Origin of the sequence: Streptosporangium sp. NPDC001559 (assembly GCF_042893955.1) — a bacterium.
Taxonomy (GTDB): domain Bacteria; phylum Actinomycetota; class Actinomycetes; order Streptosporangiales; family Streptosporangiaceae; genus Streptosporangium.
The window spans coordinates 1-225,084 of sequence record NZ_JBIAVG010000013.1 but is presented as its reverse complement, the minus strand read 5'-3'; the positions used below and the strand labels follow the sequence as shown (position 1 = coordinate 225,084).

The window sequence follows — 225,084 nt, the reverse complement described above, 5'->3', positions numbered from 1 at the left end:
ACGTTCCCCTGCGGCGTTACGACCTCGATCTGGGCGTCGCGGCGCGGACGGTCTGCCGGCGGGCGGGGCACGGTCTCGACCTGGCCGAATGGGCGACTCACTTCCCCGGCTACCCCTACCAGACCACCTGTGCCTAGGGCCGTCGGCGCTGGAGGACGACCTCCGGGTAGCGGTTCGACGGCCCCTCAAGGAGGGGTTCCCGCGAACCGCGCAGATGCCTGTCGAAGAACGCCGTCGAGTAGGCGTTCACGATCTCGTGCACCCGCCCGGGGTCGGCGGGGCCGGTGACCCCCAGGTAAGGGAACAACGGTGACCAGGAGGGGACGTCCGTCAGGTTCACGTGGAACATGTCCGGCACCTGGACGAAGTAGCCGTCGCCCTTCAGGTTGTCGAACGCGGTCCGCATGGAGGTCTGGTGCTGGGCGATGTCCACCTTGTTCCACTTCTCCTGCCGCATCGTCCGCGCGTCCCGCGTGATCCACAGCACCGGTCGCCCGAGACCGGGGGACACGACGTCGTCGGGCATCGGGGCGTCCATGACGAGGCAGGCGCCGAGCCGTGTCTCGGTACGGCACGCCTCACCGGCCACGATGCCGCCGAGGGACACGCCGAACGCGCCCACCCGCCGCATGTCCAGTTTTCCGGTCAGCAGGTGCTCGGGGTCGGAGGCGTTCAGCGCCGTCAGCCGGTCGAGGACGAAGGAGACGTCCCGTACGAGATAGGGAACGATGCCCTCCGGATAGGACCTGCCCTGGAACGTCGGGGCGATCCTCGCCGGGCTGACGCTCTGCTGCACCAGGGCGTTCAGTTCGTTCTTCCCGAAGCCGGTGACGTGCCGGCCGTCGGGGAAGGTCACGGAGGCCGCGATGTAGGGGTGGTCCACGGCGACCACGACGTATCCGTGGGAGACGAGCTCCTCCACCTGGAAGGTGTTCATCTGGCGGAAGCCGTTGAAGCCCTCAAGGAACACGAGGACCGGGTGGACGCCGGCGGACACCGGCACCGACTTCCTCGCGTTCGTCGTCACGTACCGCAGGTGGTCGAACGTGAACGACGGCAGGTCGATCATCCTGGCCAGGGCCGGAGCGAGCGCCTCGACGCCCTCGGTGTAGGGCGCGCGCTCCCCGCCCGAGGAACGCGCGGCCGGGTACCAGACCTGGGTCATGAGCTCACGACGGGCGGCGGGGTCGGCGCTGAAGGTCTCCTGGCGGGAGGTGTCCGTCCAGTGGTACGTCACGGTGCCGACGCCGTACGGGCCCGTGGGCTCGGGGAAGGTGAAGACCGGCAGGGCGACGGGTGGCGGGAGGGCGACGAGGAGTCCCAGGACGCCGAGACCCACACGGGGGCCCACACCGAGGAGACCCCTGAGCCGCCGTCCCCACAACCACACCAGGAAGAACGAGAGGGCCAGCGCGTACACGGGGAACAGCTGCCAGCGAGCACCCTCGACGACGACCTGCGCCACGGCGGCCAGGAGCGCGACGGGCGGCATGTGGCTCACCGGCCTCATCCCGCGCAACCGTGGCAGCGCCAGGGTGAGGAACGACAGCGTCGTGGTCGCGAGCGCGACGAACTCGAATGGCCGCACGGCCTGGCCTCCCGTCCGTTCCAGGTGAACCCCGCTCAGCCGGCCCCGATCACCGCCGGTACGGGCTCATCCGTCCGCCGGTTGAGGCTCTCGCCCTCGATGTCGAGGTTGGGCAGCACCCGGGCCAGGGGGCGGGGCAGCCACCAGGCGGCGCGGCCGAGCAGGGACATCACGGCGGGCACCAGCGTCATGCGGACGACGAAGGCGTCGATGAGCACGCCGACGGCCAGGGCGAAGCCCATGGACTTGATGATCGGGTCGTGCATGAAGACGAAGCCGCCGAAGACGGAGGTCATGATGAGCGCGGCGGCGGTGACGACGCGGGCGTTGTGGCCCAGGCCGTTCACGGTCGCCCGCTGTGCGGTGTCGCCGTGGACGAAGTCCTCCCGCATGCGTGAGACCAGGAAGACCTCGTAGTCCATGGCCAGGCCGAACAGGATGCCGATGAGCAGGATCGGCAGGAAGCTGACCAGCGGCCCCGGCCTGCCGACGCCGAGCAGGTCGGCCAGGTGCCCCTGCTGGAAGATGGCCACGGTGATGCCGAACGTGGCGCCGATCGTGAGCAGGAAGCCGAGCGCGGCCTTCAGCGGGACCAGGATCGACCGGAAGACCAGCAGGAGCAGCAGGATCGACAGCCCGACCACGAGCAGCAGGTACACGGGCATCGCGTCGGCGAGCTTGGCCGAGATGTCGATGCCGATCGCGGTCACGCCGGAGAGCGCGACACGGGCGCCCTGGATGTCGTTCATCCGCTCACGGATGGCGTGCACGGTCTGCTCGGTCGCGGCGTCGGCGGGACCCGTCTTGGGGATGACGGTCAGCAGCGCGGTCGTGCCCTGGGCGTTGGCCTGCGGCGGGGTGACGGCGAGCACTCCCGGGGTGGTCTGGATGGCGCCCGCGGCCTGCTTGGCGGCGTTCGCGGTGGCCTGGGCGTCGTCGCCGGTGACGACGGCGATCAGACGGCCGTTGAAGCCGGGGCCGAACCCCTCGCTGATCAGGTCGTACGCCTCGCGGGCCGTCGAGCCCTCGGCGGCGGTGCCCGCGTCGGGCAGCGACAGGCGCATGTCCCTGGCGGGCAGGGCCAGCGCGCCGAGCACGACGACGGCGACGACCAGCACCGGGACGCGCAGGCGGGTGACGAGCCGTCCCCAGCGGAAGCCCATGGCCTCGCGGTCGTCGCCCGTACCCGTGTCCGCACCCGCGCGCTGCCTGCGGGGCAGCACCCGCGCGCCGGCGAAGCCGAGGATGGCGGGCAGCAGGGTCAGCGCGACGAGTACGGCCAGCGCCACCGTCGCCGCCGCGGCCAGGCCCATGACGCTCAGGAACGGGATGCCGACCACGGCCAGGCCCGCCAGGGCGATGATGACCGTGGCCCCGGCGAAGACGACGGCCGATCCCGCGGTGCCGGTCGCCCGTCCGGCGGCCTCCTCGGCCTCCACGCCCTCGGCCAGGTACTGGCGGTAGCGGGAGGTGATGAACAGGGAGTAGTCGATCCCGACGGCCAGGCCGAGCATCAGCGCCAGGACGGGGGCGACGTTGCTCAGCTCGACCACGCCGGACAGGGAGAACAGGCCCGCCATGCCGGCGCCGACGCCGATCAGGGCGTTGAGCAGCGTCATGCCCGCCGCGACCAGGGAGCCGAAGGTGACGACGAGGACGACGGCGGCGATCAGGACGCCGAACGCCTCGGTCGAGCCGATCTCGACCTCGGCCTTCATGATCTCGCCGCCGTGCTCGACCCGCAGGCCGGGGGCGGTGGCCCCGGCCTGTTCGTAGGCCGCGCGCTGGGCGTCGGTGATCTTGTCGAGGGGGCTGTCGAACTGGACCTGGACCAGCGCGTGGCGGCCGTCGGGGGAGACGGCGCCGACCTGGAAGGGGTCCATCGCGGCCAGCACCCCGGGTACGGCCGCCGCCTCACGCACGATCGGCGCGAGGGCGGCCGGGTCCAGTTTGCCGCCCTCGGGCGCGGCGACGACGATGGTGCCAGTCGTGCCGCCGGCCTGGGGGAACTGCCGCCGCAGGGAGTCCAGCGCCCGCTGGGACTCGGTGCCGGGCATGGTGAAGTTGTCGGTCGTCGGCCCGGAGAACGCGGCGGCGGCCCCGCCGAGCAGGGCGAGCAGGATGAGCCAGGCGGCGAGCACGCGCCCGCGCCTGCGGAAGGAGAACCGGCCGAGCCGGTACAGCACAGCAGCCATGGAGAGGGAGGGGTCCGTTCAGGCGAGGTTCGGCGTCCGGCGGAGGCCGGGGCCGGTCCGGGGTGGTTCAGGGGCGGTCGGGCTCACGGCCCAGGGTGCGCAGCGCGCCGCGGATCATCTCGGCGCGCAGGACCTCCTCGGGCACGCCGAGATCGTCGGCGGCGGTGACGGAGACGGCGCCCAGGACCATGTAGGCGGCGATCGTGTCCGAGGGCGCGGTCGAGCCCCCGGCCAGTGCCGTGAGTAACCGCCTGATGGTGGCGGGGACGGCGCCGAGCGCCGGGTGGACGGTCATCATGGGGATGTCCTGGAACAGGATCCGGACCTCCAGCCGGAACCGCAGGGCCAGGTCGACGAAGCCGGTGACGGCCGCCCGCGCGGCCTGCTCACCGTCCAGTTCGACGAGCCGGGCGCGCAGCGCGGCCAGGCCCTCGCCCGCCGGGGTCAGCAGTTCGGTGAGGATCGCATCCTTGCTCGCGAAGTGGTAGAGCAACGCCGCCTTCGAACAGCCCGCGACCTGGGCGATGTCGTGCAGTGAGGTGCCCTTGTAACCGCTGTCGGAGAACAACCGCAGCGCCGAGCGCAGGATGTGCTCGCGCAGCGCGGAAGGGGGACGTGCCATGCCCCAATGATAACTGTCCGATCGGTCAGATCTGACCGATCGGACAGGAATGGAGACGTCCTGGCCCTCGGCGTGGTCACGAGGAGGCCGGGAGGTCTCCGGCACGCCGATGGAAGTACGGCGTGCCGGGGGTGGAGATCGACCCGCGCGGGATCAGGGGGCCGGTGAGGGGGTCGGGGTCCCGGGAGGCGTGGTGGGGAACGGCGGGAAGGGGCCGCCGGGCCAGTCCTGGCCGTCGTGGACGGCGTCGGGGTCGACACCGAGGGTGATCGAGGCGCTGACGCCCCTGGCCACGTGCCTGGGGTCGTAGTGCACGGCGAGCATGCCGTCGGCGGTGGTGTCGCCGGTGTAGAGCATGTCCTGCTCGTTGGTGGTGCGGGTCTTGGTGTTGGTCGAGTACGGCCTCAGCACGGAGACGGCCTCGATCAGCTTCTCGGGGAAGTAGAGCTGGCCGGTGTGGCAGTCGTTGCCGCCCAGGTAGGCGCCGTGCCGGAAGACACCGTTGACGTGGACCTTGACGTGGATGTGGATCGCGCGGCCGATGTACCAGCCGGGGAAGGCGCTCCTGAAGGTGACCCAGCCGTTCCTGTCGGTCATCTGGAAGCCGCGGAAGTAGGTGGTGTCGCTGTCGGGCTCGGCGTGCATGCCGCCGCCGGGGGCGCCGGTGGGGAGGTCCGTCGGGAAGGCGGTGGGGAACGCGGTCGGGAAGCCGGGGCCGTCACCCGAGGAGGCCTTCTCGTAGCTGGAGTAGATGCCCAGCGCGTCACAGTGCCAGATGTCGACGGCCTTGTTGCGCAGCGGCCTGCAGTTCTCCGAGTCGACGATCCGGATGCGCAGCAGCAGCGGGACACCGGGCTTGTGCTCGGTGATGTCCGAACGGTACTTGTCGTAGTCCAGGTAGTAGGGCCCCTCGATGGTCTCCTTGGTGAGCGGCAGGCAGAGCTTGCTCGTGGGAGTGGGGATGGTGGGGGTGGGGGTGTGCGCGGCACCGGCCGTCGTGCTCGCGGACGCGGTCGAGGCCAGGTAGCCGGTGCCCAGACCGGCGGCGGCGATGCTGACCCCGCCCGCGATGAGGAGCTGTCGGCGGTTCGGTTTCTGCGCGCTGGTTTCTTCCATGCGCACGAACATTAGGGGCGCCGCGTGAAAAAAGTCTAAGAAAATGGGCTGGGTTCTGATGTTACGTAACGGAAATGTGATCCACGGGGAGCGGTTGCGTCACGGGTATTAACAAATCTTATATGTGAAAGATATGGTTCGGACGCCGGTGATTACTCTCTGTAAATAAACCGGTTTTCCGCTGACGGTGTGACGGGGCGCCCCGCCGGTGTGACGGGGCGCCGTGCTTCGATCAGGCGCGCTTCCAGCGCCACCGCCCGTTGGGGTAGCGCGTGCACGTGTACTTACGGCCGGTGGCCTTGGCGTAGCCGTACCTGCCGTGGGCGGCCGCGGGGCAGTAGGCGCCGGGGGTGACGCAGTTCCAGTGGTTGCCCGAGCGCTGGTAGGTGCACGAGACCGTCGCGCCCGCGGGCACGGCGGCGGCCACCAGGGCCGAGGCGGTGGTGGGCACGAGCACGGAGGCGGTCAGGGCCGCGGAGACCACGAGACGTCTGAGCAAGGAGCGCTCCCAGCGTGTGGGGATGAACGGTGAACACCGAGGAGACGCGCCTCATATATCCGCAGGTTGTCCTATAAGTGTGTCCTTATTAGGACAATTACCGGGGTTCGATCAGGTCTCCTCGGAAGGCGGGAAGAAGGCCGTCTGGGTCAGGCGGGAGCCGTACCGGCGGTCGACGTAGTAACCACGTCCCGGCGGCAGCGGATGGGCACGGACATTGCCGAACAGGAAGCCCTCGTCCTTGTTGCCGGACAGGATCACCGCGGGGCTGGCCATGTCCTTGACCCGCTGGATGATCGGGTCGAACATCGCCCTGCCCACGCCGCCCATCGCGCGGGACATCACCAGGTGCAGACCGATGTCACGGGCCTGCGGCAGCAGGTCGGCCAGCGGCAGCAGCGGATTGGAGGAGGTCGCGACCAGGTCGTAGTCGTCCACCACGATGTACAGGTCGCAGCCCTGCCACCAGCTCCTGTCCCGCAGCTGCTCGGGGGTGAGGTCGGCCGGGGGCAGCCGCTTGAGCAGCGCGCCGCGGACGTCGTTGATCAGGTCGGTCGCGGCGGCGCTCGACGCGGCGTAGCCGATGCGGTGCTCGGTCGCCGCCGAGTCCAGCAGCGACCGCCGGTAGTCGATCACGATCATCATGGCCTCCTGCGGCGTCTGCCTGGCGACCAGTCCCTCGGTGATGACCCGCAGCAGGTTCGACTTGCCGCTCTCGGTGTCGCCGACCACGATGAAGTGCGGGTCGGCCTCGAAGTCGAGCAACACCGGCGACAGGGCCGCTTCGTCGATGCCGAGCGGGATGCGGGCGCGCCCGGTCTGCTCGACGCCGGGCAGTGTCCCGACGGGCAGTACGGCGGGCAGCAGCCGGACCGGCGGGGCGGGCGGACCCTGCCAGGCGTCCCTGATCGCGTGGACCAGCGCGCGCACACCCGTCGACAGGTCGTCGGCCTTCCGCACGCCGTCGATCCTCGGCAGCGCCGACAGGAAGTGCAGGCCCTCCTTGGTGAGTCCCCGCCCGGGAACCCCCTCGGGCACGGCCAGCGCGGACTTGCGGTTGATCTCCGACTCGTAGGCGTCGCCGAGCTTCAGCTCGACCCGGGTGCCGAACAGGTCGCGGATGCCCGGCCGGAACTCCGACCACTTGTTGGTCGCGGCCACCACGTGGATGCCGTACCCGAGACCGCGGGCGGCGAGGTCGGTGATGACGGGTTCGAGCGACTCGAAGTCCTGCCGGACCGTGAGCCAGCCGTCGACGACGAGGAACACGTCGCCGTAGCCGTCGCCCTCCGCCCCCTCCGCGAGCCGCTGCCGGTAGGCGGTGATCGAGTCGATGCCCTGCTCGGCGAAGTCACGTTCCCGCCGCTGGAGCAGCGCGGAGATCTCGGCGACCGTACGGCGCACCCGGTCACCGTCCAGGCGGCTGGCCACCCCGCCCACGTGCGGCAGCGCCTCAAGCGCGGCCAGCGAGCCACCGCCGAAGTCCAGGCAGTAGAACTGCGCCTCACGCGGGGTGTGGGTGAGCGCCATGCCGGTGATCAGGGTGCGCAGGACCGTGCTCTTGCCGCTCTGCGTGCCGCCGACGACGCCGACATGACCCGCGGCTCCCGACAGGTCCAGCCAGAACGGGTCGCTGCGCTGTTCGAAGGGCTTGTCGATGACGCCGATGACGGCGTGCAGCCTGCCCCGGCCGGCCCAGCTCGGCGTGCTCAGCCCGAGCTGCGGGGTGACCGAGATCTGCGGAAGCAGGTGGGCCAGGGTCGGCGGGTCGCCGAGCGGCGGCAGCCAGATCGGGTGCGCGGGAGGTCCCTGCCCGGCCAGCCTGCCGACCACCAGGTCGAGAAGGCTGGCGGCGGCGCGCTCGACGGGGATCTCCCCCGTCGTCAGCTCCTTGGGCGGCTCCTCGATGACGGGGACCGGGGCGAAGCCGGGACCGTACTCGACGACCTGGTGCAGGCCCGCCGTCCCGCCCCGCGCCGCGGAGGACAGCGGGTCGGGCTGGTAGGAGCCGGAGACATAGGCGGCCTTGAACCGGGTCATCCCGGTCGTCTCGAACTTCAGATAGCCGTTGCCCGGCGCGGACGGCAGCTCGTAGGCGTCGGCGACCCCGAGCACGACCCGGCTCTCCATGGCCGAGAAGGTCCGCAGGCCGATCCGGTAGGACAGGTGGGTGTCCAGGCCGCGCAGCCGTCCCTCCTCAAGGCGCTGGGAGGCCAGCATCAGGTGCACGCCGAGCGAGCGGCCGAGCCGCCCGATCATCACGAACAGCTCGATGAACTCGGGCTTGGCGGTCAGCAGCTCGCTGAACTCGTCGATGACGACGAACAACGTCGGCATCGGCGCCAGGTCGGCGCCCTGCTCGCGGGCCCGCTCGTAGTCGCGCAGGGAGGCGTAGTTGCCCGCGGCGCGCAGTAGCTCCTGGCGGCGGACCATCTCGCCGTGCAACGCGTCGTACATGCGGTCGACCAGGGGAAGCTCGTCCTCAAGGTTGGTGATGACCGCCGAGACGTGGGAGAGGGTGTCCAGACCGAGGAAGGTCGCGCCACCCTTGAAGTCGACGAGGACGAAGTTCAGGATCTCCGACGAGTGGGTGATGGCCAGGCCGAGCACGAGCGTGCGCAGCAGCTCGCTCTTGCCGGAACCGGTCGCGCCGATGACCAGGCCGTGCGGTCCCATGCCGCCCTGCGCGGACTCCTTGATGTCCAGCTCGACCAGGCGCCCGTCGACCCCCAGGCCGATCGGCACCCGCAGCCGGTTGCGTCCCGCCCTGGGCCGCCAGGTCACCGCCGGGTCGAGCAGGGTCGGCTCACCGACCCCGAGCAGGTCGGTCAGCGAGGTGTTCACCGACAGCGCGTCCTGGGTCTCCCCGCCCTTGACGGTCGAGGCGCGCAACGGGGCGAGCTGCCTGGCCAGGCCCTCGACGCGCAGGAAGTCCAGCCGGTCCGGGTCACCCAGACGGGTCGAGCTGCGCTTGCCCGCGTGGTCGATCTTGACCATGAAGAAGCCCTCCGGCCGCACGTCGATGCGCAGCGTGTTCTTCTCCTCGATCGGCCCCGCGGAGCCGGACAGATCGATCACGGTGACGCCCTGGATGGCGTCCATGCCGAGCTGCGAGTCGTGCGGCACGTGCCCGCCGTCGAGGATCAGCACGTGGTACGGCAGCGCGTCCGGCGAGGCTCCGGGCCTGAACCGCGCCCGCTCCTTCAGCGTCCCGCCGAGCAGCCGGTCCAATTCGGCCAGGTTGTCGGTCATCAGCCGCACCTGGCCCGCCGCGTCGGTTTCCTCAGGGTGCAGCGCGTGGGGCAGCCACTTGATCCACTCCCACTGGGCCATCCACTCCTCACCCGCGCACACCATGATCCGCATGTCGTCGGGGGAGTGGAAGACGGCCGTCTGGGCGACCATCGCGCGGACCAGTTCGCGCACGGCCACCGGGTCGCCGGTCAGGTTGATCCGCGCGAAGGAGTGCAGGGCGACGGCGACCGGCAGTTCGGAGACCGTCGAGTGGGCCCTGACGAACCTGCGCAGCGCGCCCGCCGACAGGGCGTCCAGGTCCTCGACCGGTTTGGAGTCCGGCGGGATGAGCTGGATGGCGAGCTTCTGCACACCGGTGCCGAGCCGTACGGTGCCGAAGTCGTCGTCGCGGGGGCGCCGTTCCCACAGCCGGGGACCCAGGGCCACCCACCACAGGGAGTCGGGGGAGGGGCTGCTCCATTCGAGGGCCTCGCGCTGCTGCTTGGCGGCCCGCCGTACCTTCTTGCGGACCTGGGCGAGATAGCGGAAGTAGTCCCTGCGCAGGCCGTTCAGCCGGTTCTTGCGCTCGCCCGACTGGCGGCCGAGCTGACCGGCGGTCATGCCCATCATGGAGACGGCGAACAGGCCGCTGGCCACGTACATGATCGGGCTTCCGGTGCCGCCCGCGGTGAACATCAGGCCCATTCCGGCGGCGCCCGCGGCCATCGGCAGGTAGGTGAGCAGACCGGTCAGTCCCTGCGACTGCACCTCGGGGATCTCCGGGGGAGACTCCAGAAGGATCTCACCTCGCGGGGGCTTGGGCGGGGGACGGCGCTCTGGGCGCCGTACGACGACGATGCTCACCCTGGAGGTGCCTTCCTGGTCGGTTTATGCACATCTGTGGCGAAAGCGATTGCCGACGGATGTCGCGCGTGATCCCTACTCTCCCCGCTACCGTATCCGGCATATCGGTGGTTTCCGTGATGCTCCACGATGCTTGCAACCAAGAGGGAGGACGACCGTGAGGTCGCTGGCTCAGGTCCCCCAGGGAGCCGTCACACCGGGTCTCCCAGTTCAGAGCGCCGCTCCGTTGCCTCCCATGTGCCACATCACGATCGTCGCCCCCCGCAGGAAGGCCGATCTGGCGCTGCCCGCGGACATCCCGCTCCCGCACGTCCTGCCCGGCCTGTTACGCGCGATGGGCGAGGTCGGGGGCGAATCCGCGGCCGCCCCCGGATGGGTGCTGCAACGGCCGGGCGGCGCGCCCCTCGACATCGGCCAGAGCCTGGGCGCCCTCGGGGTGCTCGACGGGGAGGTGCTCTACCTGCGGCCCCGCGAGGCCGTGCTGCCGCCCGCGATGTTCGACGACGTGGCCGACGTCGTCGCCACCGGCTTCAGGGAGGCGCCGGGCGGCTGGGGCGTCAGGCACACCCGCTTCGTCGGGGTCGGCGCCGCGACCGCCCTCCTGGTGGTCGGGGCCCTCGTCCTGCTGTTCTCCGGACCGCCCTGGCGGGTCTCGGCGGTCTTCGCCGGAGCCTTCGCGCTGCTGCTGACCGTCGCGGGCGGCCTGCTGTCCAGGGCGGTCGGCGACGCCCCGGCGGGCGCGATGATCGGTTGCGCGGCGCTGCCGTACGCCTTCCTCGCCGGACTGCTGGCGCCCGCCGGTGACACGGGGCTGGCCGGGCTGGGCTCGGCGCACATGCTGGCCGCGTTCGCGACGACGGGCCTGGTCGCGACCATCGGCACGCTGGCCGTCGCGGACGGCGTGCAGGCCTTCCTCGGTGTGTCCATCGCCTCGGCGACGGGGGCCGTCTGCGCGGCCGTGGTGATGTTCGCCCAGGCGCCTCCGGCCGGGGTCGGGGCGATCGCCGCCTCGGTCCTGCTGGCGTGCGGCCCGCTGTTCCCGATGCTGTCCTTCAGGTTCGCCGGTCTGCCGATGCCCTCGATGCCGACCAACGCCGAGGAACTGCGCCTGGACAACCAGCGGATCGACGGCCCGTCCATCATGGAGCGCACCGCCCAGGCACAGCGTTACGCCACCGGCTTCGTCGCCGGAATCGGCCTGACCTCGGTGGTGGCGCAGGTCTACCTGGCCTTCGACCCCGGCTGGGTCGCCCTGGCCACCTCGGCCACGCTGTCGCTGACGCTCCTCATGCGGGCCCGTGTCTTCCAGGGAACCGGGCAGCGACTGTGGCTGCTGCTTTCCGGCGTCTTCGGGCTGGCCGTACTGGCGTTCTCCAGGGCCCTGGCCGGTGGCGGCGTCGCCCTGGCCGTGGCGATGGGCCTGCTGTGCGTCGCGCTCGTACCCGCGGGCATGGGCCTGTGGCTGCAGTCGGGCAAACCCTCCCCCTTCTGGGGCAGGGCGGCCGACATCCTGGAGATCGTCCTCATAGTCGCCCTCTTCCCCCTGGCCCTTGGCGTCCTCGACCTCTACACCTGGATCCGAGGCCTGGCCGGCTGACCTGCGATTTTCCCCGGCGCCAGGTGTGGGGGTTTGGCTTTTATGCCTTACCGGTGCCGTGCGTGAGGAGTTTCCGGTTCGGGCGCGCCGGCGCTTGGACTGAGGAGCGAAGGAGCGAAGCGGATGAGCGACGAGGGAAAGCGTCGGCTCGGAGCGCCCGAACCCGCGCTGCCGCAGGCAGCGCCATATCAAGGAGCGAGATGGAATTCGGTGAGTTCGCCAACATAGACGTGGAAAAGCTGCTCTCTGGAAACAGTTCGCAATTCGCGAAAATGGAGGAGCTGCAGAGGACGATCACCACGCTCGTCGGTCGTGCCCAGGACGAGGACGGCCTGGTCGCGGTCGAGTACGCCGCGGAGGGGCTGCGGGGACTCGAACTGCATCCCAAGGCCATGCGGCTCAGTTCGGGAGAGCTGGCGGAGCGGATCAAGGAGGTCTTCGCCGAGGCGTCCAGGGACCTGCAGAGACAGCTTGGGGAGGCCGCGGACCAGGCGTTCGGCGAGGGGGACAATCCGCTGAGGACGTTCGGCGGCCCGGACGGGCCGCTGGAGCAGGTCAAGGAGGCGGGGGATGCCTACGACCGGGCCTTCCAGGACGTGATGGGGGAACTCGACCGTATCCGGCGCCGTCTCGAACTGTGAGGTTCACGTAGGCGGCTTTCCGGATCACGGAACGTCGCCTTTTTCCGCCGACTTCTTTCCGTGATGGAGGAGTCACGCGATCGCCTGGCCTGCTCGTTTATAGATAAGACGCTAAATGTTTACTTTTCCGTAATATGAATACATGTTAGCTATGTGATCCCTGATGGCTAGCATGCCGTCTGATGATGTTCGTCGGGGTAGTCCTTTCTGTCCGCTCGTGTGGCTTCTCTGGCCATCCGGGTGGCATCGCGTGGGCCGTATGGTCCGCACGGGGGCGTGACACCACCACGGACAAGCAGGCCTTATGTCACGGAGGTGTGACCGGTGGCGGAGTTTTTCGGTGCGAGCCCCGCACAGATCAAGAAGGCGTCCGAGCTCGTCGTGGACACCGCGCAGTACGTCGAGGGCCTGCGCAAGGGCGTCGAGACGACCACGCAGGAGCTGACGGCCTCGGGCTGGCTGGGCACTGCTTCGGCCAAGTTCCTGGGCGCCATGCGCGAGTGGGACCGGCAGATGACGATCGTACGGAGTGACCTGGAGAAGATCGCCCAGAACCTGGGCGACAGCTCCGTCACCTACGACGCGGCCGACCAGGACGTGCAGTCCGGTATGAACCGGGTTGACGCGCTCATCAACACCGGCGCCAGGTAGTACGGCCCCATCCCGCAGTCGAGGACGGAGAACAGAGTGTCCGACTATACGAAGGTCAACTTCGTGGAGATGGAGAAGGCCGAGCTGGGCCTCCTCCAGGTCGTCACCGCCATGGACAAGGCGACCGACGACCTCATCACCAAGCTCCAGCAGGTGCTCGGGGAGCACTGGGCCGGTGACGCGGCCAACTTCTTCGAGGAGCACAGGAAGGTCTGGGACGCCGCGGAGCAGGAGATGGGGCGTCAGCTCAACGAGGCCGCCAAGGCCCTGGGCATCGCCAGCGAGAACTACAAGGCGGCCGAGGCGCGGAACAAGGCCATCTGGAGCAACCACTGACACGGTTCCCGTGTGAACGGGTGCCCTCCGGCCGCCGCCGTACGCGGCGGCCGGAGCGGCGTCGGGCGCGCCGAGGAGAGGCATGAGCGCATCAAAGTGGCCGAACCTGAACGACGTGGCGAACATCACCGAGTTCGACACCTTCCAGATGAGAAGGGTCGCGCAGGAGCTTGAGGAGTACGCCGCGGGGTTCACGGGCCCCGCGTTCTCCGAGGGCTACACGACGGGTTCGTCGGCCAGCGTCGAGACCAGCGGAAACCTGAGCGGCCAGGAGGTCGGCGAGTGGCCCGCCGCCCGGACGTTCGGGCAGACGGTCGCCGGGGGAGCCTCCACGGACGGCAGGATCGCGGTCCTCGCCCAGGTCTACGCGGAGTTCGTCGAGCAGTACGCCCGGGTCATCAAGACGATCAGGGACAGCGCGAAAGAGTACGACGGCGCCAACACCGCCAACGGCGCCGGGAACGGGTGACAGGGGGAGCAGTGGACACCCAGAAACGGACCGTGCGGGTCCGCTCGGCCGCCGCACCAGTCCAGGGGGAGGTCGGCGACTCCTTCACGGCGATCGACGACTGGCTCAAGAACACCTCGCCCGCCGAGATCGAGAACGCCGGGTTCGGGTTCGCCAACGGGGCAGCCGTCATCGAACTCGTCATCGGCGCCCTGGAGGGCAACGCGGCCAGGCTCGCCGGGGTCTGGGGCGGTCCGGCCGCCGTCGAGACGCACAAGGCCCTGCGCATGCTGCACACGACGGGCACCGAGCTGGCCGCGGTGATGAAGGAGGTCGGCACCGTCCTGCGGACGTACGGCGGCGATCACCTGCCCGCGGCGCGTCAGGAGATGGAAGGCCTGCGTACGAAGCGGGCGAAGGCGCTTCAGGTGGGCCCGCAGCCCCCCGAGGCGGACGGGACGGTCGACGCCCGCAACCTCCTGAAGAAGCTCAACGGGCAGATCGCCGAGCTCTACGCGAAGATCCCCGAGGAGTTCACCTACACGCTTCCGGTCGCCGCGGAACCCGCGGGACCCGGCGGTTACACGACCACGGACTACTCCCCGGTGGGACGGCCGACCGGGTCGCGAGGCAACGGGAGCGCCTCGCGGACGGACACCGGCCCCTGGCGGGGAAGCGGCTCACCGGCCGACGGTCCGTACGGCCCCGGCGGCGCGAACGGCGGACACGGTGACCCGGGCGGCTCGGGTGGCCCAGGCGGTCCGGACGGCACGGGTGGCACGGACGACGGCTCCCAGGGCACCGGCACCCCGGGTCACCCCGGCGGCACCGACGGTTCGGGTACGGCCGGTCCCGGTTCGGGCACCGGCGGCCAGGGTTCCCCGGGCGACCCGGGATCGACCGGCCCCGGCGGCCAGGCGACAGGCCCGGGTTCGGGCGGAGACGGCACGGCCCCGGCCGTGATCGGCGGGCACGAGACCACGTCCGACGGCACCGGCGCCACCCACGGCTCGGGAAGGACCGAGGTCGCGAGCTTCGCCCCGACCAACCTGGTCGCGCCGCCCACGATCCAGCAGCACACGGTCCTGCCCGTGTCCCCGGTCACGACGTCCGGTCCGCCCCTCGCCCCCACGGTGATCGGCGGCCCCGGGCTCGGCGGTCCCGGCCTCGGGACAGGCGGGGCGGGAGCCGTACCGGGGGCCTCGTCCCCGGCGAGCAGGGGCGGCTCCCCGATGATGCCGTTCATGTCGCCGGGCGGTGGCGCGGGAGGCGGAGCCGAGGAGCAAGGCCAGGAGCGCACGACCTGGCTGTCCGAGGACCAGGACGTCTGGAACTCCCGTGGAGACGTGATCCCCCCGGTCATCACCTGACTTTTCCGAACTTTCCGAAAGGTGCGGCATGGCGATCGAGCTCGATCCCGACTGGCCCGGTCTGACCGTCAAGAGCGACAGCAGCGGCAAGGGCGGTCCCGACCTGAACCGCGCCACGATCAAGGAGATCGCCGGGCTGCTGGAGAAGGAGCTGCAGAAGCTGACGACCCCCACGCCGCCCCCCGCGACCGCGGTGGCGACGGCCAAGGGAGAGCGCGCCGAGCTGCCGGGGCCTCCCCCGGGGGGCGGGTCGCTTCCCGACCTGCAACTGCAGTGCGCGCTCAGCGACGAGCACCTCGGCAAGTGGCTGACCGCCCAGCAGTTCACCATGGCGATCAACACGTCCTACTCGGTCCTCGTCGGAGAGCGGGGCCAGAAGGGCGGCGGCCTGTACTCCTCGACGATCGAGCAGTACAAGGCCGTCATCGACACGCTCTACGAGATCGCCAAGGCCTACGACGGCGCTGAGGTGGCGAACGAGGGCACGGCTCCCAAGACGGGCGCCTGATAGGGAGGCCATCATGGCGGAAACAGGCTCCAACCGGCTCAAGTACGGCATCGAGCCGCAGGAGACGCACCTGTCGGTCACGCTCTTCGACAGCATCAAGGACCAGGTCAGGGAGTGGGTGGACGCCACCCACCCGAACTCGGTGAAGCGCGCGGGCGACTACTACGTCGCCGCGCACGACCTGCTCCAGGAGGCCGCGGCCACCCTCAAGCAGCGGGCGACCGATCTGGCCGGGACCTACAAGGGGGCCGAGAGCGTCGAGGCCCAGAAGGAGCTCCAGCGGCTGCACGGGAGCATCCGCGAGCTGGCGGGCAAGATGCGGCAGGTCGGCACCACGTTGCGCGGCTACTCCGAGACGCTCACCTGGGCCCAGCGCAACATCGTCACCAAGCGGGGCGAGGACTCGCGTTCCGACCACGACACCGACTGGGCGGACCAGATCCCGTTCTACGGCGCGTACCGCGCGGAGGACAGGGCCAGGGACCGGTTCAACGAGATCAACGAGAAGATCATCCAGCACTACAGGGAACTGCCCGAGGACGTGCAGCACTCGCTGCCGACCCCGATGCAGCTCCCCATGCCCGACTACGACGGCGTCAACCTGCCCACGGGCCCCGGGGGAAGGGTCACGGGGCCGGGCGGGGGCGACTACAACGGCACGCCCACCCGGCTGTCCGTCGACGACCCCACCAACCGCCTGGGACTGAACGGCTCGGACCCCTACGGCCAGGGTGACCTGGGCGGCCTGAACGGTTCAGGGCAGGGCGGCAAGGACTTCCCCGGGCAGGGGCCTGGATCGGTGGACGGCTTCCCGCCCGGTCCGGGGACGGACGGCCAGGGCTCCGACATCGGTGGCTCCAACCCGAACCTCACGAACCCGGGAACCGTGAACGGCTCCCTTCCCGGCACCGATCCGAACGACCGGTCCGGTACCGGCTCGACCTCCCTCGCGGGCCTGAGCCCCAACGACCTGGGCAACGGCACGTACGGTCTGCCCAACGGCCAGGGAGCGGGCACCTTCGGCAACACCAACGGCCTGATCGGCACCGGTGCGAACACCGGCACGGGAACGGGAACCGGCGTCGGAGTGGGGGTCGGCCTGCCGGGTGGCACCGGGGGCCTCGGCGGAGCCGGAGGCCTCGGCTCGGGGGCCGGTGGGCCTCGGGGCGCGGGAACCTCGGGGATGCCGATGATGCCGATGGCTCCCGGCGGCGGCGCGGGCTCGGAGGAGAAGCAGGACCGGGAGAGCAGCACCTGGCTCCTGGAGGACGACGAGGTCTGGGGCAACGGTGGCGACACCACTCCCCCCGTGATCGTCTGATGTGCTGTGGTCGTCCGTCGCGAGGATGTCGCGAGGATGTCGTGAGGAGATGAAATGGGCGCTTCGCCACTGGACGGGATCTCGCTCGGGGTCGGTGGTCCCGTCAAGGTCGTCTCGTTCACCGATGACCAGCTGAAGAACCTCGGCACCGAGTTCAGCAGCCGAGCCAAGGACGTCGACGGTCTCATCCACGGCACCGGTTCGATCGGCATCGCCCCGCCCGCCTTCGGCGTGCTCGGGATGGGGTTGAACTCCGCCCACGACACCGCCCGTGACGGCGCCGTCGACGTTCTCAAGGCGGGCAGGGCGGCGATCGACTCGTGGAACGCGGCTCTCAAGGCCGCGTCCGAGAACTACGCGGCCGCGGAGAAGGCGAGCACGACCGAGGAGAAGCCCGGCCCCGGCGACCTGGGTCCCGGCAATCTGGGAGGCCCCGGCAAGCTGGGCGGTGGCGGCCTCCCCAAGATGGGCGGCGGCCTCGGCGGCGGGGCCGGTGACGATATGAAGTTCCCCACGTCGGGGACGGATCTGTCGGACAAGGACCTGCTGGACCGCAAGTTCCCCGACGACACCAGCTCCCTCAATGGCACCAAGCCTGACGACATCAAATTCCCTGACAACACCAATTTCCCCGGCCAGAACGGGGCGAACCCGAACCTGCCGGACCCGAACCTGCCCGACCCCAACTCGCCCGGGGCCAAGCTCCCCGATCCGAACGGCATCGGGGACAACCTCAACAAGCCCGCCCTCGGGCTGGACGACTCCACGAAGACCGCCCTGTCGTCCTACAACCCTCCCAACGTGGGCAACCCGGGCAACCCGGGCAACCTGGGCAACGTGCCGACCGGGAATTCGGGACTGCCGGGCGGTACCACCTGGACGGGAGACACGCTGGGGCCGGGCTCGCCCGGCCGGGGCGGCGCGTTCTCCGGGGTCGGCGGCAACGGGTCCCTCCCGGGCGGCCTGTCCGGCACGGGCACGGGCGGCGCGGGTGGCATGGGCGGTATGCCGATGATGCCGATGGCACCCGGCGCCGGCGGCGAGCAGGGCAAGGAACGTGAGAAGACCACCTGGACCTCGGAGGACGAGAGCGTCTGGGGCGGCGACGAGGACATCGCCCCACCGGTGATCGGCCAGGAATGACTGACCCCCTCGGGCCGCGGCCCGAGGGAGACGGAGCGCTGAGGCGTTTGAGCGGGAACCGGATGCCGGAGAAGGAGACGAGCCGTGGCGTACGAGAGTGATCGATGGGGATACATGTCGTTGATCCCGACGGGGCTCGCCGCCGCGGCCGTCCTCATGCATCCGGGGGCCTACCTCATCGTCGCGGCCGTCGGGACGATGGTCTCCAACCCCGGCGACATGGCGAAGGCGGCCGGCGAGTGGCGTGACCCGAAGGGGGCCGGCGGGGTCGACATCGACACGCTCAAACAACAGCTGATCGACCTGAAGGCGAGGGCCGAGAAGGAGGGCAAGTGGGAGGGGGACGCGCAGAAGCTCTTCGCCTCCACCATCGACGACTTCGTCACCCAGCTGGACGGCGTCAAGAGGTTCCGCGAGGGAACGGCCGACACCCTCGACCAGACCGCGTCCCTGTACCACGGGACCTTCCAGTTCGCCACGCTCGTGATCGGCGCCATGACCGTCGCGGCGGCCGCCTCCCTCGCCCTGTGGGCCTTCCCGCCGCTGCGGGCGGGTCTCATGCTGCAGATCAACACTTTTCTCAAGGGACTCGACGCCGTCGTCAGAGCCGTGCTCAAAAAGAAGCTGCTGGCGATCGGGGCGGTCGGGGTGATCCTGATGATAGTCAACGACATGTCGAAGGAGCAGGGGCGGCTGTTCTACGGCATGCGGTCGATGCCGGAGCTGGAGACGGACTTCACCCAGGTCAAACTGCAGTACGAGAAGAACACCGGGCTCACCGTGAAGCCGGACACCTCCGCGCTGAAGGTTCCCAAGCCGAAGGGCGGAATCATTCCCGGCATCATCTGACCGGTCACCGCCGCTGCTGCGTCCCGGTGGTCTGGGGCCGGTCGGCCTGTACCGGTTTCCTGGCCGCCGGGATGTCGAGCGCCGGTCCCTCGGGGATCAGGTGCACCAGGTGCGCGGGCAGCGGGGCGATGTCCTGCGTCGTGTAGCCGAGGGCGGTCAGCGCCTGCGGTGAGGTGACGGCGTGCCGCCGCCCCTGGTCGTCGACCAGGTAGAGCGACTGGATCGCGTCCAGCCTGCCGTCTCCGGGCAGCAGCCCGGCCAGGGCGCCTCCGCCGTACGGCAGGACCACCTGGTCGACCACGTCCTGGTTGAACCAGCCCTTCGGCGGCGTGGGGACCGCGACCGTGCTGCCGACCGTCAGCAGCGCCTTGGCCGAGCCGCGCTCGGTGTCGGCGTAGACGGCGCAGACCGGACTGGTCGACGGCGGGGTGATGACCGCGGGCATGGTCTGCGGGAGGTCACCGCCGCCCATCGAGGTCGCCGAACGCCTGGCGCCGGTCGCGGTCGCCGGGTCCAGCTCGATCGCCTTGACCGGTGCCCGGCCGTACGCCTTCTTGCTGCCGGGGTCCTGCAGCAGCAGGGCGGCCTGGGTCGGCGTGAGGGGCGCCAGGCCGTCGGCTAGCTGGACGTACCACTTGGCGCCTCCGCCGGCGACCGGCGGGACGGTGAACACCCTGCCGACGATCGATCCGCCGCCGTCGGGGCCGCGCGCCTGGCGGCCGAGGCCGGGGACGGAGGGGGAGCGGAAGTCGGGTCCGGCGGGCAGCGCGTTGAGCCAGGCCAGCGGGACCTGGCGGGGCCGCTCCTCGGTCAGCGCCCGTGCCCCCTCGGTGGAGACGCGCATCCGCTGGTTCGACCAGAGCAACCAGGCCTGCCCGTCCTGCTCGACGAGCATGGCCTTGTTCTGCCCGATCGGATCGCCGCCGACGGCGAACCCCCCGACCAGGGTGGTGTACGGCCTGCGCTCGCCGTTGGCGTCCGTCCCCTCGACCACGCAGGCCGACCAGGGGGAGCGGATCAGGCGGTCACGGGCGGGCAGCGACTCCGGGGCGCCGGGGATGCCGACCAGAGTGCCGCGCGGGTAGCGGGCCAGTGAGGCGGAGCTGACCAGGCGCACCTTCACGTTCTCCTGGCCGACCAGCAGCCGGGCGGAGGCCATGTTGACGACCGGGATCATCGTGCCCTGGGGGGCGCTGTAGACGAACGTGGCGCCCGTCTCCTCCTCGACGATCACGGTTCCCGGGTCGGTGAGCGCGGTCGCGTTGCCCGGCCGCAGCAGGCCGATCACGCCGAAGACGGCGGCGACCAGCACGGCGACCAGTACGCCGCCGAACATCGCCACGTTGTGTCTGCGCATGGGCGACTCGGGCAGGTCTGGTTCGCCCTGGAGCAGGGCGGTGCCCAGGCGCTGCGTCATCAGCCTGTACGCCTGGTAGAGGTCACGCCGGGTCTGCATCCCAACCCCCGTATCGCTGGATGCGTTACCGCAAGCATAGAAGGACGATCTTGAAAATGGCCCCTTTTGTGGTGGATGTAAACGGTTGCCGTCCAGAGCGTTTCCGATCATCGAAAGCCCGCTGAACAAGATCCGGGAAAGCCGGGGCGGCGGGCCGGGCGGTGATAGGAGATACAGGAACGACCGTTGATCAAGGAGGGGCACATGGCGCTGGACATTCACGTCACGTCCGACGCGATTCGAGCACTCCACAGCGAGGTGACCGACACCACCATCCCCAAGGTCAGGGAACTGCGGGACATGGTGGCGAGCACCCACGTGTCCTTTCCCGGCTGGGGGGCGGCCGGTGAGGTGGCGATCGGGATCAGGTACCGCCAGATCCAGCGCCAGATGGAGGAGAGGTTCACCGAGGCCCTCGACGTCCTGGCCTCCTGGCAGGAGGGGCTGCTGACGGCCGAGGGCAACTGGAAGACCGCGGAAGCGGCCAGCGGCGTCGTCGTCCGCCGATGACCGCCTCGAACAGGCCCCAGTGGAGGACCGCGACACGCAGCGCCAAGGGTGTCGTCGTCAACTCCTCGAAGATCATCAGCAGCCTGGAGAAGGGCGCGCGGCTCGCGCCGACCCTGTGGGCGGGTGTGGCGATCGCGGGGACGGCGGTCGCCAACGTGCCGGGGATGGCCGACGCCTACAACAACTGGGAGTCGATCCACTCGCGCCTGGACACCCTCAACAAGAGCTTCCTGGCCTCCCTGCGGGACAAGGAGAAGGACGGGTGGATCGCCAAGGACCGTGAGGCGTTCAACCACGCGGTCCAGCAGTACCAGGAGGCGGTGGAGAGCCTGCGCGCCTACGTCAAGGCCGTCGCGGGGATCGTGGACGAACTGGGCGACGCCTACCGTGCCTACTGGGCCGCGCTCGCCGCGCTGGCGGCCCGGCTGATCTCCCTCCTGCTGATCGCCGCGGCCATGCTGACGACGCCGTTCGCCGGGTCCGCCATGCTGAACCTGAGAATGCTCGGCACCCTGGCCAGCGGCATCATCGGCGCCTCGACCGCCGCGCTGGTGAAGATCATCGCCGCGGGTGCGAGCAGCGTCTCGCTGTTCTTCTCGGGTAAGGCGTTCTGGCAGATGTTCAACCTCTCGCCGACCGGCGCCGCGAAGATCGACTTCACCCAGGCGATGATCGTGACAGGGAACCTGCCCTCCTTCCAGAAACCGCCCCCCTCGCAACCCGGGCAGCCGACCCGGCTCCCGCCCTCGGCGGGCTTCCAGTGGCTGGCCCCCAAGAGAGAGCTCCCCGCGCCATGACACAGATGAATCGCGACTTCGACGACCTGCGCCTGGACACCCCGGAAGGTCTCGACGAGTTCGTACGGCGCAGCGACGAGATGCTGAACAGGCTCAGCGGCGTTCAGTACGAGCTCGGCGCGATCATGGGGGAGGGCGAGGCGGCCGACGGCATGGCGCGGGCCGTGGTCGACTCGACGGGGCGCCTGGAGCGCGTCACCCTCGACCCCAGGATCGCGCGCCTGGACACCGCCACGATCGCCGAGGCGGTCACCGAGGCGGTCCGCGCGGCGCAGGACGACGCGCGTCGCCGTAGCGAGGAGCTGATCAGCGAGGCGACGGGCGGCGAGCCGATCACGCTGGACATGGCCGCGGCCCGCCGCCAGCTCGAGGAGATCGGCGAGGACCTGGCCCGCACCCTGCGGGACCTGTCCTCGGGCTTCTGACCCCGTACGGGTCCGAGCGGCGGCTATCTGCCGTTGATCTTGTCGAGCGTCGCGTCGACCTTGGGGTCGGGTTTGTTCGAGGCGGGCTCCCCCACCTCACGCTTGGGGGCGACCCAGGCCGAGGGCGGTTCCGTGGAGATGACGGCCTTCTTGAAGTCGATCTTCATGGCGCCGGTCGGCATGACGTTGTTCAGGTCGAGCATCCGCTGTGTGAGGGGAAGCAGGGTGGTGCCTATCAGGGCGAGGTAGCCGCCCAGAAGCGCGGTCATCTTGGCGGCGAGGCTGTTGACGATGGGGCCGAGTCGCTGGAGCGCCACCTGCGCGGCGGCGGCCGTGGCCGGATTGCCCCTGCTCGCGAGCCGGATGGCCGTTATGTAGAGGGTCACCGCGGAGGAAAGGACGAGGATTCCCTTCCAGTAGTCGTAGTACGCCTGGTGGACCGCGTCCACCTTGCCCTCCAGGGTGTAGCAGACGCCGCTGAGCTTCTGCAGTTCGCCACTGAACAGGGCGGTCGCGTTCAGGAACTCCTCACGGTCGTCGGCCTGCCAGTCGGCGCGGGACAGGAAGACCGCGTTGCCGATGAGGGAGGGGTAGGCGACCTCAAGGGCCTTGGCGAGGGCGTTCCAGTTGGCCTTGGCGTCGTTCATCCCCGGGGTGTTCGCCACGGCCGTGCTCACGATGGCCACCGCGGTGGCCAGGGCAGGAATCGGCCTGGCGTTCGCCCTGAGCGCCTTGAGGGCCTCGTCCGCGAAAGCCGTGAGCTCCCTGCGCGCCGCCGTCGCCGCCCGACCATGGTGGGTGAGGTCGACCTTTGGTCCCGTCACCTTCTCCGCCGCCTTTGCTGTCGCTGCCGTCGTTCTTCTCGGACTTCTCGGATGGGTGAGTCGACGCCTTCCGGCGGAGCCGTCATGAGTAGGTGACCTTGCTCGCGTCCTCGGCGTCCCTCCAGTTCTGCTTGACGGTCTCCAGGGCGCCGACCCAGGCGTTGATCGCGGCCGTGGCGTCCTCGACGGACTTCTTGACGTCGCGCTGCGTGCTCTCGTACGCGCCGCCGAAGGCGAGACCGAGCAGGCCGAACCCGGGGCTGTCGACGTTGGTCTCGTCGATCTTCGTCTTGAGGTCCTCGAACGCCGGTACCACCCGTTCGTTGAGGTTGCGCTGGATGTTCGCGATGCAGGTTGAGGTGACGTGAATGTTCTGACTCATCCGCCGACTTACCCCCGTGTAGTTCAGCTTTTGGACATCTGGTGGTTTCGTGTGTGAACAGCGGTGTTTAAGTGATCTTTACGGTACCGTGTGGCTTTTCTGGTGTCAGGAGTGATTTCGGTTATCTGTTGTCACTCATCGTCAGGAGGAGGCGCGTGGTGTTCGATCCCACCAACTTCGGGCTGGAAGACCTGGAACGCATCAGCAGGGACGCCGAACGTCAGACGGCGCGCCTGGCCGAGATCGAAGGCGAACTGGACGAGGTGCGCGGCACGGGAACCGGGGCGGACGGGCTGATCGGCGTGACCGTCGGCTCCTCGGGCAGGGTCGAGAAGATCGACCTCAACCCTCGCGTCATGCGTCTGGACAGCCACGTCCTGGCGGAGGAGCTCATGCGGGCGATCGGGGGCGCGGAGGACGACAGGGAGCGCAGGACGAAGGAGATCCTCGAAGACGCGGGGCTCCCGACCACCCCCCTGGGCCTCGACGACGCACGCGAGCGGATGGAGGCCGCCTACGAGTTCTTCGCCCACTCCGTCGGCGCCGAGGACGGGCGGTTCGAACGGCGCTGAGGAAGCCTGGAAGGCGTCGGCCCCCGCCGGGGAGAACCCGGCGGAGGCCGACGTCGTTCCGAGGTGCTCAGAGGCGCGTCATCCGCAGTTGGACATCGGGGCGCTGGCGCTGTCCGTCGAGTTGCCACCGCTGATGCTCACGCACTTGCCCTTCGCGGGCAGGATCACCGGGCCCGCGTAGTACTTGAACTCCCCGCGCTCGGTCTTGCTCCCGCCGTCCTTCACCTGAAGGGTGGCCCAGACGGAGGTCGCCTTCCCGATGTCGGTGGTCTTCATGGTGACCACGCAGTTCGAGCCGGTCGAGGAGTTGTAGAGCTGGTAGACGGCTCCGCCGGTGAAGGGCACGGAACGCTGCACGTAGTAGCCCGCCCCGCAGGCCTGCTGCGGCGTGTAGGGGTTGGTCTGCGGCCGGGACTCCTCGGCCGGGGGCTTGGCCGTCGAGGGCTCGGCGGTCGGCTGGAGCGGCGGCCTGACGTTGCCGGGCTCGATGGGCTTCTCCGAAGGACGCTCCGTCTCAGGCTTCGCCTCGGGCTTCGCGGTCCTGGTCGGAGCCGGCCGTACGGCCTTGGCGTCCTCGGAGGTGCGCGCCGTTCGGGTCGGCGTCGGCGTCGGCCTCGCGGCGTGGGTCGGTTGTGCGCTCGCCGCGGGCGTCGGGGCGGCCGTCGGTGCCGGTGAGGGGGAGGCCGTCTGGCTCGGCCCGGGGCTGCTGTTCGGCGTCGGGGACGCCGTGGACGTCCCGCTGGGAGAGGCCGTGGGAGACCCGCTGGGGGACCCACTGGGGGACGCGGTCGCGGGTCCGCTGGGCGGGACGGTGGGAGTCACGGTCACGGTGACGGTCGGCGTCGGCGTGTGGGCCTGCGTCGGCTCGGCCGTCTGACTCGGCTTGCCCGTCGGCTTCCCGGTCGGCTTCGCCGAGGTGTCCGCGGTCGGCACCGCGCTCGGGGGCGCGGGGACGTTGGTCGGCGGAATCGGGGGCGTGGTCGGCACGGCGGGCGGCGGAGTGGTGAACGAGGTCAGCGTCGGCACCGGGGGCTCACCCGTCGGCTCCTCCGTGGTCAGCTGGAGCGGAGCGACGTCCGGGACGTTCGGGTCGGGCGTCGTGCCCCACGGCACGGTCACCCGGTCCGAGGGGTCGTCACCGGTGCCCTGCTGTCCCTGACCCCCCGTGCCGTCCGTCGGGTACGGCTGCCGCCCCTTGCCCTGGTCGACCAGTTCGAGAGGGTTCGCGACCTTCCCGTCGGCGGAGGCCCGCTCGACGTTGTTGAGCGAGGTGTAGTTCCCCGCGGCCCAGATGCCCGCTCCGGCCAGCACGGCGACCGTGCCGACGCAGGCGGCCAGCAGCAGCCCGCCGGGCTTCTTGCTCCCCGTGGTCGAGGCCGCGACCTGCAGCACGATGGGCGGCTGCGTCGAGGCCGCGGTGTCCTTGGGCAGCGGCGGCGCGCTCCATCCCGCGGACGCCGCAGGCTGCGAGGCGGCGGCGTCCTGCTGCTGGGGCACGGCCGGTGCGACGGCGTCCCCGACGACCGTGCCCCCTGTGACGGCGCCCCCCGTGACGGCCGTTCCGGTGAGGGCGGGCCGGTCGCCGAGCAGCTGCAGCATGGCGGCCTTGGTGTCGGGGCGCTGCTGTGGCTGCTTGTCGAGGCAGGCGATCAGGAGGGCGGTCAGCGCGGGCGCGAGCCCGGTGAGGTCGGGGGAGCCGTTGAGCACGGCCTGCGGGTCCCCGCCGAAGGGGGCGCGGCCGGTCGCGGCGTAGGCGATGGTCGCGGCCCAGGCGAACAGGTCCGCGGGCCTGCCGGGCGCCGGTGCCGGACCGCCGGTGAGGTTGGCGTGGACCAGCTCGGGGGCGTGGTAGTCGGGCTCGGGCCCGGTGACGCCGAGGGCGGTGTCGCGCACCCGCGGCCCCTCCGCGCTCAGCACCACGGTGTCGGGGTTCAGCCCGCCGTGGGCGAGGCCCGCCAGGTGGATGGCGGTGAGGGCGGTGAGGGTGCCGGAGGCCAGCCGCTCCAGGGCGTCGGGGTCGAGCGGTCCGTCCGCGGTGACCGTCTCGCGCAGGGAGCGGCCCTCGACGTGCTCGTGGACGACGTAGGGGGAGTCGTCGAACCAGCCGACCTCGACAAGTTTGGCGGTGTGCGCGCCGGAGATCCGCTTGGCGGCGTGCAGCCGGTTGGTGATCCGCTCCCGCGTCTGGGGGTCGGCACCGGGCGGCGCGGGCAGCAGGCGGATGACCCGGGTGGTCTCCTGATCGGGAAGATGCCCCAGGTAGACGGTCTGACCGGAGGCGTCGCCGAGACGTCCGGTGAGGAGGTAGACACCAATCCGCTCCGGATCTTCAGGTGTCAATGGGCTGAAATCCCCCATCGGCCATCCTTCCAACTCAACTATCGATAAAGACTGCTATAGGTAGATCTAGGGCTATCAAAGCAAATCTGATCAGTGAAGTTCACACGTTTCACAGCTCTTTCACGTCTGTTCTCCCGGATGCCCTGGTCGCCATCCTCTGCGCCGGCCCTTCGGCACGGTGAACCTGAACACCACGGCCAGCAGGACTCCGGCGAGACAGAGCAGGGCGACCCACAGCGTGATCGAGACGCTCAGGGCGTCCTCGGGAGGCGTGCGCCGGATCGCGTCGGCGGGCAGCGGGGCGGGCTCCTGCGGCGCCAGGGCCACCTCGTCCGAGGCCATGATCGTCGAGACCGCCAGCAGCGGGTTGACCATCCCGGCGCCGCTGCCCGTCCCCGAGGCGCCGTCGGCGGTCCGCGCGATGCGCCAGCGCACCTGGTCCTTGTTCAGCTCCGGGTAGCGGGAGCGCACCAGCGCCGCGACACCCGACACGTAGGCCGCCGCGAAACTGGTGCCGTTCTCCTTCTCGACGTAGGACCGCCCCGGCCAGGTACTGGTGATGTCACTGCCGGGGGCCAGCACGGTGACGGGGGTCATGGAGTTCGAGTAGTCGGCGACGCTCCCGTCGGAGTTGGCCGCGCCGACCGAGATGACCCCGGGATAGGCGGCCGGGTAGGCGGGGGCCGGAGTGCCGTCCTCCTTGCTCACGTTGCCCGCCGCGGCGACCACGACCGCGTCCTTGGCCAGCGCGTACGCGACCGCGTTGCGCAGGTCGGGCTGGTCGCTCGCCTGGATGGAGACGTTGATCACGTCGGCGCCGAGCTGGGCCGCCTTGACGATGCCCAGCGCCAGCCTGCCCAGGTCGCCCTCGTCGCCCAGGGGCTGCTTGATGGAGATCAGCCTGGCCTCGGGCGCGACCCCCGCGAAGGGCACCCCCTTGAGTCTGGCCCCGCCGATGATGCCCGCGACCGCGGTGCCGTGGCCGACGCAGTCCGCCTTGCCGGTTTCGGTGAGGTCGAACGCGGTCACCCGGGTCAGCTGGGGATGCGTGACGTCCACGCCGCTGTCGACGATCGCCACGGTCACCTTGGCGCCTCTGGACAGCCGCCACGCCTGCGGCAGGTTGAGCCGCCGCTGCCCCCACGGCTCCGCGATGCTCGTCGTGCCGCGTTTCGGCGCGCACCTGGTGGGCGCGGCCACGGCGGGAGCGGCGGGTACGGCGGCCCCCGCGGTCACGATCGCGATGGCCGCGGCCGTCAGCCTTCGCGTTAATCCGTTCACCTTCTGTCCCCCAAGACCGGTGATACCGGGCAGAACCCTACTGAACCCGATCAAGCGCCGTCACGGTGTCCGGCGGTCCTAAGCTGACTGCCGTGACCGGGCGAGGCGGGCGGGTGCCCGGGGTTCGGTGAGAGGGCGGGGAGCGGACATGGGAGAACACGCGGCCGGATATGCGTGGGGCGAGGCGACGGCGACGGGTGTCGGGTCGCACCCGGGGCAGGACCACGAGGAGGCGATCAGGGTCGTCTTCGGGGAGCTTTCCGCTCTGCCGTACCTCCCCGAGCTGCCCGGGCGGGGCGTCGGCGCCGACATGATCGGGCGGTCCGCCTCGCTGCTGGTCGAGCTGGCCGTCGAGGTCCAGCCCTCGGGGTGGCGCTTCGCGGACCGGCCGGGACGCGACGCCAGGCGGGCCCGTGACCACCTGCTGCGCGACCTCGACGCCCTTGAGGAGGCGGCCCAGGGGTACCGGGGGCCGTTCAAGATCCAGGTGGCCGGGCCGTGGACGCTGGCGGCGACCGTCGAGCTGCGTCACGGCGACAGGACACTCGCCGACCCGGGAGCGGTGCGCGACCTGGCCGCCTCCTTCGCCGAGGGGCTCGCCGCGCACGTCGCCGACGTGCGCAAGAGGGTGCCTGGCGCCACGGAGATCGTGCTGCAGCTCGACGAGCCCGGCCTGCCCGGGGTGCTGGCGGGCACGGTCCCGACCGCGTCCGGCTTCGGGCGGCTGTCCGCCGTCGAGGCCCACGACGCCACCGAGCTGCTCGGCTCCGTGCTGCCCGGGGGGGTCTTCCCGATCGCCCACTGCTGCGCGCCCAGGGTGCCCTTCGGCGTCCTGCGCGAGGCGGGTCTTCGCGGCATCTCGCTGGACGCCTCCCTGCTCAGGCGACGCGACGAGGACGCGATCGGCGAGACGATCGAGGCGGGGGTCGCGCTCTTCCTCGGCGTCGTGCCCGGCACGGACGCGCCGCTGCCCGACATCGGGGTGATCGCCAGGCCCGCCGCGGAACTGTGGAGCAGGCTCGGTTTCCCCGCCTCGACGCTGGCCTCGCAGGTCGTGCTCACCCCCGCGTGCGGGCTGGCCGGGGCCTCACCCGCCTACGCCAGGACCGCCCTGGCCACGTGTGCGCGGGCGGCCCGCGTGCTGCGGGAGGACCCGGGCGAGTGACCTCCCCGCCGCCGGGCCGTACGGCGGTCGCGTGACCGGGGCGGGCTCGTCCGCGGAGCTTGTCCATGGGCGGGTAACGGCGCCGCGCGCTGTCGGTGGTCGGCGATAGCGTTCTCCTCGTTTCTGGTTGACGAGGGGAGAGCCTGCGATGGGCGCTGAGGTCGAGGGTGTGCCGGTTGCGGCGCTTGAACGGCACGCGGAGCTGGCCGAGCTGGCCGACGAGGCCAACTGGCGTTACTACGTGCTCGACTCGCCGACCGCGAGCGACGCCCAGTACGACGCGTGGATGCGCGAGCTGCGCGCCCTCGAGGAGGAGCACCCGGCCCTGCGCACGCCGGACTCCCCGACGCAGAAGGTCGGCGCGCCGATCTCCAGCGACTTCACGGCGGTCGCCCACCTGCAGCGGATGGAGAGCCTGGACAACGCCTTCAACGCCGACGACCTGCTCTCCTGGCAGGTCAGGGCGGAACGGCTCGCCGAGCGCGAGATCGCGCCCTACCTGTGCGAGCTGAAGATCGACGGCCTGGCCATCGCGCTGGTCTACGAGAAGGGCCGCCTGGTGCGGGCCGCCACCAGGGGCGACGGCCGCGTCGGCGACGACGTCACGGCGAACGTGCGCACGATCGCCGACGTCCCCCAGCGGCTCACCGGCCCGGACGTGCCCGACCTCGTCGAGGTCAGGGGCGAGGTCTACATGCCCGTCGAGGGCTTCAGGAAGCTCAACGAGCAGCTGGTCGAGGCGGGCAAGCCCCCCTTCGCCAACCCTCGCAACTCCGCGGCGGGCTCGCTGCGGCAGAAGGACCCCAGGATCACCGCGCAGCGACCGCTGCACATGATCGTCCACGGTGTCGGCAAGTGGGAGGGTGAGGCCCTGCCCCCGACCCAGTCGGCGGTCTACGAGCGGCTCAGGGCGCTGGGCCTGCCGGTCAGCGACCTCTACAAGGTCGTGGACGACCTCGACGGCATCAACGCCTTCATCGAGTTCTACCGCGAGCACCGCCACGACCCGGTCTACGAGATCGACGGCGTCGTGGTGAAGATCGACCGCATCGAGATCCAGCGCAACCTGGGCTCGACCAGCAGGGCGCCCCGCTGGGCCATCGCCTACAAATACCCCCCGGAAGAGGTCAACACCAAGCTCCTGGACATCCAGGTCGGGGTCGGCCGCACGGGCCGGGTCACGCCGTACGGCGTCATGGAGCCGATCGTGGTCGCGGGCTCCACGGTCGAGCGGGCGACCCTGCACAACGGCTCCGAGGTCGCGCGCAAGGGCGTGCGCGTCGGCGACACCGTGGTGCTGCGCAAGGCGGGCGACGTCATCCCGGAGATCGTCGGCCCCGTCGCCGACCTGCGCGACGGCACCGAGCGTGAGTTCACGATGCCGACGCACTGCCCGGAGTGCGGCACGGAGCTGGCCTACGAGAAGGAGGGCGACGCCGACCTGCGCTGCCCCAACACCAGGGCGTGCCCGGCCCAGCTGCGTGAGCGCATCTTCTTCGCCGCCGGGCGCAGGGCCTTCGACATCGAGGGGCTCGGCTACGTCGCGGCGACCGCGCTGACCCAGCCGCTGCCGCCCCAGGAGCCGCCGGTGCGCACCGAGGCCGACCTGTTCGACCTGACCGTCGAGCGGCTGCTGCCGATCAGGTCCGTCGTCCGCGATCCCGACACCGGCCTGCCCAAGACCGACCCGGAGACCGGCGAGCCCAAGGTCGTCACCTTCTTCGCCAACCAGAGCGGCGAGCCGAGCAAGAACGCCGAGAAGATGCTGGAGGAGCTGGAGCGGGCGAAGGACCAGCCGGTCTGGCGGGTGCTGGTCGCGCTCTCGATCCGGCACGTCGGCCCGCCGACCGCGCAGGCCGTCGCCGCCGAGTTCCGCTCGATCGACGCGATCGAACGGGCGACCGAGGAGGAGCTGGCCGCGGTCGAGGGGGTCGGCCCCCGGGTGGCGGCGGCGATCCACGACTGGTTCCAGGTCGACTGGCACAAGGAGATCGTGACCCGCTGGAGGCAGGCCGGGGTCCGCATGGAGGACGAGCCTCCCGCCGACCTGCTTCCGCGGACGCTCGAAGGCCTGACGTTCGTGGTGACCGGGACGCTGGCGGCCTTCACCCGTGACGAGGCGGGCGCGGCCCTTTCAGCCAGGGGCGGAAAGGTGTCCGGTTCGGTGTCTAAAAAGACCTCTTTCGTGGTTGTTGGGGAGAACGCAGGCTCCAAATATGACAAGGCAGTCAAGCTCAAAGTGCCGATTCTCGACGAGGATGGCTTGCGGGTCCTGCTGGAGGAGGGGCCGGAGGCGGCTGCCGCGGTGGCGGTGACGCCGGAGGAGTGACCACGGGGGCGAGAGGCCGACCAGGGGAAACGACGAGCGGGGGGCCGTTCCGTGACGGGTGCTTCGAATGGCCGGTGACGGAACGTGCGCAATTGGTTCCGCGAAGTGGCCCAGAGGCCGTACTCTCCCATAGTGAACTAATGGGGGTTTTGTTACTCATGGCCGACCCAAATGACACACGCGACACAGGTCCGCGTGCGGGCTCACCGCTGTGGGCCTATCTCACCGCCGTCATCACGCTCGGGTTCACGGCTCTCCTGCTGGCCCAGTGGCTGACCGGCCCCGCGCAACTGGCGGGGCTCGCGCGCAGCCCGATGTTCTGGATGCTGGCGGTCCTGGTCGTCCTGGGCGAGCTGCGGCCGGTGATGCTGTCATCGTCGATGACGGTCGGGGGCACCTACCCGTCGACGATGTTCACCTTCGCGGCCCTGCTCCACTACGGGCTGCCGGTGGCGGTGCTGACGCAGGCGGTCGCCATCGTCGTCAACAGCGCCGTCACCCGTAAGGCGTGGCACCGGGTCATGTTCAACATCGCCCAGACGACACTGGCTCTCACGGCCGCGGGGGCCGTGCTCGCCGTGCTCTGCCGTCACTCGGCCCCGGCGATCTCCTGGGTGCCCGACGGGCGTGACCTGCTCGCGCTCGCCCTGGCCGGGCTCGCCTACTTCTCGGTCAGGGCGCTGCTGGTCTCCGGCGCGGTCGCACTGCACGAACGGCGCTCCCTGCACCGGGTGATCAAGACAACGATCGGCCACCAGAGCCTGGTCTACGCGGGCCTGCTCGGCCTGTCCCCGCTGGTCGTGGTCGTGATGAACGACTCCCCGGCGCTGGTGCCGCTCTTCCTCGCGCCGATGGCCGCCGTCTACTTCACCGCGACCCTTTCCGTACGGCGCGACCACCAGGCCACCCACGACGGGCTGACCGGCCTGCCCAACCGCAAGATGCTCGTCGGCCGCAGCGAGGAGGCCATCGCCGAGGCGAGGGCCGGGGAGAAGGTCGGGCTCTTCCTGCTGGACCTCGACCGGTTCAAGGAGGTCAACGACACCCTCGGTCACCCGGTCGGCGACCGGCTGCTGCAGATCGTGGCGCACCGGCTCACCCACAGCGTACGGCCGGGAGACGTGGTGACCAGGCTCGGCGGCGACGAGTTCGCGGTGCTGCTGCCCTCGATCAGGGACGCGGCGGCGGCCAGGGAGGTGGCCGCGCGGTTGCGGGTCGCCCTCACCGAGCCGGTCAGGCTGGAGGGCATGACCTTCGACCTGGACGCCTCGGTCGGCATCGCCCTCTACCCCGACCACGCCCCCGACTTCGAGATGCTGATGCAGCGTTCCGACGTGGCGATGTACCTCGCGAAGGAGGCACGCACGGGCGTCGAGGTCTACGTCGCGGAGAAGGACCGCAACAGTCCCGAGCGGCTCAACCTCATGGGCGACCTGCGCAGGGCCATCGACCGCCGTGAGCTGCGTCTTCACTACCAGCCCAAGCTGGACCTGGCCAGCGGTCAGGTGCGCGGGGTCGAGGCGCTGCTGCGGTGGCGCCACCCCGAGCGCGGGATGATCTCGCCGGGGGAGTTCGTGCCGATGGCGGAGCAGTCCTACCTCATCCGGCACCTCACCCAGTACGTCATCGACGAGGCGCTCGAACAGGCCGCGCACTGGTGGCGGATCGGGCTCAACGAGCAGATCTCCGTCAACGTCTCCGCCCGTGACCTGCTCGACTCGGCCCTTCCCGACCTGCTGGGGGCCGGGCTCGCGCAGTACCACCTGCCGCCGGAGGCGATCCAGCTGGAGGTGACCGAGCGCGTCCTGATGACCGACCAGGCCTACACCGCCGACGCCGTCCGCGCTCTGAACGCGCTCGGGGTGCAGCTCGCGCTGGACGACTTCGGCACCGGCTACTCCTCGCTGGTGCGCCTGCAGCGCCTGCCGGTCTCCGAGGTCAAGATCGACGCCTCGTTCGTCAGGAGGCTCGGCGAGTCCGTGGACGACGAGCGGATCGTCCGCTCCATCATCGACCTGGTCCGCTCGCTGGGGCTGCGCTCGGTCGCCGAGGGCGTCGAGTCGGACGAGGTGGCCGCCCGCCTGGTCGAAATGGGCTGCGAACTGGCCCAGGGACGGCTCTTCACCGAGCCCATGCCCGCCGCCGACGCGACCGTCTGGCTGAGCGAGCACCGGGGCAGGGCCGTGCCCGACCTCGGATTCCTGCGCGGAAGCGAGGTTCTCGACCCCCAGACGGCCTGACCCCGGCGAAGGCCGGCACGCGCGCTCCCCGGACGGTTCGACGACGGCCGTCCGGTGGCGCGGGGGCCCGCGGAGACGCCAGAAGGGAGGGCGCGGGTTATTGGGTCAGGTACGTCAGGTCACGAGCCCTAGGATGACAGTGTCCAATTGCCATTCACGAAACGGGTTCAACGACTCATGTCCGCCATAACCCGCGACGAGGTCGCTCACCTCGCCAGGCTGTCCCGGCTGGCGCTGGCCGACGAGGAACTCGACCACTTCGCCGCGCAGCTCGATGTGATCATCGGTGCGGTCGCCCGCGTCGCCGAGGTGGCGGCCGACGACATCCCGCCGTCCTCGCACGCGCTTCCGCTCACCAACGTCTACCGCCCAGACGAGGTACGGCCCGGCCTGACGCCGCAGGAGGCGCTGGCCGCCGCCCCGGCCGTCGAGGACGACCGCTTCCGTGTTCCGCGCATCCTCGGGGAGGAAGCATGAGCCTCGTCCACACCTCAGCCGCCGAACTCGGCGCGCTGGTCGCCGGCGGCGAGGTCTCGGCCGTCGAGGTCGCCCAGGCCCACCTCGACCGGATCGCCGAGGTCGAGCCGAAGGTCAACGCCTTCCTGCACGTCGACGCGGAGATGACGCTCGCGCAGGCCCGCGCCGTCGACGCCCGCCGGGCCGCCGGGGAGCGGCTCGGCCCGCTCGCGGGTGTGCCGATCGCGCACAAGGACGTCTTCACGACCACGGACATGCCGACCACGGCCGGTTCCAAGATCCTTGAGGGGTACCGCCCGCCGTACGACGCGACCGTGACCAGGCGGCTGCGCGAGGCGGGCCTGGTGATCCTCGGCAAGACCAACCTCGACGAGTTCGCGATGGGCTCCTCCACGGAGAACTCGGCCTACGGGCCGACCCGTAACCCGTGGGACCTGTCGCGCATCCCGGGTGGCTCCTCGGGCGGCTCCTCGGCCGCGGTCGCCGCCTACGAGGCCCCGCTGTCCACCGGCACCGACACCGGTGGCTCGATCCGCCAGCCCGCGGCCGTCACCGGCATCGTCGGCATGAAGCCGACCTACGGTGGCTCGTCCCGTTACGGGCTGATCGCCTTCGCCAGCTCCCTGGACACACCCGGCCCCTTCGCCCGCAACGTGCTGGACGCCGCGCTGCTGCACGAGGCCTTCTCCGGGCACGACCCGATGGACTCCACCTCCGTGGACGCCCCGGTGCCCTCCGTCGTCGAGGCGGCGCGCAACGGCGACGTCGCGGGGCTGCGCATCGGCGTGGTCAGGGAGTTCGGCGGTGACGGCTACCAGGCCGGGGTGCTCGCCCGCTTCCACGAGAGCGTCGAGCTGCTCGAATCACTCGGCGCCAAGGTCGTCGAGGTCTCCTGCCCGTCGTTCACCACGGCGCTGCCTGCCTACTACCTGATCGCGCCGTCCGAGGCCTCCTCCAACCTGGCCCGCTTCGACGCCATGCGGTACGGCCTGCGCGTCGGCGACGACGGCACGCGCAGCGCCGAGGAGGTCATGGCGCTGACCAGGGCCGCCGGGTTCGGTCCCGAGGTCAAGCGGCGCATCATCCTGGGCACCTACGCCCTGTCCAGCGGCTACTACGACGCCTACTACGGCCAGGCGCAGAAGGTCCGCACGCTGATCGCCCGCGACTTCGAGGCGGCCTTCAACCAGGTGGACGTGCTGGTCTCGCCGACCACGCCGACCACGGCGTTCCCGATCGGTGAGCGCGCGGACGACCCCATGGCGATGTACCTCGCCGACCTGTGCACCATCCCGACCAACCTGGCGGGCAACGCGGCCATCTCGGTGCCGTGCGGCCTGGCGGACGAGGACGGGCTGCCCGTCGGCCTGCAGATCATGGCCCCTGTGCTCGGCGACGACCGCTGTTACCGGGTCGGCGCCGCGGTGGAGAGGGCGCTGGAGGGCCGCTGGGGTGGCAGCCTGCTGTCCAAGGCCCCGGTGCTCTAGAGCCTGTCTGCCGATCTTCGCCGGGGCGAGGACCGGCCGGACGGGCGCCCCGCGAGGCGGAGGAGGAGCTCATAACGGGGTTATGGGTGACGACGACAACGCGGCGGGGCGCCGTCCAGGCGGCCGCGGTAGGCGAGAAGATCCACGGAACAGGTCCTAGGGCACAGGTAAGGCGAGAAAGGAAAACAGGGGGAAAGGCGGCATGATCACTCGGATCGAGATAGACGGGTTCAAGTCATTCTTGAACTTCGTCCTCGACGTGCCGCCCTTCCTGGTGCTGGTCGGCCCGAACTCCAGCGGCAAGTCGAACCTGTTCGACGCCCTGGACTTCGTGGCCGCCGAGGTCACCGGCCAGGGCGGTCTGCTGGGCGCCTCCAGGGGTCTGCCCGCCGAGCAGTTCCACCGGGTCGCGCGGGGGACGCCCGTGCCGGGGTTCGTCGTCTCCGTCGAGACCCTGGTCACCCCCGAGCCCGGAGCCCTGCTGCCGGTCAGGTTCGACGCGGGCGCGGAGATGGTCCTGAAGATCCCGAGGTCGAGCGGGGTCGTCGTCAGCCACGTGGCCAGCGACCTGCCGGAGGAACTCCTGGAGCTCATGGTCGAGGACCCCGAGCCCGAGGAGACGCCACGCCGTACGGTCACCACGTGGCGGCGCTACGTGCCGGAACCGCGGGTCATGCGCGGGCGCTGGCCCGCCGAGGACCGCGGGCCGCTGGCCGCGGACGGCCGCAACCTCGCGGCGGTGCTCGGGCGGATGGCCGGTACGGCGGCGCTCGCCGACCTGACGGCCGACCTCGCGGGAATCGTGCCCGACGTGGTCGCGCTGACGCCCAGGACCGAGCGGGAGGAGTGCTCCTTCGAACTGGTCGTCGACGGCCAGGGAAGCGTCCCGACGCCTCTGCTGTCCGACGGGACCCTGCGCGTCCTGGGCCTGCTGGCCGCCCTGCACGACCCCGACCACCCGGGCACCCTGCTGGTCGAGGAGTTCGAGAACGGCGTGCACCCGACACGGCTCGGTGAGCTGCTGCGACGGGTCAGGCAGCGGATCACCCGGCCGGGGGGCGTGGAGCCGCACCGGCAGGTGATTCTCACCACCCACTCGCCGGTGGTGGTCGCCGAGACCTACCGGGCCGACCCGGACGCGCTGACCTTCCTGGACACCGCGGTCCGTGTCGATCCCGACAGGGACCGGGTCTCCCGGGTGACCGTGGCCAAGTCCGTCCAGCCGGACGGCGAGCCGGGCACGTTCGTCTCGCCACGACAGGTCGGCAAATACCTCGGGACGGCGGCATGAGCCGTTCGCTGGTACCCGGCCTGATCGCCAGGGGAGAGGTCGAGGAGGGCTTCCTCGGCATCGTGATCTCCCGCCAGCTGCGCGAGCTGACCTGGATGTCCCCGCACACGGTGGACGTCGGGGCCACGGAGGTCGTCTCCTCCAGCAGGGAGGGCGTGGTCACGGCGCTTGAGGAGCTCGCCGCCGACTGCCACCTGCTGTTCACCCACGAGAGCGAGCGTGAGCGCGGCAAGGGCGACGGCGTCCGCTATCACTCGCACTACCTGGTGCCCGTCATCGGCCTGGGGGAGACGGAGCGGTGGCTGCTGGCCGACCGGGCGATGTGGGCCCGGCTTGAGGGCAGCGACCTCGGCCTGCTCCCCGCCCGTCCCCGCGACGCGGACAGGATCACCGACCCGGAGGCCGTGCTGGCCGCGACCGTTCCTCGGCGGGGCAAGCCGATCGGCGACTACCTCCAGTACGCGGGGCGCAACATGGACCTCGCCGTGCTGGCCCAGGTCCCCGGATACGCCGACTGGGTCGCCGAGACGAGGAACGCACTGAAAGGACTTGGTTACCTGTGAGCGGGAGAGGTCCCGGCACAGCGGGCGGAGCGGCGCGCAGGACGCGGGCGCTCCGCGGAGTGAACGAGGAGGGTGATCGACCGATGAGCGCGCGAGAGCCCGACGCAGCGGGCGGAGCGGCGCGCGAGGTGCGAGTCTCCCGCCCAGTCAACGAGGATTGGTGAACAACCGATGAGCACGGAAACGCTGATGCCGTACGACGAGGCGCTTGAGCGCTTCGAACCGGTGCTGGGCCTGGAGACGCACGTCGAGCTGGGCACGGCCTCGAAGATGTTCTGCGGCTGCCCGACCACGTTCGGCGCCCCGCCCAACACCCAGGTCTGCCCGGTCTGCCTGGCGCTGCCCGGGGCGCTGCCGACGGCCAACGCCGCCGCGATCGAGTCGACGATCCGCATCGGCCTTGCGCTCAACTGCTCCGTCGCCGAGTGGTGCCGCTTCGCCCGGAAGAACTACTTCTATCCGGACATGCCGAAGAACTACCAGATCAGCCAGTACGACGAGCCGCTCTGCTTCGACGGCTACCTCGACGTCGAGGTGGACGGCAAGACCGTGCGGATCGAGATCGAGCGGGTCCACCTGGAGGAGGACACCGGCAAGTCCACCCACGTGGGCGGCGCCACCGGGCGCATCCACGGCGCCGACTACTCGATCGTCGACTACAACCGCGCGGGCATCCCGCTGGTCGAGATCGTCACCAAGCCGATCCCGGGCACCGACCGGCTCGCCCCCGAGGTCGCCCGCGCCTACGCCACCGAACTGCGCGAGGTCATGCGCGCGCTCGGCGTCTCCGACGTGCGCATGGAGGAGGGCTCCATGCGGTGCGACGTGAACGTCTCCCTCATGCCGCGCGGAGCGACCGAGTGGGGCACCCGTACCGAGACCAAGAACGTCAACTCGCTGCGCAGCGTCGAGCGTTCGGTCCGCGGTGAGATCTCCCGTCAGGCCGCGATCCTGGCCGACGGCGGCGTGATCATCCAGGAGACCCGGCACTTCCACGAGGACACCGGCACCACGACCTCGGGGCGTTCGAAGGAGGAGGCGCAGGACTACCGCTACTTCCCCGAGCCCGACCTGGTGCCGATCGCGCCGGACCCCGCGTGGGTCGCCGAGCTGAAGGCCGCGCTGCCCGAGCTGCCGCGCGTACGGCGTCTGCGGCTCCAGCAGGAGTGGGGCGTGTCCGACCTGGACATGGAGTCCATGCACAACATCGACGCCATCGACCTGGTCGAGGCGACCGTCGCCGCCGGAGCCCCGCCCGCCGACGCCCGCAAGTGGTGGATGGGCGAGCTGGCCCGCAGGGCCAACGAGGCGGGTGTCTCGCTCGGCGAGCTGGCGATCACCCCTGACCAGATCGCCAGGGTGTGCGCGATGGTCGCCGGGGGAGCGCTGAACGACAAGCTGGCCCGCCAGGTGCTCGAAGGCGTGCTGAACGGCGAGGGCTCCCCCGACGAGGTGGTCGCCGCGCGCGGCCTGCAGATCGTCAACGACGAGGGTGAGCTTTCGGCGATCATCGACCAGGTGCTGGCGGACAACGCCGCCGCCGCGGAGAAGGTCCGCTCCGGCAAGATCGCCGCGGTCGGTGCCCTGGTCGGCGGCGTCATGAAGGCCAGCAGGGGCAAGGCTGACGCGGCCCGCGCCCGTGAACTCCTGCTGGAGAAGCTCGGCGTCTCCGAGTAGTCCCTCTGGAGGCAGCCAGATTTCGGCCGGCTTCGGCCGGTGAAAGGCCCCACCGATTCGGTGGGGCCTTTTTGTTATCTGGAAACCCACTTTCTCCCACTAAATGTGCATTGACTGGGGTTGTTAACTTCTTGCACAGTAATCACATTAATCTCCCCCTTCTCTCTGGTACCGCACAGCCCGAGATCGGAGAATTCCATGAAGAGACAACTGGCGCTCCTCGCCGTGCTCTCGGCCGCCGTCTGCGCGACGCCGGCCGTCGTCACCCCGGCACAGGCCGCCGTTTCCGCCGTCACGAGCGCTCGGGCGATCGACGCCATGGTCATCGCCAACGGCGTCCGGCTGAGATCGACCCCCGGTGGAAGCTGGGTGGTCGGTTACCTCTACTACGGGGATTACGGACAGATCCTCAGCGTCAGTTCGGGCACCTGGTGCCAGTTCAGACTCGGCGGAAGGTCGGCCTCGGGACTGCCCGCGGGAACCGTCGGATGGGCCTCCTGCTCATACTTCGCCACCGAGGACGGAGTGCGTTTCTCGCGCACGGCCGTCGACGCGCTCGGCGCCTGACGGGGACCGGGCCCGCCGTACGGACTCCTCTCCAGGTCCCGTACGGTGGGCCCGGTCCGGGGCGCGGAAAACCACTCCGACGGTGCCGGAAAAGGCGGGAAAGGGCTCTTGCGAAGCACGAACCATGCCGCAAACCCGCCATGCCGAGGTGATTTGTTACCGCTCACCAAGGGTGCCCGCGGACGGTTGTGGTTTAGGGTTGCCGGAAGCAGAGGCCACGAAGCAGGAGGAGCCTGAGGCAGTGCGGAACGGAGCGTCGACAGATCCGCCGACCGACCCGTTCGCGGCGGTGCCTCTGCCCTCGCATCCCGTTCCCCCGGGCGCCCGTGACCCCGCCCAGCCGCCGGGAAACAGGCCCAAGGGACGTTCGAAACTGCCCCCCGGCGTCTCCCCCGACATCTTCGGTCCCACCGGTTCGCCCGGCCTGCTCGGTCCGGCCGGCTCTCCCGGCGCGCGCGGCGCCGGTGGACGACAGGGCCCCGTGAACCCCGGCTCACCGGGATCCCCCGGTTCGCCCGGCCTGCCGCCGCCCACCCCCAAGCCGGAGCCCTGGCGGATGGCGGCCCCCCAGGACAAGGCCGCCCCGTCGCGTCAGGAGCCCGCACCCGGTGACGCGGGGCCTCCCCGGGGAGGATCACCCCGCACCGAGGGGGCACCCGCACGCCGTGGCGGACGCGGGCTGCTGCTGGCCCTGCTGCTCCTGCTGGTGCTCGGCTGCCTCGCCTACGGCATCCCCGCGATCGTCATGGCGGGCAAGATGCTGCCCGGCACCAACGTCAGGGGCGTCGACATCGGCGGGCTGACCGCGACCGAGGCCGCCGAACGGCTCAGGGACAAACTCGCCGCCCCCGCCACCAGCGCGATGACCCTGCGGGCCGCGGGCAAGGAGTACACCCTCGACCCCGAGGAGGCCGGGCTGGAGTTCGACGTCGTCGCGACGATCGACCAGGCACCGAGTGACTTCCCCTCGCCGGGAGAGGTCTGGCGGGCCCTCACCGGGACCAACGACCTGAACCCCAAGATCTCCGTCGACCCCGAACTCATGAAGAACGCCGTCAAGGGACTGGCGAGAAGGATCGATCTCAAGGTCAGGGACGGCGAGGTCACCTTCAAGGGCACCCGGCCCGTGGCCGTGGTCCCCAGGGACGGCCGCAGGCTGGAACAGGAGGCGGCGGCGGACGCCATCGCGAAGGCCTTCCTCGGCTCGCCCGGCGTCGTCGACCTACCCGTCTCGGTGATCAAACCGAAGGCCACCCCCGAGGCGGTCGAGCAGGCCAGGACCGAGGCGACCAAGGCGCTCTCCGGCCCGGTGACCCTGGTCCGCGGGGACAAACAGGTGCGGATGACGGCCGAGACCCTCGCCGCCCACCTGTCCTACGAACCCGGCCCGGAAGGCGAGATGCGCCCCGTCTTCGACGCCAGGGGCGCCGTCGCCGACCTGGAGAACGGACTCGTCGACCCCGACCTGGCCCCCAGGGAACCCACCTTCGAGATCGTCGGCGACAAGCCGAAGCTGGTCCCCGGCCACAAGGGACAGGGCGTCGACACCGGAAAGCTCGCCGACGACATGGCCGCCATGCTCGCCGAGGGCGGCGAGCGGACCGTCCAGGTCACGCTCACGACCGTCGAACCGAGACTCTCCGAGGCGCAGGCACGTGCCCTCGGCATCAAGGAGAAGATCAGCGAGTTCACCACCCCGTACGTCTGCTGCCCGCCCAGGGTGACCAACATCAGGACCCTGGCCAAGATCATGGACGGCTACATCGTCAAACCCGGTGAGACCTTCTCCCTCAACGGTGTCATCGGCGAACGCGACACGGCCCGGGGATTCGTCCCGGCGCCGATGATCCAGGGGGGCAGGCTGATCGACTCGGTCGGCGGCGGCATCTCCCAGTTCGTCACGACCATGTACAACGCGGTGTTCTTCGGCGGCCTCGAAGACGTCCAGCACGTGCCGCACGAGTTCTACATCTCGCGCTACCCGGCGGGCCGCGAGTCCACGGTCTCCTGGCCGGAGCCCGACTTCCGCTGGCGGAACGACTCCAAGTACGGCGTGCTGGTGAAGACCTCCTACACCGCGAGCGGCGTCACGGTCGCCTTCTGGAGCACCAAGCGCTACGACATCGAGTCGATCTCATCGGAACGTTACAATCTCACGCCGTTCAAGAGCGTGACCGAGAGCGGCCCGGGCTGCATCCCCATGGAAGGCCAGCAGGGCTTCACGATCGACGTCTGGCGGATCTTCAAGCAAGGCGGCGAAGAGATCAAACGCGTCAAGCAGACCACCGTCTACCGCCCCGAACTAAACCTGAAGTGCGTGGCGGGCGGAACCCCCCAGACGGAGTAATTTGCGCCGCCTTCGGCGTCGCGGGCTGTGTCTCTTTGCGCCGCCGAAGGCGCCGCAAAGAGGCACAGCGCGATAATCGGAGCCATGAGAATCTGGGTCCCCTCGCAGGCCGCGGCCGATGTCCTTCGTGATCTTCCCGATGTGGAGTGCGTCGTCTACGACGGGACCGGGCCGGCGCCCGAAGGGATCGGGGAGGTGGAGGTCTGGGTTCCGCCGTTGATCCCGCCCTCGCTGGTTCCCGAGCTGCTCGGTCGGATGCACGGGCTGCGGTTGCTGCAGACGGTCACCGCCGGGGTCGACGCCTACCGGCCCCACCTGCCCGAGGGCGTGGTGCTGTGCAACGCACGGGGTGTGCACGACGCGGGTACCGCGGAGTGGGTGGTCGGGGCCATGATCGCGGTGCTGCGGGAGTTCCCTGGGTTCGCCGCGGCTCAGGGGCGGGGAGAGTGGACCTACCATCACACCGGTGTGCTGGCCGACTCGACCGTGCTGGTCGTCGGGTACGGCTCGATCGGTCAGGCGCTCGAACGGCGGCTCGAAGGCTTCGAGGTGGACGTCGTGCGGGTCGCGCGGACGGCGCGGGAGGGCGTTCACGGGCAGGACGAGCTGCCCGAGCTGCTGCCGAAGGCGGATGTGGTCGTGCTGCTGGTGCCCGCGACCCCCGCGACCACGGGGCTGGTCGACGCGGCCTTCCTGGCGTCGATGCGGGACGGCGCCCTGCTGGTGAACGCGGCCAGGGGCGGGGTCGTCGAGACCGACGCGCTCGTGGCCGAGCTCGAACGGGGCAGGCTGATCGCCGCGCTCGACGTGACCGACCCGGAGCCGCTTCCCGCCGGTCACCCACTGTGGTCGGCGCCCGGGGTCTTCATCACCCCGCACGTCGCGGGAAGCACCCCCGCCTCGGGGCGGCGTCTGCTGAGGTTGCTGCGCTCGCAGCTGCTGAGACACCTCGCCGGAGAGCAGCTTAAAAACGTGATCACCGGTTCGTACTGACCGGGAAAGGATTCCCGACCGTGGCTGCCTCGTGACCTGGGGTGCGTACGGTGAATTACTGCGAGTCCGATCGCTCGCGCGGTTATCGGATCGGTGACGACTCCGGCGTTGTCACCATCCGCGTCGGCCGGAGAGCACACACTGATCGTGTGCCGTCGTGGGACGCGGAGGACGAAGGACGACGCGTTTTCGACGGCAACGCGGGCACGGCAAACAGAGACCGCCGCGCACGCGAGACGAACCGAAACCGATGGGCAGACGACATTGATCCGCTGGCGTGACCCCCGGGTAGCGCTGACCGCCGCGGCCTTGACCGGCGTGGTGGGGCTGGTTGCCGCCTTTCTCAGTGGTGCTGCCGTTGTGATCGTCGGCGCGGTCGCGGGCGTTACGGCCGCGGCGTTCGCCGCGTTCTCGCTGTTCGCCGCCGCGCGCCGTCCGTCCGACCGGGCCAGCGCGCTGGCCTGGCGCTGGCTCGCCGCGGGCAGCGCCACCTGGCTGGTCGGCATCGCCGTACGGCCGCTGGCCGACGGGACGCCCTTCGTGGTGACGTTCGCCGATCTGGTCCTGCTCGCGGGCACCGCGATGCTCGCCGTCGGCACCGGTCTGTGCGCGGTCAGACAGGCGCGTGGTCAGGCGCTGTTACGGGACCTGGCCGACGCCTATGTCTGCGCGGCCTCGCTCTTCGTCATCGGCTGGGTGTTGTTGTTCGGCCCCGCCTACCGCGACGCGGGTGACGCGGGCACCTTCGCGGTCACGCTCGCCTCACCGTTGCTCTGCCTGGTCCTGGCCTGCGCGGTCGGCCCGGCCGTCGTGCCCGCCAGGCGTTCGGCCTGGCCGGTCGGGCTCGCGGCGCTGGCCGTACTCGCGGCGGTCACCGCCTCGGAGACCGTCACCGCGCTGGCCAGGCTGACCGGCGACGAGCCGCCGCTGGGCCAGGTGTGGCTGGCGCCCGCGGCCTTCCTGCTGCTCGCCGCGGTCGCGTGGAGCGACCGTACGGCCCGCCCCGACATCTCCGGCGAGGACCGGGACGAGGCGGCGGGCGACACCACGGCGCAGGCCGTCGCGGAGTCCGCGACGGGGGAACAGCAGGAGACCGAGTCTTCTCCGGCGGAGGGCGAGACGGAGGAGCTGGTCGGTCAGACGGCCTCCTCGCTGCTGTCCGCCGCGCCGCTGGTCCTGGTCGTGGTCGCCGCCGTGGTCGTGCTCCTGCGGGTGCTCGGCGGCGGCGTCCAGGGGCCGGTGCCGGTCCTGGCGCTGGTCTCGGTGTCGGTCGTCGTCGTCCTGGTGCTGCGGCTGTTCGTCGTGCTGATGGAGACCGGCCGGATGCGGCGCCTGGTCGATCTCGGGGAACGGCAGCTGCACGACCTGGCGGAGAGCACCGGGGACGTGGTCCTGGTGTGCGACTACGAAGGCGTGGTGCGTGAGATCGGCGAGGGCGTCGAGACCACGTACGGCTACCGCCCCGAGGAGATCGTGGGCGGGAGGATCTTCGACTACATCCATCCGGAGGACGTGCCCGCCATCCAGGTGGCGATGCGCGCGATGAGCCTGGACGAGGAGTCCGCCGAGAGCGCGGGGACCTGCATGGTCGCCTGCCGGGTCAGGGCGTCGGACGGCACCTGGCGGCCGACGGAGTCGGTCGCGACCCGTCGGGTCCGCGGCGAGGAACTGCTGCTGGTGACCACCAGGGACGTCAGCGACCAGGAGGCCCTGCGCAACCAGGTCGCCCATCTGACCTTCCACGACGGTGTCACCGGACTGCCGAACCGGGCTTACTTCGAGGAGCGCACCCGGGAGGTGCTGGCCCGTCCCGGCGCGGGCGCCGCGGCCGTGGTCTTCCTCGATCTGGACGGTTTCACCGCGGTCAACGACTCGGTCGGCCACGCCAGCGGCGACTACCTGCTCGGCCAGGCGGCCCGCAGGCTGCGCGCGGCCGTACGCGCGGACGACACGCTGGCGCGGTGGGGCGGCGACGAGTTCGCGGTGCTGCTCGAAGGGGCGACGGACGCCCAGACTGCGGTCGACCTGGCCGAGCGCCTGGTCCGCACGGTCTCCTCCGAGCCGTTCCGGGTGGCGGACCGCGACGTCGCGCTGACCGCGAGCGTGGGGGTCGCCTTCGCCGACGAGGACGTCTCCTCGGCCGATCTGATCCGCAACGCGGACGTGGCGATGGCCCGTGCGAAGGAGCTCGGCGGGCGCCGGGTCGAGGTGTTCGCCGCGCACATGCACACCGATGTGGTCAGGCGCCTCGAACTGGCCGCCGACCTGCAGCGGGCGCTGCTGGAGAACCAGTTCGCCATCGAGTACCAGCCGGTCGTCGACCTGGCCACCTCGCGGGTCACCGCGGTCGAGGCGCTGGTGCGCTGGTGGCGGGGGAGCGCGTTCGTGCCGCCCGAGCTCTTCCTCGGCCCGGCGGAGGACACCGGCCTGATCGTGCCGTTGAGTGAGTGGATTCTGCGTGAGGCCTGCCGGGAGGTCGCCTCCTGGCACGCCTCCTCGTGGAAGATCGGCCTGTCGCTGAACCTGTCGGCCCGCCAGATCATGGCGCCGCGCTTCGTGGAGAGCGTCGAGTCGGCCCTGTCGGAGAGCGGCCTGCCGCCCAGCGCGCTGACCCTGGAGGTCATCGAGGAGATGCTGGTCGAGGACGCGGAGGAGACCGTCAACCGGCTCTCTGAGCTGCGTGAGCTGGGCGTACGGCTGGCCATCGACGACTTCGGCACCGGTTACGCCTCGCTCGCCCTGCTGCGGCAGCTCCCGGTCGACATGATCAAGATCGACCCGTCGTTCGTCTCGGGTCTCGGACGCGACGAGACGCTGACCCTGCTGACCCGCACGATCGTACGGCTCGGCCACGATCTCGGCCTGATCGTGGTCGCCGAGGGCATCGAGCGTCAGGAACAGCTCGAACTGCTGCGTGAGATGGGTTGCACCAGGGGTCAGGGCTTCCTGGTCGCGCGGCCGATGGCGGCGCGCGGGGTCGACTCGCTCATGCACACGGACATGCCGAGTATGCCGAGCGGCGTCTGACGGACCGGTCGGCCGTCGAAGGTCGTTTTACCTGGTCAGCGACCTGGAGTGGGAAAGGTGTCGTCCAGGTTCCCGTATTTTTCCGTCTCGGATCGTGAGATCCCCGTCCCATGAATTTGACGTGGGCCCGGTGCGTCGGCCATGGTGGACCCATGCATCACCGTGGGATTCTCGTAGTACTTCGCCGGCGCGCGGGCCGATAGCGAAGCATCTCGTCCTGCGCGCCGCCCCAGATCCGCCATCCCCGGCGGGATGGGGCATTTTTTATGCCGTTGTAGAGCTCAACCCCATCAAACATGCTCAGCCACACAAGGAACGAGCCGATGACCGAACAGATGACAGGAGCCCAGGCCCTCGTGAGGGCACTGGAGAACGTCGGAGTCGACACTGTGTTCGGGATTCCGGGCGGCGCGATTCTTCCCGCCTACGATCCCCTATACGACTCTGTCAAGGTCCGGCACGTGCTCGTACGGCACGAGCAGGGCGCCGGACACGCCGCCCAGGGCTACGCCCAGGCCACGGGCAAGGTCGGGGTCTGCATGGCGACCAGCGGCCCGGGAGCGACCAACCTGGTCACGCCGATCGCCGACGCCTACATGGACTCGGTCCCGATCGTCGCGATCACCGGCCAGGTGACCAGCGCGGCCATCGGCACCGACGCCTTCCAGGAAGCCGACATCTCCGGCATCACCATGCCGATCACCAAGCACAACTTCCTGGTGACCGACCCGGCCGACATCGCCAGGACGATCGTCGAGGCCTTCCACATCGCGGGGACGGGCCGTCCCGGGCCGGTGCTCGTGGACATCTCCAAGGACGCGCTGACCAACAAGACCGTCTTCCAGTGGCCTCCGGTGATGCAGCTTCCCGGCTACCGCCCGGTGACCAGGCCGCACTCCAAGCAGATCCGCGAGGCGGCCAAGCTGATCGCGGAGTCCAAGCGCCCGGTCCTGTACGTGGGCGGCGGCGTGCACAAGGCCGGGGCGGCCGGGGAACTGCTGGAGTTCGCGGAGCTGACCGGCATCCCCGTGGTCACCACGCTGATGGCGCGCGGCACCTTCCCCGACAGTCACCGCCAGCACCTGGGCATGCCCGGCATGCACGGCTCGGTGCCCGCCGTCGGCGCGCTGCAGCGGGCCGACCTGCTCATCGGGCTCGGCGTCCGCTTCGACGACCGCGTCACCGGCAACCTGGACAGCTTCGCGCCGTACGCCAAGATCGTCCACGCCGACATCGACCCGGCGGAGATCTCCAAGAACCGGCACGCCGACGTCCCGATCGTCGGTGACTGCAAGGAGGTCATCACCGAGCTGATCAACGCGGTGCGCAACGAGAACCGCAAGGGCGACTACAGCGAGTGGTGGAGCCAGCTCGACGCCTACCGGGAGACCTACCCGCTTGGCTACACCGAGTTCGAGGACGGCTCCATCGCCCCGCAGTACGTCATGCAGCGGCTGAGCGCGGTCGTCGGCCCCGACGCGATCTACACCGCGGGCGTCGGCCAGCACCAGATGTGGGCCTCCCAGTTCATCGGCTACGAGAACCCTGGTTCCTTCATCAACTCCGGCGGCGCGGGCACGATGGGCTTCGCGGTCCCCGCCGCGATGGGGGCGAAGATGGGCAGGCCGGACAGCACGGTGTGGGCCATCGACGGCGACGGCTGTTTCCAGATGACCAACCAGGAACTGGCCACCTGCGCCATCGAGGGCGTGCCGATCAAGGTCGCGATCATCAACAACGGCAACCTCGGCATGGTCAGGCAGTGGCAGACGCTCTTCTACAACCAGCGCTACTCCAACACCAACCTGCAGACGGTCCGCCGCATCCCCGACTTCGTGAAGCTCGCCGAGGCCTACGGTTGCGTCGGCCTGCGCTGTGAGCGCCCGGAGGACGTGGACGAGGTCATCAAGAAGGCCATGGAGATCAACGACGTGCCCGTCGTGATCGACTTCGTCGTCCACGAGGACGCCATGGTCTGGCCGATGGTCGCGGCCGGGACCAGCAACGACGACATCAAGTTCGCCCGTGACATGGCGCCCGTCTGGGACAGCGAGGACTAGCGGTGGGCGAGCGGACCGACAGGCACAGCGGTGTTCCGGCGGACGGCCGGGCGAAGGGAATGGCATGAGCAGGCACACGCTCTCCGTGCTGGTCGAGAACAAGCCGGGCGTGCTCGCGCGCGTCGCGGCGTTGTTCAGCCGCCGCGGATTCAACATAGACTCGCTGGCGGTCGGGCCGACCGAGCACGAGGACATCTCCCGGATGACCATCGTGGTCAACGTCGAAGACCTCCCGCTTGAGCAGGTCACCAAGCAGCTCAACAAGCTGATCAACGTGCTCAAGATCGTGGAGCTCGACCCGGCTCAGGCCGTGCACCGTGAACTCACCCTGATCAAGGTGCGGGCCGACGCCGAGAACCGTTCGAGCGTGCTTGAGTTGGTCAACCTCTTCCGGGCGCGCTGCGTGGACGTGGCTCCGGACGCCGTGACGATCGAGGTCACCGGCACTCCGGACAAGCTGCAGGCCTTCATCAAGCTGCTGGAGCCGTACGGCATCAAGGAGCTTGTCCAGTCGGGCATGGTGGCCATCGGCCGCGGTGCCCGTTCCATCACCGACCGTTCTCTCCGGGCCCTGGACCGGAGCGCGTAGACCGTACGAGCCGTACGGGAAAACCCGAAAGGTTAAGAGAGTGACTGAGATCTTCTACGACGACCAGGCCGACCTGTCGATCATCCAGGGCCGGCACGTGGCCGTCCTGGGCTACGGCAGCCAGGGCCACGCCCACGCGCTCTCCCTGCGTGACTCCGGCGTGGACGTCCGGGTCGGCCTGCCCGAGGGCTCCAAGAGCCGCGAGAAGGCGGAGGCCGACGGCCTGCGCGTCGTCTCGCCCTCGGAGGCCGTCGAAGAGGCCGACCTGACCATGATCCTCGCGCCGGACCACATCCAGCGCCACCTCTACGCCGAGCACGTGGCCCCGAACCTCGTCGAGGGCGACGCGCTGTTCTTCGGCCACGGCCTGAACATCCGCTACGGCCTCATCGAGGCGCCGGAGGGCGTCGACGTGGCCATGGTCGCCCCCAAGGGCCCGGGTCACCTCGTCCGCCGCCAGTACACCGCCGGGCGCGGTGTGCCCTGCCTCGTCGCCGTCGAGAAGGACGCCAGCGGCAACGCCTGGGACCTGGCCCTGTCCTACGCCAAGGGCATCGGCGGCACCCGCGCGGGCGCGCTGAAGACGACCTTCACCGAGGAGACCGAGACCGACCTGTTCGGCGAGCAGGCCGTCCTGTGCGGTGGTGTCTCCGAGCTGATCAAGGCCGGGTTCGAGACCCTGATCGAGGCCGGTTACCAGCCCGAGGTCGCCTACTTCGAGTGCCTGCACGAGATGAAGCTGATCGTCGACCTCATGTACGAGGGCGGCATCCACAAGATGTACTGGTCGGTCTCCGACACCGCCGAGTACGGCGGCTACTCCCGTGGCCCGCGCGTGGTCACCAAGGAGACCAAGGAGGAGATGCGCCGCATCCTCGCCGAGATCCAGTCGGGTGAGTTCGCCAAGGAGCTCGTCGAGGAGTTCGACAGCGGCCAGAAGAAGTTCACCGCCTACCGCGAGGAGCTGGCCGAGCACCCGATCGAGAAGACCGGCGCCAAGCTGCGTCCGATGATGAGCTGGCTCAAGTAGCCGGGCTCGCCAGGGCGGTCGCCGTACGGCCCGCGTCCCCGCGACGGTTCACGTCACGGGGGCGCGGGCCGTACGCGTCTCCCGCCCGGGTCAGTGCCTGGCGAAGTCCTGCGTCCAGTAGACACGGCCGCGCGGGCTGGTGGCCATGCCGATCCCGACGTGGGTGTAGGAGCAGGTCATGATGTTGCGCCGGTGGCCCGCGCTGTTCATCCAGGCCTTGACCACCTCGGCCGGGGTCCGCTGACCCCAGGCCATGTTCTCCGCCCACGCCGACAGCGGGCTGAACCCGGACGCCTTGATCCGGCTGTCCATGGTCCTGCCGTCCTTGGACGTGTGCTCGAAGTAGTCGTTGGCCGCCATGTCGGCGGAATGCCCCTGGGCGACCGCGCGCAGCCGGGAGTCGTCCTTGAGGGCGGGGCAGCCTCCGGCCCGTCGTTCGGCGTTGGTCAGCCGGAGCACCTCCTGAACGGCCTTGGGGACGCCGCACGACAGGGTGGCGTTCTGCGAACGGCCGGTGTTGCCCTGGTCGTCGGCGACGACGGCGTAGTAGACACCGGAGACGCACGGCGCCGTCGCGGTGACCCGTCCGTTGACGCCCCGCCGGGAGGCGCTTCCGACGGCCGGGTCGGTGCCGGTCTTCGCCTGCATGATCCGGATGCGGACCAGGGCGCTCCCGGTGCAGCCGACCCGGATGGCGGAGGCCTGGATCTTCTCCGCGGAGGACACGGCCGGGGCGGCGGCGTAGACGCGGCACTCGGCCTGCCGTACCTGCGGCACCGTCACGACTTGGGCACTCTGGGCGGTGGCGCTCGGTGCGCCGAGCGCCACCAGGCCCCCGGCACAGGCGAGTATCCCCAGAGGTCTGCGCATGGTGGTTCCTCCAGATCGTTGGGCGCTGGATGGGTTCCGCATTCTTCCGGGGGCGTGCCGCCCGTGTCACCACATCGCGGCCGACGATCACGGGCTCCGGGTTCGCGCGACGATCCGGAAACGTTTCCGCCCTCGGGGACCGTCACCCGGGAGACCGTGCGCTTGAATGTGGCCATGGTCACGCCGGCGCCCGTCCCCGCACCCCTGATCGTTCCCCGTGCGGTGCGTGTCGGCTACGGTGTCGGCTCGGTCTGCACTGGAACGTTCTCCACGGTCCCCGGTCTGCTGCTGCTGTTCTACATGACGAACGTGCTGGCGGTTCCCGCGTGGGCCGCCGGGCTCGTGGTCTTCCTGCCCAAGCTGTGGGACATGGTCCTCGACCCCTGGGTGGGGCGCCGCTCCGACCACACGGTCTCCAGGTTCGGCGCGCGCCGTCCCTGGATGCTGCTCGGCGCGCTCACCCTTCCGGTGATGTTCGCGCTGATGTTCGCCGGGCCGCCGCTCACGGGTCTGCCCGCCGCGCTGTACGTCGCGGTCTGCTATCTGGCCACCGCGACCGCCTACGCCTTCTACGAGGTGCCCTACAAGGCGATGGCCGCGGAGATGACCGACGACTACCACGAGCGTTCCGCGCTGCTGCAGTGGAAGATGGCCTTCGTCGGGGGAGCGATCCTGCTGTCCGGCTCCGTCGCTCCGGCGATCGCGGGCGACGAGGTCTCCGGTTATCGGCTGATGGGCCTGCTGGTCGCGGCGGTGCTGCTGGCCTCCATGCTCGCCTCCTTCTTCGGTACGGCCCGTGTCCCCGCCACCCCCGCCCCCGCCGTCACCGGGGCGCGCGGGGCGGGGCCGTCGATCAGGACCCAGTTCGCCGAGGCCAGGTCGAGTGGGGCGTTCATGCCGCTGCTCGCGCTGGGCTGCGCGCAGATGTTCGCCGCGGGGGTGCTGCTCGCGGGCGCGCCGTACTTCGCCACCTACATCCTGGGCGATCCGGGGGCCGTCACCACGCTCTTCATGTGCGTCGTCGGGCCGCTGCTGGTCACGATGCCGTTGTGGGTGCGGCTGTCCCGGCGCTACGACAAACGGGGCGCGATGGCTCTGGGGTCGGCGCTGTTCGCGGCGGGCGCGGCGGGAACGGCCCTCTCGGGAAGCCTGGGGCCCGTCTACGCGCATCTGTGCCTGCTCGTCGTCGGTGTCGGCTATGCCGGGCTGCAGCTGCTGCAGGTCTCGATGCTGGCCGACGTCGTGGCCCACGACACGCTGGTGACCGGCGGGCGCCGCGCCGGCTCGTTCACCGGGCTCTGGGCGGCGTGCGAGACCGTGGTCTTCGCGCTGGGCGCGCTGGTGCTCGGCTGGCTGCTCGGCGCGGCGGGCTTCGTCGAGTCGGGCCCGGCGAACCCGGTCGCGCAGCCGGAGGCCGCGGTCGCGGTCACCCTGTACGGCGGGACACTGCTGCCCGCCCTCTTCGCCGGAATCAGCCTGCTGCTGGCCAGGCGCTATCCCCTGACCGCGCGGACGCTCGCGGCCAGAGGGGTCACCCCATCTGGGGAGTGATCACCAGGAAGACGCAGTCTCCGAAGGACACGACGTCTCCGGCGCGGACCTTCGCCGGGCCGACCAGCCGCCAGTCGTTGAGCCGGGTGCCGTTGAGCGAGCCGAGGTCGACGACGATCCAGCCCTCCCCGTCGCGGCGCAGTTCGGCGTGGATCCGGGAGACGGTCAGGTCGGCCAGGACCAGGTCACAGGCGGAACCCCGGCCGACCACGTAGCGGGTGCGGTTGTCCCCGGGCAGCGCGAGCCTGGGCAGTCTCGGGCGTCGCCAGGCGGACTCCACCCGTTTGGTGAAGTCGGAGGCCGAGGAGACGATCTCGGTGACCATCCGGCGGAAGCGGCCGCGTTGCGGCAGATCGGCGACCAGGTTCTCCAGCTCGCCCTGGCTCTGGGCGCGCAGGGCCATGTCCACCCGGCCGAGGAACGTGTCGTGCGAGAGGTGACCCTCGACGGCGCGGTCACGAAGCTCGTTGATCGCACGATCGCGGTCCCCGTCGGAGGCGCGGGCCGGGGGATGCGTCGAGCTCATCCCCCGAGTATCCGCCCCCGCGGTGGAACCTGTCCAGAATATGCGGATCTCTTGCGACAACTATACTCGGTATGCATACTCGGTATTCATGGCGATCAAGCAAGGACTTCTCGCTCTGCTGAGCCGGGGACCCCGCTACGGCTATCAGTTGCGAGCCGAGTTCGAGGCGTCGACGGGGGCGACCTGGCCGCTCAACATCGGCCAGGTCTACACGACGCTCTCCCGCCTGGAGCGTGACGGCCTGGTGACACCCGGCGAGCAGGACGAGCAGGGCCGGGTCGTCTACACGATCACCGAGGCCGGTCTGACCGAGATGGAGCGATGGTTCGGCACCCCCGTCGCTCAGTCGGACCGGCCTCGGGACGAACTCGTCATCAAGCTCGCCATGGCGGTCGCCGCCGGCGCCGACGTACGGCCTGTCATCCAGGCCCAGCGCGTGGCGACCATGAGCACGCTGCAGGAACTGACCCGGGCGAAACGGGCGAACGCGGAGAGCCCGGCGCAACGGCTGGTCATCGACTCGATGATCTTCCAGGCGGAGGCCGAACAGCGCTGGCTCGACCACTGCGAGGCCGTGCTCACGGCCTCCTTCCAGACGCAGGAGAGACATCGATGAGCACAGAACCGGTCCTACGGCTCACGGACGTGACCCGCGTCCACGGCGAGGGGTCGCAGGCCGTACGGGCGTTGCGGGGGGTGAGCCTGGACGTGGCGGCGGGGGAGCTGATCGCGGTGATGGGGCCCTCCGGCTCCGGCAAACCCGGTATGGAGTTGTTACACTTCTTTCGCTGGGCTCGATAGGCCCTGTGAGCTGCGAGGACTCTCCGCGCGCCCTGCGCTACGGCCCTGACCGCTCCTTCGGCGCGGGCCTCCACCACCTACCAAGCCGCCCCACCTTCCCCGTCCCCCATAGCTGCCGACTACGGGACTGCCGAGGGAGCCCTGTCAAGGGTGGCCTTGCGTGTACCTCAGCCCCCGCCTTTCCACGTGAGCCGGTTGCCCTACGGTCACGGCCACCCTTGATAGGGCGACCGAGCCCCGTACAATCGGGCGGCGGGGGGCTCCCACCTGCACGCGCGTTAGCGAACAGGTAAAACAGAGAGAGCCCCCGCCATAAGCGAGGACTCCCGGGTCTGGCAGCTAGCTAGGTAGAACAGCTTCTCACCTGCGGGGCTCGGGGTCAGTTCCTCCAAGGAAATGCGCAACAAGGAGGCGGCGCCCCTCGTCCGAAACCGTCTCCTCGGACGGGTCGAACAGGCCGCCTAGGTCGGCTTCGGCGACGATCAAAAGATCCCGTTCGGATACGCCGATCTCGTCGGCAACTGAGCGCAAGCTGTGTCGCATGCTTGAACCTTACGCACTCAGAGCGGCTGTCAGGTCGGCTGCAAGATCGGGCTTGGACTGACGCGCCTCCTCGATCAACATGTGCACATCGGCGTTGATGCGGGCAGAGCGCACCCCTGCAGTTCCTTCGACCGCCCGAAGCGCCCTTGTCTCCCCTTGGGGATCTCCGGCTCGGAGGTCAAGGATGGCGAGCCGAACGAGACACCGTAGGCCCGTGCGCGTGCGGCCAGCATCTAGGCGGGTCAACGCTGCGGTTAGGCGGTCGCGTGCCCTGACAGGTTCGTTGAGCGCGTAAAGAGCGAGCCCTAGAGCACTGTCATGGTGACCTTTAGACAGGGTGATCTGACGCGCCCACTCCGGGCCGTAAGCGGGGGTGTTGAGTGTTGCGGCTTCTTCCGACTGCGCGACATGCCGTAGCCCTGCTAGGCGATCTCCAGCAGCGGCACAGTGCCTAGCAGCTACAGCATGCAAGTTCGCTCGCTCTGCGGAACTCATCCGATCGTCTCCTAGCGCCAACCGAAGAACCTCCACCCCCTCTTTCGCTCGCCCCGTATCCGCTAGGACTGTAGATAGGTCAAGCATGGTGTGGGCGCGCAAGTCTCTATCAGGTCCCTTAGCGGCGTGGTCTAGGGCAACCGTGAGGAGTGAGATAGCCCGCGCGGGGGCTCCTGCGTCATACGTGGCCCATCCAAGGCGATCGGCCAGAAGTCCTACGGCGGAATGGAGGCGATCTCTAGTGCTCCGCGTCATCCTGCGGTCAAGGAACCCCATCCCCGTTGTCAGTACTCCGCGCGCCATAGCTGCGGCGACTTCGCCGTGCCGGGCAAGGTCCATGCTCATATAGAGAGCTGTCGCGCTTTCAATCGCCTCTACTTCGCTGACCCCCACGTGATCCGGGAGAGTAACTGAGGGGTCAGCCAACAGACGGCCCAACGGCTCTAGGGTGGCGGCTCCTAGGGATGCTGCCGCGATGGTGCTGAGTAGGTCTCTACGCCTCACGTCATCGACGGTACCCGGGGCGACCTCATCGCCCGCTGTTGCCGCAACAGTGACGCCAAGGACCCTTTCGTAGGCAGCGACGAGAGCGGGCGTGACTTCTCTCTCCCCACGCTCGACGCGGCTTATATGCCCTCTTGAGACCTTTGCTTGTCTGGCTATGACATCCAGGCTCACCTTCCGGGCTCTCCTTAGCTCCCGAAGATCCTGCCCCGTCGTCACATCGACCCCTTCCCGCCTGACAAGCCGAAGTTGCAAAGGTTGCCGCAACTTTATTGCGGCAACACCGCAACATCGCTTCGACGACGACCGAACCCGATGCTAATGGCTGGATCACTCGGAGGGGCCTAGTTGCCCTACCCCGGTTCCATGAAGGACAAAGCCCACAAACAAGACATAAAGGAAATGGGACCCGCCCCAGTGGCAACCGCGACGGGTCCCGACCGCACACGTGTAGTGGAGGTGCGATCAGTGGGTCACTGTACGCAAAGACTGTCAGGACAGGGAACAGGACGGGGCACAGACGCTCAGCATCAATACATCCATCTGGTGCGGCTGGCTTGGGACCTGCGGATGCTGGGCCTGACGGTTGCTATCGAACTCACGCCCCAGCGAGAACCGTACTTAGTGATACGGAGAGCCCGGGGACCACTTCGGGTGACTGCGACCAAGCGGCAGAACGGGGCATGGGTGTTCGCCTGGGGTCGGGGCCGTACGTGCTCGGCGCTGGCTTTGGACAGTGAGACTGTCTACCGAATTCGGCAGGTCGCCCGGTGAACACAACAGAGTTCATAGGAACGCTTGTGTTGCCGGGAGTAAAGGAATCGGTGGGGCTTGCTCGGCAGTATGCGACATCACGTCTCATGCATGCGGGCTATACGCAAACAGATGATGCGATTCTGCTGCTGAGTGAGGTGGTAACGAATGCCGTGATGCATACGGCCTCTGGCCAGCCGGGGGGCGCTATCAATATCACAATCAGGGTGCTCGCCAGAACGACGCTTTACGTCGAAGTGATCGACGATGGATCTAGCAGCGTGCCAACGCCACAGATGCCGGATGAAATGGTTGCGGGTGGTCGCGGCCTACAGCTAGTCGAATTGCTCACCGATCGCTGGGGCGTACGGCAAACGAAGAAAAATCGTACCGCCGTATGGATGGAAATATCCATGCCCTCAAAGCCCGATGAGGAAAAATGATCGACCCGTTGATTGAGTGGCGTAAAGCCTCAGTCGCTACCAATATGGAATACGGATACTGGGGCGGCCTTAGATGCTTCACAATCACTGCCGAACTAGACTCTCACTGTAAGCGCATATGGCATTTAGATCCCCACCTTCCCTCCGCAAAAGGGGACCGGATTCGGCATACGTACACCTCCTACAAAAAAGCGAAGAGTGACGCCGATATCGCCTTGAGGTACCACATTGAGGCGGTCCTCTCCGCCGTACAGGAAGATGCAAATAGAGGGACACCAGAAGAGAATGAGAACCCTGCAAAACCCTGAGATGCGGGGCCGAGTGCTGGCCCTAATAGAGACGGGGGCGCCACTGACAGAAGTTGCACGCCAAGTAAACGTCTCCCCGGGAATGATACTTCATGAGCGCATCGGCGATTCATCTTTTGATGCGCTCGTAGTTGAAGCCTCAAAAGGTCGGCTACGCCCAGTGAAGGGCGTAGAGTGCCCTGGTCCGCGCTGCGGGACGCCGAAAGGATATTTTAAGTACATCTGCCGAAAAGCGCAGTGTGCTGCGACCATCCGGAAGCCTTCCCCTCTGGATGATCTCGAAATTCGACAGCGTATTATCGCTGCAATACTCAGAGAGAATGATTGCTCTCGTGACGGCCTGACCCTGATCACCGAGCGGGAAGGGCTTCCAAGTCTCCGACTTTTATGGAAGCGAGGAACGTGGGATCACGATTGGCGAAGTCTGCTTGATGAGACACTAGCTCAGGTCCGAGATCCAACCGTTTCTCACGGCACCAGGAATGGTTACCAGGGATCGCATTGCCGGTGTGGCGATTGTCGCGCCTTCAAGTCGGGACGTAAGGCCATATAAAAAGGAATGGAACGAAAGCTAGAATCCGCACATCTGCGTAAGCAGGTGCTATATCTACTGAAGCTCGGATACTCAATGAGGGGAGCATGTAAAGAATTAGGGTTTACTTCGATCTTGCTGTATACAGAGCGGCAGCGGAATCCGCATTTTGGACGAGAGGTTGCTAATGCATATTGCTGGGGAAAGGGGAAAGTTAAACCTGTTGTAAGCCCCGTTGAGTGCCCGGGGAACCTATGCAGAACACGCCAAGGGTATAGTTTGGGGTGTCGTGAAGGGCCATGTAAGGCGGCCGTCCGTCCTCCTTCTCGTCTAGACAGCCCCGCTCGTCGTGTCCGGATTCTCGCCGCCATTCTAGAAAAGCGCGCATCTACTAGAGAACAGCTTTTCCCAATCGTTTTTGGAGAGGGAATTACCCATGTGCAGCTATGGAAGCGAGAAAGGTGGGATGAGACATGGAGCTTAGCTCTTACAGACGTGCTAGAAATGACAAGGAATCCTCGCATTGAACATGGGAGTAACAATGCATATAAAACCTATGGGTGCTGTTGCAAAGAATGCCGCTCCGTAAACCTTAAATGGAGGACGCCCGAATGAGAAATGTTCCCCGTTTCCTGCCGACAGCCTGAGCCCTGGCGGTACGGGCCTTTGCCGGTGAGGAGTGGTGGGGCCGGTCGCATGACCGAAGGTCATCCCGAAGGGACGCCCGTTAAGGGCAGTGCGGGCCGGCGCCACCACGGGCCGAAAGTGTGTTCGAATAGGTCGTGGTCCTGACAGTGTTTGTTGAGCCCCGTCGTCTGGGTGATGGCGGGGCTGTCGCATGTCTGGGGTTGGGTGGGGCGGCGGGGCGTTCCCGGTGCGGCGGGTAGGTGAGTGGCGGCGCGTTCTCGGGTCGGTGGGCGGCGTGGTCCGCCTGTCCGTGACGGGGCGGCGCGGCCTGGGACCGGCCGCAAGGCCGCATGCCCGGGGCCGATGTCGGTCCGGCGCGGGCGGGCGTGCCGCGCCGGGTGGCGGCGCGGAGCGCTGCCGCCCCTTGATACCTATAAGGCTAATTCGGCAACTTACCCGGCGACTTGGGGCACGGTGACGCGGAGGGGGCGCACTGGTCTTGGAAACGGAAAAAGTGATGCGAGCCGGTTGGGGTCGTACTGCGGCCTTGGCGCTCGGCCTGAAGCGAATCGTCTGATGGCTCGGATTCTTTCGGCAATGTGGCGCATCGTGCCGGGGGCGGCTGAGAGCAGGTCGGAGGGCTCCTGCGGCGTGCTGGATGCCGTATTTACGGGTGTCTGTAATAGGCGTTAATGACGGCCCGCGTGGAACCCGATATATGGTCTGTTCGTTATCTATGTACGGTAAATCGGTAATGGGGTGAGGGGAGGAGTCATGGGCGCCTGACTTGCGGGTCGGGCTGTAGTGGGCAGGCGTGAGGCGCATCGGGAAGAACGCGCCGAAGGCACCGATTCGCCAGGGTGGGCGGGCGGGCCGAAGACCAGGGAGGGCACGGCGGGGTCGCTTGGTGATCTTGGGCAGGGGAACCGTAGCGAAACGATACAGAGCGGACACCGGGCGTTACGCGCCCGTGAGGTTGTTGGGGACTGTCAGGGGACGCGGGTAGTCAGCCGGTCATCGTCGGGCTATCGCCTGACGGATGATGATCACGAGTGGGTCAGACAGACAGCGGCGGAGTTGGGGCCGCTGACTGACGAAGACCGCGATTACCTCGCGCTGGTCTTCAAGAACCATCGTCGGTGAGGTTCAGAGCATGACTACGGCCCCGGGCATTCGCCCGGGGCCGTAGTCGTTTCCAGGTCAGGCGCCTTGCGTCTCCCGTTGACGCCTGGCGATGGTGACCCGTTCACGGATGGGGACTCGCTTTCCCCGCCCGATGGGCTGGATGGTCACCGCTAGCATGCGACGGCAGATCTCCCGCTGTTCACCGAGGGTGAGATCGTCCCATGCGGCGTCGATGTCTTCCGCTCCGATCAGCTTCGCGGCGGGGTGGACGTCCTCAAGCGCCTGATCAAGCTTGGCCTTCGTCGACGCCATCTTCTTGCGGCGTTTGGCGGTCATGTCGAGCATCTGTGCCCGGCTGATGAGGTCCGCTTCACGGTCGGCGCTGATCTCCTGTAGCCGTGCCTCATGGACCGCCATTTCCGCGCGTAGGGCGGGGATGTCGGCTCCTGCGGTGGGGCGGCCGATGATGTCGGCAGGGTCGGAGATGCGGATCAGCTCTTTGATCGTTGCGGTGATCAGCGCGTCAATCGCAGGGCGGGGACACGTGATGTGCCCGTTGCCGGGTCCTAGACACCGATAGGTCTCCTCCACGTCGATACGGATGATCTCGCCGGTCTCGGGGTCCTTACGCCTCCACTTCTTGTTCTGCGGGGTCACCGTTTCCCCACACGGACACCGGTAGATGCCTGATCCAAGCGAGTTCGGCGTGTTGCCTGCCTGGCTGGCGCGGCGGTCGGGGTCGGTCCACATGTTCACCAATCGCCAATGGTCCTCCGGAGTAACGATCGGCTCGCCGGGCAATGTGCCGACAACGTCCTCAGGCGTGTAGTGCGGGAGCCTGGGGGCGTCGTCGGCTTCCTGATCTCCCCTTTCCTGCCCGTCATAGTCTTCGTCGTGGGGAAGGTTCAGGGGGGCATCTGGCCGATGCACGCTGAGCCCTGCGTTACAGGGGCGTAGCAACATGTCCCGCACTCCTTGCGGGGTCCACTGCTTGCCGGTGGAAGTGAGCAGACCTTCCCGCTTCATGTCGCGGGTGATCTCCTTGACGGACACGCCGGTAAGCCCAATGGCGTGGTAACGGGCGATGGCGTCTGCTTCCTGCGGGCGGTGGGTGATCCCGTCTGGCTCGAACCCAAAGCGGCGTCGGCCCCCGCCGAACCTGCCCTCTTGAGCCTGCTCCTTGCGGGCGCGCGAGACTCGGCGCACGGTGTCACGGGATGCCTGGTTCGCGATGGCACAGTGAATCCGGGCAGAGGTGATGTCGCTGTCAGTGGCCAGTCTCAAACTGCCGGTGAATGAATCGGCGATGATGCGCGGGCGCGACCCCTCCACTACATCAATCAAGTCTTCCAAGTCCCGGGGGTCACGAACCGTGCGGTCAAGGTGGTAGGTCGTGAAACGGCGATACCTGGCCTCGTTAAGCAACTTGAGAGCAAACCGGAACTTCGGACGTACGGTTCTGAGCTGAGTTTCTCCGTTGGCAAGCTTGATCTTGCGGCGTTTGAACGCTGAGGTGTCGTTCTCTACAAGGATCATGCCGACTTTCGCACCGCGACGGGCGGTCAGGGTGCACGTGTCCTCGATCTGGCGGGCTACGCCGTTGACCTCCTCTTCTTCGGCGTCGGAGATCCGGACCAAGATCAAGGTGTTACCCGCTGTGGGATCGTCGGCGGTCCACATGTCGCCTGCGGCATTCCATTGTCCGGCTACGCCATCAATAGACATGGCGGCGCCGTTGAGCATCGCTTCTTTGATGACCGTGATGCGTGCGTGCTGCTCACTCTTGGCTTTGGTAAGGGTCTTAGCCTCGACTGCCATCGGTATTTCCCCTTTCCTTCCGCTTTGCTCTACCTCTCCATTCTATGAAAAAGAAGTGCGATAAATCATGGTTGGGCAAATCCACACTGCTCAACCTCGCGGGCGGTCTCGACATCCCGACCTCGGGCGAGGTGGCCGTCGAGGGCGCGTCGCTGACGGGCATGCGGGCCGCGGACCTCGCCGGGCTCCGCCGCCGCCACGTCGGCTACGTCTTCCAGGACCTGAACCTGATCCCCTCGCTGACCGCGGTGGAGAACGTCATGCTCCCGCGTGAGCTGGACGGAGTCAGGGCGGCCCAGGCCCGGCAGGAGGCGGGGGAGGTGCTGGCCGAGGTCGGCCTCGCCGACGTCGCCGACCGCTTCCCCGACGAGATCTCCGGCGGCCAGCGCCAGCGGGTCGCCATCGCCCGCGCGCTGGCCGGCCAACGGAGGCTGATCCTGGCCGACGAACCGACCGGCGCCCTCGACACCCCGACCGGCGACGAGGTCCTCCAGCTCCTGCGCACCCGCTGCGACGCGGGAGCGGCGGTCCTCCTCGTCACCCACGAGCCCCGCTACGCCGCCTGGGCCGACCGGGTGGTCTTCCTGCGCGACGGGGAGATCGCCGACATGACCTCCGCCCCCATGGAGAGCGCCCGATGAGCGCCCTGATCGCCGCGCTGCGGATCTCCCGCAGGGACATCCGGCGCGCCAAGGCGCGCAGCGCGCTCATCGTGGTCATGATCGGCCTCCCGGTCCTGGCCGTCACCGCCGTCCTCACCTTCTTCGCCACCCGTGACGTGACGCTTGAGGAACAGGTGCCCATGCTCCTGGGCACGGCCGACGCCAGGTTGGTCGACACGAGGGAGGGCAGGCCGGTCCGGCAGACCGTTCTCGGTGAGAGCTGGGAACCGCGCAGTGACCGGCGGGCCGAGCCGAGGTCCCGGGTACAGCTCCAGGCCCTGCTCGGCCAGGGGGCACGGGTCGTCCCGCTCCGTGCGACCTACGACGATTACTCGCTGGACGGCAGGTACACCTCAGCCAACATCGTCGAGCTGGACCTGGGGGATCCGATGACGAAGGGCATGTTCCCCCTGATCCAGGGACGCTACCCGCTGGGCGCCGACGAGGTCGTGGCCACCGCCTCCAGGAAGATCCCCCTTGGGGCGACGATCCGCTACACCCACCACGGCACGGAGAAACACGTGGTGGGCACGGTGGCCGAGCAGCGGACCGAGTACGAAGGAGCGCTCATCGGACCGCCCGGCTCACTGTTCTCCGCCGGAGATCCCAACACGAATGACGTCTGGCTGGCCGACCTTCCCGCCCCGCTCACCTGGACGGGGACGCTCCGCCTCAACCAGGCCGGGATCGTCGCGACGTCACCCGCGGTGCTCGCCGATCCGCCCTCGGCGGGGAACGGCCGGGAACAGGCCCTCGTCGACCATCCGGGGATGACGCCGACCGTCTCGGGGATGGTCACGGCCGCCGCGGGGATAGCGCTGGCCGTGATCGAGGTCGTCCTGCTCGCGGGCCCCGCCTTCGCCGTCGGCATCCGCCGCCGCCGCAGGGAACTCGCGCTCCTGTCCGCCCAGGGCGCCTCCGCGGGGCATCTCAAGCTGGTCGTGCTGGCCGACGGGCTGACCCTGGGGCTGGTCGCCACAGTGCTCGGTTCGATCCTCGGGGTCGGTGTCGCCAGGGTGGCGGCGGCCGTCATGGGGATCTGGCCCGCCGGCGAGCTGGGGCCGTTCGAGGTGCCCGTCGGACAGGTCGTGCCGGTCGCCGTGCTCGGCCTGGTCAGCGGGGTAGTGGCGGCCGTGGTGCCGGCCGTGCAGGCGGCCAGGACGGACGCGGCCACGGTGCTCGCGGGCAGGCGTCCCACGACGCGTGACCGGGCGGGCCGCCCGCTGGCGGGGCTGGTCCTGCTCGTGGCGGGGACCGCGGCGATGCTCTACGGGATGACGGCCGCCGGAGCGTCGATCTATCTCGGTGGGGTGCTGGGACTGCTCGGCCTGGTCATGGTGACGCCCTGGCTGGTCAGGTGGATCGGCGGGCTGGCCGGAGGGCTCCCGCTGCCCCTGCGGCTGGCCGTCAGGGACGCCTCAAGGAACCGGGGCCGTACGGCTCCGGCCATCGTGGCGGTGCTGGCCGCCGCCGCGGCGTTCAGCACGGTCGCCGTCGGTGTCACCAGCAGCGCCGCGACGGCGGCACAGCAGTACTGGACCGGTTACCTCCCGGGCGCGACGGCGATCTACGGGGACGGGGTCTCCGGGGAGGCCTGGAAACGGATCAGGACACTTGTCACCGAGGCCTTCCCGGGGGCGACGCCGCTTGAGACGTACCGGGCGCTCGACGGCGAGGGCGGGGCACTGGAGTTCGACGCGGAGCGGCACCCCTGCCGGAACTGCTCCCTCCGCTCGGGGCCGTTGCGTTCCCTGCCCGTCGGTGGCCCCGACCTGCTGCGGTTCCTGCTGGGCCGTACCGACCGGGCGGCGGAGGCCGCACTGGCCGAGGGCAAGGCGGTGGTCTTCGATCCGGACATGGTCAGGAATGGTGAGATCCGGCTGAACGTCACGAGCTTCGGGCCGGGAGACGAGGACTCCACGGTCGTCATGCCCGCGGTCGGGGTCGCCTTCCAGGGGCCCGCCCCCGTGCTCGGGGTGGCGCCCGCGGCGGCGGTGACCAGGGCGGGCTACGTCCCCGGCCTCGGCGGGCTGATCGTCCGCCCGGGCGACGGCCGTCCTGATCCGGAGCGGGGGCGACGGCTCTGGAAGTCGGTACGCGCGATCACCACCGATGTCGGGGTCATGCAGCCGGGGAGGTTCGGGCCGGAAGGGATCGATTCCCCTCTGTGGATCATGGGGGCGCTGGCCGCGCTCGTGGTGCTCGGCGGTACGTTCGCCGCCTCGGGCCTCGCCGCCGCGGACGCCCGGCCCGACCTGGACACGCTCTCGGCGGTCGGGGCAAGACCCCGCACCCGCAGGGCGGTCGCGGCGGGGCAGGCGGTGGTCGTCGCGGGCCTCGGGGTGCCCCTCGGCCTGCTGGTCGGCCTGCTGCCCGGGTTCGCCATGGCGAGCCAGACGGGTCTGCGGTTGGGCAACTACCGGCAGGTCGGGTTCAACGGGGTCGCCTACCCGAAGCTTGGGATGGTCCTCAGTGCCCCGTGGCTCACCCTCGTCGCCGTCGGCGTCGGGTTGCCGCTGCTGGCGGCCCTGATCGCCCTGGCCTTCGCGAGGACCAAGGTCACGGCGACCCGGCGGCTGGGCTAGGTTTTCGGCGGCCCGTTCGGGACGGGCCGCCGAACGTCGTCAGTCGGTGGTGCCCGCGCAGACCACGTGGGCGCCGATCTCGATCATTCGCTGCTCGCTGCGCGCGTCGGCGACCCTGGCCATCAGGATCGGCGCCTCGCTGGCCGCCAGCTGCGGCAGCCGGGCGCGCACCCCGCGGTGGATGTCCCTGACCACGTCCTCGGCCGCCGACATGTGCACCTTGACGTGCAGCATGATCCCGGGGGCCCCAGAGGAGGTCTTGGCCTCGGAGATCCACACGTGGTGCACGAGCGGATAGTCGGCGAGCACGTAGGAGATCGCGAAGCGCAGCGCGGGCAGGATCGGGTGTGTGCAGCGCCCGTAGCCGGGATCGACCATCTGCATCGGCCCCGACAGGTGGGGACGCGGCGCGGGGATCCACGGCTGGGCGACGGGCGCGGGCGGCACGGGGGCCGGGCCGGTGCGCTGGCCCATCACGGGGGCCGCCATGGGAGCCCCGTTAGGGGTCCCGGTGGAGGCCACCGGAGTCGCCGGAGCCACGGGGACGACCGGAGGCACGGAGGCACGCGAGACCGTGGCCATCGCTCCGGTCGCGTAGGCCGTCGGGGCCGCGCTCGACAGCGCGGGCGTCGGGCCGGTGCGGGTGGAGAGCAGGTGGCGCTGGAGATCCTCGATCGGTACGGCCGCCGCCGCCGGGCCGGCGGCGTCGATCACGATCTCACGCACGCCGGTGGCACGTTGGATGTCGAGGATGGTGTCGGCGTCACACGCCGACAGGGCGTGGTTGCCGCGGTGGCGCGCGTAGGTGCTCTGCGAGGTGTAGCCGAGCAGGACCCGTTCGCCGGTCTGGGTCGTGCCGAGCACGACGGAGCGATCAGGGCGCACGGCCACGAGGAGCCCGTATTCGGCCAGCGCCGTCAGCAGCCGGTGTGGGCTGCCGTGTTGCGAGAGTACGTCGCCGAGAGCGGGGTTCCCGATGCTCATACACGGAACCTTAGGTAGAGAACCACGGCTTATCAGGGTAATCGCGAAGTTTTATCTAGATCAAGACCAAGATGAATTTTGTAGGCATAGAAGGTGTACGAAGTGGGTAACCGTCTCGGATCGCGGGACACTCGTGAACGCGTTCACAAGCCTCGATAGACTACGTGAGGTCCGTCCGCAGCCTCCACGTCTCCAAAGGATCCAGCCCGTGAACAAGCCCGTCGTACTGGTCGCAGAGGAACTCTCCGAGGCAGGTCTCGCCGTCCTGGGAGCCGACTTCGAGGTCCGCCACACCGACGGCGCCGACCGCGCCAAGTTCCTGCCCGCCCTCGCCGACGTGGACGCGCTCATCGTGCGCAGCGCCACCCAGGTGGACGCGGAGGCGATCGCCGCCGCGCCCAAGCTCCGCGTCGTCGCCCGCGCGGGCGTCGGACTCGACAACGTCGACGTTGAGGCCGCGACCAAGGCAGGCGTCATGGTCGTCAACGCGCCCACCTCCAACATCACCAGCGCCGCCGAGCACACCGTCGCGCTGATCCTCGCCTCGGCCCGCAACGTCGCCCAGGCCCACGCCGCGCTCAAGGGCGGCGAGTGGAAGCGCTCGAAGTACACCGGCGTCGAGCTGGACGAGAAGGTCGTCGGCATCCTCGGCCTCGGCAAGATCGGCCAGCTGGTCGCCCAGCGCCTGCAGCCGTTCGGCGTCGAGCTGATCGCCTACGACCCCTACCTGCAGCCCGCCCGCGCCGCGCAGATGGGCGTCAGGCTGGCCTCCCTCGAAGAGGTCCTGCGCGAGTCCGACTTCATCACCGTGCACCTGCCCAAGTCCAAGGAGACCATCGGGCTCATCGGTGACCGCGAGCTGCACCAGGTCAAGCCGTCGGTTCGCCTGATCAACGTCGCGCGCGGCGGCATCATCGACGAGGGCGCCCTCTACTCCGCGATCAAGGAAGGCCGCGTCGCGGGCGCGGGCATCGACGTGTTCCCCAAGGAGCCCGTCACCGACAGCCCGCTGTTCGAGCTGGACCAGGTCGTCGTCACCCCGCACCTGGGCGCCTCGACCCACGAGGCCCAGGAGAAGGCCGGCACCCAGGTCGCGCGCAGCGTGAAGCTGGCCCTGGCCGGCGAGTTCGTGCCGGACGCCGTCAACGTCCAGGGCGGCGCCGTCGCCGAGGACGTCAAGCCGGGCCTGCCCCTGGCGGAGAAGCTCGGCCGCGTCTTCACGGCTCTCGCCGGTGAGGTCGCCACCAGGCTCGACGTCGAGGTGCGCGGCGAGATCGCCTCCCAGGACGTCCGCGTTCTGGAGCTGGCCGCCCTCAAGGGCGTCTTCACCGACGTGATCGAGGACTCCGTCACCTACGTGAACGCCCCGCTCCTGGCCAAGGACCGCGGCGTCACCGTCGAGCTGGTGACCAGCGCGGAGAGCCCCGACTGGCGCAACGTGGTGACCGTCCGCGGCGTCCTGGCCGACGGCCGCGCCGTCTCGGTCTCCGGCACGCTCTCCGGCCCGCGGCAGGTCACGAAGATCGTCGAGGTCAACGGCTACCAGATGGAGATCGAGCCGACCGACCACCTGTCGTTCTTCACCTACGACGACCGCCCCGGCGTCGTCGGCGTCGTCGGCCGAATCCTCGGCGACCACGGCATCAACATCGCCTCCATGCAGGTCGCCAGGGACGCCAAGGGCGGCAAGGCCCTCATCGCGCTGACCGTCGACTCCGCCATCCCGGCCGAGGTGCTCGACCAGATCGGCGGCGAGATCGGCGCCGACAGCGGCCGCTCGGTCGACCTGGCCGACTGATCCCGGAGCACGGCTCCCACGGCCGCCGCCCCCGTTCGCGGGGCGGCGGCCGTCTGTTTTTCCGACTGAGCGTCGTCTCAATATATGAGAAGGCTGCACGAAGGGTGAGACAGATTTCAGGAGGCCGGTTATTATGGCTGGTAATGCGCCAGGTTCTCGTACTTATTACCTGCCGCGGCGAGGCCTGACACAGGGGCGGGCCGGCAACTCGCCGCGGTGTGATGGCGTTCGTCGGCCCCGGCTTCCCGCCGATCCGTGATCCGGATCCGCGATCCGATGAGGACCCGTGACCAGGGTCCAGGCTCCCCTTCCTCCTTCAGTCAGCTCCGTGCGAACGAGACGAGAAGCGTCATGTACGACATGTATCCCTGGAACCGTCCCGAGGACAACGAGAACGAGGCCGCCCAGGCCCTGCAGACCGCGCTGGACCGCCGCGACAACGGCGGAGTGCCCCCGCACTCCTCCTGAGCCGAGTCCTCCCGAGGCCCTCCGAGTCCACGGACGGTGCGGCGCCCGGGACCGGGAGAGGCGCGGGTCAGCGGGCGACGGCCGTACCGGCCTGGGTCGACTGCCTGATCGCCGTGTCCAGCTCCGCCTGCTCGTCGGCGAGCTCGACCCCCTTGGGGTCCGGCCGTACGGCTCCTGCGAAGCTGGCGCGGCGCCAGGCCCGCAGCTTCTCCACCTTGACCACGTCGCCGCTGCGCGGGGCGTGGACCATGTAACCGGGCTTGGTGATCATGCCGACGTGACCGAGGTTGTGGAAGAAGACCAGGTCGCCGGGCTTGAGGTTCTTCCAGGAGATCTTCCTGGCGAACGCGGAGTACTGCTGGGTCGTCGTGCGGGGCAGCCGGATGCCCGCGGCGCCGTACGCGCGGAGCATCAGGCCCGAGCAGTCGAAGCCGCCCCTGCCCGTGCCGCCCCAGACGTACGGCGTGCCGCGCTTGGACATCGCCCAGTTCAGCGCCTTCTTCCAGGCCGGGACCTTCCGCCCGGTCCCGGAGAAGCCGGCCGGGGCGGGTTCGACGGTGGGGGCGGTGAGCGGGGTCCGGGAGTTCTCCGCGGTGGGGGCCGGGTGCGCGAGGGCGAACCCGGCGGCGGCGAGCGCGAGGAGAGGAGTGGGGGAGGAGGTGGTGAGGGAGGAGTCCGCCAGTGCGACGGCGGGCGTCGCGAGGATGGTCGAGCCGGTGACGATCAGGGTCAGGACACGGGGGTAGGTCTTGCCGTTCAGGACCGTTCCTTCCATAGGGCCGGCCGGGTGAGCTGTCGGGCTCGGGCGTGGAGGTCGCCCTACGGCGCGTGGTGGCGCCGACTCGCCCCGAGGGGCCTCGTGGAAAACGCCGGGAACGTGCTCCGCCAGACGGAGTGCGGCTCGGACGCCTCGTGGACCCCGGAAGTGGTTCCCCGGCTCCGCGCGGACCGAAAGAGGGGGATGGCCTGCGCGAATTAGGCGACGATGCGAATGGCCAGGACCTTAACGAAACGGTCAAAAGATCGCAAACAGGACAAACTTTTCGGGGCTTTCCCGAGAGGGAAGTGTCCGAGGGGTGAGATCGATGGTTCGATTGTCGAGACAGAGCAGATAGGGTGCCCGGTATGGATTCGCGCAATGTTCGTCTGGCCGTCATCCCTGGAGACGGGATCGGGGTCGAGGTCGTCACCGAGGGCCTGAAGGTCCTCGAAGCCGTCGGAACGAAGGTGGAGACCACCACCTACGACCTGGGTGCCGGCCGGTACCACAGAACCGGTGAGATCCTGCCCGAGGCGGTCCTCGACGAACTGCGCGGTTACGACGCGATCCTGCTCGGCGCGGTCGGCGACCCCAGTGTGCCGCCGGGCATCCTGGAGCGCGACCTGCTGCTCAAGCTCCGCTTCGAGCTCGACCACTACGTCAACCTGCGTCCGGTCAAGCTCTTCCCCGGCGTCGCGACCCCGCTGGGCGGCTCCCGCCCCGAGGACATCGACATGGTCGTCATCCGCGAGGGCACCGAGGGCCTCTACGCGGGCGCCGGTGGTGTGCTGCGCCGTGGCACGCCGTACGAGATCGCCACGCAGGAGTCGCTGAACACCGCCTACGGTGTCGAGCGCGTCGTCCGCTACGCCTTCGAGAAGGCGCTCAGCAGGCCGCGCAAGAAGCTGTCGCTGATCCACAAGACCAACGTCCTCACCTTCGCCGGCGACCTGTGGTCCCGCACCGTCGACCGGGTCAGCCTTGAGTACCCCGACGTCGCCACCGACTACTACCACGTCGACGCGGCCTCGATGTTCTTCGTCACCCAGCCGGAGCGGTTCGACGTGATCGTCACCGACAACCTCTTCGGCGACATCATCACCGACCTCGGCGCCGCCGTCGCCGGTGGCATCGGCCTCGCGGCCAGCGGGAACGTCAACCCCGACCGCACCGCGCCCAGCATGTTCGAGCCGGTCCACGGCAGCGCCCCCGACATCGCGGGCCAGGGCAAGGCCGACCCGACCGCCACGATCCTGTCGGTCGCCATGCTCCTGGACCACCTCGGCCTGACCGAGGAGGCGGCCAAGGTCGAGCAGGCCGTGGCCGAGGACCTGGTCGAGCGCCAGACCGGGTGGGCGAGCCGTACCACCCACGAGATCGGCGACGACATCACCGCCCGAGTAGCCGGCTGACAAGCCGCCCGCACGACCCCAGACGCGCCCGGTGGCTCAGCAGAGCCACCGGGCGCGTCTTTTTTTGTTCGTCTCACCGAGCAGGCTGCCGGATTTTGGCATATATGCAGTAGTTTTCCGGTGCCTGCTCCGTTCCAGAATGGACCGTAGGTGTACTCCGCCACGAAGAGAAGGACCGCCGCCATGACCACCGCTCAGAAGCTGACCTTCGACGTGCAGCTCTCCGACCACGCTCGTTCCACAGCCGAGCGCGAGCAGGTACTGGCGAATCCCGGATTCGGTCAGACCTTCACCGACCACATGATCTCCATCGACTACACCGAGGGAGAGGGCTGGCACGACGCGCGGCTCACGCCGTACGGCCCGCTCAGCCTCGACCCGGCGACCTCGGTCTTCCACTACGCCCAGGAACTTTTCGAGGGGCTGAAGGCCTACCGGCAGGAGAACGGCTCGATCGCCTGCTTCAGGCCGTACGCCAACGCCGCCCGCTTCAACCAGTCGGCGCTGCGCATGGCCATGCCGGAACTGCCGCGGGAGGCGTTCGTCGAGTCGATCGAACTGCTCGTGCAGACCGACCGCGAATGGGTGCCGACCACCCAGGGCCACAGCCTCTACCTGCGCCCCTTCATGATCGCCACCCAGCCCGCGCTCGGCGTCAACTACCCCTCGCGGACCTACCGCTACATGGTGATCGCCTCTCCCGCGGCGGCCTACTTCGGCGCGGCCAAGGCCGTCTCGGTCTGGCTGTCCACCGAGTACACCCGCGCGGCCCCCGGTGGCACCGGCTTCGCCAAGTGCGGCGGCAACTACGCCGCGGCCTTCGTCGCGCAGCGCCAGGCCGTCGAGCAGGGCTGCGACCAGGTCGTCTGGCTCGACGCCAACGAGCACCGCTACGTCGAGGAGATGGGCGGGATGAACCTGTTCTTCGTCTACGGCGACCGGCTCCTCACCCCCGCCCTGACCGGCACCCTCCTGCCCGGCATCACCCGCGACTCGATCCTCACCCTGGCCGCCGAGCTCGGCCTGACCGCCGAGGAGGGCCGCCTGTCGATCGAGGAGTGGCAGGCGGGCTGCGAGTCCGGCGACCTCACCGAGGTCTTCGCCTGCGGCACCGCCGCCGTGGTGAGCCCGGTCGGCTCGGTCAAGGGCGCCGACCGCGCCTGGACCATCGGTGACGGCGCCCAGGGCCCGGTCACCGCCAAGGTCCGCGAGGCCCTGGTCGGCATCCAGTACGGCTCCCGCCCCGACACCCACGACTGGGTGCACAAGATCTGCTGATCTCACGGACCCGAGGCCGTCGGCGACCGGGAGCGTCAGCGACGCCACCCGGTCACCGGCGGCCTGAACTCATGAGCTCCCCCGACCGCGCCGCGAGCGCGCCGTCGGGCCGCGCGGCGTGCGCGAGTGGGCGCCGCCCCACGGCCGCCTCCGGGGAAGCCGCCTCGGGGCAGTCGTTCTCGCTGGTCAGAGCGGTCTCCGCGAACGATTTCCGGGCCCGCAGGCGGGACGGGCGTTCCAGATCCTGAGATCAATGTGTCAAGTGGTGGTTGGGTGTGGCAGACTCCAAGACACCATGTTCTACGGTCTGCTCATTATCGGCAGGCGCGCTGGCTGAAAAAGGACACCGCCAGCGCGCAGACCTCTCACGTCCGTGAGGGGTTTTTTTGTTTCTCAGAGCCGAGAGAGCGCGCGGCGAATCACATCGAAACCCCGCGAAGGAGACTGATATGGCCGACGACCGCTTCCACGTGTACGACACGACACTCCGTGACGGTGCCCAGCAGGAGGGCCTCAACCTCACGGTCGTGGACAAGCTGGCCATCGCCCGCCACCTGGACAGCCTGGGCGTCGGCTTCATCGAAGGCGGTTGGCCGGGCGCCAACCCCAAGGACACAGAGTTCTTCAGACGGGCTCGAACAGAGCTCGATCTGAAGCACGCGCAGCTAGCCGCGTTCGGCGCGACCCGCCGAGCAGGCGTCAAGGCCGCCGACGACCCGTTGGTCGCCGCGCTGCGCGAATCCGGCGCGCCGGTCGTGACCCTTGTCGCCAAGAGTCACGACCGGCACGTGGAGCTGGCCCTTCGCACGACTCTCCAGGAGAACCTCGCGATGATCCGCGACACGGTTTCTCACCTTCGTGCGGAGGGCCAGCGGGTCTTCCTCGACGCCGAGCACTTCTTCGACGGCTACAAGTCCAACCCAGCCTACGCGCTCGAAGTCCTGCGCACCGCCGCCGAGGCGGGGGTCTCGGTCATCGCCCTGTGCGACACCAACGGCGGCATGCTCCCCGACGAACTCGCCGAGGTCGTCGCCGCCGCCGTCGAGACCACGGCCAGGATCGGCATCCACTGCCACGACGACACCGGCTGCGCGGTGGCCAACACCCTGGCCGCGGTGAAGGCGGGCGCCACCCACGTACAGGGCTGCGCCAACGGCTACGGGGAGCGCTCGGGCAACGCCAACCTGTTCACCGTGGTCGCCAACCTTCAGCTCAAGCGGGGCTTCGACCTCGTCCCGAAGGAGGCGCTGGCCGACATGACCCGTATCGCGCACGCCATCACCGAGGTCACCAACGTCACCCCGAACTCCCACGCCCCCTACGTGGGCGTCTCCGCCTTCGCTCACAAGGCCGGGCTGCACGCCAGCGCCATCAAGGTCGACCCCAACCTCTACCAGCACATCGACCCCTCCCAGGTCGGCAACGACATGCGCATGCTCGTCTCCGACATGGCGGGCCGCGCCTCCGTCGAGCTCAAGGGGCGCGAACTCGGCTACGACCTGTCGCAGGACACCTCGCGTGTCCTCGTCGAACGGGTCAAGGAGCTTGAGTCGAGGGGCTACACCTTCGAGGCGGCCGACGCCTCCTTCGAACTGCTGCTGCGCGACACCGTCGCCGGTGACCGCAGGCGGCGCCACTTCGAGGTCGAGTCGTGGCGGGTGATCGTCGAGCGGACCCGCGACGGCGAACTGGTCAGCGAGGCCACGGTCAAGCTGCACGCCAAGGGCGAGCGGATCGTCTCGACCGGTGAGGGAAACGGCCCGGTCAACGCCCTGGACAAGGCCGTACGGCTCGGCCTGGAGAAGCTCTACCCCGAGCTCGCGGCCGTCGAGCTGATCGACTTCAAGGTGCGCATCCTTGAGGGCACCCACGGCACGGACGCCGTGACCAGGGTCCTCATCACGTCGAGCGACGAGACCGGTGAGTGGGCGACCGTCGGCGTCGACGAGAACATCATCGAGGCCTCCTGGCAGGCCCTTGAGCAGGCGGTCACCTACGGCCTGCTCAGGGCGGGCCACATCGCCGACTGACCTCACCGCGAGGGGTACGGCCTGGGCCGTACCCATCGCGGGGCGGGCGGAGAACGAGGTCAGGACAGGTTGGCGCCCGAGACCTTGAAGCTGACCTGGCCCTCGGAGGTCTGCAACCGCACCCTGCCGCCCGAGCAGGAGACCTCGGGGGAGGCGGTTCCCGGCACCACGACGGTGAGTAACGCGCCCTCCGTGACGGGGGACAGGACCGCGGGAGCGGCCTGCTTGTTCAGATAGGTGGGAGAGACCCAGCCCTGGAAGGGGTTCTGCTGCCCGGAGACCACCCGCTGCCCGCCGACCGGCTTGCAGGAGGGCATGGACAGCTGGACCAGCGTCGCCTTCCAGCCGGACTTGTCCTTGACCACGATCCGGCCGCCGCCGTTGGAGACCAGGGACAGCTCGCGGGCGAAGTGCCAGACGTTGCTCACCCTGGAGCCCCGGGGAACGGTGTCCAGCACCGCCATCACGTCATCGCCGTGGTTGACCAGCACCGACCGGGTCCTCGGCACGCCGTAGGCCCTGTCGGTCAGCCGGTAACTCTGCCTGTCCTGCCCGACCGAGGACTTGCTCAGGGCGCTGGCCGTCTTGGGACGGAACCGGGCGCCGACCACGGCGGGGGTGTTGTGCGCCTCAGGCGACATCGTCCAGCGCCGGTAGGGGGTCTTCTCGTAGGAGTCGAAGCCCACGTCGACCAGGACGTCACGGCCCTGCGCGTAGTAGGTCACCCCCAGGTGGTCCTCATGGCCGTGGAACCTCAGGGCCGGGCCGAACCGGATGGAGTAGAACGCCGACTCGGGCTTGCCCCAGGCGGTGCGCCCGTAGACATAGCCGTTGCCGAAGACCCGGACCGTCTTCTTGGGGTGGTCGTAGCCCGAGGGCTGCACGTCGGCGCCACCGTCGCCGATCGGGACCATGAACCCGTTCGGCTGCGTCGAGTGGGAGATGAAGTCCTCAAGAGACTCCCACCGGGAGCGGATCTCGCCGGGAACCTTCCTGCCGCACTCCTCGATGCGCTCCATCGCGAGCTTGAGCCGGTCGTAGACGTAGATCGCGTACCGCGGGGCCTGCTCACGCAGCACCCCCTGGGAGTCGATGTCGAGCTTGACGGTCGTGGTCAGCCGCCTGAGCGCCAGGTTCGACCACGCCGTGTTCTTGAAGCGGCAGCCGATGCCGAACAGCGCGATGTCCTGGTCCATCCCATGGTTGTGCCCCTTCTCGTACAGGGCCGGGTTGGAGAGCATCTTGGCGTGCTCGGCCAGGCTCTTCGACAGCCAGGACTCGTTGACGTGCCTGCTGAGGCACGTCAGGGCCGGGGCACGCAGCGCGATCGGGTGCTCCTGCCAGGCGTACGGGCTGGCCTTCGGCCCCCCGCCTCTGGGGTTGTCCGCCACCCAGTCCTTGGCGATCTCGGTGGCCCGGGCCAGATAGGCCTTCTCACCGGTCGTCTCGTAGTCGGCGACCAGGCGGCCCATCCAGCGCAGCGAGTGGAAGACCATGCTCCAGGACCGGTTGCGGTACGGGTCGGCACGCCAGTTGACGTCCTTGCCCACCTTCACCGGCGGCAGCCCGACGAACTCGACCTTGCCCGCCATGATGTCCGCCGAGGTCGGCGTCGCCGGCAGCCAGTCTCCCTGGCACTCGGCCGTCCGCTTGACCGTTTCGGCGGCCTGCGCCGTACCGTTCGTCACGCCGCAGGTCAGGGCCAGGACGAACGAGACGGCCAGCGCTGTGTTCCTTCGCGTCGCCCGGCGGCGTCGCGGGGTCCGGGCGCCTTCGAGCCGGAGCTTTTCCTCAGCTCTCCGTCGTCGTGCTCCCGCGTTCCTCAGTCCAAGCACCGACGGCGCCCAAACCAAAACCCTCACCCCTAACCGACGGTGCTCGAACCAGAACTCTCAACCCCGGCGATGAGGGGGCCAAGGTCGGCTCCTCAGTCCAAGCACGGACGGCGCCCAGGCCACGCCGTTCAACCAGAGAAGGGGGCGCTGGACGGCTCTGTCCGTGGGGGTGTCCAGGTCGGGTCAGTTTAGCGGTGAGTCATCGGGGAAAAGCGGGCCCTCTGGTTTCTTTGTGGCTTCTGTGACCTTTTGGGGGTGAGGGGCGCCTGAGGCGTCCCCGGCTGAGGTGTTCTCGTGCCGGTCAGGGAGTGGCGCGGGCGATCTCGGTGCTCACCCAGATGTTCGAGTGGGGGAGGGGCTCACCGGCCCTGACCGCGTCGATCCACTCCGCGGTGGTCGCCACGGCGGCGAAGTTGGAGGCCATCACCACCAGCACGTGGTTGTGCAGCTCCTCGGCGGTCGCGGTGCCCGCGTTGTTGGACAGCGGGAGGGCGCCGGTCGCGTCGGACAGGAACTCCACCTTCAGGCCCAGGTGGGCGGCGTCACGGGCGGTCGACTCGTCGCAGTTCTGGGTCATGTACCCGGTGATGGTCACCGTGTCGATCTCCTGGGCGGCCAGCCACTCGGCCAGGTCCGTCCCGACGAAGGACGACGCCAGCGTCTTGTCCACCAGGTGGTCGTACGGCCTGCTCCCGACCTCCTCGCGCAGCTCCCAGGAAGGGCTGCCGTTCGCGAACAGCGGGGACTCGGCCGGAGCGGTGTGCCTGACGATCACCACGGGAACACCGTGCTCGCGCGCCACGTCCATGGTGGCCACGATGTTGGCGAGACTCTCCTGCCGAGGGGGGAAGGCGATCGGTAGATTGCCGGTGAAGTACTCGTTCTGGACGTCGATGACGACTAGTGCTCGCTTCATGGCCCAAGCTTGACGGAACAGGCCATGCTCGCGTGATAGTTCTCTCAGCCATTGGCCACAAAAATCCGGCCCTGCCTCTTTGCTCCGCCTGCGGCGTCGCGGGCTTGGGCGCTTCGGGTCGGTGCTGTGTCTCTTTGCTCCGCCTGCGGCGTCGCGGGCCTGGGCGCTTCGGGTCGGTGCTTTCCCTCGTCACTGCGTCGCTGCGCTCCCGCGTTCCTCAGTCCAAGCACCGACGCGCCCAAGCCCTGCCTCTTTGCTCCGCCTGCGGCGTCGCGGGCTTGGGCGCTTCGGGTCGGTGCTTTCCCTCGTCTCTGCGTCGCTGCGCTCCTGCGTTCCTCAGTCCAAGCACCGACGCGCCCAAGCCGGCACTCCTCACACTTGGGGCCGGTAAAGCCCAAGCCCCTCACGCACGGCGCGGGTAAGCCTCAAGGGAGGGGTCTTGAGGGAGGGTATGGGCGGGGTCAGGCTGGGGGCCGAAGGCTTGGCGGTAGGTGGTGGGGGAGACGCCTACCTGGCGGCGGAAGTGGGGGCGTAGGGCCACCGCGGAGGCGAAGCCGGATCTGCGGGCCACCCGTTCGACCGGTTCGCCGGTGGTCTCCAGCAGGCGTTGCGCGTGCAGGACCCGCTGGTGGAGCAGCCACTGGGTGGGGGTGGTCCCGGTGGCCTGGCGGAAGCGCCGGTCGAAGGTGCGGCGGCTCATCATGGCCCGGGAGGACAGGGCGTCCACGGTCAGTTCCTGGTCGAGATTGCGCAGAGCCCATTCCAGGGTCTCGCCCAGCGGGTCGCCGATCTCGGGAACCGGAACGGGATGGTCGATGTACTGCGCCTGCCCACCGGCCCTGTGCGGCGGCATCACCATGGACCTGGCGATGTCGTTGGCCACCTGGTGGCCGTAGGCCCTGCGGACGAGATGGAGACACAGGTCGATGCCGCCCGCGCTACCCGCCGAGGTCAGCAGGTCACCCTCGTCCACGTACAGCACGTCGGGCTTGACCTCGATGCTCGGATATCTGGAGGCGAGCAGCGGGGCGTAACGCCAGTGGGTCGCGGCGGGCCGTCCGTCCAGCAGCCCGGCCGCGGCCAGCACGAACGTGCCCAGGCACAGTCCGACGACGGTCGCGCCCCTGCGGTGGGCCGAACGCAGCGCCGTAAGGGCCTCGGCGGCGGGCGGCCGGTCGAGCGGGTGCCGCCAGGTCGGCACGATCACCAGATCGGCCTCGTCCACGGCGTCCAAGCCGTACGGCGCCGACAGCGCGATGCCCGCGTTCGTCCGCACCGGGCCGCCCTCGGCGGAGACCGCCCGCACGTCGAACGCCGGAACCCCGGCACACCGCTCGCCGAAGACCGCGATCGGCACGGAGGCCTCGAACAGCGGGATCTCGTCGAACATCACCACGGCGATCGTGCTGAACCCCATGGCGGAATCCTATCGATGGTTGTCTTTCCGGCCACTCGCAGGTCATCGGCGGTCACGGAAGGCTGAGTCATATGAAATACGCCGAAATCGTGGTCCCTGAGACCCCGGCCACCCGCGCGGCCCTCGAAGTGGCGACCGCCTACTGCTCGCCCGCGTTGCTGAACCACTCCGTGCGGGCCTACCTGTGGGCCGCGGCGTACGCCGCGATGAACGACATCGCCTTCGACGCCGAACTGCTCTACGTCTCCTCGATGCTCCACGACATCGGCCTGGTCAGGGAGTTCGACAGCCACACGGTGCCGTTCGAGGAGGCGGGGGGCCACCTCGCGTGGGTCTTCTGCGCGGCGGCCGGATGGCCGGTGGAACGGCGGGCGCGCGCCTCCGAGGTGATCGTGCGCCACATGTGGAACGAGGTGGACGTCGAGAAGGACCCGGAGGGGCACCTGCTCGAACTGTCCACCGGCCTGGACATCTCAGGAAGACGGTCGGAGGCCTTCCCCGAGGAGCTGAGGGCCGAGATCCTCGAACGTCACCCCCGCCTCGGGATCGCCGGAGAGTTCGCCGCGTGCTTCGAGGACCAGGCGAAGCGCAAACCCACCAGCCTGGCCGGCCACTTCGTCCGCAACGGCTTCGCCGCCCGGGTCGCGTCGAACATCCTGGACCGCTGACGCGCGGCGGCGCCCCCGGTGCCCGAAGGGCCGTGCTCCGCCGCGCTCACGAGGCGGTGGTCAGGAACCGTTCTTGGGGCCGGTGCTCTGGACGACCTCGAAGGACCACAGGGTGGAACCGGTCGCGGCGGGTCCGCCGTGGCCATGACCGTGCCCCTGGCCGGGCCCCTGATGAGGGGCCGCCGCATGGCTGTGGCCCTGCCGGCCCTGCGCCGCGGCCTCGGTCGAGGCCTGGGCGTGGCCTCGCTGGAAGGCCTGGCTCTGCGTCCACCGTTCGAAGTCCTCCTCGGACCTCCAACGGGTGTAGACGAGGTACTGGTCGGTGCCCTCCAGCGGGCGGAGCAGCTCGAACCACTCGAAGCCGTCGGAGGACTCGACCATCCCGGCCCGCCCGGAGAAACGCTGTTCCAGTTCCTCGCGCCGTTCGGCGGGAACGGTCAGCACATTGATCTTCACAACGCTCATGCACTCATCCTGCCCCACGAGGTCGACGCCGGTTCGTGTGACTAGCGCCTCTCCAGGTTCACCCTGGTGATGGCCGGTACGTGCGCCAGTTCCAGGGCCTGGCGCATGTGGGGGATGGCGCGGCGGCCGAGTTGCTCGCGCAGCGCGCTCATCGGCGCGTCCTCGTCGGCGACGACGCGCAGCCGTACGGCGGGATGGGCCTTCGTGCCGACCATCGCGGCGCTGGCGCTCAGGACCGCCGGGTGGGCGCCGACCTCGTCGGCGACCGCGTCGGCGACGGTCGAGCCGCGCACGTCGGTGGTCCCGCCGGAACCGCTCTGCAGGCGGAAGTCGCCCAGCCGGTCACGCCGTCCCTGCACGAGGAGCCAGCGCAGGCCGAACAGGGCCAGCACGATCGCCGCCAGGGCGATCACCCACCACAGCCACGGCGAGTGGGCGGCGAAGACGGCCCGTACCGGGTCGTTGACCAGCGGTTCGTCCCCGGGCGCCACCGCCCTGGGCAGGGTGTGCGCGCCCCGGGCCAGCGTGTAGCCGCCGAGGAGCAACAGCAGCACCCCCATGATCAACAGGCCGACCCTGTTGCCCCGCCCCGTCTTCCTGTTCACGGCGCTCATCACGTCCCTCCAGCATGGATGCCCCGTCCTTCAGGGCGGGGAGGATATGCGGAACGGTCTCTCATGGTGTTCTCCGGATGTGCTCAGCAGGGTTTGCTACGGTGATCGGGCTGGCGATAACCAAGCTGGCGATAACCAAGCTGGCGTTGCGTGACCGCCCCAGGGCATGGGGTGGCAGCGCGGGGAGCCCTCCAGTCGTTGGGCGGGGCTGTGAACCGCGAACCACCCGGTTTCGGCCGGGAATCCCGGTCCTTTCGGGACCGGGAGGATGTCAATCTCCCCGCAGGCGTACACGCACCGGATAGTCCTTCAGCGGGCCGAGGGCGGCGATCCGTGTGGTCACGGCCCGCTGTACGGCCTCGGTGAGCCCGGCCGGCTCGCGCAGCGGGCTGTGGGCCGTCACCTCGGCGGTCCTGCCCCGCAGCCTGACGCGGGCACGGTCGATCCCGGGCACCTGTTCCGCGGCGTGGGTCAGCGCGCGGGTGAAACCCTTTGGCTGCATGCCGATGATCAGTTCGGGGTCGCCCGTCCTGACCGGGATGAGCCTGGGCCGTCCCGGTATGAGGGCCAGCAGCACCAGCAGCAGGCCGAGCAGCGCGACCACCCCGGCGCCGAACAGCACCCTGGAGTCGTCCCACCTGGTCGTGGACGCCCAGGAGAGCATCCGGTCGTACGGTGTCCAGCGCAGCGGGCGGCCGAGCAACGCGGAGATCACCTCCGCGGCCACGACGACGCCCAGCGCCGTCATCAGCACGGCGGTGATGACGGCGGGGACCACCCGGCGCGGACGGAAGGCCCTGACGGCCGCCCTGTCCGCGGCGTGGTTCCTCGGAACCCGCGCGGGCGGAGCGGTCTCCTCCGTGACCTCCGCGCCGGGTGCGGTGGATGTCCCGGGGGCGGGACCCGTCCCGGGGACAGGAACCGGGACGGGCCTTTCCCCCGAGGTGGGGACCTGTGACCCGGGAATGGGGACGGTGTCGTCCTCCGCCTCCCGGGCGGGGCTCCAGGAGGAGCCCGACGAAGGATCCGAGGGAGGGACGGTCATCCTTCCTCCTCCCACACGGTCTGGCGGGGCGGGCCCTGCTCCTCGGGAGAGGGGACCACCCCGGTCACGTCGAGGTCGATCTGGCCGACGGACAGTCCGGTCAGCGTGTGGACGCGTTCGCCGACGTGCCGCCGGATCTCCTCGGCCGTCTCCAGCAACGGGGCCGGATAGTCGACGGAGACCTCAAGCTCCAGCAGGGCGAGCCCTCCGTCGACGGTGGAGTGGGTGTGTCTCCCGAAGGTCAGCGGCCCCCGCTCGCGAACCTCCCGCACCCGTTCCACCTCCTTGGCCGCGCGGACCGCGATGCGGGTGACGACCCGCTCGGGGATCTCCGTCCTGCCTCGCAGTTCCGCCGGTACGGCGGGCCGTGCGGCGGCCGGTGGCCCAGGAGCGGTCGGCACGCCGGCCGGAGCGGTCATCGCCGTCTCGCCGACAGCCGGGACACGTCGATCTCGCCGCCCTCGACGATGCGGCCGATGAGGAATCCGACGGCGCCGAGCACGAGCACGAGCAGGAAGGCGCCGAGGCCGCCGAACGCCGCCGCGAAGCCCAGGGCGATGCCGGCGGTCAGCCCGGCCACCGACCAGATTGGGAACTGGTTCATCGAATACCTCCGATATGCACGTTCACGGCGCGGTCGCCGACCAGGGGCGCGAGCGCGAGCCGTACCTCGTCGGCGATCTCCGGAAGCGGCCGTGTCCGCCGGGCGACTATGGAGACCTCGACCTCGTCCTCACGAAGGGCGACGCCGGAGACGCGCTCTCCCGGAAGGTAGGTCGCCACGGTCCCGAAGGGGCCGCCGGACAGGTCCGCGACGTCGGGGCAGTGCCGTACGGCGTCGGCTATCTCCCGCGCGAGTTCGGTCACTGGACGCGGGGTTCCTGATCGGGCTGGTCGGTCTTCTCCCCGTCCTTGTCGCCGGGCAGGTGGACGTCGTCGACCTTGATGTTGACCTCGGTCACCTCAAGCCCGGTCATGCGTTCGACGCCGGTGATCACGTTGCGGCGTACGGAGGCCGCCAGGTCGGGGATGGCCACGCCGTACTCGACGACCAGGTCGAGATCGACCGCCGCCTGCCGTTCGCCCACCTCGACGGACACACCCTGGGTGGCGGTGCTCTTGTCACCGCCGACGATGCCGCGTACGGCGCCCAGCGCCCGTGCCGTTCCGGCGCCCATGTTGTAGACGCCGTTCACCTCTCTGGCCGACAGTCCCGCGATCTTCGCGACGACCCCGCTGTCGATGCTGGTGGTCCCCTTGGGGGTCACCAGGCCTCCCTGGCTCGCGGCGACGTCGGTCCGAGCCTGCGGCGCGGGGTTGCCCTCGCCCCTCGGCCTGTTCACCGTGTTGGCTTCGGTCACGTCGATTCCCTCCCCCGAGGGGAAGACGCTCGGCTTCCCCGGAAGTTACCTATGCCTCTCATACCCCCCACATGGGCACTAACCAGCACATACTCCTTCTTAGGAAAATCCTTTATGTGGGCATTTAGGGTTTTTATTGATCTTTTTAGGGTTGGGTGCTTTATGCGTGCTTTGAGGGAGTGATGGGGGTGAAGAGAGGTACGGACGGTCCGGCGGGACGCGGGGTCCGACTAGCCTTGTCGTGTGCGCATAGCGAGGTTCTCCACAGGTGAGGGTGTCGGGTTCGGCGTGGTCGAGGGCGGGCCAGGCGAGGAGTTCATCTCCGCGATCTCCGGTCACCCGTTCGGCCCGATCCAGTTCACCGGTGAGCGTCACTCGCTCTCGCGGGTCAGGCTGGTCGCGCCGATGCTGCCCAGCAAGGTCGTCGCGATCGGCAAGAACTACGCCGACCACGCCAAGGAGATGGGTGGCGAGGTCCCCGACGAGCCACTGGTCTTCCTCAAGCCCTCGACCTCGGTGATCGGGCCGGGAGAGTCCATCTCCTACCCGACCGGGCTGAGCAGCAGGGTCGACTACGAGGGCGAGCTCGCGGTGGTCATCGGCAGGCTCTGCCGTGAGGTCCCCGCGGAGCGCGCCCACGAGGTGATCTTCGGCTACACGTGCGCCAACGACGTCACCGCCCGTGACCTGCAGAAGAAGGACGTGCAGTTCACCCGGGCCAAGGGGTTCGACACCTTCTGCCCGCTCGGCCCGTGGATCCAGACCGAGCTCGACGCGACCGACGTCGGCATCACGACGACGGTGAACGGCCAGGTCAGGCAGAGCTCCCGCACCTCCAAGCTCATCTACGACATCCCCACGCTGATCGCCCACGTCAGCGCGGTCATGACCCTCATCCCCGGCGACGTGATCCTGACCGGCACTCCGGAAGGGGTCGGTCCGCTCGACGTCGGCGACGAGGTCAGCGTCGCCATCGAAGGAATCGGCACTCTCACCAACCGGGTGGTCTCCCGTGATTAGGGTTCGTTTCGCCCCGTCCCCCACCGGCATGTTCCACGTCGGCGGCGCTCGCTCCGCGCTGTTCAACTGGGCGCTGGCCGAGCAGTCGGGCGGCAGGTTCGTGTTGCGCATCGAGGACACCGACGCGGCCCGTAACCGCCCGGAGTGGACCGAGGGCATCATCTCCGCGCTGGCCTGGATCGGCATCAACGAGGAGAGCCCCCTCTTCGAGGGGCCCTACTTCCAGTCGGCCTACGCCGAGCAGCACAAGGAGGCCGTGGCCAAGCTGGCCGCCGACGGCCGCGCCTACTACTGCACCTGCACCCGCGAGGACGTCAAGGCCCGCACCGGCTCCGAGCACCAGGGCTACGACGGCTTCTGCCGCGACCGCGGCCTGACCGAGGGCGCCGTACGGTTCCGCACCCCCGACGAGGGCGTCACCGTGGTCGAGGACCTGGTCCGCGGCACGGTCGAGTTCCCCAACAACGCGATGGAGGACTTCGTCATCGCGCGCGGTGACGGCTCTCCGCTGTTCGTCCTGGCCAACGTGGTCGACGACGTCGAGATGCGCATCAGCCACGTGGTCCGCGCCGAGGAGCACCTGTCCAACACCCCCAAGCAGCAGCTGCTCTGGCAGGCGCTCGGCCTCACCCCGCCCGTGTGGGCGCACGTGCCGGTCATCGTCAACGAGAAGCGCCAGAAGCTGTCCAAGCGCCGCGACAAGGTGGCCCTTGAGTCCTACCGCGACGAGGGTTACCTGCCGGAGGCGATGGTCAACTACCTGATGCTGCTCGGCTGGGGGACCGGCGAGGACCGGGAGATCATGCCCTGGTCGGAGATGGTGCCGAGGTTCAGGCTGGAGGACGTCAACCCGTCCTCGGCCTTCTTCGACGAGAAGAAACTTCGGGCCTTCAACGGCGAGTACATCAGGGCGCTGTCCCCCGAGGAGTTCGTCGCCCGCTGCGAGCCGTGGCTCGAACCCGGCTGGGACCGCGAGACCTTCGCCAAGATCGCCGAGCTGGCCCAGACCCGCATCTCGGTCCTGTCGGAGATCAGGGACAACGTCGACTTCCTCTTCCTGGACGAGCCCGTCTTCGACCAGGCCTCGTGGGACAAGGCCATGAAGACCTCCGCCAAGGAGATCCTCACCGGCTACCTCGCCCGCCTGGAGACGGTCGCGATGGACCCCGACTCGCTCAAGGCCGCGCTTGAGGAGGTCGGCGCGGAGTACGGCCTCAAGCTGGGCAAGGCCCAGGCCCCGGTCCGGGTGGCGATCACCGGCAGGACCGTCGGACTGCCGTTGTTCGAGTCGATCGAGGCCCTTGGCCGGGAGCGGTCCGCGGCCCGGATCCGCGCCGCGCTCGCCAGGCTCGAAGCCTGAGACCGAACGAGGAGACCGGGACGAGGACGAGCGTGAGGGCGACGGCGGCACCCGCCGCCATCGCCAGCCAGATCCCGGTCACCCCCAGCAGGGGCCCCAGGAGGTAGGCGCAGGAGAGCTGGACCGCGAAACCCGTGAGGGTGGCGGCCAGCAGCCTGCCGCCTCGCCCGCTCGCCTGGAACGCCCCGCCGACGGCGATCAGGCCGCCGAACGGGACGAGATACAGCGGCATCCAGCGCAGGAAGCCGACGGCCGCGTCGGCGATGTCGGGATCGTCGGTGAACAGACCGGTCACACCCCGCGCGGAGAGAGCCAGCACGACGCCGACGACCAGTCCCGTCAGCAGTCCGTACGGCAGGGCGGGGCCCGCCTCGCCCGAGCGGGCCGTCTGGATGGTGCTCGCCTGGCGGAGCGCGTAGAACACCATCACCCCGGCCAACATGATCTTCAGGCCGATGCCGTAGCCCGCCAGATCGGCCACCCCGAAGCCGCCGACCACCCCGACCATGGTCATGCCGACGAGTGACCTGACCAGGAAGTCCCCCGACAGGGGAAGCCCGGCCCTGAGGATCTCGGCGGCGTCCCGGCGGTTCGGACCCCGCCGCGCGTCGCGGGGCGTGCGCCGTACGAGGAGGGCCAGGGAGAGCGCGAGCGTCACCGCGCGGGCCAGCAACGTCGCCCAGGCGGCCCCCTGGACACCCAGGCCGAACGAGTAGATGAACAGCGGGTCGAGGACGATCACCAGCACGTTGCACAGCAACGCCACACGCATGGGGGTGGTCGTGTCGCCGCGCCCCTTGAAGATCCCGTCCGTGAGCGACTGGGCGTAGAAGACGGGAATCCCGGCCAGCGAGACCAGGAGGAATTCGGCGGTCAGCGCGGCCGTCGCCGGATCGTCGGTGAAGAGCGCCGCCAGCGGCTCCCGCGCCAGGACCCCGGGCACCGTGACCGCCAGGCTGACGACCGCCCACAGCAGCCACGCCGTACGGACCACGGGCGTGAGCGGTCCGGACCCGTCGCGCCTGCCGACCACGATGGTCGTCCCGGTCCCGACCGCCAGGACGACGCCCAGGGCGAGGTGTTCCACGGTGGTCGCGATCGTCACCGCGGCCACGGCCGGGCCGCCGAGGCCCGAGACCCAGAACAGGTCGATCAGGCCGACCGCGACCACGGCGGTCAGCAACTCCACGTAGACGGGCAGGGCCAGGCGGATCAACGACATCACTGTACCTCTTTTCGAGCTATATCGTTTAGAGGTATAGCGATACGATGCGCCCATGGCAAGCGGTGATCTCTCCCTGTCGATCCTCGGTCTCCTGGGGGAGGGGCCGATGCACGGCTACGAACTCAAGAGCCGCATCCTGGAGATGAGCGGCCACCTACGGCCCGTCAGCGACGGAGCCCTCTACCCGGCGATCGCCCGCCTGGAGAAGGCCGGGCTCGTGGCCCGGCACGAGGAGGAGGGCACGGCGGCGGCCCGCAGGCAGGTCCTCACCCTGACCGGGGCGGGCCGGACGGAGCTGTGGCGCAGGCTCGCCGAACCCGCCGACCTCGACATCAGCGACCAGACCCGCTTCTTCGGCCTGCTGGCCTTCCTGGCCCAACTCCCCGACCCCGCCGCCCAGGCGAAGGTGCTCCGCCGCCGACTGGACTTCCTGGAGGCCCCGGCCGGCTTCTTCTACCGGGACGGCAGGCCCCTACGCGCGGAAGAGGTGGCCGACCCCTTCAGGCGCGGCATGCTCCTGGTCGCAAGAGCCACCTCGACCGCGGAACGACAGTGGCTGCGAGAAACCCTGGCGGCCCTGGAGAAGTCCTGACTCAGCGGGCCACGCGGACCTCCTCGTGCTCTGGGGAGACGGCACCGGTGGGCCGGGACGGAATGAGGGCGACGAACAGCCCGGCGACCATCCCGGCCGCGGTGAGCGGCACCACGACGAACCCGCCGTCGGCGGTGGCCACACGCGACTCCTCCCCGGGCCCGCCGTCCGTCCAGAGCTCGGCAGAACCGCTCACCCGGCCCGGACTCGACTCCACCCCCCACCCCATGTGAGGGGTTTGTCTTGTGCCTTACCGGTGCCGTGGGTGAGGGGTGTCCGGCTTGGGCGCGTCGGTGTCTGGACTGAGGAACGCGGGAGCGAAGCGACAGAGTGACGAGGGAAGACGCCGACCCGAAGCGCCCAAGCCCCGCGACGCCGCAGGCGGAGCAAAGGGGCACAGCGCCGCCATCACCTCAATCCGCGGCGCTCCAGCAGCGGCTCGATCCGAGGGTCGTGTCCCCGGAAGGCCCGGAAGGCGTCCATGACGTCCATGGAGCCGCCGACGGACAGCAGGGCCGACCTGAAGTGGTCGCCGTTCTCGCGCCTGAGGCCGTCGTTCTCCTTGAACCACTCGACGCTCTCGGCGTCCAGCACCTCGCTCCAGATGTAGGAGTAGTAGCCGGCGCTGTAGCCGCCCACACCGCTGGAGAAGATGTGCGCGAAGTAGTTGGTCCGGTAGCGGGGGCGGACAAGCCCGAAGGCGATTCCAGCGCTTTCCAGGGCATGCGCCTCGAAGGCCTCGGGGTCCTCGACGGTCTGGCCGGGCGCCAGCTTGTGCCAGGCCCAGTCGAGCAGCGCGGCGGCGAGATACTCCACGGTCGCGAAGCCCTGGTTGAACTTCTCCGCGGCCCTCATCTTCTCCAGCAGTTCGGCGGGCACCGGCTCATCGGTCTCGTGGTGCCTGGCGAAGTTGGCGAGGACGGAGGGCCAGGTCGCCCACATCTCGTTGACCTGGGAGGGGTACTCGACGAAGTCCCTGGGCACCTCGGTGCCGGAGACCCGGGGGAAGCGGACGTCGGAGAACAGTCCGTGCAGGGCGTGGCCGAACTCGTGGAAGGCGGTGGTGACCTCGTCGAAGGTCAGCAGCGTCGGGCCCTGTGTCGGCTTGGTGATGTTGAGGTTGTTCATCACCACCGGCAGGTGGCCGAACAGGTGCGACTGGTCGACGAGGTTGTTCATCCACGCGCCGCCGCGCTTGGTCGGCCGCGCGTACGGGTCGAAAAGGAACAGGCCGAGCGGCGAGCCGTCGGTGTCGAACACCTCGAAGGTCCGCACGTCCGGGTGGTACCCGGCGAGGTCGTCCCGCTCGGTGAAGGTGATCCCGTACAGCTCGCCGGCGGCGTGGAAGACACCGTCGCGAAGCACCCGGTCCAGTTCGAAGTAGGGGCGCAGTTCGGCGCCGTCGAAGTCGTAGCGCGACTTGCGCACCTTCTCCGCGTAGAACGACCAGTCCCACGGTTCGATGGGGAATCCGGCCTCCTGCGCCAGGGCCTCGGCCTCCCGGCGGGCGTTGGCCACCGCGGGGCCGACGAGCTTGCCGAGCATCTCCTCGACGGCCTCGGTGGTCTTGGCCGTCTGGTCGGCCACGGAGTAGGCGGCGTGGTCGGAGTAGCCGAGCAGGGCGGCGCGTTCCGCGCGCAGGGTGGCCAGCCGTACGGCCAGGTCGAAGTTCTCCGGCGCCCGGTTCACCGAGAGCTCGTAGAGCCTTCTGCGGGTGTTCCGGTCGGTCAGTTCGGCCAGGGCGGGCTGGTTGGTGAAGTTGAGCAGCGGCAGGACGTATTCGCCGTCCTTCTCGATCGCCTTGATCGCGCTCTCGGAGAGCCCGTCGAGTTCGGCGGCGTCGCCGACGACGAGGGCGGAGGCGGTCGAGGCCTTGAGCAGGTTCTGGGAGAAGGAGGTGGCGAGCCGGGTCAGTTCCTCGTTGAGCTCACGCAGCCGCAGCTGCTCGGGCTCGGACAGGTCGGCGCCCGCCCTGACGAAGTCCACCCGGTACTTCTCCAGCAGCCACGCCTCCTGGGGGTCGTCGGTGGTGACCTGCTTGATCCGCGCGTAGAGCGCGCGGTTCAGCCGGATGGCGTCGTCGTGCTTGGTCAGCTTGGGGAAGATCTCGGTCTCGATCTCCCGGATGCGGTCGGTCGCGTCCGAGGCGGCGACGCTGGAGAAGACGATCGTCGTCCTGTACAGGATCTGCCCGGAGCGCTCTAGGGCCTCGACGGTGTTGGCGAACGTGGCGGGCTCGGGGTTGGCGATGATCGCCTCGACCTCCCGGAGCTGCTCCGCCATGCCGTGCTCGAAGGCGGGCAGGTAGTGCTCCTCCCGGATCCGCGCGAAGTCCGGCAGCCGGTACGGCAGCGCGCTGGGAGCGAAGAAGGGGTTCTCAGCCAAGGTAAGGGCTCCTCACGTGAGACCGGATCGGACCGGATCGGATCGTCTGCAGCAGCGTCGCACAGCCCCCCGCCCGGGGACAGCGGAGGCACCGGGGAGGCCTCCCGCGACCGGGGCGGCCAATCGTTTTGGCCTTGACCCCCAACCTGGGCTATTCTTTCGGAGTCGCCAGCGAGCCCCGCAAGGGGGTCAAGGGCGGTGGGGTATGGTGTAATTGGCAACACGACTGATTCTGGTTCAGTTATTCTAGGTTCGAGTCCTGGTACCCCAGCTGCGTCTCCCTTCGGGAGACGCCGCGGATTCCGTTCAATGGGATCCGACGACAGTGTCAAGGTCCCGTCGTCTAGTGGCCTAGGACGCCGCCCTCTCAAGGCGGTAACGCCGGTTCGAATCCGGTCGGGACTACCACTGTCAGCACATCGCAAGGCTCCGTCGTCTAGTGGCCTAGGACGCCGCCCTCTCAAGGCGGTAGCGCCGGTTCGAATCCGGTCGGGGCTACCCAGGTGAACCCTCGGAAGCGCAGGCTTCCGGGGGTTTTCTGCTTTTCAGGAAAAGCAGTCCGCAGAAATACACGTCCCCGGGTGATCGTTCTCACCGGGAGAATCGTCTTCGCGTGGAAAAAGACCGCGGTGCGCCCCGAGGCGGGGCGCACCGCGAGGGCGTCAGTTGTGGCTTGAACGGGCCTTGAACAGGGCCCGTTTGGCCGCCTTGCCGACCTGCCGGTCGGGGTGGGCCTTACCGATCGCCTCCAGCAGCTCCTCCAGATGGGGGTGCGGCACCTTCCAGATCACGTCGAGCAGGTTGACGAGGTTCGGCACGTTGCCGATGTCGTCGAGGCTGCTGACGAACTCGGGGCGGCCGAGGCCCGCCGAGATGGTCAGCATGTCGAGGATGAGCCAGTGGGTGTCGGCCTGGGTGGGCGGCGGGGCGTCCTCGACGCCGAGCTGCGCCAGGTGGGTGGCCGCGTAGGGGCGCAGGGAGGGCTCGTCGAGGGCGTCCTGCCAGGCGGGCACCGCGATCTCGCCCAGCGAGCCGACCATGCTGGCCGCCTGGACCCTGACGAGGGCGTCCGCGTCGTCCTCCGCGGCGGCCTCGAGCAGCTCCCTGGCGGCCTTGCCGGGCTCACGAAGCTCCATCCAGGCGGCGAACTCGGCGTCGGCCTCCTCCTCGGGCAGCTCCGCGCTGAAGGACAGCAGGTCGAGCGCCGTCATCGCGTCGATGGCGGGGCGGGCGTCCAGTTCGATGTCGGCGTCGTCGGCCAGGTGGACGACGCCCTCCATGCCGAGCGGCGTCAGCCGTACCTGGTCGTGCTCGACCTCGACCATGCCGTAGCCGGCGAGCCAGTCGAGCACGGGGGCGAGCGGGTCGCCGTACTGCGCGACCGCCGCGGCCCAGGCCTGCGTGCCCTGGTCGTCGTACTCGGCGACGGCCTCCTCAAGCTCGGTGCGCAGTTCGGCCAGGCCCTTCGAGCCCGTCGCCAGCAACACCCTGACCAGCAGCGCTCTGGTCAGGCCGGACAGGGCGATCGTGGCGTCCTCGTCGTCGAGCTCGGGGTCGCCGTAGTCGATCGAGTGCAGACCGGCCAGCCAGGCGTCCAGGACGTCGTCGTCCTCCTCGAACGGCCATTCGGCGGTGTCGGGGTCGGCGCTGACGGTGTCCTCACCCTCCGGCTGGAGGAAGTCGAGGTCGATCGCGAGGTTCCAGATGTTCCAGAGCGCGGGCACCGAGTCGGCCAGCGAGGAGCCGTCCGTCTCGGGGACGGGAAGGCCGAGGGCGCCGAGGGCCTCGGTGATCTCCGTGTCGGTGAGCAGACTCGTCTCGCCGACCTGGCGTTCGGAACCGACCCATACCGCCAGATCGCGGGCCTTGATGATCAGCCTGACCTCCCGGGCGGCCGAGGCCAGCTCGCTGTCGGGACGGAGCCGGATCGTGTCCAGCTCCGCGAGCTCGTCCGCGAACGGCTCGAAGTCTCCAAGTCCGTCGATCTCGTCCTCTTCGTCCTCTTCGTCGTACTCGTCGTCCTGTTCGGCGGCGAGGTCCTCCATCGCGTCGACGAAGTCGTCCTCGATGCGGTCGAGTTCGGCGAGCAGCTCCTTGAGCGAGGAGGATCCCGCGCTCAGCTTCCCGGTCTCGGACAGGAAGGTCAGGTAGGCGCGGACCGCGGGCACCATGCCGTCGGCGGCCGCGTCCGGGTCCTCGACGACCTGGGGCATCCGGTCCAGCAGAACGGCGCGCAGGTCGGCCCGCTTCCACCGGCCGACGTCTGTCGAGGCGACCAGCCGGTGCCAGAGGGCGACGGAGCCCACCAAATTGGAATCGCTGCCGGGCGCGTTCTCACGCGCCCAGAGGATGAAGTCTTGGAGCAGGGGACGCAGTTCAGCGGCGGCTGCCTCAATGCGATCTGTCACCTACCCAGCCTAGGGGGCCGGAAGGGTGCTCGCCTCCTCATATCGTACGGCTCAGTTGGCCCGTCGCATCGACTCGGTGATCCGCTCGGCGGCGGAGACCACGGGGGCGGCGTGCAGCCGTCCGGGGGTGCGGGTCAGCCGCTCTATCGGGCCGGAGACGGAGACCGCGGCGATGACCTTGCCTCCGGTGCCTCTGATCGGCGCCGAGACGCTGGCCACCCCCTGCTCGCGCTCGCCGACGCTGTGCGCCCAGCCCCTGCGGCGGACGCTGGCCAGGGTCGCCGCGGTGAACTTGGCCCCACGCAGGCCGCGGTGCAGGCGGTCCGGCTCCTCCCAGGCGAGCAGGATCTGCGCGGCGGACCCGGCGAGCATCGGCAGGGCGGAGCCGACGGGGACGGTGTCGCGCAGCCCGCTGGAGCGCTCGGCGGCGGCGACGCACACCCGCTCGTCGCCCTGACGCCGGTACAGCTGGGCGCTCTCGCCCGTCAGGTCACGCAGCTGGGTCAGCACCGGTACGGCGACCGCCAGCAGCCTGTCCTCACCGGCCGCGGTGGACAACTCGGACAGCCGGGGGCCGAGGACGAAACGCCCCTGTGTGTCACGGGAGACGATGCGGTGGTGTTCGAGGGCGACGGCGAGCCGGTGGGCCGTAGGCCGGGCCAGGCCGGTGGCCTGGACGAGCTGTGCGAGGGACGCCGGGCCGGCTTCAAGGGCGTTGAGCACGAGAACGGCCTTGTCGAGTACGCCGACTCCGCTAGAGTTGTCCATACACCGATACTGCCGTCTCGACATATGAGAAAGCAAGTGGGGTGCGGAAAGCGATCGCAAGGAGGCGACATGGGCCGCACGCTGGCGGAGAAGGTCTGGGAGCAGCACGTGGTGCGACGTGCGGAGGGAGAACCCGACCTGCTCTATATCGACCTGCACCTCATTCACGAGGTGACCAGCCCGCAGGCGTTCGACGGCCTGCGCATGGCGGGGCGTCCCGTGCGGAGGCCGGAGCTCACGATCGCCACCGAGGACCACAACGTCCCGACGGTGCTCGGCCCGATCGCCGACCCCGTCTCGCGCACCCAGGTCGAGACGCTGCGCAAGAACTGCGCCGAGTTCGGCGTCAGGCTGTACCCGATGGGCGACGCGGGACAGGGTGTCGTGCACATCATCGGCCCGCAGTTCGGCCTGACCCAGCCGGGCATGACCATCGTCTGTGGTGATTCTCACACCTCGACCCACGGCGCCTTCGGCGGCATCGCCTTCGGCATCGGCACCTCCGAGGTCGAGCACGTGCTGGCCACCCAGACGCTGCCCGCCTACCGGCCCAAGACGATGGCCATCGAGGTCTCGGGCGAGCTGCCCGTCGGGGTCACCGCCAAGGACCTGATCCTGGCGATCATCGCCAAGATCGGCACCGGTGGCGGCCAGGGCTACATCGTCGAGTACCGGGGCGAGGCCATCCGCAAGCTCTCCATGGAGGGCCGGATGACCGTCTGCAACATGTCGATCGAGGCGGGCGCCAGGGCGGGCATGATCGCCCCTGACGAGACGACCTTCGAGTACCTCAAGGGCAGGCCCCACGCCCCCACCGGTGAGAACTGGGACGCCGCCGTCGAGTACTGGCGGTCGCTGTCGACCGACGAGGACGCCGTCTTCGACACGGTCGTCGAGATCGACGCCTCGACGCTGACCCCGTTCGTCACCTGGGGCACGAACCCGGGCCAGGGCGCCCCGCTGGGCAGCGCGATCCCGGCCCCCGAGGACACCGGCGACCCGGGCGCGGCCGCCCGCGCGCTCGAGTACATGGGCCTGACCGCGGGGACCCCGCTGCGCGAGGTCGCGGTGGACACGGTCTTCGTCGGCTCCTGCACCAACGGCCGGATCGAGGACCTGCGCGCCGCGGCCGAGGTGCTGCGCGGGCGCCAGGTCGTCACCCGCACGCTGATCGTCCCCGGCTCGATGCTGGTCAAGCTCCAGGCCGAGCAGGAGGGGCTGCACGAGGTGTTCAAGGCCGCGGGCGCCGAGTGGCGCGAGGCGGGCTGCTCGATGTGCCTGGGCATGAACCCCGACACCCTCGCCCCCGGCGAGCGCAGCGCCTCGACCTCCAACCGCAACTTCGAGGGGCGCCAGGGCAAGGGTGGCCGTACCCACCTGGTCTCCCCGCAGGTCGCCGCCGCGACCGCCGTCACCGGAAAACTGACCGCGCCCGCCGACCTGGTCTAGGAGAAACTCGCAATGGAAGCCTTCACCGTCCACACCGGCCGGGCCGTACCGCTGCGCCGTAGCAACGTCGACACCGACCAGATCATCCCCGCGGTCTGGCTCAAGCAGGTCAGCAGGACCGGGTTCGAGAAGGGCCTGTTCTCCGCCTGGCGCGAGGACCCCGGGTTCGTCCTGAACGACCCGGCCTACCAGGGGGCCTCGGTCCTCGTCGCCGGTCCCGACTTCGGCACCGGCTCCTCGCGGGAGCACGCCGTCTGGGCCCTGCAGCAGTACGGCTTCCGCGCGGTGATCGCACCGCGTTTCGCGGACATCTTCCGTAATAACTCCACCAAGATGGGGCTGCTCCCGGTGGTGCTCTCAGCCGCGGAGGTCGAGGCGCTGCAGGCGGCGGCCGAGGCGGATCCGGCCCTTGAGGTCACCGTCGACCTGGCCGAGCGCCAGGTGCGCTGGGCGGGGGAGACGGCCGGTTTCGAGATCGACGACTACACCCGCTGGCGTCTCATGGAGGGGCTCGACGACATCGGGCTGACCCTGCGCAACGCCGACGACATCGGGACGTACGAGAATGGTCGGCAGCCATGGCTGCCGACGACCGTCTGACACGTTCAGAAGACGACCTGGCCCGGCGGCTGCGCGACGCGCACCGCCGGGTTCGTTTGTTGACCCTTTCTCCGGAGCGACGGGAGCGTCTCGCCAGACGCCTGCTGTCGATCTGCGACCTCGCGAAGCACGATCTCCACCGTGCAGCGGGGCGTCTTGATTTATTCCTTCTCGACCTTGATGCTCTGGTTTCAGATACGCCAAGTGCTGGAAACATTGCGGAAGGTGATTGAGTCGTAGGGCTCCGTCCCCTAATTTCAAGCGGGCAAGGGGTTTCTCGCTCTGTTGAGACCTCAGGCCGTGACAACCGGGTGAGACGGGCTACCTGCCCCACGACCCACTCCCAGACATCGGTAGCAGGGGGAGCAACCTTTATGAACAAGAAGGAACTCGTCGAGGCGATCGCGGATCGCGTCGGTGACAGAAAGACCGCGACCGAGGCCGTCAACGCGGTGCTCGACACCATTCAGCGGGCCGTCGCCAGCGGCGACAAGGTCTCCATCACCGGATTCGGCGCCTTCGAAATGGTGCACAAGCCCGCCCGTTCCGCGAGGAACCCTTCGACCGGCGCGGAGATCAAGGTCGCCGAGAGCTGGGGTCCCAAGTTCCGGCCGGGCTCCGACTTCAAGGAGCTCGTCAACGTGGAGGGAAAGAAGGCCGCGAAGAAAAGGTAGGACTCGCCCGGGCGCCGGGACTCCCGTCGCGGGGGCCCGGCGCCCCGCCTTTCACGCGACGGCCGTACGGTCCCGTCACATGGGGGCGGTGGGGGGAACCGGGAACGTGGACAGCGTGACGTAGGTGATCCGGTCGCCGTCGAGGACGACGTTCACCCGTTGTCCCACCCGTAGAAGCCGCAGCGGCCCGGCGTCGAAGGCCGCGGTGTCGAACGGGATCTCCGTCCCGTCGTCGGAGTAGACAGAGCCCGACCTGGTCGCCGTGTCGAAGATCCGTACCGTCGCCTGCACCCGGTCATGGTAACCCGGTCACTCGGCGGGGCGCGGGTGGTCGGCGGCGTAGGACGCCAGCCCCCGGATGATGATCTCTATGCCGAGGTCGAACCGTTCGTCGTTCGTCCGCTGGAGCATGACGTCGGCGAGCTCGACCATGTTCGGGAAGCGGTCGGGCGGCAGCTCCCTGAAGTAGCGTTCGAGCGTCTCCCTGATCTCCGCCCAGGACCTCTCGCTCGCCGGCCGTTCCTCGTCCTCCTCGGCCTCCTGGCGCCGGTCGTCCCAGACGCTCTCCTCGAAGGCGAAGCCGTTCATGAAGGTGGAGATCATGTCGCCCGCCGCGCCCGCGAGGTGGTCGGGGAGGCCGCCCGCGCGGAAGACGGCCAGGAGCTGCTCAAGGTGGGGGAGCGCCTCGGCGCTGAAGGGGAAGCCGGTCATGGCGATCCTGGCCATGTCGCGGTGTTCGTGCAGCTTGGTCCGCCCGGTGCGGGCGTACTGCCTGATCTGCTCCTGCCAGTTCTCCGGGTCGGGGGCGGGTAGCTCCCAGTTGCGGAACATCCGCAGGTACATCAGTTCGAGCAGCTCGTCCTTGCCGCTGACGTGGGCGTAGAGGGCGGAGACCGCGACGTTCAGCTCGGCCGCGACCTGGCGCATGCTGAGCTTCTCGTAGCCCACCCGGTCGATCACCGTGTAGGCGGCCTCGATGATCCGGTCGCGGGTGAGCGGTATGCGGGCCGGACCCGACCTTCTGCGTGCCCGATCCCACGGCAGTGCGGGCAGCTCGTCACTCATGACGCCAGTGTAACGCCATGGTGAACACTGCTCATCGCATCGAACGTCGCTCGTTTTCACGACATATCTTGTCTTCGGCATCGATGAGACATATCTTAAGAACACCGCACTGAGTGGCGAACGCCGTTCTAGTAGAGAACGATGCTCGTGTATGGTGAACGCTGTTCAGCCCAAACCCTCCAACCGCTGGGAGTCCCCCCATGACCGCAGACGTGTCAGAACCACTTCGGAAGGCGGCCGAGCCGCCCCTTTACCGGTGGCGCTGGGCCGCGCTCGCCGTCATCCTGCTCGGCGAGGTGATGGACCTCCTCGACGCCATGGTCACCAACATCGCCGGGCCTACCATCAGGAACGAGCTCGGTGGTTCGGCCTCCGTCATCCAGTGGCTCGGCGCCGCCTACACCCTCTCGATGGCGGTCGGTCTGATCACCGGCGGCAGGCTCGGTGACATCTTCGGCCGCAGGCGGATGTTCGTCATCGGCGCGGCCGGGTTCACCCTGGGGTCGCTGCTGTGCGGCCTCGCCCAGTCACCCGAACTGCTCATCGGCGCGCGGGTCCTGCAGGGCCTGTTCGGCGCGGTCATGCTGCCGCAGGGGCTCGGCATGATCAAGGAGATGTTCCCGCCGAAGGAGATGGGCGCGGCGTTCGGCCTGTTCGGGCCGGTCATGGGCCTGTCCACGGTCGGCGGCCCGATCCTGGCCGGATGGCTGGTGGACGCCGACTTCTTCGGCACCGGCTGGCGCATGATCTTCCTGATCAACCTGCCGCTCGGCCTGGCCGCCGTCCTGATGGGGATGCGCTTCCTGCCCGAGTCCCGCTCGCCGCACCCGCTCAAGCTCGACGTCCCCGGTGTGCTGCTGGCCTCCCTGGCCGGTCTCCTGCTGGTCTTCCCCCTGGTCCAGGGCAGGGAGAGCGACTGGCCCGCCTGGGCCTTCCTGATGATGGGCGCCTCCGCCGTGCTCTTCGCGCTCTTCGGCTGGTTCGAGGCCAGGAAGAGCCGGGCGGGCGGTGACCCGCTCGTCGTCCCCAGCCTCTTCCGCAAGCGCGCCTTCACCGGCGGCCTGGCGACGGGCCTGGTCTTCTTCTCCGCCATGTCCGGCTTCGCGCTGGTGTTCAACCTCTACACCCAGATCGGCCTGGGCTACTCCACGCTCCAGGCGGCCCTGGTGATGATCCCCTGGTCGCTGGGCATGGTCGCCGGGTTCGGGGTGGCGCAGGCGGTCGCGAAGTTCGGCCGCAAGGTCCTGCAGGGCGGCATCCTCGTCATGGCGCTCGGCGTCGTCGGAGTCCTGCTGACGATCGTCCAGGCCGGCACCGGTGTGACCGCCTGGCAGTTCGTTCCCTCCCTGGCGGTCACCGGGCTCGGCATGGGCCTGCTGATGGCGCCCTTCTTCGACATCATCCTGGCCGGCGTCGAGCAGCACGAGACCGGCTCGGCCTCGGGCACGCTGACCGCGATCCAGCAACTCGGCGGTGCCGTCGGTGTCGCTCTGCTCGGCACGGTCTTCTTCGACCAGGCCGCGGCCACCCTCAAGCCCGACTTCGTCGGCGCGGCGGGCACGGTCCTGTGGGTGGTCGCGGGGATGCTCCTGCTGACCTTCGTCACGGCCTTCCTGCTGCCGAAGCAGGCCAGGGAGGGGGAGAGCGCCGGGCACTGACCCCGCCACGGCGCCCCGCCCGCGGGGGCCCGCCGTTCGGAGCCGGAGCGCTTCCGGCTCCGAACGGCGGACACGGCGGGCACGGGCGGGTCAGGAGGAAGAGGGAGTCCCCCCTGCGGGGGACTCCCTTTCGATCTTCTCCACCACGGCGAGGGTGCGGGGACCGACCCCGAGGGACAGGGCGCTCCGCAGGTCGTCCGGGGTGTCCACGTCCCGGCGTACCGAGACGACCCCCTCAAGACAGAGCTCCTTGGCGCCGTACCGCAGATGACGCTCACGAGACTCGCCGCTGAAGCCCGGGGTGAACGGGACGCCGGGCCGTACGCCGTAGAAGGTCGTGCCGATCTCGGCCGCGTCGGGCAGGAACGCCTGGTCGAACTCGCCGGCCGCGGCCAGCACCAGGGCGAGTTCGGCGGGCCGCAGCGCGGGCAGGTCGGCCTGGAGCGCGCCCACGGAGCCGGCGGGCGCCAGCCGTACGGCCTCGGTGGCGCCGTGCCGCAGCGCCGCGTTCAGGCCGGCCTCGGGATCGCCCACCACGTGGGCGCCGATCCCGGCGAGCGCGGGCGCGGCCACGGGATCACTCGTCACGACCACGACACGCGCGACCGCCGCGCAGGACAGCGCGGCCTCGACGGTGTCGCAGGCGAACGCGACGGCCAGGGCGGCCCGGTGCGGGCCCGCCGCCCTCGACAGCCGCGTCTTGGCGGCGACCAACGTCTTGACCGGCACGACGAGGGTCCAGGCTGAACTCTGCGGAGCAGGCATAGCCTTAAGCATCGCGCCTCGACATCCTGTACGGCCAACCGGGACACTTGGGGCGCATCACTGCTTATGGAGGAGTTCATGAGACGTCCTGGATGGCCTTCCCGGTTCTGGGTCGCCCTGGCCGTCACGATCGTCAAGCCGATCTCGTGGCTCCTGGTCAGGAAGGACTGGCGCGGGGCCGAGCGGCTGCCTCCGACCGGCGGGGTCATCCTGGCCGTCAACCACCTGTCGTGGCTCGACCCGGTCCTGGTCGCCCACTACCTCTACAACAACGGCCGCTGGCCGACGATCCTGGCCAAGGCCGGACTGTTCTCGGTGCCGCTGCTCGGGCGCGCGGTGCGCGGGCTGATGGCCATTCCGGTCCACCGGGGCAGCGCGGAGGCCTCCCGCTCGCTCGCCGAGTCGGAGCGCAGGATCGCCGAGGGCGCGTGCGTGATGTTCTATCCCGAGGGCACCTGCACCCGTGACCCCGGCTTCTGGCCGATGGAGGGCAAGACCGGCGCGGCCAGGCTGGCCCTGGCGACCGGCGCGCCGGTGATCCCGGTGGCGCACTGGGGCGCCCAGGAGATCCTGCCCTACGGCCGTAAACGGCCAAGGCTCTGGCCGCGTAAGACCTTCCGCGTGCTGGCCGGGCCGCCGGTCGACCTGTCGAAGTACGAGGGGCGGCCCCTGCACGCCGACGTGCTGCGCGCGGCGACCGCGGACATCATGGCGGCGGTCACCGTTCAGCTCGCCGAACTGCGGGGGGAGAAGGCGCCGCCGACACCGTTCAAGCGGCCCTCGGACCATTGACTTCGACGTACGGTGATGAAATGACCAAGGCGGCTGTATTCGGCACGGGCTCGTGGGGCACGACATTCGCGATGATCCTCGCGGGCGCGGGAGGCAAGACCGTTCTGTGGGGCAGGCGCCCCGAGGTCGTCGAGGCGATCGACCGCCGCCACGAGAACCCCGACTACCTGCCGGGCGTACGGCTGCCCGAGACCCTGCGCGCGACGACCGACCCGGTCGAGGCCCTGGACGGGGCGGACTTCGTGGTGCTGGCCGTGCCGTCCCAGACGTTGCGGGTGAACCTGACCGGCTGGAAGCCGTACCTCCCGCAGGAGGCGGTGCTGGTCAGCCTGATGAAGGGCATCGAGCTCGGCACGACCAAGCGGATGAGCGAGGTGATCTGCGAGGTCGCCGAGGTGCCGAAGGAGCGGGTCGCGGTCGTCTCCGGCCCCAACCTGGTCGGTGAGATCGTCAGGGGTCAGCCCGCGGCGGCCGTGGTCGCCTGCGCCGACCGGAGCGCCATGGAACGCCTCCAGGAGGCCTGCCACCTGCCGCCGTGGTTCCGCCCCTACACCAACCCGGACGTCGTCGGGGTCGAGCTCGGCGGCGCCGTCAAGAACGTGATCGCCCTCGCCGTCGGTATCTCGGCGGGGATGGGGCTCGGCGACAACGTCAGCGCGATGCTGATGACCAGGGGGCTCGCGGAGATCTCCCGGCTGGGCGAGGTGCTCGGCGCCGATCCGCACACCTTCGCCGGGCTGGCCGGAATGGGCGATCTCATAGCGACCTGCACCTCCCCATTGTCCAGGAACCGTACCTTCGGTGAGAATCTTGGTCGGGGGATGACCCTGGCCGAGGTCGTCGCCGCGACGAAGCAGACCGCAGAAGGAGTCAAATCCTGCGAGTCGGTTCTGGAACTGGCCAGGAAGCACGATGTCGAGATGCCGATCACGGAGGTGGTTGTGGCCGTCGTGCACGACGGGTTGCCTCCCGCCGAGGCCGGGAACCTGCTGATGTCGCGAACCCTCAAACCAGAACGGTACGGCGTTTGACCTCCCTGTCGTCCTCGCCGCCGAGGACACGGGAGAGGGAGCCCGGAGGCGTCGGCCGTACGATCCCGCCGACATCGCGAGGGAGGGAAGCGCCGTCGCCCCGCCCCGGGATCGGAGTACCCCCGGCGCGAATCCGGTGAGCCGACGAATGCGCAGACCCAACGGTGAGAACACCCGTGCGGTCCACCTGCCCCCTTTGGCCGACCCCCGGCAGAGCCCGCTCGGCCTGCCGGTGTGGCGCAGCTCCGCCTGGGGCTTCGCCGACTCGGCCGAGTACGCCGAGATGTGCGACGAGAAGAGCTCGGGCTTCGCCCACGGCGGGGTGGACAACCCGACGACCGCCGCCTTCGCCGCCGCGGTCGCCTCGCTCGAAGGGGCCGCGGCGCCCAAGGACGTCGCCGGACAGGCCTTCTCCTCGGGGATGGCCGCGATCACCGCGGTCCTGATGACCTTCCTGCGGGCCGGCGCGCACATCGTCGCCCCGATCCCCGTGCACGGCGGGACCTACTCGCTGATCACCAACGTGCTCTCCAGGTTCGGCGTCTCGGCGGGCTTCGCGGACTACGGCGACCTCAGCCGGGTGAACGCCGAGGTCAGGTCGAACACAAAGATCATCTACGCGGAGACCCTGTCCAACCCGGCCATGGCCGTCTCCGACATCCGGGGCCTGTACCGCATCGCCCGCAGGGCCGGGGCGCTGCTGGTCGTCGATTCGACCTTCGCGACCCCGGTCGTCTGCCGCCCGCTCGAACACGGCGCCGACCTGGTCGTCCACTCGGCGACCCGGTATCTCGGCGGCCACGACGACTGCGAGGGCGGTGTCGCGGTCGGCCGTCCCGACCTGATCGCGCAGCTCGGTGAGGTCCGTCTCGACACCGGTGGCACGCTCTCCCCCGACGACGCCTTCCTGCTCCGCAGGGGGCTGGCGACCCTCCCGCTCCGGGTGCGCAGGATGTGCGCGACCGCGATGGTCTTCGCCGCCGCGGTGGCCAAGCATCCCGTGGTGCGCCGGGTCGACTACCCGGGCCTGCCGGGACACCCCGGCCACCAGCTCGCCAGGCACCTGTTCGACTCGGGCCCTGAGGGGACGAGATACGGCGCCTGCGTGACGGTCACCCCGCACGGCGGCTACGACGCGGGCGTCGCGCTGGCCGACGGCCTCAGGATCGCCTCGATCGCCACCTCGGTCGGCGGCACCAGGACCAAGGCGACGCACGTCGCCTCGACCAGCCATCCGCAGCTCGGCGGGGCCGCCGGGATCGACGCCGGGGCGGTCCGCTTCTCGATCGGCCTGGAGGACGCGGAGGACCTCATCATGGACGTGACGAGGGCTCTGGACGCCCTCCTTGACCAGGGGGCGGCCCCGGACGGCGGAAAGGGCCCCGGATCGGGACGATAGGCGCGTCTGACAGCCGGGATGACGGTCCAGAGGGGGTACATTCGGTCATCATGAGCGAGCAGCGCGAAACCCGCCCGCGGGTTGCAATCGTCTTCGGTGGCCGCAACTCCGAGCACGGCGTCTCCCTCCTCGGGGCCGGGAGCGTCCTTGAGGCCATCGACCGGTCCAAGTACGAGGTTCTCCCCGTGGGCATCGCCCAGGACGGGCGGTGGGTGCTCGCCTCCGGCGGGCAGCGCTACGCGATCGAGAACGGCGAGATGCCGGTCGTCGACGCCACGGGAACGGCGCTCGCGCTGCCGACCGGCGGCGACGCGCTGGTCGCCTACGACGCGGGCAGCATCCCGGTCGAGTTCGGCCAGGTGGACGTCGTCTTCCCGGTGATGCACGGCCCCTTCGCCGAGGACGGCACGATCCAGGGGCTGCTGGAGATGGCCGGGGTCCGCTACGTCGGCTCCGGGGTGCTGGCCAGCGCGGTCGGCATGGACAAGGGCTACATGAAGACGGTGCTGGCCGCCGCGGGCCTGCCGGTCGGGCCGTACGTCGTCGTGCGCGACCGTGACTGGCGCACCGCCCGTGAGCGGGTCCTCAAGGAGGTCGAGGAGCTCGGCTGGCCGGTCTTCGTCAAGCCCGCCCGTGCCGGGTCGAGCCAGGGCATCTCCAAGGCCAACGACCGCGAGGAGCTCGAAAGGGCCGTGGAGTTCGCCCGCGAGCACGACCCCAAGGTGCTGGTCGAGGCCGCCATCGTGGGCCGCGAGATCGAGTGCGCCGTGCTGGAGTCCCCCGGTGACGAGGCGCCCAGGGCCAGCCTGCCCGGTGAGGTGCTGGTCCACGGCGACCACGAGTTCTTCGACTTCGAGGCCAAGTACATCGGCGATGAGATGTCCCTGGCCGTGCCCGCCGACATTCCCGCCGAGGTCGCCGAGGAGCTGCGCGCGATGGCCGTGCGCGCCTTCGAGGCGCTCGGCTGTGAGGGCCTGTCCCGGGTGGACTTCTTCTACACCGAGGACGGCCGGCTGATCCTCAACGAGATCAACACGATGCCCGGCTTCACCTCGGTCTCGGTCGCGCCGCAGCTGTGGGCCGCGACCGGTGTGCCGTACGGGGAGCTCGTCGACCGGCTGATCCAGCTGGCGCTGAACCGCGCGCCGGGGCTCAGGTAGGTCAGCCCGTCTGGGGGAGCGCCGCCTTGATCGGCCCGGAGAGGTCGACCAGGACGTTCCCCGGGACGTGCTCGCGGGAGATCGTCACCTCGACGTAGGCCTGCCTGCCGATCGCGGTGAACAGGGCGGGCCTGCCGGGGTCGTTGAACCACGCGACCCCGTTGATCTCCGGCACCTCGTCGGTGGCCGCCATCGTCATGGGCCGGGTCACTCCGCAGCGCAGCGCGATCCGCGCCTGTCCCCACACCGCGACGTACGGCGAGGCGGGCGACGACTCGACCCGGTCCACACCGTCGAGGGTCTTGGGCAGCCGTCCACCGAGGACCTTGCACGCGGCGGCCGCCGCTCCCTCGGGAACGGGCGGGTCCACGCGGACCGCGCCGCCGCACCCCGCCAGGAGCAGAGGGAGGCAGGCGAGCGCGGCCCAGCGGGTGAACCGGAGTGACATGGAGTCTCCCGGTGAGGTCAGATGTGGACGATGGGACACGTAAGAGTACGTGTGATGCCCTCCACCGCCTGAATCTGGGCCACCACCATCTTGCCGAGTTCGTCCACGTTGCGGGCCTCGGCGCGGACGATCACGTCGTAGGGTCCGGTCACGTCCTCGGCCTGGGTGACACCGGTGATCGAGGAGATCTGCCCGGCCACGTTCGCGGCCTTGCCGACCTCGGTCTGGATCAGGATGTAGGCCTGCACCATAACGTCCTCCCGGGCGATTGGATCAGTGCCGAAGGGCCACCGTACCCTGTGATGAACGGGAGGTGTGTCATCACAGTCGGAGATCTCGGCGAATTCGGAGTTGTCGCACGTATAGCCGAACGCTTGCCACAGGGTGGGACCGTGCTTCTCGGTCCCGGGGACGACGCCGCGATGGTGAGGTCTCCTGACGGACGGGTCGTCGTGACGACAGACTTACTGATCGAGGGTAGGCATTTCCGTCGCGATTGGTCCAGTGGCTACGACATCGGGCGTAAAGCTGCGGCTCAGAATCTTTCAGACATTGTTGCCATGGGGGCCGACCCCACCGGCATCGTGGTCGGTCTCGGCCTGCCCGCCGACGCCGCCACGGGCTGGCTCGACGACCTCACCGACGGTTTCCGTGACGAGTGCGACCTGGTCGGCGCGAGCGTGGTCGGCGGCGACGTCACCCGCTGCGACCTGGTCGTGCTCGGGGTGACCGCGCTGGGAGACCTCGGCGGGCGCGCCCCGGTCACCCGCTCGGGCGCGCGTCCCGGCGACGTGGTCGCGGTCGCCGGACGGCTCGGTCACGCCGCGGCAGGGCTCGCGCTGCTCGCCGCCGGTGAGACGGGCCCCGCCGAACTGCTCGACGCCCATCGCCGCCCCGCGCCTCCGTACGCCTGTGGTCCCCGCGCGGCCGCGCTCGGCGCCACCTCGATGCTCGACGTCAGCGACGGGCTGCTCCAGGACCTCGGTCACGTCGCCGGGGCGAGCGAGGTGGGGATCGTGCTCCTGCCGGAGGCCTTCGTGATCCCCGAGCCCCTTGAGGAGGCCGCCGGGCGGCTCGGGACGGACCCGCTCGGGTGGATCCTGTCCGGCGGGGACGATCACGCCCTCGCGGCGACGTTCCCTCAGAGCGTACGGCTGCCGCCGGAGTGGGCCGTGGTCGGCCGGGTCGAGGCGGGCGTCGAGGGAGGCGGAGACGTGCAGGTCAGCGGTCGTTCGATGGCCTACGAGGGGTGGGATCACTTCAGGGAGTGAATTTTCCCACTTCCTGTGACATTCGTGAAAATTGCGACAAACGGTTATTGAAATGGTATGAAGTTTGGCGGCCGAGATTCCCTAGAGGAAGGGGCGACATGGGCCGCCATGGTGGACATGGGGAAGACGTCCCCCGCAACCGGGGGAAACGTGAGCCGGAGTCAGCTCCGGAGCCCCCCCAACAGTCCGGGACCAATGACGAATCGATCGGGCGCAGGCTCCGTCCAGAGGAGTCCGCGATCACCGAACCCGCCAAGGGGTTCCTCGGATCGGGCTGGTCGGCCACGACCGAGCTGTCCGAGCCCGTCTGGCCGGGGGAGGAGCGCAAACCGAGACGGCGTGTCAGGACGATGCTGCTCACCGCGGTCGCGGTGGTCGCCGTCCTCGGCGGAAGCGCCGCGGCCATCCAGCTGACCAGCGGCCCCGCCGACTCGACCACCGCCTGCCCGCCCGGCGGTTGCGCGGCCGCCCCCTCGGAACGGCTCGCCCCCGAGGACTCTCTCACCGACTCCGAGGACCCCACGCCACCGGGAGAGGAGACGGAGGAGCCCGCGGAGGAGCCGACCGGCCCCGCGCCGACGGACGAGCCCGGCGGGACGGAGACGCGGACCCCGCGGACCCCGGCGCCCGTCGCCACTCCGCACCGCGCGGACCGTACCCCCGAGGCGAAGGCGCGCCCGACCCCGAAGACCGGGCACACCCCGCGCCGCACCGAGCAGGCGCAGCCGAGCGAGGACCCCGAGCCCACACCGGAACCGACCGGGGAGGCACTCGTCACCGGCGAACGGCCGCACACGCCCAGCGAGACGCCGGGCGTCCCCGAAACCTCCGCGACCCCGGCTCCCGCCCCGACCGCCCCCGCCTCCGGGGTCACCGTCGGCTTCGGCCTGGTCAAGGAGAAGGCCCAGGCCTACACCGCCCAGCTCGTCATCGCCGCGGACGGCAAGCTCGACGGCCTGACGCTGAAGATGCCGGTCGGCGGTGAGATCACCTCGCTGCACGGCGCCGACTGGAAGCAGGAGGACGGAATCCTCGTCCTCGACTCGGCGCAGAACCTGGACCCGGGAGAGAACCTGGTCGTCACCTTCAGCGCGGACGGCCAGTCGAGCACCCCCAAGACCTGCCAGAGCCCCCAGGCTGACTGCGTCGTCGTCTGATCCGGTACGGCGGGCATGCCCGAGAGCTGGTTGGATGGGGCTCATGACCGATTCAGCCCCTCCCCGCGTGCTGACCGTCGCCGGATCCGACTCCGGCGGCGGCGCGGGCATCCAGGCCGACCTGAAGACGATGCTGGCCCTCGGCGTCCACGGCATGAGCGTCATCGCCGCGGTGACCGCCCAGAACTCGCTGGGCGTCCAGGGCTACTGGGAGCTGCCCGCGGAGGCGGTCCGTGCCCAGCTCGACTCGGTGCTCGGCGACATCGGCGCGCAGGCGATCAAGACCGGGATGCTGGCCTCGCCGGTACTGGTCGAGACGGTCGCCGAGGTGCTCGCCGGGGCGGGGGCGCCGGTCGTGGTCGACCCGGTCGGGGTCTCCAAGCACGGGGACACGCTGCTCGCGCCCGAGGCGGTCGAGACCGTCAAGACACGGCTGCTGCCGGTCGCGACCGTCGTGACCCCCAACCTCTGGGAGGTCGCGCAGCTCACCGGCGTCAAGGTCGAGGACGACCGGGACATGCGCGAGGCCGCCGACGCCGTCCTCGCGCTGGGCCCGGCCTGGGCGCTGATCAAGGGCGGTCACCTGCCGGGAGAGCCGGTCGACCTGCTCACCGACGGCACCCGTGAGTTCCGCTTCCACGCCGAACGTCACGACAACCGCCACACCCACGGCACCGGCTGCACCCTGGCCTCGGCCGTCGCCTCCTACCTGGCGCTCGGCGAGGACGTCCCCGCCGCCGTTGAGAAGGCCAAGGCGTACGTCACCGGGGCCATCGCCCACGGTTTCGCCCTCGGCGCGGGCATAGGTCCCGTGGACCACGCCTGGCGCTGGCGCTGACCGTCCGGGGTCACAGGAGCCCGGCGACGGGGTCGGTGCCCAGGCGGCGGAGGACCTCGGCGGTCCTGGACGCCTGTTCCGCCTCCTGGCCGTGCCGGTGGCCCGACTCGACGGCGTCGGCCAGGGCGATGAGCTCGTGCGGTGGAAGGTAACCGTTCGGGGCGCGCAGGTGGAGCCGTACCTTGGGGCCGCCCTGGTCCTGGGCGATCAGATGGGGGATGTTTCGCCCGGTCTGGTGCCTGTGTTCGCCGCTTCCCGCGTACTCGGGGGTGGAGCCGAGCCGGACGCGGGCCGTGGCGAGGTTCGCCTGGCGGGTCCTGAACGTGCGCCGGACCTCGAGCACGCTTCCGGCGAGGGTCGCCCTGAAACGGAAGGCGGCGACGAGGCCACCCAGGAAGACCGTCGCGACCAGCACGAAGACCAGCAGGACCGCGTACTCGATCCGGAACGGAGAGTAGTCCGGAGGATAGGAAACGTGCTGGTCACGCACCATGAGGATCGCGAACAGCGGAAGCGCCGTGAAGGGGAGGGCGAGGACCGACAGGGTGATCTTGGAGCCCGTGCTCGCGCCGGCGCTCAGCCTGAGTGGTGCGGGTGGGGTGCTCACTCGTCCGACAGTAACCAGTCAAGATGATGATTCAGGGGAGATGTCCAGAAAAGGCTCCTGGCAACACGACGCGGCCCGGCGCCCCACGAGGGGGGCGCCGGGCCGCGTGTGCGTCTGGCTAGCGGGTGACCTTGCCGGCCTTGATGCAGGAGGTGCAAACGTTCAGCCGCTTCGGCGTGCCGTTCACCACTGCGCGCACGGGCTGGATGTTCGGGTTCCAGCGGCGGCGGGTGCGGCGGTGCGAGTGGGAGACGTTGTTGCCGAAGGTCGGCTTCTTAGCGCAAACATCGCAGACGGAAGCCACGGTTCGCTCCTTAGATCAGTCGAGAGGCTCGATCCGCCGCGTCGGCGGCGGTCATCGGGCGTGCCGGGACGACCGGCTGGCCAGACGAGAATACCCGACGCCCGGCCTCACATGACAACACGGACCGCCATGACTGGCCGAACGGGGATAGTCCCAAGGGTCAACGGTAGCGCATTCCCGGGGGGCGCCGGACGGCCGTGCCGGGCCCGCCCGCGTGGTGTCGAGGCGATTCTGTCGCACGGACACGGTAGAAACTCTGGGGTGACGAGCTTCGACGAGCCGCTGACCAAGGCGCTTGACCCCAAGACCGCCAAGCTGCTGGAGAGCGTCCTCGACCTGCGCACCGTGGGCGACCTGCTGCGGCACTACCCCCGCCGCTACGCCGAGCGCGGTGAGCTGACCGACTTCGAGGACCTTCAGCCCGACGAGCACGTCACGGTCGTCGGCGAGGTCACCAGGGCCATGCGCAGGCCGATGCGCAACAAGGGCGGCACCTGGCTGGAGGTCGAGATCGTCGACGGCCGCCGGGGCAGGATCTACCTGTCCTTCTTCGGCAGGGCCTCCCACATCGCGGAGACACGGCTGCGGCCCGGTGTCAGGGGCATGTTCGCGGGCAAGGTCGGCGCGTTCGGCCAGGGCGACAAACGCAGGTGGCAGCTCTCCCACCCCGAGTTCGAGATGTTCGACGAGAGCCAGGAGGGCGCCGAGAGGTTCGCCGCCGCGCTGGTGCCGATCTATCCGGCGGGCAAGGACGTGACCCCCTGGGCGATCCGCAGGGCGCTCGGCGTCCTGCTCGACACCCTGGAGCCCCTCGAAGACCCGCTCCCCGCCGACCTCCGGAGCAGACGCGAGCTCCCCGGGCTGGCCGAGGCGCTCACGGCCGTCCACCGGCCCCGCGACCACGCCGACGTCTCCAGGGCGCGCAAGCGGCTGAAGTACGACGAGGCCTTCCTGCTCCAGGCGGTGCTGCTGCAGCGCCGCGCGGCCGCGGCCTCCTGGCCCGCCGCCCCCAGGCCCGCCCGCGCGGACGGGCTGCTGGCCGACTTCGACGCGCGCCTGCCGTTCCAGCTCACCGAGGGGCAGCGGAGCGTGGGCGAGGAGATCGCCGCCGACCTGGCCCTGGCCCACCCCATGCACAGGCTCCTGCAGGGCGAGGTCGGCGCGGGCAAGACCGTCGTCGCGCTGCGCGCCATGCTCCAGGTGGTCGACGCCGGAGGCCAGGCCGTACTGCTCGCCCCGACGGAGGTGCTCGCCCAGCAGCACCACAGGTCGATCACGGCCATGCTCGGCGACCTGGCAACGGGCGGCATGTTCGGCGGTACGGCGGTGGCCCTGCTGACCGGTTCACTCGGCGCGGCCGCCCGCCGCACGGCCATGCTCGACGCGGCCTCGGGCGCGGCCGGGATCGTCGTCGGCACCCACGCGGTCCTGCAGGAGCGCGTGCAGTTCGCCGACCTGGGGCTGGTCGTGGTCGACGAGCAGCACCGCTTCGGAGTCGAGCAGCGCGACGCGCTCAGGGAGAAGGCCGGGGGAGGCCGTCCCCACGTGCTGGTCATGACCGCGACCCCGATCCCGCGCACGGTCGCCATGACCGTATTCGGAGACCTGACGGTCTCCACGCTCTCCCAGCTCCCCTCGGGGCGCGCGCCGATCACCACGCACGTGGTCCCCGCCGCGGAGAAGCCGCACTTCCTCGACCGGGCCTGGGGCAGGCTGCGCGAGGAGGTCGAGCTGGGGCGGCAGGCCTACATCGTCTGCCCGCGCATCGGCGACCTCGAGGGCGACGAGGGCGACCTGTCCAAGGACGACGACGAGCGCCGCCCCCCGCTCGCGGTGCTCGACGTGGCCGAGACCCTCTCCCAGGGCCCGCTGCACGGCCTGCGTACGGCGGTGCTGCACGGCAAGCTGCCCCCGGAGGAGAAGGACGCCGTGATGCGGGCCTTCAGCCGCGGCGAGACGGACGTCCTGGTGGCCACCACGGTCATCGAGGTCGGCGTCGACGTGCCCAACTCCTCCGTCATGGTCATCATGGACGCCGACCGGTTCGGCGTCTCCCAGCTCCACCAGCTGCGCGGCCGGGTCGGCCGGGGCGGGCTGCCCGGGTTGTGCCTGCTGGTGACCGACGCCCCCGGCGGTACCCCGGCCAGGCAGCGGCTCGACGCGGTGGCCACGACCCTCGACGGCTTCGAGCTGTCCCGGGTCGACCTCGAACAGCGCCGTGAGGGCGACGTGCTGGGCGTCGCGCAGTCGGGCCGCAGGTCGTCGCTGAAGCTGCTGCAGCTCCTGCGGGACGAGGAGGTCATCCACTCGGCCCGCCTCGACGCCGAGGGTGTGCTGGAGAGCGATCCGGAGCTGTCGGGGCACCCGATGCTGCGCATGGAGATCGACAGACTGCTGACCGACGAGCGCGCCGAATATCTGGAGAAGACCTGAGACCGCCGGGAGACGGCCCTTGAGCGTCCAGGGCCCTTGGCGCCCGCCGAGGGACCGGGGAGGGCCCGGGGCGGGCGGAGGAGCCCGAAACGGGCAGGGAAGGCCCTTGGGGCAGGCAGGGAGAGGCTGGGACGAAGCAGGCGGAAAGGTCGGAAGACGCCCGAAGGCGGGGACGGCCTCCCCCCGAATGCCGTCCCCGCCTGGGCCCGCCCTCGGGTCAGGTGCCGAGAGCACCGGCGTGCGGAAGGGCTCACGATCACGCCGGTCGGCCTTCTCCTGGGTCGCCGAAGGCCGCAGGACTCATCATGCAAGCAGTCGCGACCCGGGGGAACGACCCTTGCGCTTTCGTCGCCACTCCTTGCCCACTCTTGACCTAGATCACCTACCCGAACCCTTTTGACCTGCGGTTATGTGATGCGTCGCGACACGCCGGGCCGCGGTCCGCGCCGCCGCTGGGACAATGGGCCGGTGAGTCGAGTCATCGCGGGAAGCGCAGGAGGACGACGGCTGGCCGTGCCGCCGGGGCGGGGGACCCGTCCCACGAGCGACCGGGCCAGGGAGGGGATCTTCGCAACCGTCGGGTCGTTGTTCGGCCCCCTGGACGGCGCCCGGGTGCTCGACCTCTACTCGGGGTCGGGGGCCCTCGGGCTTGAGGCGCTGTCCCGGGGCGCGGAGCACGCCCTGCTCGTCGAGTCGGACGCCAAGGCGATCAGGACGATCAGGGCCAACATCGCCTCCCTCGGGCTGCCCGGTGTGGAACTGGCCGCCGACCGCGTCGAGCGGGTGCTCGAACGGGGAACGGCGCAGCCGTACGACCTGGTGTTCGCCGACCCGCCGTACACACTGGGCGCCGAGGCGGTCGACGCCGTCCTCGGGCAGCTGAGAGACGGTGGCTGGCTGGAACGGGACGCCCTGGTGGTCGTGGAGCGCGAGAGCCGGGGCACAGACCTGGTGTGGCCCGAAGGGTACGAGGAGGACAGGGTCCGTCGTTACGGGGAAGCGGCCGTTTGGTACGGTCGCGCCGCCGGGAATCCATAGGGCAGGGGGTTTCGCCTTGCGTCGCGTTGTCTGTCCGGGATCGTTTGATCCCGTTACCAACGGCCATCTGGACATCATCGGCCGGGCCTGCCGGCAGTACGACGAGGTCGTGGTCGCCGTCCTGATCAACATCGAGAAGAAGAGCCTGTTCACGGTCGAGGAGCGCATCGAGATGCTCCAGAACGTGACCAAGGAGTACGGCAACGTGCGCGTGGACAAGTTCCACGGTCTGCTGGTGGACTACTGCAAGCAGCAGCAGATCCCGGCCATCGTCAAGGGTCTGCGGGCGATCAGCGACTTCGACTACGAGTTGCAGATGGCCCAGCTCAACTACCGGATGTCCGGGGTCGAGACGCTGTTCATGGCCACCGGTCCCGAGGTGTCGTTCCTGTCGTCGAGTCGCATCAAGGAGATCGTCCGCTACGGCGGGAGCGTGGCCGGTCTGGTACCCGATCTCGTCCAGGAACTCCTGGTCGAACGGCTCAGGGGCTGACCCCTGGTATCCTCTTGTTTCTGCCTTGCACGACGGCGTTGATTCGCCATGCCTGATGAGAGTGGAATGACTCCGCACAGCCTTGACCCCCGCGCCCCGTGGGTGATCTCCACCCATGACCTGGGGCGGAGACCGGGGGCGATGCTTCGGATGAGTCTCACGCTCCCGGCGCCGGCGAACATCGGTGTTGACATGATCGGTGTCCCCAGGGACACCGACGTCGAGCTGGACATCCGGCTTGAAGCGGTCATGGAAGGTGTGCTCGTCACGGGCACGGCGCAGGCCCCGCTGCGGGGGGAGTGCGCACGCTGTCTGGAGGAGATCGTCTCGGAGACCGAGGTGAGCTTCCAGGAGCTGTTCTTCTACTCGGCGGAGGATGCCGCCGAGGACGACTCGCTTCTCGACGGGGAGCTGCTCGACCTCGAACCTGCGTTCCGCGACGCGGTGGTGCTCACACTGCCGTTGAGTCCGGTCTGCAGCGAAGACTGCTCCGGGCTCTGCTCGGAGTGCGGGATCAGGCTGGCCGACACCGAGCCTGATCACGGACACGAGGTTGTCGACGCCCGCTGGGCCAAGCTGCAGGGTCTGGTTCCAGAACATAACAACGATCAGGAGAGCTGACGTGGCTGTCCCCAAGCGCAAGATGTCGCGGAGCAACACTCGCTCCCGCAGGTCGCAGTGGAAGGCCGCCGCGGTCTCGCTCGTGAGCTGCCCCCAGTGCCGCTCGCCGAAGCGTCCGCACGTGGCGTGCCCCTCCTGCGGCACCTACAACCGCCGTCAGGTGATCGAGCCCTCCGCCTGATCGCAGTCTGACCGACGGACACCGGCCGGGTCTCTCCGGCCGGTGCCACCGTTCGCGATCCACATGCGATGGCGGTCGGCCCGCGGCTGTGGTGGACGCCGGGTTACGCGGTGACGCGTACCCTCCCGGCGCCCACCACATCTTCGGGCATCTCTCATTCCCTTCCTCGCCATCGCGCATTTCACCGCAAGCGTGCGAGGAGAAACCATGGGGATGAGCAGTGTCAAGCCGGTAGCCGTCGAGGTCGTCAGTGACGAGCTCGACAAGGTCCTTTCCGTGCGACTGGACGCGGCGATCCTGGAGCGGGCGCTGACGCACCGTTCCTACGCCTACGAGAACGGCGGCCTGCCGACCAACGAGCGCCTTGAGTTCCTCGGGGACTCCGTGCTCGGCCTGGTCGTCACCGACACCCTGTACCGCAACCACCCCGACCTGCCCGAGGGGCAGCTGGCCAAGCTCAGGGCCGCGGTGGTCAACATGCGCGCCCTCGCGGGCGTCGCCCGTACCCTCGGCCTCGGGCGTTTCCTGCGCCTCGGCAGGGGCGAGGAGGGCACCGGGGGGCGTGACAAGTCCTCGATCCTCGCCGACACCCTTGAGGCGCTGATCGGCTCGGTCTACGTGGACAAGGGCCTCGACGAGGCCTTCCGTGTCGTCCACCTGCTGTTCGACCCGCTCATCACCCGCTCCGCCTCGCTGGGCGCCGGTCTCGACTGGAAGACCTCGCTGCAGGAGCTGACCGCCTCCGAGTCGCTCGGCGTGCCCGAGTACCACGTGGAGGAGAGCGGCCCCGACCACGCCAAGTCCTTCACCGCGATCGTCAGGGTCGGCGGCGAGGAGTACGGCTCCGGCTCGGGCCGTTCGAAGAAGGAGGCCGAGCAGCAGGCGGCCGAGACCGCCTGGACCCGCATCCGTGAGGACCGCGACAAGCGCGAGGCCGGCTGACCCGCGAGCCGTACGGCACGAACCGAAGGAGGGGGCATGCCCGAACTGCCCGAGGTCGAGGTCGTACGGCGCGGCCTGGAACGCTGGGTCCGCGGACGCGTCGTCGCGCGGGCCGAGGTGCTGCACCCGAGGGCGATCAGGAGGCACGTCCCCGGCGCCGAGGAGTTCGCCGCCCAGCTCAAGGGGCGCACGATCGGCACCGCCGAACGCAGGGGCAAGTACCTCTGGCTGCCCCTCGACGGGACGGACGCGATCCTGGCCCATCTCGGCATGAGCGGCCAGCTGCTGGTCGTCGAACCGGACACGGCCCAGGAGAAACACCTGCGGATCCGGATCACCTTCGCCGACGGCGGCCCCGACCTGCGCTTCGTCGACCAGCGGACCTTCGGGCACGTGCTGGTGACACCGCTGGCCGAGGCCGGTGGCAGGCAGGTGCCCGAGCCGATCACCCACATCGCGGCGGACCCGTTCGAGGAGCACTTCGACGAGGCGCTCTTCGCCCGCCGCCTGCGCGCCCGGCGGACCGAGATCAAGCGGGCGCTCCTGGACCAGTCACTGATCAGCGGGGTCGGCAACATCTACGCCGACGAGGCGCTCTGGCGGGCCCGCCTGCACGGCGCCAGGCCGACCGGGGCGCTGACCGGGCCGAAGGTCTCCGAGCTGGTCGGCGCGGCCCGCGAGGTGATGACCGAGGCCCTGGCACAGGGCGGCACGTCCTTCGACAGCCTCTACGTCGACGTCAACGGTGAGAGCGGCTACTTCGAGCGCTCACTGGCCGTGTACGGCAGGCGGGACGAGCCCTGCCCGCGCTGCGGCGCGCCGATCGTCAGGGAGTCGTTCATGAACCGTTCCTCCTACAGCTGCCCCCGCTGCCAGCCCCGCCCGAGGGGGACGGCGGCATGACGGCCGTACGGCTGACCGCCTGGGTCAGAGGGCGTGTCCAGGGGGTCGGGTTCCGCTGGTGGACGCGGGCCAGGGCGCTGGAGCTGGGACTTTCCGGATGGGCGAGGAACACCGAGGACGGCCGGGTCGAGGTCGTCGCCGAGGGCGGCCGTGAGGCGTGCGAGAACCTGCTTTCCCTGCTCAGGGCAGGTGCGACCCCGGGAAAGGTTGACGCGGTCGTGGAACGCTGGAGCGAGGCCAAAAGAAATCTTGGCGGTTTCGTTGAGCGCTGATGCTTCCTTAAACCGCCCAAAATAAGGTATATTTTACTGTCGAGAGTGCCCACTGGTGCATCCACACGGAGCGTTCAACTTGACCGCCCCTTCCGCCGGTGCGACTCTTGATAAGAACCACGCGCACCCCTCCCGCGGCAAGAAGTGCGCGAACCAGTCTGGTCACTCAGCGTGGAGGACCCTTTACCATGGCGAAGGCTCTACTCGGCCACGTCGGCGGTCCTGACCCTCGTATGGTCTCGGAAATGCGCCGTCTTCAGCAGCGTATCCGTGATCTGGAGGCAGAGCTCACCCGGCTCCAGGCCCAGAACGACGAACTCGCGGCCGGCACCCGCGACGAGGCGTTCACCCGCCTGCAGGATCGTGAGCCGGTTCTCACTTAGAGACCGGGACGAAACACCACTGTCCAGGGGCGCCTCGCCGGGGCGTCCCTTGCCATGCCGACCCCCTGTCACGTACGGGGCCACGCACGGCGAACGACCCATGTACGGCGGGCGGACCACACGGTACGCCCGGCGCACCGCCGTACGACGAGATCGCTCACAGATGACGTGAGAAGAAGGCGAACTGCTCGGGGAGCACACGGACCCGGTACGCCGTGTCCTGGCACCCCGAGGAGATCCCTCCCTCAGTCGCCGCGCCGAGCGCCCTCAACCCCTTCAGCATCGTCTCCGTCTGCGGAGCCCTGTCGTCGCGCTCGCCGCAGCCCAGCCAGACCGGGATGTCCACCAGGTCACGCAGCGGAGCCCGCGCCGCCGTGACGGCGGGTGAGGCCGCGGCCACCGCGGCGACCCGGCCGGAACCCAGCTGCGCGGCCAGCCTGAGGGCCTCGGCCCCGCCCGCCGCCCAGCCGAGCAGTCCGATCCTTCCGGTGTCGAACCCCTGGGCCTCCAGATGCGGGAGCACGGTCCCCACGACGTCGGCCGAGGGCCAGTCGTCGATCGCGGCGACCGCGAACCGCCCCCCGCTCGCCGCCAGGTAACGGTCCGCGGAACAGAGGTCGAGCGACGCGCGCGCGTTCTCCGTACCCTCGGGAAACATGATCACGACGGCGGTCCGGTCGCGTGGCTGCGGCGGCAGCGAGACGATCACCGTACGGCCCTCGACCTCGCTCAGCCGCCTGGCCCCAGGACGGGCGGAGGGAGGATCGGGGACGTCTCCGCAGACGACCCGGGCGTAGGCGTTCCGGAAGCCGTCCGGACCGATCGCGAGCGCGGCACCGCCCAGGCCGAGCGCGGCCAGCCCGCCGCCGACCAGGAAAGCCCGCCGTCTGAGACGGCCGTCCCCGCCGTGCGGGGAGCCCTCGCCGCGTTCCGCATCCATGCAGGGCACCCTAGGCGCTGGACAGGCGGGCGCGGGCGAAGAACGGTAGTCTTCCCAGGCGAGAGCGACAGGGCGGCTTGGGAAAGCGCGAGTGAACACGGGTGAACGCGGCGGACGAGGGGTGACATGTATCTGAAAACCCTGACTCTGCGCGGGTTCAAGTCCTTCGCCTCGGCCACCACCCTCAGGTTCGAACCCGGCATCACCGCCGTCGTCGGCCCGAACGGCTCGGGCAAGTCCAATGTGGTCGACGCCCTGGCCTGGGTGATGGGCGAGCACAGCGCCAAGTCGCTGCGCGGCGGCAAGATGGAGGACGTCATCTTCGCCGGGACGTCCTCACGGGCCCCGCTCGGCCGTGCCGAGGTCACGCTCACCATCGACAACACCGACGGCGCGCTGCCCATCGACTACACCGAGGTCACGATCAGCCGCCTGATGTTCAGGGCGGGACAGAGCGAGTACGCCATCAACGGCGACACCTGCCGCCTGCTCGACATCCAGGAACTCCTGTCCGACTCGGGCATCGGCCGTGAGATGCACGTCATCGTCGGGCAGGGCCAGCTCGACCAGGTGCTGCACGCGGGCCCGGAGGACCGCAGGGCCTTCATCGAGGAGGCCGCGGGCGTTCTGAAGCACCGCAAGCGCAAGGAGAAGGCGCTGCGGAAGCTCGACGCGATGCAGGCCAACATGACCCGGGTCCAGGACCTCACCACCGAGCTGCGCAGACAGCTCAAGCCCCTCGGCCGCCAGGCGGAGATCGCCCGCAAGGCCGCGGTCATCCAGGCCGACCTGCGCGACGCCAGGCTCAGGCTGCTCGCCGACGACGTGCTCACCCTGCGCGTCACCCTGGAGCGGGAGACCGCAGACGAGGCCGCCGTGCTGGCCCGCCGTACGGTGGTGGAGACCGAGCTGGAACAGGGCCAAGTCGCCGAGGCCGAGCTTGAGGCCGCCGAGGCCGAGGCGCAGCCGCGGCTGGCCGCCGCCCAGGAGACCTACTTCCGGCTGTCGTCCCTCCGTGAGCGCCTCAGAGGCCTGGCCGGGCTGGCCGCGGAACGGCACCGCAACGCGACCGACACCACGGTCGAGCGCAGAGGACGCGACCCGGAGGACTACGAGCGCGAGGCCGAGGAGATCCAGGAGCAGGAACGCGTCCTTGAGGAACTCCTCGACCAGGAGCGGGAGACCCTGGCACAGGCCGTCGCGGGACGCTCGGAGAGCGAGGCTGCGCTCGCCACCGAGGACCGCCGCCTGGCCGCGGAGGCCAAGGCCGTCGCGGACCGGCGGGAAGGGCTGGCCAAGCTCAGAGGGCAGGCCGGCGCGGCGCACAGCAGGGCGGGCGCGGCGGAGGAGGAGATCGGGCGGCTGAGGCTCTCCCTCGAAGAGGCCGAACAGCGCGCCGAACGCGCCCGTGCCGACCACGAAGGTCAGGAACGCTCTGAACCGGAGGTCGACCCCGCCCTCGCCGAAGAGCTGGAAATCGCCCTTGAGGCCGTGGAACAGGCAAGGCAGGCCGTCGAGGACGCCAAGTCCGTCGCCGAGGAGGCCAAGGCCTCCGTCGCGGGCCCCAACGCGGCCCTGTCCTCGGCCAAGGCCGCCGTCGGTGTCGCCCGCAAGGCCGACCAGGAGGCCCAGCGTCAGGTCGCCGCGCTCGAAGCCAGGTTCGAGGCGCTCCAGCTGAGCCTGGCGAGCGGCACGGACGGAGCCGCGGCGTTGCTGGCCGCCGACCTGGCCGGGGTGCTCGGCCCGGTGGCCACCATGCTGACCGTCAGCCCCGGCGCGGAGACGGCCGTGGCCGCCGTGCTCGGCGCCTACGCCGAGGCGGTGGCCGTGGAGTCGCTGCAGGCGGCCGCGGACGCCATCGACTTCCTCAGCCGCCAGGACGGGGGCCGGGCGGCCCTGCTCGTCGCCGCGGGCGGGCAGGTCCCGAGGAGGGCCGACATGCCCGTCGCGGGCGGCCGGTGGGCGGCGGACCTGGTCACCGTGCCCGACGCGCTGCGGGCCGCCGTCACGCACCTGCTGGCCGACGTGCTGGTCGTCGACGACCTGGAGACCGCCAGGAAGGCCGTCGAGCAGTGGCCCGAGCTGCGGGCCGTCACCCGCTCCGGCGACCTGGTCGGCTCCTACGCCGCAAGGGGAGGCTCGACGGGCGCGACCTCCGCCCTCCAGATGCGGGCCGCTCTCGACGAGGCCGTCGCGGACCTGGCCACGGCCAGGCAGGCCGCCGAACAGGCGGGCGTCGCCATGGAGGAGGCCGCCGAGGCCGAGACACAGGCGCAGTTCGCCGTCGAGACCGCCCAGGCGGGCGTGGGCGAGGCGCAGACGGGCGTGCAGACCGCCCAGGCCGGGGTGAACGCCGCCCAGGCCGCTCTCGACCAGATCAGGGCCAGGCAGCGCGACGCCGACCAGCGGGCCGCCGCGACCGCGCGGCGACTGGCCCAGCTCGGCGCCGCGGCCGAGGCCGCCGCCGCCGAGTGCGAACGGCTCGCCAGAGCCGTACGGGCCGCCGAGGAGGCCCGCGACCGGGACGCCGCAGGACTCGCCGAGATCGAGGAACGGCTCGCCGCCGCCACCGCCGAGGTGGAGGCCGAACCCGAACCGACCACCGAGATGCGCGACGAACTCGCGGAGATCTGCGCCTCGGCGAGACAGACGGAGATGGAGGCCCGGCTGGCCGTACGGACGGCCGAGGAGCGGGTCAAGGGCCTCGCGGGCCGAGCCGACGAACTGCTGCGCGCCGCGGAACGGGAGCGTGAGGAACGCGCCAGGGCCGCCGAGCTGCGGGAACGGCGGCGCAGGCAGGCACTGGTCGCCCAGGCCGTGGTCCGCGGCACCGAGCTGACCCTGGGCCGCCTGGAGACCTCCCTCACCGTGGCGGCCGAGGAACGCGACGAGGCCGAACAGGCACGCGGGCAGATCGACCAGTCGCTCAAGTCGATCAGGCTCCGCGTCAGGGAACTGTCCGGCGAACTGGACAAGCTGATCAACAGGGCGCACGGCAGCGAGGTCGCCAGAACCGAACGGCGCCTGCGCCTGGAACAGCTGGAGGCCAAGGCCGTCGACGAGTACGGCGTCGAACCCGACACGCTCATCGCCGAGTACGGCCCGGCCGAACCCGTCCCGACCGTCGACGGCGACCCCGTTCCCTATGTGCGTGAGGAACAGGAGAAGCGGGCCAGGGCCGCCGACCGGCAGATGGCGCAGCTCGGCAAGGTCAACCCGCTGGCCCTTGAGGAGTTCGCCGCCCTTGAGGAACGGCACGCCTTCCTCACCTCCCAGCTTGAGGACCTCAAGAAGACCAGGCGTGACCTGCTGCTCGTCGTCAAGGAGGTGGACGAGCGGGTCGAGCAGGTGTTCGGCGCCGCCTACGCCGACGTCGCCCGCGAGTTCGAGCAGATCTTCGGGCGGGTCTTCCCCGGCGGTGAGGGCAGGTTGCTGCTCACCGACCCGGAGGACATGCTGACCACCGGCGTCGAGGTCGAGGCCAGACCGCCGGGCAAGAAGGTCAAGCGCCTGTCGCTGCTGTCCGGAGGGGAACGGTCGCTGACCGCCGTCGCCTTCCTCGTCTCCATCTTCAAGGCGCGGCCCTCGCCGTTCTACGTGATGGACGAGGTCGAGGCGGCGCTCGACGACACCAACACCCAACGGCTGCTGACCCTGTTCGAAGAACTGCGGCAGGCGTCACAGCTCATCGTCATCACCCACCAGAAACGCACGATGGAGATCGCCGACGCGCTGTACGGGGTCTCGATGCGGGGGGACGGGGTCAGCCAGGTGATCAGTCAAAGGCTTCGAGAAACTGTGTAGCTTTGCGCCGCCTGCGGCGGCGCGGGGGGCTTCGCCCCAAAGCGGATGCTTTCTCTCGCTGTGTTTCTTTGCGCCGCCTGGCGGCGTCGCGGGTTCGGACGCCTTGAGCCAACGCTTTCCCTCGTCGTTCGTCCGCTGCGCTCCCTCACTCCTCAGTCCAAGCGTCGGCGCGCCCGAACCGACACTCCTCACGCACGGCACCGGTAACCCCAAGATCAAACCCTTCGCGCTTGGCGCCGGTAAAGCCAAGATCAAAACCCTTCACTCTCAGCGTCGGGACGCCCGGCTGAAACCCCTCACACGTGGGGGCGGGAGGGCGGGTAGTCAAGATCGACGAGGGGGTGACTTGACCCGGGGGGTCGGAGCATTCCGGGGGGTCTGGAAAACTGTGCTCTTGTGGAAGGCTATCTCGGCATAATCGCGATCATCGTCGTTGTCGCCCTGCTGGCGGCGGGCGGCATGTTCCTGTTGCTCAGGCCGCGGGGCAAGTCGGCTCCTCCGGTGGAGCCGCCCGAGGTGCGGCCCGTTCCCAGGGAGGAAGAGGCGCCTCCCGTGGGGGCCGCACAGGACGACGACGCGGCGACCACCACTCTTCCGCCGCCGGCCAAGCCCGCCGAGCCCATGGTCGTCCCCCCGGCCGTCGAGATCCCGCCGCCCTCGGCGGGCCGCATGGTACGGCTGCGCGCCAGGCTCGCCCGGTCCCAGAGCACCTTCGGCAAAGGCCTGCTCGACCTGCTCTCGCGTGACCGTCTCGACGACGACACCTGGGACGAGATCGAGGAGACCCTGATCACCGCGGACGTCGGCGTCGCCCCGACCCAGGCGATGGTCGAGGAGCTGCGGACCAAGGTGAAGGTGCTGGGCAGCAGGACGCCCGCCGAGGTGCGCGGGCTGCTCAAGGAGCAGCTGCTGACCCAGATCGGCGCCGACACCGACCGCACCCTGCACGTCAAGCCGCACGGGGAGCGTCCCGCGGTCGTGCTCGTCGTCGGCGTCAACGGCACCGGCAAGACCACGACGACCGGCAAGCTGGCGCGTTCCCTCATCGGTGACGGCAACAAGGTCGTGCTCGGCGCCGCAGACACCTTCCGCGCCGCCGCGGCCGACCAGCTCCAGACCTGGGGCGACCGGGTCGGCGCCGAGGTCGTGCGGGGCCCCGAGGCCGGCGACCCGGCCTCGGTGGCCTTCGACGCCGTGGCCAAGGGCATCGAGGACAAGGTGGACGTGGTCATCGTCGACACGGCGGGCCGTCTGCACACCAAGACCGGTCTGATGGACGAGCTGGGCAAGGTCAAGCGGGTCATCGAGAAGAAGGCGACGGTCGACGAGGTCCTGCTCGTCCTGGACGCGACCACGGGTCAGAACGGCATGCGCCAGGCCCAGGTGTTCGCCGAGGTCGTCGACGTCACCGGTATCGCCCTGACCAAGCTCGACGGCACCGCCAAGGGCGGCATCATCATCTCCGTCCAGCGTGAACTTGGAGTGCCGGTCAAGCTGGTCGGCCTCGGTGAGGGGCCGGACGACCTGGCTCCGTTCGACCCCGAGGTCTTCGTGGACGCCCTGCTCGGCGACTGAGAGAGCCACCGGGAACCGGGACGCGGTGGACGCCGCGTCCCGGTGGGGACGTCAGTCCCGAAGGAGAGCCCCGTTGCGCCGGGCACGGTCCCCGGCGGAGGGCAGCGGCCCGACGGGCACGACCATGGGGGTGCCCGTCACAGGGTCCTCGATGACCCGGGCGGCCAGGTCGAAGACCTCCGCGAGCAACTCCTCGGTGAGGACCTCGGCGGGGGGCCCGGCGGCGACGACCTTGCCCAAGCGCATGGCGACCAGGTGGTCGGTGTAGCGGGCGGCGAGGTTGAGGTCGTGCAGGACCATCACCACCGTGCGGCCGAGCTCCCCGTGCAGGCGGCGGACGAGTTCGAGGACCTCGATCTGGTGTGCCAGGTCGAGGAAGGTCGTCGGTTCGTCGAGCAGCAGCAGGTCGGTGCCCTGGGCCAGGGCCATTGAGATCCAGGCGCGCTGGCGCTGCCCGCCGGACAGCTCGTCGAGCGGGCGTTCGCCCAGGTCGAGCAGGCCCGTCATGGACAGAGCCTCGTTGACGGCCGTCTCGTCGCCGGAGGACCACTGCCGGTACCACGTCTGGTGCGGGTGCCGTCCCCTGGCCACCAGATCGGCCACGGTCAGCCCCTCGGGGGCCGTGGGAGCCTGCGGCAGCACTCCCAGGATCTTCGCGACCTCCCTGGTCGGCATCCTGTCGATGCGTTTGCCGTCCAGCAGCACCTCACCGCCGGAGGGTTTCAGCAGTCGTCCCAGCGCGCGCAGCAGCGTGGACTTGCCGCATCCGTTGGGGCCGATGATCGTCGTCACCGTCCCGGCCTCGATCCCGAGGTCGAGCCCGTCGACGATGACGCGGTCGCCGTACCCGAGCTTGACGTCGACGGCCCGTAGTCTCAAGGTCGTGCCTTTCTTCGCGCGCGGACGAGGAGATAGATCAGATAGGGGGCGCCGAGGATCGCGGTGACCACGCCGACGGGAAGTTCGACGGGGCTGAACGCGGTCCGCGCGACCAGGTCGGAGGCGCTGGTGAGGACGGCACCGGTGAGCGCGGACACCACGAGCGGAGGCTGGGCCGCTCCGGCCAGGCGCAACGCGATCTGTGGCGCGGCCAGCGCGACGAAGACGATGGGGCCCGCCGCGGCGGTCGCGAGCGCGGCCAGCAGTACGGCGGCCAGGATCATCAGGCTCCTGGTGAGGTTGGGGCGCACCCCGAGCCCGGTGACGGTCTCCTCGCCGAAACGCAGCGCGCCGAGCGAGCGAGCGCCGACCAGGGCCGCCGGGACCAGTACGGCCAGCGCCACCGCGACGGGGACGACGTGTTCCCAGCCCCTGCCGTTCAGCGAGCCGGTGATCCAGACGATGGCGCGCCCGCTGTCGTTGACGTCGCCGATGGTCAGCAGCCAGTACTTGACGTTGACGCACATCACCGAGACGCCGATGCCGACGAGCACCAGGCGGTAGCCGTCCAGGCCGCCGCGCCAGGCGAGCGTGTAGACGGCCAGCGCCCCGGCCGCGCCGCCGAGCAGGGCGAGCAGTGGAATCCCGACCGAGGCCAGCATGCCGCCGGCCCCGCCCGCGGCGCTCGACGTGGCCACGATGGCCGCGACCACGCTCACACTGGCGCCCGGCGTCACCCCGAGGATGTCGGGGCTGGCCAGCGGGTTACGCGCGATGGCCTGGGTGATCGCCCCGGCCAGGGCGAGCGCCGCGCCGACGAGGACGCCGGTGAGCGCCCGGGGCAGCCGCAGTTCCATCACCACGAGGTGGTCGGGGCCGTCCCCCACGACGGCGCGGCCCACCTCGGCCAGGCTCATCGGGATGTCGCCGATCCGCATGCCGAGCCCGGTCAGCAGTACCGTGGCGGCCAGCAGGACCAGCGCCGTCAGGGCGGGGCGTGGCCGCAGGGGCCAGGAGGCGGGACCGGCCCGCAGCGCCCTCGTCTGTGCCCTCGTCTCACGGGGGCGCGCGCCGTACACGGGGGTGGGGTTCACAGGCGGACCGGCTTCCTGCGGCGGACCAGGGCGACGAAGAACGGCGCGCCGAGCAGGGCGAGCACCACTCCGGCCTCCAGTTCGCCGGGCCGGGCGACCACCCGTCCCGCCACGTCGGCGAGCAGCAGCGCCACCGCGCCGATCAGCCCCGAGTACGGCAGCAGCCACCGGTGGTCCGGGCCGGAGAGCGGGCGGGCCAGGTGGGGGACCATCAGGCCGAGGAAGGCCAGCGAGCCGCAGGCCGCGACCGAGGCGCCGGTGAGCAGCGTGATCGCGCAGATGCCGACGGCGCGGGTCAGGGTGACGTTCTGGCCCAGGGCCCTGGCCACGTCCTCGCCGAGGGCGAGCGCGTTGAGGCCGGGGGCGTTGATCAGGGCGAGCAGGAGCCCGACGGCGACGAAAGGCAGCACCTGGGTGACGGTCTCGGCGCCCCGGCCCGCGATCGAGCCGGTCTGCCAGAACCGGAAGACGTCCATCGCCTGCTCGTCCATCAGGACCAGGGCCGAGGTGAGCGCGTAGAGGAAGGAGCTGACCGCCGTGCCGGCCAGGGCCAGGGTCAGCGGGGTCGGGCCGGACCGTCCGCCGACCATGCCGAGGGCGAAGACTCCGGCGCTGGCGGTGAGGGCTCCGGCCAGGCCGAACCAGATGTAGCCGTACAGGCCGGTGACGCCGAGCGTCATGATGGCGAGCACCATCGCGAACGCCGCGCCCTGGGTGACGCCGAGCAGACCGGGGTCGGCCAGCGGGTTGCGGGTGTGCCCCTGCATGAGGGCGCCCGCGACGCCCAGGGCGATCCCGGCCATGATCCCGATGGCGGTCCTGGGCACGCGCAGCGACCGCACGACGATGTCGTTCTCGGTGCCCGACGGGCCGGTCAGGGCGTGCCACACGTCGCCGGGCGGGACCGGTTTCGCACCGACCGCGAGACTCAGCAGGACGGCGGTCAGCAGCAGGGCGAACAGCCCGGCGACCACGATCGACCTGCGGGTACGCAGGGACGCGAGAGCACCCCTCGGGGAGGGGGGCCGCGCGATGACCGCCGTCGTGCTCACGCGCGCTCCTCTCGCCTGCCGGAGACCGGACACCGTCCCGTGGAACGGGACCCCGATTGTCGGGCTCCGAACGAGTATGACAGTTTAGGCATGCCTAATCTAATTTAGGCATGCCTTACCTTGGAGGAAGTCCTGATGAGAACATTGCGCGCCGTGGCGCTCGGGGTGGCGACGGCCGTACTGTCGGCGGGGCTGGCCGCCTGCGGCACAAGCACGACGACCACCGCGAAGCCCGCCGGGGAAGCCGGGACGGGGTCGGCCCCCTCGGCCGGGGCGGCGAACGCGGAAGGCTTCCCCCGCACCGTGAAGCACGCCATGGGCGAGACCGTGATCCCGGCCAAGCCGGTGCGGGTCGTGACCCTCGACCAGAGCTTCGTCGACGCGGTGCTCACCCTGGACACCGACGTCGTCGGGTTCACCACCTACCGGGCGATCGACGACAAGCTTCCCGACTATCTGACCCCGGTCCTCGGGCACGCCAAGGACGCCGTCTCCGTCGGCACGCTCGAACAGCCGAGCCTGGAGCGGATCATCGCCCTCAAGCCCGACCTGATCGTCTCGGCGAAGGTCCGGCACGAGGCGCTGTACGACAAGCTGTCGAAGATCGCGCCGACGGTGTTCAGTGAGACCACCGGCGCGATCTGGAAGGAGAACCTCAGGCTCATGGGGCGGGCCCTGGGCAGGGAGGACCTGGCGGAGACCAGGCTCAAGGACTACCAGGACCGCGCCGCCGCGCTCGGTGCCTCCATCGACAAGAAGAACGGCGGAATGCCGACCGTCTCGGTCGTCCGGTTCGCCGGGGAGCCGACCGTGCGCCTGTACGTGGAGAACTCCTACTCGGGGCTGGTGCTGAAGGACGTCGGCTTCGTCCGGCCGAAGGACCAGCCGACCACGACCGAGACGATCGCGGTGAACATCAGCCAGGAGAACATCTCCCAGCTCGACGCCGAGCACATCTTCGTGGCGGCCTACCCCGACCCGGCGGCGGAGCCGATCAGGAAGGAGTTCCAGGCCAACCCGCTCTGGGGCAGGCTCAAGGGCGCCAAGCACGACGTCGCCGACGTCGTCTGGATGAGCGCGGTCGGCATCCAGGGCGCCCACGCCATCCTCGACGACGTCGCGAAGGTCTTCGGGGTCGATCCCGCCCGGGCCTCCTGAGCGGCTCCTTCGGGTGGGACGTCAGGGTTCGGCCAGGAAGGACCTCAGCTCCTCCAGGTGGGGGGCGATGTCCAGGCCGCGCTCGGCGAGCCAGGCGTCGTCGCCGTAGGTGCAGCGGTAGCGTTCGCCGCCGTCGCAGATCAAGGTGACGACGCTGCCCCGCTCGCCCGCCTGGCGCATCTCCCGCAGGATCCGTACGGCGGCCGCGACGTTGGTGCCCGTCGAGCCGCCGACGTCGCGGCCGGTGACCTCGCGGACCCAGCGCATCGCCGCGATGGACAGGGCGTCCGGGACCTGGATCATGCGGTCGATCACGGTGGGCATGAACGACGGTTCGACCCGGGGGCGGCCGATGCCCTCGATGCGGGAGCCGGGGGCGGTGACGGTGTCGTCGCCGGCGCACCAGCCCGGGTAGAAGGCGGACCCCTCAGGGTCGACCACCGCGAGCCTGGTCTGGTGCCGCCGGTAGCGGATGTAGCGGCCGATGGTCGAGGACGTGCCGCCGGTACCGGCGCCGACCACGATCCAGGTCGGCTCGGGGTGGGGCTCCATCTCCATCTGCTGGAAGATGCTCTCGGCGATGTTGTTGTTGCCGCGCCAGTCGGTGGCCCGCTCGGCGTAGGTGAACTGGTCCATGAAGTGGCCGCCGGTCTCGGCCGCGACCCTGCGGGACTCCTCGTAGATCGTCCCGGGGTCCTGAACGAGGTGACACCTGCCGCCGTAGAACTCGATCAGGGCGATCTTCTCAGGGGACGTCGAGGCGGGCATCACCGCGACGAACGGCAGGCCGACCAGCCTGGCGAAATAGGCCTCGCTCACCGCGGTCGAGCCGCTGGAGGCCTCGACGACCGTGGTCGAGGGGCCGATCCAGCCGTTGGCCAGGCCGTACAGGAACAGGGATCGGGCCAGGCGGTGCTTGAGTGAACCGGTGGGGTGGACGGACTCGTCTTTGAGGTAGAGGTTTACCCCCCAGTGCGTGGGAAGCGGGAAGACGTGGAGATGGGTATCGCAGCTTCGATGGGCGTCGGCCTCGACGTGACGGATGGCCTCGGCCACCCAGGAGCGGGTATATGGGTCATGCCTGTCCACGTATTCCATGCACCCAAAAGTAGCGCGAGCTGGGGTTATGTGATGATGGACACAACCTCTACCATCTTCAGAGGGAGATGTTACGATAATGAGACTTGTCCGGCTGTAGGGCGTGTCGTACCCGCCTTCGAAGCAGCCGACGACCAACCTCCTGACCAGGCGGAAGAGCTCTTAACGGCCCGCTTACGAGCCGCCTGCGAGCATTCGACAAGCCGCCGGAAAGGGCGTGTCGTGCCTGTGCCGGACGGTGGTGGGGGGAATCAGTGCAAGGGGGAAGAACACGTGATCACGATGACCGAAGAGCAGCGCCAGGACTGGTTCGAGCGCGACGTCGTTCCGGTCACCACCCAGCTCTACGCGTCCGCGATGCGTTTGACCCGCAACTCCGCCGACGCCGAGGACCTCGTGCAGGAGACGGTGGCCAAGGCGTTCACCTCTTACCACCAGTTCCGTGAGGGCACCAACCTCAAGGCGTGGCTGCACCGGATCCTCACCAACAACTTCATCAACGAGTACCGCAAGAAGCAGCGTTCGCCCAAGCTCTCGGCGACCGAGGAGATCGAGGACTGGCAGCTCGCCGCCGCCGAGTCCCACATGTCCTCCGGGCTGAAGTCCGCCGAGACCGAGGCACTCGAACAGCTGCCCGACAGCGCCGTGATGAACGCGCTGCGCTCCCTGCCCGAGGACTTCCGCGTCGCGGTCTACCTGGCCGACGTCGAGGGCTTCGCCTACAAGGAGATCGCCGAGCGCATGGGCACGCCCATCGGCACCGTCATGTCCCGGCTGCACCGTGGCCGCCGTCAGCTCAGGGCGATGCTTGAGGACTACGCCCGCGAGGAGGGCGCCGTCCGCCTGCCCGAGCAGCGCCAGGCCGCCTGACCGGCGGCTCCCGCCCGGTCCGAGCCTCAGCCCGCGGCGATCAGCGCGACCGCCGCGAGGGTGAAGCCGATGCCCGTCATCTGCACGACGTTGAGCCGCTCCTTCAGGACGTATCTGGCCAGCACCAGCGTGCTCGCCGGGTAGAGGGAGACCAGCACGCCGACGAGGCTCAGCATGCCGCGCTGCTGGGCGAACATGAACAGCACGTTGGCCAGCATGTCGAGGACCCCGGCCACCAGGATGATCCGCAGCGCGCCCGTGCCCGGTCGCAGCGTACGGCCGGTGGCCAGGGCCAGCAGGGCGATGAGGGTGATCGAGGAGAGGCGCGCGCCGAACAGCGGCCACATCCCGGTCTCGGCGGGCGACTGCGCGAGCAGGACGAAGAAGCCGCCGAACCCCGCGCCCGCGACCAGTGCGGCCACCAGCGGCCCGCGGCCGTTCCCGGACGCGCTCCGCGAGGGGTCACGGCTGACCAGCAGCACCGCGACCAGTGCCAGTGCCACACCGCAGAGCGCCGGCGGCTCGGGCCGCTCCCCGGTGGCCAGGCCGTACAGGACGGGCAGGGCCGCGGAGGTGGTCGCGGTGGTCGGGGCGACGACGGACATCACGCCGGTGGCCAGCGCCCGGTAGAAGAGCACCAGTCCGGCGGCGCCGGAGACGCCCGCCGCCATGCCCCAGGCGAACGCGCCCGCCGTCGGGGCGCCGGGCAGCAGCGGCATCAGCACGACCACCAGGGCGAGTCCGGCGCTCTGGGAGAGCACGACCACCGCCATCACCCGCGACCTGCGGGTGGCCAGGCCGCCGAAGAAGTCGGCCGTGCCGTAGACCACGGCGCAGAGTGTGGCCAGCGCCACCGCGATCATCCTTCACCTCGGTTCAATGGATTGCACCGTTAGAACAATATACGAGGTGCAAAATACTGCAAACCAGGTTCACTACACTGGACCGATGGATCCGGAGACGATCAACGCGGCGGTCGCCAACAACGTGCGGGCCCAGCGGGCACACCGGCAGATGACGCTCGACGAACTGGCCGCCCGCTCCGGGGTGAGCCGCGGCATGCTCGTCCAGGTCGAGCAGGGGCGGACCAACCCCAGCATCAACACGCTCACCCGCATCGCCGACGCCCTCGGGGTGACGGTCGCGCGCCTGGTCGAGGTCTCGGACGTGCCCGTCGTGCGGGTCGTCCCCGCTGCCGCCGTCGTCACCTTCCCGCACGGGAAGGCCAGCTCGGCCCGGCTGCTGGTCGGCACCGACGCCCCGTCGATCCTGGAGCTGTGGGACTGGCGGCTCGCCCCGGGTGACCACCACGACGGTGACGCCCACCCTCCGGGCACCAGGGAGATGCTGACCGTCATCGAGGGGGAGCTCACCCTCTCGGTGTACGGCGGCAGCCACGTCGTCGGCGTGGACGACGCCGTGGTGTTCCGGGCTGACCGGCCGCACCGCTACTCCAACAACGGGCAGGTTCCGCTCAGGTTCACGATGGTGGTGACCGAACCGAAGGAGACACCTGACCAATAGTGGGGAACGGGTGTCATCAGGCGACACGTGACCGCATCATTACCCCATGTCGCTTTCGCTGTCACCCGCCGGTGGCGGGGCCTGTGTCCCGGCCGCGCGGTCCGTCCCTCCGTCGGGGAGCGGTCCCTCCTCCCGCCGGGGAGGTGACGGGTGAACGAGCGTGTCGAGGCGGGGGAGGCGATCGCCAGGCTCCGCGCGGAGCTGGCCGGGCTCGGGGTCACCGGCGCCTACGAGGTCGACGACGACGGCACTCTCTCGGTATGGATCGGGCTCGTCGTTCGCTTCCGAGATGGTTTCTACCGGTGGCAGGAGGGCCAGGTGAAACGTCGGCATCTGGGCACGGATTCGAAAGGATGCGCCATTCGGGTAGCGCGTCGCTATGCGGAACTCCAGGCGGATGTCCCATCCTGGTGGGACGAACTGGCCAGGAGTCTGCGGGGGGACGTGGCCGGAGACTATCCGTGACCATCCGTGACCCCGGCCGGCCTGGCGGGGGGCAGACGTGTGGCGATGGATGGTTTTCACCATGGCCGTCCTGCTGGGAGTCGCGGGCTGTGAGCCTCCCGTCGCGCTCCTGAGCATCGAGAGTGATCCGTCCCCGTCCGTCTCGCCGTCCCCCGAGGCCTCTCTGCTCTTCGACCCGGAGGAACTCGCCGAGAGACTGGTCGCGATCCAGCGGCAGTGGCCGAGGAACAGCCTTCCGAAGCCGCCCGGCGCGCGCGGGGTGAACTGCGCCAGGGTCAGGTGCGTCGCGCTGACCTTCGACGACGGGCCCGGGCCGTACACCGGCAGGCTGCTCGACATCCTCGCCAGGCACCAGGCGAGGGCCACCTTCTTCGTGCTGGGCAGGATGGTCGCCGAGGACCGGGGGGAGAACCTCCGCAGGATGGTCGTCGAGGGACATGAGATCGGCAACCACACCTGGGACCACCTTCCGCTCCCTCAGCTCTCGGAGAAGTCGATCAGGTTCGAGCTGACCAGCACCCAGAAGGTCGTCAAACGGCTGTCCGGGGTCAAGATGACGATGATGCGGCCGCCGTACGGCTCGACGGGCAGGCGGGTCGCCGCGGAGGCCTCCCGCCTCGGGCTCGCCCAGGTCCTGTGGAGCGTCGACACCCTCGACTGGCGCGACCGCGACTCCCGGCTGGTCGCCCAGCGCGCCACCCAGGCCACCCCGGGGGCCATCGTGCTCATGCACGACATCCACCCGACGACCGTCGAGGCCGTGCCCGCCGTCCTGAACCAGTTCGTCCAGCGGGGCTACACGTTCGTGACGCTGTCGGAGCTGTACGGCGTGCCCCGCCTGGTGCCCGGCAGGGCCTACACCAGCATGGGCGACGGCGCCAGGGGGACCGCGGCCACGGAGATTCCCTAACCGTCGGTGGCCGATGGCACGATGGGCCGCATGGGTTTCAGCGGCTTTCCCGACGAGGGGCTCCTGTTCTACGAGGGCCTCGAGGCGGACAACTCCAAGACCTACTGGACGCGCAACAAGCGGGTCTACGAGGAGGCGGTCCGGGCTCCGATGACGGCCCTCGGCGAGGAGCTCGCCGAGGAGTTCGGGCAGGCGCGCATGTTCCGCCCCAACCGCGACGTCCGCTTCTCCAAGGACAAGTCCCCCTACAAGACGCACCAGGGGTCCTACGTCCCGAAGGGTGAGGCGATCGGCTTCTACGTCCAGCTCGACGCGGCCGGGCTGCTCGTCGGCGGAGGACTCTACGCCGCGCAGGGCGAACAGCTGGCCCGCTACCGCCAGGCGGTCGACGAGGAGATCAGCGGGACGCCGCTGGAGAAGATCGTCGCCGAGGCGCGCATCGCGGGCTACGCCATCGAGGGCGACCGTCTCAAGACGCGGCCGAGGGGCGTCCCCGAGGACCATCCCCGTCTTGACCTGCTCCGTCACAGGTCGCTGCACGCGGGCCGCCGTTTCGAGCCGGAGGAGTGGATCCACACCCCGCAGGTCGTGGAACGGGTGCGGGAGGTCTGGCGCGACCTCACCCCGCTGGTCGAGTGGCTCGCCGACCATCTTCCCGCCGACTGACCCGGGTCAGGGCTTCGTATGCCCCCGGTCACGGTTCGTTGACGGCCCTGACCGCCTTCGACCGGCCGCCCGGCGTTTCGCGTCCCCGGAGCGGCCCGCCCTCCTGACAGGAGCCTTGACACTCCGCTCGGATTTCGGATAGTCCGGAAGCATGGGTCCGAGTCGCTGCTGATTCGCGATACCACCAGCCGGAGCGGGGGAGGCGCCAATGGCGACCTACGAGTATGTCTGCCGGGACTGTGGATACTTCGACGTTCGTCTTCCGATGGGAACCGCGCCGTCCGAGTACGGCTGCGCTACCTGCGGACACGATGCCCGTCGCGTCTACTCCCCGCCGAACGTCTCCTGGGTTCCTCCGGCGCTCGCGGCCGCGTTCGGCCGTGAGGAACAGAGCCGGGAGGCGCCCGAGGTCGTCACCGCGCCGCCGGGACGGCGACCGCCCCGGCCGCCGCATCCCGCGCTGGCGCGCCTGCCCCGGCCATGATCCTGTGAGGGAGGTCCGGCGATGGCGACCGTGGGACTGCTTTACGTCGGTGCGGTGCTCTTCATCAACGGAATGATGCTGCTGGGAAAGGTCGACGCGCGGGCGGCGGCCGTCTTCAACCTCTTCGTCGGGGCGCTGCAGGTGGTCACACCCACCGTGCTGATCATCGCCGCGGGCGACAGGGCGGGCGCGATCCTCGGGGCCTCGGGGCTCTTCCTGTTCGGCTTCACCTACCTCTACGTGGGCATCGGCCTGCTCGGCGGGTTCGACACCACGGGGGTCGGCTATTTCTCGCTGTTCGTGGCGATCACGGCGCTCGGCTTCTCCTACGCGAACTTCAGGATCCTCGGGGACAAGCCCTTCGGCGTCATCTGGCTCTACTGGGCGTTCCTGTGGCTGCTGTTCTTCCTGCTGCTCGGGCTCAAGCGTGAGCACCTGACCGTCTACACGGGCTGGGTGACGGCGATCGAGGGGTGGGTGACCGCGGCCATCCCGGCCTTCCTGCTGCTCACCGGCTACTGGCAGAGCTGGAACCAGGACCTGCTGGCCGTACTGCTGGCGGTGTTCGGCGTGGTCGTCTTCGGCGGGCTGTGGCTGCTGACGAGGGGACGGCGGTCGCTTCCCGGCGGTACCGGCCCGGCGGGTGGGGCGACGGCCGCGGCGCACTAGACCTGTGCGTGCCCGTACGGCGTGCGACCCGGAGGAGGTGATGTGGCCTGGACATCCGGCCAGCACGCACATCCCAAGGAAGGAGTTGTCATGCCGAAGGTCGTCTTCAGCGTGGATCAGTCGAAGCCGATGCGTGACCAGCAGGTACCGGGACACAACCGGTGGCACCCGGACATCCCCGTGGCGGCCATGGTCAAGCCGGGGGACGTGTTCCGCGTCGAATGCCGTGAGTGGACCGACTCCCAGATACACAACAGCGACTCGGCGAACGACGTGCGGGACGTCGACCTGTCCTTCGCGCACATGCTCAGCGGCCCCATCGGGGTCGAGGGGGCCGAACCGGGAGACCTGCTGGTGGTCGACATCCTGGACCTGGGCCCGGTCCCCCAGGAGACCGGTGAGGCACCGGGACAGGGCTGGGGGTACACCGGCATATTCGCCAAGGCGAACGGCGGTGGCTTCCTGACCGACTACTTCCCCGACGCGTACAAGGCGATCTGGGACTTCAACGGCATATATGCGTCATCTCGCCATCTGCCCGGTATCAGATACGCGGGGATCACCCACCCCGGCCTGTTCGGCACGGCGCCGTCGGCCGAACTGCTCGCCAGCTGGAACCGGCGGGAACAGGCGCTCATCGACACCGACCCCGACCGGGTCCCGGCGCTCGGCCTGCCGCCGCTGGCCGACAACACCCTGGCCGGCCAGGCGACCGGCGAGGCGGCGGCCAGGATCGCCCGTGAGGGGGCCCGTACCGTGCCCGCGAGGGAGAACGGCGGCAACCACGACATCAAGAACTTCACGCGCGGTGCCCGCGTCTTCTACCCCGTCCACGTGAAGGACGCCAAGCTCTCCGGAGGCGACCTGCACTTCAGCCAGGGCGACGGAGAGATCACCTTCTGCGGGGCGATCGAGATGGGGGGCTTCATCGACTTCCACGTGGACCTCATCAAGGGAGGCATGGAGAAGTACGGCGTCAGCACCAACCCCGTCTTCATGCCCGGCAACGTCGAGCCGCGCTACTCGGAGTTCATCTCGTTCATCGGAATCTCGGTCGACCACGACACCAACACCAACTACTACCTCGACGCGACGGTGGCCTACCGCAGGGCGTGCCTCAACGCCATCGAGTACCTCAAGAGGTGGGGCTACACCGGGGAACAGGCCTACCTGCTGCTCGGCTCGGCGCCCATCGAGGGCCGGATCAGCGGCGTCGTCGACATCCCCAACGCCTGCTGCTCGCTCTACCTGCCCACGGAGATCTTCGACTTCGACGTGCGCCCGAACAAGGAGGGGCCCGTCAAGCAGAAGCGGGGACAGTGCGCGGTCTCGTCCTGACCCGATGACCCGGAGGGGGCTGCCCTCCGCGGGAGAGTCCTCTGGCGATGGAGCCGGGGGACTCTCCCGCGTCCAGGTTTCCGTGGGCCGGCCTGTGACCGGGGCCCGCCAGGAGGAGCCGCGGGCGACGGTCAGCGGTCGAACGCGGCGGTCTTCACGCCGTTGACGAAGGCGTGCCACCCGGGAGAGGTGAAGTAGAGGACGGGGCCCAGCGGGTCCTTGCTGTCGCGAACGGCATGGGTGGCGTCCCGCTTGTGCTCGGGGCGGTGCGCGGCGGAGCCGAGTTCGGCGACCTCGACGCAGTCGCCTCCGTTGGGGCTGCTGAAACTCGACTTCCGCCACGGGAGATTGCTCAGGTCCATTTCTCCTCTACCATTCTCTTGATGCTGTCCTCTGGCATGCCGGTGATAAACCGGGAGGAAGGCAGCCTCAAATGACCGCACTGCCCCCGGGGTCCTTCGGACGGTTCAATGATGATGCGGTCGCAGACGTCGTTTCTCAACACGTTACCCCGGTTTCGCCGACGGGGACGGCGATATTCACCGTTCGGGCAGGTACGGCCTCGTGGGCGGATCCGGCGACATGGATTTCCCGTGAAAAACGCGATGCGGGTAACCGATCACTTCCCGTGTCGCCAGTACCGTTGTCGAACGGTTACCTGGGGCCCCTGTTAATGGGTCATTCGGGTAACGGAATTCCCGGGGCGTATTCGGCGCGGCGGCGGCGTTCGAAGGATCTGGAACCACTTTGGAAACCCCCGTGAAAGAAGTGACACGTGTTAATCTCTGAGGGTCGTGAAACGCAAAAAGAGCGCCCGCCGTACGACGGACGCCCTTTTTCCGGAGGCTCTCAGCTGCCGCGCTTGGCGCGGGCCGCGCTCCTGCCCCGGGTGGCCGCGTCGAGGACGACCTTGCGGATGCGCACGTTCTCCGGAGTGATCTCCACGCACTCGTCCTCGCGGATGAACTCCAGCGCCTGCTCAAGGGAGAGCTGACGCGGCGGGATGACCTTCTCGGTCTCGTCCGCCGTCGAGGAGCGCATGTTGGTGAGCTTCTTCTCCTTGGTGATGTTCACGTCCATGTCATCCGAGCGGGAGTTCTCGCCGATGATCATGCCCTCGTAGACCTCGGTGGTCGGCGAGACGAACAGCACGCCGCGCTCCTGGAGGTTCAGCATCGCGAACGCGGTCACCGGGCCGGAACGGTCGGCGACCAGCGAGCCGTTGTTGCGGGTGCGCAGCTCGCCGAACCAGGGCTCGTAGGAGTCGAAGACGTGGTGCACCAGGCCGGTGCCCCGGGTCTCGGTGAGGAACTCGGTCCTGAAGCCGATCAGGCCGCGGGCCGGGACCACGAACTCCATCCGGATCCAGCCGGTGCCGTGGTTGGTCATGTGCTCCATCCGGCCCTTGCGCACGGCCAGAAGCTGCGTCACCGCGCCGAGGTACTCCTCGGGGCAGTCGACGGTCAGCCGCTCGACCGGCTCGTGCACCTTGCCGTCGATGGTCTTGGTGACCACCTGCGGCTTGCCGACGGTCAGCTCGTAGCCCTCGCGGCGCATCTGCTCGACCAGGATGGCCAGCGCCAGCTCACCACGGCCCTGCACCTCCCAGGCGTCGGGCCGGTCGGTCGGCAGGACGCGCAGCGAGACGTTGCCGATCAGCTCCTTGTCGAGGCGGTCCTTGACCATGCGGGCGGTGACCTTGGAGCCCTTGACCTTGCCGACCAGCGGCGAGGTGTTGGTGCCGATGGTCATCGAGATCGCCGGCTCGTCGACCGTGATCAGCGGCAGCGGACGCGGGTCCTCCGGGTCGGCCAGCGTCTCGCCGATCATGATGTCCGGGATGCCGGCGATCGCGATGATGTCGCCGGGCCCGGCCTCCTCGGCGGGCTTGCGCTCAAGCGCATCGGTCATCAGCAGTTCGGTGATCTTCACCTTCTGGATGCTGCCGTCGGTGCGGCACCAGGCGACCTGCTGGCCCTTCCTGATGGTGCCCTGGTGGACGCGGCACAGCGCGATCCTGCCGAGGTAGGAGGAGGCGTCGAGGTTGGTGACGTGCGCCTGCAGCGGGGCGTCCGGGTCGTAGGTCGGCGCGGGGATGGTCTCCTTGATGACCTCGAAGAGAGGTTCGAGGTCGTCGGAGTCGGGCATCCCGCCGTCCTCGGGGCGGTTCAGCGAGGCGCGGCCCGCCTTGGCCGAGGCGTAGACGATCGGGAAGTCGATCTGCTCCTCGGTGGCGTCGAGGTCCATGAAGAGCTCGTAGACCTCGTCAACGACCTCCTTGATCCGGGCGTCGGGGCGGTCGACCTTGTTGATGCACAGGATGACCGGCATCTTGGCGGCGAACGCCTTGCGCAGCACGAACCGGGTCTGCGGCAGCGGACCCTCCGAGGCGTCGACCAGCAGCACGACGCCGTCGACCATCGACAGACCGCGCTCGACCTCGCCGCCGAAGTCGGCGTGGCCCGGGGTGTCGATGATGTTGAGGGTCATGCCGCCGTGCTTGACGGCGGTGTTCTTCGCGAGAATGGTGATGCCCTTCTCGCGTTCGAGGTCGTTGGAGTCCATCACGCGGTCGTCCACGTCCTGGTTCGCGCGGAACGCTCCGGACTGCCAGAGCATGGCATCCACGAGAGTGGTCTTGCCGTGGTCGACGTGCGCGATGATCGCGATGTTCCGCAGGTCATCGCGGCTGTTCAAAGGCATGTTTGAGTCTCACTCTGTGATCGTGGAGGCTGGCCGCGGACCGTGCGGCCTCCCTATTTTAGTTGATCCGCAACAATCGCTTTCACGCCGCCGCCGAACGCGGTCATATGTTCACCTCCGGGACACCCCGCAGGCCTGCGGAGCGGGCCTTTCTCCGCTATGGCGAGCTGTCCCCCGGCCCGTCGTGTTCGGTCATAAGCTCGTGAACATGCCGCTAGCGCCGTCGTTCGCCGTGATGCTCAGGACCGAGGACAACGTGCGGATCGACGCCGCGCACACCCCGTCACGCGGGCCTGCCGACCTGGGCATCGTGCTCGCCCACGGCTTCACCGGCTCGCTCAGGGAACGCCCGGCCCGCCGCATCACCCACGTGCTCAGCGGGTTCGGCGGCGTCGTCTCCTTCGACTTCCGCGGCCACGGCCACTCCGGCGGTGAGTCGACCGTCGGGGACCTGGAGGTGCTCGACATGGACGCGGCGGTGCGGCACGTCAGGGCGATCGGCTACGCCAGGGTCGCCGTCGTCGGCTTCTCCATGGGCGGGGCGGTGGCCGTACGGTACGCCGGATGGCGGGCGGCGGCGGGCCGGGCCGGGCGGGCCAGGCGGGAGGGCGAGATCGACGCCGTGGTCACGGTCAGCGCGCCCGCGCGGTGGTACTACCGGGGGACCAGGCCCATGCGGCAGGTGCACTGGGCGATCGAGCGCCCTCTGGGGCGCCTGGCCGCGCGGGTCGGCAAGCGGACGAGGATCAGGAGCAGGGGATGGGACCCGGTGCCCTCCGCCCCCCACGAGGCGGTCGTGGACATCTCGCCGACCCCGCTGCTGATCGTCCACGGCGACGCCGACTCCTTCTTCCCCCTCGACCACGCCCACCAGCTCCACGACGCGGCGGGGGAGCCGAAGGAGCTGTGGATCGAGCCGGGCTACGGCCACGCCGAGTCGGCGGCGACCCCCGACCTGGTCCGCAGGATCGGCAGGTGGGTCGTGGCCAACTCCTGACCCCCTGGTTCACCCGGGCGACGTCCTGAGGGTGTTGACTGCTCTGCGTCTTTGGTCGGGCCTGGTTTCGCGACCTGGTCTCGCGGCACAGGAGGGCGTATGCGCAGCATCTACGTGGCGGGTCTCGGGCGGGGGGACGGCAGGCAGATCGTCGAACTGGGCCTGATGGAGCTGCTCGCCCGCCGGGCCCACAGAACGGGGGTCTTCCGGCCGATCACCAGGGGAGACGACCGTACGCTCGAACTGCTCGGCATGAGGTACCGGCCCGCGGCCGCCCAGTCCGGCGTCACGGCAGAGGCCGCCGCGGAGATCTACGCCGGTCACGGCACCGAGGAGCTGATCTCCCGGCTGGTCACCCGCTTCCACGCGCTCGAACGGGAGTGCGACGCGCTGCTCGTGCTCGGCAGTTCCTTCGCCACCGACGACCTGCCCAGGGAACTGGCGTTCAACGCCCGGCTCGCCGCGGAGTTCGGCGCCCCGGTGATCGTGGTGGTCGGCGCGCACGGCGAACGGGCCGAGGAGATCGCGATGGAGATGCGCACCGGCTACCAGGTCTTCTCCGACCTCGGCAGCACGGTGCTCGCGGTCGTCGCCAACCGGGTGCCGGCCGGGATGAGCGTCGATCCCGTTCTTCCCGTGCCCTGCTACGTCATCCCTGAGCACCCCTCGCTCTCGGCGCCGACGGTCGGGCAGGTGATGCGGGCCGTCGACGCCAGAGGGCTGCAGGGCGACGAGGACGCGCTGCGCAGGGACGTGCTGGGGTTCGTGTTCGGCGGGGCCACGTTGCCGGTCTTCCTCGAACACCTGACGGACGGGGCCCTGGTGATCACCCCGGGAGACCGGGCCGACCTGCTGCTGGCCTCCCTCGCCACGGAGGCGGCGGGCACCGTCAGGCCGTCCGGCGTGGTCCTGACGCTCGGCCAGGAGCCGACGAAGACCGTGCGGGACCTCACCGCCCGCCTGGCCCCCGGCGTGCCTGTGCTCTCCGCCGCGGCGGACAGCTTCACCGTCGCCACGACCCTGGCCGGGCTGGAAGGGCGGCTGACGGCCGACAACCCCCGGAAGATCGACACCGCGCTCGGCCACTTCGAGTCCCACGTGAACACCGCCGACCTCGCGGACCGGATCGAACTGGCCCGTCCGGAGCGGGTCACCCCGATGATGTTCGAGCACACCCTGCTGGAGCGGGCCCGCGCCCAGCGAAGGCACATCGTGCTGCCCGAGGGCGAGGAAGACCGCGTCCTGCGGGCCGCCGACATCCTCATGCGGCGGGGCATCGTCGACCTCACCCTGCTCGGCAGGCAGGAGGTGATCCGCAGGAGGATCGGAGACCTCGGTCTCGACCTGTCCGGCGTGACCGTCGTCGACCCCGTGACCTCCCCGATGCGCGGCCCCTACGCCCGTGAGTACGCCGCGCTGCGGGCGCACAAGGGCGTGACGCAGGAACGGGCGGAGGAACTGATGGCCGACGTCAACTTCTTCGGCACGATGATGCTGCACCGCGGCGAGGTGCACGGCATGGTCTCCGGCGCCGCGCACACCACGGCCGCGACGATCCTGCCGGCCTTCCAGATCATCAAGACGGTCCCCGGCACCTCGGTCGTCTCCTCGGTGTTCTTCATGTGCCTGGCCGATAGGGTGCTCGTCTACGGCGACTGCGCGATCAACCCCGACCCCGACGCCGAACGGCTCGCCGACATCGCGATCTCCTCGGCCCGTACGGCACGGCGCTTCGGCATCGAGCCCAGGGTCGCGATGCTGTCGTACTCGACGGGGCACTCGGGCAGCGGCGCGGACGTCGACAAGGTGCGCCAGGCCACCGCCCTGGTCGCCGAACGGGCACCGGACCTGCTGGTCGAGGGGCCGATCCAGTACGACGCGGCGGTGGACGCCAGGGTCGCCGCCACCAAACTGCCGGGCTCCCCGGTCGCGGGCCGGGCGACCGTGCTGATCTTCCCGGACCTGAACACCGGCAACAACACCTACAAGGCCGTGCAGCGCTCGGCCGGGGCCGTGGCGGTCGGGCCGGTGCTCCAGGGGCTCCGCAGGCCGGTCAACGACCTGTCGCGGGGCGCGCTGGTCACCGACATCGTGAGCACCGTGGCCATCACCGCCATCCAGGCGCAGGAGAAGCAGGAACAGGGGTGAGCGTGACAAGGCAGGCAGAGCGCGTCCTGGTGCTCAACAGCGGGTCGTCCTCGGTGAAGTACGCCCTGCTCGCCGGTGAGGACCGGCTGGCCTCCGGCATCGTGGAGCGGATCGGCGAGCCGGGCTCCCCGGTCGCCGACCACGAGGCGGCCCTGGACATCGTCGCCGACGAACTGGCCGGTCAGGGCCTGGGGATCGACTCTCCCGAGCTGACCGCGATCGGGCACCGGGTGGTGCACGGCGGTACGGACTTCACCGAGCCGACGCTGATCACCGACGAGGTGACGGCGATGATCGAGGAACTGGTCCCGCTGGCCCCGTTGCACAATCCGGGCAACCTGGCGGGTATCGAGGTCACCCGGCGGCTGCGCCCCGACCTGCCGCAGGTCGCCGTCTTCGACACCGCCTTCCACTCAACGATCTCCCCGGCCGCGGCGACGTACGCGATCGACAGGGAGGTGGCGGAACGGCTGAGAATCCGCCGCTACGGCTTCCACGGCACCTCGCACGCCTACGTCTCCCGGGAGGCCGCAGCGGAGGCCGGCGGGCCGGACGGCAACGTGATCGTGCTGCACCTGGGCAACGGGGCCAGCGCCTCGGCCGTCTCCGGCGGACGCTGCCTGGAGACCTCGATGGGCATGACCCCGCTTGAGGGACTCGTCATGGGAACCCGTTCCGGGGACCTGGACCCCGGCGTCCTGACCTACCTCGCCAGGACCGGGGGGATGTCCTTCGAGGAGATCGACACGATGCTCAACCGGGGCAGCGGCATGCGCGGGCTGTGCGGGGACAACGACATGCGGGCCGTACAGGAGCGCCTAGCGGCCGGGGACCCCGACGCGGAACTGGCCTTCTCCGTCTACTGCCACCGGCTGCGCAAGTACGTCGGCGCCTACTACGCCGTGCTCGGCACGGTCGACGTGATCGCCTTCACCGGCGGGGTGGGGGAGAACTCCCCGCTGGTCAGGCAGACGGCGCTGGACGGCCTTGAGGCGCTGGGCATCGCCGTCGACCCGGGTCGCAACGAGCGGGGAGAGCGGGTCATCTCCCCTGACGGGACGGCCGTGCGGGTCGTCGTGATCCCCACGAACGAGGAGTTGGAGATCGCCCGGCAAACTCTCGCGGTTTTGCCTCGAACCAAACACCCATAAACCACGTCTACCTAAGTCAGATGGATGAGATCCGCCCCGAGCGGTCCATGGGACTCGGCCCTCCGCCCTCGGCGGGGGTCGTGGGACGCGCTCACCGGTGGTGGCCCAGCGTCGCGGGGGCGTGCTGGGCCGTTCATCCGTCCGCGGGCGTGCTTGTACGGCTCCGCCTGTACGGCTTCGCGGGGCCGTACAAGCACGCGTCGGCCCCTTGACGCCTCTCCCGCACCGGACGGATCGGGGGAACGGATCAGGCGTCAGGGGCTTCGGGAGCGCCGGGGCCCGTCGGCCCAGGCACGCGATGGATGCGTGAACGGCGCGGGTTTCGGCTGCCGTTGATGAGACCGAATCATGTTCTGTCGAACAAGGCAAGAGGTGAGGTTGGGGGGCAGGAGGGGGGATTGTGATCTGAGGGGCAATTGTCTAAATCCCCGCAGACTGGTAGATAGTTCGTCAATGGTGCGGGAGTTCCATCGTTTCTCTGACAGGTCTCAAGATCGTCTTCTATAGTTTCGCTCCGGCCGTGAGGGGGTCTGGAGGTGAGCGAAGCGTGAGATCGGGTCGCTCGATCACGCTGGGAGTCATGCTCTCCACCCTGCTCATGACGCCGGTCATGGCCGGGGCCGCCGCCGAGAGGACCGCGACCGTGCGGGCCGCCAAGCCCAACCCCGAAGCCGAACTGGCCAAACTCACCCGCGAGGCCAACGAGATCAACAAGCGCTACCGCGGGCAGGTGCAGAGCCTTGAGGAGACCCGGGTCCAGGCCAGCAAGGCGACACAGCGGGCCAAGAGCCTGAAACGCAGCCTGGCCACCGCGCAGACCGACGTCATGCGCTTCGCCCAGACCGCCTACATGGGCGGAGACATGGACAGCGCCAGCCTGCTGTCCTTCCAGGGGGACCCGGGCGCCGTCCTCGACGGTGTCTCGACGCTGTCCTATCTCGCGGGTCAGCGCGCAGGCCGGCTCGGCCGCCTGAAACAACTCGTCAAGGAGGCCAAGGACGCGGAGGACGCGGCCACGGCGAAGGTCGTCAAACTCAGGGACGACATCACCAAGCTCAAGAAGGACCGCGTCCGCATCGAGACCCTGCTCGCCAAGTACGGCTTCCAGCAACCCGGCGGCAGCGAGGGCCTGACCTCCCGCATGGTCAACGTGCGCAACACGGTCCTGCGGAGCTTCCCGATGCCTTACAACTACGGCTGCCTGCGCCGTGGTGACCCCGGTGAGCACGGCAGTGGCCGGGCCTGCGACTTCATGATGAGCGCCGGTGGCCGCATGCCGACGGCCGAGGCCAAGGAACGCGGTGACCGCCTCGCCCAGTGGGCCATCGACCACGGCCGCGACCTCGGGATCATGTACATCATCTGGCGGCAGCGCTACTACGACATCCGCACCGGCACCGGCTGGCGAATGATGTCCGACCGAGGCGGCATAACCGCCAACCACTACGACCACGTCCACATCTCGGTCTTCTGATCGGCGTGGGGCGAGTCGTTTCAGGGCCGCCCGACCGTTGGTTCACCGCCCTGCGTGTCGGGCGGCGGGGCCGAAGACGAAGACACCGAGGTCCTGAAATATTTCGTTTGCTTTTCCGCGGTGCGCCTTGGCCCCCTCCTTCTCGCTGAGGGCTTCCAGGGCATCGGCGATTCCCTTGTGGGCGTTTCCTATTTCGAGACGGTCGTTGACGCGCTCGGCGATCGCCATCGCCCGGAGATGAGTGACTACGGCCGACTTGTGGTCACCAAGTTCGTGGTAGGCGTGGCCGAGCCGGTTTGCTGTCTCGCATTCGAAGTACGGGTCGTTCAGGTCCTCGTTCAGTTTCAGGGCCGTCTGCAGTTCGATAACGGCCTTGTCGAATCTATCGTTCAGTAGGTGGATGGCTCCACGTGTGCTGGCGGTGTGCACCCTGACCTCAAGGTTGTCGAAGTCACGAAGGAGCTCCTCTATCTCATCCAGGGACCTGGCGGCCGCCTCGTGGTCGGCCAGGTACGTGAACGCGAGAGCCATGTTGTTGAGTGCGATGGATTTCCCCTGGGGCGTCGACAGCTTTCGATAGATTTCCAGCGCGCTGAGACCGTGCTTTATCGTCAGTCTCGGTCGGCCGATACGGTTGCTTGCGGTGGAGATGTTGATGTGAATGCCAGCTTCGCTGTACGTATCGCCTCTTTGGTTGAATTGGAAGAGTGCATTCCGCCAATAGGCCATTGCTTTTTTGAAATTGCACCTGCGTGCATGGAAGATGCCGAGATTCCCTAATATGGTTGTCTCGCGGTGCTGGTCGCCGACGGCATGGAAAAGCTTCAACGCACGCTCGTAGTACTGGCCCGCGACGGAGAACTCGCCCAGCAGGTCATAGGTCAGTGCGAGGGCGTTCGAGACACGACCCGCACCGTGCAGATCACCGGACCGGTCACGCTGTGCTTTGCTGGCCAGATAGTGGTCTATGGCCTTGCGATAGTTACCCGTGCGTCGATGGGCGTGCCCCAGGGTTTCCAAAAGATAGGCCTCGGCTGTCAGGTCATTCAGTTCCCTGACCGCCTCCAGGGCGTTTCCATGGGTGTCGAACCAGTCGTCGACGTAGTTGCGATAGGCGAAGAACTGCCACAACGTGCACGCTAGCTGCCACGAGTGCGTCGGCCACTTTCCAGCGGCTGACTGCCGTACCGTCTCCACCAATGTGGAGCGCTCGCTCTCCAGCCAGCTCTGCGCCTGCTCAAGGGTCTCGAAAACAGGACCGGGAAAATGGGGTGGGTCAGCTGTGACGCTGATGGGAATCCGGTCAGGGTCGATGCGGTCGGCGGCGGCGCCCGCGGTGTGCAGATACCAGTTCAGCAATCGAGTCCGTGCCGCGTCGAGCTCGGTTTCCGACTCCTCGGAACAGGCGCGCTCGGTGGCGTAGACACGAAGAAGATCATGCATCTGCCAGCGGTCTCCGCTGGGCTGGATCAGATGGGCCGCCGTCAGCCGATCCAGCGATGCCTCCGTGTCCTGAAGGCTGAGCCCACCCAGCGCGGTGGCGGAGTGAAGGGACACATCGGGTCCGAAACCGATTCCCAGCAGACGGAACAGCCGCTGCTCCGACAGGGGAAGAGCCTGGTAGGAGAGGCTGAACGCCGTACGGATTCCAATGTGCGGGTCCTCTTCGAGGTCCAGAACACTCAGTCGGTTCCCCTGACTCAGCCTGGCCACGAAGTCCTTGACCCGGGAGGCGGGGCAGCCGACGAGCTGCGCGGCGGCGAGCCGGAGCGCGAGCGGTAGGTATCCGCACAGGCGGGCCAACTCGGCGAACGAACTGGTCGCGTGCTGGGGCTGCTCGGCTCTCAGGAGCGAGGCGAGAAGATCAGAGGCTTCGGTGGGCGAGAGCACATCAAGGACGATGCTGTGCGTGTCGTGGGTGACGAACAGGCCGCGCAGCTGGTCGCGACTCGTGATGACGATGATCGAAGGTGAGGAGCCCGGAAGCAGGGGCCGGACCTGATCGGCGGTGGCCGCGTTGTCCAGGAGGATCAGTACCCGCTTGTCGGTCAGCAAGCTTCGATAGAGCATCGTGCGCTGGTCGGTGTCGCGCGGCACCTCGTCACCCGGCACGCCGAGTCCCTGGAGAAGATGGCCCAGAGCGTCGGACGGCGCGGTCACCCTTCCCCGGGAATGGCCGTGAAGGTTGACGTAGAGCTGTCCGTCGGGAAACTCCGCCGCCACCCGGTGCGCCCAGTGCGTCGCCAGTGCCGTTTTACCGACGCCGGCGGTGCCCGCTATGGCGGAGATCACCACCGTCGCATGCCTCTCCTCGGAGAGGAGGGCGTCCAGCCGCTGTAGTTGTTCGACCCTGCCGGTGAAACGCGCGGTGTCGGCGGGTAGTTGCCGAGGAACGGGTGAACGCGGAGGCTGTCCCATGCCGTCCGGTGCCGGGACGGAGATCGAGGTCCGGCCGGTTTCGCCGTTTCCAGACAGGATCGTCTGGTGCAGCCGGGTCAGGCTCTCCCCAAGATCGAGCCCGAGCTCCTCGCGGAACCGCTGTCGTGCGATTCGGAACTCCTCCAGAGCCTCCGCTGTACGGCCGACATGGTGCAGCGCCCGCATGAGTTGGCCACGCAGGGTCTCGTTCAGCGGATGTTCGGTGACCAGTCCGCGCAGTTCCCCGATCAGTTCCGCATGACGTCCCACAATGAGATCGGCTTCTACGCGGTTGATGAGGGCCGCGACGCGAGCCTCATCAAGGGTCGGCCCCTCGGTCGCCCGAAGATCCGGATTGGTGCCACCGAGGACGGGGCCGCGCCACAGCGCCAGGGCCCTGCCGAGCCGTTCCGAGGCCCCCGTCGCGTCACCCGCCGAGAGGGCCGAGCGGGCGAGGGCCGTCTCCGTGTTGAAAACGCCGAGGTCGGAAGCGTCCGGCCGCAGGTGGAGTGAGTAACCGGTCGTCGTGTTCGCCAGTGTGGCGCCGTTGGCCAGCAGCCGCCGTACCGACCACAGATGGTTGTGGAGGAGCCTGCGTCCATTGGAAGGGACGCGGTCTCCCCAAAGTGCGTCCATCAGTCGGTCATGCGAGACGATCCGGTTGGCCTGCAGGACGAGAAGAGCCAGCAGGGTTCGTTGTTTCAGACCGGTTACTGCGACGGAACGGCCATCCCGCCATATGTCAACGGGTCCGAGAACACGAAATTGCACTTTACCCCCGTCGAGAAAATTTGTGACGCTGCGGTGTCACCTGATTACTCGTGTGTGGTCGGGCTGCGCTCGCGACCTGGGTCTCGTTCGCATAAATCATTTTGGAGTAAGTCAAATGGCAAGATCAAGACATTATGGATGACAAGATCAACAGCATCGTGCGGGACCCTTGCGCTGGTCAATCAGGCTGGGCCTTTTTCATGCCCGGCCGTTCTCCCCCTGAATGATGGAGGTAACGGTGGGGATTCCCTTACCGAGCCGTCCTTCCGCGCCGCCGCCACGGCGTGGAACCCCCCGGCGGGTGGCTCCGACGGTCGTGACCGTCTCAGCGCTGGCCGCCTCACTTCTGGTGAGCGGTGGAGTTTCGCCCGCGCAGGCCGAGCCGAAACCGCCCGCCAAACCCGCTCCCGCCGAGCCGACGTTCACCACCTTTCCGACCCCCAAGGACCCGGACGCCGCGCTGCGCGCCGGAATCGAGGCGGCTAAGAAACAGAATAAGGCCGTCGAGGTCCCCGAGGCCTCGACTGAGACGGCCCGTACCTGGGCCTTCCCCGACGGCCACCTGACCACGCAGTCCTATGCGGCCCCCACCAGGGTCAAGCAGGCCGACGGCAGCTGGGCGTGGATCGACACCACCCTGGTCGAGCGAGACGGGGTGCTGCGCCCTAAGGTGGCCAAGGCGGACATGGAGTTCTCCGCCGGAGGCCCTGGCCAACCGTTCGCGTCGATGAAACGTGACAAGGGACAGCGGTTCGCACTGAGCTGGCCCACGGCCCTGCCCAGGCCGACCATCGCCGGCAACGTCGCAACCTATCCGAACGCGGCCGGACCCGAGGCCGACCTGGTGGTCACCGTACTGCCGACCGGTTTCCGGCACGACGTGGTGCTCCGTTCAAAGCCGGCCGGGCCGGTGGAGTTCCGTATCCCTGTCCAGACGGACAAGCTCACGCTCGCCAGAAGCAAGCAGAACGGCCTGAGGCTCTCCGACGCCTCGGGCAAGACGGTCGCCCAGGCCCCGGAGCCGGTGATGACCGACTCCGCCGCTTCGGCGGGGGACAACGCGGGCAAGGGCGTCGCCAAGCTGAGGCTTGGCAAGATCGACACTCGCGTGGCCGTGGAGAACGGCAAGCCGGTGCTGATCCTGAAGCCGGACGAGAAGTTCCTGAACGATCCGGCCACGGTCTACCCGGTCACCGTGGACCCGACGACGACGCTGACGCTGCAGTCGGACGTCTCGGTGCGTTCACGCTCCCAGTGCGGCAGCCTCGGTGGTCCCGGCGCTGACAAACTGTGGGCCGGCGGCCAGTCCTACGCCTGCGGGGGCATCAGCGCCCTGAACTACTACCGGACTTTCCTGAAATTCGACACCGCGCCTTTCCTCGGTAGAGCCGTCGGCAGCGCCCAGTTGGAGTTGTTCGCCCAAAGCGGTCCCGGCTGCAACTTCAACACCAACGGGATCAAAGTCTCCAGGGTCACCGAGGCGTGGGATCCAGCCACGATTGACAGTCTGGCCTGGTCGAGCCTTCCGGCGGCGGCCGAGAGCGGTTCGCAGACCCAACTGTGCCCGGACTACTCGGCGTATCCGACGCAGTTCTCCTGGTCGATCAAGGACATCGCCAACGCCTGGGCAGCCGGTGCGGCCAACCACGGTTTGCAACTGCGGGGCGTCAACGAGTCGATGACCTGGGGTCAGAACGGCTGGGTGGAGTTCCACTCCGCCGAACGGACCGGCTCGGACGCCCACCCGCCGAGGTTGACCGTCTCCTACATGCTTCCGCCGGAGATTCCCACCGTCGAGGTGCAGTCGATCGACTCGATGGTGGACAACGACGCGATCGCGCGCAGCACCGACGTGAAGGTCGTCTTCAAGTCCAGCGTCGCCGAGGCCACGCCGCTGGACTACACGGTCTCGGTCAACGACTCCACCATGATCACCCCGCCGGCCATTCCCGCCGGTGACGTGGCCTACTACAAGTTCGACGAGACTTCCGGCACCACGACGGCCGACTCCTCCGGCCACAACTTCACCGCCACCCTGAACGGTCCGGTGACGCGTGGAACCGGGCAACTCGGTCAGGCGCTCGTCTTCGCCAACGACCAGTCCGACGGCAACGGCAACGACGCCTACGTCTCGACCAGCGGCCCCCTGGTGCACACCAACACCAGCTTCTCGGTCAGTTCCTGGGTCAAGCTGGACGGTGCGGCGGGGAACCAGACCGTCTTCAGCCAGAGTGGAACCGTTCAGCCCGGGTTCGCGCTCTCCTATGTGGACTCTCCCGGCAACCCTGACATCAACCAGAAGTGGTGGCTGGGCATGCCGGCCAACGATGCCAGTGCCACCAGCCACACCGTGGCCATTTCCGACAAACCCGCGAAAGTCAACTCCTGGACCCACGTGGTCGCTGTCTACGACGCCACCGCGCACAAGCTACGCCTGTACGTGGACGGCGCCCTGGCCGCGGAGAAGGACCACACCAGCACCTGGGACGCCGGTGGCGCCCTCCAGATCGGTCGCGGAAAGATCATTGGCATTCCGGGCTTCCTCAGCGGTTCGGTCGACGACCTGCACGTCTACGACCGTGCCTTGGCGGCCGAGGAGGTCAGGGCGATTCAGGGTGCCCCCACCACGACCAGCTACAACGGAGTTCCCTCCGGGCAAGCCATCGACAAGGTCTTCGCCCTGGACAACCCGGCCAGCTTCAAGTTCGTGGTCAAGGCCTGCCGTACGGGCGTTACCCCGCCCTCCTGCAACGAAAGCCCGGCCTACCGAATCACCAGCGACGCCCCGTTCCTCCCCACCGATCCGCAAACAGGATTGTGGGGGACCGAGCTTACTCCGATTCTGTCGGGAATGGCTTCTCGCCCGTCCGGTGGATCGGTGACCGCCAAGTTTTTCCTGTACGACAGCACTGGCACTCCGATCGGCTCCAGTCCGTTGGGAGAACGCATCATTAATGGTGGCGAGCGGGCTTCCTTCCAGATAACGGAAAGCACTGTTCAATCAGGTCAGACATACACCTGGCAAATGCAGGCTTGCGCGCTGGAGATATGTACAAGCAAGACTGACCCTATTGGTTTCACTGTGCCTGGTAATGAAACGCAACCGACGGATGAGTCGCACACAATCACATTATTGAAAGACAATTTCATTCTCAAGACCGGTAAGACGGATCCGATGGCATGCGATGGTGCTCCGTGCCCGCTCATTGATACCGATCGTATTCAGGTTGGCGGTGCTGGTGTAGACCAGATTGCCACGGTAATCGGACTCAAGCTGAACGAAGTCCCCGATGGGGCAACCTTCACCGAGGAACTCCTCAATCTGGGGAGTCCTGCTTGTCAGGGTGAGGTATGTCAGCCCGAAACCGTCATCACCGCAACTCCGTTGAAGAGCGGGGTAACCGGAGCGACTAGGGGATCCGACCTGATAAGTGATCTGGACACGGCGCGATCTTTGGCCTTCCCGATCGAGGCACCGCAGGCAGACCTAGCCGACAATGCCTACACCTGGTACATGCTGACCTCCAATCGTGATGAGCTGGTCAGTTTCAGCGCCCCTGGGGCAGATGAGCAGCTTTCTTCTACGATCGTCTACTTCTTGCCAGGCCCACCCAGTAAGGTCCTCAATCTTGTCGCGCAAGCTGGCGACAGTGGTGTCACTGCCAGCTGGGGTATGCCAGTTGACAACGGTGGCATGGTCTTGCTGGACGGCTATGACGCCGAAGTTCTTGACGGCGGCGGCCAGCCGGTCAAGATATTTAAGGCAGCCAACCCCACCATCACCATCGGTGGTCTGACCAACGGAACTACTTATACGATCCGAGTTCGAGCACGCACCAATTTTGGTGCCGGAGACTGGGAATCGACTACTTTCGCACCTAAGGCGGCACCGCCTCCGCCGGTTGCATCCTCCCAACCGTGCGATCCTAACATCGACATACCTGCTCAAGCTAAGAGTGCACAGTTGGCAGATTCTGTGTCTTCTGTGCAAGAGTATGCGGACCGGATCAAAGCCTACTACCAGGCGCAGGACGCCGTCCTGGAAGGCCGAGCTGCAACAGTGTGGCAGGTGCCGGGAGTTACGCCCCAAGCGCCGAGCACTGCGAAACTTTCGCTCCTTAATGAATCGCTGGTCACACAAAAGCAGGAAATGGATGCCGCTGGGGTCGTCCGAAGCAACTCCACTATCAATTTGAGTAATGTAGTGCCTCGGGACACAGGTAATGGAACGGTTCTGGTGACCGCCATGGTCCAACGTAATTGGGAGCAGAATTCCACGGTACCGGCGGAAGCAATGGGTGCCGCTCAGGTGGAAGAAGGCAATCCAGGCCAGGTTGAGCCAAGCGAAGCCTCCATAGACGTATTCGTCTTCGATCGATGCGGCAAAGTGACGATCATTCAGATTCCCTGGGACTCTGAACGGGACTCCACAGACTCGTACGACGCTGGCAGCTGCAACGGTGGGTTCATCGAGCCGGAGGAGCCTCTACAGGGGCAGCCCTCCTCTACCCGTTCGGTTTTGGCCGGAAATCCTGGCTGTGGTACGCCGACTTATACGTCCTGTTTGGCGAAGTCAGGTGAAATCAAAACCACTGTTGATTCCGACATTATTAGGTGCTTTATTCTCGATAATCTCGGAAAAAAGGGTTGGTACTACAAGACTTGGATTCGATCAGGATGGAAGCGAAGTGAAGCGACCCCCCAGTTGGATAAGGATCAAATATGGAGGATACCGGTATATGAGAATTATGTAGTGCTTGACTCTGCCAATGCAAAATGGGGGCGGACCTCTAAATTTGGTCAGGCCATGCTGAAATTTTATCCAAAAGATGAAGACCCTTCAAAGAAGGAGCGTGGTGCCAACATCCAGGCCGCGGGTGCCGCTTGCTTCACAATAAACAGGACGGACACGACGATCGGAGTCGATCTTTCCATAGGGGGGCAGCGAGGAGGGGAGCCCGCCTACGTAGGTGGCCTAAGCTTCGGTGCCCAGTGGAACCAGGATAGCGCCGAAGAGTGCGGTCAGTATAATCCGGAGGCAATTGTCGGCGGCTGGAGGATACGAGACGTATTCTCTGATGTTAAGGGCGAGTGCATCTCCGCCAACATCGACAGTTGCGAAGTCGAGTCATACCGGCACGCTCTACGAAGTTCACTGACTATTAGCTTCTCATATACGCAAAAGAAGAATGGGAAGCGGGTTTCTGTGCCATATGAGTGGGATCCGATTCGCCACACAGTGTATGTAAAGGTCAAGAGAGAGTTTGATCGCTGCAAGGCGCACTGTGGACCTTTTCCTAACAACTGGCCTCCGGTGATAGTCCCAGAGGAGATAAAAATTATCGAAACCCATGCCAGTTCGACTAGGTGGTGCTTTCCGGATCAAGTGCTCTAACTTGATAATGTGATATGGAGGGGCTGGAAGGGGTGATCTCCTTTCCGGCCCCTTCTGCTTCTACGGTTATTTTAATTTTCCGGAATTGAGATCACGATTAATCAATAAGATAATTTCTGGACAAAGTGGCCGTGAATTTTTTGTCTACTGTTGTTTTAGGCGCGATCAAAGGCTAAGCGATGAGCATTAAGTCTTTGGGTCGGTGATATTAATTCATCGGCGGGAGAGGGAAGTTCTGTTTCTTGTAGTACCGCAGCGGCCTGCACATCGGCGAATGGGAAAACGAGCAGGTCGATTGGCCTCGCGCGCGTGTCGCCAGGTGATTGGTTTCCGATCGCTGAGCCAGTGGCCGGAGGCGCAGTCGTCCATGTTGAGTGGGCGGTCAGTATCGATGCCAGCGGGTGCATAGCGCCCGATCCAAATCCGTACGATCGCCAACCGTTATGACCATGTCCACATCTTGGACTTTTGATCGGGACGCCATGGGCGTGTGTCCGGTTTGTTTCCCATCGTTTCTTCGACGCTCGGGGTTGCGCGAACTGGATTAGGCTTGTTCCGGCGAAGGTATCTGGGGCGGTCGGACGGCTTTCTTCGGCGGAGGCGTCGTGGTCGACGAGGGCTCTGCTCGCGGTGTTTCGGACGAGTCCGGGTTGGGAGGTCTGCTGGCCCTCTGGTTTTTCTCGTTCGGCGCCGCGAAGTTTCGCCATGGTCCTCCCGCGCTGGTGGCGGTTCTGCTCGCCTGCGTCGTGGTCAGTGCCTCCTACTGCCTGTTCTGGCTGTACAGGAGGTGGCGCTTCGGCGGGTTCTCCGACCGCGCGGAGGGGGAAACCGAGGAGAAGGCCGCCGGGGCCAAGGGTTCTCTCTGGGACTCATGGCAGTTCGAAGTCCTGCTTCTGGCCTACCTGCTGGTCACGTTGAACGGGTACCGCGACGACATCTGGGTCTTTCTGCTGTACGCCCCGCTTCCCCTGCTGCTCGCGTCCAGCCTTCTGAGAAAGGCGTTCACGGCTTCGCGGCGCGGGTCAGGATGATGACGTCCTGAAGTTCTCCGTGGCGGTCAGGAGGTCGGTGAGGGAGGTCCTGGACCGCTGGAGGGTGGTTATCTGGGTTTCGATGTCTTCGAGATGAGTCCGGAGGTAGTTCTGGACGCAGGGGTGGATGTCGGGGCCCGGGCCCTCGATGCAGGGCAGGATGTCGCGGATGGTCCTGGTGGGCAGGCCGGCGGCCAGCAGGACGCGGATGTGACCGACGACCGTGGGAGCCTCGGCGGTGTAGTGGCGGTGGCCGCTCGCGCTGCGGTGCGAGGTGAGCAGACCCTGCTCCTCGTAGTACCGCAGCAGCCGGACGCTCACACCGGTCTCCCGGGCCAACTCGCCGATCTTCATCCCACGCTCGGCGGACGTCTTCACGGGGGAGACGCCGGATTCGGGGGTCCGGTCCAGGGTGCCGGTCTGCACGGAGGTCACCTCACACGAGTGTTACGCGAGCGTCGATCAATCCAGAAGGACATCTCATATAAGGCGCAAAGTAAGTGATCTCATCCGGAAACGCCGCAACCCAGCATTGGTGATCTGCCTCACACCGGCTTGAATCTCACATCGATGTGAGCTCCTAGCGTTGCCGGCATGACGAACAACGCGAACACCACGGCAGTGACCACCACCTTCACCCTGGGCGGCGATCTGGAGGTGCGGCGGATCGGGTACGGCGCCATGCGGCTGGCCGACGGGCCGGACAAGCCCGCCGAGGCCTGGGCCGCGCCCATCTGGACGGCTCCCGCCGACCGCGCCGCCGCGCTGGCCGTACTGCGCAGGGCGGTCGAGCTGGGGGTCGGGATCGTCGACACCGCCGACGCCTACGCGCTGGGGGCCAACGAGGAACTCGTCGCCGAGGCCCTGCACCCCTACTCGGAGGAGGTGGCGATCGCCACCAAGATCGGTGTCGTACGGCCGAGCCCCGCCGAGTGGATTCCGCTGGGCAACCCCGCCTACCTGAGGCAGCAGGCCGAGCTGAGCCTGCGACGGCTCCGGGTCGAGCGCATCGACCTGCTCCAACTGCACCGGATCGACCCCAACGTGCCGTTGGCCGACCAGATCGGCGCGCTGAGGCAGCTGCGTGAGGAGGGCAAGGTCCGGCACATCGGCCTGTCGGAGGTGACGGTCGAGCAGCTCAGGGAGGCCTCGGAGATCACACCGATCGCCGCCGTGCAGAACATGTACAACCTCGTCACCCGTCAGCACGACGAGGTCGTCGACTACGCCGCCGAGCACGGCATCGCGTTCCTGCCGTTCTTCCCGATCGCGATGGGTGGGCACGCGGGCCAGGACAGTCCGGTGGCGGCCGTGGCGCGCGAGGTCGGCGCGACCCCCTCGCAGACAGCGCTGGCCTGGTTGCTGCACCGTTCCCCGACGGTCATCCCGATCCCGGGCACGACCTCGGTCGGGCACCTGGAGGAGAACGTCGCCGCGCTGGAGGTCTCGCTGTCGCGGGAGCAGTTCGAGCTGCTGTCGGAGGCAGGGCTCAAGGCCGGGCAGGAGGGGTGACGGCGACGGGCGGGATCGGGTGGCACGAGGACGCCGCCCGATCCCCTCGGGACGCGGCCAAGACCCCCGAAGCCGCCGGGGCCGAAGAGCCGGCCACGCGGAAGGGCCCGGCATCTGGAAAAGCCCGGGAAACCGGGTCACTCGGAGCTCGGCGGGAAGCGGCGGTGGCTCCGCTTTTCTGAGAGTTTTTCGCAAAACGGGATTCGCATTCCGCGACGCGGTTCCCACGCCGGTGGGACACGGTATTGGGAGGCGTTTCCCGGGGGGAAAGTCGGGGTGGGTGAGGCGACCCGACGGGTGAATCCCGGGGCCGCCGACGGTCACCGTGCGTGACGATCGAGGGTTCGACGGGAGGCGGTCGCCGTACCCCGGGGAACGTTCACTTCCCGATCGACATCAGGTAAAGATCATGACAATCACTGTCGGTTGTCATGAGGGATGATAGAGCGATGACGAACGTTTCCGGGGAGACCCTCCGCCGTCGTCCCGCCCAGCGCCGAAGCCTCGAACGTGTCGAGCGCATGCTGGACGAGTGCGCACGGCTCCTCGACGAGGTGGGGTACGACGCCCTGACCACCAAGGAGGTCGCGCGCAGGGCCGAGGTGCCGATCGGCACGTTCTACCAGTTCTTTCCCGACAAACAGGGGCTGGCGCGCGCGCTCGCGCTGCGCAACCTCGACGCCTTCCTCGGCCGCGTCACGGCCAGGCTCGCCGAGGTACGGCTGTCCGACTGGACCGAGATGGTGGACCTCGCGATCGACGAGTTCGTCGCGATGAAGCGCACGACGCCCGGGTTCGCGGTCGTCGACTTCGGCGAGGTGCTGCTCACTCCGGGAGGCCCGGCGCTTGAGGGGACCGAGCGCACTCTCGACACGGCGCTGAGGAACAACGTCGTCGTCGCCGACCGGCTCAAGGCGATCATCACCGACCTGCTCGGGGTCCCCGGCGGCCCGGGGCTGGACAGGGCGCTGATCGTCGCGGTCGAGGCGGCCGACGCCGTACTCAAACTGGCCTTCCGTGCCCAGCCCGGTGGTGACCCCGAGCTGGTCGGCGAGTGCAAGCGGCTGGTACGCCGCTACCTGTCGGCCCATCTGCCGGACGACTGAGCGGGGACCGGCTTGACCTGGAGCGCACTCCAGGTGGGATGCTGCCGGACGTGAGTGTCTACACGCCGGGACAGGTGGTCGAGGAGACCGGTTTCAGCCTCGACACCCTGCGCTACTACGAACGGATCGGCCTGCTGGGAAGGGTCGGCCGCAACGCGGCCGGGCAGCGGAGGTTCACCCAGGACGATGTCGGCTGGCTCGGCACGCTCCGATGCCTGCGGGACACCGGCATGCCCATCGCCGAGATGCTCCGCTTCGCGGAGCTGGTCAGAGCGGGTGACCACACCATTCCCGACCGGGTCGCGCTGCTCGAAGCCCATGACAGGCGGGTCGAGGAGCAGGTGGCCAACCTGCGTGAGAAGCAACGGGCGGTCCAGGCGAAGATCGGTTACTACCGTGACGTGGCCGACCTGCCGCCCGCCTGCGAGCCGCTCGTCGCCAGGGCCTGACGAAGCCGTACAGCGGCTTTGCTCCGCACCTGCCCCTTCTTTCCGCTTCCCCTGTTAAACCGGAAGCGGGACCGGGGGAGGGGCGATGGCCGCACCGCGCGCGCGCCGGATCAACATTCCGCTCCGGCACGTCACCCTGACGTGCGGGGCCATGATGTTCGCGCTGCTGGCCAACGTGACCTATCTCCAGGCCTTCCGGAGCGACAGTCTCTGCGACGACCCCCGCAACCCTCGCGTGGTGATCACGCGTCTCGACGGGCTCCGGGGGGACATCCTGCTGCGCGACGGCACCCTCGTGGCGACCAGTGTCGAGAACGAGACCGCAGGACACAGGTACCGGCGTCTCTACCCGGGCGGGCCGCCGTACGCGCCGGTCACCGGGCACCTGTCGATCTACGGCGCCACCGGGCTCGAACGCGCGCAGGACGCCGTGCTGTCCGGCACCGACCCGCGGGTCAAGCTGCGCGCGCTGCTGGACGGCACGCGGGCGGGGGCGACGATCAGGCTCACCATCGACCCCGCGGCGCAGCGGGCGGCCTACGAGGGGCTGCGCGCGACGGGGCGGCCCGGGGCGGTCGTCGCCATCGAACCGGGGACCGGCGCGATCCTGGCCATGGCCTCCTACCCCTCCTACGACCCGAACCTCTACACCGACCCCGACGCCGCGGGACTGGAGCGGGCGGACAGGCGGCTGCGGGACGACCCTCGCGAACCATTGCTGAACCGGGCGATCCGGCGCGACTACCCGCCCGGCTCGACTTTCAAGATCGTCACCAGTGCCGCGGCACTCAGCTCGGGGAGATACCGCCCGACGACCGGCCTGCGCGCGCCGGCCGTCCTGCGCCTGCCGGGGACGGCCTCCTACCTGCGCAACGCGGGCGGCGCTCCGTGCGGGAACGGCAGGACACCGCTGGCCTACGCCTTCCAGCTCTCCTGCAACACCCCGTTCGCGAACCTGGGCCTGGCCCTGGGCCAGGAGACACTGCGCGAGCAGGCACGGGCGTTCGGCTTCGACGCCGACGACCTGACCGTTCCCATGCCGGTCGCGCGGAGCGTCTACCCGCGGGACATGGACCGGGCGCAGACCGCCATGTCCGCGCTCGGCCAGTTCGACACCAGGGCGACCCCCCTCATGATCGCCATGATGTCGGCGGCGGTCGCGAACGACGGCTCGCTGATGCGCCCCTACCTGGTCGAGGAGATCCGGCTCGCGGACGGCGCGCTGGTCGACGGGGCGGCCCCCTCGCCGTACCGCAGGACGCTGGACGCCGAGGAGGCCAACCGGCTCACCGCGATGATGGTCACGGTCACCCGGCCCGGCGGCACCGGGGAGGCCGCCGCGATCCCCGGCGTCGAGGTGGCCGCGAAGACCGGCACCGCGGAGAACGGGGTCAGGGGAGGAGACCACGCCGTCTTCACCGGCTTCGCCCCGGCCACCGCGCCCAGGGTCGCGGTCGGCGTCCTCGTCGAGCACGGCGGCTCGGGCGGCGAGGTCGCGGCCCCCATCGCCAGGGCCGTCATGCGGGCCGTACTCGCGCCCTCCTCCTCCGGGGAGGAACCCTCCGGCGGACGGGAGGTTCAGGCCGAGTAGGCCTCGGCCTGCAGGCCGTACAGGTCGGCGTAGAGACCGCCGAGGGCCATCAGCTTGCCGTGGGTGCCCTGCTCGACGACCCGGCCGTGGTCCAGGACGTAGATCCGGTCGGCGTAGCGGACACTGGCCAGCCTGTGGGTGATCAGCAGCACCGTACGGCCGTCGGCGTGCCTCCTGACCTGCTCGAAGAGGGCGTGTTCCGCGCGGGCGTCGAGGGCGGCGGTCGGCTCGTCGCAGATCAGCAGCGGGGCGTCCCGGTGGAAGCCGCGGGCGATGGCGATCCGCTGCCACTGCCCGCCGGACAGCTCCTGACCGTCCTTGAACCTCCTGTCGAGCAGCGTGTCGTAGCCGTGCCGCAGCTCGGCCACGACCTGGTCGGCCCCGGCGACCTTCGCCGCGGCGGCCAGCGTCTCCTCGCCCCTGTCGGTGCCCATGCCGATGTTGTGCCTGGCGGTCAGCGGCCAGCGGGTGTGGTCCTGGGCGATGACGGAGATGTTGCGCCTGAGCCCGTCCTGGTCCACTCCCGCCAGGTCGGTCTCGTCCCACAGCACCCGCCCGCCGTCGGGCTCGTAGAGACCGGCCAGGAGTTTGGCCAGCGTGGTCTTGCCCGAGCCGTTCTCACCGACCAGGGCGATCACCTCGCCCTGGTCGATGTGCACGGAGACCCCGCGCAGCGCGGGAGTCTCGGCGCCGGGGTAGGTGAACACGACGTCCTCGGCGGTGATCCGCTCGAACGTCTCCGGCGCCGCGTCAGGCCGTGCCGGGCCGACACGCCTTTCCGCCTCGGCGCAGAAGTCGAGGAAGTCGGTGAAGTACAGCCCCTCCTCGTAGAGCCGGTTGGTGGCGAACATCAGGTTCGACAGATAGGTCTGCCCCGACCGGATCGCCAGTACGGCGGTGCCCGCCACGGCCAGCGCCACCGCGCCCGAGGCCAGCAGCAGCCCGAGGGCCACGTAGACCAGGGCCGCCCCGAGCCCGCCGAGGGCCTCGCCGACCACCTTGGCGAACGTCTGCCGCCGGGCGAGGTCGAGCCTGACGTTCTGCTCGGCGGTCGCGACCGCGTCGTACATCCGCAGCAGGAAGTCCCGCATCGTGAAGGAGCGCACCTCGGCGGCGGCCGCGCGCTCGGCCAGCAGCTCCGAGATGATCCACTTGCGCCGGGAGACGGGAATGATCGCGTACATCGTGGTGTAGCGCATGCGCGCGGTGCGCACCGCGGCCCAGGCGTCCGGCAGCACCGCGAGTATCAGCAGCGGCAGGAGGACCGGGTGGAGCACTCCGAGCACCCCGGCCGCGGAGACGATCCCGATGAAGGCGGTCAGTACGTTGATGGTCGTGCTGACGATCGTCCCCGCCGTCGTCACGCCGCGTGAGGCGGCGCGCTGGAGCGAGTCGTGGAAGTCCGAGTCGTCGAACGCGGCCAGGCTCACCTGGCCGGTCAGCCCGTAGAGCCGTTCCTCGGCGACCCGGCTCACCTGCGGGTCGAGCCGGGACTGCGCCCATCCGGAGCCCGCCTGCATCAGGGTGCGCAGGATGCCCGCGACGCCGACCAGGATGAGGCTGGGGAGGGCGGCGACGACCCGCTCCGGGGTCGGGCCCGCCTCGAACAGGGCGGAGAGCACCCCGGTCGTGGCCAGCAGCCCGAACGCGGTGAACACGCCACCGAGCAGGCTCAGCCCGATCGTGACGACGATGTCGCGGGGACTGGCCAGCCAGCCGAGCCGTACGGCCTGCGCGACGAGGGTGGGCAGCCGCCTGGAGAGGGCCAGGAAGCCGACGTCGGTCATCGTGTCGGCGTGGGCGTACCAGTCGGAGAGGTTGAGCTCGCCGAGCACCGGCGTGGCCGTCCTGCCAGGACCGGACGCCGCGTCAGGTTCGGGGACCGGGCCTGGGGCGGGTGGAACGGGCAGGGAGTCGGGGGCGAGCCGAGGGGAGGGAGGAGAGGCTGGGTCGTGGTCCGAGGAAGTGTCCGGCATGCCTGCAGTGTGAATCGCCCAACCGTCGGTCCGCCATCCGCTGACCGGTCACGGTCAGTAGCGGCGATACGGCGGGCGGGCCGGGTGGTGAATTCATTACGGTGTCCCAATAGGGAGAGTCAGGAAATCCGAGCATCCGAAATGGTGCTAAGCCTGGGCACGACACGGTAATTAGTGTCACACTTTCTGTGACTACTGCCCCGCGATCTCGTTAAGGGCCGATGACACAGGACACCGCGCACATTTCTCCGACCGGTGGGAACCTCCCCCTGGAGCCCAACGACTTCGTCGGGCGTCAGGTCGACGCCGAGGAACTCGTCGAGCTGCTGGGCGTCGCCCGCCTGGTGACCCTGTGCGGGGCCGGAGGCATCGGCAAGAGCAGGCTGGCGGTCAACGTCGCGGGCCGGTTGGCCCCGGGCTTCCCCGGCGGGGTGTGGCTGGTCGAGCTGGCCGAGGCGGCCGGCGACGAGTTGATCGCTCCCCGGGTCGCCTCCGTGCTCGGCATCAAGGCCGAGCCGTCCCGCTCGCTCTCCGAGACGTTGTTCGACGCGCTCGCCGACCGGCAGCTGCTACTGGTGATCGACAACTGTGAGTCGCTCATCGACGAGTGCGCCCGTTTCTGCAGGACGTTGCTCACGATCTGTCCCGAGGTGCGGGTGCTCACCACCAGCCGGGAGCCGCTCCGGGTCGCGGGGGAGACCGTGTGGCGGGTGCCGCCGCTCACGCTGCCGGAGGCGGACGGCCACGAGTACGCCATGGACAGCGAGGCCGTGCAGCTCTTCGTCAGGAGGGCCAGAGCCGCCGTGCGCGGGTTCACCCTCGACGCGGGCAACGCCGACGAGATCGCCAGCCTGTGCGGGGCGCTCGACGGGATGCCGCTCGCCATCGAGCTGGCCGCCGCGCTGTGCCGGGTGCTGACGGTCGAGCAGATCCACGCCAGGCTCAGGGACAGGTTCCGGCTGCTCTCCGAGGGAGACCGTACGGCTCCCGCCAGGCACCAGACGCTCAGGGCCACCGTCGACTGGAGCTACCAGCAGCTCAAGGAGCCGGAACGGATCCTGCTGCGGCGCCTGGCCGTGTTCACCGGCGGATGGACGCTGGAGATGGCCGAGAAGGTCTGCGACGGTGACGGTCTGTGGGCCGAGGACGTCCTGAGCGTTCTGTGCGGCCTGGTGGACAAGTCCCTGGTGCTTGCGGACGCCGAGGTCGCGGGCGAGACGCGCTACCGGATGCTGGAGACGATCCGCCAGTACGCCGCCGAACAGCTGGAGGTCGCGGGCGAGGAGCACGAGCTGAGGCGGCGGCACCGTGACCACATGGCCGTGATCGCCGGTCGCGTGCACCAGCTGATCGTCAGGTCTCCCCGCCCGACCTGGACGGAGATCTGCCCGGTGCTGGTGCTGCTGGACGAGCTGCAGAGCAACCTGTGGGCCGCGGTCCGCTGGTCGGCCGAGGTGGAGGAGCCGGAGAACGCGCTGCGGCTGCTGGTGCTGCTGCGCTGGCCCACCATCGCGGGCGGCCGGTTCACCCCCGCCGACGAGTGGCTGGAGCGCCTGTTGTCCGCCGACAAGTCCGCGGCGCTCCCCCCCAAGGTGCGCGGCGACGCCCTGGTCCTGCGCGGCCAGGTGGCCTTCGGGCAGGGTGACCCCGCCAAGGCGTACGAGGCCTGTTCGGAGGCGGCCGACCTGTGCCGGGCGACGGCGCTGTACGGACCGCTCAGCGGGGCGCTGGCCATCCTGGCCTGGGTCGCCATCTACCAGCGGCGCCCCGACAAGGCCCGGCGCCTGCTGGACGAGGCCCTGGAGGCGGTGCGCAAGGTCGACGACCCCTGGCACGAGATGGTGATCCGCTCGATGGAGGGGACGTTCGCGCTGTCGGAGGGGCGGGCCAAGGAGTCGCAGCGCTCCTTCGAGGCCGCGCTGGCCATCGCCCGCGGCCTCGACAATCACTGGGCCACCCCGGTGGCGCTCATCGGCCTGGCCCAGGTCGCCTGGACGCGGGGTGACCTGCTGGAGGCCCGCACCCACTACGAACAGGCCCTCGACCAGCTCAAGGACATCACCGCCCACTGGCAGACCATCACCTGTCTGTCCGGCCTGGGACGGATAGCCCTGGCCCAAGGGGACCTCACGACCGCCCGCGCCAGGCTGACCGAGAGTCTGCGCCTGTGCCGCAGGACCGGTCAGCGGCTCGGCGTCGCCCGGCGGATCGAGACGCTCGCCCAGCTCGCCCTGGCGGAGGAGGACGACCACCGGGCGGTGCGCCTGGCGGGAGCCTCCGCCGCGATCAGGAACGCGATGAGCGGAAGTGCCATGCCGTCCGGGTTCGGCGCACGGATGGAGGAGCTGCTCCAGCCGGCCCGTGCGCGTCTCGGCGACACGCTGGTCGCCCACCTGTGGACGCTCGGCAAGGAGATGACCCAGGAGCAGGCGGTCCGCTACGCCCTGGAGGGTGAGGACCGGGCCGAGACGCCGCTGCCGACGGGAAGGATGCCGGTGGCCGCCCCGATGACCACGCTCACCGGACGTGAGTGGGAGATCGCCGAGCTGATCGCCAGGGGGCTGAGCAACAAGGCCATCGCCGACGAACTGGTGATAAGCCCCGCGACCGCGGCCAGGCACGTGGCCAACATCCTGGCCAAACTCGGCTTCTCCTCCCGCACCCAGGTCGCCACATGGGTCGTGGAGCACAATCGCGTCTGAGGGTGACGTTCCGCCTACACACAGGAACTACACATCGGCGGTCACGTAGATACACCTTGGGATACGCACTCCGGCGCATGCGGAGAAGCAGCAGGTAGCCGTACGTTTTCCTCGTGTTCGACCGATGACGCCCCGCCTTCCGCGCCACACCCGCCACAGCGGCCAGGTACGGCAGGCCCACACCATCCCAGGCGTCTCGGTCGGGCACATCGCGAACGTCGCGTGTCCCTCTCGACGGTCGAGGTCTCCTCGGAGGGGTGGGGACCGAAGGCCACGGGACACGCGGCAGCGGGTCCGAGCCGCGCAGGGCTCGGACCCGCACGCGTGAAAGGGCCCCGCCCGTGTGAGGCCCGCGAGTGAAGGGCCCCGGCCGTGTGAGAGGCCCGCCGCCTTCCTCTGCGATTTCCCGCCGGCCGGGCAGCCGGTTCGAATTCCCCGTCAGCGCCGCAGAAGGTGCCACGGAAGGCGCCGCGAATCACGGAACCCATCCCAGATCGGCGACGTTTCCGCAGGTCATATGCCTTTCGGTAAATCACGGAAACGTCTGGTCGAGGAAAGGAGCATCGGACATGGCCATCCCGGATACACACTCATTTACATATATCTGTCGATGCAGGGCCGGAGCCGCCGCCCGTACGGTCGTCGGCATGAGACCGACCTCCTCGTCCATAAGGGGCACCGTTACCGAGGCGGTGTTCGGCTGCGCGCACGAGCGAGGTGACCGGCCCGCGTTGATCGATCTCGGTGCGGGGGTGGTCTACAGCCACCGCCGCCTGGCCGAGGAGGTGACGCGAGGAGCCTCGGGACTGGTCAGGAGGGGCGCGCGGGGACGGCAGGTGGCCGGGATCCACGTGGACAACGTGGCCGCCCATGTCCTGGCGGTGCACACCGTCATCGCGGCGGGTCTGGTCGCGGCGCCCATCGCGTCCGGCAACGGGCGGATGGGCGACCTGCTGATCCGTCTTGACGCCCGCTTCCTGATCACCACCCCGGGGTTGGCGGAGAGCTCGTTACAGGCGGCCGACGACTCCCGGGTGCGGCAGGTGATCGCGTTCGGTCAGGCGCGTGACACCGTCGACTTCGCCGACCTGCTGCTGCTCGCACCGGCTCCGCTGCCGTCCTTCGATCCGTCCGTGCAGCCCGCGTTGCGGGTCGAGGACGGAAGCGTGCTCACCCATGAAGATTTGATCTGGCGGATGTGCGAGCTGGACAAGCTCGTCGCGCTGGAGAAGTCCGACGTCCTGCTGGTGACCTGGCCGCTGGTCTCGACCCTGGCTCTGTCGACCCTGATCGGGCTGGCGCTGATGCGCGGCTCCTTGGTCGTGGTCGCCCCGGGCCTGGCCGCGCAGGAGTTGTCGGCGACGATCCATGACTTCGGTGTCACCGTACTGACGTTGCTCGACGGGACGGTCCAGCGCGTGTGACCGGGCCGTGCCGGCCGCCGTCACTCTCGGGCGGCGGCTGCGGAGGGACGGGCACGTGTTGTTATCTGACTATGCCTTGACGTCCCGCGCCGACGGATGCGTTGATTGGTGTACAGCCCCTGACAACGTTGTCATCTTCTTCATGGGCCCCTCGGAGCCTCGACCCCGAAGGGACGGCAAGACCATGTGACGACGGTGGACGGCTGTGGCGGGCCCTGCCCACCTGACCTCCTACAGCGGGGGCGGACAGGGGGCACGACGGGTCCGCGGACAGGCCGAGGTCCTCCCCCGGTGGACGGGGCCGGGGAGGGTCGGCGGTCGGGTCACGGCCGGGGAGCCGAGGGGCTCACCAGCGAGTCGCCCAGGGCGGTGCGGTGATACAGCACTCCGCGCCCTGTGCGGTTGCCCGTCACCAGGCCCGCCCCACGCAGGGCGGCCAGGTGGCCGCCGACGGTGCCCAGGCTCAGACCGAGCAGGCGGACGAGTTGGCTGGTCGTCGCGGGAACCGCCAGTTCGAGCAGGACCCGAGCCCTGGTCCTGCCGATCAGCGTGGCCAGGCCGTCCGGCGTCTCATGCGTGATCCCCGTGCCCCGCGCCGGATATCCGATCGCGTACGGCCAGGCGTGTTCGAGGTAGGAGCTGACCCCGGAAACGAAGGGGGAGGGCACGAAAAGAAGCCCCCGCCCCTCAAGGGCCACCTCCTGCCCGCCCGGGGCGACCTCGATGACCCCCTCGGGGCGCCAGCGCACCCGGGGGTTGAGGTCGTCCAGTGCGGCCGCCCAGCCGTAGGTGGCCAGCCGGCCCGCCCGCTGGACCACGTCCCGTTCCAGGATCGCGTGGACGCGCGGCCAGATGGGGGAGACGATCCGGGTCCAGACCGCTTCGAGGGCGTCGGCGAACAGTTCGACGACGTCCGGCGAGGACAACACGTCAAGGACGGCCTCCGGGGGCCGGGGCATGCCCTCCAGGTTCCTGGCGATCTCCCGGTGCGCCTGGGCGGCGGGCGTCGCCCGTACGGCCGAGAGCTCCGTCTCGAAGGAGGTGTTCACCCCGTCGGGCGGCGGCGCGGGGAAGTCGGCGTTGTAGTGCCGCTCGCGGAACAGCGAGACCATCGGGCCGAGCCCCGGCCGCTCCGCCAGCAGCCGGCCGTACGGCTCGCGCGCCTGTCGTATCCAGGAGCGCCACACCCCGGCTTCCCATTTGCCCGACAGCAGCCAGAGGGCCTGCTTGGTCACCATGAGCGGGGAGATCGCGAACCTGCTGGTCACGATGTCCTGCGGACTGACCTTGATGAGATAGCCCATTCGGCACCTTTCGGGAATGGTCGAAAGGTTAGCCTGCTGCCCCGGTGTCTCCCAGCATCGTGCCCATGCTCTTCACGGGGAAAGACGGCGCGACCTACTCCGAGGTCTTCGCCAACGGGCAGTTCCGGGTGCTGTTCGGCAGTTTCACGTTCCTTGTCGTCGGAGACCAGGTCAAGATGCTCGCCTTGGCGGCGCTGGTCTACGCCAGGACCGGCTCGCCAGGTCTGTCGGCGATGGCCTACATGCTGGTCTTCCTGCCGTACGCGGTCGGCGGGACGTTCCTGCTCTCCCTCGCCGACCGGATACGGCCGCGCGCCCTGATGATCGTCGGGGAGCTGGTCCGGGTGGTGACATGCCTGCTGCTGGCCTTCACCGGGATGCCGGTCTGGATGATGCTGGTGCTCGTCCTGGTGACGGGCCTGTTCTCACCCGTCTTCGGGGCGGCCCGCAGCGCCCTGCTTCCCGATCTGCTGCCGGGGGACACGTTCGTGCTGGCCAGGTCCGTGCTGTCCATGACGTCCGCGGGGGCGCAGATCGCCGGGCTGGGACTGGGCGGCGGTGTCCTGGCCGTCGCGGGCCCAACGGGGGCGCTCACCGCGACCGCCGTACTGTCGGTGCTCTCCGCCCTGGTGCTGCGCGCCGGGCTGGCCGACCCGCCCGCCCGCGGTGTACGGCGGGGCGGCGCGGTCGCGGAGACGCTGCGGGTCAACCGGGACCTGCTCGCCGACCCCGGGGTGCGTGGGCTGCTGCTCGCCCAGTGGCTGCCCACCTCGTTCCTGTCCGGGGCGGAGGCGATGCTCGTCCCCTACCTGGGGGAGACGGCCGGCATCGCGCTGGCCGCGGCGTGTGTCGGGCTGGCGGTCGGCAACCTCCTGATGGGGCGGTTCGCCGCGCCGTACACCCGGGAGCGGCTGGCGGCGCCGCTGGCGGTGCTGTCGGGTGTGCCGCTGCTCGTCTTCGCGCTCACGCCGGGACTCGCCCTCTCCGGGCTGGCGCTCCTGCTGGCCACCGCGGCGAGCGGTGCCTGTCAGCTCGGCCTGCAGCGCAGGTTCGTCGAGGCGGTTCCCGAGCGGGTCAGGGGGCAGTCGTTCGGGCTGGCGGGGGCGGGCCTGATGACCGGGCAGGCGGTCGGCGCCGCCCTGGTGGGGGGAGTCTCCGAGGTCGTCGCGCCGAGCCTGGCGGTCGCCGGGGCGGGTGTCGCCGTGATCGTCTCCGCCCTCGTCCTCTGGAGGCACCTGCGGCCCGTGCCCGCGGTCGCGGCCGGGGCGTCGTGACCCGCTCAGGCGAGGCGCCACTCCTGGTTGGGCCGGCCGTAGACGCAGGTCCACTGGTCGATGCCGGAGTCGTCGTCGGTGCCCGCGTTCTCGACGTCCAGGCATTTGCCGCTGTGCCGGGCCACCAGGATGAAGTAGCCGCTGTCGCGCTGCAGGAGCTTCCACTCCTGGTTGGGCTGGTCGTCGAGGCAGGTCCACTGGTGGACGTTGGCGCCGTTCCTGATGCTGACGCCCTCGACGTCCAGGCACTTGCCGCTGTGGGCCGCCCTCAGGGTGTAGTAGCCGTCGCTGGTGGCGACCAGGTTCCACTCCTGGTTGGGCTGGTCGTCGAGGCAGGTCCACTGGTGGACGTCGGCACCGGTCCTGGTGCTGACCCTCTCGACGTCCAGGCACTTGCCGCTGTGCCGGGCCACCAGGCTCGCCCTGAACCTGAACCCCGCCTTCGTTCCTGTTTCACCCGTTCTCGCCGCGCCACCCGTCGCGACGGCCGTGGACGGACCGAGGAGGGGGACGGTGATCAAGGCAGCCGCCAGGGCGACGGCACGACCTGCGCGGATGGGCCCCATCACGTCTCCCGGGTGCTCTGAAGGATCGGCCTGTACTTATTAGCACGGATGACGGAGCGTTTCGGTGAGTCACGTCGTGTGACGGCCCTGTGTCGTGTTTTCATGCCGACATCCGGCCCAGAACACCCCTCGTGGGTCAGGGGGGAGGCAGCTCTCCCGATCCTCGGGGGATGAGCCTGGTCGGCAGCTCGACGTGCTCGGCGGGACCGGGGTCGCCCTGGATGCGGCGGAAGAGCAGCTCGGCCGCGGTCCTGCCGAGCCCGGCCGGGTCCTGGGCGACCACGCTCACCCCCGGCACCAGCAGGTCGGCCAGTTCGAAGTCGTCGAAGCCCACCATGGGCAGCCGGTGCCCGGTGCGCAGCACGGCCAGCGTCACCCGGCCGTTGCCGGTGAACAGCGCCGTCGGAGGGGTCCGCGCCGAGAGCATCCTGGCCAGCGCCGCCCCCGCCCGTTCGGGGGGACCCGTCGCGATCAGGGAGTCGTCGGCGGGCAGACCGGCCTCGGCCAGGGCCCGCCGGTAACCGCGCAGGCGCTCCGCGGCGGTGAAGATGGACGCGCTGTCGCCGATGAAGGCGACACGGCGGTGGCCGTACCTGATCAGGTGGGCCACACCGGAGCACGCGCCGCCCGCGTTGTCGCAGATGACGGTGTCGGCCTCCAGACCTCCCGGCCGGTCGGCGAAGACGGCGGGCGTGCCCGCCTCCAGCTCCGGCCTGAGGTACTCGTGGTCGGCCCCGGCGGGCACGATGATCAGGCCGTCGACCCGCCGGGAGCAGAAGGTGAGGACGAGTTCGCGCTCCCGCCGGGGGTCCTCCCCCGAGGAACCGCTGAGCAGCAGCGAGCCGTACCCGAGGGCGACGTCCTCGACCGCCCGGCTGACGCCGGAGTAGAACGGGTCGGCCACGTCCTCGATCACCAGGCCGACGCTCGACGTACGGCCGCCGCGCAGCCCTCTGGCGCTCTCGTCGCGGCGGTAGCCGAGCCGTTCGATGGCCGAGCGCACCCGTTCGGCGGTCGCCGCGTTGACCCCGCGTTCACCGTTGACGACACGGGAGACGGTCTTGAGCGCCACCCCGGCGGACGCGGCGACGTCCTTCATGGTGGGGCGGCCTCGGGAACCGCCCGTGGCGGGACGGCGATGGGGGCGGTCGGTCACGGCCCGATCATCGCCCAGACCCATTTTTTCGACAATGTCGTCCCGCAACGGACACCCCCGCCCCCTGTGTCTAGATTATGGCTGTTATGGCCTGTCCGCGTGGGCGCGTAGCGCCCGATCGACGAACGCCTCGGCCGACCCGAGATAGCCGGTCGGGTCGAGGGCGGCGTCCACCTCGCCGGGGGTCAGGGCGATCTCCGGATCGGCCAGCAGTGTCTCGCGCAGCGTGCCGCCTCCGTCGGATGCCCTGGCGCACGCGGCGTCGACCAACGTCCTGGCCCTCGGGGTGCCGCCGAGCCTGACGACGACGTGCTCGGCCATCATCAGCCCCCGTGTCGCGCCCAGGTTGGCCCGCATCCGCTCGGCGTCCACGGTCATCCCCTCAAGTGCCTCACGCAGCCAGGCCGCGGCGCTCCCGGTCAGCCTGAGCAGGTCGCTCAGCGTCTCCCACTCGGCCTGCCACGGCCCGGCCGCCCGCTCGTGCTCGTGGAGCATGCCGCCGAGCACGGCGGCGACCAGCCCGGGGACGCGCTGCGCGCAGGCCAGAACCGACATCGCGGCGACCGGGTTGCGCTTGTGCGGCATCGCGCTCGAACCGCCCCGGCCCGGCGCGGACGGCTCGGCCGCCTCGGCGACCTCCGGCTGGGACAGCAGTTTCACATCGGTCGCGATCTTCCCCAGCGTCCCGGCCACGGTGCCGAGGGCGCAGGCCAGCCGGGCGATCGGGGTGCGGTCGGTGTGCCAGGGCAGGACCGGCTCGGCCAGCCCGAGTTCCGCCGCGAGGTACGGCAGCACCTCGTGGCCGCGTCCACGGAGCACGGCCAGGGTTCCGGCGGCTCCGCCGTACTGGACGGGCAGACACAGGGCGGTCAGCGTGGCCAGGCCCTGGTTCAGCGCGTTCAGCCAGCCCGCCGCCTTCAGCCCGAAGGTGATCGGCACGGCGTGCTGCAGGATCGTGCGTCCGGCCATCACGGTGTCCCGGTGCTCGACGGCCAGCCGGGCGCACGCGCTCGCGCAGGCCGACAGGTCGGCGGTGAGCGGTGCCAGAGCACGTGAGGCGACCAGCATCGAGGCCGTGTCGTTGATGTCCTGGCTGGTCGCGCCGTAGTGCACGAACCGCCGGACCTCCGGCTCGACCCGCTCGCGCAGCGCCGCGACCATGGGGATCACCGGATTCCCCGTCGGTACGGCCGCGCGGCCGAGCCCGGCCAGGTCGAACCGCTCGGGCTCGCAGGCCTCCCGTACGGCGGAGGCCGCCTCCCACGGCACCAGCCCCGCCTTCGCCTGCGCGGCGGTCAGCGCCGCCTCGACGTCCAGCATCGCGGCCAGCCACGCCGCGTCCGACACCTCGGGCGCCGCGCCGCCCCTGGCGAACATCCCCGAGAACAGTCCATGGCGCGCTGACGAGGTCATGGTCACCTCTAGAAATGTCATGGCGACAGCCTGTCACGCTCCGGGGAAGGTGTAGGGACAAATAGAAAAGACCTCTTTGACGGGGAAGTGCCTTCCTTCCCGGATATCGGCACCCGGTGTGGTTTCGGACTGTTGCTTTCGGGTGGTTCAGGAAGGATGTCGGCATGGATCGCCTGGAGATCCTCATCGGCAGAGCCGAGCGTCTCGACCATGTACTGATCCGGGTCCTCGGCCGGACGTTTCCCGGTCATAACGACTTTCACGACGGCAACCAGCCGGCCTCGCCGATCCACGCGCGGATCGGCGGGTTCACCGCCGAGATCGACCTTCCATCGTTCCTGGGCGCCGTTGCCGCCGTGGAACGACGCTTTCCCGCCCTGGGGTCGGGAGGCGCCTGAGGGCGGGGTTCCCCCTGGCCTTCGTCAGGGGGAACCGGCAGGTGGTCGGTTCGGGGTTCTCCCCGCTGGGAGATCATTTCTCGCCGGTTCTCGTTCTGCCGGCCCCGCTGTACCGGATGCATGACGGACCCGAGACGCTCGTCGTGGCGCAGGCCGCCCTGCTCGGGTCACGCTGAGGCGGTGCCGAGGATGGAGGCGATCACGGCAGGGGTGTCGGACAGGTCGGTGAGGACCAGTTCGGCCCCCACCTCGCGCAGTGCCGCCTCGTCGCTCGCCCCCGTGGCGACCGCCACGACCCTGGCGCCGCCGTGGTGCCCGGCCAGGACGTCGTGCGGGGTGTCGCCGACCAGGACGGTGCTGTGCTCGTCGAACCGCTCGCCGTACTTCTCGGCCGCCCGCAGTTGCGCGAGCCGTACCAGGGGCGGGCGGTCGCCGTGGTCGAGGCCGTAGGCGCCGACCTCGAAGTCCACGTACTCGTCCAGGGAGAACGCCGCGAGCTTGCTGACCGCGATGGGCCGCATGTTCCCGGTGAGCACCGACTGCACCACGTCGGTACGGCAGGCCAGGGCCTTGAGCGCCTCCCTGGCGCCGGGCAGGACACGGCCGTGTTCGCGGATCTCGTGGATGCGTGAGTCGAAGCCGGTGGCGAACTCGTGGCAGAGACGCTGGAGCAGCGGCTCCGACGTCTCGATGCCGTGCGTCAGCAGTGTCTCGGTGATGATGGCCCGGTCGGTCCTCCCGGCGAAGGAGGGCAACCCGTGCGCGGCCAGGACCCGGCCCGTCACGGTGGTGAACGCGTTCTCGTAGATCGTCCTGGTCAACGGCCCGACGGCGAGCAGGGTGTGATCGATGTCCCACAGAACGAGAGTGCGCACGAATCACATCGTATGAGGTGCTATGCCCCATTGGAGAGAAGACCGTGGTCAGCATGCGTCCCGTATGTGTAAGTTCGTTCTGCGGACGAATGTTCATTTTTGAACATCCCGCCCACCACCATGTCGCGACGACAGGGAGACGACCCCATGACGCTGATGGACGCAAAAACATGGACGGGACTGGTCTACGGGGACGGCTGGACCACCCCGCGCGGCGGAGACGCCGCGGTGGTCGAACCCGCGACCGGTGCCGAACTGGGGCGGGTCGGCGTGGCGAACGCGCAGGACGTGGCGGAGGCGGCCGTGCTGGCCGTACGGGCTCAGCGGGAGTGGGCGGCGACCTCCTTCGAGGAGCGGGCGGCGGTGCTGCGGCGGGCCGGGCGGCTGTTCGAGGAACACGAGCGGGAGATCCAGGACTGGCTGGTCCGTGAGGCCGGGTCCGTCCGCCCGAAGACGGGTGTGGAGACGCACATCGCGGCCCAGGAGTGCTACGAGGCCGCCGCGCTGGCCTCCCAGCCGCTGGGAGAGATCCTGCCGACCGCGAAGAAGCGGCTCAGCATGGCCCGCCGTGTCCCCGTCGGGGTCGTCGGGGTGATCTCACCGTTCAACTTCCCGCTGATCCTCGCCATCCGCTCGGTCGCCCCCGCGCTCGCGCTGGGCAACGCGGTGATCCTCAAGCCGGACCCGCGCACCGCGGTCTCCGGCGGCTTCTCGATCGCCCGCGTCTTCGAGGAGGCGGGGCTGCCCAAGGGCCTGCTCCACGTGCTTCCCGGCGGTGTCGAGGCGGGCCAGGCACTGGTCGGCCACCCGCTGGTACCGGTGATCTCCTTCACCGGATCGACCGCGGCGGGACGCAGGATCGGCGAGGAGTGCGGACGGCTGCTCAAGCGCGCCCACCTGGAACTCGGCGGCAACTCCGCGCTGATCGTGCTTGAGGACGCCGACCTCGACCGGGCCGTCTCCGCGGCGGCCTGGGGCTCCTTCCTGCACCAGGGGCAGATCTGCATGACGACCGGCCGCCACATCGTGCACTCCTCGATCGCGGAGGAGTACGTCGCGCGACTGGCGGAGAAGGCCGAGCGCCTGACGGTCGGCGACCCGGCGGGCGGACGGGTCGCACTCGGCCCGCTGATCGACGCCGGGCAGCGCGACAAGGTCCACGCCCTGGTCACCGGTAGCGTCGAGGCCGGAGCGAGGCTGGCGGCCGGGGGCACCTACGAGGGACTGTTCTACCGGCCGACGGTGCTCGCCGACCTTCCCGAGGGCGCCCCCGCCTACGCCCAGGAGGTCTTCGGCCCGGTCGCGCCGGTCGTGCCGTTCTCCACGGCGGAGGAGGCCGCCGCGCTGGCCTCCGACAGCGAGTACGGCCTGTCCCTGGGCATCCTCACCGGGGACGCGATGCGGGGCCTGGCGCTGGCCGACCTCATCCCCACCGGGATCGTCCACATCAACGACCAGACGGTCGACGACGAGGCCGTCGCGCCGTTCGGCGGGCTGGGCGCCTCGGGCACCGGCTCACGCTTCGGCGGGGGCAGGGCCAACGCCGAGGCGTTCACCGAGACCCGCTGGGTGACAGTGCAGGGCGAGATCGCGGGCTACCCCTTCTGAACGCGACTGAGGGTCCGCCGGCGCGTTCGGTCGCAGACGGCGCGGGCGGCCGCCGCGGTGACGGTTGAGGTGGCGGCGGCGTCGCGTGGCCGGTCGCCCAGCGGCAGGGTGAGCCTGCCGGCGGGGGAACCGGCCACGCGCAGCAGGACCCGGTCGGCCCGGTGGGCCGCCCGGTCGACGATCACGGGCCCGCCCGGATGCGGCGGGTCGGTGTCGTCGTCGAGGTGGGAGAAGGCGGTGCCCGCCGAGTGCGGATCGTCGGCGATGAAGACCTCGACGGAGCACCGGCCGCCGGGGCCATGAGGGCACCGGCGCCGGGCAGCGCCGCCTTGCGCAGGAACACGGTCTCTCCACGCGGGTGATCGGGAGGTGGGCGGGTCGCCCCCGAGAGGCCTGCCCTCGGACAAGGGAGAAGGCGGTCGATCGACCAGCCTCGGCCCTCGGCCGGGGTCCCGTGCGGACACCTGTGCGTGTGGTCCCGGTCGTGTCCCCGGCACCCGGTGGCCACCTTTCCGTCCTACCGTTCAGATCATGATCCGCAGGCTCTCGGCCGCCACACTGGCCGTCCTCGTCACCGGTACCGCCGTGGTTCTGCTGCAGCAGCCCAGGCCCGCGACGGCGGAACACCGGGACCGGACTCCCGTCGTCATCGGCCACCGCGGCGCCAGCGCCCACCGGCCGGAGCACACCCTGCTCTCCTACGAGACCGCGATCGCGCTCGGCGCCGACTACATCGAGCCCGACCTGGTCTCCACCAAGGACCACGTGCTGGTCGCCAGGCACGAGAACGAGATCTCCGGGACCACCGACGTGGAGAGCCACCCCGAGTTCGCCGGACGCCGTACGACCAAGACCGTCGACGGGCGGGCCGTCACGGGATGGTTCACCGAGGACTTCACCCTGGCCGAGCTGAAGACGCTCAGGGCCAAGGAACGCATCCCCGACCTGCGCCCGGAGAACACCGCCTTCGACGGGCTCGCCGAGATCCCGACCTTCGAGGAGGTCGTACGGCTGGCGCGCCGCAGTGGAGTCGGGGTCTACCCGGAGACCAAGCACCCCACCTACTTCGACTCCATCGGCCTGTCGCTTGAGGAGCCGCTGCTCGAGGTGCTCGGCCGGTACGGCTGGCGCGGGCGGCGTGACCCGGTGTTCGTCCAGTCGTTCGAGACCGCGAACCTGCGGGAACTGCGCGGACGGACCAGGCTGCGGCTGGTCCAGCTGGTCAACGCCACCGGCGCGCCGTACGACTGGACGGCGGCGGGGGACCCGCGCACCTACGACACCATGGTCACCCCGGCGGGACTGCGGGAGGTGGCGGGCTACGCGGACGGCGTCGGCGTGGACACCCGGCGGGTCGTCCCCCTCGACGCGGAGGGGCGAACCCGGCAGCCCACGACGCTCGTCCAGGACGCGCACCGGGCCGGGCTTCAGGTGCACGCCTGGACGGTCAGGCCGGAGAACTCCCAGCTCCCGGTGGACTTCCGGGCCGGGAACCCGGCCAGTCCCGTCTACCCGCGCGCGACGGGTGACGTGGCCGGGTGGCTTGAGCGGCTCTACCGGCTCGGGCTCGACGGCGTCTTCTCCGACGACCCCGGCGTGGCCAGGGCGGTCAGGGACCGGGTCCGGTGAGAACGAGAACCGCCGGCCACCCGCCCCTTGGGTGACCGGCGGTGATCCCGGAGTGATCCCGGAGCCTCCTACGCGACGGCGACCTCGCCGTTCTCCTCAAGGTCGTCCATCGGGCGCAGTTCGTCGGCGTAGCTCACCGAGACACGGCGCATCACCCCGGTGTCGCTGATCGAGTACTGGCCCAGGCGCCACAGCGGCGGCGAGTAGGCGTGGATCGAGACACTGCCGTTCACGGCCCCGGTCAGCCGGTGGATGTGGTCGGGCCCGAAGGAGAACGACTCACCCGCCGAGACCACCGTCTCCAGATGCTCGCCGCCGATACGGGGATTGCACTCAAGCAGCGTGCCGGCCACCACGCGGACCGCGCCGGAGGAGATGTCGTGGTCGTGCCAGCCGGTGTCGTCCTCGGGGCGCCAGCACAGCAGCCAGACGTCCACGTAGGCGTCCCGGTAGAGGGAGGCGTAGTGGCGGCCCCCCTCCTCGGGAAAGGCCACCTGGTCCTCCCAGCGTGACGGGTCCGCCGCCAGCGTGTCGACCAGGTCGCGGAGCTCACGCCGGTCGAGGGCGCGTTCCGGCAGGGCGTCGTAGCTCATCGGGTGCCTCCCAGGAGACGGCAGCGCCCGCTGCCCTGGGACTGATTCACGTGGATATCCACAGCGTGGAAGCCCGGTCCTTCAGAGCCGGGAGGAAGCGCGGTGCGGTCCCGCATAACTCAATCCCCGTTTCATATTGAGTGTTATGTTCAATGCGTGTTGGTGACGGAGATGTTGAAGCTCTCCCCGGCGGCCGAGCAGTGTGAGGCGCTGCTGGCGACCATGCGGGCCTGCAACGCCGCCGCCACCCGGGCCGCCGAGGTGGCGTTCGCACACCACACCGCCAACAAGATCGCAGTCCAGAAACTCATCTACGCCGGCCTGCGCGCGGAGTTCGCTCTGCCCGCGCAGATGGCGATCCGTTCGATCGCCAAGGCATGCGAGGCCTACAAGCGGGACAAGAACATCCGCCCGGTCTTCCGGGAGCTGGGCGCGGTCGCCTACGACCAGCGCATCCTCACCTTCAAAGGGCGCGACCTGATCTCCATCGCGACCCTGAACGGGCGCATCCTGGTGCCCGTCGTCTACCAGGGCCGCTGGCTGGGCGTCTCGGGAACGACGATGCGCGGTCAGGCCGACCTGATCTGGCGCGACGGAGCGTTCTATCTCGCCGTTGTGATCGAGGTGCCCGAACCTCCCGGCGGCGGCGAACCGGACGGCTGGCTCGGGGTGGATCTCGGCATCGTGAACCTGGCCGCTGACTCCACCGGCACCACCCATTCGGGCAAGGCGGTGCGCGCGCTGCGCCACCGCAACCGGATGCTTCGACGCCGGTTGCAGAAGAAGGGCACCAAGTCCGCGAAGCGATTGCTCAAGGCACGTCGCCGTAAAGAAGCCCGCTTCGCCCGCGACACCAACCACGTGATCAGCAAGGCGCTGGTCGGCAAGGCCAAAGACACCCGCATGGGAATCGCCCTGGAGGACCTGGGCGGCATCCGGGATCGGGTCACGGTTACGAAGGCCCAGCGTGCCGACCATCACTCGTGGGCGTTCCACCAACTCCGCACGTTCGTCACCTACAAGGCGGCCCTCGCCGGGGTGCCGGTGCGGCTGGTGGATCCCCGCAACACCTCGCGCACCTGCCCCGAATGCGGGCACTGCGCGAAACGCAACCGTCCCCATCGGGACTCCTTCCTCTGTGTGGCGTGCGGCTTCGCTGGGCCTGCCGACCACATCGCGGCGATCAACATCGGTCGCCGGGCAGTGAGTCACGCTGCCGACGACGCGGCCTGAACCGTCGAACCCATCGACGGCGAGGAGCTGCAAGCTCGGTCGTTCACGACCGAGAAGCTGACTTGCGCGACTCCTTTCGATTCAACAGACGGCTGGGGTTGGTGACCGCGATGGCGTGCCCGGCGGCCTCGCCGAGCGCGGGGTCGGGTGCGGTCGCGTACGGCTGGTCGGAGCCGTTGACCACGACGTCGATGCCGAGTTCGCGGATGACGGCGTCGATGGCCCGGGGACCGTAGGAGGAGGTCTCAAGGAAGGCACCGGGGTCCACCTGGCCCCGGCTCTGGCCGCCCCGGCTGATCAGGCGCTCGGAGTGCAGCGGCGCGAGCCCGGCCAGCAGGGCGAAGCAGACCCGCAGGTCGGGGTGGCGGGTCCGGCCGAAGGCGGTGAAGGCGTACCAGGAGGCGTGCATCTGCTGGACGTACGGCACGACGGCGGGCCACCAGCCGGGGCCGGCGGGCGTCCCGGCGGGACCGGGGTGCACGAAGAGCGGCAGGTCGCGTTCGGCGAGCACGTCGAGCAGGGGCGCGACCTCGGCCAGCCCCGCCTCGTCGCCGATGGCCGTCGCGGGCAGCTGGAGTCCGGCGAGCCCCTGGTCGAGGGCCTTGGCGAGCCTGGCCGGGTCGACGTCGGAGAGGCAGGCCGCCGCCCACGCGCCGAAGGGGGCGGGCAGCTCCAGGGCGTCCTCGTGATAGGCGTCGATGAGGGGCCAGGCCTCCTCGGGCGGCAGCGTCTCGATGCCGAGCGGGCTGGACAGTGAGACCAGCGCCAGTTCCAGGTCCTCGTTGCGCGCCAGCCGTACGGCGAGGTCGTGGTCGGCCGGGTCGACCTCGTAGGGGGGCTCGCCGTCCAGGTGCAGGGTCCAGCCGTCCAGACGGGGAGGAGTCGTACGGCGGCGCAGCGCGTCCACGAACGCGGGCGCCCACAGGTGCTGGTGCACGTCGACGGCCATTTTTCTCCCCTTCCTTTCGTGGTATTCCCTACCTAGAATATAGGTAACAGCTCTGACCTTACTACGTCCCCGGGTGACACGGTTCACTGAACCGATTCAGTGAACCGGTTCACCTTATGGGAGGCGATGCCCCGAACCATCCGGATGTACGGCATACCCCTGTTCAGACGGGGGTTCCGGCATAGGGTGGACAAGTGCCCCAGCCACGGAAACGAGCGACTATACGTGAGGTGGCGAAGGCCACCGGTCTCTCCCCGGCGTCGGTCTCCTACGCCCTGCGCGGCATGCAGGTGTCGGAGGAGACCATCGAGCGGGTCCGGCGCGTGGCCGCCGAACTCGGCTACGAGGCCGATCCGATCGCCCGCGCGCTGGCCAGCGGCAGGACAGGGACGATCGGCCTGCTCTGCGGCTCGCTCGAGGACCTCTGGCAACAGGCCCTGGCGGTCGGTATCGGCAGGTCGCTGAAGGACAACGACCGGTACGCGCTGATCCTGGACGCCGCGGGCGATCCCTACCGAGAACGGACCCTGGCCAGGCAGCTGCGCGACCAGCGGGTGGACGCCCTGATCGTGCAGCCGGTCGACCCGGCGGCCGAGGTGTGGCCAGAACTGTGTGAGAGCCTGCCGGTCGTCTCGATCGGCGACGGCCTGGCGGGCGCGCGGACCGCCGGGGAGGTCGTCTTCGACAACCGGGCGGGGGTCACCCTGGCGCTCGAACACATGCGGGACCGGGGACACGGGCGCATCGCCGTACTCACCCCGACCAGGGCGAGCACCCCGGACCGTCCGGCGGACGTGCACGTGCTCGCGGAGGCGGGACGGCTGGGGCTGGACATCGAGGTGGTCACCGCGCCGCAGGCGCTCACCGCGGCGACCGGGGTGGCCGACGCGATGCTCGCGGACGGGCACCGGGCGTTCTTCTGCTTCGCGGACTCGATCGCCTACGGCGTCTACGCCGCCTCGACGGAACGGGGGCTGCGCATTCCCGCCGACGTGTCGGTGATGGGCTACGACGACCACCCGATGTCGGGACTGCTCACCCCGGGGCTCACCACGGTCGACTGGGACATCGACGGCATCATCCGCGCCGCCGTGCGCACGGTGGTGGCCGCGGCCGACGGCAACACCCGCCGCCGCCGTATCGTCCAGGCCCCCGAACTGCGCGAGCGCGGCTCGGTCGGCCGGGGGACGGCTGCGCCCGGCGCCTCCTGAACGCGGCGTCCGGCGCGCGAAAGGCCCGGCACCGTGGTTCGGTGCCGGGCCTTCCTGCCGAGCGGACGGCCCTGTCGGGAGGCCGTCCGCTCATTGGCCGGTCCGTGGGTCCTCACGTGGGCAGGCGCCGTTGAGGGGACCGGTGGTGAGGCGTGACGCGGAGCCCGGGAGGGTCCGGTGTCAGACGCGCTGCCAGAGGGCCGGGACGTTCGGCGGCTCCCAGCCGGGCATCGCGGTGTGGCCCTGGAGGCAACGGTAGGTCGAGCCGCCGTAGGTCACGGTCGAGCCCGCGCTGTAGGCGGTGCCGGCGGCCCAGGTGCCACCGGGGTTCTGGGTCGAGGTCGAGGTCGGCGTCGGGCTCGGGCCACCGTTGCTGGTGACCAGGGCGAGGCCGTTCGCCTGCAGGATCTCGCCGACCGGCTGGAAGTAGGTCGTGCCGCCGGAGGAGCAGTTACCCGTTCCGCCGGAGGTGACGCCCTGGGCCTGGTCGCCGGAGATGAACGAACCACCGGAGTCGCCGGGTTCGGCGCAGACGTTGGTCCGGGTCACCTCGTAGACGGTGCCCTCCTGGTAGGAGACGCTGCTGTTGAGCTGCTGGACGGTGCCGCAGTGCCAGCCGGTGGTCGAGCCGGAACGGCAGACCGAGGAGCCGACCTGGGCGACGGTCGAGCCGTTCACCGGGATCGTGGCGCCGTTCTGGACCACGACGCCACGCGGGGTCCAGTTGGAGTTGGTGGCGATCCAGGAGTAGTCGCTGCCCGGGAAGACGGAGTTCTGGAAGGTGCCCTGCGCGACCCGGTTGGAGCCGCTGGTCGAGCTGCCGGTGCTGCCGCAGTGACCCGCGGAGACGAAGCCGCTCTGGCCGCCACGGGTGGCGGAGAAGCCGATCGAGCAGCGGCTGCCGCTGCCGATGTAGTAGGCGTCGCCGCCGCGCAGGTCGTAGAACGTCCTGGCCTTCTCGCTCGACTGCTCGACCTTGACCAGCGCCTTGTCCACGCCACTGGCCGCGACGAAGGACCGGCCCGCGGCGACGTCGGAGGCCAGCACGACCACCGAGTTGTTGCGGACGTCGAGGTACCAGGCGTTCACCGAGGAGGGGGAGGACTCCTTGGCCTGCCGGTTGAGGCCCTCCTGGGCCGCGGTGAGCGCGGCCAGCGAGTGCTTGACCAGCTTGGCCTGGGCGCCGGTCTTGAGGATGGCGGTCAGCTGCTTGGAGTCGCTGGTGGCGACCACAAGGTCGGAGGTCGGGCCGGTGACCCAGGTGCCGCCGTAGGCGACGCCGAGCTGCTTGGCGACGACGGGCTCGACCTTGGAGGCCGCGCTCTCGTTGACCAGGCGGGTCGAGGCCTGCTCACCGGTGATGCCGAGGTCGCGGGTGAGCGCGGAGACCAGTTCGGGGGCGGGCTTGACGACGGCGGCGGCCTGGGCCTTCGCCTGAACATAAAGGGGATCGGCGGAGGCTGCGCCGGTGGTTACGGAGGCGAGGGCGGGGGTCGCTACCAACGCGGCGGCGAGCGTGACGCCCACTGCCACGGCATTTCTGCGGAGCATATGATCTCTCCTCGTGTCGGGGGGTGCGCCGTCAACGTAACGGTTAGGACACAAGGAGCGGCTCTCTCAGAACGGCCCTATCACTGTGCTATGAAGATTTAACCGACATGACTTGTTAAAGGGTGACATCGTTAGTCAACTCCGTCATCCCTATCTGGTACGTAGGGCGGAGGACGTTGGTTCAACGGGGCCGCGTCCATTGTGGGAGCCCCATGTCATGGTGCGTTACCCGGGTCGTTCCCAGCGGGGGAACGGCCGTCCGCCGTTCCCCCGGCCCTGGTTCCGGCCTTCGGGCGCGGGCCGTCAGTCGCCGAGGACCAGGTCGAGCAGCCAGCTCACCAGACCGACGATGATCGCGCCCCAGAAGGCGGCGCCGAAGCCCTCCACGTGGAACGACAGGCGGAGCTGCTCGGCGATCCAGCTCGTGAGCAGCAGCAGGCCGGCGTTCACCACCAGGGCGAACAGGCCCAGCGTGAGCACGTAGAAGGCGCAGCCGAGGACCTTGATGATCGGCTTGAGCACCGCGTTGACGACACCGAAGACCAGGGCGACCGCGATCAGGGTGACGATCTGGCTGCTGGTGGACGTCGCGGACACCGTGATGCCGCTCACGAGCTGTGTCGCCGCCCACAGGGCGGCCGCCACAACCAGGATCTTGATGATGATTCTCACGTTCGGGCATCCTCGCATGGGGGTCGGACGGGCATACCTGGACACTAAACAGTCTGCGACGCGTCGGCGCGGCTGTTCGGTCACGGATTCGGGTCACGCCGTTTCGGGATGGCGGCGTTTTCGGGTGACGGCGTTTCGGCGTGGTGGCGCGCATGCATGGGCGACGCCGTACGCGGGCAGAACATGAATGATCGACGCGATCTGGGGGCAAAGGGCGCGTGAGGGGGTGAGGAAGTTGGAGACGGACCAGCTTGAGGCGCTGTCGGCCCAGGAACTGCATGATCGGGCGGTCCGCTACGCCGTACACCACGGAGACTTCGCCTTCCTGTGGGAACTGCTCAAGGTGATTCCCGCCGCGGAGGCGTCAACCGGGAACGAGGATGAGACGGCCAACGATCTGAGCAGGGTCTCGGCGCTGCTCAGCGACGCCATGGCGTCCGGTGAGGGGGAGCTCGGCGACGCGCTCCGCCCCTTCTACATCGAGTACCTGTCGCAGCATCCCGACGCCTGAGACACCCGCCCGTGCCGGGCGCCCGCCGTACCGGCCGCCTGGGTAGGGTTGGCCGGGGAACACGGGGAGGAGCGTCATGGCTCGGGTGAACGTCGAACGGACCGAGAACGGCTTCGTGGCCCGCAACGACCGCGGGGCCGAGGTCGTCATGGGCGTCGGCGACGAGCAGGGGGTCTTCACCCCGGTCGAGCTGCTGCTCGCCGCGCTCGGAGGCTGCAACATCGTCACCGTCGAGCCCCTCACCGCCAAGCGCGGGCACCGGCTCGTGCGCCTGGCGATGACCGTCCAGGCGGAGAAGGTCGAGCCGACGCTGCTCGGCCCGATCACCGTCACCTACGACGTCGAACTCCCCGAGGGGGACGACGCGGCGGACGAGGTCTTCCGTGCCGTGGCCAGGCGGGTCGAGGAGCGATACTGCACGGTGAGCCGGGCGCTGCGGGAGCAGACCGAGGTCAGGCTCGAACTGCCCGAGTGAGGGCTCCTCCTTGAGGAGGACGTCCGGTGATACCGGGTCATCTCCGGGTGTAGGCCCAAAATCAACCCTTGGATGACGTGCTCGTTACGTTCGCTTCTGTACTGTTGAAGCAGGTCAAGGGGTTCTGCGAAGCCCGGGGGAGCTACAGCAGGGACTTTTCACCGGAAACGGACGCGAGGGGGATCGCGTCCTAGAGCGGAGCCGCCGGAGTCTTGGGGGAGGCGAAGGTGGGCCCGCCATGAGGCCGGGGCTGGATGGTTGGGGGACCATTCGGCCCCGGGACCTCTTTCCAGGCGAGGGCCGGGCGGTTGGGGGGCCGCCCGGTCCTCGTCTGTCTTCTCCGGATGTAACCGATGTGCGCCGCCGCGCGGAGGACTGCTAGAGTTACCTCCGTCGCAGGCGCCGCTAGCTCAGTTGGTTAGAGCAGCTGACTCTTAATCAGCGGGTCCGGGGTTCGAGTCCCTGGCGGCGCACCGCACGAGAACGAGGCCCAGGTCATCTCGACCTGGGCCTCGTTCGTGTTTCCCAGTGGAAGGGGTCTCACCCCGGCGCCGGGCGTTCGGTGGACGGCGTGTTCCTGGGCGGTCCGACGACGGTGCGGATCGCCAGGTAGATCAGCAGCCCCATGGGGGAGAGCAGAAGCGTGAAGACCAGCAGCGGTCCCATCAGCAGCGGGTGGACCCGGCGCTCCCTGGAGTCGAGATACATCCAGCGGGCGATGAACACGTCGAAGGCGATGACGTGCGCCCACAGGATGGCGGCGCCGTCCCGCCGTCCGAAGAAGGCGGTGATCAGGTCCAGGTCGGGCCTGCTGACCACCTCCCACAGGTCGGGGAAGCGCGGGATGGCCAGCGTCAGGTAGATCGCCAGCTGCGGCAGGATGATCAGCGGCGAGGAGATGATCCGGTGGGTGATCGACCAGGTCGGGGCGAAGACCATCAACGCCCAGAACGGCACGGTCAGCGGGAAGGTGATGGTGAAGAGCGTCTCGACCGTCATGACAGCCCCTTCCCCATGGCCGCGCGTACGAGCGGCTGCCTGCGTCCGAGTGTCACGACCAGTCCCGCGGCCACGACGACCGCGCAGACCAGGGCGGCCAGGGCGGTCAGGGTGAGGGCGTCGGGGTAGATCAGCGGCTGGGCCCGGCGCGCCTGCCAGGTCAGCAGCACCACGAGCCCGGCGTAGCCGAGCCCGGCGGTCCACACCAGGCCGAGCCGTACACGCTCGGGGGCGAGCGCGGGCAGGCGGCGGGAGAGCGCGGTGAGCAGGAACGCGAGCACCGGCATGACCTGCAGCGCGTGCAGGCCGATGGCGTGGGGGACGCGCATGTCGCCTCCCGTGGTGCTCCAGCCGAGGATCGGCATGCCGGGGCCGCCGTCGGGGACGCCGACACTGTGCGCGCCCGCGGACAGGGTTCCCGCGGCGGCGGCCTCGGCGCGCCCGGTGCCGCCCACCATGTAGTAGGCGACCATCATGCCCAGCAGGCAGACCAGCAGCCCGAAGCGCAGCCCGGCCGTGGTCACCCGGTCACCGGTCTGCTGACGTAGCGCGAGCACCGCGACGACCATGGTGACGACCGCGAGCATCGTCACGAGCATGCCCATGACGCCGAAGACGGCGGCGTCCTGAGGGGTGCTGATGTTGAAGTGACTGTGCCTGCCCCGCGCGGCCTGCACGACGATGAGCCCGACCCCGACCGTGGTGAGCCCGACGATCGCGGTCCCGGTCTTCCTGGCCAGTTCGGGCGTACGGCCGAGCATCGGCAGCAGCCAGGCGAGCGTCAGGCTGTAGACCATGAACGACAGGGCGAACTTGAACGGCTTGAGCCAGACGGAGGCGCCGTCGAGGGTGCGCTCGTCGACGAGCATGCCGGCCGCGCTGAACACGGCGAGGCCGGTCAGCACGGCGCTGAACACGACGAGCGGGCGATGCCAGCCGGAAACGAGGCGGAGGGTGCGTGTCACGGCACCTCCCAGCAATGGATAATCATGTATCGATAGTAGCGCGATCCATAATTTGCTTCAGGCTGGCGAGAGGGGGCGGTACGGCGTGCGCCGACCGCAGGAGCGGATGGGTGGGAGCCGTCCCGATCGCCTTGTTGACCGCGTCGATGCGGGAGACGGCCGACAGCTTGCCGAAGATGTTGCGCAGGTGCCGTTTGACGGTCCCCTCGGTGATCGCCAGCTGAACGGCGATCTGCCGGTTGCTGAGCGCCTTGGCGACCAGCGCCAGGACCTCCTGCTCACGTTCGGTGAGGACGCCCTGCGGAGCGGCGCGCGGAGCCGGGGCGATCGCCTGGGAGACCAGCACCGTCACCCCGTGGCGCCCGGCGTGCACGCTGCGGATGGCCACCAGCAGCTCCTGGCTGCGGATGGCCTTGTGCAGGTACCCGTGGGCGCCGGCGGCCAGCAGGTCCTGGACCAGCTGGGGGTCGTCGTGCATGCTCAGGATGATCACTTTGGGCGGCGGCGATATCTCCAGGAGGCGGGGCAGGGTCCGCGCGGGATGGTGGTTGGGCATCTCCACGTCGAGCAACACGATGTCCGGCCTGGTACGGGCGGCGAGCGAGATCACCCCGGGGCCGTCCGAGGCGTCCCCCACGACGTGGAAGTCGTCCTCGGCCCTCAGTACCTGACAGAGGGCGTCTCGGAACAGGGTGTGGTCGTCGGCGACGAGAATCCGAATCCGATCATTTGATTCCGGCATGACAAAGCTCCTGGAAGCGGGACCCATATCCGGAGCCGCGTGCCTGCGGACAGGCGGCTGGCGAGGTGGAAAACCCCGTGTAGTAGCTCGATGCGCTCTCTCATGGAGGAGAGCCCGGCGCTGTTCTCCTTGTCCTTGACGATCAGCCCCGTGCCGTCGTCGTCGACCGTCGCGAGAAGGTCTCCTGAGACGATGTCCACACGGGTGACGACCTTGCCGGCCTTGGAGTGCGCGAAGGCGTTGCGCATGCCCTCGCGGAGCACCGCGAAGATCTCGCTCCTGTAATGGTCGGGCAGCAGGCGCTCGTCCCCGTGGACGGCGACGCTCACCTCGGTCTCCGCCGGTGCGGCGTCCCGGGCGAACTCCTTCAGGGCGATCGCGAGGGGAGGTTCGGCCACGCGCAGCCGGAGTCCGGAGACCAGCCTCCTCGCGCCCTGGGAGATCTCGAAGAGCGCCTGGCGGATGTTTCTGATGTCCGCCTCCATGCCCGCGGCCTGCCGCTGGCTCTCGAACAGGTCGAGGTGGAGAAGGGCCATGCTGACGCCGCTGCCGATCCAGTCGTGGATGTCCCGCGCGAGCCGGTGACGGTCGTCGATCTGGGTCTCGTGGATGCGGTCGAGCGTCATGGAGTCCCGCTTGGCGGCCAGGACCTGGGTGAGGGCGAGAATGCCCCGGTTGAGGGTCGTCAGGAACGCCCTGCGCAGCTCAGCCTCGTCCGGATGGCCGTCCAGGATGGCGGGCAGGCGGTCGCACGCCGCGTCGAACAGCTCCGTCCAGCCGAGCGCGGCCTCCAGGGGGTCGATCTGGCTGGTGGCGTGGGCGGGCAGCTCGGTGAACCGCGGGGGGGTTCTCCGCTCCCCGCTCTTGAGCGTCTCAGCACACTCCGTAAGCACCAATTCGGCTTGTAACCGACATTCCTCCCAGATCTCAGGGCTTCTGACCAGCGGGCTTGACAGCTCCCGCAGGCGGGTTTCGTACGCTTCAAGTATTGCTGAACTGTTTAACGTGAATCGCTGGTGAGGTGTGAGCAGTGCGCCGATACTGGTCCCTTGCATCGTCATCCCCGTGCATTTCAATGGACGAACTTCGAGCATGTACGGACCGATCCGCTACGGCTGGTCTGGCTGCAATGAAGTAAGCGAACCATGGAATGCATTGCTGGACTCGTTCCCCCGAACGCCAGCGTAGCCGGTCCTGCTCCTAACATTATCTAGGCAAGGCGTATCCCGTGCAACGTTAATGACACTCCAAAAACAAAATATGACTGTATTCGAGGCGACACGGTCCGCACTGACTGGGGGTGCGGCCGTCGGCAAACATATAGGAAGGCTCACATTTCAATTGCCGACGACCGCTCCCAGCTGGGATTGTGCGCTTGTGTGCTATGTCATTAAGGCCGAATCATATTTCATGAAGTTTCAACGACGTCGTCTGGCCTGGTCCTCCAGTGCCGGATGACGCCAACCGGCGTCGTGCGGGTTGAGAGTGACGCCGGGCGGAACGATCTTGTCGATCTCGTCGAGCACCTCCGCGGTGAGCGTCACCTCCGCCGCCGGGAGCTGGCTGTCGAGGTGCTCGGCCGTACGGGGGCCGATGATCACCGAGGTGACGGCCGGGTGCTGGAGTACGAAGGCGAGCGACAGCTCGATCAGGCTGACGCCCGTCCGTTCGGCGAGTTCGGCCAGCGCCTCGACCGCCTCCAGCTTGCGCTGGTTCTCGGGCAGCTGCATGTCGTAGCGTTCCGGCAGCACGAAGCTGCGGATGGTGAACGGCAGTTCCCTGTCCTTGCGGTAGGTCCCGCTCAGCCAGCCGCCCGCCAGCGGGCTCCAGGTGATGACGCCGGTGCCGAGGTCCTCGCACACCGGGAGCACGTCGCCCTCGATCCCGCGTACCAGCAGTGAGTACGGCGCCTGCTCGCAGACGAAGCGCTCCCTGGCCCGGAACTGCGAGGTCCAGTGCGCCTCGACGAGCAGGTGGGCCGGGAAGGTCGAGGTGCCGAAGTAGCGGATCTTCCCGGCGCGGACCAGGTCGGTGAGCGCGCCGAGGGTCTCGTCGATGTCGGTGGTGAGGTCGGGACGGTGGATCTGGTAGAGGTCGATCCAGTCCGTGCCGAGCCGGCGCAGGCTGTTTTCGACCTCCTGGAAGATCCACCGCCGGGAGTTGCCGCGCGAGTTCGGGTCGTCACCCATCGGCATGTGGCACTTGGTGGCGAGCACCACCTTGTCCCGCGCGCCCAGGTCGGCCAGGGCGCCGCCGACGAGCTGCTCCGACTCGCCCCCGGAGTAGTTGTCCGAGGTGTCGACGAAGTTCACGCCCGCGTCGAGCGCCGTACCGATGATCTTGGTCACCTCGCCCTGCTCCGAGGTGCCCCAGGAGCCGAACATCATGGCGCCCAGGCAGATCTTGCTCACCTTCAGCCCGGTACGGCCGAGCACGCGGTATTCCATGGTGGTCACGGGTCACACTCCTGCGTGGCGGGGCGCCAGGTCGATGTCGTCGGCGTCGCTGACCTCGCGCACGCCGAACTTCTCCCACACCCGTTTGAGCGGGGCGGGTGCCCACCACGCGGCGTGGCCGAGCAGGCGCATCGTGGCGGGGACGAGCAGACCGCGGACGATCGTCACGTCGACGACGACCGCGATGAGCAGACCGACACCGGCCATCTTCATGAACGTGATGCCGGAGATCACGAAGCCGCCGACGACCACGATGAGCAGCAGGGCGGCGCTGGTGATGATCCTCGCCGTGTGCTGGACGCCCAGGGCGATGGACTCGACCGGGTCGCCGGTGCGCTCCATCTCCTCGCGGATGCGCGACAGCAGGAAGACCTCGTAGTCCATGGCCAGGCCGAAGGCGATCGCCACGATCAGCACCGGGAAGTTGACGTCGATCGCGCCGACCGGGACGAAGCCCAGCAATCCGGACAGCCAGCCGTCCTGGAAGATCAGCTTGATGGCGCCGAAGGAGGCCGAGAGCGACAGCAGGTTGAGCACGATCGACTTCAGCGGCAGCACCACCGAGCCGAAGGCGAGGAACAGCACCACGAAGGAGACCACCGCCACGAACAGCGCCATCCATGGCATCCGGGAGATGACCATGTCGACGATGTCCACCCGGGAGGCGGGCATTCCGGTGAAGGAGGCCTTCGTGCCGGGCGGCGGGGCGACCGCGCGCAGCTTCTCGACCATCGTGCGGGCCTCGGGGGACATCGGGTCGATCGAGTAACCCATGGCGAGCCTGGCCTGGTCGGCCGTGGTGCCGGTCACCCGCGCGCTGTCCACGTTGGCGACCGCGTCGAGCCTGCGGGCGTAGGCGTCGAGGGCGGCGGTGTCCGCCTTGCCCTCGACGACCGAGGTCACCAGCTTGGCCGGGTCGTGTGAGAAGTCGGTGGCCAGCTTCTGGGTCACCAGGCGGGCGTCGGCCTGCATGGGCAGCACCCAGTCACCGGGACGCGCCCAGTTGACGCCGAGGAAGGGCAGGCCCAGGCCGACCAGTACGACCACGATGACGGCGGTGAAGGCCAGCGGGCGTCGCATGACGGACTGGGTGAGCCGGTACCAGCGGCCCTCGGTCGCCGGGACGGTCGTGACCTGTCCGCGGCGCTCCTTGCGGCCGTTCACCCGGGGCCCGGCGTAGCGCAGCACCGCGGGCAGCACGGTGAGTGTCGCCAGTACGGCCAGCAGCGTGACGCCCGCCCCCGCGAAGCCCATCGAGAGCAGGAACCTGGACGGGAAGACCGTCAGGCCGGCGAAGGACATGGCGACGATCAGGCCGGAGAAGGCGATGGTGCGGCCCGAGGTGACCATGGTGCGCCGTACCGCCTCGTCGACGGAGTGGCCGTTGCGCATCTCCTCGCGGAACCGGTTGACCATGAGCAGGGCGTAGTCGATGGCCAGGCCGAGGCCCAGGATGCTGATCACCTGGATCGCGAACGTCGAGATGTCGGCGAAGAAGGTGACGAAGCGCAGCACGGCGAAGGAGCCGAAGGCCGCGGTGAAGCCGATAAGCAGCGGCAGCGCCGCGGCTATGAAGCTGCGGAAGATCAGCACCAGCAGGATGAGCAGGAGGGGGATCGACAGCGACTCGGCGAAGATCAGGTCGCGCAGCGTCTGCCGGTTCACCTGGTCGGTCATCGAGGTCAGGCCGCCGAACCGGACGGTCAGGCCGTCGACCTTGAGTTTGTCCTGGATCGCGCGCAGCTGCAGCACGCGCTGCTGGTCGTTGCTGGAGTTGAGCTGGATCGCGACGTAGGTCGCGTGCTTGTCCTTGGAGACGAAGTCCGGGGACTTGGTCGTCCAGTAGGTCTCCAGGCGCAAGACGTTGTCACGGGGGACCGCGGCCAGGGCGCTCTGGAGGGGGCCGGAGAAGGCGGGATCGTCGACTGTCTTGTCCGGGCTCTCGTAGAGCACCACGAGGTCGTTCGCGTACCGGCCGAGCGGGCCCGCGACGATCTCGTCCGCGTGCACCGACTCGCTGCCCGGGTCGTCGAAGCCCGCGCCGCCACCGAGCCTGCTCAGCACGCCCGATCCCCATCCGCCTGCCACGACGGTGAAGATCAGGGTGCCGATGACGACCCATAGTCGGCGTCTCGCGGCGAACCTGCCAAGTGCGGAGAACATCAGTCCCCTCCCATTGGACGCCAGTGGATAGTGGATATCACTACTATCGATAAAAACCCGATAGTGATAATATCTACTATCTGTGCGAGTCTTCGCAAGGTCCTTTGAGATGGAGGCGTCTTGTGAATGTGCGAGGCGGCGGCCTGTCCACGTTCCTGATCACCGGGGTTGCGGCCTTCATGGCGTCGATGGACAACCTCGTCGTCACCACCGCGTTACCAACTATTCGTGACCGCTTCAACGCTTCGCTCGAGAGCCTTGAGTGGACGGTGAACGCCTACACGCTGACATACGCGATCTTCCTGCTCACCGCGGCGATCCTCGGGGATCGCTTCGGGCGACGCAGGGTCTTCGTCGGCGGCGTCACCCTGTTCACCCTGGCCTCGGCGGCCGCGGCCATGGCCACCTCCGCGGAGTGGCTCGTCCTGGCACGGGCCGTGCAGGGCGTCGGAGCCTCAGTGATCTTCCCCCTCGCGCTGACCCTGGTGGTGCAGTCCGTGCCACAGGAGCGCAGGGGCATGTCCATCGCCGGGCTCAGCGGCATGAGCGGCCTGGCCATCGCCGTCGGCCCCTGGATCGGCGGCATGATCGTCGAACTCGGCGACTGGCACTGGGTGTTCTGGATCAACGTCCCCATCGGGGTGATCCTGGTGCCGCTCGCGCTGCGCATGCTGACCGAGAGCCACGGCCCCTACGGTCGTCTCGACGTCCGGGGAACCCTGCTGGTCACGCTGGGCCTGCTCGGCGTCGTCTACGGCATGGTGCGCAGCACCACCCTCGGCTGGGGAAGCCCGCAGGTGATCGCCCCCGTCGCCGCGGGGGCCGCGCTGCTGGTCTGGTTCGTCCTCTTCGAGGGCCGGGTCTCCAACCCGGTCGTGCCGCCCAGACTGTTCCGCAGCAGGGGGTTCACCCTGTCCAACCTGGTCGCGCTGCTCGTCCAGGGTGGCATGTTCGGCGCGGTCTTCCTGCTGACGCAGTTCCTGCAGCACGTGCTGAACTTCTCCCCCATGGGGGCCGGGCTGCGCACGCTGCCGTGGACGATGATGCCCGTCCTCGTCGCCCCGCTCGCGGGCATGTTCGGCGAGCGGCTCGGGGTCAGACGGCTCATGGTGGCCGGCGCGGTCCTGCAGGGCGGGGCGCTGGCCTGGTTCGCGCTGGTCGTCTCCTCCGAGGTCTCCTACCTCGTGCTGCTGCCCGGCATGGTGGTCGCGGGACTGGGCATGGGCCTGTTCTTCGCGCTCAGCGCCAGGCAGACGCTGGACTTCGTCTCCGTCGAGGAGGAGGGGGTCGCCTCCGGCGTCAACAGCTCCATGCGGCAGGTCGGCGTGGTCATGGGCATCGCCGTACTGTCCGGGCTCTTCGCCGCGACGGGCGGCTACACGGGGCCTGAGGAGTTCGTCTCCGGCCTGCGGCCCGCACTGTGGGCGGGCACCGTCATCCTCGCCCTGGGCGCCCTCGCAGCTCTGCTCACCCCGGCCCGTCCCCCCGCTCCGGTCGCCCGGATCGAGGAAATCAAGCCGCTCAGAACCGTGGAAAGTGGATAGCGGAGGGTTCGCTGTCTATCCTGAATCGATTCGATGCGGTCAAGGCCGTTCCTCCGGTCGTCTCCGCCCACTGGGAAGACGGCCGGGGGACGTGGCAGGGGGAGGGGAGGAGAGGTATGCGGATCGCGGAGCTGAGCCGTCGCAGCGGGGTGCCGATCCCGACGATCAAGTACTACATGCGGGAAGGGCTGCTGCCGCCGGGTGAGCGGACCAGCCCCAACCAGGCGCAGTACGAGGAGACCCACCTGCGCAGGCTCAAGCTGGCCAGGGCGCTGGTGGAGGTCGGTGGCCTGAGCATCGCCGCGGCGCGCGACGTCCTCACCCTGATGGACTCGCAGATGAACAGCCTCAGCGCGCTCGGCAAGGCCCAGTACGCCCTGACGACCCGTCGCGACCACGTCGAGGACGAGGCCTGGGCCGAGGCGTCCCGCCAGGTCGAGGAGCTCATCGCCAAGCGGGAGTGGCGGGTCGGTCCCCGCAACCCGGCCAGGCTGAGCCTGACCGAGGCGCTGGCCACCATGCACCGCCTGCGGCAGGACGACTACTTCGCCCTGCTCGGGGAGTACGCCGAGACGGTCGGCCACCTGGCCGAGCTGGAGATCACCGCGATCATGGGCAGGCCCGACCTCGACAGCATGGCGGAGGCCGTGGTGATCTGGACCGCGATCGGTGACGCCGTGGTCTCCTCCCTCAGGCGCATCGCCCAGGAGGCGGAGACCGCCCGGCGCTTCGGCGGCTACGTGGACGACTGAGGCGCCCTCCCTCACGAGAGGCGAACAGGCACCGGACCCCGACGGGGTCCGGTGCCTGTGTCGTTCGGGCTTCGGGTTCAGAAGGGCAGCAGGCAGGCCGCGCCGGGGATCTCGATCGCCGGGGCGCCGTCCGGCGAGAGCAGTCCGGTCTCGGGGTCGACGGTCAGGGCGACGACCGTCCCCGCCGACTGGTTGGCCAGGCGCAACGTCGTGCCCGACGCGTCGAACACGAGGTCCCACGGCATCGTGCTGAGCGGCTCCTCGGAGAGCCTGAGGTTCTGCACCGGCTCCAGGTGCGCGCCCTCCTTGTCGACCCGCAGCACGGTGAGGCTCTCGTGGCCGCGGTTGGCGACGTAGACGAACCTGGCGTCCGCCGACAGGACGAGCGCGGACGGGGCGTTCCAGCCGTCCTCCCCGTCGGGGAGCGTGGGGGCGGAACCGGCCGTCCACAGGGCGCCCGTCGAGGGGTCGTAGCCGCAGACCGTGACCGTGGAGACCAGCTCGTTGACCACGTAGAGGTAGCGGCCGTCCGGGTGGAAGACCAGGTGACGGGGGCCGGTGCCGGCGCCGAGGTGCACCTGGCTGTGCGGGACCAGCAGTCCCTCGTCGAGGCGGTAGACGTACAGCTGGTCGTTGCCCTTGTCCGGCACGAGCACGCGGTCGCCGGTCGGGTCGGGGACCGTCACGTGCGGGTGCGGGCCGAGCTGGCTCAGCTCGTTGGGGCCGGAGCCGAGGTGCTTGACGGACTGCCGCACCGGGCCGAGGCTCTCGTCGTCGTTGACCGGGAAGACCACGACCTCTCCCGAGTCGTGGTTGGTCGCGTAGACGTGGCCCGCGTGGACGAGGACGTGGATCGTCCCCGCGCCCTCGGTCGGCTGGTCGTTCAGCGGGGTCAGCGACCCGTCGTCCCCGACTGTCAGCGCGAACACCCGTCCCTCGGGGGCGTTGCTCGCGGCGTACAGGGTCCGTCCCGACGGGGACAGGGCCAGGTGGAACGGGTTGACGATGTCGGTGAACGTACCGGTTACCGCGCCCGCCTCGATGACCGTGATCCCCGTCGCGGGGACCTCGGTCCAGGAGTAGGCGCCCACGAAGGTCGGCATCGTGGAGTTCCTCTCTGTTGTCTGGGTCAGTTGAGTGCGACGACGGCCCGGGGACGGGCCAGGACCTTCTCCCCGCCGCAGCGGACGGTCAGGTCGACGCGGACCCGAGAACCGTCCAGCTTCTCGGCGACCACGCCGTCGACGACGAGTTCGACGCCCGCCTCGTCGTCCGGGACGACGACGGGCCTGGCGAAGCGGCCTCCGCATTCGAGGACGGCCTGCCGTCCCGCCCAGTCGCTGACCAGCCGCATGGCCACGCCCATGGTGAGCATGCCGTGCGCGATGATCGTGGGCAGGCCCGCCTCCGTCGCGGCGCGCTCACTCCAGTGGATGGGGTTGAGGTCGCCGGAGGCGCCCGCGTAGCGCACCAGGTCGCCCCGGCGGATCACGTGCGTCAGCCGGGGCAGCGCGGTCCCCGGCTCGATGTCGTCGTAGCGCGGTCCTGTGGTCGGCTCGGCGGTCAGCTCAGTCATCGCTCTGCGCAATCAGTGTCGAGGTGGTGGTGCACACGTGCTCGCCCGCGACGGTGCGCAGGTCGCTGGTGAGGGTGACCGTGTCGGTCGAGCCGACGCGGCCGACCTCGCTGATCGTGACCGTCACGGTCAGCTCGTCACCGTCCCTGATGGGGCGCCTGTGCTCGAAGCGCTGGTCGCGGTGGAGCAGGCGCGTCAGGTCGAGCCCGAGACCGGGGTCGCTGACGACCTCGACCTCGGCGCGCAGGGTGAGCGCGATGGCGAACGTCGGTGGAGCGGCCGGGTCGTCGCTCGTGTCGCCGATCGCGGCGGCGAACTCGCGGATCTTCTCACGGCCGACCAGATAGGGAACGGTGGCCGGGTAGACCCGGCCGGCGAAGGCCGGATTCAGCGGCACCTCGACCTCCTCGGCTTGAGGGCGGTTGCGGGGGAGACGTAAATCACGCCGGACGGTCTGGACACGTCCCGACCTGCTTCTCATTGGTGGTGCTATGTCTCTTTGGAGACATCTGATGTGTCTTTAGCGCAGTATCACTATTTGCGGTGGCATATGCAGACTCTCCTCCGTCAGGTCATTTCCCTGGGGGGGAGAGAACATGATCAACTTTTCCATCCTCGGCTCCTTCGAACTGCGGACCGAACAGGGGGTCTGGGTCCCGCGCGGTCCCAAGGTCCGCAGGCTGCTCGCGTTGCTGCTGCTCAGGCCCGGTCAGGTGGTCGACATCGACACCCTGGCCGAGGAGCTGTGGGACGGGGCGCCGCCGAAGACCGTGGTCGCGACGATCCGCACGCACGTCTACCACCTGCGCCAGATGCTGGCCAAGGAGAGCGGCGAACCGGGGCTCACCGATCTGCTGATCACCGAGCCGACCGGCTACCAGCTCCGGGTGACGGAGGACCAGGTGGACATCCGCCACTTCCAGCGGCTGGTCGCCGACGGCAGGACCGCCCTGGTCGCGGGCCGTACGGCGGAGGCCGCGCTGCTGCTGCGCGAGGCGCTGGGCATGTGGCGGGGGGCGCCGCTGACCAACGTTCCGCTCGGCCCGGTCCTCACCCGTCACGTCGCCCACCTGGAGGAGAAGCGGATCAGGGCGATGGAGCTGTCCGTCGAGGCCGACATGCGCCTCGGCCTGCACCGCGAGCTGATCCCCGACCTGCGCGGCCTGGTGGCGAGCAACCTGCTCAACGAGTGGTTCCACGCCCGCCTCATCGAGGCGCTGCACCTGTCGGGCCGCCGGGGCGAGGCCCTGCTGGCCTTCCGCGACCTGCGCAGGGTCCTGCACGAGGAGCTGGGCCTGGAACCGTCCGCCGAGCTGCAGCGGCTCCACCACGAGATCCTGGCCGAAGCCGGGTGAGCCCCCGCCTCCTGTCCCGGTGACGACCGGGAAGGAGGCGGGCGCTACCGCAGCGCCACGATGGTCCTGGGCATGGTGAGAACCTTGCCGCCGTCGCCGAGCCGTACGGCCACGCTGAGCCTGAGCCTGGGCGGCTCCAGCTTCTCCATGACCGTGGCCTCGACCGTCAGCTCGACGCCTACACCGTCGTTGGGCACCGGGACGAGCCGGGGGAACCGGCCGCCGAAGTCGACGACCGCTCCCGCGTCGCCCGCCCAGTCCGTCAGCACACCCAGCGCCAGGCCCATGGTGAACATGCCGTGCGCGATGGGACTCGGCAGCCCCATCGCCACCGCCGTCCTGTCGTCCCAGTGGATGACGTTGTAGTCGCAGGCGGCGCCGCCGTACCTGACGAGGTCCTTGCGCTCCACCCGGAACGTACGGCCCGGCAGCCGGAAACCCGGCTCGATGTCCTCGTAGCGAGGCCGTGCGGCCGTTTCGACCGTCACCGGACGTCACCCCCCTCCTGGCCGAAGATGACGAACGTCGACCGGCCGGTGCACACGTGCTCGCCGTCGGCCGCGGTGAGCGTGCTCTCGTAGGTGACGACGTCGTTGCCCGCCACCGAGTCCACGCCCGCGAGCCGTACCGTCACGGTCAGCACGTCCCCGGCGTGGATGGGCCGGTTGTAGGCGAAGCGCTGCTCGCGGTGGACGAAGCGGTTCTGGTTGGCCGCGCCCAGCTCGGGGTCGTGCACCGCGTCGTGCTCGGCCTCCAGGGTCAGCACCATGGGAAAGCTGGGCGGGGCGATGATGTCCGGATAGCCGAGGGCCCGCGCCGCCTCGGTGTCCCAGCAGGCGGCGTTGCCCTCCCGGACGGCGGCGGCGAACTCCCTGATCTTCTCCCGGCCGACCTCGTAGGGCGCGGTCGGCGGGTAGACCTTGCCGACACACCCCTCGTTCATCGGCATTCGCGCACCACCAGGCAGCCCGCGTTGCCGTCACCGCCGATGGAGGTCACCAGCGCGACACGGGCGTGCTCGGCGGGCTCGGCGCGCCACAGCGCCAGGACCGCGGCGATCTGCAGGGGGACGCTGGCGCTGTACAGCTCGCCGAGCGTCTCGGACACCCGGACCGTGGGCACGGAACGGCCCAGCACCTCGCGCAGCGCCTGCTCCTCGGTCTCCTCGACGCCGAGCTGGCCGGCCGCGCCGACCGCGACGACGTCCACCTCGCCGGGGGAGACCCCGCTGCGCTCAAGCGCCCGCTCGATGCCCGAGCGCAGCCCCTCAAGGCGGCCCTCGGCGTCCCTGGCACCGTAGTAGCCGACCTCGCAGGCCAGCAGGTCGGCCAGGCCGGTACGGCCCTCGGCGGCGACGGTCTCGCCGTCCTCGACGAGGAAGGCCGCGGCCCCCTCACCGACAGCCGCGTCCTCGCGAAGCGCGCCGGACTTGTGCCAGCCCCAGGCCGCCACCTCCGACAGCTCCTCGATGCCGCCGATCAGCAGCCTGCTCGAACGCCCGTCGCCGATCGTGGTGCGGGCGAAGCGCACCGCGGCCAGTCCCGCCGCCTGACCGCCCGACATGACCACGTTCACCCCGGTGAGGGAGTTACGGATCGCGATCTGGCCGGTGCAGGCGTTGGTGACGACGTTGGGGAACCTGGCGGGGTTGACGAGGTAGGGCTTCTCCTGGAGCAGGGTGTCACGGCCCACCTCGAGCATGCTGACCAGACTGCCGGTGTTGGTCGCCATGACCACCCCGGTGTCGGCGCGCTCCTCGTCGGTGAGGGGCCTGCCGTACTCGTCGAGGGCCAGCTTGCAGGCGATCAGGCCGAGCATGGTGAAGCGGTCGATGTGACGCAGCCCCTTGCGGCCCAGGTGCTCGGCGACCTTGAGGTCGGGTACCGCCCACACGGGCCGCGGCGGGTAGCCGTCGGTCACGTCCTCGAAACCGCTCACCGGCGCGGTGTGCGCCTCGACGCCGGAGCGCAGCGCGCCACCCAGGACGTCCAGGCCCAGGCCCGCGGGTGAGACGACCCCGCAGGCCGTGATCGTCAAAGGTCTGACGGCGACGGTCGTCGTCACGCCACCCTCCCGAAGATCGTAACGACGTTGTTCCCGCCGAACGCGAGACCCTGGTTCTGCACGATGTTCGGCGTGGCCGTACGGGCCCTGCCCGGGACCACGTCGAGTCCGTCGCCCAGCGCCGGGTCGAGCTTGTCCAGGTTCGCGGTCGGCGGCAGGAACCCGTCCTGCAGAGCCTTGCCGCAGACGATCGCGCCGAAGGCGCTGGCGGCGCCCATCGTGTGCCCGATCATCGACTTGATGGAGCTGATCGGCGGGATGTGCTCGCCGAACACCTCGCGGACCGCGCTGACCTCGGTGTAGTCGTTGGTCGGCGTTCCGGTGCCGTGCGCGCAGATGTAGTCGATCTGCTCGGGCTTGACCCCCGCGTAGCGGTGGGCGATGCGGATGCACTCGGCGATGCTCGGCGCGTCCGGGTTGACCATGTGCCGGGCGTCGCAGTTCACGCCGTAGCCCAGCACCTCGGCGTAGATCGTGGCCCCCCGGGCCACGGCGTGGTCCAGCGGTTCGAGCAGCAGGACCGCGCCGCCCTCACCGGTGAGGATGCCGGAGCGGTTGAGGTCGAACGGCCGGGACAGGTCCTCGGCCAGCGCGCCCAGCCGGTAGAACCCGGCGTGGCAGGCCCGGTTGACCGCGTCCGCCCCGCCGGCCAGCATGAAGTCGGCCTCGCCGGTGCGCACCAGGTCGTAGGCGTAGCCGATCGCCATGTTGCTCGCCGAGCACGCCGTGGGAATGGTCTGGGCGTCACCGGTGAGCCGCAGCTCGTGGTTGACGGAGTTGGCGATCTGGCTGACCGGCGTCATGGCGGCGAGCCGCCCGTCCACCTCGCCGAGCCCGTCCGTGACCCACTGCTCGACCGCGGCCTGCAGGACCTGGGCCTCGCCCGCGGTGGTCCCCATGATGGAGCCGGCCCGCGAGGCGGACAGCAGCTCCGGGTCGAGCTTCGCGTCCTGTACGGCCAGCCGCGCCGCGGCCGCCGAGAACAGGCTGCTGCGCCCCCAGCGCTCGACGTCGAGCCTTTCCAGGATCGCCTCGGGCTGGAAGTCGTGGACCTCACCGGCCGTCGTGTACGGGAAGTTGCCGGCGTCGAAGCTGGTGATCTTCGAGGCGCCGTTGCGTCCCTCTCGGATGCCCTCGATGAAGTTCTCGACCCCGATGCCTATGCTGCTCACCGCCCCGAGGCCGGTGATGACCACCCGGTGGTGCTCAGACACCCTGGGACTCCCGGCTGTTGATGGTCCCCACGACGTCGAAGACGCCCTGGAGGTTCGGCATGTTCGGCAGCTCGTCCTGCGGCACCACGATCCCGAGCTCCTTCTCGATCCTGGCGAGGATCGTGATGAGCGAGAGGGAGTCGGCGTCGTATTCGTCGATGAAGTGTCCCTCTGCGGTGAGCTCGCCGTCCTCCAGTTCGAGCTCCTGGGAGATGATGCCGCGGATCTTTTCCTGCAGAACGTCCAGAGTCATTATTGGATTCCTTTCGTGAATGCGGATCACCGCTGGAAAACGACATTAGGGGGATGTGGATATAAGGGGCAAGGCGGCGGATCGAAAGTGGTATGCGGGCGCATTTTTATGGCACTTTTATTTGAATTTCATCGTGCCGTGCCACAGTGATCCCCGACTTATTCCGGCATTTTGTGGAGGTACGGATGACGACCGGGGACCTGATCTCCCCACGGGAGCTCAGCTTCGGCCGTACGGTGGAACGCCGCCTGGTCCACAGGGCCTCCGTCGCGGAGGTCTTCGTAACCGACCTGGTCCCGGCGGGGGAGTCCCGCTTCCTGGCCGCGGCACAGCTTCCGCTCAGTCACGGCTACTACAGCGACCATCTGTCGCAACCGGCCCACTTCGACCCGCTGCTCATCCTTGAGGCGGGCAGGCAGGCCGGCATCGCGGGCGCCCACCTTCTCGGGCTCCCCCCGGACACCACGATGATGGTCAACACCTTCTCGCTGGACCTGCCGGACCCGTCCGCGCTGCGGACCGGGCGCAGGCCGGGTGAGCTGCGGATCGACAACCACTTCGAGACCCTCCGCGTCAGGGCGGGCAAGGTGCGCAAGGGCGCCGTCCGCCAGGACCTCTCCATCGGCGACGTCCCGATCGGCACGCACACCATGGAAGTGCAGATCGTCACGCACACCGAGCACGAGGCGCTGCGCAACGTGCTGCGCGGCACCCCCGCCCCCCTCACCGGGGACCAGGAGGACGTGCCCGCCCCCGACCAGGCCGAGCCGTACACGGTCGGCAGGGTCAGCCCGATGAACGTGGTGATCTCGCAGGTCGAGCGGGGTCCCTCGGCGGTGAGCGCCAGGGTGACGCCGAGGTACGGCAACCGCGCGATCTTCGACCACGACTACGACCACCTGCCCGCCATGACCCTGACCGAGGCGGCCCGTCAGCTCGCCCTCGTCGTGATGGGCGACGTCACCGCCTGGCCGGCCACGGTCTCCGGGTCCTTCGGGCGGTTCGCGGAGCTCGACCAGCCGGTGCTGGCCGCGGCGACCCGTACGGACTCGGGTGACGGCACCGCAACGGTGAACGTCGCCTTCATTCAGGAGGCGATCACGATCGCCGAATCGACCATGGTGATGGTGCCCCGATGACCCAACCCGTCCTGGCCGTGTGGACCGACTTCGGCGGCGTGCTGACGCCGCCCATCAGCCACACCCTGGCCGTCTTCTGCGAGAGGCAGGGCATCCGTCAGGAGCCGCTGATCGACGCGATCCTCAAGGTCACCGCGTCGTACGGCACGGACGACGTGATGCTGCCCATCGACACCCCGCTGGTCACCGAGCAGGAGTGGCTCGCCCAGATCGGGGAGCTGCTGCGCACCGACCACGGCATCGACCTGCACATGACGACCCTCGCCGACGCCTGGTTCGACGGCAGAGAGCTGAACAAGGAGTGGGCCGACCGGCTGCGGGAGGTCAGGGCCGAGGGACTGTTCGTCGGGCTGCTGTCCAACATGGTCCCGGCCTGGGACGCGCACTGGCGCCGCATGCTCAGCCCCGACGGCCTCTTCGACGACGTCGTCCTGTCCTTCGAGGTGGGCCACCGCAAGCCGGCCAGGGAGATCTTCGACCTGGCGGTCGAGCGCTCCGGCATCCCCGCCGCGCAGTCCCTGTTCGTCGACGACCTCGCCAAGAACTGCGAGGGAGCCGAGGCGGCCGGGTGGCGCGCCATCCACTTCACCGACGCGCAAACCGCAATCAAGGCTCTGAACGAGCAGTTGGGAGTGTGAGCTCAAATGAGCCGTTCCGTACTGGTCACGGGTGGCAACCGGGGCATCGGCCTGGCCATCGCGCGGGCCTTCGAGGAGGCCGGTGACAAGGTCGCCGTCACCTACCGCTCGGGAGAGCCGCCGGAGGGACTGTTCGGCGTGCGGTGCGACGTGACCGACAGCGCGTCGGTCGAGGCGGCCTTCGAGGAGGTCAAGGCCCAGCAGGGCGCCGTCCAGGTCCTGGTCGCCAACGCCGGGACCACCCGCGACAACCTGTTCATGGCCATGTCGGAGAAGGACTTCGCCGACGTCATCGACACCAACCTGATGGGCGCCGTCCGCGCCGCCCGGTGCGCGGTGACCGACATGGTCAAGGCCCGATGGGGACGGATCATCCTCGTCGGCTCGACCACCGCCTTCTGGGGCTCGCCGGGAGTGACCAACTACTCGGCCTCCAAGGCGGCCATGGCGGGCTTCGCCCGCTCCCTGGCCTGGGAACTCGGCCCCAGGAAGATCACTGTGAACGTGGTGATGCCCGGTCTCGTCGAGACCGACATGGTGGCGGGGCTCTCCGAGCAGCACCGCGCGTACCTGCACAGCATCACGGCGCTGCGCCGTTCGGGCAGGCCCGAGGAGGTCGCCCCCGCGGTGCGGTTCCTGGCCAGCGACGAGGCCAGCTTCATCACCGGCGCCCTGCTGCCCGTCAGTGGCGGCTCCGGGCTCGGTTACTGACCCCCCACATGCACCTCGCACATTTGAGAAAGGCGGATCATGCCGGACGAGGTTGAGAAGATGCTGGCCCCTCTGGCGGAGGCGCCACCGACCGCAACCGAGGAGATCATCGAGATCGCCATCGGCATCGCCAAGGTGTTCGGTGAACTCGACGAGGAGGCGGCCCACCGTTACATCGCCCCCGACTTCATCGACCACGAGGCCTCGCCGGGCGTCGCGGGCGGCCCCGAGGGTTACCTGTCGACGGCCCGCTACATGCGCAACGCGTTCTCCGAGGCGACCTGGCAGGTCGACGACTTCATCTCCGAGGGCGACAAGTTCGCCTGCCGGGTGACCTTCAGCGGCAAGCACACCGGCGACTTCCTTGGCGTGGCGCCGACCGGCGCCGAGGTCAAGGTCCAGCACCTGCACTTCTACCGGATCGCCGACGGTAAGGCGGCCGAGCACTGGGGAGCCCGTGACGAGCTCACCCTGCTGCGTCAGATCGGACAGTTCACCCCCGAGTACGCCACCCCCGCGGACGCGGGCGCGGCGATCGGCCGTCAGGAGGTCTCGTCATGAAACTGCCGGGCAAGATGTTGACGCGCGCCGCCGTCGGTGTGGGCGCGCTCCTGCTGGCGATGGGCGGCCTGGTGCCCGGCGCCCAGGCGCAGAGCGCCGCGCCGAAGACCTTCCCGAACCTGCCCTCGCCCGCCGACTGGTCGATGGGCGGCCACGACAACTTCAACTCGAAGTCCAACCCCTTCGAGCGCAGGATCGGCACCTCGAACGCCGACAAGCTCGCCGTCAAGTGGACCTACACCGCGCACGGTGACACCTCGGCCATCCCGGCCGTGGTGGACGGCGCGGTCTACATCCCCGACTGGGGCGGCTACTTCTCCAAGCTCGACGCCAAGACCGGCGCGGTCATCTGGTCGCGCAAGGTCTCGGACTGGAACGGCATCGCCGGCGGCATCGTCAGGGCCAGCCCGACGGTGGTCGGCGGACGCATCTACGTCGGCGACCAGAACGGCCCGCAGGGCGGCCAGGGCGCGCACCTGCTCGCCGTCGACGCCACCACCGGCGACCTGATCTGGAAGACCACGCTCGACGAGCACTTCGCGGCCGTCCTCACCGGTTCGCCCACGCTCTACAACGGCGTCCTCTACCAGGGTGTCTCCTCCAAGGAGGCGGCCGTCGCGGGCCTGCCCGGCTACAAGTGCTGCACCTTCCGCGGCAGCGTGAACGCGGTCGACGCCAAGACCGGCAAGGTGCTGTGGAAGAAGTACACCGTCCCCGACAACGGCGGACAGCCCGGCGGCTTCAGCGGTGGCGGCGTGTGGAGCACCAGCCCCATGATCAACCCGACCAACCACACGGTCGTCGTCGGCACCGGGCAGAACCTCTCGGTCCCCAAGAGCGTGAGCGACTGCCAGAGCTCGGGCAAGCCCGCCTCCGAGTGCCAGCCGCCGGACAACCACATCGACCAGCTGCTCGCCCTCGACCTGCGCACCGGCGACATCAAGTGGCAGGCCGGCGACATCGTGTTCGACGCCTGGACGGTGGCCTGCGAGCCCAACTTCCCGCCGGAGAACTGCCCGCCCAACCACGGCGGTGACTACGACTTCGCCGAGGGCGGCCACCTGCTGACCATCCCCGGCCGGTTCGGCCTGCCGCGCATGGTCATCGGCGCCGGGCAGAAGAGCGGCGCCTACTGGCTGCTCGACGCCCGCACCGGCAAGACCATCTGGAAGACCCAGGTCGGCCCCGGCGGCGTGCACGGCGGCATCGAGTGGGGCAGCGCCACCGACGGCAAGCGCTTCTACGTCAGCAACGCCAACACCAGCCACGTCGCCTACACCCTGCCCAACGGGCAGACCACGACCAACGGCATCTTCGCCGCGCTCGACGCCCGCACCGGCAAGATCCTCTGGCAGATCGCCGACCCGTCGAACGCCGAGACCATGGGCGCGGTCACGACCGCCAACGGGGTCATGTACGCCGGCTCGATGAGCGGCCACATGTACGCCATCAACGGCGCCACCGGCAAGATCCTCTGGGACTACCTCGGTGAGGGTTCCTCCAACGCCGGGCCCGCCATCGTCGGCGGCACGGTCTTCTGGGGCAACGGTTACAACAACCGCTTCATCCAGGGCAAGGGCAGCACCACCTTCTACGCCTTCTCCGTGAACGGCCGCTGACGCGGCCGAACCTCGGACGAGCGGCGCCGGGTCCTCATCCCCACCCGGCGCCGCTTTCCGCGTGCCGTGTCAGGAGCGTCTCCGGACGTGAAACGGGCCGGGCCACCTTTTCCAAGGTGGCCCGGCCCGTTCGCGCGCTCGGGAAGTCAGAACGGCGGCTGCCGTACGAGGTGGCGCAGCTCCTCGTGCAGCGGCTGCAGCGCCTCGGGCGGCAGGTCGCCCGCCTGGAAGAAGGCGATGCTGGTGGCCAGACCGCCGAACCGCTCCCAGATCTTGGCCGCCGCCTCCTTGGGCTCGCCCACGATCGCGAACGTCTCCAGGATGTGGTCGTCGATCGCGTCGACCATCTCCGCCGCGCGGCCCGCGCCCGCCAGGCGGTACAGCTCGTCCTTCAGGCCGCCGAGCCCCTCGAGCTCAAGGACCGGGGCGTAGCTGGGGATGGAGGCGTAGTAGGCGATGGACTCCTTGGCCTGCCGTACGGCCGCGCTCAGCTCCTCCTCGGTGTTGCCGGTGGCCACGATCGGCGTCGCGTGCAGCTCGAAGCCGTCCATCGTCTTGCCCGCGCCCTCCCGGGCCTCACGCAGCGCCGGGATCGTCACGTCCTCGAGCAGCCGCCGGGTGGAGATGATGTGGGCCAGGAAACCGTCGGCCAGCTCGCCCGCGAGCTGCGTCATCATCGGGCCGACGCCGGCCACGAGGATGGGCGGCTCGCCGTAGGGGTTGGGGCCCGGGTTGAAGAAGGGGCTCATCACCGTGTGGCGGTAGAACTCGCCGCGGAACCGGATCCTGCCGTCGGTGGCGAAGCACTTCCAGATGGCGCGCAGCGCCAGGATGTACTCCCGCATGCGGGGCGCGGGCTTCGACCACGGCATGCTGAACCGCTTGGTGATGTGCGTCTGGAGCTGGGAGCCGATACCGAGGGCGAAACGCCCCTTGGAGACCAGCTGCAGGTCGTTGGCGAGCATCGCGGTGGTCATCGGGTTCCTGGCGAACACGACGGCCAGCCCGGTGCGGACGGCGACCCGCTCGGTCTTCAGCGCCGCGGCGGTCAGCCCGATGAACGGGTCGTGCTGCGTCTCGGACATCCACACCGAGTCGTATCCGAGTTCCTCGGCCCGTGCCGCCCTGTCCCCGTATGCGTCCGGTGGCACGGTGATTCCGTGAAAGTCAATCTTCACAGGTGCTGTCCCCTCGTAAAAGGCATATGCCACGATCAGACCATCGACCGTGCCGCCCGGCCATGCCTCCTAAGGAATAGGCGGATACCACCTAGGGGGAAGAAGCCTTCCTATGGCCCCCGATGAATGGACAGAATTTACAGATCTGAATCCCATAGGAAGGGTAAACGGATATGACGGCGGTCGAAGAACGAAAGGTCGAGACCGCGACGCGATCCATGCGCGCGTACGCCGAGGAGCTCGCCAGGATCCAGGAGAGCGTCCGGGTCGGCCCGGGGGACGAGGCGACCAGGCGGCAGCACGCCCGGGGCAAGATGACGGTCAGGGAGCGCCTGGGGCTGCTCCTGGACGACGGATCCTTCACCGAGGTCGAGGGTCTGCGCAGGCATCGGGCGAGCGGCTTCGGCATGGAGGCCAAGCGGCCGTACGGCGACGGAGTGGTCACCGGGTGGGGGACCATCGAGGGCCGGACCGTGTTCGTCTACGCGCACGACTTCCGCGTCTTCGGCGGGTCGCTCGGTGAGGCCCACGCCCAGAAGATCCACAAGATCATGGACATGGCCTACGCCGCGGGTGCCCCGCTGATCGGGCTCAACGACGGCGCGGGGGCCCGCATCCAGGAGGGGGTCACGGGCCTGGCGGGCTACGGGGGGATCTTCCAGCGCAGTGTCCGCGCCTCGGGCGTGATCCCGCAGATCAGCGTGATCATGGGGCCGTGCGCGGGCGGGGCCACCTACTCCCCGGCGCTCACCGACTTCATCTTCATGGTCCGCGACACCGCCCAGATGTTCATCACCGGACCCGACGTCGTCGAGGCGGTCACCGGGGAGAAGGTCACCCACGAGGAGCTGGGCGGCGCGGGGGTCCACGGCACGATGACCGGGGTCGCCACCTTCGTCAGCGACGACGAGATCTCCTGCCTTGAGGACGTGCGTCACCTGGTCTCGATGCTGCCGGCGAACAACCAGGAGTTCCCGCCGGAGGCCCTGGCGGACGACCCTGAGGAGCGGCTGTGCGAGGCGCTGCTGGACATCGTCCCCGCCGACCCGAACCGCCCCTACGACATGCGCGACGTCATCGCCGAGGTGATCGACCACGGTGAGCTGGTCGAGATCCACGAGGGCTGGGCGGCGAACATCGTCTGCGGCCTCGGCCGCATCGGAGGGCACGTCGTCGGCGTCGTCGCCAACCAGCCGATGTCGTTCGCGGGTGTGCTGGACATCTCCGCCTCGGAGAAGGCCGCCAGGTTCGTCCAGTTCTGCGATGCCTTCAACATCCCGATCGTGACGTTCGTCGACGTGCCCGGATTCCTGCCCGGCACCGACCAGGAACACGGCGGCGTCATCAGGCACGGCGCCAAGCTGCTCTACGCCTACTGCAACGCCACGGTCCCCCGCGTCCAGGTCATCGTGCGCAAGGCGTACGGCGGCGCCTACATCGTGATGGACTCCCGTTCCATCGGCGCCGACCTGTCCTTCGCCTGGCCGAGCAACGAGATCGCGGTCATGGGCGCGGACGGGGCGGCCAACGTGATCTTCCGCAAGGACATCGCCGCCGCGCCCGACCCCGCGGCCAGGCGCGCCGAGCGCATCGCCGAATACCGCGAACAGCTCATGCACCCCTACTACGCGGTCGAGCGCGGCCTGGTCGACGACATCATCGACCCCCGCGAGACCCGGATGGTCCTGGCCAGGTCGCTGGCCATGCTCAGGGGCAAGAGCGCGACCCTGCCGCAGCGCAAGCACGGCAACCCCCCGATGTGATGGGCGCCGAGATGAGTTCGGAAGATCCGCTGCTGGTCATGCGCGGCAAGCCCTCCGAGGAGGAGCTCGCCGCCGTGGTCGTCGCGTTCCTGGTGTCCCGGCGGCAGGCGCGGGCCGACAGCCGTCCGCCCGTCAGGAGACCGTTCTGGGTCGCGGGCCCCGCCTACCGGGTGCCGTCGCGCCCGGTTTCCCTGCAGATGGAATCCCCACAGACAGTGCCGTCCCAGACGGCGCGGAGAGGCTGAGCCAGTGCGCAAGGTTCTGATAGCCAACCGCGGGGAGGTCGCGGTCCGGGTCGCGAGGGCCTGCCGCGACGAGGGGATCGGCAGCGTGGCCGTCTACGCCGAGCCCGACCGGGACGCGCTCCACGTCGCGCTCGCCGACGAGGCGTTCGCGCTGGGCGGGGAGACCGCCGCGGAGAGCTACCTGGACATCGGGAAGGTGGTCGAGGCCGCCATCAGGTCGGGGGCGGACGCCGTACACCCCGGGTGGGGCTTCCTCGCGGAGAACTCCGCCTTCGCCCAGGCCGTGATCGACGCCGGGCTGACCTGGATCGGGCCGCCGCCCAAGGTGATCGACGACCTCGGGGACAAGGTCTCGGCCCGCAGGATCGCCATGGCCGCCGGAGCCCCGCTCGCCCCCGGCACCGACGGGCCGGTCAGCGGTCCCGAGGAGCTGGCCGAGTTCGCCGGGCGGTACGGCCTGCCGGTCGCCATCAAGGCCGCCTTCGGCGGTGGCGGCCGGGGCCTGAAGGTCGCCAGGACCCTTGAGGACATCCCGGAGCTTTACGAGTCGGCGGTGCGGGAGGCGGTCGCGGCCTTCGGCCGGGGCGAGTGCTTCGCCGAACGCTATCTCGACCGGCCCCGGCACGTGGAGACTCAGTGCCTGGCCGACACGCACGGCAACGTGGTGGTGGTCTCCACCCGTGACTGCTCGTTGCAGCGCAGGCACCAGAAGCTCGTCGAGGAGGCCCCGGCGCCGTTCCTGACCGAGGAGCAGAACCGCGTGCTGTACGAGGCGTCCAAGGCCATCCTGCGGGAGGCCGGCTACGTCGGGGCGGGCACCTGCGAGTTCCTGATCGGCAGCGACGGCATGATCTCCTTCCTGGAGGTCAACACCCGGCTGCAGGTCGAGCACCCGGTCAGCGAGGAGGTCACCGGCCTCGACCTGGTGCGTGAGCAGTTCCGCATCGCCAGGGGGGAGGCGCTCGGCTACGACGACCCGCCGGTGCGCGGGCACTCCATCGAGTTCCGCCTCAACGGGGAGGACCCGGGCCGCAACTTCCTGCCGAGCCCGGGAACCATCACCGGCTGGCGTCCCCCCTCGGGACCCGGTGTGCGCCTGGACTCGGGGGCGGAGAACGGGACGGTGCTCTGGCGGGCCTTCGACTCGCTGCTGGCCAAGCTCGTCGTCACCGGCGCCGACCGCGCCCAGGCACTCGAACGGGCCCGCCGCGCGCTGGCCGAGTTCACGGTCGAGGGGTTGCCGACCACGCTGTCCTTCCACCGGGTCGTGGTCGAGGAACCGGCCTTCCAGGGCGTGGACGGGGCCTTCACGGTCCACACCCAGTGGATCGAGACGGAGTTCCGCGGCGGCATCGAGCCGTACCCCGAGATCCCCGCCGCCGCGACGCCGCACGCCAAGGGCGAGCCCGTCGTCGTCGAGGTGGACGGCCGCCGGGTCGAGATCGTGATCCCGGCCGGGTTCGCCGCCCCCGCCGCCCACCCCGCGACCGCCCCCGCCACGGCCAGGCGCCCCCGCAGGCAGGCGGCGAAGGGCGGCGGTACGGCGGGCGGGGCGGACGCCGTGACCAGCCCGATGCAGGGCACGATCGTCAAGGTCGCGGTCGGCAACGGCGACCGGGTCGCGACCGGGGACCTCATCGTGGTGCTTGAGGCGATGAAGATGGAGCAGCCGCTCTTCGCCCACAAGGCGGGCACCGTCGCCCAGCTCGACATGGGGGTGGGGGACGCTGTCACCGGTGGGCACGTCCTGTGTCTCCTGCACGACTGAACGGTCCGATCAGGACGGGTGTGTGCCGGTTCCGTCTCTCGCCGCGCCGCCACAGGTGCCGCCGTAGAGTGGGCGGGGCCCTTCGGCCCTCCCCTACGGAGAGGTCTGCATCCATGGAACGTGAACTGACGCTGATGGCCGTCCACGCGCACCCCGACGACGAGGTGCTCGGGACGGGTGGCGTCTTCGCCAGATACGCCGAGGAGGGCATCCGTACCGTCCTGGTCACCTGCACCAACGGTGAGCAGGGCGACGGGCCCGGCGGGGTGAAGCCCGGTGAGCCCGGGCACGACGAGGCGGCCGTCAGGGCGCGGCGGCTTGAGGAACTGAACGACTCGGTGACCCACCTCGGGATCGCGCACGTCGAGTTGCTCGGTTACCGCGACTCGGGCATGGACGGCTGGGAGGGCAACCAGGCGAAGGACGCCTTCGCCAACGTGTCCTTCGAGGAGGCGGTCGGCAGGCTCGCCGCGTTGATGGAGCGCTACCGGCCGCAGGTCGTGGTCACCTATGACGAGAACGGCAACTACGGTCATCCCGACCACATCCAGGCCAACCGCATCGCCCTGGCCGCGGCCGAGGCGACCGGCATCCCGGACAAGCTCTACTACACGGCCGTGCCCAGGGAGCGGATCGCCGAGATGTTCGCCGCCCTGCGCGCGGCCGGCGCCGCCGAGATACAGGACCTGCCCGAGGACTTCGGCACCCCCGAGGAGCTCATCACCACCGTCGTGGACGTCGCGCCGTACGTCGAACGCAAGCGCAAGGCCCTGCAGGCGCACGCCAGCCAGGGGGACAGCATCTTCCTGCTGCGCATGCCGGAGGAGGTCCAGCACAGGGCGCTGTCCTACGAGGCCTTCGTCCGTCACTTCAGCCGGGTGACCGCCACCGCCGAGCGTGAGGACGACCTCTTCGACGGTCTCCGCGAGGCGTGAGCAGTTGACCTCAACATTGGTTGAGATTGCAGATTGGAGGTCCACACCGGCGAGTGACTGAGTGAAGGAGTGCGCGATGAGGGTTGTGGCCGTCACCGAGTTCGGCGGGCCCGAGGTGCTCAAGGTGGTCGACCTGCCGACCCCGCAGGCCGGGCCGGGCCAGGTCAGGGTCAGTGTGAAGGCGGCGGGCGTGCAGCCGTTCGACGTGGCCGTACGGCAGGGCTGGCTGCCCGCCGGGGCCACGGCCGACCTGCCCAGGGTGCCCGGCAACGAGTTCTCCGGCGTCGTGGACCAGGTGGGACCGGGGGTCGACGGGGTCGCCGTCGGCGACGAGGTGCTGGGATTCAGCCTGCTGAACTGCTACGCCGAGTACGTCGTCGTCCCCGCGGAGAACGTCACGGCGAAGCCGGAGAACATGCCCTGGGAGGTGGCGGGCGGCTTCACCGCGGGAACGCAGACCGCCTACATCGCCCTCAGGCAGCTCGGGGTCGGACAGGGGGACACCGTCCTGGTCCACGCCGCGGCGGGTGCGGTCGGCACCGCCGCGGTACAGCTCGCCAGGCTGTGGGGCGCCACGACGGTGATCGGCACCGCGCGGCAGGAGAACCACGACTACCTGCGCGCCCTCGGCGCCGTCCCGGTCGTCTACGGCGAGGGCCTGCTCGACCGGGTACGCGAACTGGCCCCCGGCGGGGTCGACCTCGTCCTGGACGGCGCGGGCGGCGACGCCCTCGACGTCTCACTGAGCCTGGTTCCCGGGGAGCGGATCATCACGCTGGTCGAGCACGACAAGGCGGAGAGCCTCGGCGTCCAGCTGACCAAGGGGGTGCGCCTGGCCTCCAGGCTCGCCGAGCTCGCCGACCTGTACGCCAAGGGGGATCTGGCGTTCCCGGTGCGCGTGACCTACCCGCTCGACCGGGCGGCCGACGCCCACCGCGAGGTCGAGGGACGCCACGGCCAGGGCAAGGTCGTCCTGGTGACAGGGTGAATACCCGCGTGATGTAGCCGCATGGAAGGTGTTTTTAGTAAGGTTTCTTGTTAATAACGTGCTATCCGTCGGCCGTTGGACATGTCATGCCTCCATCCCCCCATTCAGGAGGAGTCCACGTGCACCTGCGAAACAAGGCGGTGGCCAGTGCCGCCGCACTCACTTTGGGAACCGTGCTCGCGCTGATCCCGGCGACCGCGGCCGACGCTCACGGCAGCATGTCGAACCCACCGAGCCGCGTCTACCTCTGCAAGAACGAGGGGCCGGAGACCCCCAAGTCCGAGGCCTGCAAGGCGGCTGTCGCGGCCGGTGGGACCCAGGCCATCTACGACTGGAACGAGGTCTCCCTGCTGGAGGCCGGTGGTAACCACCGCGCGCTCATCCCGGACGGCAAGCTCTGCAGCGCGGGCCGCGAGAAGTATCGCGGCCTCGACCTCCCCAGGGCCGACTGGCCCGCGACGAAGGTCTCACCGGGGCCGCTGGAGATCACCTACCACGCCACGGCCCCCCACGGCGGGAGCAACTTCGAGTTCTACATCACCAAGCAGAGCTGGGACCCCACCAAGCCGCTGAAGTGGTCGGACCTGGAGCCCCTCAAGACGTTCAACAACCAGAACCCCGTCACGTTCACCAAGTGGACGCTCAACCTCCCGCAGCGTACGGGCCGCCAGCTCATCTACTCGATCTGGCAGCGCGTCCTGTACAGCAACGAGGCCTTCTACACCTGCTCCGACGTGGACTTCGGCGGTGGGACCAACCCCTCGCCCACCCCGACCGTGACGCCCACGGTCACCCCGACCGTCACCCCCACTGTGACGCCGACGGTGACGCCCACGGTGACGCCGACCGTCACCCCCACGGTGACGCCGACGGTGACTCCGACGAAGCAGGAGGGCGCCTGGACCTCGGGCACCTCCTACGCCGCGGGCGCGACCGTGACCTACAACGGTTCGACCTACCGTTGCCTGCAGTCGCACACCGCGCTGCCCGGCTGGGAGCCGCCGAACGTCCCCTCTCTGTGGCAGCGGGTCTGACCTCGTCGGACCGGGCCTGATCCTGCCGGGTGGGGCGGTCGTCGCCGCCCCACCCGGGCACCCCCCAACAGGAGTTCCCCATGATGAAACGCGTCGTCCCGCTCGTGCTGAGCGCCGTTCTCCTCGCGGGCTGCGGCTCACGCAGCCTCCAGGAGTTACAGGGCGGCGGCCAGCTGACGGTCGGGACCGCCGCCAGCGCGGCACCCGGACTCGTCGCGGGCCCGGAGTTCAACCCGGCCGACGTGATGTTCCTGCAGATGATGCTGCCGCACGACGCCCAGGGGGCGAAGCTGGCGAAGCTCGCCGCGGGCCGGAACATCAGCGACAACGCCAAGGTCCTGGCCGCGGCGATCGCCACCACCCAGGACGCGGAGGTGGCGATGATGACCGGCTGGCTGAAGGGCTGGAAGCGTCCCACGGCCGCTCCGGCGGGCGCGCACTCCGGTCACGGAGGCCATGGGCTGAGCGACGCCCAGATCCGGATGATCTCGAAGTCCCCCGACTCCGAGTTCGAGAAGCGGTTCCTCAACGCGCTGATCTCTCAGCAGGACGACGCCATCCAGATGGCCAAGGTGGAGAAGATGGCCGGTCAGAACGCCGAGACCAAGGCGCTGGCGGACCGGATCGAGGCCTCGCGTACCGCGCAGATCGACCAGATGAAGGCGATCGTCGGCACGTGACCGGCGGGTGACCGCGTTGTCCGTCGGCAGATGATCGGGTTGTCGGCGGACCCTCGCTGTGCCATATTTCCTACTAAATCTACTGGAATTTGGGGGAAGTATGCGCAGACTGCTGGGAGTCGTGACCGGGCTGATCCTGGCCGGGACCCTCACCGCGTGCGGCGGATCACAGACGACCACGTCCGCGGCCTCGACCGGCGGCGGATCGTCGCCGAAGGCCGACGCGCCGCTCAAGGTCGGCGTGAACCCCGTGCCCCACGGTCAGATCCTGAAGTTCGTCAAGGACACCCTCGCCGCCAAGGCCGGGCTGAACCTGGAGATCGTCGAGTTCACCGACTACGTGCAGCCGAACGTCCAGCTCGACGAGGGACGGCTCGACGCCAACTACTTCCAGCACGTCCCCTACCTTGAGGAGTTCTCCAAGGGCAAGGGCGTCACCCTGAGCTGGGTCGCCCCGGTCCACATCGAGCCGCTCGGGCTGTACTCCAAGAAGATCGACGACATCGCCAAGCTGGCCAAGGGAGCCCAGGTCGCGCTGCCCAACGACGCGAGCAACCTGGGCCGCTCGCTCAAACTCCTCGCCGACAACGGGGTGATCACCCTCAAGGAGGGCGTGGGCGTCAAGGCCACCGAACGCGACGTGGCGGGAAACCCCAAGGAGCTGCGGTTCAGGCCGCTTGAGGCCGCCCAGTTGCCCCGCTCGCTCCAGGACGTGGACGCCGCGGTCATCAACGGCAACTACGCCCTCGAAGCCGGACTCCAGCCCGCGACCGACTCGCTGATCCTGGAGAAGGGAGAGGGCAACCCCTACGCCAACGGCCTGGTCACCGTCCCCGCCAAGGTCGGCGACCCCCGCGTCAAGAAGCTCGCCGAACTGCTCCAGGGCCCCGAGGTGAAGAAGTACATCCAGGACACCTACAAGGGCGCCGTCCTGCCGGCCGTACCGTGACGCTCACCTCCGGGTACGGCTCCGCACGACGCGGGCCGTACCCGGCGGTCATCCGACGGGTTGACGGTCCTGGGGCCCGCTCCGAGGACACGGGCGGCGGCTTTGAGAGGGGGCACGGGGAATCCAGGTGTCCCGGTCCCATCCCGGTCGGGAGAGCCGCGGTCTCCGTGAACGGCCGCGCGGTCCTCCCGCGGGCCGGATCGGTGAGAAGCCAGGCGACCTGTGGAGATCCGTCGTTACGGCCTCACTCACGACACCGGGACGTTTGAGATCCGTATGGGGGATAGGGGATGGGGCGTTGGTTCAAAGGAGGGAACCCCCATGACCATCGCAGGTGGCATCATCCTCATCATGCTCGGCGCCATCCTCACCTGGGCGGTCGAGTTCGACATCGCGGGGCTCGACATCAACGTCGTCGGGGCCGTCCTGATGCTCGGCGGCCTCGTGTGGCTGCTGTTCGCGATCTACCGGGTCAGGATCGCCCGCAGGGCGGTCGCGCCGACCACCACCGTGGTCGAGGAGGACCCGGTGACCCACCGTCGCGTCTACCAGGAGCGTCCCTACGACGACCCGCCGGTCGTGTGACGGCGCTTCCACGCCCCCGTCAGATCATGGCGGGGGCGCTCAAATGTCTTTCTCAAGGAGAGGGTGAACGATGAGCAGGATCGTTTCCCGAGGGGCGGGCGTCGTGAGCGGAATGCTCGGCGGTGCCGTCGCGGGGGTCGTCTTCAAGCAGGTCTGGAAGCTCTTCGCGGGTACGGAGGAGGCGCCCCAGGCGACCTCGGACGAGTACGGCTGGGGCGAGGTCCTGGCCGCGGCGGCCATCCAGGGGGCCATCTTCGGTGTGGTCAAGGCGGCCATCGACCGCTCGGCGACCAGGAGCGTGCACCGGGCCATCGGCGGATAGGCCGTACGACCTTCCCTTTCGTTTCCTGTCACGCCGTGTGTTCGGTAATTTGAGGAACGACAGGGAAGGGGTGGCAGGGTGTCGCGGCAGCCGTACACGGTTGAGCAGGTGGCCGACCTGCTCGGTCTGCACGTCAAGACGGTGCGTGGCTACGTGCGGGACGGCCGGCTGAGGGCGACGCGCATCGGCAAGCGGTACCGCATCGCGCGGGAGGACCTCGAGGCGTTCACCGGGCAGCCGGTCGAGCCGCCCGCCGCTGAGACCGCGGGGGCCGCGGGGGCGGCAGGAACCACGCGCTCCCGCCGCGTCGAGGTGTCCTGTGTCGTGCAGGTCGACGCGATCGGCGTCGAGGAGACGATGCGGCTGAGCAACACCCTCATCGCCCTGGCCACCGGGGGCACCCACGATGACGGGCGGCTGCGCGTCGAGACGATCTACGACGAGGAACGGGCCAGCCTGAAGATCATCATCCTGGGCGGGGCGGAGAGCGGCGCCGAGATCCTCAGGGTGATCACCACGCTGGCGGGGGAGCGGGCGTGACCGGAGGTCACTCCTCGTCGGCGGGCAGGGCGAACAGCCGGACGAACATGGGGCGCGCGTCCGGCGGAGCGTCCTCGGCCGGGCGGTTGTACTTCATCAGCAGCGCGATGTAGGCCTCGAAGAACTCCTCGAACTCCTCAAGCGTCATCCGCCCGAGGCCGCGTGAGAGTTTGGCCCACCGGGGGTCGCGCAGGTAGGCGGCGGGGAAGCGCTCGAACAGCTCGCGGTCCTCCGCGAGGTTGGTCCGGTGGAACTCGTTCAGCACGAGCCGGTCCTCGGGGGCGAGTTCGTCGGGCGGCGGCAGCCGGATGTCCCTGAGCGCCTGGGTCCTGCGCCACCAGCGCTCCCTGCCGGTCGAGCGCTCCGGGATCTCCTCGATGAACCCGGCCTTCTCCAGCTGGCGCAGGTGGTAGCTGGTCGTGCCGGTCTTGGCGTCGAGCAGCTCGCCGAGCGTGGTCGAGGTCGCGGGGCCGTGCACGCTGAGGTGACGCAGCATGAGCCGCCGCATGGGGTGGGCCAGGGCCTTGAGCCTCACCGGGTCGAGCATCGGCGGCTTCTCATCCTTCATGATGATCAGTCTACTCCTGCAGAAGGAAATCTGCAGAGAACTGTTTGCAGAGGTTTCTCTGCAGAGTATGTTCGGCATATGCGAAGAATCCTCCTGACGGCGGCGGTCCTCAGCCTGCTCGCCGTCCCCGTGACCGCCCCCGCGGCGACGGCCGCGTCCCCGCCCGCCGTGCCCTCCGACCTGACATCCGTCGAGGTGAGCTTCCGTGGGGACGGGGGACTCGCCATGCACGGCACGATCCTCACCAAACCCACCAAGACCACCGATGAGCCCGCCGCGGGGGCTGGGCTCACCGGTGGTACGACGGGAGCCGGACGCCCCGGCGTCGTCCTGGTGCACGGCGCGGGCACGGGGACGCCGCGCACGAAGCTGATGGGCGAGGCCGTCGAGTTCGCCCGCCGGGGCATGGCCGTGCTGATCTACGACAAGCGATCCACGGGCTACTCGCTCACCCACCGGTCCTATCCGCAGCTCGCCAATGACGCGCTCGGCGCCGTGGCGACGCTGCGCTCCCAGCCGGGCGTCGATCCGGCGAAGGTCGGCATCTGGGGGCTCAGCGAAGGCGGCTGGGTCGCCCCGATCGCCGCCTCCCGCTCCAGGGACATCGCCTTCGTCGTGCTCGTCGGCGCCAACGGGCTGCCCCCGTTGCGGCAGCAGACCTGGGCCGTGGCCGCCGGACTACGCAAGGCCGGGGTCACCGGTTCGCTGATCGACCGGGCGGAGTTCAACCTCTACCGGACGATCGCCGACGGCGGCATGTTCCCCGAGCCCTACTACGACCCCGCGCCGACCCTGGCCGCGGTCCGCCAGCCGGTGCTCTCCATCTGGGGCACCCACGACCTGCTGACCCCACCGCAGGAGAGCCCGCCGGTGTTCTCCCGGGCGTTGGAGGAGGGCGGCAACCGGCACTACACGGCCCGGTTCTTCCCCGACGCCGACCACGCCGCCCATCTGACCCCCGACGGGGGTGTCACCCGGCTGCCCGAACTCGCCCCCGGCTACGCCGACCTGGTCGGCTCCTGGGTCGGGGAGGTCACGGCGGGCAGGCCACCTGCGACGAGTTCCTCGGGCCCGGCCCCCGTCCAGGCCTCGCTGACCGTGCCGGTCGACCCTCCCGCCTGGTGGGAGTCGGCACCCGCGCAGTTCGTGGCGCTGGCGCTGTTCCTGGTCGCCTTCGTCTCCTACCCGGTGGCCGCGCTGGTACGGCGCCTGCGCGGCCGGTCAAGGGCCCCGGTGACCAGGGCGGTCTGGCTGCTCAGCGTGGGCGGGCTCGTCTCGGTCCTCGGCTCGTTCTGCTACCTGGTCTATCTGATGATGACCGGCGGAAAGCTGGCCGCCCCCGGCCCCTTACTGCTCGGCCGCCCGCTGATCTGGCTGGCGCTGCAGGCCGTCGCGGTCGCCTCGGTCGTCGCGACGGTCCGCCTCGCCGTGGCCTGGCGCCGTACCCGGGACTCCCTCGGCGGGGGACAGCTCGGCCTGCTGCTGGCCGGCGGCGCGGTGTTCGTCCCGTGGGCCCTCTACTGGGGCCTGCTGCTGCCCTGACGGGCGGCACGGGCGGTACGGCTCAGCGCCTCGCCCTGCGCACGGCCGTCGCGGCGGCTGCCCCACCGGCCAGGGCGAGGGCGGCCAGCCCACGGTGCCGGGACAGCCAGGCCTGGACGCTGTGCGCGTGGGCGCGCTTGTCGAAGACACCGTGGGCGCCGTAGTCCCGTTCCTCGTCCGCGGGCTCCCACAGGTTGGCCACGTCGGTGGGGAACAGGGACTCGGTCTGCTGGCTCTTCCGTCCGGTACGGGCCAGGAAACGGTCTATCAGCCCGGGGGCCAGGCGCTCTCCGAGCAGGGTCATCGCCGTCGAGGCGCCGACCCAGTACTCCCGCCGCCGGGGGTGCTCGGCGGCGAAGACGAGCGCTTTGGCGGCGACCTCGGGCTGGTAGATCGGGGGAACGGGCTGCGGATGATGCCCGAGCCTGGACAGCACCCAGGAGAACTGCGGGGTGTTCAGCGCGGGAAGCTGCACCATGGTGATCTGGACGCCGCTTCCCTCGCCCATCAGTTCGGTCCTGACCGACTCGGTGAATCCCTTGATCGCGTGCTTGGCCCCGCAGTAGGCGGACTGCAGGGGAATGCCCCGGTAGGCGAGCGCGGACCCGGCCTGGACGATCACCCCCCGGTTTCTGGGGCGCATCAGGTCGAGCGCCACCCGCGTCCCCCAGACGTAACCGAGGTAGGTGACCGCCGTCGTCCGCTCGTACTCCTCGGGCGTGACCTCGGTGAAGGGGGCGAAGACCGAGGAGAAGGCCACGTTGATCCAGACGTCGATCGGCCCCATCTCCTGCTCGACGCGCTCGGCGGCCTGCCTGACCTGCCGGTGGTCGGCGACGTCCGCCTCGTAGACCAGCCCGGTGCCTCCCGCGGCGCCCACGTCGGCCGCCGCGGAACCCAGGCCGGTCGTCCCCCTGGCGATCAGCGCGACGGACGCGCCCCGCGCGCCGTACTCCTGGGCCACCGCCCGGCCGACTCCGCCGCTCGCACCGGTCACGACCACGACCTTGTTCTTCACGGGGTCCTTCATGGTTCCCTCCTTCGCCGGTTCAGGCGCCTCCCGTACCCGAGCGGCCACCGGCCATGCCTCCGTCCTGGATCACCGCACGTTTCGCGGGGGCTTTCCCGGGAACGCGAGGTTTTTCGGAGAAAGGAGTTCGACGATGGAGGCTCCGCAGTACGTCGCAGCGCGTGTGCAACGCGCACTGGCCGAGGACGACAGGACCAACGAGCTCGGCATCCGGGTCGACGTCCGGGGCGGGCAGCTCTTCCTGCGCGGGCAGGTCTCCGGCGACGAACGCCGAACGCTCATCGCCGACGTGGCCCACGAGGCGGCCCCGGAGCTGACGCTCCGCAACGAGATCACCGTCCTCGACGTCAGGGGCCCGGGGGAGGAGGAACGGCTGTGAGGCAACTGCGCATCGCGGCTGTGGGAGACGTCCACCTGGACGAAAGGCTCAGGGGGAGTTACCGCAAGCGCCTTGACGACATCGAGCAACACGCGGACGTGCTGCTGCTCGCCGGCGATCTGACCCGGCACGGCACTCTGGAGGAGGCGGCCGTGGTCACCGACGAGTTCCGTGACCTGCCGGTCCCGGTGGTCGCCGTGCTCGGCAACCACGACCACCACTCCGACCGCCCCGCCGAGATCGCGGCCATGCTGTCCGACGCGGGGATCAAGGTCCTGCACGATGACGCGACCGTGCTCGACATCGACGGCGTACGGCTGGGCGTCGCCGGTGGCAAGGGCTTCGGCGGGGGTTACGCGGGCAAGTGCGCCAGCGACTTCGGCGAGCCCGAGATCAAGGCCTTCGTCGGGCACACCAAGCGGATCGCGGAACGCTGGCGGGTGGCGCTCAAGGAGCTGCAGGCCGACCGCAGGGTCGTGCTGTCCCACTACTCCCCGGTCAAGGACACCCTCGCCGGGGAACCCCTGGAGATCTACCCCTTCCTCGGCAGCTACCTGCTGGCCGAGGCCGTGGACGCCGAGGGCGCGGACCTGATCGTCCACGGGCACGCGCACGCGGGCACGGAGAAGGGCGTGACCCCCGGCGGCATCAGAGTGCGCAACGTCGCACTGCCGGTGCTTGGCCGGGCCTACGGGGTCTACTGCCTGTAGGGCCCGGGAAGCGGCGGGCCGGACGGATCCGGCCCGCCGGGGCTTCCAGGCGCCTGCACGGCGTTTGGCGCGCGACGTCGAAGATGGTGCGGGCGAGGCCCGCATCAGACGTTGAAGATGCTCACACCTCCGGGGCCGACGAGGAATCCGAGGACGATGAGCACGATCCCCCACAGGAGGTCGCGGCGGGCCAGGATCACATAGATCCCGGAGATGACGAGAACGACTGCGATGATCCAAAGCAAGGTAGCCATAACGGGCCCCTGCCCTCACGATCCATCACATAACATCCCTGGTCCTGTGAAGATCGATGATCGGCTGGAGAATCCAGAACCACGCGCTGGACAGCGCCACGGCGCCGCCGAACAGTACGGCGGGCCAGGCGTTGATCACGGTCTCGGCCACCAGGGCGACCGAACTGGTCATCGCGATCGCCAGCCCGACGGCCCCGGCGATGCCCAGCTTGTTGGCCCGGTGCAGCATCTTCTCCTTCAGCGGCGTGCGGAACAGCAGGCGGTGCTGCGCGGCGGGGGTGATGAACAGTACGGAGGTCAGTGCGGCGCTCAGCAGCGAGATGAAGAACAGCCAGCGCCCCCCGTCCTCCAGTTTGTGGAAACCGGCGGCGAAAGGAAGTGTCAGCAGGAAGGCGAACAGGACCTGCACTCCGGTCACGGCGACCCTGAGTCCCTGAAGCAGTTCGCCCAGCTCCCGGTCCACCCGCTCCTTGCGCGTCTCGTCGGACTCCGGTTCCTCGGTGTGGTCTTGTCCGGGGTCGTTCATTCAGGACTCCTTGAGCGTGGAACCCCTATGCGGACGATTACCCATCGGCCGCCGACCTCCTTGACGGATGGCCGGCGGCGAAGCGGTTCGTAGGGGTAAGGCTTAAGAGGCCGCTTTACCCTGGACCAGGTTTGCTATGCCTATCTGGGGATTCATGGGGTACCCGGGGGATATGGGAAGTCACGGCCACGAGGTGACCGACGCCATCCTGGAAACGCTGAAGCGAGCCAGCAGCGGTCTCAAGGACGCGGGCGTCAGGTTCGCGCTGGCGGGGGGATGCGCCGCCTACGCGCGTGGCGCCGCTCCCTCACTGCACGACGTGGATTTCGTCCTGCCCCAGCAGGACGTGCCCGCCGCTCTGGAGGCCCTGGGAAGCCTGGGGTTCGAGACGGCCAAGCCCCCGGAGGACTGGCTGGTCAAGGCCTATGACGAGGGCAGGCTGGTGGACCTGATCTTCAGCGTCTGCGACCACCCCGTCACGTCCCGGCTGCTGGAGCGCGCGGAGCCGATGAAGGCCTCCGCCGTGATCGTGCCCGTCCTTGAGGCGACCGACCTGGTCATCACCTGGCTGCTCCCGCTGTCGGAGCACGGTTGTGACTACGGTTCGCTGCTGCCCCAGGTCAGGGCGTTGCGCGAGCAGGTCGACTGGGGACGTGTCGCGGCCGTCACGGGTGACTCGCCGTACGCGCTCACCTTCCTGACCCTCCTGGAACGGCTCGGCATATTGGAAGGTCCCGTCAGTCCGGCGGGAGACCCCTCCTGGCCCTGACCTCCGGGGTTCGTGGAGGCCGGTTTCCGAGGACGGCTCCTGAGGCGTTTTCCGAAGTCCAGGATCGATCACCGCCCCGGAGGCCTGGCCGCCGAAGGGCTCCGGCCACCCTGGAACGCGGCGAGGGCCCCGCTCGGAAGCGGGGCCCTCGCCGTGCGTGACGTCGCCGAAGGGGTTAGTAGACGCCCGTCCCGCCGTAGGGGAAGCGGCCGTAGTAGTCACCGACCGTGTCGCGGTACACCGGCTCCTTGAAGTTCGCCTCGTCGAACTCGGGAGCGTTCTTGATCTCCTCCTTGGTGCGCGAGACGTGGACCCGGCGCTCCTGAGGGTCGATCCGGGTCACCGTACCGGCGGGGAGCAGGACCTTCTTCCCGAAGATCCACGGCCCGGTGTCGACGACGATGTAGCTCTCGCCGACCTCGTAGGTCGCCTCGTCGACCGAGCCGATCTTCCCGTCGGTCGCCTCCACGTGGTAGCCCGCGATGTCGAGGCTCTGGTTGACGTCGTAGGCGTCGGCGCGATAGCTCCACAGTTCAGGCTGCATGTTTCTCTCCTTTGGTGTGGTTCGTCGGCCTCCTCCCGCTACCCCGGCTGAGATCTCCAAACGGTCACACCTCCCACGCATTCCACGATCAAGGCCTCGGCCTGGGGCTGAGCGACAAAAAATCATGAAATGGCTGTCATCTCATGGCACGGGACGACAGTGGAGTTGTGTCGCTCCGCGTCCCAAGCACGGTCTCTCGTCCGGTAGTCTTGTCGAAGCCAAGCGCCGCTAGCTCAGTTGGTTAGAGCAGCTGACTCTTAATCAGCGGGTCCGGGGTTCGAGTCCCTGGCGGCGCACAGCACAGGAAGCCCCAGTTCAACGTGTTGAGCTGGGGCTTTCTGGTTTTCACGGCCTCCTACCGGGCTCTGGCCCACGTCGATCGCTCCAACGGAACCCAGCTGGCACCCGCCAGCTCAACCTCCAGGCAGTCCAGGACACTGTCCGAGTAGTGGGCGGCACCACCGGTTCCGTACAACTGCCAATAAGCGTTTCCGGACCGGCCCTCGTCCTGGTCTGCCACACCGGCGATGTCACCCATGGTGACGAGCGACGCGAGTAGCCAGTCCGCTTCTGGAAACTCGGCAGTGGAACAACCACCTCTGTGGCACCAGTTCTCTCCGGGACATGACAGGACCACACGATGCACCCTGTCGATCGTGTCCGTCCCGTCGGCGGAGCGGCTCACACACAGCAGGTAACTGTGCAGTGGGCCGGGGGTGGCGAGCAGCCCTTCGATGTGGTGCAGCGCCCCGCCGTACACATATACGACCAGCCCACTGCGGCCCTCCTCGGCCAAACCGGCGATGGCCGCACGAGCGGTGGCCAGCACGCCCACGTCCATACCGGGATCCCACGAGTCAAGCACCCAGCGGGTGCTCTATCGCCAGTCCCCCGAGGATCTCAGGGCGACGGTCAGTGTCTTGTGATCCTGATGTACGTCGTCGGTGACGGGCAGACCGCCGAGACACGTCGCGGTGGTCAGCAACTCGCTCGCGATACTCGGATGCTGCGTCGCCGACAGTGGCTTCGCTGGTTCGACCGCCCACCAGCGAAGCCCCTCGGGGATCAACGTCTCGTTGGCCTCCGCGTCGACTGAGACGGTTGTGGCGGGCCCACGCTCGTCGATGACACCCAGGACCGTGCACAGAGCCGCCTCCCATTCCCCGATTCCGCCGGGCATCATGGCCGGCTCCGGTCGTTCCTCGGCCGGAGCCGGCAGCAGGACGGTCATGTCGCCGAGCTCGGCGAGGGCGGTGACGGTCAGTGGCCGTTCGGGACGAGCCTTCCCGCGCCCCGGCCCCCGGTGGAGGTGGCTCCCGCCGAGGTGATCCCGCTAGGTGCCCGCGTTGGCCCCGGCGGCGAAGGCCGTATCGGATGGTGCTGTGGCGCCGGTTCCTGTGGATGATCCGGTTGTGGTTCCGGAGTCGGTGCCTGTCGTGCCGATACGGCCTGTACGGCCTCTGCTGCCTCACGGGAACCGGCTCGACCCTCACACCGGCATAACCACACACGACATCACGAGTTCAACCTCAGTAGTTGTGGTCTCGCCGGGCAGGACCGGGTAGCCCGGGCGCGAGACGTATCGTGTAGGGCACGTCGCGTAGTTCGTCTGCGGTGACAGGTACACCCTTTGCGACCAGGGCCGTGACAAACTGCTGCCAAGGATGCCCGTCATTCGAGGTCTCCGCATCATCGGGCAGGACCACAGCGCGAACATTTTCCAGCAGGATCTCTTCGCTCAGGTCGAGCGGACCCCCAGCCGACGGGGTGCTGGACCAGCCCGTTTCCCGCAACAGAACCGTCTGCCCATCCGAAAGCTCCGCGAACTCTGTGACGGTGAAGTCAAACCTGCCGGACGGGGAGGCTGCCGGATCCACATCGCAGAAGGCGTAAATACCGATTACCGGCCTTGTCATGAGACCCATCCTAGGAGCGGGGCACGGCATGGCCAGCGGCCCCGCTCCACTGTGATCAGTTAACGTGGCAGGCGATATCGCGCACGGCCGTGATGGCCTGCTCAGGCGAGTCGACCTGGCCGATCAGATCGACGTCGATCCGGCTGCGCCACGAGGTCGAGGTGGAGTTGTTGCAGGTGGCCCGGGCATTCGCACGGTTGGCCGATCCACCACCGGAATAGACAGGGCTCTTTGAACCGCTGCCCTTCACTCGCCAACTACCGTCGGAGAAATACTCCTCGAGCCAGATCTTCACCGTGGCGCGCGTACCGCTTCCGCAATTGACGTTAATCCACCAACCGTGGCCGGTCGCGTCATTACCGGTCTTGTGGACGTAGTCACCATTGGTGACAAACGCACATCCGGCCCGCACCGTGACGTCAGACCCGGACGTGGTGGCACCCCTCTCGCTGGGCGGCGCGATAGTGGGATAAGCCTCCGTCGGTGCCGGGTCAACAGCAGCGGCGGCCGGGGACATCGGCAGGGCGGCAAGAACCAGTGCCACGCCCAGAGCCGAGGTGATGGAACGTCAGGGGAATCGCGCTCGCATTATTCTCTTCCTCCTAGAAAATATCGCGCACCAGGCCATGGATCGGTCGGATTGACCCGGACACACGCTGTATCACATCGCATTCGGTGCGCGGGAGATAAAGATGGCAATTGTGAACTAAGTGATCAATGGGTTGATCTCAGCGACTTTTATTCCAGGTAGTCGTGTTCGAAGGGCGTGAGGACGAGTGCGGCTTTGACGATGTCGCCGATTCTGCCGGGGCCGGCGGTGGTGCGTTGCAGGGCGGCTTGGTGCAGGTCGGGTGTCTGGCCGGCCAGGACGTCGATGACCTCGTCGATGTAGTGGTAGGCGGTGGCGCGGGAGATGCCGTGGTCACGGCCAAGGGCGGTCCGGTCGGTGCGGTCGTGATTGAGTTGCGGTTCATGCTCTTGGTGGCGTGGAGATGATTTTAAGTGTTCCATATAATTTGTTCTTCAATGAGCCTTTTTCATCCTCCTCGGAGCAGCTGTCCGATTAGGGACGACGTAGGCGGAATGGTACCCCGTAGGTCCGGTTGAAGACCACGTCGTCGCAGCGCATGGACCCGAGCCTCATCCGATACCCCTTCTGGCCTGCGGAAATCGAGTTGAAAAAGGCTCAATGTGTGCTCTGGAAGATTCGAGGCAGTCAACAACCATCTGGGTACGCCCGTGCTCATGGAACTGGCAGCTCTCCGGTACGTCACGCCAGGAAAACCGGACAGGCAGGCGTCATTATGTCGGTCTTCTGCTGATGAAAAATAATTTCTTGGGCTATCCTCCAGGTGGAGGCGATGGGATGTCGATGTACGGGCGTGACGAGGGCACCTGGGACCTGTTCGTCGAGGCTGGTCTGGAATTCCTGATCGAGGTCGCACGCCAGGGCGGAACGACCACGTATACCGACCTGAACGCGGCCCTCGTGAGCAGAACCGGGCTCCCGGGGTTCGACTTCGAACGAGTCGACGAGCGCGCCGCGATCGGCTACCTCCTCGGAAGAATCGTCGAGGTGAACCGTCCCGAGACCGGCTGGATGATCTCGGCTCTGGTCCTCCACAAGGACTCTCCCGGTCCGGGGATGGGATTCTTCAACCTCGCCGTTGAGTTGGAACTGCTCACCCCGAAGCCATCCTTCGAGCAGAAGATCGAACTCTGGAAGCGGCATTACAACGGAGTGCATGACCATTACCGAAACCGCAGGGTCACTTCTTTCGCCGGTGACGGCGGCGAGTCCACGGCCGGTTGACCCCACCGTCGTCAACGAGGTTCAAATGGTGGGAGCCTTGCACGGACCGGCACATCAGATACTGGAACCTCAGCCCTTGGTCCCGTCGCGCAGGACGACCGCAGAAGGAGAGCATCCGTGGAGTTCCGGCCCGTCGTCGAGGCCGATCTGGACGCCTTCGACCTGGCCTTCCAGAGCGAGGAGGGGGCGACGCCGTACCAGTGGTTCGGGTTCACCCCGACGGTCGCGCTGCGGGAGGCCCTGCGCACCCGCGGACTCCTGGCCGGGGCGGACAACATGCTCACCGTCACCGTGAACGGCGAGCTGGCCGGGCGGGTCGAGTGGCTGGAGCGCCGCTGGGGGCGCCGCGACACCTCGCTGTGCTGGGAGATCGCCATCGGCCTGCTGCCGTCCTGGCGGGGGCGCGGCATCGGGACCCTGGCCCAGCGGGAACTCGTCCGCTACCTGTTCACCCACACCAGGGTCGAGCGCGTCCAGGCGACGACCGACCCGGAGAACCTGGCCGAGATCCGCTGCCTGGAGAAGATCGGCTTCCAGCAGGAGGGCCGGGTACGGCGAGCCCAGTGGCGAGGCGGCCGCTGGCACGACCAACTCCTCTTCTCCCTCCTCCGCGACGAACTCCACACGGAGCCTCGCGACGAGGCCGACCGGACGATCGCCACCTGAGCGAGGCCGTCGTCAGACGGGCAGGCTTCGCCAGGGTGGGGCGGGCAGGCTGGGCTCGTACTCGGCGTCCCACAGGTGCGCGAGCACCAGCATCCCGACCTGCAGGTCACCCGCGTCCAGCATCGGCAGGTGCTTGCGCATGATCTGCTGGACCGGCCGGTGACGAACCTGTTCGTCCAGGGAGGAGTGGAACTGTTCGGCGTCCCCCTGGGAGCGGTGGGCGACGATCGGCAGGACGTCGGTCAGATGCCCCGCCCGGTACAGCGCGATCTGGATCTCCCAGTCCTCGGACGCGGGGAAACGCCGGTCGTATCCGCCGACCCCCTGTAACACCTCCTTGCGGTACATGCCCGTCGCCCTGCCGTGCGTGTGCATGAACAGGCTCAGCTCAGGGATGAACCCGGCGGGGGCGTAGGTGGTGTGGAGCAGACCGGTGTACTGGGTGTAACCGACGACGTAGGCCAGGTCGGGATTGCCGTCGAGTGCCCTGCGCGCCGCGTCGAGGAAGCCGGGCCTGATCGTGTCGTCGGCGTCGAGCGGCACCACGTAGTCGCCGCGGACGTGCCGGATGCCGGCGTTGCGGGCGGCGCTGAGCCCCTGGCCCTCCTGGCTGACCTTGACCACGCCGTTCAGCCCGTCGAACAACCTGCTCGTCGCCAGGTCCGCGGAACCGTCGTTCACCACCACGATCTCGGCCTCCGGCAGGTCGCGGCGGACCGAGGCGACGGCCTCGTGAACCCGCTGTTCGTGGTCGAACAGCGGAATGACCACGGAGACACGTCCCCGGGGGGCGTCCCCGGCGCGCAGAACGGTCCCGGCGTACCGGCGCACGTATCCGGCGGCCCAGCGGGCGAAGACCTCCGAGGGCGTCCCCGCGACGGTCCCGGTGAGCGGCTCCAGGTCGACCGTCTCGATCGTGGCGTCCTGGAACAGCCCCAGGAGCCTACGGGCTCGCACGACCGTCAGGGCCAGCGCGGCGCAGCCGACGAAGGTCAGCGTGACGGACTGAGACTGCCAGTCGTGAGCGAGCAGGGTCTCGAAGACGCGGTCGGCGTCGGCCTGCTCCCGGCACAGGTAACGGTGGCCGGGGTCGGGGTCGACCAGCTCGACGACCCGCACCCCGGGGTCGATCCCGACGGTGTCCGGAATCAGCCACGGATCGAGCAGCAGGCGGAGCCGTCTGCCTGCCGCCGCCCGCCGGTTGGCCAGCCGTACGGCCCTGCGCACGCCGGACAGCCCGGCGGCGCCGGTCGAGCACACGATGACCTGGAGAGGTTCACCGCCGGGCATGACGCCTCCCCGGCGCGCTCCCCGCAGGACGCGACCGGCCGTTCTCCGGCCCCGTGTCACCGATGGACACGGCCGCCCCCCGGCGACCGCCTCCGCCCGGAAAACGCTCAGGAAACTCCGAGGAACGTCCCCGAACCTCCGGGGAGCGACTCGTCCCGCGAGAAACCTGTTTTCCCGGCGGCCCCGGCCTTCTTCCAGTGCCTTTGTCGTCTCGGCTGAACCGAGTTTCCCCCACACCGGCCTCCCACGCCTGGTCGTCTAAGGGAATGAAGCCCCGAAGCACAGTCGAACGCAGTCTTGCAGCACACTCGCCAAAGCGGAAGTGTTCGGTGTCAGGCCTTTCATCTTCGGCGCTCCAGGCATCCGGCGGGCGGGGCCGGGCACCCCTCGCGGATCTCGCCATTTGGCGTATTCACCGAACGGCAACGCTGTGAACTGGGAATTCTCCGGGCATCCCAAGCCGCTTCCCGGAGCGGAAGCGGACAGGGCACGTCCTGTCACCGAGAGAAAGCAGGAATGGCGGAAAGTTCTCACCGGTGCCGTACGGTGCTTCCCGTATGAATTTCACCCGGCCTTTTCCCGCCTTTCTCCGCCCCGGCGAGGGAACTTCCCGACAACCGCCGACGCCGTACGACCGGGTCTGGACCGGTGTTCAAACGAAGCGGCCGCAGGGTATTTCGGAGGACCGTGACCGGATGTGGTCGTAGGCATTCTCACGACGCGTCGTCACCGCTTTGCGCGGAGAAAGCCCAGGGGAGGGCCGCGCTCCGGCCGGGGATCCACCGGTTCCCACCCGTCACTTGCGACCCGCGAGTAGTCTGTCCGTGACCATTCGCGTACTCTCCGTGTCTGCCGTGCGGCGGTGCGCCGACCCGTCGCAGGAAACGGCCAAGCAGGTCGTCGGGCCAGCCGAGGGAGGCTGCGCGTGAGAATCGAAGGCTCCGCGGTGCTCACCACCACGCCGGGAGAGGCGATGAGCGACGAGGCGATCGACCACGTCCTGCACGCCCTGACCGCGGCGGCCGGCCAGGTCGCGGCCGACTACGTGGCGGCCGTGCGGCTCAGGCAGGAGCTGTACGAGAGCGACGAGCGCGGTTCACGGCTGCACGCCACCCGGACGTGGCCCCCGGCGGGTCTCAGGATCGACCCGCTTGAGTCACTGGGCGCCCGGCGGACGCTCCTCGCCGAGGAGACGGCGGAGAAGCTGGAGGACGCGGTGACCGTCTTCGCCGCGTGGTACGCCGACGTGGCCGCCTGCGCCGTGGTCGCCCAGCTGGCGGGGGCGGGCCTGACCCCCGTCCGCGTCGCGGCGGCCGACCCCTACACCCACATGGACGAACAGCAGCTGGCGCTGCTCCCGGCCATCTCCGAGACGGACCGCGAGCTCGCCGAACTGGCCGTGTGGATGGACGAGGGCCTGACCGAAGTACGGCCGGGCGACTGCGGTCCGGCACCGGTCGGCGGCCGTGACTTCGCCGCGGAGCTGGGCATGGTCGTCCGGCGAACCCCCGACGGCAGGCCCGTGCTCGTCCAGGACGGGTGGACGGAGGCGCGACGGCGGCGTCTGTGGGGCCGGATGTGGCTCGACCACCAGATGCCGCTTCTGCCGCCCACCGGCGAGCTCGTTCACGCCCTGGACAGGGCCGGGGCCGCCCCCGCCACGGTCGAGGAGATCAGGGAGGCCTCCCAGGCCGTGGACGCGGCCCTCGGCGCCAGGGTGCGCGCCCACGAACTGAGCGCGCGGATGGAGTCCGTGCCCCTGGGGGAGGGAATGGCCGACAGCGTCGCCGAACTCGACGCCGAGGCGGTGTTGCTGTGGAGACAGGCCGACGAGCTTCCCCACCTGCTCATCGCCTACGCCCGGGTCCTGACCGGCCACCTCCCCCGGCTACGCCTGCTCCGGCGAGACTAGGGATCGTTCAGGGCTCGGCTCACGTCGACGGTGACCCCTCCGGCGGGAGTGGGCTCCCGCCGGAGGGGTCACTCAGAAGGGCGACGGCCGGATGGCTCCCGGCGCGGGGGCGTGGGCCGTGGAGGAGATTTCTCGTACGGACGGTCGGGCCTTCGGCTCAGGAAAGGTCGGTCGACGGCGGCGTTCACGATTCGGTCGGCGATATAAGGACGCCAAAACCGTCCTTATATCGCTGTGCCGGGCTCTGTAATTCACCGGATTTCATGAGGAGAGGCCCCTGTGATTGCGGCCATTTTGGGAAATTGAAATTTCCTCTGTGATCTCCGTCACGAACCTTTCCAAACCTGTCGATCCGACACGCATGTGAGCTGCTCGAACTCCAGAGGGCTCCGCGGTTCCCGCCCCCTGTGTCAACTCCCGGGGGCTGTCAAGATCTATTTCTGGCATGTCTGTTCTGTGTATATCTGTGGCATTCCTTATGTGGTGCTTACGGGGAGCGCCTGAGGTCACGGAATTGTCTCGGCTTACGAGGGTGAGCGTAGCCATGCAGCGTGCTCAGACGGGGGCCAATGTGCTGGGTCGAAGTCGGTTCGGGCTCGGAAGTAACAAACCGTCGAGGTGGGTGAGCCGCCTCGCCCTGGCCGTGACGGTGGCCCTCATTCCAAGTTTGCTCACGATGGAGGCGCAGGCGGTCATCGTGGATCCGTCTCCTGCCCGGCTTGCGATCCCCGATTCTCCATCTTCGGGTTCTGTTGACAAGACTCCCGTTCAGATTTCCGGGTCCGCGGAAAAACTGCCGCACCTCGTTGACCCGGCTGTCACTCAGCCGCAAGGCAAGGGCAAACCCGATCACAACGGCAAGCGCCCCAAAGGCGCGCTTCCGTTGGAGACACCCCATGAGGTGACGGACGAGCCAGCCGCGAAAGGGCTGAAAAAGCCGCCGCCGTTGACGTGGGAATCGTCCCCGACCGCCAACTGGCCGGCGAACGACAGACGGCCCAACGGCGTTCACACAGGGGCCGCTGATACCAGGAACGGTTCTCCGCGGGCGCTTGACAGCCATGGGGGCAAGGAGCAGGCGACGCAGGCCGTGTCGGCTGTCGCGGCTGGCGCCCTTCCGGTGGTGTCGGATCTGTCGGCTTCTCCGGGGCAGTCGGTGGCGGGGTTGTGGACGCTGGCGTCGGTTCAGCCGTCGTTCTCGGCTTATGGTGGGGATGCGGATTCGCGGCAGTTGCGGCTTGAGGCGCAGGTTGAGCATGACCCGGGCAAGGCCGACCAGGGTACGGGGCTGATCTGGTCCGGGGCCGGCGATCTGTCGACCAGCACCTGTTACACGACGAGTAAGTGCTGGCTGCAGACGCCCACGGTCACGTCCGGCAAACTGAAGGACGGCTGGCTGATCCGCTGGCGGCTGCGTGTGCTGACTTCTTCTGGTGTGGCAGGCGCGTGGTCGACATGGCAGGCCGGACGGGTGGACACCACCAAACCCGTGGTTTCCGAACTGTCGGCCTCTCCGGGGCAGTCGGCGTCCGGGCTCTGGACGCTGGCATCGGCCCAGCCCTCCTTCTCCGCCTACGGTGGGGACCCGGATTCGCGGCAGTTGCGGCTTGAGGCGCAGGTTGAGCATGACCCGGGTAAGACCGATCAGGGTATGGGGTTGATCTGGTCGGGGGCCGGTGATCTGTCGACCGGTACCTGTTACACCACCAGCAAGTGTTGGATTCAGACGCCTACGGTCACGTCGGGCAAGTTGAAGGACGGTTGGCTGGTTCGCTGGCGGGTTCGGGC

At 69.2% G+C, this 225,084-nt stretch carries 211 protein-coding genes, 5 tRNA genes and 1 riboswitch (1 of these 217 only partly in view); of the genes, 129 read left to right on the top strand and 87 right to left on the bottom strand.

Annotated features, from left to right (window positions below; all coding sequences use genetic code 11):
• Positions 1–137 carry the 3' portion of a hypothetical protein gene (locus ACFYY8_RS28015; RefSeq protein ID WP_390045903.1) on the top strand. 3,586 nt of this gene lie to the left of the window's left edge, so the window shows 137 of its 3,723 coding nt (coding positions 3,587–3,723); the start codon falls outside the window, past its left edge; the stop codon is at positions 135–137.
• Here ACFYY8_RS28015 and ACFYY8_RS28010 read toward each other — a convergent pair.
• From ACFYY8_RS28010 to eccCa, 6 genes are all read right to left on the bottom strand, one after another.
• On the bottom strand, positions 134–1,588 hold the full coding sequence (locus ACFYY8_RS28010) for an alpha/beta hydrolase family protein (RefSeq protein ID WP_390045901.1): 1,455 nt from the start codon (positions 1,586–1,588) through the stop codon (positions 134–136). The genes ACFYY8_RS28015 and ACFYY8_RS28010 overlap by 4 nt on opposite strands.
• Before the next feature lie 35 nt (positions 1,589–1,623).
• Positions 1,624–3,783 carry an MMPL family transporter gene (locus ACFYY8_RS28005; protein WP_390045899.1) on the bottom strand — a complete coding sequence of 720 codons (2,160 nt, stop codon included), beginning with the start codon at positions 3,781–3,783 and terminating at the stop codon, positions 1,624–1,626.
• A 67-nt stretch (positions 3,784–3,850) separates the two neighbouring features.
• On the bottom strand, positions 3,851–4,405 hold the full coding sequence (locus ACFYY8_RS28000; protein ID WP_390045897.1) for a TetR/AcrR family transcriptional regulator: 555 nt from the start codon (positions 4,403–4,405) through the stop codon (positions 3,851–3,853).
• Between the two features lie 153 nt (positions 4,406–4,558).
• Entirely contained in the window at positions 4,559–5,521 is a 963-nt protein-coding gene (locus ACFYY8_RS27995) for an intradiol ring-cleavage dioxygenase (protein WP_390045895.1), read from the bottom strand.
• A gap of 232 nt (positions 5,522–5,753) precedes the next feature.
• Complete coding sequence (locus ACFYY8_RS27990; RefSeq protein WP_362909479.1) at positions 5,754–6,020, bottom strand: hypothetical protein; 267 nt, start codon at positions 6,018–6,020, stop codon at positions 5,754–5,756.
• 111 nt (positions 6,021–6,131) lie between these two features.
• On the bottom strand, positions 6,132–10,118 hold the full coding sequence (gene eccCa, locus ACFYY8_RS27985; protein ID WP_390045892.1) for a type VII secretion protein EccCa: 3,987 nt from the start codon (positions 10,116–10,118) through the stop codon (positions 6,132–6,134).
• A gap of 235 nt (positions 10,119–10,353) precedes the next feature.
• On the opposite strand from eccCa, the gene eccD reads away from it, so the two are divergent.
• The 10 genes from eccD (at position 10,354) to ACFYY8_RS27935 (ending at position 18,982) form a co-directional block, all read left to right on the top strand.
• The gene (gene eccD / locus ACFYY8_RS27980; RefSeq protein WP_390045890.1) at positions 10,354–11,715 is read left to right on the top strand and encodes a type VII secretion integral membrane protein EccD; all 1,362 of its coding nucleotides are present in this window, start codon (positions 10,354–10,356) and stop codon (positions 11,713–11,715) included.
• 272 nt (positions 11,716–11,987) lie between these two features.
• Positions 11,988–12,356, top strand: a complete 369-nt coding sequence (locus ACFYY8_RS27975; RefSeq protein ID WP_390045888.1) for a YbaB/EbfC family DNA-binding protein — start codon at positions 11,988–11,990, stop codon at positions 12,354–12,356.
• Between the two features lie 324 nt (positions 12,357–12,680).
• Entirely contained in the window at positions 12,681–13,007 is a 327-nt protein-coding gene (locus ACFYY8_RS27970) for a WXG100 family type VII secretion target (RefSeq protein ID WP_352010197.1), read from the top strand.
• A gap of 36 nt (positions 13,008–13,043) precedes the next feature.
• Complete coding sequence (locus ACFYY8_RS27965) at positions 13,044–13,343, top strand: hypothetical protein (protein WP_352010198.1); 300 nt, start codon at positions 13,044–13,046, stop codon at positions 13,341–13,343.
• 82 nt (positions 13,344–13,425) lie between these two features.
• Positions 13,426–13,812: a hypothetical protein gene (locus tag ACFYY8_RS27960; RefSeq protein WP_390045886.1), complete on the top strand. Its 387-nt coding sequence runs from the start codon at positions 13,426–13,428 to the stop codon at positions 13,810–13,812.
• A gap of 11 nt (positions 13,813–13,823) precedes the next feature.
• The gene (locus ACFYY8_RS27955; protein ID WP_390045885.1) at positions 13,824–15,161 is read left to right on the top strand and encodes a WXG100 family type VII secretion target; all 1,338 of its coding nucleotides are present in this window, start codon (positions 13,824–13,826) and stop codon (positions 15,159–15,161) included.
• A gap of 28 nt (positions 15,162–15,189) precedes the next feature.
• Entirely contained in the window at positions 15,190–15,669 is a 480-nt protein-coding gene (locus tag ACFYY8_RS27950; RefSeq protein WP_390045883.1) for a hypothetical protein, read from the top strand.
• Between the two features lie 13 nt (positions 15,670–15,682).
• The gene (locus tag ACFYY8_RS27945; RefSeq protein WP_390045881.1) at positions 15,683–16,990 is read left to right on the top strand and encodes a hypothetical protein; all 1,308 of its coding nucleotides are present in this window, start codon (positions 15,683–15,685) and stop codon (positions 16,988–16,990) included.
• A 54-nt stretch (positions 16,991–17,044) separates the two neighbouring features.
• On the top strand, positions 17,045–18,133 hold the full coding sequence (locus ACFYY8_RS27940; protein WP_390045879.1) for a hypothetical protein: 1,089 nt from the start codon (positions 17,045–17,047) through the stop codon (positions 18,131–18,133).
• Between the two features lie 84 nt (positions 18,134–18,217).
• Positions 18,218–18,982, top strand: a complete 765-nt coding sequence (locus ACFYY8_RS27935) for a WXG100 family type VII secretion target (protein ID WP_390045877.1) — start codon at positions 18,218–18,220, stop codon at positions 18,980–18,982.
• Positions 18,983–18,986: 4 nt separating this feature from the next.
• On the opposite strand, the gene eccB is transcribed toward ACFYY8_RS27935, so the two are convergent.
• Complete coding sequence (gene eccB / locus ACFYY8_RS27930; protein WP_390045875.1) at positions 18,987–20,438, bottom strand: type VII secretion protein EccB; 1,452 nt, start codon at positions 20,436–20,438, stop codon at positions 18,987–18,989.
• 204 nt (positions 20,439–20,642) lie between these two features.
• Between eccB and ACFYY8_RS27925 the strand changes: the two genes are divergently transcribed.
• The 3 genes from ACFYY8_RS27925 to ACFYY8_RS27915 are packed head-to-tail and all read left to right on the top strand — an operon-like array spanning position 20,643 to position 22,170.
• Positions 20,643–20,948: a hypothetical protein gene (locus ACFYY8_RS27925; protein WP_390045873.1), complete on the top strand. Its 306-nt coding sequence runs from the start codon at positions 20,643–20,645 to the stop codon at positions 20,946–20,948.
• Positions 20,945–21,745, top strand: a complete 801-nt coding sequence (locus ACFYY8_RS27920; protein ID WP_390045871.1) for a hypothetical protein — start codon at positions 20,945–20,947, stop codon at positions 21,743–21,745. The genes ACFYY8_RS27925 and ACFYY8_RS27920 overlap by 4 nt, the downstream gene beginning before the upstream one ends.
• Entirely contained in the window at positions 21,742–22,170 is a 429-nt protein-coding gene (locus tag ACFYY8_RS27915; RefSeq protein ID WP_390045869.1) for a YbaB/EbfC family nucleoid-associated protein, read from the top strand. Before ACFYY8_RS27920 ends, ACFYY8_RS27915 begins: the two co-directional genes overlap by 4 nt.
• 23 nt (positions 22,171–22,193) lie before the next feature.
• Here ACFYY8_RS27915 and ACFYY8_RS27910 read toward each other — a convergent pair whose 3' ends face one another.
• Positions 22,194–22,994 carry a hypothetical protein gene (locus ACFYY8_RS27910; RefSeq protein WP_390045867.1) on the bottom strand — a complete coding sequence of 267 codons (801 nt, stop codon included), beginning with the start codon at positions 22,992–22,994 and terminating at the stop codon, positions 22,194–22,196.
• Positions 22,995–23,076: 82 nt separating this feature from the next.
• A complete protein-coding gene (locus ACFYY8_RS27905; protein WP_390045865.1) occupies positions 23,077–23,376 on the bottom strand; it encodes a hypothetical protein in 300 nt (99 codons plus the stop codon).
• A 155-nt stretch (positions 23,377–23,531) separates the two neighbouring features.
• Here ACFYY8_RS27905 and ACFYY8_RS27900 point away from each other — a divergent pair, with 155 nt between their 5' ends.
• On the top strand, positions 23,532–23,948 hold the full coding sequence (locus tag ACFYY8_RS27900) for a YbaB/EbfC family nucleoid-associated protein (RefSeq protein WP_390045863.1): 417 nt from the start codon (positions 23,532–23,534) through the stop codon (positions 23,946–23,948).
• A 78-nt stretch (positions 23,949–24,026) separates the two neighbouring features.
• Here the strand turns inward: ACFYY8_RS27900 and ACFYY8_RS27895 are convergent, their stop codons facing one another.
• Together ACFYY8_RS27895 and mycP are read right to left on the bottom strand one after the other, a co-directional pair.
• Entirely contained in the window at positions 24,027–26,306 is a 2,280-nt protein-coding gene (locus ACFYY8_RS27895; RefSeq protein ID WP_390045860.1) for a serine/threonine protein kinase, read from the bottom strand.
• A gap of 102 nt (positions 26,307–26,408) precedes the next feature.
• Entirely contained in the window at positions 26,409–27,569 is a 1,161-nt protein-coding gene (mycP, locus tag ACFYY8_RS27890) for a type VII secretion-associated serine protease mycosin (protein WP_390045858.1), read from the bottom strand.
• Positions 27,570–27,717: 148 nt separating this feature from the next.
• Between mycP and ACFYY8_RS27885 the strand changes: the two genes are divergently transcribed.
• The 15 genes from ACFYY8_RS27885 to ilvC all read left to right on the top strand — a co-directional run bounded on the left by ACFYY8_RS27885 (position 27,718) and on the right by ilvC (position 49,411).
• Entirely contained in the window at positions 27,718–28,734 is a 1,017-nt protein-coding gene (locus tag ACFYY8_RS27885; protein ID WP_390045856.1) for a methionine synthase, read from the top strand.
• A 148-nt stretch (positions 28,735–28,882) separates the two neighbouring features.
• Positions 28,883–31,063: an NAD-dependent DNA ligase LigA gene (ligA, locus tag ACFYY8_RS27880; RefSeq protein ID WP_390045854.1), complete on the top strand. Its 2,181-nt coding sequence runs from the start codon at positions 28,883–28,885 to the stop codon at positions 31,061–31,063.
• A 158-nt stretch (positions 31,064–31,221) separates the two neighbouring features.
• Positions 31,222–33,303 (top strand): putative bifunctional diguanylate cyclase/phosphodiesterase, encoded by a 2,082-nt coding sequence (locus ACFYY8_RS27875; RefSeq protein WP_390045852.1) that lies wholly within the window; start codon positions 31,222–31,224, stop codon positions 33,301–33,303.
• A 177-nt stretch (positions 33,304–33,480) separates the two neighbouring features.
• Positions 33,481–33,780 (top strand): Asp-tRNA(Asn)/Glu-tRNA(Gln) amidotransferase subunit GatC, encoded by a 300-nt coding sequence (gatC, locus tag ACFYY8_RS27870; protein WP_352010217.1) that lies wholly within the window; start codon positions 33,481–33,483, stop codon positions 33,778–33,780.
• Positions 33,777–35,267 (top strand): Asp-tRNA(Asn)/Glu-tRNA(Gln) amidotransferase subunit GatA, encoded by a 1,491-nt coding sequence (gene gatA, locus ACFYY8_RS27865; protein WP_390045849.1) that lies wholly within the window; start codon positions 33,777–33,779, stop codon positions 35,265–35,267. The genes gatC and gatA overlap by 4 nt, the downstream gene beginning before the upstream one ends.
• A 202-nt stretch (positions 35,268–35,469) precedes the next feature.
• The gene (locus tag ACFYY8_RS27860; RefSeq protein WP_390045847.1) at positions 35,470–36,558 is read left to right on the top strand and encodes an AAA family ATPase; all 1,089 of its coding nucleotides are present in this window, start codon (positions 35,470–35,472) and stop codon (positions 36,556–36,558) included.
• Positions 36,555–37,121, top strand: a complete 567-nt coding sequence (locus ACFYY8_RS27855) for a hypothetical protein (protein WP_390045845.1) — start codon at positions 36,555–36,557, stop codon at positions 37,119–37,121. The genes ACFYY8_RS27860 and ACFYY8_RS27855 overlap by 4 nt, the downstream gene beginning before the upstream one ends.
• Positions 37,122–37,292: 171 nt before the next feature.
• On the top strand, positions 37,293–38,798 hold the full coding sequence (gatB, locus tag ACFYY8_RS27850) for an Asp-tRNA(Asn)/Glu-tRNA(Gln) amidotransferase subunit GatB (protein WP_390045843.1): 1,506 nt from the start codon (positions 37,293–37,295) through the stop codon (positions 38,796–38,798).
• 198 nt (positions 38,799–38,996) lie between these two features.
• Positions 38,997–39,365, top strand: coding sequence for an SH3 domain-containing protein (locus ACFYY8_RS27845; RefSeq protein ID WP_390045841.1), 369 nt, complete (start codon positions 38,997–38,999; stop codon positions 39,363–39,365).
• A 241-nt stretch (positions 39,366–39,606) separates the two neighbouring features.
• A complete protein-coding gene (locus ACFYY8_RS27840) occupies positions 39,607–41,712 on the top strand; it encodes a VanW family protein (RefSeq protein ID WP_390045839.1) in 2,106 nt (701 codons plus the stop codon).
• Positions 41,713–41,796: 84 nt separating this feature from the next.
• A complete protein-coding gene (locus ACFYY8_RS27835) occupies positions 41,797–42,705 on the top strand; it encodes a 2-hydroxyacid dehydrogenase (RefSeq protein WP_390045837.1) in 909 nt (302 codons plus the stop codon).
• Positions 42,706–43,065: 360 nt separating this feature from the next.
• The gene (locus tag ACFYY8_RS27830; protein WP_390045835.1) at positions 43,066–45,732 is read left to right on the top strand and encodes a putative bifunctional diguanylate cyclase/phosphodiesterase; all 2,667 of its coding nucleotides are present in this window, start codon (positions 43,066–43,068) and stop codon (positions 45,730–45,732) included.
• 296 nt (positions 45,733–46,028) lie between these two features.
• Positions 46,029–47,792, top strand: a complete 1,764-nt coding sequence (locus tag ACFYY8_RS27825; RefSeq protein WP_390045833.1) for an acetolactate synthase large subunit — start codon at positions 46,029–46,031, stop codon at positions 47,790–47,792.
• 64 nt (positions 47,793–47,856) lie between these two features.
• Positions 47,857–48,381, top strand: coding sequence for an acetolactate synthase small subunit (gene ilvN / locus ACFYY8_RS27820; protein WP_184720112.1), 525 nt, complete (start codon positions 47,857–47,859; stop codon positions 48,379–48,381).
• A 49-nt stretch (positions 48,382–48,430) separates the two neighbouring features.
• A complete protein-coding gene (gene ilvC, locus ACFYY8_RS27815; protein WP_352010725.1) occupies positions 48,431–49,411 on the top strand; it encodes a ketol-acid reductoisomerase in 981 nt (326 codons plus the stop codon).
• Between the two features lie 90 nt (positions 49,412–49,501).
• On the opposite strand, the gene ACFYY8_RS27810 is transcribed toward ilvC, so the two are convergent.
• Positions 49,502–50,281, bottom strand: coding sequence for a CAP domain-containing protein (locus tag ACFYY8_RS27810; RefSeq protein ID WP_390045831.1), 780 nt, complete (start codon positions 50,279–50,281; stop codon positions 49,502–49,504).
• 174 nt (positions 50,282–50,455) lie between these two features.
• Here ACFYY8_RS27810 and ACFYY8_RS27805 point away from each other — a divergent pair, with 174 nt between their 5' ends.
• A complete protein-coding gene (locus ACFYY8_RS27805; RefSeq protein WP_390045829.1) occupies positions 50,456–51,832 on the top strand; it encodes an MFS transporter in 1,377 nt (458 codons plus the stop codon).
• On the opposite strand, the gene ACFYY8_RS27800 is transcribed toward ACFYY8_RS27805, so the two are convergent.
• Entirely contained in the window at positions 51,813–52,358 is a 546-nt protein-coding gene (locus ACFYY8_RS27800) for an FHA domain-containing protein (protein WP_390045827.1), read from the bottom strand. The two genes, ACFYY8_RS27805 and ACFYY8_RS27800, sit on opposite strands and share 20 nt — an antisense overlap.
• Before the next feature lie 88 nt (positions 52,359–52,446).
• On the opposite strand from ACFYY8_RS27800, the gene ACFYY8_RS27795 reads away from it, so the two are divergent.
• Both ACFYY8_RS27795 and ACFYY8_RS27790 read left to right on the top strand, forming a co-directional pair.
• On the top strand, positions 52,447–52,974 hold the full coding sequence (locus tag ACFYY8_RS27795; RefSeq protein WP_390045825.1) for a PadR family transcriptional regulator: 528 nt from the start codon (positions 52,447–52,449) through the stop codon (positions 52,972–52,974).
• The gene (locus ACFYY8_RS27790) at positions 52,971–53,159 is read left to right on the top strand and encodes a hypothetical protein (protein ID WP_390045823.1); all 189 of its coding nucleotides are present in this window, start codon (positions 52,971–52,973) and stop codon (positions 53,157–53,159) included. The genes ACFYY8_RS27795 and ACFYY8_RS27790 overlap by 4 nt, the downstream gene beginning before the upstream one ends.
• 360 nt (positions 53,160–53,519) lie before the next feature.
• On the opposite strand, the gene ACFYY8_RS27785 is transcribed toward ACFYY8_RS27790, so the two are convergent.
• Together ACFYY8_RS27785 and ACFYY8_RS27780 are read right to left on the bottom strand one after the other, a co-directional pair.
• Positions 53,520–53,702 (bottom strand): hypothetical protein, encoded by a 183-nt coding sequence (locus ACFYY8_RS27785; protein ID WP_390045821.1) that lies wholly within the window; start codon positions 53,700–53,702, stop codon positions 53,520–53,522.
• Positions 53,703–53,711: 9 nt separating this feature from the next.
• Positions 53,712–54,920, bottom strand: coding sequence for a helix-turn-helix domain-containing protein (locus ACFYY8_RS27780; RefSeq protein ID WP_390045819.1), 1,209 nt, complete (start codon positions 54,918–54,920; stop codon positions 53,712–53,714).
• 551 nt (positions 54,921–55,471) lie between these two features.
• Here ACFYY8_RS27780 and ACFYY8_RS27775 point away from each other — a divergent pair.
• Positions 55,472–55,897, top strand: coding sequence for an ATP-binding protein (locus tag ACFYY8_RS27775; RefSeq protein ID WP_390045817.1), 426 nt, complete (start codon positions 55,472–55,474; stop codon positions 55,895–55,897).
• 2,667 nt (positions 55,898–58,564) lie between these two features.
• Here the strand turns inward: ACFYY8_RS27775 and ACFYY8_RS27770 are convergent.
• On the bottom strand, positions 58,565–60,307 hold the full coding sequence (locus ACFYY8_RS27770) for a recombinase family protein (RefSeq protein WP_390045815.1): 1,743 nt from the start codon (positions 60,305–60,307) through the stop codon (positions 58,565–58,567).
• 71 nt (positions 60,308–60,378) lie between these two features.
• Between ACFYY8_RS27770 and ACFYY8_RS27765 the strand changes: the two genes are divergently transcribed.
• Together ACFYY8_RS27765 and ACFYY8_RS27760 are read left to right on the top strand one after the other, a co-directional pair.
• Positions 60,379–60,948 carry an ABC transporter ATP-binding protein gene (locus ACFYY8_RS27765; RefSeq protein WP_390045813.1) on the top strand — a complete coding sequence of 190 codons (570 nt, stop codon included), beginning with the start codon at positions 60,379–60,381 and terminating at the stop codon, positions 60,946–60,948.
• Entirely contained in the window at positions 60,945–63,554 is a 2,610-nt protein-coding gene (locus ACFYY8_RS27760; RefSeq protein WP_390045810.1) for an FtsX-like permease family protein, read from the top strand. Before ACFYY8_RS27765 ends, ACFYY8_RS27760 begins: the two co-directional genes overlap by 4 nt.
• A 39-nt stretch (positions 63,555–63,593) precedes the next feature.
• Here ACFYY8_RS27760 and ACFYY8_RS27755 read toward each other — a convergent pair whose 3' ends face one another.
• Positions 63,594–64,538 carry a hypothetical protein gene (locus tag ACFYY8_RS27755; RefSeq protein ID WP_390045808.1) on the bottom strand — a complete coding sequence of 315 codons (945 nt, stop codon included), beginning with the start codon at positions 64,536–64,538 and terminating at the stop codon, positions 63,594–63,596.
• A gap of 208 nt (positions 64,539–64,746) precedes the next feature.
• Here ACFYY8_RS27755 and serA point away from each other — a divergent pair, with 208 nt between their 5' ends.
• Positions 64,747–66,336 carry a phosphoglycerate dehydrogenase gene (gene serA, locus ACFYY8_RS27750; protein ID WP_390045806.1) on the top strand — a complete coding sequence of 530 codons (1,590 nt, stop codon included), beginning with the start codon at positions 64,747–64,749 and terminating at the stop codon, positions 66,334–66,336.
• A 535-nt stretch (positions 66,337–66,871) separates the two neighbouring features.
• On the opposite strand, the gene ACFYY8_RS27745 is transcribed toward serA, so the two are convergent.
• Positions 66,872–67,579, bottom strand: a complete 708-nt coding sequence (locus ACFYY8_RS27745) for a C40 family peptidase (RefSeq protein ID WP_390045803.1) — start codon at positions 67,577–67,579, stop codon at positions 66,872–66,874.
• Positions 67,567–67,781: riboswitch (cyclic di-AMP (ydaO/yuaA leader) on the bottom strand. Its footprint overlaps the gene before it by 13 nt.
• A 148-nt stretch (positions 67,782–67,929) precedes the next feature.
• Here ACFYY8_RS27745 and ACFYY8_RS27740 point away from each other — a divergent pair.
• From ACFYY8_RS27740 to cimA, 3 genes are all read left to right on the top strand, one after another.
• Complete coding sequence (locus ACFYY8_RS27740; RefSeq protein WP_390045800.1) at positions 67,930–68,976, top strand: 3-isopropylmalate dehydrogenase; 1,047 nt, start codon at positions 67,930–67,932, stop codon at positions 68,974–68,976.
• Positions 68,977–69,159: 183 nt separating this feature from the next.
• Complete coding sequence (locus ACFYY8_RS27735; protein ID WP_390045798.1) at positions 69,160–70,254, top strand: branched-chain amino acid aminotransferase; 1,095 nt, start codon at positions 69,160–69,162, stop codon at positions 70,252–70,254.
• A gap of 449 nt (positions 70,255–70,703) precedes the next feature.
• Entirely contained in the window at positions 70,704–72,284 is a 1,581-nt protein-coding gene (gene cimA, locus ACFYY8_RS27730; protein WP_390045796.1) for a citramalate synthase, read from the top strand.
• 59 nt (positions 72,285–72,343) lie between these two features.
• Here the strand turns inward: cimA and ACFYY8_RS27725 are convergent, their stop codons facing one another.
• The 3 genes from ACFYY8_RS27725 to ACFYY8_RS27715 all read right to left on the bottom strand — a co-directional run bounded on the left by ACFYY8_RS27725 (position 72,344) and on the right by ACFYY8_RS27715 (position 76,452).
• A complete protein-coding gene (locus ACFYY8_RS27725) occupies positions 72,344–73,972 on the bottom strand; it encodes a heparinase II/III family protein (RefSeq protein WP_390045793.1) in 1,629 nt (542 codons plus the stop codon).
• Positions 73,973–74,420: 448 nt separating this feature from the next.
• Positions 74,421–75,035: a cysteine hydrolase family protein gene (locus ACFYY8_RS27720; protein WP_390045791.1), complete on the bottom strand. Its 615-nt coding sequence runs from the start codon at positions 75,033–75,035 to the stop codon at positions 74,421–74,423.
• Positions 75,036–75,438: 403 nt separating this feature from the next.
• A complete protein-coding gene (locus ACFYY8_RS27715) occupies positions 75,439–76,452 on the bottom strand; it encodes a GlxA family transcriptional regulator (RefSeq protein WP_390045789.1) in 1,014 nt (337 codons plus the stop codon).
• A gap of 71 nt (positions 76,453–76,523) precedes the next feature.
• Between ACFYY8_RS27715 and ACFYY8_RS27710 the strand changes: the two genes are divergently transcribed.
• Positions 76,524–77,120 (top strand): HD domain-containing protein, encoded by a 597-nt coding sequence (locus ACFYY8_RS27710; protein WP_390045787.1) that lies wholly within the window; start codon positions 76,524–76,526, stop codon positions 77,118–77,120.
• Between the two features lie 60 nt (positions 77,121–77,180).
• Here ACFYY8_RS27710 and ACFYY8_RS27705 read toward each other — a convergent pair whose 3' ends face one another.
• From ACFYY8_RS27705 to ACFYY8_RS27675, 7 genes are all read right to left on the bottom strand, one after another.
• Complete coding sequence (locus ACFYY8_RS27705; protein WP_390045785.1) at positions 77,181–77,585, bottom strand: antibiotic biosynthesis monooxygenase family protein; 405 nt, start codon at positions 77,583–77,585, stop codon at positions 77,181–77,183.
• Between the two features lie 41 nt (positions 77,586–77,626).
• Positions 77,627–78,199 (bottom strand): hypothetical protein, encoded by a 573-nt coding sequence (locus tag ACFYY8_RS27700; RefSeq protein ID WP_390045783.1) that lies wholly within the window; start codon positions 78,197–78,199, stop codon positions 77,627–77,629.
• Between the two features lie 271 nt (positions 78,200–78,470).
• Positions 78,471–79,244: a DUF6286 domain-containing protein gene (locus tag ACFYY8_RS27695; RefSeq protein WP_390045781.1), complete on the bottom strand. Its 774-nt coding sequence runs from the start codon at positions 79,242–79,244 to the stop codon at positions 78,471–78,473.
• Positions 79,241–79,663 carry an Asp23/Gls24 family envelope stress response protein gene (locus tag ACFYY8_RS27690; protein WP_390045779.1) on the bottom strand — a complete coding sequence of 141 codons (423 nt, stop codon included), beginning with the start codon at positions 79,661–79,663 and terminating at the stop codon, positions 79,241–79,243. The genes ACFYY8_RS27695 and ACFYY8_RS27690 overlap by 4 nt, the downstream gene beginning before the upstream one ends.
• On the bottom strand, positions 79,660–79,848 hold the full coding sequence (locus tag ACFYY8_RS27685) for a hypothetical protein (protein WP_390045777.1): 189 nt from the start codon (positions 79,846–79,848) through the stop codon (positions 79,660–79,662). The genes ACFYY8_RS27690 and ACFYY8_RS27685 overlap by 4 nt, the downstream gene beginning before the upstream one ends.
• Positions 79,845–80,111 carry a hypothetical protein gene (locus tag ACFYY8_RS27680; protein WP_390045775.1) on the bottom strand — a complete coding sequence of 89 codons (267 nt, stop codon included), beginning with the start codon at positions 80,109–80,111 and terminating at the stop codon, positions 79,845–79,847. The genes ACFYY8_RS27685 and ACFYY8_RS27680 overlap by 4 nt, the downstream gene beginning before the upstream one ends.
• Positions 80,108–80,605, bottom strand: coding sequence for an Asp23/Gls24 family envelope stress response protein (locus ACFYY8_RS27675; protein WP_390045773.1), 498 nt, complete (start codon positions 80,603–80,605; stop codon positions 80,108–80,110). The genes ACFYY8_RS27680 and ACFYY8_RS27675 overlap by 4 nt, the downstream gene beginning before the upstream one ends.
• A gap of 243 nt (positions 80,606–80,848) precedes the next feature.
• Here ACFYY8_RS27675 and ACFYY8_RS27670 point away from each other — a divergent pair, with 243 nt between their 5' ends.
• Together ACFYY8_RS27670 and gltX are read left to right on the top strand one after the other, a co-directional pair.
• Positions 80,849–81,625, top strand: coding sequence for a fumarylacetoacetate hydrolase family protein (locus ACFYY8_RS27670; RefSeq protein WP_390045771.1), 777 nt, complete (start codon positions 80,849–80,851; stop codon positions 81,623–81,625).
• Positions 81,626–81,653: 28 nt separating this feature from the next.
• Entirely contained in the window at positions 81,654–82,985 is a 1,332-nt protein-coding gene (gene gltX / locus ACFYY8_RS27665; protein WP_390045973.1) for a glutamate--tRNA ligase, read from the top strand.
• Here gltX and ACFYY8_RS27660 read toward each other — a convergent pair.
• Positions 82,879–84,207, bottom strand: coding sequence for an MATE family efflux transporter (locus ACFYY8_RS27660; RefSeq protein ID WP_390045769.1), 1,329 nt, complete (start codon positions 84,205–84,207; stop codon positions 82,879–82,881). The genes gltX and ACFYY8_RS27660 overlap by 107 nt on opposite strands.
• A gap of 55 nt (positions 84,208–84,262) precedes the next feature.
• Between ACFYY8_RS27660 and ACFYY8_RS27655 the strand changes: the two genes are divergently transcribed.
• Positions 84,263–84,802 carry a PadR family transcriptional regulator gene (locus ACFYY8_RS27655; RefSeq protein ID WP_390045767.1) on the top strand — a complete coding sequence of 180 codons (540 nt, stop codon included), beginning with the start codon at positions 84,263–84,265 and terminating at the stop codon, positions 84,800–84,802.
• A gap of 1 nt (position 84,803) precedes the next feature.
• Here the strand turns inward: ACFYY8_RS27655 and ACFYY8_RS27650 are convergent, their stop codons facing one another.
• On the bottom strand, positions 84,804–84,944 hold the full coding sequence (locus tag ACFYY8_RS27650) for a hypothetical protein (RefSeq protein ID WP_390045765.1): 141 nt from the start codon (positions 84,942–84,944) through the stop codon (positions 84,804–84,806).
• Between the two features lie 266 nt (positions 84,945–85,210).
• Positions 85,211–87,187, bottom strand: a complete 1,977-nt coding sequence (locus ACFYY8_RS27645) for a M3 family metallopeptidase (protein WP_390045763.1) — start codon at positions 87,185–87,187, stop codon at positions 85,211–85,213.
• Positions 87,188–87,386: 199 nt separating this feature from the next.
• Here ACFYY8_RS27645 and ACFYY8_RS27640 point away from each other — a divergent pair.
• From ACFYY8_RS27640 to ACFYY8_RS27630, 3 genes are all read left to right on the top strand, one after another.
• Positions 87,387–87,458 (top strand) — tRNA-Gln (locus ACFYY8_RS27640).
• 61 nt (positions 87,459–87,519) lie between these two features.
• Positions 87,520–87,595: transfer RNA gene (locus tag ACFYY8_RS27635), tRNA-Glu, on the top strand.
• 17 nt (positions 87,596–87,612) lie between these two features.
• Positions 87,613–87,685 (top strand) — tRNA-Glu (locus ACFYY8_RS27630).
• Positions 87,686–87,849: 164 nt separating this feature from the next.
• Here the strand turns inward: ACFYY8_RS27630 and ACFYY8_RS27625 are convergent.
• Positions 87,850–89,595, bottom strand: a complete 1,746-nt coding sequence (locus tag ACFYY8_RS27625) for a hypothetical protein (RefSeq protein WP_390045761.1) — start codon at positions 89,593–89,595, stop codon at positions 87,850–87,852.
• A 51-nt stretch (positions 89,596–89,646) separates the two neighbouring features.
• A complete protein-coding gene (locus tag ACFYY8_RS27620) occupies positions 89,647–90,363 on the bottom strand; it encodes an IclR family transcriptional regulator (RefSeq protein ID WP_390045759.1) in 717 nt (238 codons plus the stop codon).
• Positions 90,364–90,432: 69 nt separating this feature from the next.
• Here ACFYY8_RS27620 and leuC point away from each other — a divergent pair, with 69 nt between their 5' ends.
• The 4 genes from leuC to ACFYY8_RS27600 all read left to right on the top strand — a co-directional run bounded on the left by leuC (position 90,433) and on the right by ACFYY8_RS27600 (position 93,086).
• Positions 90,433–91,812, top strand: a complete 1,380-nt coding sequence (gene leuC / locus ACFYY8_RS27615; RefSeq protein ID WP_390045757.1) for a 3-isopropylmalate dehydratase large subunit — start codon at positions 90,433–90,435, stop codon at positions 91,810–91,812.
• Between the two features lie 12 nt (positions 91,813–91,824).
• Entirely contained in the window at positions 91,825–92,412 is a 588-nt protein-coding gene (gene leuD / locus ACFYY8_RS27610) for a 3-isopropylmalate dehydratase small subunit (protein ID WP_390045755.1), read from the top strand.
• On the top strand, positions 92,391–92,645 hold the full coding sequence (locus ACFYY8_RS27605) for a hypothetical protein (RefSeq protein ID WP_352010269.1): 255 nt from the start codon (positions 92,391–92,393) through the stop codon (positions 92,643–92,645). The genes leuD and ACFYY8_RS27605 overlap by 22 nt, the downstream gene beginning before the upstream one ends.
• Before the next feature lie 141 nt (positions 92,646–92,786).
• Positions 92,787–93,086 carry an HU family DNA-binding protein gene (locus tag ACFYY8_RS27600; protein WP_352010270.1) on the top strand — a complete coding sequence of 100 codons (300 nt, stop codon included), beginning with the start codon at positions 92,787–92,789 and terminating at the stop codon, positions 93,084–93,086.
• Positions 93,087–93,161: 75 nt separating this feature from the next.
• Here ACFYY8_RS27600 and ACFYY8_RS27595 read toward each other — a convergent pair whose 3' ends face one another.
• Entirely contained in the window at positions 93,162–93,377 is a 216-nt protein-coding gene (locus ACFYY8_RS27595; RefSeq protein WP_390045752.1) for a hypothetical protein, read from the bottom strand.
• Positions 93,378–93,395: 18 nt separating this feature from the next.
• The gene (locus ACFYY8_RS27590; RefSeq protein WP_390045749.1) at positions 93,396–94,151 is read right to left on the bottom strand and encodes a TetR/AcrR family transcriptional regulator; all 756 of its coding nucleotides are present in this window, start codon (positions 94,149–94,151) and stop codon (positions 93,396–93,398) included.
• 200 nt (positions 94,152–94,351) lie between these two features.
• On the opposite strand from ACFYY8_RS27590, the gene ACFYY8_RS27585 reads away from it, so the two are divergent.
• Positions 94,352–95,809, top strand: a complete 1,458-nt coding sequence (locus ACFYY8_RS27585; RefSeq protein ID WP_390045747.1) for an MFS transporter — start codon at positions 94,352–94,354, stop codon at positions 95,807–95,809.
• 90 nt (positions 95,810–95,899) lie between these two features.
• Here the strand turns inward: ACFYY8_RS27585 and cofC are convergent, their stop codons facing one another.
• A complete protein-coding gene (gene cofC, locus ACFYY8_RS27580; RefSeq protein WP_390045745.1) occupies positions 95,900–96,586 on the bottom strand; it encodes a 2-phospho-L-lactate guanylyltransferase in 687 nt (228 codons plus the stop codon).
• 66 nt (positions 96,587–96,652) lie between these two features.
• Between cofC and ACFYY8_RS27575 the strand changes: the two genes are divergently transcribed.
• The 4 genes from ACFYY8_RS27575 to ACFYY8_RS27560 all read left to right on the top strand — a co-directional run bounded on the left by ACFYY8_RS27575 (position 96,653) and on the right by ACFYY8_RS27560 (position 100,956).
• Positions 96,653–97,366: a lysophospholipid acyltransferase family protein gene (locus ACFYY8_RS27575; RefSeq protein ID WP_390045743.1), complete on the top strand. Its 714-nt coding sequence runs from the start codon at positions 96,653–96,655 to the stop codon at positions 97,364–97,366.
• A gap of 20 nt (positions 97,367–97,386) precedes the next feature.
• Positions 97,387–98,397, top strand: a complete 1,011-nt coding sequence (locus ACFYY8_RS27570; protein ID WP_390045741.1) for an NAD(P)H-dependent glycerol-3-phosphate dehydrogenase — start codon at positions 97,387–97,389, stop codon at positions 98,395–98,397.
• Between the two features lie 148 nt (positions 98,398–98,545).
• The gene (locus ACFYY8_RS27565; RefSeq protein ID WP_390045738.1) at positions 98,546–99,796 is read left to right on the top strand and encodes a trans-sulfuration enzyme family protein; all 1,251 of its coding nucleotides are present in this window, start codon (positions 98,546–98,548) and stop codon (positions 99,794–99,796) included.
• A 50-nt stretch (positions 99,797–99,846) separates the two neighbouring features.
• Positions 99,847–100,956 carry a D-alanine--D-alanine ligase family protein gene (locus ACFYY8_RS27560; protein ID WP_390045736.1) on the top strand — a complete coding sequence of 370 codons (1,110 nt, stop codon included), beginning with the start codon at positions 99,847–99,849 and terminating at the stop codon, positions 100,954–100,956.
• Between the two features lies 1 nt (position 100,957).
• Here the strand turns inward: ACFYY8_RS27560 and ACFYY8_RS27555 are convergent, their stop codons facing one another.
• Entirely contained in the window at positions 100,958–101,404 is a 447-nt protein-coding gene (locus ACFYY8_RS27555; protein WP_390045734.1) for a DUF3515 domain-containing protein, read from the bottom strand.
• Between the two features lie 17 nt (positions 101,405–101,421).
• A complete protein-coding gene (locus ACFYY8_RS27550; protein WP_352010280.1) occupies positions 101,422–101,655 on the bottom strand; it encodes an Lrp/AsnC ligand binding domain-containing protein in 234 nt (77 codons plus the stop codon).
• 51 nt (positions 101,656–101,706) lie between these two features.
• Between ACFYY8_RS27550 and ACFYY8_RS27545 the strand changes: the two genes are divergently transcribed.
• The 3 genes from ACFYY8_RS27545 (at position 101,707) to thiD (ending at position 104,670) form a co-directional block, all read left to right on the top strand.
• A complete protein-coding gene (locus tag ACFYY8_RS27545; RefSeq protein ID WP_390045732.1) occupies positions 101,707–102,675 on the top strand; it encodes a thiamine-phosphate kinase in 969 nt (322 codons plus the stop codon).
• Positions 102,676–102,773: 98 nt separating this feature from the next.
• Complete coding sequence (locus ACFYY8_RS27540) at positions 102,774–103,832, top strand: hypothetical protein (protein ID WP_390045730.1); 1,059 nt, start codon at positions 102,774–102,776, stop codon at positions 103,830–103,832.
• Positions 103,833–103,866: 34 nt separating this feature from the next.
• Positions 103,867–104,670 (top strand): bifunctional hydroxymethylpyrimidine kinase/phosphomethylpyrimidine kinase, encoded by an 804-nt coding sequence (gene thiD, locus ACFYY8_RS27535; protein ID WP_390045728.1) that lies wholly within the window; start codon positions 103,867–103,869, stop codon positions 104,668–104,670.
• Between the two features lie 10 nt (positions 104,671–104,680).
• Here the strand turns inward: thiD and ACFYY8_RS27530 are convergent, their stop codons facing one another.
• Together ACFYY8_RS27530 and rpmB are read right to left on the bottom strand one after the other, a co-directional pair.
• Complete coding sequence (locus tag ACFYY8_RS27530; protein ID WP_390045726.1) at positions 104,681–105,277, bottom strand: hypothetical protein; 597 nt, start codon at positions 105,275–105,277, stop codon at positions 104,681–104,683.
• A 118-nt stretch (positions 105,278–105,395) separates the two neighbouring features.
• A complete protein-coding gene (gene rpmB / locus ACFYY8_RS27525; RefSeq protein WP_012894387.1) occupies positions 105,396–105,581 on the bottom strand; it encodes a 50S ribosomal protein L28 in 186 nt (61 codons plus the stop codon).
• Between the two features lie 261 nt (positions 105,582–105,842).
• Between rpmB and recG the strand changes: the two genes are divergently transcribed.
• The 9 genes from recG (at position 105,843) to ACFYY8_RS27480 (ending at position 112,847) form a co-directional block, all read left to right on the top strand.
• Positions 105,843–108,014, top strand: a complete 2,172-nt coding sequence (recG, locus tag ACFYY8_RS27520; protein WP_390045724.1) for an ATP-dependent DNA helicase RecG — start codon at positions 105,843–105,845, stop codon at positions 108,012–108,014.
• Between the two features lie 468 nt (positions 108,015–108,482).
• Positions 108,483–109,052, top strand: a complete 570-nt coding sequence (gene rsmD, locus ACFYY8_RS27515) for a 16S rRNA (guanine(966)-N(2))-methyltransferase RsmD (protein WP_390045722.1) — start codon at positions 108,483–108,485, stop codon at positions 109,050–109,052.
• Positions 109,053–109,068: 16 nt separating this feature from the next.
• The gene (gene coaD / locus ACFYY8_RS27510; protein ID WP_352007610.1) at positions 109,069–109,545 is read left to right on the top strand and encodes a pantetheine-phosphate adenylyltransferase; all 477 of its coding nucleotides are present in this window, start codon (positions 109,069–109,071) and stop codon (positions 109,543–109,545) included.
• Between the two features lie 192 nt (positions 109,546–109,737).
• Positions 109,738–110,166 (top strand): YceD family protein, encoded by a 429-nt coding sequence (locus tag ACFYY8_RS27505; RefSeq protein ID WP_390045721.1) that lies wholly within the window; start codon positions 109,738–109,740, stop codon positions 110,164–110,166.
• Between the two features lies 1 nt (position 110,167).
• Positions 110,168–110,347: a 50S ribosomal protein L32 gene (gene rpmF, locus ACFYY8_RS27500; protein ID WP_179824792.1), complete on the top strand. Its 180-nt coding sequence runs from the start codon at positions 110,168–110,170 to the stop codon at positions 110,345–110,347.
• 207 nt (positions 110,348–110,554) lie between these two features.
• Positions 110,555–111,289, top strand: a complete 735-nt coding sequence (gene rnc / locus ACFYY8_RS27495; RefSeq protein WP_352010289.1) for a ribonuclease III — start codon at positions 110,555–110,557, stop codon at positions 111,287–111,289.
• A gap of 36 nt (positions 111,290–111,325) precedes the next feature.
• Positions 111,326–112,192 carry a bifunctional DNA-formamidopyrimidine glycosylase/DNA-(apurinic or apyrimidinic site) lyase gene (gene mutM, locus ACFYY8_RS27490; protein WP_390045720.1) on the top strand — a complete coding sequence of 289 codons (867 nt, stop codon included), beginning with the start codon at positions 111,326–111,328 and terminating at the stop codon, positions 112,190–112,192.
• Positions 112,189–112,464, top strand: a complete 276-nt coding sequence (locus ACFYY8_RS27485) for an acylphosphatase (RefSeq protein ID WP_390045718.1) — start codon at positions 112,189–112,191, stop codon at positions 112,462–112,464. Before mutM ends, ACFYY8_RS27485 begins: the two co-directional genes overlap by 4 nt.
• Before the next feature lie 188 nt (positions 112,465–112,652).
• Positions 112,653–112,847, top strand: a complete 195-nt coding sequence (locus ACFYY8_RS27480; protein WP_184719995.1) for a hypothetical protein — start codon at positions 112,653–112,655, stop codon at positions 112,845–112,847.
• A 157-nt stretch (positions 112,848–113,004) separates the two neighbouring features.
• Here the strand turns inward: ACFYY8_RS27480 and ACFYY8_RS27475 are convergent, their stop codons facing one another.
• Complete coding sequence (locus ACFYY8_RS27475) at positions 113,005–113,787, bottom strand: hypothetical protein (RefSeq protein WP_390045716.1); 783 nt, start codon at positions 113,785–113,787, stop codon at positions 113,005–113,007.
• 126 nt (positions 113,788–113,913) lie between these two features.
• On the opposite strand from ACFYY8_RS27475, the gene smc reads away from it, so the two are divergent.
• Together smc and ftsY are read left to right on the top strand one after the other, a co-directional pair.
• The gene (gene smc / locus ACFYY8_RS27470; RefSeq protein ID WP_390045714.1) at positions 113,914–117,591 is read left to right on the top strand and encodes a chromosome segregation protein SMC; all 3,678 of its coding nucleotides are present in this window, start codon (positions 113,914–113,916) and stop codon (positions 117,589–117,591) included.
• Between the two features lie 396 nt (positions 117,592–117,987).
• On the top strand, positions 117,988–119,166 hold the full coding sequence (gene ftsY, locus ACFYY8_RS27465; RefSeq protein WP_390045712.1) for a signal recognition particle-docking protein FtsY: 1,179 nt from the start codon (positions 117,988–117,990) through the stop codon (positions 119,164–119,166).
• 51 nt (positions 119,167–119,217) lie between these two features.
• Here ftsY and ACFYY8_RS27460 read toward each other — a convergent pair whose 3' ends face one another.
• Genes ACFYY8_RS27460 through ACFYY8_RS27450 form a run of 3 tightly spaced genes read right to left on the bottom strand, consistent with a single transcriptional unit; the run spans position 119,218 to position 122,191 of the window.
• Positions 119,218–120,045, bottom strand: coding sequence for an ABC transporter ATP-binding protein (locus tag ACFYY8_RS27460; protein ID WP_390045710.1), 828 nt, complete (start codon positions 120,043–120,045; stop codon positions 119,218–119,220).
• Positions 120,042–121,139 (bottom strand): FecCD family ABC transporter permease, encoded by a 1,098-nt coding sequence (locus ACFYY8_RS27455; RefSeq protein WP_390045708.1) that lies wholly within the window; start codon positions 121,137–121,139, stop codon positions 120,042–120,044. The genes ACFYY8_RS27460 and ACFYY8_RS27455 overlap by 4 nt, the downstream gene beginning before the upstream one ends.
• Positions 121,136–122,191, bottom strand: a complete 1,056-nt coding sequence (locus tag ACFYY8_RS27450; RefSeq protein WP_390045706.1) for a FecCD family ABC transporter permease — start codon at positions 122,189–122,191, stop codon at positions 121,136–121,138. The genes ACFYY8_RS27455 and ACFYY8_RS27450 overlap by 4 nt, the downstream gene beginning before the upstream one ends.
• A gap of 135 nt (positions 122,192–122,326) precedes the next feature.
• On the opposite strand from ACFYY8_RS27450, the gene ACFYY8_RS27445 reads away from it, so the two are divergent.
• Positions 122,327–123,349 carry an ABC transporter substrate-binding protein gene (locus tag ACFYY8_RS27445; RefSeq protein ID WP_390045704.1) on the top strand — a complete coding sequence of 341 codons (1,023 nt, stop codon included), beginning with the start codon at positions 122,327–122,329 and terminating at the stop codon, positions 123,347–123,349.
• 21 nt (positions 123,350–123,370) lie between these two features.
• On the opposite strand, the gene ACFYY8_RS27440 is transcribed toward ACFYY8_RS27445, so the two are convergent.
• On the bottom strand, positions 123,371–124,447 hold the full coding sequence (locus ACFYY8_RS27440) for a PLP-dependent cysteine synthase family protein (RefSeq protein WP_362774096.1): 1,077 nt from the start codon (positions 124,445–124,447) through the stop codon (positions 123,371–123,373).
• Between the two features lie 282 nt (positions 124,448–124,729).
• Here ACFYY8_RS27440 and ACFYY8_RS27435 point away from each other — a divergent pair, with 282 nt between their 5' ends.
• A complete protein-coding gene (locus ACFYY8_RS27435) occupies positions 124,730–125,317 on the top strand; it encodes a sigma-70 family RNA polymerase sigma factor (RefSeq protein WP_390045971.1) in 588 nt (195 codons plus the stop codon).
• A gap of 26 nt (positions 125,318–125,343) precedes the next feature.
• On the opposite strand, the gene ACFYY8_RS27430 is transcribed toward ACFYY8_RS27435, so the two are convergent.
• A complete protein-coding gene (locus ACFYY8_RS27430; RefSeq protein ID WP_390045699.1) occupies positions 125,344–126,180 on the bottom strand; it encodes an EamA family transporter in 837 nt (278 codons plus the stop codon).
• An 85-nt stretch (positions 126,181–126,265) separates the two neighbouring features.
• Between ACFYY8_RS27430 and ACFYY8_RS27425 the strand changes: the two genes are divergently transcribed.
• From ACFYY8_RS27425 to fmdA, 7 genes are all read left to right on the top strand, one after another.
• Positions 126,266–126,841, top strand: a complete 576-nt coding sequence (locus ACFYY8_RS27425; RefSeq protein ID WP_390045696.1) for a helix-turn-helix domain-containing protein — start codon at positions 126,266–126,268, stop codon at positions 126,839–126,841.
• 150 nt (positions 126,842–126,991) lie between these two features.
• Positions 126,992–127,306 carry a hypothetical protein gene (locus ACFYY8_RS27420; protein ID WP_390045694.1) on the top strand — a complete coding sequence of 105 codons (315 nt, stop codon included), beginning with the start codon at positions 126,992–126,994 and terminating at the stop codon, positions 127,304–127,306.
• A gap of 61 nt (positions 127,307–127,367) precedes the next feature.
• Entirely contained in the window at positions 127,368–128,216 is an 849-nt protein-coding gene (locus ACFYY8_RS27415; RefSeq protein ID WP_390045692.1) for a polysaccharide deacetylase family protein, read from the top strand.
• Positions 128,217–128,246: 30 nt separating this feature from the next.
• Complete coding sequence (locus tag ACFYY8_RS27410) at positions 128,247–128,882, top strand: DUF2461 domain-containing protein (RefSeq protein WP_390045690.1); 636 nt, start codon at positions 128,247–128,249, stop codon at positions 128,880–128,882.
• Between the two features lie 208 nt (positions 128,883–129,090).
• On the top strand, positions 129,091–129,366 hold the full coding sequence (locus ACFYY8_RS27405; protein ID WP_390045688.1) for an FmdB family zinc ribbon protein: 276 nt from the start codon (positions 129,091–129,093) through the stop codon (positions 129,364–129,366).
• 21 nt (positions 129,367–129,387) lie between these two features.
• Positions 129,388–130,035: an AmiS/UreI family transporter gene (locus ACFYY8_RS27400; protein ID WP_390045686.1), complete on the top strand. Its 648-nt coding sequence runs from the start codon at positions 129,388–129,390 to the stop codon at positions 130,033–130,035.
• A 90-nt stretch (positions 130,036–130,125) separates the two neighbouring features.
• Positions 130,126–131,373: a formamidase gene (fmdA, locus tag ACFYY8_RS27395; RefSeq protein WP_390045684.1), complete on the top strand. Its 1,248-nt coding sequence runs from the start codon at positions 130,126–130,128 to the stop codon at positions 131,371–131,373.
• Positions 131,374–131,504: 131 nt separating this feature from the next.
• Here fmdA and ACFYY8_RS27390 read toward each other — a convergent pair whose 3' ends face one another.
• Positions 131,505–131,735: a DUF397 domain-containing protein gene (locus ACFYY8_RS27390; protein WP_390045682.1), complete on the bottom strand. Its 231-nt coding sequence runs from the start codon at positions 131,733–131,735 to the stop codon at positions 131,505–131,507.
• A 487-nt stretch (positions 131,736–132,222) separates the two neighbouring features.
• Positions 132,223–134,076, bottom strand: coding sequence for a translational GTPase TypA (gene typA / locus ACFYY8_RS27385; protein ID WP_390045680.1), 1,854 nt, complete (start codon positions 134,074–134,076; stop codon positions 132,223–132,225).
• Positions 134,077–134,284: 208 nt separating this feature from the next.
• On the opposite strand from typA, the gene ACFYY8_RS27380 reads away from it, so the two are divergent.
• The 5 genes from ACFYY8_RS27380 (at position 134,285) to ACFYY8_RS27360 (ending at position 139,846) form a co-directional block, all read left to right on the top strand.
• Complete coding sequence (locus ACFYY8_RS27380) at positions 134,285–135,073, top strand: alpha/beta hydrolase (protein WP_390045678.1); 789 nt, start codon at positions 134,285–134,287, stop codon at positions 135,071–135,073.
• A 99-nt stretch (positions 135,074–135,172) separates the two neighbouring features.
• Positions 135,173–137,221, top strand: a complete 2,049-nt coding sequence (gene pta / locus ACFYY8_RS27375) for a phosphate acetyltransferase (protein WP_390045676.1) — start codon at positions 135,173–135,175, stop codon at positions 137,219–137,221.
• Between the two features lie 2 nt (positions 137,222–137,223).
• On the top strand, positions 137,224–138,372 hold the full coding sequence (locus tag ACFYY8_RS27370; protein WP_390045674.1) for an acetate kinase: 1,149 nt from the start codon (positions 137,224–137,226) through the stop codon (positions 138,370–138,372).
• Positions 138,373–138,392: 20 nt separating this feature from the next.
• Positions 138,393–138,584, top strand: coding sequence for a hypothetical protein (locus ACFYY8_RS27365; RefSeq protein WP_352010313.1), 192 nt, complete (start codon positions 138,393–138,395; stop codon positions 138,582–138,584).
• 335 nt (positions 138,585–138,919) lie between these two features.
• Positions 138,920–139,846 (top strand): coiled-coil domain-containing protein, encoded by a 927-nt coding sequence (locus ACFYY8_RS27360; RefSeq protein ID WP_390045671.1) that lies wholly within the window; start codon positions 138,920–138,922, stop codon positions 139,844–139,846.
• A 42-nt stretch (positions 139,847–139,888) separates the two neighbouring features.
• On the opposite strand, the gene ACFYY8_RS27355 is transcribed toward ACFYY8_RS27360, so the two are convergent.
• Entirely contained in the window at positions 139,889–143,035 is a 3,147-nt protein-coding gene (locus ACFYY8_RS27355; RefSeq protein WP_390045669.1) for a BTAD domain-containing putative transcriptional regulator, read from the bottom strand.
• Between the two features lie 316 nt (positions 143,036–143,351).
• On the opposite strand from ACFYY8_RS27355, the gene ACFYY8_RS27350 reads away from it, so the two are divergent.
• Positions 143,352–148,430 (top strand): LamG-like jellyroll fold domain-containing protein, encoded by a 5,079-nt coding sequence (locus ACFYY8_RS27350; RefSeq protein WP_390045667.1) that lies wholly within the window; start codon positions 143,352–143,354, stop codon positions 148,428–148,430.
• Positions 148,431–149,035: 605 nt separating this feature from the next.
• Positions 149,036–149,461, top strand: coding sequence for a hypothetical protein (locus tag ACFYY8_RS27345; protein ID WP_390045665.1), 426 nt, complete (start codon positions 149,036–149,038; stop codon positions 149,459–149,461).
• On the opposite strand, the gene ACFYY8_RS27340 is transcribed toward ACFYY8_RS27345, so the two are convergent.
• Complete coding sequence (locus tag ACFYY8_RS27340; RefSeq protein ID WP_390045663.1) at positions 149,453–149,896, bottom strand: MerR family transcriptional regulator; 444 nt, start codon at positions 149,894–149,896, stop codon at positions 149,453–149,455. The genes ACFYY8_RS27345 and ACFYY8_RS27340 overlap by 9 nt on opposite strands.
• Positions 149,897–150,055: 159 nt before the next feature.
• Here ACFYY8_RS27340 and ACFYY8_RS27335 point away from each other — a divergent pair, with 159 nt between their 5' ends.
• The 4 genes from ACFYY8_RS27335 (at position 150,056) to ACFYY8_RS27320 (ending at position 154,119) form a co-directional block, all read left to right on the top strand.
• On the top strand, positions 150,056–150,973 hold the full coding sequence (locus tag ACFYY8_RS27335; protein ID WP_390045661.1) for an aldo/keto reductase: 918 nt from the start codon (positions 150,056–150,058) through the stop codon (positions 150,971–150,973).
• 449 nt (positions 150,974–151,422) lie between these two features.
• Positions 151,423–152,079, top strand: coding sequence for a TetR family transcriptional regulator (locus ACFYY8_RS27330; protein WP_390045659.1), 657 nt, complete (start codon positions 151,423–151,425; stop codon positions 152,077–152,079).
• Positions 152,080–152,117: 38 nt separating this feature from the next.
• Entirely contained in the window at positions 152,118–152,528 is a 411-nt protein-coding gene (locus ACFYY8_RS27325; RefSeq protein ID WP_390045657.1) for a MerR family transcriptional regulator, read from the top strand.
• Between the two features lie 85 nt (positions 152,529–152,613).
• On the top strand, positions 152,614–154,119 hold the full coding sequence (locus ACFYY8_RS27320) for a peptidoglycan D,D-transpeptidase FtsI family protein (protein ID WP_390045655.1): 1,506 nt from the start codon (positions 152,614–152,616) through the stop codon (positions 154,117–154,119).
• Here ACFYY8_RS27320 and ACFYY8_RS27315 read toward each other — a convergent pair.
• Complete coding sequence (locus ACFYY8_RS27315) at positions 154,107–156,095, bottom strand: ABC transporter ATP-binding protein (RefSeq protein WP_390045653.1); 1,989 nt, start codon at positions 156,093–156,095, stop codon at positions 154,107–154,109. The two genes, ACFYY8_RS27320 and ACFYY8_RS27315, sit on opposite strands and share 13 nt — an antisense overlap.
• 221 nt (positions 156,096–156,316) lie before the next feature.
• Here ACFYY8_RS27315 and ACFYY8_RS27310 point away from each other — a divergent pair, with 221 nt between their 5' ends.
• Both ACFYY8_RS27310 and ACFYY8_RS27305 read left to right on the top strand, forming a co-directional pair.
• Positions 156,317–158,797 carry an ATP-binding protein gene (locus tag ACFYY8_RS27310; protein ID WP_390045651.1) on the top strand — a complete coding sequence of 827 codons (2,481 nt, stop codon included), beginning with the start codon at positions 156,317–156,319 and terminating at the stop codon, positions 158,795–158,797.
• 647 nt (positions 158,798–159,444) lie between these two features.
• Positions 159,445–160,221 (top strand): AMP-binding protein, encoded by a 777-nt coding sequence (locus ACFYY8_RS27305; RefSeq protein ID WP_390045649.1) that lies wholly within the window; start codon positions 159,445–159,447, stop codon positions 160,219–160,221.
• Between the two features lie 323 nt (positions 160,222–160,544).
• Here the strand turns inward: ACFYY8_RS27305 and ACFYY8_RS27300 are convergent, their stop codons facing one another.
• Positions 160,545–161,525, bottom strand: coding sequence for an ArsR/SmtB family transcription factor (locus ACFYY8_RS27300; RefSeq protein ID WP_390045646.1), 981 nt, complete (start codon positions 161,523–161,525; stop codon positions 160,545–160,547).
• 65 nt (positions 161,526–161,590) lie between these two features.
• Here ACFYY8_RS27300 and ACFYY8_RS27295 point away from each other — a divergent pair, with 65 nt between their 5' ends.
• On the top strand, positions 161,591–162,799 hold the full coding sequence (locus ACFYY8_RS27295) for an MFS transporter (RefSeq protein WP_390045644.1): 1,209 nt from the start codon (positions 161,591–161,593) through the stop codon (positions 162,797–162,799).
• Positions 162,800–162,804: 5 nt separating this feature from the next.
• Here the strand turns inward: ACFYY8_RS27295 and ACFYY8_RS27290 are convergent, their stop codons facing one another.
• The 3 genes from ACFYY8_RS27290 to pcaB form a co-directional block, all read right to left on the bottom strand.
• Entirely contained in the window at positions 162,805–163,365 is a 561-nt protein-coding gene (locus ACFYY8_RS27290) for an RICIN domain-containing protein (protein ID WP_390045642.1), read from the bottom strand.
• A gap of 136 nt (positions 163,366–163,501) precedes the next feature.
• Positions 163,502–164,521, bottom strand: coding sequence for a LacI family DNA-binding transcriptional regulator (locus ACFYY8_RS27285; RefSeq protein ID WP_390045640.1), 1,020 nt, complete (start codon positions 164,519–164,521; stop codon positions 163,502–163,504).
• 84 nt (positions 164,522–164,605) lie between these two features.
• Complete coding sequence (gene pcaB, locus ACFYY8_RS27280) at positions 164,606–165,955, bottom strand: 3-carboxy-cis,cis-muconate cycloisomerase (protein WP_390045638.1); 1,350 nt, start codon at positions 165,953–165,955, stop codon at positions 164,606–164,608.
• A 143-nt stretch (positions 165,956–166,098) separates the two neighbouring features.
• Here pcaB and ACFYY8_RS27275 point away from each other — a divergent pair, with 143 nt between their 5' ends.
• Positions 166,099–166,332: a hypothetical protein gene (locus ACFYY8_RS27275; protein WP_390045636.1), complete on the top strand. Its 234-nt coding sequence runs from the start codon at positions 166,099–166,101 to the stop codon at positions 166,330–166,332.
• 167 nt (positions 166,333–166,499) lie between these two features.
• Here ACFYY8_RS27275 and ACFYY8_RS27270 read toward each other — a convergent pair whose 3' ends face one another.
• Positions 166,500–167,207, bottom strand: a complete 708-nt coding sequence (locus ACFYY8_RS27270; protein ID WP_390045634.1) for an HAD family hydrolase — start codon at positions 167,205–167,207, stop codon at positions 166,500–166,502.
• A 147-nt stretch (positions 167,208–167,354) separates the two neighbouring features.
• Between ACFYY8_RS27270 and ACFYY8_RS27265 the strand changes: the two genes are divergently transcribed.
• On the top strand, positions 167,355–168,815 hold the full coding sequence (locus ACFYY8_RS27265; protein ID WP_390045632.1) for a benzaldehyde dehydrogenase: 1,461 nt from the start codon (positions 167,355–167,357) through the stop codon (positions 168,813–168,815).
• Here ACFYY8_RS27265 and ACFYY8_RS27260 read toward each other — a convergent pair.
• Entirely contained in the window at positions 168,803–169,222 is a 420-nt protein-coding gene (locus ACFYY8_RS27260) for a hypothetical protein (RefSeq protein WP_390045630.1), read from the bottom strand. The genes ACFYY8_RS27265 and ACFYY8_RS27260 overlap by 13 nt on opposite strands.
• A gap of 124 nt (positions 169,223–169,346) precedes the next feature.
• Between ACFYY8_RS27260 and ACFYY8_RS27255 the strand changes: the two genes are divergently transcribed.
• A complete protein-coding gene (locus ACFYY8_RS27255; RefSeq protein ID WP_390045628.1) occupies positions 169,347–170,444 on the top strand; it encodes a glycerophosphodiester phosphodiesterase in 1,098 nt (365 codons plus the stop codon).
• 68 nt (positions 170,445–170,512) lie between these two features.
• On the opposite strand, the gene ACFYY8_RS27250 is transcribed toward ACFYY8_RS27255, so the two are convergent.
• Positions 170,513–171,037, bottom strand: coding sequence for a cysteine dioxygenase (locus ACFYY8_RS27250; RefSeq protein WP_390045626.1), 525 nt, complete (start codon positions 171,035–171,037; stop codon positions 170,513–170,515).
• A gap of 156 nt (positions 171,038–171,193) precedes the next feature.
• Between ACFYY8_RS27250 and ACFYY8_RS27245 the strand changes: the two genes are divergently transcribed.
• Positions 171,194–172,270, top strand: a complete 1,077-nt coding sequence (locus tag ACFYY8_RS27245; protein ID WP_390045624.1) for an RNA-guided endonuclease InsQ/TnpB family protein — start codon at positions 171,194–171,196, stop codon at positions 172,268–172,270.
• A 43-nt stretch (positions 172,271–172,313) separates the two neighbouring features.
• On the opposite strand, the gene ACFYY8_RS27240 is transcribed toward ACFYY8_RS27245, so the two are convergent.
• Positions 172,314–173,219 carry an amidohydrolase family protein gene (locus ACFYY8_RS27240; protein WP_390045622.1) on the bottom strand — a complete coding sequence of 302 codons (906 nt, stop codon included), beginning with the start codon at positions 173,217–173,219 and terminating at the stop codon, positions 172,314–172,316.
• A 230-nt stretch (positions 173,220–173,449) separates the two neighbouring features.
• Here ACFYY8_RS27240 and ACFYY8_RS27235 point away from each other — a divergent pair, with 230 nt between their 5' ends.
• A complete protein-coding gene (locus ACFYY8_RS27235) occupies positions 173,450–174,430 on the top strand; it encodes a LacI family DNA-binding transcriptional regulator (protein ID WP_390045620.1) in 981 nt (326 codons plus the stop codon).
• Positions 174,431–174,610: 180 nt separating this feature from the next.
• On the opposite strand, the gene ACFYY8_RS27230 is transcribed toward ACFYY8_RS27235, so the two are convergent.
• Both ACFYY8_RS27230 and ACFYY8_RS27225 read right to left on the bottom strand, forming a co-directional pair.
• The gene (locus ACFYY8_RS27230; protein WP_390045618.1) at positions 174,611–175,981 is read right to left on the bottom strand and encodes a carbohydrate-binding protein; all 1,371 of its coding nucleotides are present in this window, start codon (positions 175,979–175,981) and stop codon (positions 174,611–174,613) included.
• Between the two features lie 303 nt (positions 175,982–176,284).
• Positions 176,285–176,653: a phage holin family protein gene (locus ACFYY8_RS27225; protein ID WP_352010336.1), complete on the bottom strand. Its 369-nt coding sequence runs from the start codon at positions 176,651–176,653 to the stop codon at positions 176,285–176,287.
• Positions 176,654–176,879: 226 nt separating this feature from the next.
• Here ACFYY8_RS27225 and ACFYY8_RS27220 point away from each other — a divergent pair, with 226 nt between their 5' ends.
• The 3 genes from ACFYY8_RS27220 (at position 176,880) to ACFYY8_RS27210 (ending at position 178,112) form a co-directional block, all read left to right on the top strand.
• Positions 176,880–177,164 carry a hypothetical protein gene (locus tag ACFYY8_RS27220; protein WP_352010337.1) on the top strand — a complete coding sequence of 95 codons (285 nt, stop codon included), beginning with the start codon at positions 176,880–176,882 and terminating at the stop codon, positions 177,162–177,164.
• Between the two features lie 76 nt (positions 177,165–177,240).
• Entirely contained in the window at positions 177,241–177,639 is a 399-nt protein-coding gene (locus ACFYY8_RS27215) for an OsmC family protein (RefSeq protein WP_390045615.1), read from the top strand.
• A gap of 399 nt (positions 177,640–178,038) precedes the next feature.
• Positions 178,039–178,112: transfer RNA gene (locus ACFYY8_RS27210), tRNA-Lys, on the top strand.
• A 67-nt stretch (positions 178,113–178,179) separates the two neighbouring features.
• Here ACFYY8_RS27210 and ACFYY8_RS27205 read toward each other — a convergent pair.
• From ACFYY8_RS27205 to ACFYY8_RS27180, 6 genes are all read right to left on the bottom strand, one after another.
• Positions 178,180–178,638: an ABA4-like family protein gene (locus tag ACFYY8_RS27205; protein ID WP_390045613.1), complete on the bottom strand. Its 459-nt coding sequence runs from the start codon at positions 178,636–178,638 to the stop codon at positions 178,180–178,182.
• The gene (locus ACFYY8_RS27200; RefSeq protein WP_390045611.1) at positions 178,635–179,603 is read right to left on the bottom strand and encodes a hypothetical protein; all 969 of its coding nucleotides are present in this window, start codon (positions 179,601–179,603) and stop codon (positions 178,635–178,637) included. The genes ACFYY8_RS27205 and ACFYY8_RS27200 overlap by 4 nt, the downstream gene beginning before the upstream one ends.
• A gap of 22 nt (positions 179,604–179,625) precedes the next feature.
• Positions 179,626–180,345 (bottom strand): response regulator, encoded by a 720-nt coding sequence (locus tag ACFYY8_RS27195; RefSeq protein WP_390045608.1) that lies wholly within the window; start codon positions 180,343–180,345, stop codon positions 179,626–179,628.
• Positions 180,264–181,238: a sensor histidine kinase gene (locus ACFYY8_RS27190; protein WP_390045604.1), complete on the bottom strand. Its 975-nt coding sequence runs from the start codon at positions 181,236–181,238 to the stop codon at positions 180,264–180,266. The genes ACFYY8_RS27195 and ACFYY8_RS27190 overlap by 82 nt, the downstream gene beginning before the upstream one ends.
• 525 nt (positions 181,239–181,763) lie before the next feature.
• Complete coding sequence (locus tag ACFYY8_RS27185) at positions 181,764–182,792, bottom strand: aldo/keto reductase (protein ID WP_390045969.1); 1,029 nt, start codon at positions 182,790–182,792, stop codon at positions 181,764–181,766.
• Positions 182,793–182,804: 12 nt separating this feature from the next.
• Complete coding sequence (locus tag ACFYY8_RS27180) at positions 182,805–184,964, bottom strand: MMPL family transporter (protein WP_390045602.1); 2,160 nt, start codon at positions 184,962–184,964, stop codon at positions 182,805–182,807.
• A gap of 122 nt (positions 184,965–185,086) precedes the next feature.
• Here ACFYY8_RS27180 and ACFYY8_RS27175 point away from each other — a divergent pair, with 122 nt between their 5' ends.
• Together ACFYY8_RS27175 and ACFYY8_RS27170 are read left to right on the top strand one after the other, a co-directional pair.
• A complete protein-coding gene (locus ACFYY8_RS27175; RefSeq protein WP_390045599.1) occupies positions 185,087–186,508 on the top strand; it encodes an MFS transporter in 1,422 nt (473 codons plus the stop codon).
• Positions 186,509–186,624: 116 nt separating this feature from the next.
• The gene (locus ACFYY8_RS27170; protein ID WP_362909331.1) at positions 186,625–187,260 is read left to right on the top strand and encodes a MerR family transcriptional regulator; all 636 of its coding nucleotides are present in this window, start codon (positions 186,625–186,627) and stop codon (positions 187,258–187,260) included.
• Positions 187,261–187,337: 77 nt separating this feature from the next.
• On the opposite strand, the gene ACFYY8_RS27165 is transcribed toward ACFYY8_RS27170, so the two are convergent.
• From ACFYY8_RS27165 to ACFYY8_RS27155, 3 genes are read right to left on the bottom strand one after another with little or no spacing between them, the layout of a single operon-like run.
• Positions 187,338–188,363, bottom strand: coding sequence for a lactonase family protein (locus tag ACFYY8_RS27165; RefSeq protein ID WP_390045596.1), 1,026 nt, complete (start codon positions 188,361–188,363; stop codon positions 187,338–187,340).
• A 26-nt stretch (positions 188,364–188,389) separates the two neighbouring features.
• Entirely contained in the window at positions 188,390–188,836 is a 447-nt protein-coding gene (locus ACFYY8_RS27160) for a MaoC/PaaZ C-terminal domain-containing protein (RefSeq protein ID WP_390045594.1), read from the bottom strand.
• Complete coding sequence (locus ACFYY8_RS27155) at positions 188,829–189,233, bottom strand: MaoC family dehydratase N-terminal domain-containing protein (protein WP_390045592.1); 405 nt, start codon at positions 189,231–189,233, stop codon at positions 188,829–188,831. Before ACFYY8_RS27155 ends, ACFYY8_RS27160 begins: the two co-directional genes overlap by 8 nt.
• A 199-nt stretch (positions 189,234–189,432) precedes the next feature.
• On the opposite strand from ACFYY8_RS27155, the gene ACFYY8_RS27150 reads away from it, so the two are divergent.
• The gene (locus tag ACFYY8_RS27150; RefSeq protein ID WP_390045590.1) at positions 189,433–190,191 is read left to right on the top strand and encodes a BTAD domain-containing putative transcriptional regulator; all 759 of its coding nucleotides are present in this window, start codon (positions 189,433–189,435) and stop codon (positions 190,189–190,191) included.
• 44 nt (positions 190,192–190,235) lie between these two features.
• On the opposite strand, the gene ACFYY8_RS27145 is transcribed toward ACFYY8_RS27150, so the two are convergent.
• Genes ACFYY8_RS27145 through ACFYY8_RS27125 form a run of 5 tightly spaced genes read right to left on the bottom strand, consistent with a single transcriptional unit; the run spans position 190,236 to position 193,722 of the window.
• Positions 190,236–190,679, bottom strand: a complete 444-nt coding sequence (locus ACFYY8_RS27145; RefSeq protein ID WP_390045588.1) for a MaoC/PaaZ C-terminal domain-containing protein — start codon at positions 190,677–190,679, stop codon at positions 190,236–190,238.
• Entirely contained in the window at positions 190,676–191,140 is a 465-nt protein-coding gene (locus ACFYY8_RS27140) for a MaoC family dehydratase N-terminal domain-containing protein (protein ID WP_352010353.1), read from the bottom strand. The genes ACFYY8_RS27145 and ACFYY8_RS27140 overlap by 4 nt, the downstream gene beginning before the upstream one ends.
• A complete protein-coding gene (locus ACFYY8_RS27135) occupies positions 191,131–192,255 on the bottom strand; it encodes a beta-ketoacyl synthase N-terminal-like domain-containing protein (protein WP_390045585.1) in 1,125 nt (374 codons plus the stop codon). Before ACFYY8_RS27135 ends, ACFYY8_RS27140 begins: the two co-directional genes overlap by 10 nt.
• Complete coding sequence (locus ACFYY8_RS27130) at positions 192,252–193,469, bottom strand: beta-ketoacyl-[acyl-carrier-protein] synthase family protein (protein WP_390045583.1); 1,218 nt, start codon at positions 193,467–193,469, stop codon at positions 192,252–192,254. The genes ACFYY8_RS27135 and ACFYY8_RS27130 overlap by 4 nt, the downstream gene beginning before the upstream one ends.
• Entirely contained in the window at positions 193,462–193,722 is a 261-nt protein-coding gene (locus ACFYY8_RS27125) for an acyl carrier protein (protein ID WP_184719879.1), read from the bottom strand. Before ACFYY8_RS27125 ends, ACFYY8_RS27130 begins: the two co-directional genes overlap by 8 nt.
• 185 nt (positions 193,723–193,907) lie before the next feature.
• Between ACFYY8_RS27125 and ACFYY8_RS27120 the strand changes: the two genes are divergently transcribed.
• Genes ACFYY8_RS27120 through ACFYY8_RS27100 form a run of 5 tightly spaced genes read left to right on the top strand, consistent with a single transcriptional unit; the run spans position 193,908 to position 198,390 of the window.
• Positions 193,908–194,861, top strand: a complete 954-nt coding sequence (locus tag ACFYY8_RS27120; RefSeq protein WP_390045581.1) for an AfsA-related hotdog domain-containing protein — start codon at positions 193,908–193,910, stop codon at positions 194,859–194,861.
• Positions 194,858–195,499: an HAD family hydrolase gene (locus tag ACFYY8_RS27115; protein ID WP_390045579.1), complete on the top strand. Its 642-nt coding sequence runs from the start codon at positions 194,858–194,860 to the stop codon at positions 195,497–195,499. The genes ACFYY8_RS27120 and ACFYY8_RS27115 overlap by 4 nt, the downstream gene beginning before the upstream one ends.
• Positions 195,500–195,505: 6 nt before the next feature.
• Positions 195,506–196,210, top strand: a complete 705-nt coding sequence (gene fabG, locus ACFYY8_RS27110) for a 3-oxoacyl-ACP reductase FabG (RefSeq protein ID WP_352010358.1) — start codon at positions 195,506–195,508, stop codon at positions 196,208–196,210.
• Positions 196,211–196,249: 39 nt separating this feature from the next.
• Entirely contained in the window at positions 196,250–196,771 is a 522-nt protein-coding gene (locus tag ACFYY8_RS27105) for an ester cyclase (RefSeq protein ID WP_362909321.1), read from the top strand.
• On the top strand, positions 196,768–198,390 hold the full coding sequence (locus ACFYY8_RS27100; protein ID WP_390045576.1) for a PQQ-binding-like beta-propeller repeat protein: 1,623 nt from the start codon (positions 196,768–196,770) through the stop codon (positions 198,388–198,390). The genes ACFYY8_RS27105 and ACFYY8_RS27100 overlap by 4 nt, the downstream gene beginning before the upstream one ends.
• A gap of 146 nt (positions 198,391–198,536) precedes the next feature.
• Here ACFYY8_RS27100 and ACFYY8_RS27095 read toward each other — a convergent pair whose 3' ends face one another.
• Entirely contained in the window at positions 198,537–199,541 is a 1,005-nt protein-coding gene (locus ACFYY8_RS27095; protein ID WP_390045574.1) for a TIGR03617 family F420-dependent LLM class oxidoreductase, read from the bottom strand.
• Positions 199,542–199,786: 245 nt separating this feature from the next.
• Between ACFYY8_RS27095 and ACFYY8_RS27090 the strand changes: the two genes are divergently transcribed.
• From ACFYY8_RS27090 to ACFYY8_RS27040, 11 genes are all read left to right on the top strand, one after another.
• A complete protein-coding gene (locus tag ACFYY8_RS27090; RefSeq protein ID WP_390045967.1) occupies positions 199,787–201,331 on the top strand; it encodes an acyl-CoA carboxylase subunit beta in 1,545 nt (514 codons plus the stop codon).
• A gap of 11 nt (positions 201,332–201,342) precedes the next feature.
• A complete protein-coding gene (locus ACFYY8_RS27085; protein ID WP_390045572.1) occupies positions 201,343–201,576 on the top strand; it encodes an acyl-CoA carboxylase epsilon subunit in 234 nt (77 codons plus the stop codon).
• A gap of 4 nt (positions 201,577–201,580) precedes the next feature.
• Positions 201,581–203,344, top strand: a complete 1,764-nt coding sequence (locus tag ACFYY8_RS27080; protein ID WP_390045570.1) for an acetyl/propionyl/methylcrotonyl-CoA carboxylase subunit alpha — start codon at positions 201,581–201,583, stop codon at positions 203,342–203,344.
• A gap of 113 nt (positions 203,345–203,457) precedes the next feature.
• Positions 203,458–204,279, top strand: coding sequence for a PIG-L family deacetylase (locus tag ACFYY8_RS27075; RefSeq protein ID WP_390045568.1), 822 nt, complete (start codon positions 203,458–203,460; stop codon positions 204,277–204,279).
• A gap of 76 nt (positions 204,280–204,355) precedes the next feature.
• On the top strand, positions 204,356–205,267 hold the full coding sequence (locus tag ACFYY8_RS27070; RefSeq protein WP_390045566.1) for an NADP-dependent oxidoreductase: 912 nt from the start codon (positions 204,356–204,358) through the stop codon (positions 205,265–205,267).
• Between the two features lie 119 nt (positions 205,268–205,386).
• Positions 205,387–206,301: a lytic polysaccharide monooxygenase gene (locus ACFYY8_RS27065; RefSeq protein WP_390045564.1), complete on the top strand. Its 915-nt coding sequence runs from the start codon at positions 205,387–205,389 to the stop codon at positions 206,299–206,301.
• A gap of 80 nt (positions 206,302–206,381) precedes the next feature.
• Positions 206,382–206,981 (top strand): DUF305 domain-containing protein, encoded by a 600-nt coding sequence (locus tag ACFYY8_RS27060; RefSeq protein ID WP_390045562.1) that lies wholly within the window; start codon positions 206,382–206,384, stop codon positions 206,979–206,981.
• Positions 206,982–207,081: 100 nt separating this feature from the next.
• Positions 207,082–207,930 carry a MetQ/NlpA family ABC transporter substrate-binding protein gene (locus tag ACFYY8_RS27055; RefSeq protein ID WP_390045560.1) on the top strand — a complete coding sequence of 283 codons (849 nt, stop codon included), beginning with the start codon at positions 207,082–207,084 and terminating at the stop codon, positions 207,928–207,930.
• A gap of 321 nt (positions 207,931–208,251) precedes the next feature.
• The gene (locus ACFYY8_RS27050) at positions 208,252–208,515 is read left to right on the top strand and encodes a DUF6458 family protein (protein WP_390045558.1); all 264 of its coding nucleotides are present in this window, start codon (positions 208,252–208,254) and stop codon (positions 208,513–208,515) included.
• 70 nt (positions 208,516–208,585) lie between these two features.
• Positions 208,586–208,837, top strand: coding sequence for a DUF4235 domain-containing protein (locus ACFYY8_RS27045; protein WP_390045556.1), 252 nt, complete (start codon positions 208,586–208,588; stop codon positions 208,835–208,837).
• A gap of 78 nt (positions 208,838–208,915) precedes the next feature.
• Positions 208,916–209,377 (top strand): helix-turn-helix domain-containing protein, encoded by a 462-nt coding sequence (locus ACFYY8_RS27040; protein ID WP_390045554.1) that lies wholly within the window; start codon positions 208,916–208,918, stop codon positions 209,375–209,377.
• A 7-nt stretch (positions 209,378–209,384) separates the two neighbouring features.
• Here ACFYY8_RS27040 and ACFYY8_RS27035 read toward each other — a convergent pair whose 3' ends face one another.
• Complete coding sequence (locus ACFYY8_RS27035) at positions 209,385–209,945, bottom strand: ArsR/SmtB family transcription factor (RefSeq protein ID WP_390045552.1); 561 nt, start codon at positions 209,943–209,945, stop codon at positions 209,385–209,387.
• Between the two features lie 78 nt (positions 209,946–210,023).
• Between ACFYY8_RS27035 and ACFYY8_RS27030 the strand changes: the two genes are divergently transcribed.
• The gene (locus ACFYY8_RS27030) at positions 210,024–211,487 is read left to right on the top strand and encodes an alpha/beta hydrolase family protein (protein ID WP_390045550.1); all 1,464 of its coding nucleotides are present in this window, start codon (positions 210,024–210,026) and stop codon (positions 211,485–211,487) included.
• A 22-nt stretch (positions 211,488–211,509) separates the two neighbouring features.
• On the opposite strand, the gene ACFYY8_RS27025 is transcribed toward ACFYY8_RS27030, so the two are convergent.
• On the bottom strand, positions 211,510–212,517 hold the full coding sequence (locus tag ACFYY8_RS27025; RefSeq protein ID WP_390045548.1) for an SDR family oxidoreductase: 1,008 nt from the start codon (positions 212,515–212,517) through the stop codon (positions 211,510–211,512).
• 133 nt (positions 212,518–212,650) lie between these two features.
• Between ACFYY8_RS27025 and ACFYY8_RS27020 the strand changes: the two genes are divergently transcribed.
• A complete protein-coding gene (locus tag ACFYY8_RS27020) occupies positions 212,651–212,896 on the top strand; it encodes a BON domain-containing protein (RefSeq protein ID WP_352010376.1) in 246 nt (81 codons plus the stop codon).
• Positions 212,893–213,606: a metallophosphoesterase gene (locus ACFYY8_RS27015; protein ID WP_390045546.1), complete on the top strand. Its 714-nt coding sequence runs from the start codon at positions 212,893–212,895 to the stop codon at positions 213,604–213,606. The genes ACFYY8_RS27020 and ACFYY8_RS27015 overlap by 4 nt, the downstream gene beginning before the upstream one ends.
• A gap of 104 nt (positions 213,607–213,710) precedes the next feature.
• On the opposite strand, the gene ACFYY8_RS27010 is transcribed toward ACFYY8_RS27015, so the two are convergent.
• Positions 213,711–213,860 (bottom strand): GPGG-motif small membrane protein, encoded by a 150-nt coding sequence (locus ACFYY8_RS27010; RefSeq protein WP_184719841.1) that lies wholly within the window; start codon positions 213,858–213,860, stop codon positions 213,711–213,713.
• Between the two features lie 25 nt (positions 213,861–213,885).
• The gene (locus ACFYY8_RS27005) at positions 213,886–214,386 is read right to left on the bottom strand and encodes a DUF6328 family protein (RefSeq protein WP_390045544.1); all 501 of its coding nucleotides are present in this window, start codon (positions 214,384–214,386) and stop codon (positions 213,886–213,888) included.
• 193 nt (positions 214,387–214,579) lie between these two features.
• Here ACFYY8_RS27005 and ACFYY8_RS27000 point away from each other — a divergent pair, with 193 nt between their 5' ends.
• Positions 214,580–215,155 (top strand): nucleotidyltransferase family protein, encoded by a 576-nt coding sequence (locus ACFYY8_RS27000; protein WP_390045542.1) that lies wholly within the window; start codon positions 214,580–214,582, stop codon positions 215,153–215,155.
• A 175-nt stretch (positions 215,156–215,330) separates the two neighbouring features.
• Here the strand turns inward: ACFYY8_RS27000 and ACFYY8_RS26995 are convergent, their stop codons facing one another.
• Positions 215,331–215,699 (bottom strand): PRC-barrel domain-containing protein, encoded by a 369-nt coding sequence (locus ACFYY8_RS26995; protein WP_390045540.1) that lies wholly within the window; start codon positions 215,697–215,699, stop codon positions 215,331–215,333.
• A gap of 222 nt (positions 215,700–215,921) precedes the next feature.
• Here ACFYY8_RS26995 and ACFYY8_RS26990 point away from each other — a divergent pair.
• Positions 215,922–215,995 (top strand) — tRNA-Lys (locus ACFYY8_RS26990).
• A gap of 59 nt (positions 215,996–216,054) precedes the next feature.
• Here ACFYY8_RS26990 and ACFYY8_RS26985 read toward each other — a convergent pair.
• From ACFYY8_RS26985 to ACFYY8_RS26965, 5 genes are all read right to left on the bottom strand, one after another.
• Complete coding sequence (locus ACFYY8_RS26985) at positions 216,055–216,540, bottom strand: hypothetical protein (RefSeq protein ID WP_390045538.1); 486 nt, start codon at positions 216,538–216,540, stop codon at positions 216,055–216,057.
• 36 nt (positions 216,541–216,576) lie between these two features.
• Positions 216,577–216,930, bottom strand: coding sequence for a hypothetical protein (locus tag ACFYY8_RS26980; protein WP_390045536.1), 354 nt, complete (start codon positions 216,928–216,930; stop codon positions 216,577–216,579).
• Positions 216,931–217,228: 298 nt separating this feature from the next.
• Positions 217,229–217,615, bottom strand: a complete 387-nt coding sequence (locus tag ACFYY8_RS26975) for a hypothetical protein (RefSeq protein WP_390045534.1) — start codon at positions 217,613–217,615, stop codon at positions 217,229–217,231.
• Between the two features lie 55 nt (positions 217,616–217,670).
• Positions 217,671–218,159, bottom strand: coding sequence for a hypothetical protein (locus ACFYY8_RS26970; RefSeq protein ID WP_390045532.1), 489 nt, complete (start codon positions 218,157–218,159; stop codon positions 217,671–217,673).
• A 194-nt stretch (positions 218,160–218,353) separates the two neighbouring features.
• Positions 218,354–218,626: a hypothetical protein gene (locus ACFYY8_RS26965; RefSeq protein ID WP_390045530.1), complete on the bottom strand. Its 273-nt coding sequence runs from the start codon at positions 218,624–218,626 to the stop codon at positions 218,354–218,356.
• A gap of 178 nt (positions 218,627–218,804) precedes the next feature.
• Between ACFYY8_RS26965 and ACFYY8_RS26960 the strand changes: the two genes are divergently transcribed.
• Together ACFYY8_RS26960 and ACFYY8_RS26955 are read left to right on the top strand one after the other, a co-directional pair.
• Entirely contained in the window at positions 218,805–219,428 is a 624-nt protein-coding gene (locus ACFYY8_RS26960) for a hypothetical protein (protein WP_390045528.1), read from the top strand.
• 117 nt (positions 219,429–219,545) lie between these two features.
• The gene (locus ACFYY8_RS26955) at positions 219,546–220,094 is read left to right on the top strand and encodes a GNAT family N-acetyltransferase (RefSeq protein WP_390045525.1); all 549 of its coding nucleotides are present in this window, start codon (positions 219,546–219,548) and stop codon (positions 220,092–220,094) included.
• Between the two features lie 12 nt (positions 220,095–220,106).
• On the opposite strand, the gene ACFYY8_RS26950 is transcribed toward ACFYY8_RS26955, so the two are convergent.
• Positions 220,107–221,384: a glycosyltransferase family 2 protein gene (locus ACFYY8_RS26950; protein ID WP_390045523.1), complete on the bottom strand. Its 1,278-nt coding sequence runs from the start codon at positions 221,382–221,384 to the stop codon at positions 220,107–220,109.
• Between the two features lie 925 nt (positions 221,385–222,309).
• Between ACFYY8_RS26950 and ACFYY8_RS26945 the strand changes: the two genes are divergently transcribed.
• On the top strand, positions 222,310–223,296 hold the full coding sequence (locus ACFYY8_RS26945; RefSeq protein WP_390045521.1) for a hypothetical protein: 987 nt from the start codon (positions 222,310–222,312) through the stop codon (positions 223,294–223,296).
• Positions 223,297–223,918: 622 nt separating this feature from the next.
• Positions 223,919–225,084, top strand: a 1,166-nt coding sequence (locus ACFYY8_RS26940) for a hypothetical protein (protein WP_390045519.1), incomplete at its 3' end; no start/stop codon positions are given.

What these genes read in the sequence shown, in the direction of transcription:
- ACFYY8_RS28005 (WP_390045899.1), bottom strand. Translation starts at nt 3,783, where the DNA reads ATGGCTGCTGTGCTGTACCGGCTCGGCCGGTTCTCCTTCCGCAGGCGC.
- ACFYY8_RS28000 (WP_390045897.1), bottom strand. Translation starts at nt 4,405, where the DNA reads ATGGCACGTCCCCCTTCCGCGCTGCGCGAGCACATCCTGCGCTCGGCG.
- ACFYY8_RS27995 (WP_390045895.1), bottom strand. Translation starts at nt 5,521, where the DNA reads ATGGAAGAAACCAGCGCGCAGAAACCGAACCGCCGACAGCTCCTCATC.
- eccD (WP_390045890.1), top strand. Translation starts at nt 10,354, where the DNA reads ATGTGCCACATCACGATCGTCGCCCCCCGCAGGAAGGCCGATCTGGCG.
- ACFYY8_RS27975 (WP_390045888.1), top strand. Translation starts at nt 11,988, where the DNA reads ATGGAGGAGCTGCAGAGGACGATCACCACGCTCGTCGGTCGTGCCCAG.
- ACFYY8_RS27960 (WP_390045886.1), top strand. Translation starts at nt 13,426, where the DNA reads ATGAGCGCATCAAAGTGGCCGAACCTGAACGACGTGGCGAACATCACC.
- ACFYY8_RS27950 (WP_390045883.1), top strand. Translation starts at nt 15,190, where the DNA reads ATGGCGATCGAGCTCGATCCCGACTGGCCCGGTCTGACCGTCAAGAGC.
- ACFYY8_RS27945 (WP_390045881.1), top strand. Translation starts at nt 15,683, where the DNA reads ATGGCGGAAACAGGCTCCAACCGGCTCAAGTACGGCATCGAGCCGCAG.
- ACFYY8_RS27940 (WP_390045879.1), top strand. Translation starts at nt 17,045, where the DNA reads ATGGGCGCTTCGCCACTGGACGGGATCTCGCTCGGGGTCGGTGGTCCC.
- eccB (WP_390045875.1), bottom strand. Translation starts at nt 20,438, where the DNA reads ATGCAGACCCGGCGTGACCTCTACCAGGCGTACAGGCTGATGACGCAG.
- ACFYY8_RS27925 (WP_390045873.1), top strand. Translation starts at nt 20,643, where the DNA reads ATGGCGCTGGACATTCACGTCACGTCCGACGCGATTCGAGCACTCCAC.
- ACFYY8_RS27920 (WP_390045871.1), top strand. Translation starts at nt 20,945, where the DNA reads ATGACCGCCTCGAACAGGCCCCAGTGGAGGACCGCGACACGCAGCGCC.
- ACFYY8_RS27915 (WP_390045869.1), top strand. Translation starts at nt 21,742, where the DNA reads ATGACACAGATGAATCGCGACTTCGACGACCTGCGCCTGGACACCCCG.
- ACFYY8_RS27905 (WP_390045865.1), bottom strand. Translation starts at nt 23,376, where the DNA reads ATGAGTCAGAACATTCACGTCACCTCAACCTGCATCGCGAACATCCAG.
- ACFYY8_RS27895 (WP_390045860.1), bottom strand. Translation starts at nt 26,306, where the DNA reads ATGGGGGATTTCAGCCCATTGACACCTGAAGATCCGGAGCGGATTGGT.
- ACFYY8_RS27885 (WP_390045856.1), top strand. Translation starts at nt 27,718, where the DNA reads ATGGGAGAACACGCGGCCGGATATGCGTGGGGCGAGGCGACGGCGACG.
- ligA (WP_390045854.1), top strand. Translation starts at nt 28,883, where the DNA reads ATGGGCGCTGAGGTCGAGGGTGTGCCGGTTGCGGCGCTTGAACGGCAC.
- ACFYY8_RS27875 (WP_390045852.1), top strand. Translation starts at nt 31,222, where the DNA reads ATGGCCGACCCAAATGACACACGCGACACAGGTCCGCGTGCGGGCTCA.
- gatC (WP_352010217.1), top strand. Translation starts at nt 33,481, where the DNA reads ATGTCCGCCATAACCCGCGACGAGGTCGCTCACCTCGCCAGGCTGTCC.
- gatA (WP_390045849.1), top strand. Translation starts at nt 33,777, where the DNA reads ATGAGCCTCGTCCACACCTCAGCCGCCGAACTCGGCGCGCTGGTCGCC.
- ACFYY8_RS27860 (WP_390045847.1), top strand. Translation starts at nt 35,470, where the DNA reads ATGATCACTCGGATCGAGATAGACGGGTTCAAGTCATTCTTGAACTTC.
- ACFYY8_RS27855 (WP_390045845.1), top strand. Translation starts at nt 36,555, where the DNA reads ATGAGCCGTTCGCTGGTACCCGGCCTGATCGCCAGGGGAGAGGTCGAG.
- gatB (WP_390045843.1), top strand. Translation starts at nt 37,293, where the DNA reads ATGAGCACGGAAACGCTGATGCCGTACGACGAGGCGCTTGAGCGCTTC.
- ACFYY8_RS27845 (WP_390045841.1), top strand. Translation starts at nt 38,997, where the DNA reads ATGAAGAGACAACTGGCGCTCCTCGCCGTGCTCTCGGCCGCCGTCTGC.
- ACFYY8_RS27835 (WP_390045837.1), top strand. Translation starts at nt 41,797, where the DNA reads ATGAGAATCTGGGTCCCCTCGCAGGCCGCGGCCGATGTCCTTCGTGAT.
- ACFYY8_RS27825 (WP_390045833.1), top strand. Translation starts at nt 46,029, where the DNA reads ATGCTCAGCCACACAAGGAACGAGCCGATGACCGAACAGATGACAGGA.
- ilvN (WP_184720112.1), top strand. Translation starts at nt 47,857, where the DNA reads ATGAGCAGGCACACGCTCTCCGTGCTGGTCGAGAACAAGCCGGGCGTG.
- ACFYY8_RS27810 (WP_390045831.1), bottom strand. Translation starts at nt 50,281, where the DNA reads ATGCGCAGACCTCTGGGGATACTCGCCTGTGCCGGGGGCCTGGTGGCG.
- ACFYY8_RS27805 (WP_390045829.1), top strand. Translation starts at nt 50,456, where the DNA reads ATGGTCACGCCGGCGCCCGTCCCCGCACCCCTGATCGTTCCCCGTGCG.
- ACFYY8_RS27800 (WP_390045827.1), bottom strand. Translation starts at nt 52,358, where the DNA reads ATGAGCTCGACGCATCCCCCGGCCCGCGCCTCCGACGGGGACCGCGAT.
- ACFYY8_RS27795 (WP_390045825.1), top strand. Translation starts at nt 52,447, where the DNA reads ATGGCGATCAAGCAAGGACTTCTCGCTCTGCTGAGCCGGGGACCCCGC.
- ACFYY8_RS27790 (WP_390045823.1), top strand. Translation starts at nt 52,971, where the DNA reads ATGAGCACAGAACCGGTCCTACGGCTCACGGACGTGACCCGCGTCCAC.
- ACFYY8_RS27785 (WP_390045821.1), bottom strand. Translation starts at nt 53,702, where the DNA reads ATGCGACACAGCTTGCGCTCAGTTGCCGACGAGATCGGCGTATCCGAA.
- ACFYY8_RS27770 (WP_390045815.1), bottom strand. Translation starts at nt 60,307, where the DNA reads ATGGCAGTCGAGGCTAAGACCCTTACCAAAGCCAAGAGTGAGCAGCAC.
- ACFYY8_RS27760 (WP_390045810.1), top strand. Translation starts at nt 60,945, where the DNA reads ATGAGCGCCCTGATCGCCGCGCTGCGGATCTCCCGCAGGGACATCCGG.
- ACFYY8_RS27755 (WP_390045808.1), bottom strand. Translation starts at nt 64,538, where the DNA reads ATGAGCATCGGGAACCCCGCTCTCGGCGACGTACTCTCGCAACACGGC.
- ACFYY8_RS27745 (WP_390045803.1), bottom strand. Translation starts at nt 67,579, where the DNA reads ATGGAAGGAACGGTCCTGAACGGCAAGACCTACCCCCGTGTCCTGACC.
- ACFYY8_RS27740 (WP_390045800.1), top strand. Translation starts at nt 67,930, where the DNA reads ATGGATTCGCGCAATGTTCGTCTGGCCGTCATCCCTGGAGACGGGATC.
- ACFYY8_RS27735 (WP_390045798.1), top strand. Translation starts at nt 69,160, where the DNA reads ATGACCACCGCTCAGAAGCTGACCTTCGACGTGCAGCTCTCCGACCAC.
- cimA (WP_390045796.1), top strand. Translation starts at nt 70,704, where the DNA reads ATGGCCGACGACCGCTTCCACGTGTACGACACGACACTCCGTGACGGT.
- ACFYY8_RS27720 (WP_390045791.1), bottom strand. Translation starts at nt 75,035, where the DNA reads ATGAAGCGAGCACTAGTCGTCATCGACGTCCAGAACGAGTACTTCACC.
- ACFYY8_RS27715 (WP_390045789.1), bottom strand. Translation starts at nt 76,452, where the DNA reads ATGGGGTTCAGCACGATCGCCGTGGTGATGTTCGACGAGATCCCGCTG.
- ACFYY8_RS27710 (WP_390045787.1), top strand. Translation starts at nt 76,524, where the DNA reads ATGAAATACGCCGAAATCGTGGTCCCTGAGACCCCGGCCACCCGCGCG.
- ACFYY8_RS27705 (WP_390045785.1), bottom strand. Translation starts at nt 77,585, where the DNA reads ATGAGCGTTGTGAAGATCAATGTGCTGACCGTTCCCGCCGAACGGCGC.
- ACFYY8_RS27700 (WP_390045783.1), bottom strand. Translation starts at nt 78,199, where the DNA reads ATGAGCGCCGTGAACAGGAAGACGGGGCGGGGCAACAGGGTCGGCCTG.
- ACFYY8_RS27695 (WP_390045781.1), bottom strand. Translation starts at nt 79,244, where the DNA reads ATGACCGTCCCTCCCTCGGATCCTTCGTCGGGCTCCTCCTGGAGCCCC.
- ACFYY8_RS27690 (WP_390045779.1), bottom strand. Translation starts at nt 79,663, where the DNA reads ATGACCGCTCCGGCCGGCGTGCCGACCGCTCCTGGGCCACCGGCCGCC.
- ACFYY8_RS27685 (WP_390045777.1), bottom strand. Translation starts at nt 79,848, where the DNA reads ATGAACCAGTTCCCAATCTGGTCGGTGGCCGGGCTGACCGCCGGCATC.
- gltX (WP_390045973.1), top strand. Translation starts at nt 81,654, where the DNA reads ATGTTCCACGTCGGCGGCGCTCGCTCCGCGCTGTTCAACTGGGCGCTG.
- ACFYY8_RS27660 (WP_390045769.1), bottom strand. Translation starts at nt 84,207, where the DNA reads ATGTCGTTGATCCGCCTGGCCCTGCCCGTCTACGTGGAGTTGCTGACC.
- ACFYY8_RS27655 (WP_390045767.1), top strand. Translation starts at nt 84,263, where the DNA reads ATGGCAAGCGGTGATCTCTCCCTGTCGATCCTCGGTCTCCTGGGGGAG.
- ACFYY8_RS27620 (WP_390045759.1), bottom strand. Translation starts at nt 90,363, where the DNA reads ATGGACAACTCTAGCGGAGTCGGCGTACTCGACAAGGCCGTTCTCGTG.
- leuC (WP_390045757.1), top strand. Translation starts at nt 90,433, where the DNA reads ATGGGCCGCACGCTGGCGGAGAAGGTCTGGGAGCAGCACGTGGTGCGA.
- leuD (WP_390045755.1), top strand. Translation starts at nt 91,825, where the DNA reads ATGGAAGCCTTCACCGTCCACACCGGCCGGGCCGTACCGCTGCGCCGT.
- ACFYY8_RS27605 (WP_352010269.1), top strand. Translation starts at nt 92,391, where the DNA reads ATGGCTGCCGACGACCGTCTGACACGTTCAGAAGACGACCTGGCCCGG.
- ACFYY8_RS27600 (WP_352010270.1), top strand. Translation starts at nt 92,787, where the DNA reads ATGAACAAGAAGGAACTCGTCGAGGCGATCGCGGATCGCGTCGGTGAC.
- ACFYY8_RS27590 (WP_390045749.1), bottom strand. Translation starts at nt 94,151, where the DNA reads ATGAGTGACGAGCTGCCCGCACTGCCGTGGGATCGGGCACGCAGAAGG.
- ACFYY8_RS27585 (WP_390045747.1), top strand. Translation starts at nt 94,352, where the DNA reads ATGACCGCAGACGTGTCAGAACCACTTCGGAAGGCGGCCGAGCCGCCC.
- cofC (WP_390045745.1), bottom strand. Translation starts at nt 96,586, where the DNA reads ATGCTTAAGGCTATGCCTGCTCCGCAGAGTTCAGCCTGGACCCTCGTC.
- ACFYY8_RS27575 (WP_390045743.1), top strand. Translation starts at nt 96,653, where the DNA reads ATGAGACGTCCTGGATGGCCTTCCCGGTTCTGGGTCGCCCTGGCCGTC.
- ACFYY8_RS27570 (WP_390045741.1), top strand. Translation starts at nt 97,387, where the DNA reads ATGACCAAGGCGGCTGTATTCGGCACGGGCTCGTGGGGCACGACATTC.
- ACFYY8_RS27565 (WP_390045738.1), top strand. Translation starts at nt 98,546, where the DNA reads ATGCGCAGACCCAACGGTGAGAACACCCGTGCGGTCCACCTGCCCCCT.
- ACFYY8_RS27560 (WP_390045736.1), top strand. Translation starts at nt 99,847, where the DNA reads ATGAGCGAGCAGCGCGAAACCCGCCCGCGGGTTGCAATCGTCTTCGGT.
- ACFYY8_RS27555 (WP_390045734.1), bottom strand. Translation starts at nt 101,404, where the DNA reads ATGTCACTCCGGTTCACCCGCTGGGCCGCGCTCGCCTGCCTCCCTCTG.
- ACFYY8_RS27550 (WP_352010280.1), bottom strand. Translation starts at nt 101,655, where the DNA reads ATGGTGCAGGCCTACATCCTGATCCAGACCGAGGTCGGCAAGGCCGCG.
- ACFYY8_RS27545 (WP_390045732.1), top strand. Translation starts at nt 101,707, where the DNA reads ATGAACGGGAGGTGTGTCATCACAGTCGGAGATCTCGGCGAATTCGGA.
- ACFYY8_RS27540 (WP_390045730.1), top strand. Translation starts at nt 102,774, where the DNA reads ATGGGCCGCCATGGTGGACATGGGGAAGACGTCCCCCGCAACCGGGGG.
- thiD (WP_390045728.1), top strand. Translation starts at nt 103,867, where the DNA reads ATGGGGCTCATGACCGATTCAGCCCCTCCCCGCGTGCTGACCGTCGCC.
- ACFYY8_RS27505 (WP_390045721.1), top strand. Translation starts at nt 109,738, where the DNA reads ATGATCGGTGTCCCCAGGGACACCGACGTCGAGCTGGACATCCGGCTT.
- rnc (WP_352010289.1), top strand. Translation starts at nt 110,555, where the DNA reads ATGGGGATGAGCAGTGTCAAGCCGGTAGCCGTCGAGGTCGTCAGTGAC.
- mutM (WP_390045720.1), top strand. Translation starts at nt 111,326, where the DNA reads ATGCCCGAACTGCCCGAGGTCGAGGTCGTACGGCGCGGCCTGGAACGC.
- ACFYY8_RS27485 (WP_390045718.1), top strand. Translation starts at nt 112,189, where the DNA reads ATGACGGCCGTACGGCTGACCGCCTGGGTCAGAGGGCGTGTCCAGGGG.
- ACFYY8_RS27480 (WP_184719995.1), top strand. Translation starts at nt 112,653, where the DNA reads ATGGCGAAGGCTCTACTCGGCCACGTCGGCGGTCCTGACCCTCGTATG.
- ACFYY8_RS27475 (WP_390045716.1), bottom strand. Translation starts at nt 113,787, where the DNA reads ATGGATGCGGAACGCGGCGAGGGCTCCCCGCACGGCGGGGACGGCCGT.
- smc (WP_390045714.1), top strand. Translation starts at nt 113,914, where the DNA reads ATGTATCTGAAAACCCTGACTCTGCGCGGGTTCAAGTCCTTCGCCTCG.
- ACFYY8_RS27445 (WP_390045704.1), top strand. Translation starts at nt 122,327, where the DNA reads ATGAGAACATTGCGCGCCGTGGCGCTCGGGGTGGCGACGGCCGTACTG.
- ACFYY8_RS27440 (WP_362774096.1), bottom strand. Translation starts at nt 124,447, where the DNA reads ATGGAATACGTGGACAGGCATGACCCATATACCCGCTCCTGGGTGGCC.
- ACFYY8_RS27435 (WP_390045971.1), top strand. Translation starts at nt 124,730, where the DNA reads ATGACCGAAGAGCAGCGCCAGGACTGGTTCGAGCGCGACGTCGTTCCG.
- ACFYY8_RS27430 (WP_390045699.1), bottom strand. Translation starts at nt 126,180, where the DNA reads ATGATCGCGGTGGCGCTGGCCACACTCTGCGCCGTGGTCTACGGCACG.
- ACFYY8_RS27425 (WP_390045696.1), top strand. Translation starts at nt 126,266, where the DNA reads ATGGATCCGGAGACGATCAACGCGGCGGTCGCCAACAACGTGCGGGCC.
- ACFYY8_RS27415 (WP_390045692.1), top strand. Translation starts at nt 127,368, where the DNA reads ATGGCCGTCCTGCTGGGAGTCGCGGGCTGTGAGCCTCCCGTCGCGCTC.
- ACFYY8_RS27410 (WP_390045690.1), top strand. Translation starts at nt 128,247, where the DNA reads ATGGGTTTCAGCGGCTTTCCCGACGAGGGGCTCCTGTTCTACGAGGGC.
- ACFYY8_RS27405 (WP_390045688.1), top strand. Translation starts at nt 129,091, where the DNA reads ATGGCGACCTACGAGTATGTCTGCCGGGACTGTGGATACTTCGACGTT.
- ACFYY8_RS27400 (WP_390045686.1), top strand. Translation starts at nt 129,388, where the DNA reads ATGGCGACCGTGGGACTGCTTTACGTCGGTGCGGTGCTCTTCATCAAC.
- fmdA (WP_390045684.1), top strand. Translation starts at nt 130,126, where the DNA reads ATGCCGAAGGTCGTCTTCAGCGTGGATCAGTCGAAGCCGATGCGTGAC.
- ACFYY8_RS27390 (WP_390045682.1), bottom strand. Translation starts at nt 131,735, where the DNA reads ATGGACCTGAGCAATCTCCCGTGGCGGAAGTCGAGTTTCAGCAGCCCC.
- typA (WP_390045680.1), bottom strand. Translation starts at nt 134,076, where the DNA reads ATGCCTTTGAACAGCCGCGATGACCTGCGGAACATCGCGATCATCGCG.
- ACFYY8_RS27380 (WP_390045678.1), top strand. Translation starts at nt 134,285, where the DNA reads ATGCCGCTAGCGCCGTCGTTCGCCGTGATGCTCAGGACCGAGGACAAC.
- pta (WP_390045676.1), top strand. Translation starts at nt 135,173, where the DNA reads ATGCGCAGCATCTACGTGGCGGGTCTCGGGCGGGGGGACGGCAGGCAG.
- ACFYY8_RS27365 (WP_352010313.1), top strand. Translation starts at nt 138,393, where the DNA reads ATGGATGAGATCCGCCCCGAGCGGTCCATGGGACTCGGCCCTCCGCCC.
- ACFYY8_RS27335 (WP_390045661.1), top strand. Translation starts at nt 150,056, where the DNA reads ATGACGAACAACGCGAACACCACGGCAGTGACCACCACCTTCACCCTG.
- ACFYY8_RS27330 (WP_390045659.1), top strand. Translation starts at nt 151,423, where the DNA reads ATGACGAACGTTTCCGGGGAGACCCTCCGCCGTCGTCCCGCCCAGCGC.
- ACFYY8_RS27325 (WP_390045657.1), top strand. Translation starts at nt 152,118, where the DNA reads ATGCTGCCGGACGTGAGTGTCTACACGCCGGGACAGGTGGTCGAGGAG.
- ACFYY8_RS27320 (WP_390045655.1), top strand. Translation starts at nt 152,614, where the DNA reads ATGGCCGCACCGCGCGCGCGCCGGATCAACATTCCGCTCCGGCACGTC.
- ACFYY8_RS27315 (WP_390045653.1), bottom strand. Translation starts at nt 156,095, where the DNA reads ATGCCGGACACTTCCTCGGACCACGACCCAGCCTCTCCTCCCTCCCCT.
- ACFYY8_RS27310 (WP_390045651.1), top strand. Translation starts at nt 156,317, where the DNA reads ATGACACAGGACACCGCGCACATTTCTCCGACCGGTGGGAACCTCCCC.
- ACFYY8_RS27305 (WP_390045649.1), top strand. Translation starts at nt 159,445, where the DNA reads ATGAGACCGACCTCCTCGTCCATAAGGGGCACCGTTACCGAGGCGGTG.
- ACFYY8_RS27300 (WP_390045646.1), bottom strand. Translation starts at nt 161,525, where the DNA reads ATGGGCTATCTCATCAAGGTCAGTCCGCAGGACATCGTGACCAGCAGG.
- ACFYY8_RS27295 (WP_390045644.1), top strand. Translation starts at nt 161,591, where the DNA reads ATGCTCTTCACGGGGAAAGACGGCGCGACCTACTCCGAGGTCTTCGCC.
- ACFYY8_RS27290 (WP_390045642.1), bottom strand. Translation starts at nt 163,365, where the DNA reads ATGGGGCCCATCCGCGCAGGTCGTGCCGTCGCCCTGGCGGCTGCCTTG.
- pcaB (WP_390045638.1), bottom strand. Translation starts at nt 165,955, where the DNA reads ATGACATTTCTAGAGGTGACCATGACCTCGTCAGCGCGCCATGGACTG.
- ACFYY8_RS27275 (WP_390045636.1), top strand. Translation starts at nt 166,099, where the DNA reads ATGGATCGCCTGGAGATCCTCATCGGCAGAGCCGAGCGTCTCGACCAT.
- ACFYY8_RS27265 (WP_390045632.1), top strand. Translation starts at nt 167,355, where the DNA reads ATGACGCTGATGGACGCAAAAACATGGACGGGACTGGTCTACGGGGAC.
- ACFYY8_RS27255 (WP_390045628.1), top strand. Translation starts at nt 169,347, where the DNA reads ATGATCCGCAGGCTCTCGGCCGCCACACTGGCCGTCCTCGTCACCGGT.
- ACFYY8_RS27250 (WP_390045626.1), bottom strand. Translation starts at nt 171,037, where the DNA reads ATGAGCTACGACGCCCTGCCGGAACGCGCCCTCGACCGGCGTGAGCTC.
- ACFYY8_RS27240 (WP_390045622.1), bottom strand. Translation starts at nt 173,219, where the DNA reads ATGGCCGTCGACGTGCACCAGCACCTGTGGGCGCCCGCGTTCGTGGAC.
- ACFYY8_RS27230 (WP_390045618.1), bottom strand. Translation starts at nt 175,981, where the DNA reads ATGCTCCGCAGAAATGCCGTGGCAGTGGGCGTCACGCTCGCCGCCGCG.
- ACFYY8_RS27215 (WP_390045615.1), top strand. Translation starts at nt 177,241, where the DNA reads ATGGCTCGGGTGAACGTCGAACGGACCGAGAACGGCTTCGTGGCCCGC.
- ACFYY8_RS27205 (WP_390045613.1), bottom strand. Translation starts at nt 178,638, where the DNA reads ATGACGGTCGAGACGCTCTTCACCATCACCTTCCCGCTGACCGTGCCG.
- ACFYY8_RS27195 (WP_390045608.1), bottom strand. Translation starts at nt 180,345, where the DNA reads ATGCCGGAATCAAATGATCGGATTCGGATTCTCGTCGCCGACGACCAC.
- ACFYY8_RS27185 (WP_390045969.1), bottom strand. Translation starts at nt 182,792, where the DNA reads ATGGAATACCGCGTGCTCGGCCGTACCGGGCTGAAGGTGAGCAAGATC.
- ACFYY8_RS27180 (WP_390045602.1), bottom strand. Translation starts at nt 184,964, where the DNA reads ATGTTCTCCGCACTTGGCAGGTTCGCCGCGAGACGCCGACTATGGGTC.
- ACFYY8_RS27170 (WP_362909331.1), top strand. Translation starts at nt 186,625, where the DNA reads ATGCGGATCGCGGAGCTGAGCCGTCGCAGCGGGGTGCCGATCCCGACG.
- ACFYY8_RS27165 (WP_390045596.1), bottom strand. Translation starts at nt 188,363, where the DNA reads ATGCCGACCTTCGTGGGCGCCTACTCCTGGACCGAGGTCCCCGCGACG.
- ACFYY8_RS27160 (WP_390045594.1), bottom strand. Translation starts at nt 188,836, where the DNA reads ATGACTGAGCTGACCGCCGAGCCGACCACAGGACCGCGCTACGACGAC.
- ACFYY8_RS27150 (WP_390045590.1), top strand. Translation starts at nt 189,433, where the DNA reads ATGATCAACTTTTCCATCCTCGGCTCCTTCGAACTGCGGACCGAACAG.
- ACFYY8_RS27140 (WP_352010353.1), bottom strand. Translation starts at nt 191,140, where the DNA reads ATGCCGATGAACGAGGGGTGTGTCGGCAAGGTCTACCCGCCGACCGCG.
- ACFYY8_RS27125 (WP_184719879.1), bottom strand. Translation starts at nt 193,722, where the DNA reads ATGACTCTGGACGTTCTGCAGGAAAAGATCCGCGGCATCATCTCCCAG.
- ACFYY8_RS27120 (WP_390045581.1), top strand. Translation starts at nt 193,908, where the DNA reads ATGACGACCGGGGACCTGATCTCCCCACGGGAGCTCAGCTTCGGCCGT.
- ACFYY8_RS27115 (WP_390045579.1), top strand. Translation starts at nt 194,858, where the DNA reads ATGACCCAACCCGTCCTGGCCGTGTGGACCGACTTCGGCGGCGTGCTG.
- fabG (WP_352010358.1), top strand. Translation starts at nt 195,506, where the DNA reads ATGAGCCGTTCCGTACTGGTCACGGGTGGCAACCGGGGCATCGGCCTG.
- ACFYY8_RS27105 (WP_362909321.1), top strand. Translation starts at nt 196,250, where the DNA reads ATGCCGGACGAGGTTGAGAAGATGCTGGCCCCTCTGGCGGAGGCGCCA.
- ACFYY8_RS27100 (WP_390045576.1), top strand. Translation starts at nt 196,768, where the DNA reads ATGAAACTGCCGGGCAAGATGTTGACGCGCGCCGCCGTCGGTGTGGGC.
- ACFYY8_RS27090 (WP_390045967.1), top strand. Translation starts at nt 199,787, where the DNA reads ATGCGCGCGTACGCCGAGGAGCTCGCCAGGATCCAGGAGAGCGTCCGG.
- ACFYY8_RS27085 (WP_390045572.1), top strand. Translation starts at nt 201,343, where the DNA reads ATGAGTTCGGAAGATCCGCTGCTGGTCATGCGCGGCAAGCCCTCCGAG.
- ACFYY8_RS27075 (WP_390045568.1), top strand. Translation starts at nt 203,458, where the DNA reads ATGGAACGTGAACTGACGCTGATGGCCGTCCACGCGCACCCCGACGAC.
- ACFYY8_RS27070 (WP_390045566.1), top strand. Translation starts at nt 204,356, where the DNA reads ATGAGGGTTGTGGCCGTCACCGAGTTCGGCGGGCCCGAGGTGCTCAAG.
- ACFYY8_RS27060 (WP_390045562.1), top strand. Translation starts at nt 206,382, where the DNA reads ATGATGAAACGCGTCGTCCCGCTCGTGCTGAGCGCCGTTCTCCTCGCG.
- ACFYY8_RS27055 (WP_390045560.1), top strand. Translation starts at nt 207,082, where the DNA reads ATGCGCAGACTGCTGGGAGTCGTGACCGGGCTGATCCTGGCCGGGACC.
- ACFYY8_RS27050 (WP_390045558.1), top strand. Translation starts at nt 208,252, where the DNA reads ATGACCATCGCAGGTGGCATCATCCTCATCATGCTCGGCGCCATCCTC.
- ACFYY8_RS27045 (WP_390045556.1), top strand. Translation starts at nt 208,586, where the DNA reads ATGAGCAGGATCGTTTCCCGAGGGGCGGGCGTCGTGAGCGGAATGCTC.
- ACFYY8_RS27035 (WP_390045552.1), bottom strand. Translation starts at nt 209,945, where the DNA reads ATGAAGGATGAGAAGCCGCCGATGCTCGACCCGGTGAGGCTCAAGGCC.
- ACFYY8_RS27030 (WP_390045550.1), top strand. Translation starts at nt 210,024, where the DNA reads ATGCGAAGAATCCTCCTGACGGCGGCGGTCCTCAGCCTGCTCGCCGTC.
- ACFYY8_RS27025 (WP_390045548.1), bottom strand. Translation starts at nt 212,517, where the DNA reads ATGAAGGACCCCGTGAAGAACAAGGTCGTGGTCGTGACCGGTGCGAGC.
- ACFYY8_RS27020 (WP_352010376.1), top strand. Translation starts at nt 212,651, where the DNA reads ATGGAGGCTCCGCAGTACGTCGCAGCGCGTGTGCAACGCGCACTGGCC.
- ACFYY8_RS27010 (WP_184719841.1), bottom strand. Translation starts at nt 213,860, where the DNA reads ATGGCTACCTTGCTTTGGATCATCGCAGTCGTTCTCGTCATCTCCGGG.
- ACFYY8_RS27005 (WP_390045544.1), bottom strand. Translation starts at nt 214,386, where the DNA reads ATGAACGACCCCGGACAAGACCACACCGAGGAACCGGAGTCCGACGAG.
- ACFYY8_RS26995 (WP_390045540.1), bottom strand. Translation starts at nt 215,699, where the DNA reads ATGCAGCCTGAACTGTGGAGCTATCGCGCCGACGCCTACGACGTCAAC.
- ACFYY8_RS26985 (WP_390045538.1), bottom strand. Translation starts at nt 216,540, where the DNA reads ATGGACGTGGGCGTGCTGGCCACCGCTCGTGCGGCCATCGCCGGTTTG.
- ACFYY8_RS26980 (WP_390045536.1), bottom strand. Translation starts at nt 216,930, where the DNA reads ATGACCGTCCTGCTGCCGGCTCCGGCCGAGGAACGACCGGAGCCGGCC.
- ACFYY8_RS26975 (WP_390045534.1), bottom strand. Translation starts at nt 217,615, where the DNA reads ATGACAAGGCCGGTAATCGGTATTTACGCCTTCTGCGATGTGGATCCG.
- ACFYY8_RS26965 (WP_390045530.1), bottom strand. Translation starts at nt 218,626, where the DNA reads ATGGAACACTTAAAATCATCTCCACGCCACCAAGAGCATGAACCGCAA.
- ACFYY8_RS26960 (WP_390045528.1), top strand. Translation starts at nt 218,805, where the DNA reads ATGTGTGCTCTGGAAGATTCGAGGCAGTCAACAACCATCTGGGTACGC.
- ACFYY8_RS26950 (WP_390045523.1), bottom strand. Translation starts at nt 221,384, where the DNA reads ATGCCCGGCGGTGAACCTCTCCAGGTCATCGTGTGCTCGACCGGCGCC.